Source organism: Pelobacter seleniigenes DSM 18267 (assembly GCF_000711225.1).
In the GTDB taxonomy this organism is placed as follows: domain Bacteria; phylum Desulfobacterota; class Desulfuromonadia; order Desulfuromonadales; family Geopsychrobacteraceae; genus Seleniibacterium; species Seleniibacterium seleniigenes.
In genome coordinates this window covers 1,335,609-1,566,294 of record NZ_JOMG01000002.1, presented here as the reverse complement: position 1 = coordinate 1,566,294, position 230,686 = coordinate 1,335,609, and the positions used below count along the sequence as shown (strand labels likewise).

Annotated in this window: 209 protein-coding genes and 1 pseudogene (2 of these 210 only partly in view); 82 read left to right on the top strand and 128 right to left on the bottom strand. The window is 54.2% G+C overall.

Annotated elements, in window-relative coordinates:
* The 6 genes from N909_RS0109890 to N909_RS0109865 form a co-directional block, all read right to left on the bottom strand.
* Nucleotides 1–347: the beginning of a CoA transferase subunit A gene (locus N909_RS0109890; RefSeq protein ID WP_051689661.1), read on the bottom strand. 352 nt of this gene lie to the left of the window's left edge; the window shows 347 of its 699 coding nt (coding positions 1–347); its start codon is at nucleotides 345–347; its stop codon lies beyond the left edge, outside the window.
* A 92-nt stretch (nucleotides 348–439) separates the two neighbouring features.
* Complete coding sequence (locus tag N909_RS0109885; protein ID WP_029914533.1) at nucleotides 440–1,618, bottom strand: acetyl-CoA C-acetyltransferase; 1,179 nt, start codon at nucleotides 1,616–1,618, stop codon at nucleotides 440–442.
* 30 nt (nucleotides 1,619–1,648) lie between these two features.
* The gene (locus N909_RS0109880) at nucleotides 1,649–1,966 is read right to left on the bottom strand and encodes an AtuA-related protein (protein ID WP_029914532.1); all 318 of its coding nucleotides are present in this window, start codon (nucleotides 1,964–1,966) and stop codon (nucleotides 1,649–1,651) included.
* 1 nt (nucleotide 1,967) lies between these two features.
* Entirely contained in the window at nucleotides 1,968–3,326 is a 1,359-nt protein-coding gene (locus N909_RS0109875) for an acyclic terpene utilization AtuA family protein (protein WP_029914531.1), read from the bottom strand.
* A 27-nt stretch (nucleotides 3,327–3,353) separates the two neighbouring features.
* The gene (locus tag N909_RS0109870; RefSeq protein WP_029914530.1) at nucleotides 3,354–4,652 is read right to left on the bottom strand and encodes a CitMHS family transporter; all 1,299 of its coding nucleotides are present in this window, start codon (nucleotides 4,650–4,652) and stop codon (nucleotides 3,354–3,356) included.
* A gap of 242 nt (nucleotides 4,653–4,894) precedes the next feature.
* Nucleotides 4,895–6,295, bottom strand: coding sequence for a sigma-54 interaction domain-containing protein (locus tag N909_RS0109865; protein WP_051689660.1), 1,401 nt, complete (start codon nucleotides 6,293–6,295; stop codon nucleotides 4,895–4,897).
* Between the two features lie 352 nt (nucleotides 6,296–6,647).
* Here N909_RS0109865 and N909_RS0109860 point away from each other — a divergent pair, with 352 nt between their 5' ends.
* Together N909_RS0109860 and N909_RS0109855 are read left to right on the top strand one after the other, a co-directional pair.
* Nucleotides 6,648–7,799 carry an ABC transporter substrate-binding protein gene (locus tag N909_RS0109860; protein WP_029914528.1) on the top strand — a complete coding sequence of 384 codons (1,152 nt, stop codon included), beginning with the start codon at nucleotides 6,648–6,650 and terminating at the stop codon, nucleotides 7,797–7,799.
* 266 nt (nucleotides 7,800–8,065) lie between these two features.
* A complete protein-coding gene (locus N909_RS0109855; RefSeq protein WP_029914527.1) occupies nucleotides 8,066–8,431 on the top strand; it encodes a hypothetical protein in 366 nt (121 codons plus the stop codon).
* On the opposite strand, the gene N909_RS0109850 is transcribed toward N909_RS0109855, so the two are convergent.
* From N909_RS0109850 to pckA, 22 genes are all read right to left on the bottom strand, one after another.
* Entirely contained in the window at nucleotides 8,432–8,899 is a 468-nt protein-coding gene (locus tag N909_RS0109850) for an LEA/WHy family protein (protein ID WP_036683602.1), read from the bottom strand.
* 70 nt (nucleotides 8,900–8,969) lie between these two features.
* Nucleotides 8,970–9,854, bottom strand: a complete 885-nt coding sequence (locus N909_RS0109845; protein ID WP_029914523.1) for an amino acid ABC transporter permease — start codon at nucleotides 9,852–9,854, stop codon at nucleotides 8,970–8,972.
* A gap of 104 nt (nucleotides 9,855–9,958) precedes the next feature.
* Nucleotides 9,959–10,783 (bottom strand): transporter substrate-binding domain-containing protein, encoded by an 825-nt coding sequence (locus tag N909_RS0109840; RefSeq protein WP_029914522.1) that lies wholly within the window; start codon nucleotides 10,781–10,783, stop codon nucleotides 9,959–9,961.
* A gap of 24 nt (nucleotides 10,784–10,807) precedes the next feature.
* Nucleotides 10,808–11,581, bottom strand: a complete 774-nt coding sequence (locus tag N909_RS0109835) for an amino acid ABC transporter permease (protein WP_211253941.1) — start codon at nucleotides 11,579–11,581, stop codon at nucleotides 10,808–10,810.
* A 173-nt stretch (nucleotides 11,582–11,754) separates the two neighbouring features.
* Nucleotides 11,755–12,225, bottom strand: a complete 471-nt coding sequence (gene msrA, locus N909_RS0109830) for a peptide-methionine (S)-S-oxide reductase MsrA (protein WP_029914519.1) — start codon at nucleotides 12,223–12,225, stop codon at nucleotides 11,755–11,757.
* The gene (locus tag N909_RS0109825; RefSeq protein ID WP_029914516.1) at nucleotides 12,225–13,112 is read right to left on the bottom strand and encodes an ATP-binding protein; all 888 of its coding nucleotides are present in this window, start codon (nucleotides 13,110–13,112) and stop codon (nucleotides 12,225–12,227) included. The genes msrA and N909_RS0109825 overlap by 1 nt, the downstream gene beginning before the upstream one ends.
* A gap of 107 nt (nucleotides 13,113–13,219) precedes the next feature.
* The gene (locus tag N909_RS0109820) at nucleotides 13,220–14,818 is read right to left on the bottom strand and encodes a DUF445 domain-containing protein (protein ID WP_029914513.1); all 1,599 of its coding nucleotides are present in this window, start codon (nucleotides 14,816–14,818) and stop codon (nucleotides 13,220–13,222) included.
* A gap of 153 nt (nucleotides 14,819–14,971) precedes the next feature.
* On the bottom strand, nucleotides 14,972–15,967 hold the full coding sequence (locus N909_RS0109815; RefSeq protein WP_029914511.1) for a sugar phosphate nucleotidyltransferase: 996 nt from the start codon (nucleotides 15,965–15,967) through the stop codon (nucleotides 14,972–14,974).
* Between the two features lie 13 nt (nucleotides 15,968–15,980).
* On the bottom strand, nucleotides 15,981–16,589 hold the full coding sequence (locus N909_RS0109810) for a Gx transporter family protein (RefSeq protein WP_051689659.1): 609 nt from the start codon (nucleotides 16,587–16,589) through the stop codon (nucleotides 15,981–15,983).
* Nucleotides 16,570–16,965 (bottom strand): NusG domain II-containing protein, encoded by a 396-nt coding sequence (locus tag N909_RS0109805; RefSeq protein WP_029914507.1) that lies wholly within the window; start codon nucleotides 16,963–16,965, stop codon nucleotides 16,570–16,572. Before N909_RS0109805 ends, N909_RS0109810 begins: the two co-directional genes overlap by 20 nt.
* Nucleotides 16,966–16,973: 8 nt before the next feature.
* On the bottom strand, nucleotides 16,974–17,951 hold the full coding sequence (locus N909_RS0109800) for an FAD:protein FMN transferase (RefSeq protein WP_155005913.1): 978 nt from the start codon (nucleotides 17,949–17,951) through the stop codon (nucleotides 16,974–16,976).
* Nucleotides 17,952–17,956: 5 nt separating this feature from the next.
* Entirely contained in the window at nucleotides 17,957–19,297 is a 1,341-nt protein-coding gene (rimO, locus tag N909_RS0109795) for a 30S ribosomal protein S12 methylthiotransferase RimO (RefSeq protein WP_029914504.1), read from the bottom strand.
* A gap of 59 nt (nucleotides 19,298–19,356) precedes the next feature.
* Nucleotides 19,357–19,842 (bottom strand): YajQ family cyclic di-GMP-binding protein, encoded by a 486-nt coding sequence (locus N909_RS0109790; RefSeq protein WP_029914502.1) that lies wholly within the window; start codon nucleotides 19,840–19,842, stop codon nucleotides 19,357–19,359.
* Between the two features lie 144 nt (nucleotides 19,843–19,986).
* Complete coding sequence (locus tag N909_RS0109785) at nucleotides 19,987–20,739, bottom strand: LolA family protein (protein ID WP_029914499.1); 753 nt, start codon at nucleotides 20,737–20,739, stop codon at nucleotides 19,987–19,989.
* Between the two features lie 245 nt (nucleotides 20,740–20,984).
* Nucleotides 20,985–21,563 carry a chemotaxis protein CheC gene (locus N909_RS0109780; protein ID WP_029914497.1) on the bottom strand — a complete coding sequence of 193 codons (579 nt, stop codon included), beginning with the start codon at nucleotides 21,561–21,563 and terminating at the stop codon, nucleotides 20,985–20,987.
* Nucleotides 21,564–23,405 carry a chemotaxis protein CheA gene (locus tag N909_RS0109775; protein WP_029914495.1) on the bottom strand — a complete coding sequence of 614 codons (1,842 nt, stop codon included), beginning with the start codon at nucleotides 23,403–23,405 and terminating at the stop codon, nucleotides 21,564–21,566. It lies immediately after the preceding gene.
* 6 nt (nucleotides 23,406–23,411) lie between these two features.
* Nucleotides 23,412–23,777 carry a response regulator gene (locus tag N909_RS0109770; protein WP_029914493.1) on the bottom strand — a complete coding sequence of 122 codons (366 nt, stop codon included), beginning with the start codon at nucleotides 23,775–23,777 and terminating at the stop codon, nucleotides 23,412–23,414.
* 1 nt (nucleotide 23,778) lies between these two features.
* Nucleotides 23,779–24,213: a chemotaxis protein CheW gene (locus N909_RS0109765; protein ID WP_029914491.1), complete on the bottom strand. Its 435-nt coding sequence runs from the start codon at nucleotides 24,211–24,213 to the stop codon at nucleotides 23,779–23,781.
* A complete protein-coding gene (locus N909_RS0109760; RefSeq protein ID WP_036683056.1) occupies nucleotides 24,210–25,493 on the bottom strand; it encodes a methyl-accepting chemotaxis protein in 1,284 nt (427 codons plus the stop codon). Before N909_RS0109760 ends, N909_RS0109765 begins: the two co-directional genes overlap by 4 nt.
* A 93-nt stretch (nucleotides 25,494–25,586) precedes the next feature.
* Nucleotides 25,587–26,495 (bottom strand): CheR family methyltransferase, encoded by a 909-nt coding sequence (locus tag N909_RS0109755; RefSeq protein WP_051689658.1) that lies wholly within the window; start codon nucleotides 26,493–26,495, stop codon nucleotides 25,587–25,589.
* Nucleotides 26,479–27,459 carry a thiamine-phosphate kinase gene (gene thiL / locus N909_RS0109750; protein ID WP_245613592.1) on the bottom strand — a complete coding sequence of 327 codons (981 nt, stop codon included), beginning with the start codon at nucleotides 27,457–27,459 and terminating at the stop codon, nucleotides 26,479–26,481. Before thiL ends, N909_RS0109755 begins: the two co-directional genes overlap by 17 nt.
* A gap of 150 nt (nucleotides 27,460–27,609) precedes the next feature.
* Nucleotides 27,610–29,193 carry a phosphoenolpyruvate carboxykinase (ATP) gene (gene pckA / locus N909_RS0109745; protein WP_029914485.1) on the bottom strand — a complete coding sequence of 528 codons (1,584 nt, stop codon included), beginning with the start codon at nucleotides 29,191–29,193 and terminating at the stop codon, nucleotides 27,610–27,612.
* 283 nt (nucleotides 29,194–29,476) lie between these two features.
* On the opposite strand from pckA, the gene N909_RS0109740 reads away from it, so the two are divergent.
* On the top strand, nucleotides 29,477–30,367 hold the full coding sequence (locus N909_RS0109740) for a complex I NDUFA9 subunit family protein (protein ID WP_029914483.1): 891 nt from the start codon (nucleotides 29,477–29,479) through the stop codon (nucleotides 30,365–30,367).
* Between the two features lie 87 nt (nucleotides 30,368–30,454).
* Here the strand turns inward: N909_RS0109740 and N909_RS0109735 are convergent, their stop codons facing one another.
* On the bottom strand, nucleotides 30,455–31,168 hold the full coding sequence (locus N909_RS0109735) for a GntR family transcriptional regulator (protein WP_029914482.1): 714 nt from the start codon (nucleotides 31,166–31,168) through the stop codon (nucleotides 30,455–30,457).
* Nucleotides 31,169–31,426: 258 nt separating this feature from the next.
* Here N909_RS0109735 and N909_RS0109730 point away from each other — a divergent pair, with 258 nt between their 5' ends.
* On the top strand, nucleotides 31,427–32,206 hold the full coding sequence (locus tag N909_RS0109730) for a sugar phosphate isomerase/epimerase family protein (RefSeq protein ID WP_029914481.1): 780 nt from the start codon (nucleotides 31,427–31,429) through the stop codon (nucleotides 32,204–32,206).
* A gap of 19 nt (nucleotides 32,207–32,225) precedes the next feature.
* On the opposite strand, the gene N909_RS0109725 is transcribed toward N909_RS0109730, so the two are convergent.
* The 26 genes from N909_RS0109725 to rpmH form a co-directional block, all read right to left on the bottom strand.
* Entirely contained in the window at nucleotides 32,226–32,633 is a 408-nt protein-coding gene (locus N909_RS0109725; protein ID WP_155005912.1) for a hypothetical protein, read from the bottom strand.
* 183 nt (nucleotides 32,634–32,816) lie between these two features.
* Nucleotides 32,817–33,494, bottom strand: a complete 678-nt coding sequence (locus tag N909_RS0109720; protein ID WP_051689656.1) for a cytochrome b/b6 domain-containing protein — start codon at nucleotides 33,492–33,494, stop codon at nucleotides 32,817–32,819.
* A gap of 2 nt (nucleotides 33,495–33,496) precedes the next feature.
* Nucleotides 33,497–34,555, bottom strand: coding sequence for a cytochrome c3 family protein (locus N909_RS0109715; protein ID WP_051689655.1), 1,059 nt, complete (start codon nucleotides 34,553–34,555; stop codon nucleotides 33,497–33,499).
* Between the two features lie 62 nt (nucleotides 34,556–34,617).
* On the bottom strand, nucleotides 34,618–34,866 hold the full coding sequence (locus N909_RS0109710) for a hypothetical protein (RefSeq protein ID WP_029914475.1): 249 nt from the start codon (nucleotides 34,864–34,866) through the stop codon (nucleotides 34,618–34,620).
* A gap of 65 nt (nucleotides 34,867–34,931) precedes the next feature.
* Nucleotides 34,932–35,321, bottom strand: a complete 390-nt coding sequence (locus tag N909_RS0109705) for a response regulator (RefSeq protein WP_029914472.1) — start codon at nucleotides 35,319–35,321, stop codon at nucleotides 34,932–34,934.
* An 18-nt stretch (nucleotides 35,322–35,339) separates the two neighbouring features.
* The gene (locus N909_RS0109700; protein ID WP_029914469.1) at nucleotides 35,340–35,576 is read right to left on the bottom strand and encodes a hypothetical protein; all 237 of its coding nucleotides are present in this window, start codon (nucleotides 35,574–35,576) and stop codon (nucleotides 35,340–35,342) included.
* Between the two features lie 339 nt (nucleotides 35,577–35,915).
* The gene (locus N909_RS0109695) at nucleotides 35,916–36,854 is read right to left on the bottom strand and encodes a sigma-54-dependent transcriptional regulator (RefSeq protein WP_084167661.1); all 939 of its coding nucleotides are present in this window, start codon (nucleotides 36,852–36,854) and stop codon (nucleotides 35,916–35,918) included.
* Nucleotides 36,855–37,115: 261 nt separating this feature from the next.
* Nucleotides 37,116–38,525, bottom strand: a complete 1,410-nt coding sequence (locus tag N909_RS0109690; protein WP_029914465.1) for a sigma-54-dependent transcriptional regulator — start codon at nucleotides 38,523–38,525, stop codon at nucleotides 37,116–37,118.
* 4 nt (nucleotides 38,526–38,529) lie between these two features.
* Entirely contained in the window at nucleotides 38,530–38,766 is a 237-nt protein-coding gene (locus N909_RS0109685) for a hypothetical protein (protein WP_029914463.1), read from the bottom strand.
* Between the two features lie 168 nt (nucleotides 38,767–38,934).
* Nucleotides 38,935–39,345 (bottom strand): F0F1 ATP synthase subunit epsilon, encoded by a 411-nt coding sequence (locus N909_RS0109680; protein ID WP_029914461.1) that lies wholly within the window; start codon nucleotides 39,343–39,345, stop codon nucleotides 38,935–38,937.
* A 38-nt stretch (nucleotides 39,346–39,383) separates the two neighbouring features.
* The gene (gene atpD, locus N909_RS0109675; RefSeq protein ID WP_029914458.1) at nucleotides 39,384–40,793 is read right to left on the bottom strand and encodes a F0F1 ATP synthase subunit beta; all 1,410 of its coding nucleotides are present in this window, start codon (nucleotides 40,791–40,793) and stop codon (nucleotides 39,384–39,386) included.
* A gap of 62 nt (nucleotides 40,794–40,855) precedes the next feature.
* Entirely contained in the window at nucleotides 40,856–41,725 is an 870-nt protein-coding gene (gene atpG, locus N909_RS0109670; RefSeq protein ID WP_029914456.1) for an ATP synthase F1 subunit gamma, read from the bottom strand.
* A 20-nt stretch (nucleotides 41,726–41,745) separates the two neighbouring features.
* Nucleotides 41,746–43,254 carry a F0F1 ATP synthase subunit alpha gene (gene atpA, locus N909_RS0109665; RefSeq protein ID WP_029914455.1) on the bottom strand — a complete coding sequence of 503 codons (1,509 nt, stop codon included), beginning with the start codon at nucleotides 43,252–43,254 and terminating at the stop codon, nucleotides 41,746–41,748.
* 9 nt (nucleotides 43,255–43,263) lie between these two features.
* Nucleotides 43,264–43,806, bottom strand: coding sequence for an ATP synthase F1 subunit delta (gene atpH, locus N909_RS0109660; protein ID WP_029914453.1), 543 nt, complete (start codon nucleotides 43,804–43,806; stop codon nucleotides 43,264–43,266).
* Nucleotides 43,803–44,390, bottom strand: coding sequence for a F0F1 ATP synthase subunit B (gene atpF, locus N909_RS0109655; protein ID WP_029914452.1), 588 nt, complete (start codon nucleotides 44,388–44,390; stop codon nucleotides 43,803–43,805). Before atpF ends, atpH begins: the two co-directional genes overlap by 4 nt.
* Before the next feature lie 20 nt (nucleotides 44,391–44,410).
* Nucleotides 44,411–44,839: a F0F1 ATP synthase subunit B gene (locus tag N909_RS0109650; protein ID WP_029914450.1), complete on the bottom strand. Its 429-nt coding sequence runs from the start codon at nucleotides 44,837–44,839 to the stop codon at nucleotides 44,411–44,413.
* A 165-nt stretch (nucleotides 44,840–45,004) separates the two neighbouring features.
* The gene (locus N909_RS0109645) at nucleotides 45,005–45,394 is read right to left on the bottom strand and encodes a bactofilin family protein (RefSeq protein ID WP_029914448.1); all 390 of its coding nucleotides are present in this window, start codon (nucleotides 45,392–45,394) and stop codon (nucleotides 45,005–45,007) included.
* 54 nt (nucleotides 45,395–45,448) lie between these two features.
* Nucleotides 45,449–46,318, bottom strand: coding sequence for a ParB/RepB/Spo0J family partition protein (locus tag N909_RS0109640; protein ID WP_029914446.1), 870 nt, complete (start codon nucleotides 46,316–46,318; stop codon nucleotides 45,449–45,451).
* On the bottom strand, nucleotides 46,315–47,082 hold the full coding sequence (locus N909_RS0109635; RefSeq protein WP_029914444.1) for a ParA family protein: 768 nt from the start codon (nucleotides 47,080–47,082) through the stop codon (nucleotides 46,315–46,317). The genes N909_RS0109640 and N909_RS0109635 overlap by 4 nt, the downstream gene beginning before the upstream one ends.
* Nucleotides 47,083–47,197: 115 nt before the next feature.
* Nucleotides 47,198–47,839 (bottom strand): 16S rRNA (guanine(527)-N(7))-methyltransferase RsmG, encoded by a 642-nt coding sequence (gene rsmG / locus N909_RS0109630; RefSeq protein WP_029914442.1) that lies wholly within the window; start codon nucleotides 47,837–47,839, stop codon nucleotides 47,198–47,200.
* A complete protein-coding gene (gene mnmG / locus N909_RS0109625) occupies nucleotides 47,829–49,700 on the bottom strand; it encodes a tRNA uridine-5-carboxymethylaminomethyl(34) synthesis enzyme MnmG (protein ID WP_029914440.1) in 1,872 nt (623 codons plus the stop codon). The genes rsmG and mnmG overlap by 11 nt, the downstream gene beginning before the upstream one ends.
* A 20-nt stretch (nucleotides 49,701–49,720) precedes the next feature.
* A complete protein-coding gene (gene mnmE, locus N909_RS0109620; RefSeq protein WP_029914438.1) occupies nucleotides 49,721–51,085 on the bottom strand; it encodes a tRNA uridine-5-carboxymethylaminomethyl(34) synthesis GTPase MnmE in 1,365 nt (454 codons plus the stop codon).
* Between the two features lie 17 nt (nucleotides 51,086–51,102).
* Nucleotides 51,103–52,695, bottom strand: a complete 1,593-nt coding sequence (yidC, locus tag N909_RS0109615; RefSeq protein WP_029914436.1) for a membrane protein insertase YidC — start codon at nucleotides 52,693–52,695, stop codon at nucleotides 51,103–51,105.
* A complete protein-coding gene (gene yidD, locus N909_RS25290) occupies nucleotides 52,685–52,930 on the bottom strand; it encodes a membrane protein insertion efficiency factor YidD (RefSeq protein ID WP_084167660.1) in 246 nt (81 codons plus the stop codon). Before yidD ends, yidC begins: the two co-directional genes overlap by 11 nt.
* Nucleotides 52,931–52,932: 2 nt before the next feature.
* On the bottom strand, nucleotides 52,933–53,199 hold the full coding sequence (gene rnpA / locus N909_RS26570; protein ID WP_425415852.1) for a ribonuclease P protein component: 267 nt from the start codon (nucleotides 53,197–53,199) through the stop codon (nucleotides 52,933–52,935).
* 69 nt (nucleotides 53,200–53,268) lie between these two features.
* On the bottom strand, nucleotides 53,269–53,421 hold the full coding sequence (rpmH, locus tag N909_RS25280) for a 50S ribosomal protein L34 (protein ID WP_084167658.1): 153 nt from the start codon (nucleotides 53,419–53,421) through the stop codon (nucleotides 53,269–53,271).
* Between the two features lie 220 nt (nucleotides 53,422–53,641).
* Between rpmH and dnaA the strand changes: the two genes are divergently transcribed.
* The 10 genes from dnaA (at nucleotide 53,642) to nth (ending at nucleotide 66,395) form a co-directional block, all read left to right on the top strand.
* A complete protein-coding gene (gene dnaA, locus N909_RS0109610) occupies nucleotides 53,642–54,991 on the top strand; it encodes a chromosomal replication initiator protein DnaA (RefSeq protein WP_029914434.1) in 1,350 nt (449 codons plus the stop codon).
* Between the two features lie 219 nt (nucleotides 54,992–55,210).
* The gene (gene dnaN / locus N909_RS0109605; protein WP_029914432.1) at nucleotides 55,211–56,326 is read left to right on the top strand and encodes a DNA polymerase III subunit beta; all 1,116 of its coding nucleotides are present in this window, start codon (nucleotides 55,211–55,213) and stop codon (nucleotides 56,324–56,326) included.
* An 8-nt stretch (nucleotides 56,327–56,334) separates the two neighbouring features.
* Nucleotides 56,335–57,399, top strand: a complete 1,065-nt coding sequence (gene recF, locus N909_RS0109600; RefSeq protein WP_029914430.1) for a DNA replication/repair protein RecF — start codon at nucleotides 56,335–56,337, stop codon at nucleotides 57,397–57,399.
* 14 nt (nucleotides 57,400–57,413) lie between these two features.
* Nucleotides 57,414–59,804 (top strand): DNA topoisomerase (ATP-hydrolyzing) subunit B, encoded by a 2,391-nt coding sequence (gene gyrB, locus N909_RS0109595; protein ID WP_029914428.1) that lies wholly within the window; start codon nucleotides 57,414–57,416, stop codon nucleotides 59,802–59,804.
* Between the two features lie 43 nt (nucleotides 59,805–59,847).
* A complete protein-coding gene (gyrA, locus tag N909_RS0109590) occupies nucleotides 59,848–62,361 on the top strand; it encodes a DNA gyrase subunit A (RefSeq protein WP_029914426.1) in 2,514 nt (837 codons plus the stop codon).
* The gene (locus N909_RS0109585; protein ID WP_029914425.1) at nucleotides 62,285–63,169 is read left to right on the top strand and encodes a tetratricopeptide repeat protein; all 885 of its coding nucleotides are present in this window, start codon (nucleotides 62,285–62,287) and stop codon (nucleotides 63,167–63,169) included. The genes gyrA and N909_RS0109585 overlap by 77 nt, the downstream gene beginning before the upstream one ends.
* Entirely contained in the window at nucleotides 63,169–64,182 is a 1,014-nt protein-coding gene (locus N909_RS0109580) for an NAD(P)H-dependent glycerol-3-phosphate dehydrogenase (RefSeq protein ID WP_029914423.1), read from the top strand. Before N909_RS0109585 ends, N909_RS0109580 begins: the two co-directional genes overlap by 1 nt.
* 168 nt (nucleotides 64,183–64,350) lie before the next feature.
* On the top strand, nucleotides 64,351–64,917 hold the full coding sequence (locus tag N909_RS0109575) for a peptidylprolyl isomerase (protein ID WP_211253940.1): 567 nt from the start codon (nucleotides 64,351–64,353) through the stop codon (nucleotides 64,915–64,917).
* A 62-nt stretch (nucleotides 64,918–64,979) separates the two neighbouring features.
* Nucleotides 64,980–65,723, top strand: a complete 744-nt coding sequence (locus tag N909_RS0109570) for an endonuclease/exonuclease/phosphatase family protein (RefSeq protein WP_029914419.1) — start codon at nucleotides 64,980–64,982, stop codon at nucleotides 65,721–65,723.
* Between the two features lie 30 nt (nucleotides 65,724–65,753).
* Complete coding sequence (gene nth, locus N909_RS0109565; protein ID WP_029914417.1) at nucleotides 65,754–66,395, top strand: endonuclease III; 642 nt, start codon at nucleotides 65,754–65,756, stop codon at nucleotides 66,393–66,395.
* Nucleotides 66,396–66,499: 104 nt separating this feature from the next.
* Here the strand turns inward: nth and N909_RS0109560 are convergent, their stop codons facing one another.
* Nucleotides 66,500–66,700, bottom strand: a complete 201-nt coding sequence (locus tag N909_RS0109560) for a cold-shock protein (RefSeq protein WP_029914415.1) — start codon at nucleotides 66,698–66,700, stop codon at nucleotides 66,500–66,502.
* Nucleotides 66,701–66,927: 227 nt separating this feature from the next.
* Here N909_RS0109560 and N909_RS0109555 point away from each other — a divergent pair, with 227 nt between their 5' ends.
* The 3 genes from N909_RS0109555 to acnA all read left to right on the top strand — a co-directional run bounded on the left by N909_RS0109555 (nucleotide 66,928) and on the right by acnA (nucleotide 72,251).
* Nucleotides 66,928–67,629 (top strand): response regulator, encoded by a 702-nt coding sequence (locus N909_RS0109555; RefSeq protein ID WP_029914413.1) that lies wholly within the window; start codon nucleotides 66,928–66,930, stop codon nucleotides 67,627–67,629.
* Nucleotides 67,626–69,413, top strand: coding sequence for an ATP-binding protein (locus N909_RS0109550; RefSeq protein ID WP_029914411.1), 1,788 nt, complete (start codon nucleotides 67,626–67,628; stop codon nucleotides 69,411–69,413). The genes N909_RS0109555 and N909_RS0109550 overlap by 4 nt, the downstream gene beginning before the upstream one ends.
* 183 nt (nucleotides 69,414–69,596) lie before the next feature.
* The gene (acnA, locus tag N909_RS0109545) at nucleotides 69,597–72,251 is read left to right on the top strand and encodes an aconitate hydratase AcnA (protein WP_029914409.1); all 2,655 of its coding nucleotides are present in this window, start codon (nucleotides 69,597–69,599) and stop codon (nucleotides 72,249–72,251) included.
* A gap of 90 nt (nucleotides 72,252–72,341) precedes the next feature.
* Here the strand turns inward: acnA and tsaA are convergent, their stop codons facing one another.
* From tsaA to N909_RS0109530, 3 genes are all read right to left on the bottom strand, one after another.
* On the bottom strand, nucleotides 72,342–73,052 hold the full coding sequence (gene tsaA, locus N909_RS0109540) for a tRNA (N6-threonylcarbamoyladenosine(37)-N6)-methyltransferase TrmO (protein ID WP_029914407.1): 711 nt from the start codon (nucleotides 73,050–73,052) through the stop codon (nucleotides 72,342–72,344).
* An 18-nt stretch (nucleotides 73,053–73,070) separates the two neighbouring features.
* Complete coding sequence (locus N909_RS0109535; RefSeq protein ID WP_245613591.1) at nucleotides 73,071–73,991, bottom strand: DMT family transporter; 921 nt, start codon at nucleotides 73,989–73,991, stop codon at nucleotides 73,071–73,073.
* Nucleotides 73,992–74,164: 173 nt separating this feature from the next.
* The gene (locus tag N909_RS0109530) at nucleotides 74,165–75,367 is read right to left on the bottom strand and encodes a hybrid sensor histidine kinase/response regulator (RefSeq protein ID WP_029914403.1); all 1,203 of its coding nucleotides are present in this window, start codon (nucleotides 75,365–75,367) and stop codon (nucleotides 74,165–74,167) included.
* A 262-nt stretch (nucleotides 75,368–75,629) separates the two neighbouring features.
* On the opposite strand from N909_RS0109530, the gene N909_RS0109525 reads away from it, so the two are divergent.
* Complete coding sequence (locus tag N909_RS0109525) at nucleotides 75,630–77,465, top strand: bifunctional lysophospholipid acyltransferase family protein/GNAT family N-acetyltransferase (RefSeq protein WP_051689651.1); 1,836 nt, start codon at nucleotides 75,630–75,632, stop codon at nucleotides 77,463–77,465.
* Between the two features lie 304 nt (nucleotides 77,466–77,769).
* Entirely contained in the window at nucleotides 77,770–79,914 is a 2,145-nt protein-coding gene (locus N909_RS0109520; protein WP_029914399.1) for an FAD-dependent oxidoreductase, read from the top strand.
* A gap of 3 nt (nucleotides 79,915–79,917) precedes the next feature.
* Here the strand turns inward: N909_RS0109520 and ppk1 are convergent, their stop codons facing one another.
* Both ppk1 and N909_RS26345 read right to left on the bottom strand, forming a co-directional pair.
* Entirely contained in the window at nucleotides 79,918–82,140 is a 2,223-nt protein-coding gene (gene ppk1, locus N909_RS0109515; RefSeq protein ID WP_084167652.1) for a polyphosphate kinase 1, read from the bottom strand.
* Between the two features lie 247 nt (nucleotides 82,141–82,387).
* On the bottom strand, nucleotides 82,388–82,519 hold the full coding sequence (locus tag N909_RS26345) for a hypothetical protein (RefSeq protein WP_281174834.1): 132 nt from the start codon (nucleotides 82,517–82,519) through the stop codon (nucleotides 82,388–82,390).
* 123 nt (nucleotides 82,520–82,642) lie between these two features.
* Here N909_RS26345 and N909_RS0109505 point away from each other — a divergent pair, with 123 nt between their 5' ends.
* Entirely contained in the window at nucleotides 82,643–84,226 is a 1,584-nt protein-coding gene (locus tag N909_RS0109505) for a Ppx/GppA phosphatase family protein (protein WP_051689650.1), read from the top strand.
* Complete coding sequence (locus N909_RS0109500; protein WP_029914393.1) at nucleotides 84,223–84,714, top strand: SixA phosphatase family protein; 492 nt, start codon at nucleotides 84,223–84,225, stop codon at nucleotides 84,712–84,714. The genes N909_RS0109505 and N909_RS0109500 overlap by 4 nt, the downstream gene beginning before the upstream one ends.
* 128 nt (nucleotides 84,715–84,842) lie before the next feature.
* Here N909_RS0109500 and N909_RS0109495 read toward each other — a convergent pair whose 3' ends face one another.
* On the bottom strand, nucleotides 84,843–85,550 hold the full coding sequence (locus tag N909_RS0109495) for a hypothetical protein (protein WP_029914391.1): 708 nt from the start codon (nucleotides 85,548–85,550) through the stop codon (nucleotides 84,843–84,845).
* Nucleotides 85,551–85,846: 296 nt separating this feature from the next.
* On the opposite strand from N909_RS0109495, the gene N909_RS0109490 reads away from it, so the two are divergent.
* From N909_RS0109490 to N909_RS24580, 11 genes are all read left to right on the top strand, one after another.
* On the top strand, nucleotides 85,847–87,376 hold the full coding sequence (locus tag N909_RS0109490) for a CHAD domain-containing protein (protein WP_029914389.1): 1,530 nt from the start codon (nucleotides 85,847–85,849) through the stop codon (nucleotides 87,374–87,376).
* On the top strand, nucleotides 87,373–88,125 hold the full coding sequence (locus N909_RS0109485; protein ID WP_029914387.1) for a ParA family protein: 753 nt from the start codon (nucleotides 87,373–87,375) through the stop codon (nucleotides 88,123–88,125). Before N909_RS0109490 ends, N909_RS0109485 begins: the two co-directional genes overlap by 4 nt.
* Before the next feature lie 2 nt (nucleotides 88,126–88,127).
* Nucleotides 88,128–88,619: a CYTH domain-containing protein gene (locus tag N909_RS0109480; protein ID WP_029914385.1), complete on the top strand. Its 492-nt coding sequence runs from the start codon at nucleotides 88,128–88,130 to the stop codon at nucleotides 88,617–88,619.
* Nucleotides 88,612–88,794, top strand: a complete 183-nt coding sequence (locus tag N909_RS0109475; protein ID WP_029914383.1) for a hypothetical protein — start codon at nucleotides 88,612–88,614, stop codon at nucleotides 88,792–88,794. The genes N909_RS0109480 and N909_RS0109475 overlap by 8 nt, the downstream gene beginning before the upstream one ends.
* A gap of 2 nt (nucleotides 88,795–88,796) precedes the next feature.
* Nucleotides 88,797–89,198, top strand: coding sequence for a helix-hairpin-helix domain-containing protein (locus N909_RS0109470; protein WP_029914381.1), 402 nt, complete (start codon nucleotides 88,797–88,799; stop codon nucleotides 89,196–89,198).
* A gap of 396 nt (nucleotides 89,199–89,594) precedes the next feature.
* Complete coding sequence (locus N909_RS0109460; protein ID WP_029914379.1) at nucleotides 89,595–90,530, top strand: NADP-dependent oxidoreductase; 936 nt, start codon at nucleotides 89,595–89,597, stop codon at nucleotides 90,528–90,530.
* A 181-nt stretch (nucleotides 90,531–90,711) separates the two neighbouring features.
* Nucleotides 90,712–91,257, top strand: a complete 546-nt coding sequence (locus tag N909_RS0109455) for a MarR family winged helix-turn-helix transcriptional regulator (protein ID WP_029914377.1) — start codon at nucleotides 90,712–90,714, stop codon at nucleotides 91,255–91,257.
* Nucleotides 91,238–92,206 carry a zinc-dependent alcohol dehydrogenase family protein gene (locus tag N909_RS0109450; protein ID WP_029914376.1) on the top strand — a complete coding sequence of 323 codons (969 nt, stop codon included), beginning with the start codon at nucleotides 91,238–91,240 and terminating at the stop codon, nucleotides 92,204–92,206. The genes N909_RS0109455 and N909_RS0109450 overlap by 20 nt, the downstream gene beginning before the upstream one ends.
* Nucleotides 92,207–92,379: 173 nt before the next feature.
* Nucleotides 92,380–92,553, top strand: a complete 174-nt coding sequence (locus N909_RS25685) for a hypothetical protein (RefSeq protein WP_155005911.1) — start codon at nucleotides 92,380–92,382, stop codon at nucleotides 92,551–92,553.
* A gap of 353 nt (nucleotides 92,554–92,906) precedes the next feature.
* Nucleotides 92,907–93,344, top strand: a complete 438-nt coding sequence (locus tag N909_RS0109440; protein WP_029914375.1) for a GFA family protein — start codon at nucleotides 92,907–92,909, stop codon at nucleotides 93,342–93,344.
* On the top strand, nucleotides 93,344–94,189 hold the full coding sequence (locus N909_RS24580; RefSeq protein ID WP_051689649.1) for a GNAT family N-acetyltransferase: 846 nt from the start codon (nucleotides 93,344–93,346) through the stop codon (nucleotides 94,187–94,189). The genes N909_RS0109440 and N909_RS24580 overlap by 1 nt, the downstream gene beginning before the upstream one ends.
* Before the next feature lie 923 nt (nucleotides 94,190–95,112).
* On the opposite strand, the gene N909_RS0109425 is transcribed toward N909_RS24580, so the two are convergent.
* From N909_RS0109425 to N909_RS0109390, 7 genes are all read right to left on the bottom strand, one after another.
* The gene (locus N909_RS0109425) at nucleotides 95,113–96,381 is read right to left on the bottom strand and encodes a hypothetical protein (RefSeq protein WP_155005909.1); all 1,269 of its coding nucleotides are present in this window, start codon (nucleotides 96,379–96,381) and stop codon (nucleotides 95,113–95,115) included.
* A 388-nt stretch (nucleotides 96,382–96,769) separates the two neighbouring features.
* Complete coding sequence (locus tag N909_RS0109420; RefSeq protein ID WP_029914371.1) at nucleotides 96,770–97,006, bottom strand: SHOCT domain-containing protein; 237 nt, start codon at nucleotides 97,004–97,006, stop codon at nucleotides 96,770–96,772.
* Nucleotides 97,007–97,103: 97 nt separating this feature from the next.
* Nucleotides 97,104–97,490, bottom strand: coding sequence for a DUF302 domain-containing protein (locus N909_RS0109415; RefSeq protein WP_029914370.1), 387 nt, complete (start codon nucleotides 97,488–97,490; stop codon nucleotides 97,104–97,106).
* Between the two features lie 185 nt (nucleotides 97,491–97,675).
* On the bottom strand, nucleotides 97,676–97,909 hold the full coding sequence (locus tag N909_RS23805; protein WP_036683047.1) for a YHS domain-containing protein: 234 nt from the start codon (nucleotides 97,907–97,909) through the stop codon (nucleotides 97,676–97,678).
* Nucleotides 97,910–98,082: 173 nt separating this feature from the next.
* Nucleotides 98,083–100,365, bottom strand: a complete 2,283-nt coding sequence (locus N909_RS0109400; protein ID WP_029914369.1) for a heavy metal translocating P-type ATPase — start codon at nucleotides 100,363–100,365, stop codon at nucleotides 98,083–98,085.
* Nucleotides 100,366–100,399: 34 nt separating this feature from the next.
* Nucleotides 100,400–101,002 carry a hypothetical protein gene (locus N909_RS0109395; RefSeq protein ID WP_029914366.1) on the bottom strand — a complete coding sequence of 201 codons (603 nt, stop codon included), beginning with the start codon at nucleotides 101,000–101,002 and terminating at the stop codon, nucleotides 100,400–100,402.
* A gap of 89 nt (nucleotides 101,003–101,091) precedes the next feature.
* Nucleotides 101,092–101,520, bottom strand: coding sequence for a heavy metal-responsive transcriptional regulator (locus tag N909_RS0109390; RefSeq protein ID WP_029914364.1), 429 nt, complete (start codon nucleotides 101,518–101,520; stop codon nucleotides 101,092–101,094).
* Nucleotides 101,521–102,108: 588 nt separating this feature from the next.
* Between N909_RS0109390 and N909_RS25680 the strand changes: the two genes are divergently transcribed.
* The 4 genes from N909_RS25680 (at nucleotide 102,109) to N909_RS0109375 (ending at nucleotide 104,667) form a co-directional block, all read left to right on the top strand.
* Entirely contained in the window at nucleotides 102,109–102,276 is a 168-nt protein-coding gene (locus N909_RS25680) for a hypothetical protein (protein WP_155005908.1), read from the top strand.
* Between the two features lie 11 nt (nucleotides 102,277–102,287).
* Nucleotides 102,288–102,608, top strand: a complete 321-nt coding sequence (locus N909_RS26565) for a zinc ribbon domain-containing protein (RefSeq protein ID WP_084167643.1) — start codon at nucleotides 102,288–102,290, stop codon at nucleotides 102,606–102,608.
* 24 nt (nucleotides 102,609–102,632) lie between these two features.
* Nucleotides 102,633–103,169 (top strand): OmpH family outer membrane protein, encoded by a 537-nt coding sequence (locus tag N909_RS0109380; RefSeq protein ID WP_029914363.1) that lies wholly within the window; start codon nucleotides 102,633–102,635, stop codon nucleotides 103,167–103,169.
* 151 nt (nucleotides 103,170–103,320) lie between these two features.
* Nucleotides 103,321–104,667 (top strand): hypothetical protein, encoded by a 1,347-nt coding sequence (locus N909_RS0109375; RefSeq protein WP_029914361.1) that lies wholly within the window; start codon nucleotides 103,321–103,323, stop codon nucleotides 104,665–104,667.
* Nucleotides 104,668–104,939: 272 nt separating this feature from the next.
* Here N909_RS0109375 and N909_RS0109370 read toward each other — a convergent pair whose 3' ends face one another.
* From N909_RS0109370 to N909_RS0109355, 4 genes are all read right to left on the bottom strand, one after another.
* Nucleotides 104,940–106,223: a radical SAM protein gene (locus N909_RS0109370; RefSeq protein ID WP_029914360.1), complete on the bottom strand. Its 1,284-nt coding sequence runs from the start codon at nucleotides 106,221–106,223 to the stop codon at nucleotides 104,940–104,942.
* A 3-nt stretch (nucleotides 106,224–106,226) separates the two neighbouring features.
* On the bottom strand, nucleotides 106,227–108,647 hold the full coding sequence (locus N909_RS0109365; RefSeq protein ID WP_051689648.1) for a glycosyltransferase: 2,421 nt from the start codon (nucleotides 108,645–108,647) through the stop codon (nucleotides 106,227–106,229).
* A gap of 103 nt (nucleotides 108,648–108,750) precedes the next feature.
* Nucleotides 108,751–109,581: an FRG domain-containing protein gene (locus N909_RS0109360; RefSeq protein WP_036683045.1), complete on the bottom strand. Its 831-nt coding sequence runs from the start codon at nucleotides 109,579–109,581 to the stop codon at nucleotides 108,751–108,753.
* 2 nt (nucleotides 109,582–109,583) lie between these two features.
* Complete coding sequence (locus N909_RS0109355) at nucleotides 109,584–110,906, bottom strand: PhoH family protein (RefSeq protein WP_029914354.1); 1,323 nt, start codon at nucleotides 110,904–110,906, stop codon at nucleotides 109,584–109,586.
* Between the two features lie 175 nt (nucleotides 110,907–111,081).
* Here N909_RS0109355 and N909_RS0109350 point away from each other — a divergent pair, with 175 nt between their 5' ends.
* The 4 genes from N909_RS0109350 to N909_RS24575 are packed head-to-tail and all read left to right on the top strand — an operon-like array spanning nucleotide 111,082 to nucleotide 116,043.
* Nucleotides 111,082–113,532, top strand: a complete 2,451-nt coding sequence (locus tag N909_RS0109350; protein ID WP_051689647.1) for a hypothetical protein — start codon at nucleotides 111,082–111,084, stop codon at nucleotides 113,530–113,532.
* Nucleotides 113,483–114,523, top strand: a complete 1,041-nt coding sequence (locus tag N909_RS0109345; RefSeq protein WP_051689646.1) for a phosphatidylserine decarboxylase — start codon at nucleotides 113,483–113,485, stop codon at nucleotides 114,521–114,523. The genes N909_RS0109350 and N909_RS0109345 overlap by 50 nt, the downstream gene beginning before the upstream one ends.
* A complete protein-coding gene (locus N909_RS0109340) occupies nucleotides 114,513–115,559 on the top strand; it encodes a prolipoprotein diacylglyceryl transferase family protein (protein WP_029914351.1) in 1,047 nt (348 codons plus the stop codon). Before N909_RS0109345 ends, N909_RS0109340 begins: the two co-directional genes overlap by 11 nt.
* Nucleotides 115,546–116,043, top strand: coding sequence for a DUF2062 domain-containing protein (locus N909_RS24575; RefSeq protein WP_051689645.1), 498 nt, complete (start codon nucleotides 115,546–115,548; stop codon nucleotides 116,041–116,043). The genes N909_RS0109340 and N909_RS24575 overlap by 14 nt, the downstream gene beginning before the upstream one ends.
* A 127-nt stretch (nucleotides 116,044–116,170) precedes the next feature.
* On the opposite strand, the gene N909_RS0109330 is transcribed toward N909_RS24575, so the two are convergent.
* Both N909_RS0109330 and N909_RS25675 read right to left on the bottom strand, forming a co-directional pair.
* Entirely contained in the window at nucleotides 116,171–117,133 is a 963-nt protein-coding gene (locus tag N909_RS0109330) for a HAMP domain-containing protein (RefSeq protein WP_245613590.1), read from the bottom strand.
* 216 nt (nucleotides 117,134–117,349) lie between these two features.
* Nucleotides 117,350–117,697: a hypothetical protein gene (locus tag N909_RS25675; RefSeq protein ID WP_155005906.1), complete on the bottom strand. Its 348-nt coding sequence runs from the start codon at nucleotides 117,695–117,697 to the stop codon at nucleotides 117,350–117,352.
* Nucleotides 117,698–117,744: 47 nt separating this feature from the next.
* Between N909_RS25675 and cysK the strand changes: the two genes are divergently transcribed.
* Both cysK and N909_RS0109320 read left to right on the top strand, forming a co-directional pair.
* Nucleotides 117,745–118,704 carry a cysteine synthase A gene (gene cysK / locus N909_RS0109325; protein WP_029914348.1) on the top strand — a complete coding sequence of 320 codons (960 nt, stop codon included), beginning with the start codon at nucleotides 117,745–117,747 and terminating at the stop codon, nucleotides 118,702–118,704.
* Nucleotides 118,705–118,779: 75 nt separating this feature from the next.
* Complete coding sequence (locus N909_RS0109320; protein WP_029914346.1) at nucleotides 118,780–119,934, top strand: trans-sulfuration enzyme family protein; 1,155 nt, start codon at nucleotides 118,780–118,782, stop codon at nucleotides 119,932–119,934.
* Nucleotides 119,935–119,980: 46 nt separating this feature from the next.
* On the opposite strand, the gene N909_RS0109315 is transcribed toward N909_RS0109320, so the two are convergent.
* Entirely contained in the window at nucleotides 119,981–120,349 is a 369-nt protein-coding gene (locus N909_RS0109315) for a hypothetical protein (RefSeq protein ID WP_029914344.1), read from the bottom strand.
* A gap of 419 nt (nucleotides 120,350–120,768) precedes the next feature.
* Here N909_RS0109315 and N909_RS0109310 point away from each other — a divergent pair, with 419 nt between their 5' ends.
* From N909_RS0109310 to N909_RS24570, 6 genes are all read left to right on the top strand, one after another.
* Nucleotides 120,769–121,758 carry a PstS family phosphate ABC transporter substrate-binding protein gene (locus tag N909_RS0109310; protein WP_029914343.1) on the top strand — a complete coding sequence of 330 codons (990 nt, stop codon included), beginning with the start codon at nucleotides 120,769–120,771 and terminating at the stop codon, nucleotides 121,756–121,758.
* 97 nt (nucleotides 121,759–121,855) lie between these two features.
* Nucleotides 121,856–124,081 (top strand): ABC transporter permease subunit, encoded by a 2,226-nt coding sequence (locus N909_RS0109305; protein WP_029914341.1) that lies wholly within the window; start codon nucleotides 121,856–121,858, stop codon nucleotides 124,079–124,081.
* 8 nt (nucleotides 124,082–124,089) lie between these two features.
* Nucleotides 124,090–125,700 carry a phosphate ABC transporter permease PstA gene (gene pstA / locus N909_RS26180; protein ID WP_245613589.1) on the top strand — a complete coding sequence of 537 codons (1,611 nt, stop codon included), beginning with the start codon at nucleotides 124,090–124,092 and terminating at the stop codon, nucleotides 125,698–125,700.
* Nucleotides 125,701–125,715: 15 nt separating this feature from the next.
* On the top strand, nucleotides 125,716–126,492 hold the full coding sequence (gene pstB, locus N909_RS26175; RefSeq protein WP_029914337.1) for a phosphate ABC transporter ATP-binding protein PstB: 777 nt from the start codon (nucleotides 125,716–125,718) through the stop codon (nucleotides 126,490–126,492).
* A 26-nt stretch (nucleotides 126,493–126,518) separates the two neighbouring features.
* Nucleotides 126,519–127,178: a phosphate signaling complex protein PhoU gene (gene phoU, locus N909_RS0109290; protein WP_029914336.1), complete on the top strand. Its 660-nt coding sequence runs from the start codon at nucleotides 126,519–126,521 to the stop codon at nucleotides 127,176–127,178.
* A gap of 377 nt (nucleotides 127,179–127,555) precedes the next feature.
* Complete coding sequence (locus tag N909_RS24570; protein WP_051689644.1) at nucleotides 127,556–129,730, top strand: methyl-accepting chemotaxis protein; 2,175 nt, start codon at nucleotides 127,556–127,558, stop codon at nucleotides 129,728–129,730.
* Here the strand turns inward: N909_RS24570 and N909_RS0109280 are convergent.
* The 5 genes from N909_RS0109280 to N909_RS0109260 all read right to left on the bottom strand — a co-directional run bounded on the left by N909_RS0109280 (nucleotide 129,642) and on the right by N909_RS0109260 (nucleotide 139,027).
* The gene (locus tag N909_RS0109280; RefSeq protein ID WP_051689643.1) at nucleotides 129,642–130,760 is read right to left on the bottom strand and encodes a GGDEF domain-containing protein; all 1,119 of its coding nucleotides are present in this window, start codon (nucleotides 130,758–130,760) and stop codon (nucleotides 129,642–129,644) included. The two genes, N909_RS24570 and N909_RS0109280, sit on opposite strands and share 89 nt — an antisense overlap.
* 29 nt (nucleotides 130,761–130,789) lie before the next feature.
* Nucleotides 130,790–131,788: an HD domain-containing phosphohydrolase gene (locus tag N909_RS0109275; RefSeq protein ID WP_211253939.1), complete on the bottom strand. Its 999-nt coding sequence runs from the start codon at nucleotides 131,786–131,788 to the stop codon at nucleotides 130,790–130,792.
* The gene (locus N909_RS24565) at nucleotides 131,785–135,309 is read right to left on the bottom strand and encodes a hybrid sensor histidine kinase/response regulator (protein ID WP_051689642.1); all 3,525 of its coding nucleotides are present in this window, start codon (nucleotides 135,307–135,309) and stop codon (nucleotides 131,785–131,787) included. The genes N909_RS0109275 and N909_RS24565 overlap by 4 nt, the downstream gene beginning before the upstream one ends.
* Nucleotides 135,310–135,441: 132 nt before the next feature.
* On the bottom strand, nucleotides 135,442–136,491 hold the full coding sequence (locus tag N909_RS0109265; RefSeq protein ID WP_029914324.1) for a substrate-binding domain-containing protein: 1,050 nt from the start codon (nucleotides 136,489–136,491) through the stop codon (nucleotides 135,442–135,444).
* A gap of 133 nt (nucleotides 136,492–136,624) precedes the next feature.
* Nucleotides 136,625–139,027 (bottom strand): penicillin-binding protein 1A, encoded by a 2,403-nt coding sequence (locus N909_RS0109260; RefSeq protein ID WP_029914322.1) that lies wholly within the window; start codon nucleotides 139,025–139,027, stop codon nucleotides 136,625–136,627.
* A 601-nt stretch (nucleotides 139,028–139,628) separates the two neighbouring features.
* On the opposite strand from N909_RS0109260, the gene queC reads away from it, so the two are divergent.
* The 9 genes from queC to ybgF all read left to right on the top strand — a co-directional run bounded on the left by queC (nucleotide 139,629) and on the right by ybgF (nucleotide 146,840).
* The gene (gene queC / locus N909_RS0109250) at nucleotides 139,629–140,306 is read left to right on the top strand and encodes a 7-cyano-7-deazaguanine synthase QueC (RefSeq protein ID WP_029914320.1); all 678 of its coding nucleotides are present in this window, start codon (nucleotides 139,629–139,631) and stop codon (nucleotides 140,304–140,306) included.
* A 13-nt stretch (nucleotides 140,307–140,319) separates the two neighbouring features.
* Entirely contained in the window at nucleotides 140,320–141,099 is a 780-nt protein-coding gene (folE2, locus tag N909_RS0109245) for a GTP cyclohydrolase FolE2 (protein WP_029914319.1), read from the top strand.
* A 15-nt stretch (nucleotides 141,100–141,114) separates the two neighbouring features.
* Nucleotides 141,115–141,801, top strand: a complete 687-nt coding sequence (locus N909_RS0109240) for a TIGR04282 family arsenosugar biosynthesis glycosyltransferase (protein ID WP_036683042.1) — start codon at nucleotides 141,115–141,117, stop codon at nucleotides 141,799–141,801.
* A 97-nt stretch (nucleotides 141,802–141,898) separates the two neighbouring features.
* On the top strand, nucleotides 141,899–142,576 hold the full coding sequence (gene tolQ / locus N909_RS0109235; RefSeq protein WP_029914315.1) for a protein TolQ: 678 nt from the start codon (nucleotides 141,899–141,901) through the stop codon (nucleotides 142,574–142,576).
* A complete protein-coding gene (gene tolR, locus N909_RS0109230; RefSeq protein ID WP_029914313.1) occupies nucleotides 142,577–142,999 on the top strand; it encodes a protein TolR in 423 nt (140 codons plus the stop codon).
* Between the two features lie 10 nt (nucleotides 143,000–143,009).
* A complete protein-coding gene (locus N909_RS25670) occupies nucleotides 143,010–143,900 on the top strand; it encodes an energy transducer TonB (protein ID WP_051689641.1) in 891 nt (296 codons plus the stop codon).
* Nucleotides 143,897–145,198 carry a Tol-Pal system beta propeller repeat protein TolB gene (tolB, locus tag N909_RS0109220; RefSeq protein WP_029914308.1) on the top strand — a complete coding sequence of 434 codons (1,302 nt, stop codon included), beginning with the start codon at nucleotides 143,897–143,899 and terminating at the stop codon, nucleotides 145,196–145,198. Before N909_RS25670 ends, tolB begins: the two co-directional genes overlap by 4 nt.
* Nucleotides 145,199–145,358: 160 nt before the next feature.
* Nucleotides 145,359–145,934, top strand: a complete 576-nt coding sequence (gene pal, locus N909_RS0109215; protein ID WP_029914306.1) for a peptidoglycan-associated lipoprotein Pal — start codon at nucleotides 145,359–145,361, stop codon at nucleotides 145,932–145,934.
* Between the two features lie 99 nt (nucleotides 145,935–146,033).
* Nucleotides 146,034–146,840 (top strand): tol-pal system protein YbgF, encoded by an 807-nt coding sequence (gene ybgF / locus N909_RS23795; protein WP_051689640.1) that lies wholly within the window; start codon nucleotides 146,034–146,036, stop codon nucleotides 146,838–146,840.
* Nucleotides 146,841–146,903: 63 nt separating this feature from the next.
* Here ybgF and N909_RS0109205 read toward each other — a convergent pair whose 3' ends face one another.
* Nucleotides 146,904–148,640 carry a cation:proton antiporter domain-containing protein gene (locus tag N909_RS0109205; RefSeq protein ID WP_029914302.1) on the bottom strand — a complete coding sequence of 579 codons (1,737 nt, stop codon included), beginning with the start codon at nucleotides 148,638–148,640 and terminating at the stop codon, nucleotides 146,904–146,906.
* Nucleotides 148,641–148,877: 237 nt separating this feature from the next.
* On the opposite strand from N909_RS0109205, the gene N909_RS0109200 reads away from it, so the two are divergent.
* Nucleotides 148,878–149,633, top strand: coding sequence for an MBL fold metallo-hydrolase (locus N909_RS0109200; protein ID WP_029914300.1), 756 nt, complete (start codon nucleotides 148,878–148,880; stop codon nucleotides 149,631–149,633).
* A gap of 111 nt (nucleotides 149,634–149,744) precedes the next feature.
* Nucleotides 149,745–151,031 carry a diadenylate cyclase gene (locus N909_RS0109195; protein ID WP_029914298.1) on the top strand — a complete coding sequence of 429 codons (1,287 nt, stop codon included), beginning with the start codon at nucleotides 149,745–149,747 and terminating at the stop codon, nucleotides 151,029–151,031.
* A 17-nt stretch (nucleotides 151,032–151,048) separates the two neighbouring features.
* Here the strand turns inward: N909_RS0109195 and N909_RS0109190 are convergent, their stop codons facing one another.
* A complete protein-coding gene (locus tag N909_RS0109190; RefSeq protein WP_029914296.1) occupies nucleotides 151,049–151,930 on the bottom strand; it encodes a LysR substrate-binding domain-containing protein in 882 nt (293 codons plus the stop codon).
* Nucleotides 151,931–152,114: 184 nt separating this feature from the next.
* Between N909_RS0109190 and N909_RS0109185 the strand changes: the two genes are divergently transcribed.
* Nucleotides 152,115–152,384 carry a DUF1127 domain-containing protein gene (locus N909_RS0109185; protein WP_029914295.1) on the top strand — a complete coding sequence of 90 codons (270 nt, stop codon included), beginning with the start codon at nucleotides 152,115–152,117 and terminating at the stop codon, nucleotides 152,382–152,384.
* A gap of 216 nt (nucleotides 152,385–152,600) precedes the next feature.
* Here the strand turns inward: N909_RS0109185 and N909_RS0109180 are convergent, their stop codons facing one another.
* From N909_RS0109180 to N909_RS0109155, 5 genes are all read right to left on the bottom strand, one after another.
* Nucleotides 152,601–153,698: an HD domain-containing phosphohydrolase gene (locus tag N909_RS0109180; RefSeq protein WP_051689639.1), complete on the bottom strand. Its 1,098-nt coding sequence runs from the start codon at nucleotides 153,696–153,698 to the stop codon at nucleotides 152,601–152,603.
* Entirely contained in the window at nucleotides 153,688–156,111 is a 2,424-nt protein-coding gene (locus tag N909_RS24555; RefSeq protein WP_051689638.1) for a cache domain-containing protein, read from the bottom strand. The genes N909_RS0109180 and N909_RS24555 overlap by 11 nt, the downstream gene beginning before the upstream one ends.
* A 96-nt stretch (nucleotides 156,112–156,207) precedes the next feature.
* On the bottom strand, nucleotides 156,208–158,694 hold the full coding sequence (locus N909_RS24550) for a PAS domain-containing hybrid sensor histidine kinase/response regulator (protein ID WP_051689637.1): 2,487 nt from the start codon (nucleotides 158,692–158,694) through the stop codon (nucleotides 156,208–156,210).
* A 428-nt stretch (nucleotides 158,695–159,122) separates the two neighbouring features.
* Entirely contained in the window at nucleotides 159,123–159,353 is a 231-nt protein-coding gene (locus N909_RS0109160) for a hypothetical protein (RefSeq protein WP_029914286.1), read from the bottom strand.
* A gap of 105 nt (nucleotides 159,354–159,458) precedes the next feature.
* Nucleotides 159,459–159,683 (bottom strand): hypothetical protein, encoded by a 225-nt coding sequence (locus N909_RS0109155; protein WP_029914285.1) that lies wholly within the window; start codon nucleotides 159,681–159,683, stop codon nucleotides 159,459–159,461.
* 422 nt (nucleotides 159,684–160,105) lie between these two features.
* On the opposite strand from N909_RS0109155, the gene N909_RS0109150 reads away from it, so the two are divergent.
* Together N909_RS0109150 and N909_RS0109145 are read left to right on the top strand one after the other, a co-directional pair.
* Nucleotides 160,106–160,609 carry an MgtC/SapB family protein gene (locus N909_RS0109150; protein WP_029914284.1) on the top strand — a complete coding sequence of 168 codons (504 nt, stop codon included), beginning with the start codon at nucleotides 160,106–160,108 and terminating at the stop codon, nucleotides 160,607–160,609.
* A 252-nt stretch (nucleotides 160,610–160,861) separates the two neighbouring features.
* Complete coding sequence (locus tag N909_RS0109145) at nucleotides 160,862–161,389, top strand: TrmH family RNA methyltransferase (protein ID WP_036683039.1); 528 nt, start codon at nucleotides 160,862–160,864, stop codon at nucleotides 161,387–161,389.
* A gap of 3 nt (nucleotides 161,390–161,392) precedes the next feature.
* Here the strand turns inward: N909_RS0109145 and N909_RS0109140 are convergent, their stop codons facing one another.
* From N909_RS0109140 to N909_RS0109105, 8 genes are all read right to left on the bottom strand, one after another.
* A complete protein-coding gene (locus tag N909_RS0109140; protein ID WP_029914282.1) occupies nucleotides 161,393–163,009 on the bottom strand; it encodes a B12-binding domain-containing radical SAM protein in 1,617 nt (538 codons plus the stop codon).
* A 209-nt stretch (nucleotides 163,010–163,218) separates the two neighbouring features.
* The gene (locus N909_RS0109135) at nucleotides 163,219–164,274 is read right to left on the bottom strand and encodes a histone deacetylase family protein (RefSeq protein ID WP_051689636.1); all 1,056 of its coding nucleotides are present in this window, start codon (nucleotides 164,272–164,274) and stop codon (nucleotides 163,219–163,221) included.
* On the bottom strand, nucleotides 164,271–164,825 hold the full coding sequence (locus N909_RS0109130; protein ID WP_029914278.1) for a GNAT family N-acetyltransferase: 555 nt from the start codon (nucleotides 164,823–164,825) through the stop codon (nucleotides 164,271–164,273). The genes N909_RS0109135 and N909_RS0109130 overlap by 4 nt, the downstream gene beginning before the upstream one ends.
* Nucleotides 164,822–165,259: a YkgJ family cysteine cluster protein gene (locus N909_RS0109125; RefSeq protein ID WP_029914276.1), complete on the bottom strand. Its 438-nt coding sequence runs from the start codon at nucleotides 165,257–165,259 to the stop codon at nucleotides 164,822–164,824. Before N909_RS0109125 ends, N909_RS0109130 begins: the two co-directional genes overlap by 4 nt.
* Nucleotides 165,259–168,348: a methyl-accepting chemotaxis protein gene (locus N909_RS0109120; protein ID WP_051689635.1), complete on the bottom strand. Its 3,090-nt coding sequence runs from the start codon at nucleotides 168,346–168,348 to the stop codon at nucleotides 165,259–165,261. Before N909_RS0109120 ends, N909_RS0109125 begins: the two co-directional genes overlap by 1 nt.
* A gap of 54 nt (nucleotides 168,349–168,402) precedes the next feature.
* On the bottom strand, nucleotides 168,403–169,929 hold the full coding sequence (locus tag N909_RS0109115; RefSeq protein ID WP_029914272.1) for a chemotaxis protein CheW: 1,527 nt from the start codon (nucleotides 169,927–169,929) through the stop codon (nucleotides 168,403–168,405).
* A 619-nt stretch (nucleotides 169,930–170,548) separates the two neighbouring features.
* Nucleotides 170,549–170,821 (bottom strand): helix-turn-helix transcriptional regulator, encoded by a 273-nt coding sequence (locus N909_RS26560; protein WP_425415851.1) that lies wholly within the window; start codon nucleotides 170,819–170,821, stop codon nucleotides 170,549–170,551.
* Nucleotides 170,822–171,166: 345 nt separating this feature from the next.
* The gene (locus tag N909_RS0109105) at nucleotides 171,167–171,493 is read right to left on the bottom strand and encodes a winged helix-turn-helix transcriptional regulator (RefSeq protein WP_029914268.1); all 327 of its coding nucleotides are present in this window, start codon (nucleotides 171,491–171,493) and stop codon (nucleotides 171,167–171,169) included.
* A gap of 126 nt (nucleotides 171,494–171,619) precedes the next feature.
* Between N909_RS0109105 and N909_RS0109100 the strand changes: the two genes are divergently transcribed.
* Both N909_RS0109100 and N909_RS0109095 read left to right on the top strand, forming a co-directional pair.
* Nucleotides 171,620–171,946 (top strand): nuclear transport factor 2 family protein, encoded by a 327-nt coding sequence (locus tag N909_RS0109100; protein ID WP_029914267.1) that lies wholly within the window; start codon nucleotides 171,620–171,622, stop codon nucleotides 171,944–171,946.
* The gene (locus N909_RS0109095) at nucleotides 171,943–172,725 is read left to right on the top strand and encodes an SDR family oxidoreductase (protein ID WP_029914265.1); all 783 of its coding nucleotides are present in this window, start codon (nucleotides 171,943–171,945) and stop codon (nucleotides 172,723–172,725) included. The genes N909_RS0109100 and N909_RS0109095 overlap by 4 nt, the downstream gene beginning before the upstream one ends.
* Nucleotides 172,726–172,963: 238 nt before the next feature.
* On the opposite strand, the gene N909_RS25665 is transcribed toward N909_RS0109095, so the two are convergent.
* From N909_RS25665 to N909_RS25255, 7 genes are all read right to left on the bottom strand, one after another.
* Complete coding sequence (locus N909_RS25665) at nucleotides 172,964–173,131, bottom strand: hypothetical protein (RefSeq protein WP_155005905.1); 168 nt, start codon at nucleotides 173,129–173,131, stop codon at nucleotides 172,964–172,966.
* A 319-nt stretch (nucleotides 173,132–173,450) separates the two neighbouring features.
* The gene (locus tag N909_RS23785) at nucleotides 173,451–174,164 is read right to left on the bottom strand and encodes a YkgJ family cysteine cluster protein (RefSeq protein ID WP_051689634.1); all 714 of its coding nucleotides are present in this window, start codon (nucleotides 174,162–174,164) and stop codon (nucleotides 173,451–173,453) included.
* Nucleotides 174,164–175,120 (bottom strand): D-2-hydroxyacid dehydrogenase, encoded by a 957-nt coding sequence (locus N909_RS0109080; protein WP_029914261.1) that lies wholly within the window; start codon nucleotides 175,118–175,120, stop codon nucleotides 174,164–174,166. Before N909_RS0109080 ends, N909_RS23785 begins: the two co-directional genes overlap by 1 nt.
* Nucleotides 175,117–175,827, bottom strand: a complete 711-nt coding sequence (locus tag N909_RS0109075; RefSeq protein ID WP_029914259.1) for a GGDEF domain-containing protein — start codon at nucleotides 175,825–175,827, stop codon at nucleotides 175,117–175,119. The genes N909_RS0109080 and N909_RS0109075 overlap by 4 nt, the downstream gene beginning before the upstream one ends.
* A gap of 65 nt (nucleotides 175,828–175,892) precedes the next feature.
* Nucleotides 175,893–176,339 carry a DUF4019 domain-containing protein gene (locus N909_RS0109070; protein WP_162179117.1) on the bottom strand — a complete coding sequence of 149 codons (447 nt, stop codon included), beginning with the start codon at nucleotides 176,337–176,339 and terminating at the stop codon, nucleotides 175,893–175,895.
* Nucleotides 176,340–176,549: 210 nt separating this feature from the next.
* Nucleotides 176,550–178,910, bottom strand: coding sequence for a peptidase U32 family protein (locus tag N909_RS0109065; RefSeq protein ID WP_036683036.1), 2,361 nt, complete (start codon nucleotides 178,908–178,910; stop codon nucleotides 176,550–176,552).
* 52 nt (nucleotides 178,911–178,962) lie between these two features.
* Entirely contained in the window at nucleotides 178,963–179,676 is a 714-nt protein-coding gene (locus tag N909_RS25255) for a DsbC family protein (RefSeq protein WP_029914252.1), read from the bottom strand.
* Between the two features lie 736 nt (nucleotides 179,677–180,412).
* On the opposite strand from N909_RS25255, the gene N909_RS0109055 reads away from it, so the two are divergent.
* Entirely contained in the window at nucleotides 180,413–181,096 is a 684-nt protein-coding gene (locus N909_RS0109055) for a CTP synthase C-terminal region-related (seleno)protein (RefSeq protein WP_029914250.1), read from the top strand.
* Nucleotides 181,097–181,244: 148 nt separating this feature from the next.
* On the opposite strand, the gene N909_RS0109050 is transcribed toward N909_RS0109055, so the two are convergent.
* The gene (locus tag N909_RS0109050) at nucleotides 181,245–181,436 is read right to left on the bottom strand and encodes a YgaP family membrane protein (protein WP_029914248.1); all 192 of its coding nucleotides are present in this window, start codon (nucleotides 181,434–181,436) and stop codon (nucleotides 181,245–181,247) included.
* Between the two features lie 149 nt (nucleotides 181,437–181,585).
* Between N909_RS0109050 and N909_RS0109045 the strand changes: the two genes are divergently transcribed.
* From N909_RS0109045 to N909_RS0109015, 7 genes are all read left to right on the top strand, one after another.
* Nucleotides 181,586–182,617, top strand: coding sequence for a TRAP transporter substrate-binding protein (locus N909_RS0109045; protein WP_029914246.1), 1,032 nt, complete (start codon nucleotides 181,586–181,588; stop codon nucleotides 182,615–182,617).
* Between the two features lie 215 nt (nucleotides 182,618–182,832).
* A complete protein-coding gene (locus N909_RS0109040) occupies nucleotides 182,833–183,870 on the top strand; it encodes a TRAP transporter substrate-binding protein (protein WP_029914244.1) in 1,038 nt (345 codons plus the stop codon).
* A 139-nt stretch (nucleotides 183,871–184,009) separates the two neighbouring features.
* Nucleotides 184,010–184,519, top strand: a complete 510-nt coding sequence (locus N909_RS0109035; protein ID WP_029914242.1) for a TRAP transporter small permease — start codon at nucleotides 184,010–184,012, stop codon at nucleotides 184,517–184,519.
* 4 nt (nucleotides 184,520–184,523) lie between these two features.
* Nucleotides 184,524–185,813: a TRAP transporter large permease gene (locus N909_RS0109030; protein ID WP_029914240.1), complete on the top strand. Its 1,290-nt coding sequence runs from the start codon at nucleotides 184,524–184,526 to the stop codon at nucleotides 185,811–185,813.
* Nucleotides 185,814–185,935: 122 nt separating this feature from the next.
* Complete coding sequence (locus tag N909_RS0109025; protein WP_029914238.1) at nucleotides 185,936–187,945, top strand: sigma-54-dependent Fis family transcriptional regulator; 2,010 nt, start codon at nucleotides 185,936–185,938, stop codon at nucleotides 187,943–187,945.
* Nucleotides 187,946–188,267: 322 nt separating this feature from the next.
* Complete coding sequence (locus N909_RS0109020) at nucleotides 188,268–189,743, top strand: aldehyde dehydrogenase family protein (RefSeq protein WP_029914236.1); 1,476 nt, start codon at nucleotides 188,268–188,270, stop codon at nucleotides 189,741–189,743.
* 107 nt (nucleotides 189,744–189,850) lie between these two features.
* A complete protein-coding gene (locus tag N909_RS0109015) occupies nucleotides 189,851–190,063 on the top strand; it encodes a hypothetical protein (RefSeq protein WP_051689632.1) in 213 nt (70 codons plus the stop codon).
* On the opposite strand, the gene N909_RS0109010 is transcribed toward N909_RS0109015, so the two are convergent.
* Genes N909_RS0109010 through N909_RS0108995 form a run of 4 tightly spaced genes read right to left on the bottom strand, consistent with a single transcriptional unit; the run spans nucleotide 190,038 to nucleotide 193,640 of the window.
* Nucleotides 190,038–190,769, bottom strand: a complete 732-nt coding sequence (locus N909_RS0109010; RefSeq protein ID WP_063336390.1) for an ABC transporter ATP-binding protein — start codon at nucleotides 190,767–190,769, stop codon at nucleotides 190,038–190,040. The two genes, N909_RS0109015 and N909_RS0109010, sit on opposite strands and share 26 nt — an antisense overlap.
* Entirely contained in the window at nucleotides 190,766–191,950 is a 1,185-nt protein-coding gene (locus N909_RS0109005) for an ABC transporter permease (protein WP_029914233.1), read from the bottom strand. Before N909_RS0109005 ends, N909_RS0109010 begins: the two co-directional genes overlap by 4 nt.
* Nucleotides 191,947–192,972, bottom strand: coding sequence for a polyprenyl synthetase family protein (locus tag N909_RS0109000; protein ID WP_029914232.1), 1,026 nt, complete (start codon nucleotides 192,970–192,972; stop codon nucleotides 191,947–191,949). Before N909_RS0109000 ends, N909_RS0109005 begins: the two co-directional genes overlap by 4 nt.
* Nucleotides 192,969–193,640, bottom strand: coding sequence for a class I SAM-dependent methyltransferase (locus tag N909_RS0108995; RefSeq protein ID WP_051689631.1), 672 nt, complete (start codon nucleotides 193,638–193,640; stop codon nucleotides 192,969–192,971). The genes N909_RS0109000 and N909_RS0108995 overlap by 4 nt, the downstream gene beginning before the upstream one ends.
* A 129-nt stretch (nucleotides 193,641–193,769) precedes the next feature.
* Between N909_RS0108995 and N909_RS0108990 the strand changes: the two genes are divergently transcribed.
* Both N909_RS0108990 and N909_RS0108985 read left to right on the top strand, forming a co-directional pair.
* Nucleotides 193,770–194,195: a universal stress protein gene (locus tag N909_RS0108990; RefSeq protein ID WP_029914230.1), complete on the top strand. Its 426-nt coding sequence runs from the start codon at nucleotides 193,770–193,772 to the stop codon at nucleotides 194,193–194,195.
* A 238-nt stretch (nucleotides 194,196–194,433) separates the two neighbouring features.
* Nucleotides 194,434–195,009: a hypothetical protein gene (locus N909_RS0108985; protein WP_029914229.1), complete on the top strand. Its 576-nt coding sequence runs from the start codon at nucleotides 194,434–194,436 to the stop codon at nucleotides 195,007–195,009.
* Nucleotides 195,010–195,273: 264 nt separating this feature from the next.
* Here N909_RS0108985 and N909_RS26340 read toward each other — a convergent pair whose 3' ends face one another.
* Entirely contained in the window at nucleotides 195,274–195,534 is a 261-nt protein-coding gene (locus tag N909_RS26340; protein ID WP_281174830.1) for a GSU3128 family (seleno)protein, read from the bottom strand.
* Nucleotides 195,535–195,644: 110 nt separating this feature from the next.
* Nucleotides 195,645–196,424 (bottom strand): DeoR/GlpR family DNA-binding transcription regulator, encoded by a 780-nt coding sequence (locus tag N909_RS0108970; RefSeq protein WP_029914227.1) that lies wholly within the window; start codon nucleotides 196,422–196,424, stop codon nucleotides 195,645–195,647.
* A gap of 579 nt (nucleotides 196,425–197,003) precedes the next feature.
* On the opposite strand from N909_RS0108970, the gene N909_RS0108965 reads away from it, so the two are divergent.
* Together N909_RS0108965 and glpK are read left to right on the top strand one after the other, a co-directional pair.
* Nucleotides 197,004–197,723, top strand: coding sequence for an MIP/aquaporin family protein (locus tag N909_RS0108965; RefSeq protein ID WP_029914225.1), 720 nt, complete (start codon nucleotides 197,004–197,006; stop codon nucleotides 197,721–197,723).
* Between the two features lie 51 nt (nucleotides 197,724–197,774).
* Nucleotides 197,775–199,286, top strand: coding sequence for a glycerol kinase GlpK (glpK, locus tag N909_RS0108960; protein ID WP_029914222.1), 1,512 nt, complete (start codon nucleotides 197,775–197,777; stop codon nucleotides 199,284–199,286).
* A gap of 362 nt (nucleotides 199,287–199,648) precedes the next feature.
* Here the strand turns inward: glpK and N909_RS0108950 are convergent, their stop codons facing one another.
* The 9 genes and pseudogenes from N909_RS0108950 to N909_RS24545 all read right to left on the bottom strand — a co-directional run bounded on the left by N909_RS0108950 (nucleotide 199,649) and on the right by N909_RS24545 (nucleotide 210,719).
* Nucleotides 199,649–201,604, bottom strand: coding sequence for a pyruvate carboxylase subunit B (locus N909_RS0108950; RefSeq protein ID WP_029914219.1), 1,956 nt, complete (start codon nucleotides 201,602–201,604; stop codon nucleotides 199,649–199,651).
* 23 nt (nucleotides 201,605–201,627) lie between these two features.
* Nucleotides 201,628–201,819 carry a hypothetical protein gene (locus N909_RS0108945; RefSeq protein ID WP_029914217.1) on the bottom strand — a complete coding sequence of 64 codons (192 nt, stop codon included), beginning with the start codon at nucleotides 201,817–201,819 and terminating at the stop codon, nucleotides 201,628–201,630.
* 219 nt (nucleotides 201,820–202,038) lie between these two features.
* Entirely contained in the window at nucleotides 202,039–203,592 is a 1,554-nt protein-coding gene (locus N909_RS0108940; protein ID WP_029914215.1) for an acyl-CoA carboxylase subunit beta, read from the bottom strand.
* A 484-nt stretch (nucleotides 203,593–204,076) separates the two neighbouring features.
* A pseudogene (locus tag N909_RS25250) lies at nucleotides 204,077–204,407 on the bottom strand (hypothetical protein); the annotation flags it as partial.
* 8 nt (nucleotides 204,408–204,415) lie between these two features.
* A complete protein-coding gene (tpiA, locus tag N909_RS0108930) occupies nucleotides 204,416–205,174 on the bottom strand; it encodes a triose-phosphate isomerase (RefSeq protein WP_029914211.1) in 759 nt (252 codons plus the stop codon).
* Nucleotides 205,175–205,383: 209 nt separating this feature from the next.
* A complete protein-coding gene (gene gap / locus N909_RS0108920; protein ID WP_029914209.1) occupies nucleotides 205,384–206,385 on the bottom strand; it encodes a type I glyceraldehyde-3-phosphate dehydrogenase in 1,002 nt (333 codons plus the stop codon).
* A 55-nt stretch (nucleotides 206,386–206,440) separates the two neighbouring features.
* Nucleotides 206,441–207,874, bottom strand: a complete 1,434-nt coding sequence (pyk, locus tag N909_RS0108915) for a pyruvate kinase (RefSeq protein ID WP_029914207.1) — start codon at nucleotides 207,872–207,874, stop codon at nucleotides 206,441–206,443.
* A 180-nt stretch (nucleotides 207,875–208,054) separates the two neighbouring features.
* Nucleotides 208,055–209,668 carry a glycerol-3-phosphate dehydrogenase/oxidase gene (locus N909_RS0108910; protein ID WP_029914205.1) on the bottom strand — a complete coding sequence of 538 codons (1,614 nt, stop codon included), beginning with the start codon at nucleotides 209,666–209,668 and terminating at the stop codon, nucleotides 208,055–208,057.
* Between the two features lie 475 nt (nucleotides 209,669–210,143).
* Nucleotides 210,144–210,719 (bottom strand): Spy/CpxP family protein refolding chaperone, encoded by a 576-nt coding sequence (locus tag N909_RS24545; protein WP_051689630.1) that lies wholly within the window; start codon nucleotides 210,717–210,719, stop codon nucleotides 210,144–210,146.
* Nucleotides 210,720–210,923: 204 nt separating this feature from the next.
* Between N909_RS24545 and N909_RS0108895 the strand changes: the two genes are divergently transcribed.
* Together N909_RS0108895 and N909_RS0108890 are read left to right on the top strand one after the other, a co-directional pair.
* Nucleotides 210,924–211,628, top strand: coding sequence for a response regulator transcription factor (locus N909_RS0108895; protein ID WP_029914200.1), 705 nt, complete (start codon nucleotides 210,924–210,926; stop codon nucleotides 211,626–211,628).
* Entirely contained in the window at nucleotides 211,628–212,995 is a 1,368-nt protein-coding gene (locus N909_RS0108890; RefSeq protein WP_051689629.1) for an ATP-binding protein, read from the top strand. The genes N909_RS0108895 and N909_RS0108890 overlap by 1 nt, the downstream gene beginning before the upstream one ends.
* A gap of 374 nt (nucleotides 212,996–213,369) precedes the next feature.
* Here the strand turns inward: N909_RS0108890 and cls are convergent, their stop codons facing one another.
* The 9 genes from cls to nadA form a co-directional block, all read right to left on the bottom strand.
* Nucleotides 213,370–214,785 carry a cardiolipin synthase gene (gene cls / locus N909_RS0108880; RefSeq protein WP_029914196.1) on the bottom strand — a complete coding sequence of 472 codons (1,416 nt, stop codon included), beginning with the start codon at nucleotides 214,783–214,785 and terminating at the stop codon, nucleotides 213,370–213,372.
* Nucleotides 214,786–215,125: 340 nt separating this feature from the next.
* Nucleotides 215,126–215,458: a hypothetical protein gene (locus N909_RS25245; RefSeq protein WP_084167613.1), complete on the bottom strand. Its 333-nt coding sequence runs from the start codon at nucleotides 215,456–215,458 to the stop codon at nucleotides 215,126–215,128.
* Nucleotides 215,459–215,719: 261 nt separating this feature from the next.
* A complete protein-coding gene (locus N909_RS0108870) occupies nucleotides 215,720–216,121 on the bottom strand; it encodes a PEGA domain-containing protein (RefSeq protein WP_029914193.1) in 402 nt (133 codons plus the stop codon).
* 238 nt (nucleotides 216,122–216,359) lie between these two features.
* Nucleotides 216,360–219,212, bottom strand: coding sequence for an excinuclease ABC subunit UvrA (gene uvrA, locus N909_RS0108865; protein WP_051689628.1), 2,853 nt, complete (start codon nucleotides 219,210–219,212; stop codon nucleotides 216,360–216,362).
* A gap of 40 nt (nucleotides 219,213–219,252) precedes the next feature.
* Nucleotides 219,253–220,248, bottom strand: a complete 996-nt coding sequence (gene pdxA / locus N909_RS0108860) for a 4-hydroxythreonine-4-phosphate dehydrogenase PdxA (RefSeq protein WP_029914189.1) — start codon at nucleotides 220,246–220,248, stop codon at nucleotides 219,253–219,255.
* 137 nt (nucleotides 220,249–220,385) lie between these two features.
* Nucleotides 220,386–221,333: a SurA N-terminal domain-containing protein gene (locus N909_RS0108855; protein WP_029914187.1), complete on the bottom strand. Its 948-nt coding sequence runs from the start codon at nucleotides 221,331–221,333 to the stop codon at nucleotides 220,386–220,388.
* An 18-nt stretch (nucleotides 221,334–221,351) separates the two neighbouring features.
* Nucleotides 221,352–222,305, bottom strand: coding sequence for a peptidyl-prolyl cis-trans isomerase (locus N909_RS0108850; protein ID WP_029914185.1), 954 nt, complete (start codon nucleotides 222,303–222,305; stop codon nucleotides 221,352–221,354).
* Between the two features lie 47 nt (nucleotides 222,306–222,352).
* Nucleotides 222,353–225,841, bottom strand: coding sequence for a transcription-repair coupling factor (mfd, locus tag N909_RS0108845; RefSeq protein WP_051689627.1), 3,489 nt, complete (start codon nucleotides 225,839–225,841; stop codon nucleotides 222,353–222,355).
* A gap of 78 nt (nucleotides 225,842–225,919) precedes the next feature.
* Nucleotides 225,920–226,837 (bottom strand): quinolinate synthase NadA, encoded by a 918-nt coding sequence (gene nadA / locus N909_RS0108840; RefSeq protein ID WP_029914181.1) that lies wholly within the window; start codon nucleotides 226,835–226,837, stop codon nucleotides 225,920–225,922.
* A gap of 234 nt (nucleotides 226,838–227,071) precedes the next feature.
* Here nadA and tatB point away from each other — a divergent pair, with 234 nt between their 5' ends.
* From tatB to N909_RS0108815, 4 genes are all read left to right on the top strand, one after another.
* Nucleotides 227,072–227,437 (top strand): Sec-independent protein translocase protein TatB, encoded by a 366-nt coding sequence (gene tatB / locus N909_RS24540; protein WP_051689626.1) that lies wholly within the window; start codon nucleotides 227,072–227,074, stop codon nucleotides 227,435–227,437.
* Complete coding sequence (gene tatC / locus N909_RS0108830) at nucleotides 227,430–228,203, top strand: twin-arginine translocase subunit TatC (protein ID WP_029914177.1); 774 nt, start codon at nucleotides 227,430–227,432, stop codon at nucleotides 228,201–228,203. Before tatB ends, tatC begins: the two co-directional genes overlap by 8 nt.
* A 225-nt stretch (nucleotides 228,204–228,428) precedes the next feature.
* A complete protein-coding gene (locus N909_RS0108820; protein ID WP_029914175.1) occupies nucleotides 228,429–229,907 on the top strand; it encodes a sensor histidine kinase in 1,479 nt (492 codons plus the stop codon).
* On the top strand, nucleotides 229,904–230,686 hold the 5' portion of the coding sequence (locus N909_RS0108815; protein WP_029914173.1) for a sigma-54-dependent transcriptional regulator. The gene runs 585 nt beyond the window's last position; 783 of the gene's 1,368 nt are visible here — the first part of the coding sequence; it begins with the start codon at nucleotides 229,904–229,906; its stop codon lies beyond the right edge, outside the window. The genes N909_RS0108820 and N909_RS0108815 overlap by 4 nt, the downstream gene beginning before the upstream one ends.

The window sequence follows — 230,686 nt, the reverse complement described above, 5'->3', positions numbered from 1 at the left end:
ACCCCGCCCAGCCCGGCCCCGCCGCAGCGAATCCGTTCGGCCAGAGTCCCCTGGGGGACCAGTTCCACCTCCAACTCACCATTATTCATCTGCGCCCCGGTCTCTGGATTCAAACCGATATGGGATGCATAGAGCTTTTTCACCCGGCGGTTGCAGATCAGCTTGCCCGAAGCCTTATTGGGGACGGCGGTATCCGTGGAAATCAAGGTCAGGTTGTCGATCCCTTTCTCAACCATGGCATCGATTATGGTCTCCGGACTCTTCACCCCCATAAAGCCATTGCTCATGATGGTCATACCGCTGTTGATCCGGGCCAAGACCGCTTCCAGGTTTGTCTCTTTATTCATAGGTCAACCTTTTCTGTTTGTCTCTTTATTCATAGGTCAACCTTTTCTTCTTAAAATTAAATGGCCTTAGCAGGCGGTTGAAAAACAGCCTGTCAGCGTTCCACACACATGGCGATTCCCATGCCGCCACCGATACAGAGGGTCGCAAGCCCTTTCCTGACATCGCGTCTGATCATCTCGTAAAGCAGGGTGGTTAAAATCCGTGCCCCGGAGGCACCGATAGGATGCCCCAACGCAATAGCTCCGCCGTTGACATTGACAATGGCCGGGTCCAGCTCCAGTTCCCGCATCACCGCCAGGGCCTGGGCGGCAAAGGCTTCATTGGCTTCGATCAGATCCAGATCACTGCTCTTCCAGCCGGCTTTTTTCAAGGCCTTGCGCGTCGCCTCGACCGGGCCGATCCCCATGATGGCCGGGTCGCAACCATGCCAGGCCGAGGAAACAATCCGGGCCAGGGGCCGCAGCCCTTTGTCGTTGACAACCTCCTCGCCGGCCACGATCAGAGCGGCCGCGCCATCATTGACACCGGAAGCATTCCCGGCGGTCACCGTGCCATCCGGTTTGAAGGCAGGTCTGAGCTTGCCGAGCGACTCGGCAGTGGTGCCGAAACGAGGAAATTCGTCACTCGCGACGATTTTTGGCTCACCCCGGCGTTGCGGAATGCTGACCGCGACGATTTCGTCCTCAAAACGCCCCGCCGTGATTGCGGCTTCGGCGCGCTGCTGGCTCTGGGCGGCAAAATCGTCCTGGTCGGCTCGGCTGAAAGCGTATTTTTCGGCCAAGTTTTCAGCCGTAATCCCCATGTGATAGCGGTTAAAAATATCAAACAGCCCATCATGGACCATGGTGTCGACCAGTTCGCCATGCCCCATGCGATAGCCGGTCCGCGCCTGCGGCAGGACATAGGGGGCCTGGCTCATGTTCTCAGCCCCGCCGGCCACCACGATATCGGCATCACCGCATTGGATGGCCTGGGCCGCGGCGGCAACCGTGCGCAACCCGGAACCACAGACCATGTTGACGGTCTGGGCGCACCGCTCCTGCGGGATACCGGCGGCCAACTGTACCTGGCGGGCGGGATTCTGGCCGAGCCCGGCCTGCAGCACGGTCCCGAAGATCACTTCGTCAATCTCTGCCGCGTTCACCCCACCCCGCTGCATGGCTTCAAGCACTGCAATTCTGCCCAATTCGACCGGGCTGAGCTGGGCCAGGCTGCCACCAAAACTGCCGATCGGGGTGCGAGCCGCCCCGCTGATATAAACATCTTTCATGACTTTTCCTTTCAGATCAGGGTCCCGCGCTCAGGGCATGTCGATTTCAAGATTCAGCAAAGCCGAACTCAACGACTTGCCATGGGTATCGAGGGCCAGCGATGACGTCACCCCGCCGCACAGTGCTTTGCGCAGCACAAAATTGAAACTGGCAATCGCGGGCATTTCGTAGCGGACCACCTCACCATGAGCGACTTTCGCGAAATGGTTTTTGACCACTTCAGCAGTCACCTTCTCCTTGAGCAGGTCATAATGCCGTTCATCATAGGGAATCAGCGAAATATTTGAGGTATCCCCCTTGTCGCCGGTTCTGGCATGGGCAATTTCCCAAAGTTTGACAATGGCCATGTTATTCGACCTCCTTGATTGCCAGCTGCGGGGTCACTGCCTCGCGGGGAATGAACGCCGACATGACGGCGATAATTTCACGGGTTCCCTTGGTCGCGCCACCGCCGCCGGCAGGCCCGTTGGTGTAAAGGGTTTCCACTTCCCGGCCGATCAGAGCCGCGTCCTTCAAGGTTGCGGTCTTCGCCGCCACCCGCAGCAGCACCTCGTAAGGTTCAAAGTTATCCAGGTCCGAACTCTCCCGGTGCAGGGCATTCACTCCCACCAGATCACAGCGCAATTCAGAGTATTGTGCACCGATAATGGCCAGCCTTTCCTTGACGGTCTCGGCGGCCAACTGCGCCCGGGCAACCGCACCGGGTCCGGCATAGCCGATACTCCCTTCACCGATGTAACCGCCGTGATAGCCGATACTGACCTTCAATTGTTCAGGCCGCGGAGCCCCATCCCCACCGCCAATCTTGACCCGATCGGGGCCAACCTGTTCGAAATGAACCTTGGAAAAATCCGCCGTCACATCCGGGGTCAGGTATTTACTCGGATCATGGATCTCATAAACGATCTGTTCCTTACAGGTCGAGGGATCCACCCGACCACCGGCTGAAGCCAATTTGGTCACCACGGCATCACCGTTGCTCTTAACTTCCATGTACGGGAACCCCAACCGGGCAAAATCCGGCACATCTTTTTTCCCTGGCTCCGCATAGTAACCGCCGGTGATCTGCCCGGCGCACTCCAGGAGATGGCCGATCACCGTCCCCTTCCCGAGCATGGTCCAGTCCTGCAGATCCCAACCGAACTCATGGACCAGCGGGGCCAGGAACAGGGCGGGATCCGATACCCGGCCGGTGATAATGACGTCCGCCCCCTGCTGCAGCGCCGGCAGAATGCTCTCCACCCCGAGGTAGGTATTCGCTGACACCACTTCACTGATCGATTGACTCAGCGGCTGTTCCGTCTCCAGCAATACCGGGTCAAGCTGTTTGACCAGAGTTGCCACATCATCCCCATAGACCGCGGCGATCTTAAGCCCCTTGAGGTTGTGCTTACGGGCGATCTCCAGGGTCTTGTTAAGGGCAGCCAGAGGATTGGCAGCCCCCATATTGGTAATCAGCTTCACCTTGTTCTGATAACAGAGTGGCAGAATCCGCTCCATCCGCTCGACCAGCAGCGGATCGTAACCGGCCAATGGATCTTTACTCTTTTTCAGTTGCGCCAGGGCAATGGTTCGCTCTGCCAGGCACTCAAAACTGATGTAGTCCAACTTGCCGCTGCGCACCAGTTCCTCGGCTGGCTCAATCCGGTCTCCCGAATAACCCGCCCCGGAACCGATGACCACGGTTTTCCCTTGTTTCAAAGCCATGTACCTACTCCTGTACTGATAAATATGCTAAAGCCGGATCGCTCCGCTGATGACCGCAACCACGACCATGACCAGAGTGACCAGGAAGGCCAACGGAATGGTCTTTTTCTGATGGTCGCCAAGGTCGACACCGGCCAGACCGATCAACAGAAAGGTCGACGCCGTCAACGGGCTAACCGGGAAACCGGTGGTCATCTGGCCCAGAATTGCAGCCCGGGCCACCTCAACACCGGGAACATGAAAAGCTTCGGCCGCCGATGCCAGCACCGGCAAAACGCCAAAGTAATAAGAATCGGGATCGAACAGCAGACTCGCCGGCATGGAAGTAATCCCGGTCAAAACCGGCAGATGCCCACCAATGCCATGGGGGATAAAAGACACCAACGCTTCGGCCAGGTCTTTGATCATGCCTGAGCCTTTCATGATCCCGGTAAAAATCCCCGCGGCAAAAATGATCGAGATCATGAGAATTGCGGCCTGCCCATGGGCAGTGATGCGGTCCTGCTGGATTTTCACATTCGGATAATTGACAATCAGGGCGATGGCCAGGCCAACCACGAACACGGCGGGCAGTGGCAGAATTCCCTTGATCAGGCAAACGATGGCGGCAATGGTCAGAATGATATTGAACCAGACCAGTTTGGGGCGCTTCAACCCTGAATCACCGTCAATCAGGTGCGCGTCAATCTGCACTTTGACGTCGGCAGGTAAATTCCCAAGGCGTTTCTTTTCCCCTTTGCCGAGCCAGTAGCTGATCCCCAGGACACAGATAAGACCGGCGAAAAAAGCCGGGATGACGGGGTTGAACAGATCCTTCATCTCCAAATGGAGGGACGTTGCTGCGCGCAGTGTCGGCCCACCCCAGGGAACCACATTCATGGTTCCGGCACCGAGGGCCGCGATGCAGGCCAGCACCTTGCGATCGATCTGCAGGCGATCGTAAATCGGCAGCATGGCCGGGATGCAGACCAGAAAGGTGGAAGCGCCGGAGCCATCCAGATGCGCAACCATGGCAATCAGGGCGGTCCCAATGGTGATTTTGACCGGATCCTGCCCGCCGAAACGGACAATCCCCTTGATGATCGGGTCAAACATGCCCGCATCATTCATGACACTGAAATAAAGAATGGCAAAGGTCAGCATGATCCCGGTCGGCGCAACCCCCTTCAAGCCGGCCAGCATGTGTTTGCCGAGATCCGGGCCCAACCCGGCGAGCAGGCCGAAGATAATCGGCACCCCGACTAAAGCGACCAGCACAGATGTGCGCTTGGTCATCACCAGAAAAAGCAGTACTGCAATAATGCAGAAACCCCAGAACGCCAACATACTAAACCTCCTTGTTTAAATGATGAAAGAACGTCTTTCCAGATCAGCTATCCACCAACTAGGCAAGCATGATGCCATAATTAAAAAACCGTTAAAAATCGGTAGCCTATAGAATATAAATCAAATATAACGATGATATACTTCTCAAACATGAGAAGCGGTTGGGAAGGGAATATGTCCGAAAGCGCGGAAAAACGTTACTTAGCAAAATTTCTCAAAACTGAGAAGGGAATGATGGCTTCTCAGTTTTGAGAAGGCGTTCCTTCCAATTTCCGGTAAAGGGTGGCCAGGGAGATCCCCAGCGCGTCACAGATTTTTTTCTTGCTGGCCAGGGAATGACCTTCGCTGAGCAGCAATTTGCGGAGTAAATCCTGTTCAAACACTCTGACCTGCTCGCTCAAGGGGCGTAGGGAGGCGCTCCCTTTGAGCTGCAGATAAGGAATCGACTGCAAGCGTTCGGGAAGATGCTCAGGTAAGATCAGGGTTCCCGGATCAACCACATTGCAGATGAATTCAATGACATTTTTCAATTCCCGGATATTTCCAGGCCAACCATAGCTCAACAGGATCTGCCGAACATCTTCCGAAATGGTAAATTTTCCGCCATCCAGATATTCGCTGGCAAAATAGAGACTGAGGTCAATAATATCCTCCTTGCGTTCCCGCAGCGGCGGAATCACCAATTGAAAAACGTTCAGGCGATAGAACAAATCTTCCCTGAAGCGTCCTCTTTTCACCATTAAATCGAGATCCTGATTGGTTGCGGCGATGATCCGTACATCAAAGTGCTGTTCTTCCAATTCACCGACCCGGCGCACCTTGTGCTCCTGCAGGATGCGCAGCAATTTGACCTGCATATCGATATGCATGTCGCCGATTTCATCGAGGAACAGGGTCCCTTTGTCCGCCATCTGGAAGAGGCCGAGCTTGCCCCCGCGCTTTGCACCGGTAAAGGCCCCTTCCACATAGCCAAACAGTTCGCTTTCCAGCAGAACATGAGGAATCGCTGCGCAGTTGACCGGAATAAAAGGTCCGTTTTTGCGCCTGCTGGCTCCGTGAATACCCTGGGCGATCAACTCTTTTCCGGTTCCGCTCTCCCCTAAAATAAGAATATTCGCTTCCCCCAGGGCCGCTCGCTCGGCTAAGGAAACCATCTGGTTGAACTTGTCGGAGACCCCTTTTAACTGATGGAGTTGAAATTTGGAGCGAAAAAAACGCGCCACCGTCCCCTGCAGATTTTGCAGGGAACTTTCAGCTGTTTTCAAAGCCTCGGAGAGCTTTTTCACTTCGGTTATGTTTTTGACGATGGAAACCCCGCCGACAATCACACCGTCAATAAGAATCGGTGCCATATCAACAACATAACGGGCATCCCCGACCTCCCGGTAAACCCCGGACATGGCTTTGCCGGTTCTGATGACCGATGGCAGAATGGCACCGGGACGAACTTCAGCAAGCTTTTGATAGAGAAGTTTTTCCTGTGGAACGCCGATAATTCTGGAATATTCAGGATTGGTGTACTGAATGACCTCTTCCCGATCGGCAACCAGAATGCCATCATTGATGGCGTTCAGGATGGAAACCGACAACTCTTCAAGAATAGCGGGAAAAGAGAACGTGTCACCCTTGCTATCTTTTGGCATCGAAACCTTCTTTTTCCAGCACGGGGGCTCAACAGAAAAAAGCCAGGAACAGGTAAAGAACAAAAGCTTAAAGTCGCTGGCCGGTCTCAGGTATTATGCTCAAGGAGTGGCCCTAAAAATCAATAGAAATATTAATGTGCCCTTCAGGCAGGCGGAGATGAATACCCGCAGAACCTGCATCCGGGCCGCATCACTTCGTTTGACAAAACTTTTTTTGAGCAGATTTTATCTTACCAGTAGCACGAAAACATTTGATTTTCCAGCATTCTCCCGTAATACTCAGAAAACTTGCGGTGCTGTTCACAGCCACCTTGGAAGTGCTGTTTTTTCTTTTTGTGAAAGGAGAATTTTTATGAAGCGTTTGCTCGCATTCCTTGCGGTGATGTTGCTGGTGACTCCAGCGGCCATGGCCGCTGACACCATCAAGCTGGGGGCCTTTTTTGATCTGTCCGGCCGGGCCTCGTTTATCGGGACTCCCACGAAACTGGTCGCCGAGATGGTCGTCGCCAAGATCAACGCAGAAGGCGGTATCAACGGCAAACAACTGGAACTGGAAATCGGCGATACCGAAGGAAATCCCGCCAAAGCGGCCTCCATCGCCAAGAAATTCATCTACAAGGACAAAGTGGTCGCAATTATCGGTCCAACCCTGACCGACACCGGCATGAACGTTAAAAATATCGTCGACAAAGCCGAGCTTCCCATTGTCATGACGGTCGGCGGCGATCCGGTCATTATGGGCGGAAAATTCGGTTCCTATAAATGGGTTTTCAAATCCCCGCAGCGCTCCAAGACCGCTGTTGAGAGGATGTTCATCTATCTCAAGGAGAAGGGGCTGACCAAGGTTGCCCTGCTGACGGGAACCGATGGCTTCGGCAAGGACGGTGCCCGCTGGATGGAAACCCTGGCTCCTCAGTACGGGATTGAAATTATTGCCCAGGAGTCTTTCGGGACCAGGGACACAGACATGACTTCGCAGCTGACCAAGGTCAAAAACAGCCAGCCGCAGGCCATCCTGGCTTGGACGACCGGTCCAGCCGGAGCGATTATTGCCAAAAACAAAGTCCAGCTCGGTATCGACACCCCGCTCTTTCAGTGCCACGGGCTGCCGGATCCCAAGTATATTGAACTGGCAGGAGCCGCCAGCGAAGGCGACCGGATGCCGGCCACCAAACTGATGGTGGTTGAAGAACTGCCCGCCAGCGATCCGCAGCAGCAGGTTATCCGCGAATTCGTCAAGCTCTATAAGGAAAAAGGCTACGATCAGCAGTTCCCGATCAACACCCATTCCGGCTATGCCTGGGATGCTATCATGATCATTGCCAACGCGATCAAACAAGTTGGCACCGAGCCGGCCGCGTTACGCAGCGCCATCGAAAACACCAAAAACTATGTCGGGATTTCCGGCATTTACAACATGACTCCCGAAGATCATAACGGCCTGGGTGTCGATTCCATGGTGATGGTGCAAGTGAAAAACGGCCAGTTTGTCCTGGCCGACTGAACACTACGCTGCTTAGCAGCGCTCCACGGGCCTTGCGCAGTCCGCAAGGCCCGGCTTTACCCTACTTAGTTGGCCTCCGGAGTTCCCGGATGCCAACGCATAAGTTTTCAGATTGGAAACGAGCAATTTTTCGTTGTGGCTAGGAAATCATGGACTTATGCGGAGGCGTCGTTCTTTACGCCGCACAAATAAGCCTGCAGATTGACACCGCCACGGCGGAAAAGGGCCGTTTTCGGATGACAACTACTTAGGCGGTGGAGGTAAGCATGAAGTACGCTTTTGATTTTTCCCGGCTGCCCGACTATGTGGTCATCAAAACCGGACATTTTTCGGTCATGGAAGATTTCTACAAACTGCTCAGGGATCTGCTGGCTTCTCCGAGCTGGCACAGCGGGGCCGGCCTGATCATCGATCACCGCGAGTTGCAGCTGACTCAGCTGGAGCCCGAGGAAATTGCCATGCTCGACTCCATCATCGCTTTTCATCGGGAAGGGCTGGGAGACGGCAGATGCGCTCTGGTGCTCAGCCCCTCCCCCGAGTCCGCGGCAGCCCTCCAGCCTCATCATGCGGCACAGTTTTCCCTGTTCCATGACTTCGCTCAGGCCAGACAATGGCTTCCATCCGCCACCTGACTATTTGGCCGCTTCCGCCAGGTCGATGAAACCCTCCTTGCTCACCTTGATTTTCGGCACCAGTCCGCCGACATCAAGCAGCGCTTCCAGGTTGAATTTAAAAGATTCCCGCGGCTGCTTGAGAAAATCGTGAAACAGGCTGATGGTATTGAACAGGTCCGGTTTGGCCTCGAGCACGATATCCCCTTCGCCATAGCCGGCAATGACCGGCAAGCGGCTGGTGGCCCCGGCGAGGATGCGGTGCCCTTCCAATTCAGCCTGATAGGACAAACCGGCCAGCTTGAGGGCCGCACGGTTCGGGTTAACGACATGCAGGCCGATTTCAAAAGTCGGCACCACCGAGTCCCCCGGCAACACCCGAAAACTGGTGACACTGACCGTCGGCGTTTCGAATGCCGGGGTCAAAAGAGCACAACCGCAGACCACGGTGAGCATAAACAGAAGAGACCAACGGTATAACTGTTTCATGAACATGATTTTTCCCTAAAAAGTGGGCAGATTTTGCCTCTGCTGAAAACCGCTAACCCTTTCGGGTCTTTCAATTATAGGCTTTGCGCAACCGGACTTCCAGCCGGCCGGCAAGCCATGAACAGCTGTAAGTGAGGAGAAAATAAAGCAGGGTGACGGTCATCCAGACTTCAAAGGTCAGATAGGTTGCCGCCATCAGCTCCATCCCCTGAAAGGTCAATTCCTGAATTGAAATCACCGACACAATAGCCGAATCCTTGATGGTAGAGATGGCCTGCCCCGCCAGGGGCGGGATCATCCGCTGAAAGGCCTGGGGCAACACAACATGCCGCAACAGCTGCCAGCGGCGCATGCCGAGAGCCCGCGCCGCCTCCCACTGCCCGCTTTCGATCCCGTTGATACCGGCACGGACAATTTCACCGATATAAGCTCCTTCGAACAGGGCCAGGGTCATGACCGCAGCCAGAAAGGGTTCGATCTGATCCGGACCGGCAATGGTTCTCCCGAGCAGGGTCTGCAGCCAGCCGGGGGCGGCGTTGAGCCGTTCGCCCAGGTGCAGCAGCGGCAACAGTTGGTCACTGATGAAGAAGTAAAAAATAAAGACCAGGACCAGGGGGGGCAAATTCCGCAACAAGGTGACGTAGGTCCCGCCGAGCAGCCGGTTGAACAGGTGCAGACTGGTCCGCAACAGTCCGCACACCAGGCCGATGGGCAAAGCCAGCAGTAAACTCCAGAAACTCAGCCGAATGGTCGTCAGCAGACCACGCAGTAACAGATTGGGAACCCAGCCCGCCTCGGGGTCGTAACGCAGCAGGTATTGGGGAATCACCTGCCAGTTCCACTGATAATCAAGGCCACTGTGGACCCGGTGGGCCAAGTAGGCGAAACAGCCGAGCACGACCAGCAGCAGAATGGTATCCAGCCCGCTCCAGCGGGTCGGTCGGGTAGAGATCAAAAAATCAACTCCTCAGAGGTAGGGTCTTGATTGCTGGACCACACCCGGACTGCGGTCCGGCTCTGCCCGGGAAAGCAACAGCTCCGGGCAGAACCGGAGCCCGCCTATTCGATCCGGGCTTTCCAATCCTGGGTGGTAAACCAGTACTCGTAATGTTCCTGCAGCCAGCCGTCGGCATTGCGGAACTTGACCCAGTTGTTCAGGAAATTCAGAAAATCGACATCCCCTTTACGGATCGCGAAGCCGATCGGTTCTTTGGTAAAAGTTTTACCGGCCAGGGGCAGATACAGCTTGTCGGCGTATTTCAGGGTCTGAAACTCCGGAAACGGCTGTGAGGACACCATGGCCGCAGCGCGATTATTGAGTACTTCCTGCAGGGCCTGCCCTTCATCATCAAACAGGCGCAGCTGGGCTTTGGGGAGGTGCTTCTTGGCTGCGGTCGCGGCGGTCGTGCCAATCCGGGCGACGATGGTCAGGGCGGGATCGTTGAAGGCCTCCAGACTGCTGCGGCCGGCCGCGAGCTTGCTGTTAGCCACAATCGACATCCCGGAGAACTCGTAGGGGTCGCTGAAATTGACCTTGAGATTGCGGGCCGGGGTAATCCCCATCCCACCAATGATGACATCGAACTTACCGGTCAGCAAAGCCGGAATAATGCCGGACCATTTAGTTGGCACAAATTCCGCTTCGACCCCCATATCCTCCGCCAGCTGCTTGGCCACTTCAATTTCAAAGCCGGTATAGCCGCCGGTTTTGTCCTTCATGGCCCAGGGGACAAAGGTTGAGAAACCGATCCGCAGTTTGTTTTTGGCAACAACCTGCGCCAGGGTGCTCTCTTCCGTCAGGCTTTGTCGCACTTCGCTGGCCAGCAGGGGGGTCGCCAGCAGGGACAAAACCAGGGTCAGGGCCAGCAGACATCGAATCTTCATCTTTACATCTCCTCTTTGCGGATCTCAGTGTTGGTACTTAGTCAGGTGATTTTCCAAATATTTTACCAGAATTGACAGCAGCATGGTGACGGCCAGGTAAATTGCTGCCACGGTAAACCAGATTTCAAAAGTCAGAAAGGTTTCAGCGATAATCTGCTGCCCCTGCATGGTCAGGTCATAAATGGCGATGGTCGATACCAGGGCGGAATCCTTGACCAGGGAAATGCCCTGGCTGGTCAGTGGAGGGGTCATCTGGCGCAGGGCCTGGGGGAGAATAATATGGCGATAGGTCTGCTTGCGGGGCAAGCCCAGCGAAGCGGCCGCTTCCCACTGGCCGACTGGGATCGCCAGGATCCCGGCCCGGATAATCTCCGAGGCATAGGAGCCCTCAAACAGGCTTAAGGCGATAACTGCAGACGAAAACCGGCCCAGGTCAAGAATTGGCGCAAAGACAAAATAGAGGACAAAAATCTGAATAAGCAGCGGAGTGTTGCGGATCAGCTCCAGATAGACCCGGGCGATCCCCCGCGCCATTGGGCTGGCGGAAAGGCGCATCAACGCGGTACAAAGACCGATCAGCAAAGACAGGCCAAGGCTGGCCAGCGTAATCTCCAGAGTCAGCCCAAGGCCCTTCAGCAGCGGCCCGAACTGCCAACCGGCGGCATCACGGATCAGCAGATAGCGGGTCACCCGATTCCACTGCCAATTATAGCCAAGACCGCTGGCGCCATGAAGCAGGACCGCCCCCAAGCCGATCAGGACCAGCACAAAGGCTGCGGCCTGGAGGAGATCGGCCAACCGCTGGCGAGATAAGTGGCTGCTGGATAAAATTGTCTGTTCTCCCGATTATTGTGTTCCGTGTGGTTACCGACATGCATCCCTTCTGCTCCGCTGACCGCGGCGGTGCCTTCTTGGCCTGCCTCACGGCCAACCGCTGGCAGCAGACCCTGGAGCGTCCGGGGAAAAGCCCGCTACCTGCAGGTAAAGCCAGGACTCTGCTTGCGGATATACTGCTGGTGATATTCTTCGGCACGCCAGAAGGTCCCGGCCGGGACAATCTCGGTGACGACCGGCTCGGTGTAGACACCACTGGCCTCCAGCGCCCTCTTTGCTTCCTCGGCCTGGCGACGCTGTTCGGCACTGTGATAAAAAATAGCCGAACGGTACTGGGTTCCGATATCCCACCCCTGACGATTCAGGCTGGTCGGATTATGCTTGCCCCAGAACCGCTCCAGGAGTTGCCCATAACTGATCTGCGCCGGATCAAAAATGACCTCAACCACCTCTGCATGCCCGGTGGCCCCGCTGCAAACCTGTTGATAGGTCGGCTGCTCCGTGGTTCCGCCCATGTAGCCGACTGCTGTCTCCACCACGCCGGGAAGGGTCCGGAACGCTTCTTCAACGCCCCAGAAACAACCGGCTGCAAAGGTTGCTCGTTCCATCAGCGACTCCGTTGTAACAGTTGTTGACCAACCCAAAAACGGGAAAACTGCAAAGCAGTCCTGCCGCAACGCTTACTTTTTTCATGAGACCACTTTAGCGCCGCTTTTTGCAAGTCCTCGTTCAGAACAGGTTCAAGACCGTTTTCCAAAGAAAACCTGGCAACCTGGTGGCGCACCAGGTCGAGATACTGGTTCTGACTGAAAATATGAAACGGAATCCACAACCCGAAGCGGTCGGCCAGAGAACTCTTCTCCTCGACCCCTTCACCGGGATGCAGTTCGTTGTTGACCATTTTAAAACCGAGATTGTCGGTCTCATATTCAGGCAGCAGATAACGCCGATTGGAGGTCACATAAAAACGAACGTTTTCCGGAGCCGCATAGACCGATCCGTCGAGGGCGCTCTTGAGCATTTTATAGCTCGACTCCCCGGCTTCGAAAGACAGATCGTCACAGAGGAAGATAAACCGGTACTGATGTCCTTTGATGGCACTGAAGATATCGGGCAGGTACACCAGGTCATCCTTGTCGACCTGCACCACCCGTAAGCCCTGTGGAGCATATTTGTTGAGCAGGGCGCGGACCAGCGACGATTTACCGGTTCCGCGTGTCCCCCAGAGCAGCACGTTATTGCAGGGAAAACCGGCGATAAACTGGCGGGTATTATCCTCCAGCAACTGCTTCTGCCGCTCAATACCGAGGAGCTCCTCCAGCTGAACCGGATCGACATCACTGACCGGCTCCAGATAGCCGGCAAAGGAGTGTCGCCGCCAGCTGGCCGCCCGGGTGATAGCCCAGTCGACCTCACCGACCGGCCGGGGCAACAGCTGCTCCAGGGAAGCAAGAACCCTGTGCAGGCGCGTCTTCAGCTCTTCATCGTCAAACACTGCTGACCTCCACGGTTGGGGTCCGGTGCCCTTGGCGAAGGGATGATAAACAGCCTGCAAAGCCCACATCCGGGCAAGCGAAAGCACTGGCCCCGGGCAAACGCCGTTTAAGGTAACTGCAGTACCAGCAGATTAATCAGGCCGATCAACATCCCCAGTAACGCACCGAACAGGTTGATGTACTTAAACTGTTCTTTCATAATCCCCATCAGCAGCCCCTCCACCTGCAACAGATCGAGACTGTTCACTTTCGCTTCGACCATCCGCCGGACATTGAGGGTTTCGACCAGCTTGGGGGCTTCTTTTTTGAGCATTTCCTCAACCAGCTGGCAGATGCCGCTCTCCAATTCCTGCCGCAAGTCGCCGGGCAGGCGGGCGGACAGAATCCCGAGTGGCTTGCGATAGACCCATTCCTCGCTCTGCTCGATAACGATCGCCCGCAGCGCCTCCCGGGCCTTGTCCGAGCGAAGCACCTCAAGCAGTTTATCCGCCAGATAGTCCTGCCCGGACTGAATGCCATTGGCCGGCAAAACTCGTTTCAGCAGGCTTTCGAAGGAATGGTCCTTTAACCGATCGATGGCGCTTTCCGCCAGAATCATGGTGGTATCCACCGTCCGCCGCGACTGGACCGCACTCACCACCTGGGCGCGGACAAACTGCCTGACCCCGCGGATTTTTTCATAGGGCATCTTCTCGATATAACTGCTCAAGGAGCGATCCAGCAAAAGGTCGGCGCGCTCCCGCAACAGTTTGGCGAGTTGCTGCTGAGTCCGCTCCTCTTTCAGCCAGGCGGCCAGTTCATCGCCGGCGCGATCGAGAAAAGTCGGGATCTTGCCATAGATCTTATCCAGATCCATAAAGCCGCTGAGCAACCCGGCCAGCCCGCCAAGGGAATCGAGGAACGAGTCGATAGCCTTTTTCCCCTTGCTGACCAGCTGCTCACGAAATTCCGGGTCGTAAAGCATGCCGCCAAATTTTTCCGCCAGGGGGGGCAGCTCTTTTTCCAGTTGGGCCAGAATCAATTCAACCAGGTCTTCAGGGAGCAGCTTGCGCAACGGCTGATCGCTGGTCAGCAGCCGTTCCGTTTTGCGATCGACATAATCGCCGACCATGGCTGCAGTCCGTGGGGATTGGAAAAAATTTGCCAGTTTCTTATCCAGGTGCTGCTGAGCCGCCTGGTAACGTTCCGGGGTCAGAAAGCTGGCCAGGTCCCGGGCCAGGAGGCGGTCGGCCTGATGACCGAGATGCCGGCGGAATTTCTCTTCGAAGGACTGGCTCTGCAGATAGGTGAAGATCAGTTTGACCAGTTTCTCCTGCAGTAAGGCGACCAGCTCGCGAAAGCGCAGCCGAAAGCGGTCGGGCACCAGCGTTTCCAGCGGGCCCAGCCGGGTGTCGAGAAACCGCCCGAGCTTGTCGGTCACGGCCAGCCGCAACTCGCGTTGAATCGATTCCCGGGCGAAAGCCTGCCCGACATCATCAGCGGTCAACAGGTGGGCGCCGACCATTTCGCCCATCTTACGCGCCAGTTCACCCCGTTTGGACGGAATAATCCCCGGGGTCAGGGGGATGCGCAGGCCCAGGAACCGCCAGGCCCGCAATGGCCGGAATAGCATCCGGATGGCTACATAATTGGTGACATAGCCGATCACCGCACCCAGCAACGGCGGGAGCAGATAAGGCAGGTAGTGCTGAAATTCCACGATCATGGTTCAACCCGAAACAAAACGATTTTGCCAGGAAAACCCTGGCGCCCTGCTCGACCGGGCGCCAGGCAGGGTGTCTGCGGCCAGGCGACCGCAGACAGAGTTCATTTTTCCGACCTTTTGCGTGCTGAACAAGAACAGCAGCTGGTCGAAGGCCTACTGCTCCATGTAAATATGCGAATGGTCGCCGATATTCATGCGCCGGGGGGAACCGATCAGACTGACCGCATCGCCGAGGAGCGAATGATTCAGGATCAGATGGCTGACCTTGTTATCGGCATTGATGATCGAATCGCTGATGACGCTGCTTTCAATCTCGCTGCCGGCGGCAACCGAGACGTTGGGACCGATAATCGAATTAGTGATCACCGCGCCGGCTTCGACATGGACCGGTTCGATCAGTACGCAATTTTTGACGTCGCCATGGATATGGTGGCGCCCTTTCAGCAGATAACGATTGGTTTCCAGCAGGGTTTCCGGTTTGCCGCAATCGAGCCAGGCATCGATCTCCGGGGCTTTGAATTTATGCCCGGCCGCGATCATGCGCATAAAGACCGAAGGCAGGTAATATTCCCCTTTGACCGTTTCGCCAGCGGCGATGGTTTCTTCAATGGCGTTGATAAAACCGGCCCCGTCCTTGAGATAGTAGAGGCCGACCTGGGCCAGTCTGGAGATCGGCTGATCCGGCTTTTCCACCATGTCGACAATATAATCCCCGCTTAACACATTGACCCCGAAGCGTTGATAATCCTCAACTTCTTTGGAATAGATCAAGCCGTCGGCAGAGCTGCACAACCCCTTGATGGCCGCGAGATCGGTGACAAAGATGGTGTCGTTGAAAACCACCAGCAGGTCGTCTCCGGGGTTGACCGAAGGTCCGGCCAGGGCCACCGCATGAGCCGGACCGAGGCGCTCATGCTGAATGTAGTAGCTGCACCTAAGTCCGGGGAACTTCTTCTCCATGAACTCTTCGATTTGCTGGCCGTTCTCATCGGTAATGAAGATATATTCCTCAACGTCGATGGCTTGCAGCCGTTCAACAATATGTTCAAGGACCGTTTTTCCGGCCACCCGGACCAGGGACTTGGCTTTAGTATGGGTATGCGGACGCAGCCGGGTGCCTTTTCCGGCAACAGGCAGAATTGCTTTCATAATCCCTCCTTCATCAATTTCCGGATTGTTGTTGGTGTAAATCAGGTTGGCCGGTCAAAATGTCCAGCCGCTCCCTCAGGCCGCGAAAGGCGGCATGTCCGGCCAACGAATTGAGCAGAAAGTGTGCTGCCAACCCGTTAACAATACCACTTATCATGGCAAATAGCAGAAAGAAAGGCAGTAGCAGCCAGATCCCCGGATGCCGCACCACCACCAGCCAAGCCACCAGGAGTTGTCCGCTGACATGGCCAAGAGCGCCCAGCACCGAGACCCCGATCGGTCCGATTCGCTTGCGCCCCAGAGAAAAGCCGCAGCTCATCATGGTCGCGGACAGAATTCCGCCCCCCAGGGAGAGCAGAAAGCCGGGGCCAAACAGGCGGCCGACCAGCAGACTCCCCAGAATAATGCGGCACAGGTTCACCAGCCAGAGCTCCCGCACTCCGTAACAAAACAGCGCGGTGATGCCAAGAATGTTGGCCAGCCCGATGCGAAACCAGGGGACCGGATTGGGCAGCAGAAACTCCAGGGTGTTAAGAACAACGGCCAGAGCCACAAACAGGGCCAGAAAAACCCGCTGGCGGGTCTGCTCAAGGGTGATGTTTTCAGCGGCTGACAAAATCATGCCCCGTTTTCCCGGCCAGCGTCTTTCTCTCGACATGAATAACCAGCTTATTCGGCAGGCAGGCCAGCAGATCACCATCCTGATGCACTTCGCCCATGCGTACACAGGTCTTATTCCGGCACGGCGAGGACAGAATGCTGACCTTGCCTGCGGCAATCTGCAGCACCGTGGTGCCAAGAGGGCCCTGTAGATCAACGGTCCGATCGATATTCAACGGTACCTTAAACACCACCCGATCCTGGACAGTGGCAATAACCTGCGCCCCGGCCTCGCGCCGGAGCGACAAGGCAAACGAGACTGCAACCAGGATGGCAACGGCGAGCAGCAGTTTACGATCAAGAGGTGTGGCGTAGCGGAGCCAGGAGAAGAGCTTCATCCGTTCTCTCATTTCAGTCCGGCGGTTTTCAAAATCCGCCCGTCAGCAGCGACCAGCAGCCCCTCGACATCCTTTTCCCCTTGCAGCAAAGCCAGTCCTTTGACCGGACCGAGGACAAAGGCCGCCGTGGCCAGAGCGTCGGCGGTCATGGCATCAGCGGCAATCACGGTCACACTTTGGCAACCGCGGGCCGGGCGACCGGTAGCAGGGTCGAAAATATGATGATAGCGAACGCCAGCGCGTTCAAAAAACCGCTCATAGTCGCCAGAGGTGACCACCGCCCGATTGACCAGCGGCAGGGTTAGAAGGACATCATCCTCCCGCCGCGGATGCTGAATCCCGATGCGCCAGGGTTCACCCTGCCGATTGCCGAGTAAACGAATGTCACCGCCGGCATTGACCGCAGCCGAACGGATACTTTTGCCCTGCAACAGTTCGATCGCCCGATCAACCGCATAGCCTTTGGCGATCCCGCCCAGTTCCAGGACCAGGTCGGGTCGGGCCTTGCTGACCTGCTGACCGACCACCTGCAGGGAATCCGGACCGACCCCGACCAGGGCGGCGCTCAGCTCGACGGAGCTGGGAATGCGCGGATGATCGGTCTCAATCCCCCACAGGGCTTTTACCTTGCCAAGAGTCATATCAAAGGCCCCGGCGCTGCGGTGTGCAATGCGCAGGCCGGTCTTGAGTACGCGAGCGGTTTCCGCATCAACTTCAAGCGGACCCGTAGCAGCAGATAACCGCACCACTTCACTGCCTGGAACCGCGCTGGAAAACAGCTGTTCGACCCGCCTCATTTCGGCAAAGGCCGCGTTAACGGCCGCTTCCGCCTCTCCGCCGGACTGATCATAAACCCTGATTTCGACCAAGGTTCCCATGATCAATGCCGTGCGCACCAACGGGGGCTGCGGCTGAGCAGTACGATACCGGACAAACCACAGCAACGCCGCCACAATAAGCAGGACCAATGCCGATCTTCGAAACAACAGGGTCACTCTTCGATCATCTCGCCGATCAGGTCGTACTCGGAAGAATCGGTAATCTTCAGGCTGACGTATTCACCGACATCCGCATGCCCCGCGGTAATCAGGTACTGGCCGTCGATATCCGGTGCCTGTCTGGCGCTACGCCCTTTCAGCAGCAGATCGGTTTCGTCGCTGTAGCCTTCGATCAACACCTGCTCAACCCGTCCGACCAGGGCCCGGTTTTTGGCAAAAGACACCCGCGCCTGGGCCTTCATCAGCTTGTTGAGGCGGCTCTTCTTGGTTGAAGCCGGAACCTGGTTTGGATAACTCGCGGCCGGGGTCCCCTCTTCGCGACTGTAACGGAACACCCCGACCCGCTCGAAATGACCTTCTTCAACAAAAGCCAGCAGCTTGTCGAACTGTTCCCGGCTTTCCCCCGGGAAACCGACGATGAAGGAGGTCCGCAAAGTAAGATCGGGAATCCGGGTCCGCATCCGTTCCAATAAGCCGCGAACCTCCTGTTCGCCAAGTCGACGGTTCATCTGCTTGAGGATCACATCATCGATATGCTGTAACGGCAAATCCAGGTAGTTACAGATTTTTTCCTGGGTTGCGATCAGTTCGATCAGTTCGTCCGAAACGCCGTCCGGATAAGCGTAGAGCAAACGGACCCAGACGATCTCCTCGACCTTGACCAGTTCCTTGAGCAGCCCTTCGATGGTCGCCCCGTCCTGCCGGTCCCGCCCATAAGCGGTGATATCCTGAGCGATCAGGTTAATCTCGGTCACCCCCTGGGCGGCCAGAGCGCGCACCTCCGCCACCACCGAAGCGATACTGCGTGAGCGCAGGTCGCCGCGTAATTGCGGGATGATGCAGTAAGAGCAGCGATTGGAGCAGCCTTCGGCAATCTTGACGTAGCTGGTGTAAGCCGGCGAAGAGTTGACCCGCGGCGTGGTGTGATCATAGAGATAGTCCGGTGCGCCGATTTCCAGGGTCGACGAATCGCTGCCCAGCTGCCGATCGATCAGTTCAACGATCCGAGCGCCTTCGGAAATACCAAGAAACAGGTCAACCTCGGGCAACTGCTGCTGGAGATCCTCCTGATAGCGTTGCGGCAGGCAACCGGACACGATCAGCATCCGGCAGGCGCCGTTTTCCTTGTAGTCGGCGACCTCCAGAATGGTATCGATGGACTCTTCCTTGGCGTCATTGATAAAGGAACAGGTGTTGACGATGATAATATCCGCCTGACTTTCATCAACAATAATTTCAAAGCGCTGGGGCGGCAGATGGCCCAGCATCACCTCGGCATCGACCAGGTTTTTCGGGCAGCCGAGGCTGACCAGACTGACTTTTAACTTTTCCACGTCTTTGTACCGTTGCTTTCTGTATGTGTGGCGATCCGGAATCTCCGGATGGCAATAGTTCAGGAACGCATGTTTTCAAATTGCAATTCGATGCCAAGATCCTTCCCTTTCAGGGTCTGAATCACTTCCTGCAGATCGTCGATCTTCTTGCCGGTGACCCGGACCTGATCTTCCATGATCTGTGCCTGCACCTTCAGCTTGGTCTCTTTGATCAACTTGACGATCTCTTTTCCTTTTTCCTTGCTGATCCCCTGGACGATGGCAGCCCGTACCCGCACCGCGCCGCCCGAAGCGGGCTCTTCCTTGCCGTAATCGAAACATTTGGGAGAAACGTTGCGGCGGACCAGCTTGCCGATCAGAATATCCTTGATCGCCTGCAGCTTATATTCGTCGGCGGCAAGGATTTTCAGACCGTCTTTTTCCAGTTCCACCTCGTTGGTGGTTCCTTTGAAATCAAAGCGCTGGGCGATCTCCTTCACGGCCTGGTTGACCGCATTGTCAACTTCCTGAAAATCGACCTTGGAGACAATGTCAAAACTCGGCATGGATCAACTCCTTTTTCCTTTATCGAGCCTATTCTTGAACGATTCCTCCGCGGCAAAACCCCGAGGAATCGAAGGGTTATAGCATAAAATGGTCGCCAGGCAAATGTTTCATCACCCCGCCAGCGGACCATCGCTGCCGCTGGGTCAGAAAGTCTGCTGCTCGGTCGGCTTGACCACCTCAACTCCCGGCGGAATGGTGAACTTAAAATCGCTGGCCGGCAAGCCCGGGTTAACCTTGACATTAACAAACTCGATGGTGGTTCGGTTCCCCTGCTGATCGGTCACATCGGTCTGCAATAAGGGAAAAATCGGGTTTTCACTGGTCTGTTGGCCCTTCTCGACGGCATCTTTGGCGACCACCACCTCCATGACCTTGACCAGGTTGGAAGCCACCCGCGGGGTCAGTCGCAGCCGATAGTTGCCTCGCTCATCAAGTCGCGGCTCCCCCCAGGTCACGCTAAATTCCCGGCCCAGGTCGCCCAGGCTGCTGAGGAAGGTGACCGGATTGGGCCCGCCATCCTTATTCACTTCACTCATATCGCTTTGGATCACCTGACTGTTATCGGGCAGGTAAAACCACAGGGTCTGGCCGTCGGAGATAATCTCCTGAATTTCCGGCTGGCTGTATTCCCAGCGAAACATCACCGTCGGTGTTAGTTGCTGTTGAAACAGGAACTTGAACCGGACCCGTCCTTCACCATGCTGGACCCGGCTGATCGATGCGATATGGGATTGCTGGAAGAACTCGCCCTGAAAATCGCTGATCCGCTGGCTGACCGGAGTCTGTCGGGAAAAAGGGGTCTCCAGGCTGTTGATCACGGCAGCCAGGTCGGCTGGTTCGGCCCAGCAGGTCAGGGGAAGCAACAACAATAAAGCCAGCAGCAGGTTACGTATCATATCCGGTCCTTTATCTCGGCCCCGTTCCCCGGTTCGCGGGAACCCGGTGCCGGGTATTTAAAAAACGTAAAGGCAAAAGGGAGATTTTAGCAGATTTCAACGGTGCCGGGTATCCCTGTTGACAGACAACACTCAATTGTCGATAACACCGGCTTAACGGGAGGAGGGGAAAACAGCCAGGTCGCGCGGGGCAGAAATGACGTCGATCGCTGATTGGATTTCCCGCAACGAGCCATCGGGATCGGCTAGGTCAGGATTAAGGCCTGGGGCAGGTCGAGCAACAAAAAGACTCTGAACCGGGCTTGCTGATCAGCGCTGCAAAATCCGCCCTTGATCACAACGGCTTCGGAAAGGGGAGCGGGAAAGAAAAAATGGAAGAGGTCCTGTGACGCCCCTTGATTAAAGCGCGGCGGATGAAGCCGGCTGGTTACACCAAAGCGATTTTCCAGCTCAGTCAGAAAAGAGGAGACCAGAATATTTCCCACCTCCTGCAAGGCGGAACGGGCCAGAGCCGTTAATTCATCGCTTTGCCCGGGGCCGATCAGTCTGGCAGTGATCCAGTGACAGGACGGGTGGGAAATCAACAGCACCAGTTGCCCGGCCAGATCACCGCTGAGCTCGATGCCGACTCCGGCCTCTTTGCTGCAGGGCACCTCGAACCCGGCCTCCCGTCCGCTCACGACAGTGCAGGCAAGTTCCGGGTTCAGTTGCAGCGGTGCGTCCAAAAACCGCGACATCGTTTCCCCGGTGGCCAGAAAAGCTTCCTCCAACCTGGCGCAAAGACCGCTCAATTGAGACGCGGACATGGTTCGCTTCCCGTTCATTCAGGTTCGACGCCTTTCCAGCAGCGATTGCAGATCCAGCAGGAAGACGATCTGGCCATCCCCGAGAATCGTTGCCCCGCTACAGCCGCGGATCTGATCAAAGGGAGCCGGCAGCCGCTGCACAAAGACTTCGCGTTGCCCGGCCAGGCGATCGACCACCAGCCCGACCCGCCGGCCGAACAGCTCGGTAACGACCACCGCTATCGGATCGGTCTGCGCTGCCTTCGGATATTGCAGGATTTTCCTCAGGGACAGCAGCGGCAGTAGTTTGCCTTGGTGCTCAATGACCAGTTGTTTGCCGCTGCTCTGTACCTCCTGCCGACTGATTTCAAGGGTCTGGACAATGCGATTGATCGGCAAGGCCATCGGCACCTCATGGCAGGACACGATCAACACGCGGATAATGGCCAAAGACAGGGGCAGTTTCAGGGTGATGCGGGTGCCATTGCCGGGTTCTGAATCGATCTCCAACAAACCACCAACCTTTTCCACGGCGGTTTTAACGACATCCATCCCGACTCCCCGGCCGGAGGTTGCCGAGATATTGTCCACAGTGGAAAATCCGGGCAGGCAAACCAGCTGCAACACGTCGTAGGGTTTCAAAGTTCTGGCCAGAGCCGCTTTCACCAGACCGCGGGCAACGGCCCGCTCGCGAATAATTTCGGGATCCATCCCGGCCCCGTCGTCAGCCACTTGCAACAGCACCTGGTCCCGCTCCCGCCAGGCTTTGATGTGAATGGTCCCCTGCTCGCGAATGCCGTGGTCAATGGCATTACGGACCATATGGCCAAGGGCATCGGTCAACCCTTCGACAATGGCCCGATCCAATTCGATCTCAGCCCCCTCCAGCACCAGCCTGACCTGTTTTTGCTTGACCCGGGCAAGCTCATGGACGGTTCGTGATAAGCGGCTGAACAGATTCTCCAGGGAAACCATTCGCACCTGCAAAACCTGCCGATGCAGATTTTTCACCAGCCGGGTCAACTGCCCGACCCCGTCATCCACGTTATGCCAGTGCCGCTCCTTGACCGCATTCTGTAAATGATAGCGAGTGGTGATCAGTTCTCCGGTGAGGTTGATGAAGTGATCGAGCAGCTCGGTACTGACCCGAACCGTTTTGGTCTGAATCGGCTTTTGCCGGGGCTGGAGCGGTTCTGTTTTCTGCTTGGCCGGAAAAGAGATCTCCTGCAGCTCACTGAATCTTTCCAGCTGCTGGTGAACCTCATCTTTGGACAGCTCCGTGTCCAGCTGCACCAGCAACTGCTCCGGCGCAGCATCCTCGGTAAGCAGCGCTTCCTGGCTCGGAGTCGATTCCAGCACGGTCCCCAGGTCGGCGCATTTTTTCAGCAGGACCAGCAACCGCGCGCCTGGCGCCGCCACCATATCTTTCAAGACCAGCCGGACCAGCAAAGGGTCCCGGCTCTCTGCAGCCTTCATAACCGGGACAGAACCTATTTCATTATCGGAGCCCGTCTCGGCAGACTGCCCGCCCTGGGTGAGAAAGCCATCGACACTGCGCTCAGCCTTACCCTGGCGGATATCCTCAAGCAACCCCTCAAGATGCCCGACTCCGTCCAGAACCCAGTCAATATCCTGCTGGGTCATTTGTCCCCGTTCCCGACAGAGATCCAGGCGGTCTTCCAGATGATGGGCCAAGCGTGCGGACACGGTAAACTCCATCGTCCCGGCCATCCCTTTGATGGAATGGGCGTTACGAAACAACGAGTCGATGGCTTGCCGATCCGTGGGGTCGGTCGCAAGCTGCATCAGGACCGCTGCCATGTCCTGCAGATGCTCTCCGGCTTCAGCCAGAAACATCGCCCTGAATTTGACCATATCCATGCAGAATTACCCGGCAACAACCCGGTTAACGACTTCGAGAACCTGGTTGTCTTTAAAAGGCTTGACGATAAAATCTTTGGCGCCGGCCGTTATGGCTTCCATGATCAGCTGTTTCTGGCCCAAAGCACTGCATACCACCACCTTGGCTTCGGGATCATGATGAAGGATATTTTTCATGGCTTCGATACCACCGCTGCCGGGCATCACAATATCCATGGTCACCAGGTCCGGGCGAAGGGCTTTATATTCAAGGACCGCCTGTTCCCCGGTTTCTGCCGTGGCAACCACCTGCCAGCCGGAACCTTCGAAGATCTCCTGCAGCATATTGCGCATGAACAGCGCATCATCGACAATCAATACCTTTTTGAGCAATTTATCGGCCTCCCTGTGGATCGCAGACCCGCTCCAGAGCTCCCTGCAGCTGTTCGAGATCAAACAGGCTGATGGTTTCTCCCTGCCAGTTGATGATGTCCTTGATATACGGTCGTTCGCTGGCTTGCCCCATCCGGATGGCATGGGTCATTTCAACATTGAGGATCGGTCTGACCTGGTCGGTCGCCAACGCCATGGGACCGTAGCCATTGGTCAATACGATCAGCCGCTGGCCGTGATTTCCTTCCGGGAAATCCAACAGCCGCGGCAGGTTGACCACCGGTACGATGCGCCCGTGAAAACCGATGGCACCGAGAATCTCGGCCGGAGCCCCGGGAAAAGCATGAACCGTGCGATTTTCGACGACCTCTTGAATATCCGGTAATTCAAGCGCATAAGTCTCGAAGCCGATTTTAAACGGCAACAGCTGAATCATGCCTGGTCCTTGTCCTGACTGATCCCAAGATTAAACCGGCTGACCGAGGTCAACAATTCATCGGCCAGGCGAGACAACCGTTGCGAAGCAAAGGTCATCTCCTCCATAGAAGCGGTCTGTTGTTCGGTGGCTGCGGAGACCTCTTCGGTGGATGCGGCATTGTCTTCCGCAACCCTGGCGATTTCCTCGATGGCATTGACAATGGCCTGGGCACCAAGACTCTGTTTCTCGGTCAGATCGCGAATACTGACCGATTTGACCTGGGCCGCTTCCGCTTTGTCGATGATGGTCTTGAATGCGCTACCGGTGATATCCACCGCCTGCCTACCGGCATCAATGGCTTTGACACTTTCTGCCATTGACTGTTGGACCTTCAGGCTCTGCTCCCGGGTCCCTTCGATCAGGCGGGTGATTTCTCCGGCGGAAAGGCTGGTGCTATCAGCCAACTTGCTGACCTCCTCGGCCACCACGGCAAAGCCGTGCCCATATTCGCCGGCTCGGGCCGCTTCAATGGTCGCATTAAGAGCCAGCAGATTGGTTTTCTGGGCAATACTGGTGATCACATCGATGATGGTGCCAATTTTCTGCACCTGTTCATTGAACGACATGATCAGAATGCCATTCTCTTCGATCTGACTGAGCACCTGCTTGAGGTTTTCCAAGGCCTTCACCGTCATCCCCTCCCCTTGCCGCGCCGAGAGCGTGGTTTCCTCCGCAGAAAGGGACAGATTGCCGGCCGAAGCCGCCACCAGGTCAATCTGTTCGGCCATTTCGCGAATGACCTTGGAAGCCCGCTCGACCATCTCGGCCTGGGTTTCCGCCCCCTGACTGATCTGCTCAATGGAGCCGGCAACTTCATGGGCGGTCGCAGTCATCTCCTCGGTGGTGGTGGCCAGGGCCAAGGATGATTCGTTGACATTGACCGAACTGGTGCGGATCTGTCCGACCAGATTGCGCAGACTGTCCACCACCAGATTCAACGAATTGGCCAGGTCTTCGGTTTCATCGGAAAACAGCCCTTTACGCAAACGAACCTTGCGGCTGAGGTCACCGTCGCTGACCCGGGCGGTCCCTTCGGTCAGAATCTTGATGTTGGCGGTGAACGCTTTGGAAAACAACCAGCCGAAAATAAGTCCGACCAGCAACGCCCCGACAATCGTGATCCATTGATAGGTCCATTCCGGAATATCCAGTCGTGGCACCAGCAAATTCAGCAAGACGACCGAAGCCACCACAAAAATAAATCCGACAACAAACTTATAGCTGATTTCAACACGCATTTTCATTTCTCCTTGTGACGAGAGGTCCCGGTCGACACTGGTCTCATCCTTACCTCAAAAGGGCTTTAAAACCTCATTGAACTCAATCATCATTCATCCTGCCCGCCGGTAAATTCTCTCCGCCGGATCAAGACAATGAAACAGATTGCGGCAGTCCGGAGCCAGGGTTTCGGCCCGTCCCAGCATCAGAACACCACCGGGCTGCAGAGCACCGGCCAGGGTTTCCAGAATGAACCGTTGCTGATCCCGGGAAAAATAGATCAACAGATTTCGGCACAATATCAGATCAGCCCGGTAAAACGGCTGGTCGACAAGAATATCATGCCGAAAAAACTGCACACTGTTGCGCAGTTCCTCATTCAGCCGGTACTCATCGTTGCCCTGCCGCTCGAAACAGCATGCCAGCAGCTCAGGATTGACCCCGGTCAGGCGCTTTTCCGGGAAGAACCCCTGCCGCGCTTTTTTCAAGGCGGCCGCGCTGATATCTGTGCCGATAATCGCGACCTGATCCTCAGCACGTATCAACTTGCGACACAACAAAGCCAGGGAATACGGCTCCTCGCCATTGGCACAGCCAACGCTCCATAGCCTCAATTTGGTCCGTGTCTTACGCGCAACGCCCAACAATTCCGGGATGACGACCTTTTCCAGGACCGCAAACGAGCTCGGATTACGAAAGAACTGGGAGACGTGGATACTTAGCGCCAGCAACAGTTGCTGCCGCTCGGCAGCATCGTCCTGCAACAGGGCAATATATGCCTCAGGGTCTCTAAACCCGGCCGCCCTGATCCGTGATGCCAGCCGGCGCTTGATGGAAATCTCCTTGTAGGCATCAAGGTAGAAATGCTGCTGTTCCTGCAAAATTCCGGCTATTTTCCGATAAGCTTCATGGCTGACATCTTCGCCCAGCAGAGGCTTGGAATCAAGAACGATGCGGATGGATTTTTCTTCCGCTGCGGTGGTTACCCCTGCGCACCGATCCGGGTCAGCCAAAATGGTCATATCCTTTGCGTCGACACTCATAAAAGCTGCCATCAACAGCCCGCAGGGACAGCCCAGGTTCCTGCCGGATAACCCCGATGCGGGTCACAAAGGGTGAAAACCCCGGTCGGGTGTCCAGATCATTCAATGGCGAGGTAAACACCAGTTCGTAATCTTCACCACCGGCCAGGGCCAGCTCGATCAACTCGGTATCCTGCAGTAACGCTTGACTGAAGGGTCCGGAGAGCGGCAGCCGGGCCAGTTCGATCTCCGCGCCAACTCCGGAGGCCTCCAGAATATGGCCGAGATCGGCAATTAAACCATCCGAAATATCGAGCATCGCCGTGGCCCAGCCGCTGCGGGCCAGGTTGACTCCCAGGTCCACCCGTGGGCTGGGGGTATGAAACCGCCCGGCCAGATAGGGATCCGGTTGCTCGCCCCGTAGCAGCGCTTGCAGGGCCAGGGCACTGTCGCCCAAACAGCCGGAGACATAAACGGCATCCCCGTAACTGGCCCCGTGGCGATAGACGGCTTCACCAGCTGCAATGGTTCCCTGAACCGTCACTGCAATGACCAGCGGCCCCGTGGACCTGCAGCTATCACCTCCAGCCAGAACCGCTCCGTAGAATTCGGCTTCAGCAATAAAACCCGAGACGAATTCCTGAATTTCCGCATCGGGGATCTGATCGGGTCGACCCAGACTCAGAAACAGGGACTGTGGGATCCCGCCCATGGCAGCAATGTCGCTGATATTGACCGCAGCCGCTTTCCGGCCCAGGTCATGCATGGAGCTCCATGCTCGCTTAAAGTGAACATCTTCAATCAATAAATCTGTACTGGTCAACAGTTCCTGACCGTCCTGTTGAGGTTGAACCGAACAATCATCGCCGATTCCCTGGGTAAGATGATCTCCTTTTTTGGCCTGTTGTTGAATCCAGCGGATCAGGGCAAACTCGCCCATTTTGTTATGACCTTGAGACATCATTCTTCTTTCCATGATTAAATGTTAATATTCAATTATTATTTTTCTTTTACCTCTTGTCAAGAAAAGCCACCCTTCAACATAAAAAAAGCGGCCGGACTCTGGAGTCGACCGCTTTTTCAGCATCTTTCTTAAAGCTTTTCCGCTTCTTGCTTACCCAAGCTGCGGTCCGGCCTTGGTAAAATCGAAATCATCGTTGCTGACGATGTACTTGCGGAAATTCTCCACAAACATTGCGGCCAGCTCTCCAGCGCTACGGTCAAAAGCAGCGGAATCTTTCCAGGAGTTGCGGGGATTCAGCAGTTTGGCATCCACCCCCGGTAACGCTTTGGGGATGCTCAGGCCAAAAAACTCAGTCTGTTCGAATTCCGCCTGATTGATGCTGCCATCAAGAATCGCATTGATACAACCCCGGGTGGCCTTGATACTCATGCGTTTCCCGGTGCCGTAACCGCCCCCGGTCCAACCGGTATTAACCAGGAAGGCATTGACTTGATATTTTTCCATCTTTTCACCCAGCAGTTTGGCGTACTCGGTGGGATGAAGGGGCAAAAAGGCTTCACCGAAGCAAGCGGAAAAAGTCGCCTGCGGCTCAGTGATGCCGCGTTCGGTACCGGCGACTTTGGCCGTATAACCGGACAGAAAGTAGTACATGGCCTGCTCCCGAGTCAGTTTGGACACCGGCGGCAAAACGCCGAAAGCATCGCAAGTCAGGAAAATGATGTTGCGCGGATGCCCGCCCTTCAAAGCAGGTTCATGGTTGAGGATATGCTCAATGGGGTAAGAGACCCGGGTATTCTCGGTTTTGCTGCTGTCACTGAAGTCAATGACTCCGGCTTCGTCATAGGAGACATTTTCGAGCAAGGCGTTGCGCTTGATGGCATTGAAAATTTCCGGCTCGTTTTCAGGGGACAGGTCGATACACTTGGCATAGCAGCCGCCTTCGAAATTAAAAATCCCGTCTTCATCCCAACCATGCTCATCGTCACCGATCAGCTTGCGTCTGGCGTCAGTGGACAGGGTTGTTTTCCCGGTCCCGGAAAGGCCGAAAAACAGGCAGACATCACCAGCGGCGCCGACATTGGCACTACAATGCATGGAGAGGATATTCTCCAGCGGCAGCCAGTAATTCATCATGGTGAAAATCCCTTTTTTCATCTCTCCGCCATACCAGGTCCCACCGATAATCGCGACGTTCTTTTCAATGTTGAAAATCACGAAAACCTCGGAGTTCAGCCCCATCTCCCGCCAGCGGTCGTTGGTCAGGCCGGCGGCATTGTAAACGGTGAATTGGGGAGTAAATTCGGCCTGTTCACTGCTCCCTGGCCGGATAAACATATTTTTTACAAAATGGGACTGCCAGGCTATTTCAGTGACAAAGCGGACATTTTTACGTGTCTGCGGATTGGCCCCGCAAAATCCGTCGGTGACATAAACATCCTTGCCGGAAAGATAATCAATGACCTCGGAATAAAGCTGGTCGAAAATGCTGCTGGAAACCGGTTGGTTGATTTTCCCCCAGGCCAGTCTCTCAGCAGACGGAGCCTGTTTGACAAAATATTTGTCTTTGGGTGAACGACCGGTAAATTTGCCGGTATCGACCATCATGGTTCCGTTCGCAGAAAGCGCACCCTCTTTATTTCGGCTTTCATGCTCGAAAAGTTCGTCGTAACTCAGATTGTGATAAACCTTACCAACTGTTTTCAGACCTAACTTTTCGGCACTTAAATCATTCATCTTGATCTCTCCATCCTGTGTTTATATAAAATTATTTTTAATTCGCCGGCGGCGGCGACCTGCAAAGCGGAAGCTTTTCTGTTAAAATTTCTCCGTAAATGGAGATTTGCAGTTTTATAGCTTAATCTCTGAACCAAAAACAACCCTAGAAGAATGAAATATCGAGACAAATTTTTTTGGTGATTTAAAAAAAGATATGATGACTCCCTTTTGTATAGCTTGGCAAATCAAGCTATATTGACGCCGTCGGAAATTTATTCTATCTCCGCAAAGGCTTATTTTTATGAAAGTTTTTATTACCGGCGGAAGCGGGTTTGTCGGACGTGAAATCATCAGACAATTGAGCGAAAGAAAGCATCAGGTCAGAGCCCTGGTCCGCAACCCGGACAATATTAAAGAGTACAACCAAATTGAAAAAGTTCAAGGCGACACAACCTTGCCGGAAACCCTGAGCGGTATTTTGGAGGGGTGCGATGCAATCATACACCTGGTCGGTATCATCCGGGAATTTCCGGCCCGGGGAATCACTTTTCAGCGCGTCCACACCGAATCGACTGCGAATATTGCCAAAGCTGCCGCGGCCCAGGGAGTCCGGCGCATTCTGCACATGAGCGCCAACGGCACCCGTGCCGAGGCATCAACAGGCTATCATCAAAGCAAATGGGCTGCGGAAGAGATAATCCGCAATACAGACCTTGACTGGACAATTTTCCGGCCTTCGTTGATTTTCGGCCCCGGTGATGAGTTTATCAACCTGCTGGCACGGATGATCAAAAAACTGCCGCTGGTTCCGGTCCTGGGTGACGGCCGCTACCGGATGCAGCCGGTCAGTGTTAAAAACGTTGCACAGGGGTTTGTCAAAGCACTGGAGGTCCCTGCGACCATCGGCAAAGTTTATCACTGCTGCGGGCCGGAGACCTACAACTACAACGAGCTGTTGGATATTATCGCCCACACCCTGGGGAAAAAAACCACTGTCTGTAAACTCCACCAGCCGCTGTTTCTGGTCAAACCCGCTGTCGCGGTGTTGCAAAGCCTACCGTTTTTTCCGCTGACCGCTGATCAATTGCAGATGCTGCTGGAAGGAAATACCTGTGACAACGACAGCTGGGCCAAGGAGCTGCAACTCACACTGTTACCTCTTGCGGATGAGCTTAAAACCTACCTGCACTGATCCCCGGCGGTCAGGGTGCCTACCGGTATAAAAATACCCGTGGCTGAGCAACCCAGGGTTCACATCAGAATAAAAGGTGTCAACAAGTCAAAATAAATTAATTTTTTCGTCAAGGAGGGTCGATCTGGCCTCACCGCCCTGGGTATGGACCAAACTTTCCAAAAGCACTTTCCCGCCAATGGCAGCCGTCTTTTTAACGAGTTCTTCCGCAGTCTTGCCATCATGACGCCGGAAGGCATCCAGCAGCTTCTCATGCTCATCTACGGAAATCTCCATCCGCCCAGCCACGGAAAGTGACGCCATCCGCAAGCGGTTGAATTTCATTCCCAATTGTTGGATAAGTTCAAAAAGTTTACTATTGTCGGCGGCCTTGATAAAAGTATCGTGAAACTCGTTATGGATCCGGAAGAAGGCTTTGACATCCCCCTCTGCAGCCAGATTGCGAAGCTTTTCGTTGATGGCTTCCAGCTTTTCGAGTTCTTTATCAGTCAGGTTGACCGCTGCCAATTCCGCAGCATAGCCTTCCAATATACTTTTGATCGCGTAAAATTCCTGCACATCTCGCTCGGAAAGAGCGGCGACAACCGCTCCCTTGCGGGGAATAACCGTCAGGTAGCCTTCCGATTCCAGTTGCCGGAACGCTTCCCGGATCGGGGTCCGGCTGATTCCGAACCGTTCTGCCAGCTCCGGTTCCGCAACCTTCTCACCGGGTTTAAGACTCCCTTTGAGAATCGCTTCGCGAATTGTTTCGAGAATTTTCTCACGTAACGTCTGGTGCCGTTCAATCTGTTTCGTTTTCAAAAGCTGTCTCCCGTACACAATTTAGTGAATTGTATACAGTATACATATGATGTCAATCTTTTTTTGCTTGTCTCCAGCTACAGTTTTACTTCTGCAGCGCAGTAGATTTTTCCTCCTCTGCTGACTATTATAAAGAACGGCTCCCGGATCGCCCTTGCGGCTCTTTTGCCGTGCCCGGAGCCACTGCAGAATACCGCTTAGAGCTGGTCACCGGAACCTGCATTTCAATAACAATCGACCTGGAAAGAATCCGTAGCAATGCCCAAAAATCTCTATGTTCATATTCCCGCCCAACGCTTGGCAGCAAGCCTGCCGTTTTTGACGGAGTATGCTCTGCATGCGGAAGTCGCCTGCCACGAAGTCACTTTGGAAAAACTGGATTTTGAGTTACTGGCGGATTGTGCCGCAGAATTGCGGGAATCTGGCCTGGGAACGACTCTCCATGCCCCCTTTACCGGCATTGATCCCGGGAGCGACCAAAGAAAAACCCTCCGAGCCTCGCTAGCAAATGCCGAACTTACTTTCCTGCTGGCCAATAAGCTGAAGGCACAAAAAATTATTTTTCACCCGGAAATCCCCTGCTCCAGCGACCCGAGAATTCTGTCGAAATGGTTGGCTCATTCCCTGTCGTTCTGGCAAAACCTCATTCCGACGGCTGAAGAGATTGGCGCAATCATCTGCCTGGAAAACATATACGATCAGCAACCGCAACAGTTGTTACAGCTACTTAGCACCCTCGATACCCCCTGGGTCGGTCATGTCTTTGATATTGGCCACTGGAATATTTTTGCCCACACCGGGCTAGCGGAATGGTTGGAGCTGCTTGGTCCGTTCCTCAAACATATGCATCTGCACGACAATTGGGGTCTTAATGATGATCACCTTCCCCTTGGTCAGGGTAACGCTCCCCTGGGCACGCTCTTTTCATGGTTACAGAGCGTGCCGAACCCGCCATCACTGACTCTTGAAAACAGACACCTTTCGGACGCCAAAGACTCCCTGGCCTTTTATCGCGCCCATTTTGCCAAAGACGACTGAGAAGCCGGCCTACCACCGGCTAAGGCTGCCCACCCACATCATCGATATGAGCAGCCTGCCAACAGTAAAACCAAATCTGGGCTTGCTCAAGAAGATAAAGAAACAGCCCGACCACAACTACGGCCGTGAAATGTGTGGCAATACTGCCGGAAAAGCAGTAAAACCCGAAAAAAGCACTGCGGTAGCCCAGATGTTTCCAGCCTGGGTCTGGGCGGTTGCCACTGGCCAGCCCGGTTAAAATCAGCACAGTCGCAGAAAAACAATAAACGGCCAGGGCAATATCCACCAAAGCTGGCGAAGGCGGATACCCGAGAATGTGGCGGAATGATTCCGGGGCGAGGAGGAAAAGGTTGATCTCCCGGCCGCAGAAAGCTCCGATGCTGAGCAGCAGAAACAAGATGGCCTCAAGCAATTTCCGACCCGACATCAGCTGATATTCCCGGTTTCGTGTCCCGAATCCGGGACCGGTTCTAAGTATCATGCTGTTTCTATCACATCTGGCCATGAGGTCCTCCGTTGGTTTCTTCAGTTGCAGCTTGGAAATTGCTCTGCAGGTATTGTTCCGGTCATCAGCCCCGGCGGGCTGCTGTTGACAGATCCTCTCTTATCCTCAACCGGTATGACTCGGTAGCGGCTGCTTACTGTCTTCTTCCCGCTCGTCGTCCTCTTCGTCCCAGCCGGTCCACATCGCCTTGATATGTTCCATGGGAGTATGTCCCAGGGTTGCCAGGTAAATATGGGTCGGCAGAAAAGCTATCAGCATGCAGGCGAGCAGGAAATGCAGCCCAACCAGAATTTTCAGCCCTCCCAGCATGACGATCAATCCCCGCAATGGCTCGACATTGGTCAGCAGGATCCCGGACAGGCTGACCAAGGGAACCAGGACAAACATGATTGCCAGGTAGGCGGATTTCTGCAACGGATTGAACTTGTTTTCCGGGGTCGGGTGATGTGGATTCTCCCAGCCCAGAAAGTAAGTAAGAAAGTAAAATTTCGCCTGTTTGACCAGACCGGTTTTCAGATCCTCCACTTTGGGGACATAGAGGTTTGCCATGGTCCTGGCGATGAACAGGTAGTAGAAAAACCAAAGCGAGAAGGAAACGGCAACCACATACCCCGCCGCGTTATGCAAGTAGATTGCAGATTTGTAACTTCCCAACCAGGAGATGTATTCGGGGAAACGGATCTGCGCTCCTGAGACCATTAAAGTCACGATGCCCAGTGCATTGAGCCAATGCCAGATTCTGACCGGGGTCGGTTGCAGGTAAACTCTTTTTTTCTTTTTCATGACTATTCCCCTTTATGTTGCCGGTTTTTTCTGGTTAAAAACCGTAGCGTTCCATGCCCGATCGGCATGACCAGTCCGGCGCAAATAATCAGCAGTCCCATAATATTGAGAGAAGCATTGCGGGTGCTGCCGCTCATATAAAAGTCCGGAGTGCCATACAGGGCTTCCAGGACTGGGCCCTTCTCCACCGCAATCTGTTCGTAATTGCCGCCGGGCAGTGGCAGTGCGACAAAACTCGTCTGCAGACTCTTCGGCCCGGACGCATGACAGAATGTGCAGTCATAGCGGCTTTCGAGGGTACTCAGGTCGTGGGACAGCATGCTTGGCACCAGGGTCCCTTCCAGCCTGAGGTCCTGGTATTTCGGATTCCGGTTAAAAGTCCTCAGCTCTGCTAAAGAGATCAGATTGTCATTATTGATATCGATCAAAGAGCGAATGCTCTTTCCACCAGCCACAGTCGAAAGGTCAGCATAGCTGGGAAACACATAGTCCCCGAAGACCCGTTGTTGTTGTTTCTGGGTGATATTCAGGACAATTTTGTACCCTTTTGACGAGGTATGACAGGTAATGCAGGGCAATGCACTGATATGCAGATCAGCCTGGGGCAACCACTCCTGATGGGCCTGCACCACACTCTCCGCGCTATGGCAGGTGCCGCACTGCTGATTCATCTGCGGCGCTGAAACCGCTGCCAGCCCCTGCGCCTCATGGGGATTGTGACAATCCTTGCAGGCAGCATATTCAGCGTGTTTTGTGGCCAGGTATTGCGCTCCGACCTCTTCGTGACAATCGAGACATGCCGCTTTGGTGACTGCCACGCCATCATCCGGGTGCGCATCGGTGACCGATTCGTGACAAGTCAGGCAACCCATCTGGGCATGGGCTGTATGATCGTATTTCTCCAAATTGATCAGCAAGTCTGCACCGACCATTTCCACATCACCGTGGCACCCCAGACAGTCATCCACCTCCATGGCGGGCACTGGTGCGGGAATGAAAAACAGGAGCAACAGCAGGGGCCATGTTTTTATTTTTATCCTGCTCAATGGTTTCATGATCATTCCTCTTTCCTTGGCTCTTCCAAGCGGCCGATACGTAAATTTCCCTGCCCTTCCGGCGAACCTTACCTGTTTTTGACCGGGAGCGGTTTTTGCTGCTCCTGACGCTTGCCGAAGATTCCCTTGATCAGCCCATAGACCAGGGTGAACACCGGCAGTAGTTGCAGCACAATGATTAACCCACAGGTCGCCAGGAACAGATAGACCAGGGTCATACTGTCATCCTGACGTGCGGCAGTTTCCGCAGCGATAGCCGGCATTGCGGCAACCAGAACAAGAATCGTGGTGAGGCATTGTTGATATTTTCTTTTCATTGCGGTACCCCTTTCATGCAATCGATCACTGCTCGGCCAGCAGGCCGAATGGTTATTTTTCCCTGCTAAACAGGCTGAAAACCCTCCACCGCGCATTCGACGACGGAACGCAGCTCTTCATTATCTTCAGAATCATGTGGCTTCAAAGCGTGGTAAAAGATGCCATCTTTACGAATGCGACGGAGCGTTTCTAGCGAGCTGTCATCCGAAATCAGAATGATCTTCAGGTTTTTATTGCACTTCCGCATCAGGGCGATGACATCCACGGAGGCAATTTTTTCTTCAAATGCATCCCCAAGGATAACGATCGGCTCCTGCTTCTGAACAATCTTGGCAATCGCATAGGCTGCGGAGCCGGTTGTTTCCACGTCATAATTCGAATTCTCAAAGAATTCGGCCAATTTCGTTCTCGCCTTTTCATCACGATCCGCTATCAACACTTTTCGCGCTCTCATATGTGACTCCGTTCTTTTCTAGCGCCCGCTATGGTCGATCACCTTGGTTCTGGTCTGCGGCGCAATACCTTTCAGCATGCCGATAAACATCAAAACCGCGGGGATACATTGAAGACCGATGATCAAGCCGAAAAAGACCACAAAGAATTTCATGATCGGCGAGAATCCGAGCCCCAGATCACAGAACATGAACAAACCCGCAACAATGATTGCGACACCGACAGCGGCCAACCTGTAGAATTTTTTTCGTTTCATAAGTTTCTCCTGTTAAGGAACTGTTGCCGACGCCTTTACTAAACAGCAACCTGCATACCAAAACAGAACCTTCTTCTGTTTATTTTTTTACTTCAGTATTTCTGGTAGGTTATAAGGGATGGACAAATAAACGCTGGTGTTTTCCTACGAGCAAGGTCCTAAAATTCCTATCGCGCAGGAATTTTCCTGTTGCGCAGGAATCGATCAGGACTTTTTCTCATCTTCAAGGAAATGAACGGCCTGAGGACAACCTTGCTCTCCAGGCCGAACGGGTTGACTGCAATCTGTTCGGGCAGATGGTACTGATGGGAAACGGCCTGGCAACCGTTAAGCGGGCGGCTACAAACCTTTTTTTCTTTGAGCCGCGCCCTTGGCCGTCTGAATACGGACATGGGTCGGTAGATCTCTTCCGAAAAGGGTCTTCTTGTCCCCCGCGGTGTAAAGTGATTGTTCCAGAACATTAATCAGTTCCCTGACATTGCCGGGCCATGGATATAGTTCACATAGCTGCAGATATTCCGGTGACATCTGTTTTGCGGGAAGTTTGTTTTTCTGGCAAAGCAATGGCAAATGATGGCGCGCCAATGGAATGATATCCTCCTTCCGGTCACGGAGCGCAGGTAATTCAACGAAACACCCCCGTAACAGATCCAACAGAGCGTCTGAAAACTGCCCTTTTGAGGCCAGGGCGTCCAGCTCACAGCTGGTGGTGGAAATGATTCGGAACTCTCTTCGGCCTGAGCTCGCGGTCAATATTTTTAACAATTCCCCTTGCCCCGAACTCTCGAGATCATTCACATCGTCCAGCAACAACGTGCCATGACCCACCTGTTGAAAGGTATCCTCCAACTGCCGTATTCCAAAGCCGGTGCCGCAGGGACACCAGACAAACGGTTCCACAGATCTGCTTCCGACCAGATGGATATAGCGCGCAAACAGGTCTTTCCCGGTTCCGGTTTCCCCTTGGATGATGACATTTTCATCCCCCTGAGCCATTTTTTCAGCGATTCCAAGAGCCAACCGGGTTTTGCCATTTTCCGCGATGATTCGTGGCGCGCCGGCCGGCCGCTGCTGTTGCGCTGTGTTCGTTCTTCTGAGGATCAGGACCGAGCCGTCCAGGGTATATTCAATATCTTCAGCGCTGATTCCCGGAATCTCGCTTTTCAGGCTCAGATTCTCCAGCAAGGCCATGGCCTTTTCAAGACAATCCCGCCCTTCCCCCAATTGTTGCAGCAGCGCAGTTACTCCTGCGTTATGCCCTTTGTTGCTCTTCCTCATTGTCCTTGCCTTTCTTGAGAAGTCTCATTCGAGTCGAAGGTCAAACAGACATAGAGACTTGCAAAGCATCTGTCATGCCAATTTTTTGTCTACTTCAGAATGTTTGTAGGGTTATTTACCTAAGGGGGCAATGTCTTGGCAGTCTGAACCGATAGAAATTTTCCTGTATCACGCACCGTTCAGAATTTAATTTATGCGAGCAAATGACTTTATGCTGATTTCTTTTTTGCGATTTCGGCAATAACAGCTGGCGTGGTCCGCTCAATTCTTCCTGGCAATACCGTGTTTTTTCAGCAGCGCATACAGCCGTGATTGGGAGAGTCCGGAAATCCGGCAGGCCGCGGGGATATCGTCGGCGCTGGTTGCCATCAATTTCAACAGATATTCATTCTCGGCCTGTTGATAGATAGCTTCTCGGAAATCCTGCAATTTTGGTATGTCGCTAACATTCAGGTTCAGGTCATTTTTCTCGGTTGATGAATTTTCCATTTCCGCGCGGCGGACATGGACCCGAATGTGGCTGGGCAAATGTTTGGAATAAAGTGTCTGATCAAAATGGGCGGCGGCCAAGGCCCGTTCCAGGGTGTTGACCAGTTCGCGGACATTCCCCGGCCATGGGTAAAGACTCAGCATTTCGAGAAATTCCGGTGCAAACCCCTTGGAGGGCATGCCATAGCGGGCACAAAACTTATCCACATAATGCCTGGTAAGAATGTGGATATCTTCCATCCGCTCCCGCAACGGCGGCAACTCGATAACAAAAGAGCGCAACCGAAACAGCAGATCACTACGAAAACGACCGGCCTCAACCATGGCGTCAAGATCCCGGTTGGTTGCGGCAATGAGACGAAAATCGCTGGTTTTTTCCTTACTCTGCCCGAGGGGGCGGAAGCGCCGTTCCTGCAGCACGCGAAGAAAGGCTTTTTGTAATACTGGAGGCAGCTCGCCGACCTCATCGAGAAACAAGGTCCCTTTATGGGCCTGTAGAACCAAGCCGTCCTGTGCCCTGTCGGCACCGGTAAAGGCCCCCTTTTCATGTCCAAACAGCAGACTTTCGACCAGGGTTTCCGGTAGAGAGGTACAGTCGACCACAACAAAATTTTCCTGCCTGCGTTGACTGTTGTCATGAACCGCGCGGGCAATCAGCTCCTTGCCGGTCCCGGTCTCTCCGGTGATGAACACATTGGCGTCACTGGCGGCGGCTTGCGCCACCTGGTCGAGACAACTCAACAGGGCCGGACTGCTGCCAATGATTCCGTCCCGTTTCAACGATACCGGTTTGCGATGACGGACAACCTCTAGTTTTTCTTTGCGGTACTGCAGTGCCCTTTCCAGGGAAAGGGTAATCTCTTTGATGGAAAAACCTTTTTCAATGTAGTCCCATGCCCCGCTTTTTATGGCCAGTTCCGCGCCGTTGGGATCTCCGTAGCCAGTCATGATGATAACTTCAGGTTTGGAAGGGCTCATCTCAATGGCCGGCAAAGCATCCAAACCATTTCCGTCAGGCATCTGGACATCGAGAAAAACTACATCAAATTGCCCTTGCTCTGTCATTGCCAGGGCCTGTTTCAAGGTCATGGCCGAAAGCGCAGCGTGGCCTTTGCGCGTTACCAGCGCAGACAACGTTGAACACATCATCTCGTCATCATCGACAATCAGAATCTCGGCCATTTCATCACCATTTCAAATAAGAATAATCTTTCGCTGCTCTTTTTTCCTGATTACGAAGGGTCCACGCTGCTCGGTAAGCCGACCGCGGACCGTTGTCCTTCATTTGCTGGTAAAAAATGCGGTCAGGGAATTTAATCCGGGGGGAAAGAAAAGGAGAATAAGGACCGGAAGGCATTCCAGATAAAGCGTTCAGCGCGTTGGTCGGACGGTTGAACAAGAAGGTTTCTTCGGTTTGGGTCACAGGCTCACCTTCCCGATAGTACGATGTAAGTTGTGCCTATTTTCCTCAAGGTAAAAACTCCGAGAGCAAATGTCAACCTCTGTTTCCCGGGTTCTTCCTGCGGATCAATGACAAAGGACACTTCAAATGAAGTGTCCTTTGTCTGGTTTTCGCTTTTATTGCCGCTTTCTATTGGTTCCTGCTGGCAACCTGAATCCGAATCAGAGCCCGCTGCAAAGCCGCTTCCATGACGGCGTGCTGCTTATCATCCTCGGAGAGGGTTTTCAATGCGCTTTCTGCCCGCCCCAGGGCGGCTTTGGCCCGGTTCAGATCGATTTCATCAGCTTTTTCCGCGGTATCGACCAAAACCGTGACCTTGTCTTCTTCGACTTCCAGATAACCCCAGTTTACAGCAACATGGAACAGTTCCTGCCCCTTGCGATAGGAAAGTTCGCCAACCTTCAATGTTGTCAGCAGGGGCGTATGCCCGGGAAGAATGCCGAGTTCGCCCATGAAACCAGGGGCGGTCAATTCATCGACCTCTTCCGACAGGACCTTTTTGTAAGGGGTAACCATTTCCAGAGTTAATTTTTCTGCCATCAGAACGTTCCTTTATGCGAGTTAAGCCGATCGGACTTTTATGCGGCCGCCATTTTCTGCGCCCGTTCGATGGCTTCTTCAATCGTTCCGACCATATAGAATGCCTGTTCGGGAAGGTTGTCATGTTTACCTTCGACAATCTCCTTGAAGCCCCGGATGGTATCCTTCAATTCCACGTATTTGCCCGGCGAGCCGGTGAAGACTTCGGCAACGTGGAACGGCTGCGACAGGAATCGCTGAATTTTACGGGCCCGCGCCACCACCAGCTTATCCTCTTCGGAAAGTTCATCCATCCCGAGGATAGCGATAATATCCTGCAGATCCTTGTAACGCTGCAGAATATATTGTACGTCACGGGCGACCTTGTAGTGCTCTTCGCCGACCACCTGCGGATCAAGAATCCGGCTGGTTGAATCAAGGGGGTCGACCGCTGGATAGATCCCCAGCTCTGCAATCTGCCGGGAAAGAACCGTGGTCGCATCCAGGTGGGCGAAGGCCGTTGCCGGAGCCGGGTCGGTCAAGTCATCGGCCGGCACATAAATCGCCTGTACCGAAGTGATCGAACCTTTATCCGTCGTGGTGATCCGTTCCTGCAATTCACCCATTTCAGTGGACAGGGTCGGTTGATAACCGACCGCTGAAGGAATCCGCCCCAGCAGGGCCGAAACTTCGGAACCGGCCTGGGTAAAACGGAAAATGTTATCAACGAACAACAACACGTCCTGGCCTTCTTCGTCACGGAAATATTCGGCCACGGTCAAAGCGGACAAGGCAACTCGAGCCCGGGCTCCCGGTGGTTCGTTCATCTGGCCATAAATCAGGGCGGCCTTGTCCAGAACGCCCGACTCTTTCATCTCTTCCCAAAGGTCGTTTCCTTCCCGGGTCCGTTCGCCGACTCCGGCAAAAACCGAAAAACCACCATGCTGCTGGGCAACATTGTTGATCAGTTCCATAATCAGAACCGTCTTGCCGACACCGGCACCACCGAACAGGCCAATTTTTCCACCCCGTGAATAGGGCGCCAGCAAGTCGACGACCTTGATCCCCGTTTCAAAAGATTCGACCTTGGTCGACTGGTTGATAAAGGCCGGAGCAGGACGGTGAATCCCCCAGGCTTGTTCCGCTTCAACCGGCCCGCGCTCGTCGACGGGCTCGCCGACGACATTGAGAATCCTGCCAAGGGTCTTGCCCCCCACCGGCATCAGAATCTGGTCGCCGGTATCGAGCACATCCTGACCGCGAACCAGACCATCAGTGGAGTCCATGGCAATGGTCCGGACCGTGTTTTCCCCCAGATGCTGGGCAACCTCGCAGACCAGGTTCCACTCGCCGTTACCAAGAGATGGATTGGTGATCTTCAAGGCGTGAAAAACCTCCGGCAATTTGCCGGGCTCGAACTCGACGTCGACAACAGGACCGATAACCTGTGTGATCTTCCCTTTGTTCATAACGAAACCTTTCCTCCTTATTCACAACGGAATAAGCCTATGTAAAAAGTAAAATCTCTTTGTTATTTAATCGATTCGGCGCCGGAAATAATCTCCATCAATTCTGTGGTAATCGCGGCCTGCCGGGCACGGTTATACTGCAGAGTCAGCTTACCAATCATTTCAGCGGCATTCCTGCTGGCACTGTCCATGGCCGACATCCGGGCTCCCTGCTCGGACGCATTCGATTCCAAAAGTCCGCGGAATAATTGCACCTCAACCATTTTCGGGAGGATTTCACCAAGCACGACCGCCCGGTTTGGCTCATAGAGATAATCGACCGCTGATTCATTAATATCCATAGAATCATCCGGCTTAATCGGCAAAACCTGCTCAAAGGTAACATTTTGTACAATGGCGCTCTGAAAAGCATTGTAGAGCAGGAAGACAGCGTCATAGGTTTCATCGGTATATTTGCTGATGACCTCTTCGCCAATAAGCTGAGCCGTTTTATAGGTTGCATCCGTGGTGATATTCTCATAGACCTTGACGATTTTATCGCCGAGCCGGCTTTTGAGAAAATCGCGCCCTTTCCGACCGATAATCATCAGGTCGATAGCGTCGTAGCCCTCTTCGTTGCGACGAATGTAGCGCTCCGCTTCTTTGGAAACGTTGGCGTTAAAACCTCCACACAAGCCGCGATCAGCAGTCATCAAGACCACCAGGGCGCGCCTTGTACCACGCTGGTTTAAAAGCGGATGAGCTTCGGCCTCTTCGCGCATGGCCAGATGGGAAAGCACCGTGTGCATTTTCTCCGCATAGGGGCGAGCCGCAACGGCAGCCTCCTGGGCACGCCGCAATTTAGCCGCTGCCACCATTTTCATCGCTTTGGTGATCTGCTGGGTATTTTTAACCGAGCTGATCCTTTTTTTGATGTCTTTCAGACTGGGCATCTGTTCAACCTTTTAGGCAATCAGGCTACAAATTGAGTTTTGAACTCATCCAGGGCGGTTCTGATTCGACCTTCCAGTTCGCTGTCGAGTGCCTTTTTCTCAGCGATATCTTTGATGATATCAGCATGGTTCGCCTTCATGAAAGCCAGCATTTCGCTCTCATAGCGTTGCACAGCAGTGGTTGGATAAGTATCCACGTAACCGTTGCTGGCGGCAAAAATCGAGAGTACCTGAATGGCAACCGGCATCGGCTGATACTGCCCCTGCTTGAGGATTTCAACCAGCCGCGCACCTCGATTAAGCTGGGCCTGGGTGGTTGCGTCCAGATCTGAACCGAACTGGGCAAAGGCGGCCATCTCCCGGTATTGCGCAAGCGCCAGACGCAAAGTTCCGGCAACCTGCTTCATCGCTTTGACCTGCGCCGAACCACCGACCCGGGAGACGGAAAGGCCGACGTTGATCGCCGGGCGAACCCCGGAATAAAACAGGTCCGTCTCCAGGAAGATCTGCCCGTCCGTGATCGAGATGACGTTGGTCGGGATATAAGCGGAAACATCACCAGCCTGGGTTTCGATAATCGGGAGAGCGGTCAACGACCCTGCCCCCTCGGCATCGTTCAATTTGGCGGCACGTTCCAAAAGCCGGCTGTGCAGGTAGAAAACGTCCCCTGGGAACGCTTCCCGTCCCGGTGGCCGTCTCAGCAGCAAGGACAGCTGACGGTAAGCGACGGCCTGTTTTGACAAGTCATCATAAATAATCAGTGCATGCCGGCCGTTATCCCGGAAAAACTCACCCATTGTGACTCCGGTATAGGGCGAAATATACTGCAGAGGAGCCGGGTCCGAGGCCGTTGCCGCAACCACGATGGTATAATCCATAGCGTCATGCTGACGCAGTTTGTCAACCACCTGGGCAACCGTCGACCGTTTCTGGCCGATGGCAACGTATATACAAATGACACCGTTCCCCTTCTGGTTGATGATGGTGTCAATAGCCACTGCGGTTTTCCCGGTCTGCCGGTCACCGATAATCAACTCCCGTTGCCCGCGGCCGATCGGCACCATTGAATCGATAGCTTTGAGCCCGGTCTGCATCGGCTCATGGACCGATTTCCTGGAAACGATCCCCGGGGCCTTAATTTCAACCTGGCTATAGGTTTCCGTCTGAATATCACCCTTGCCGTCAATCGGAATACCAATTCCGTCGACAACCCGGCCAATCAGGGCTTCGCCAACCGGAACCTGGACGATTTGCTCGGTGCGTTTGACCAGGTCGCCTTCCTTGATATGCTCGGCATCACCAAGGATTGCGGCACCGACATTGTCTTCCTCCAGATTGAGAACCATGCCCATGATCCCACCCGGAAATTCCAACAGTTCTCCGGACATCGCTTTATCAAGGCCATGAATGCGGGCAATGCCGTCACCGACTGAAATAATGGTGCCGGTCTCGCTGACTTCGACTTCACGACCGAAATTTTCTATCTGCTTCTTAATAATCGCACTGATTTCTTCCGCTCTGATTTCCATGATATTTCATCACCCCTTTGCTAAGGTATCTGCAATCCGTTTCAGCTGGGTTTTCACGCTGCCATCAAATATTTTTCCGCCCATTTCAGCTAGAATGCCGCCAATAAGGGCTTCGTCTCTTTCAATACTGAGAATAATTTTCTTCCCGATCTGCTGTTCAAGTCCGGTTTTGATAGCCTCAGCTTTCGGCTCTGGTAATTCGTGGGCGGTTTTTATTGTTGCCCTTAACACTCCGGAGCGATCATCTGCCAAACGGCGATAATTTCTCGCGATGTCACCAAGATAAATTATTCGTCCTTTTTGCAGAAGAAGATCGAGAAAATTCTGCAACCCCGCCGACAATTGCAACTTGTCGCCGATATCACGCATGATAGCCAGCTTTTTCTCCAATGGAAAAGTCGGGCTATCCAATAACAGTCTCAGCAGGTCTTCCTTTTTCAAAAGCTCCGCAAGCTGGCCGACCTCATCTGAAAACCGCTCAATCAGCTTTTGTTCCTCAGCAATGTTGAGCAACGCTTTGGCGTATCTTATGGCTATCGCACTGTCACTCAATGTAACTCTCCCACTTTTTGAATGTATTCATCAATCATGCGAGTATCGTCTTCTTTGGTGAAGTTCTTTTTCAGCAAGTCTTCGGCCAGGGCAACTGCCAGTTGAACAGCTTCCCGCTGTAACTCCTCGCGCGCTTTGGCAACCTCAATATCCGCGGTCCGTTCGGCATCGGCTTCGATTTTTGCGGCCATCGCCTTGGCATTTTCAATGATCCGTTGCTTTTCCAATTCACCTTCGCGGCGGATCGAAGCACTGATTTCTGCAATTTCGACAGTTGCCTGATTCAGCTTCAGATCATATTCGGCAAACTTGGCCTCAGCTTCTTCCTTTGCCTTTTTTGCCTCAGAGAGCGCTTTCTCAATTTCCTCGCTCCGCCCGGCCAATCCTTTTTTAAGCGGTTTCCGCAAAAAATAAACCAGCAAGGCAACCACAATCGAAAAATTCAGGACACGGTATAAAAAATCCTTGAGCAGGACGCCGCTGTCGGCATGATGTTCGGCTCCTCCTGAAGCGAAGGCAACCACGCTGACGAGCAGGACGATTCCCAAGGTTAATATTGCTGTCTTAACTTGTTTCTGCAACATACTCAGATCCATCCTTTTCGTTAGGCAACATCTCTGCCGAGGATTTTCGAAGCGATTTGCCCGGCCAAACTGTCCACTTCATCTTTAAGCTTCTGACTTGCGTCGCCTGCTTCGCGATGAACCTTCTCTTTAATCTGCAGCAACCGATCTGCGGCTTTGTGATGTGCCTCGGCGAGCAAAGCTGCTTCCTGTTCTACTCCTGATTTTTTGAGCTTATTGCGTTCGTCATTGGCTACGCTCTTCGCATCCTGCAACTGCTGCTGATAGTGCTGCATCTTATTATCAATTTCAACCTGCAGGTCTTTAGCGCGTAATTGAGATGACTGAATGGTTTCTCGGCGTTGAGTAATAATTTTTTGGAGAGGTTTGTACAAAATTTTGTTCAGGATGAAAAGAAGGACTGCAAAATTAAGGAATTGCAGACCAAGGGTCCAGTCGACACTGATCACCTAGTTCACCTCATTTCGGTTTGAAAGTCGATTTACTGTATACAGTATACAACAGATCGATTATATAAACGGGGTTTCAAGTTAAGGAAGGGCATAGCTATCATACTTTTCTGATTCTTGTCAAGCCTATGATTCCTCTTTGCAAATGCTGTTTTGACAAGCCGATTATTTCTTTTTTGGCTCCCCTCCAACCGCGGGTTTCAGCTCTTTTGGGCTGGTCATTTTTACCTCGCCGTTAAAGACCACTTTTTCTTCAATTTTAAGTGTTGGCGTTTCAATGCTCCCGTCAATAACCGCAGGAGCCCTTAACTCAACGAGGGATGAAGCCTTGATATCCCCTTTGAAGCGGCCACTTAAAATTAAAGCGCCAACGGTTATCTGCCCCTCAATCTCTCCCGTTTCACCAACGACAAGGGTATCGGTTGAAGAGATTTCACCTTTAAAATGTCCATCAAGCCTTACCATCTCGTCAAAACTAAGCTTTCCTTCAAATCGGCTGCCCGACCCGAGAAAAGCTTTGATATCAGCCTTATCTATTGCAACCGGTTTTTTCATCGCTTTCTGCTCCTGCTTTTTAGTTCCAAACATAGATTTCTACTTTTCAATTAATTATTGTTGCAGACCAAGCAGGTCCAGAATCCGGGCCAATTCCCCCTGATCGAAATAACTGATTTCGATCTTGCCCCCCTTCCCCTTCGCAGCCAGTTTGACCTGAGTGGCAAAAAACTGCTGCAGGTCATTTTCCAGAGCAATCAAATCTGGATCGACCTGCTTATTCTCCGGTTTTTTCTCCACTGTTCGATTGCCACTAAAATTCTTGATTTTTTTAATCAACTTTTCAGTGTCACGGACTGACAGTTTTTTCCTGATGACTTCCAGCCCTGCTTCGATGATATCTTCATCACTGTCCAGAGCCAGTAAAGCCCGCGCGTGTCCCATTGTGACTTTATTATCCCGTAGATGTTGCTTGATTTCTTCTGGTAACCTTAATAATCTTAGTGAGTTAGCTACTGTTGAGCGATCTTTCCCAACGCGTTTGGCTACTTCTTCCTGAAGCAAATCAAAACTGTCCATCAAATACCGGTAGGCACTTGCCTCTTCAAGAGGATTCAGGTCTTCACGCTGAATATTCTCTATCAAAGCCATTTCCAGAGCCCAGTCTTCGGAAACATCCTGGATGACCACCGGAACGCGCTCCAGACCAGCCTTTTGGGCTGCCCGCCAACGGCGCTCCCCGGCAATTATCTGGTAATGATCACCCTGTTGCCGGACCACGAGAGGTTGAATAACCCCCTTCTCCTTGATCGATGCCACCAATTCCGCCATTTTGGCATCATTAAAGGTCTTACGCGGCTGCTGGCTGTGCGGCTCCAGTTCCTCAATGGGACATAGAAAATATTTTTTTCCGCCCTCCTGTGCGGCCGAGCTTAATAATGCGCCGATCCCCTTGCCAAGAGCAGGTCTTTTAGGCTTGTTCATATGGCGCCTCCGGTCACGATTTCTTTGGCCAACTCAATGTACGCCTGTGCGCCGCGCGAAGCGATATCGTACATCAATGCAGGTTGGCCATAGCTCGGTGCCTCTGACAGACGAACATTCCTTGGGACAATGGAATTAAATACTTTTTTGCCAAAATGGGTGCGTATCTCATCACTGACTTGATGGCAAAGATTATTTCTTCCGTCAAACATGGTGAGAAGAATACCCCCGAGCTGGAGCTTTGGGTTCAGGTCTTGCTGAACAATTCTGATGGTCTGCATCAATTGCCCCAATCCTTCCATGGCATAAAATTCACATTGCAAGGGAACCAGGACAGAATCGGCAGCACTCAATGAGTTTACTGTTAATAAGCCGAGGGACGGTGGACAATCAACAATGATATAATCAAATTCGTCACGGATTGTTTCAAGTGCATACTTTAATTGTTTTTCTCGTTCGGGTCTTCCTATTAGCTCTATTTCTGCACCGATCAGATTGGTATTGGAGGGGATGACAGATAGATATTTCAATTCGGTTGGCAACATTACCTCAGCGATATTGCTTTCACCCAACAAAACATCATAAACCGTTAAAATAACTTCTGTTTTATCGATTCCAAGACCACTACACGCATTGGCCTGAGGATCCATATCCAGCAGAATCGTTTTTTTTTCAGCGGCCGCTAAAGAAGCAGCCAGATTGACAGCGGTGGTTGTTTTTCCGACTCCACCCTTTTGGTTGGCCACGGCTATGATTTTTGCCATCCTTTTTACTCCTTATACCACACCTGATAACAAACAGTTGTCATACGTCAGGGGAAGATAGCATATGCGTTGATTGAATTCACCTAATTTAAGTCAGAGAAATGTAATGATTGTGTTATTTTTGCAAAACAATTAAGCGACGATTCGATCCGGATAGCGGCAGTTTATAACTTTCTATTGATATGTCTCTGTAATTTTTAAGTTTTTCTGTTCCCAAAGCCGCTAGTTCAGCGTCCCCTTCCGGCCCCTTCATCGCGATTATTTTTCCATGGGTAGACAAAAAAGGTTCACTCATTTCGACAATAACCTCTAAAGAAGCAAATGCTCGCGCGGTAATAATGTCGAATTCTGACTTAAAATCCCCTCGCATTAATAGATTTTCTATCCTGTTGCCGATGGGCTCAAAATTATCTATACCAAGCAACCTTTTAACATGCTTTTGAAAGTTAACCTTCTTTCCAACACTCTCCACTGAGACAACTCTTATTTCCGGATTTGCAATGGCTAAAGCCAATCCTGGAAATCCCCCGCCGGAGCCGAGATCCAAAAGCCTGAAACCTTCTTTTATAAATTTATTCAGCACCAAAGAATCCAACAGATGCTTTTCCAACACCTCGTTACGATCTGTTATTGCGGTAAGATTGATTTTTTTATTCCACCTCAATAATTCGTCGATAAAAGCTATTTCCTTTGCAACGAATTGAGGAGAAATATTTATTCCCAAGGCCTGCAATTGATAATGCAAACTAACTGGCATTCTTATTTTTCCGTAAATAGATATTGATAACAGCAATTGCGGCTGGAGTGACCCCCTGAATCCTACTTGCCTGTCCCAGGGTTGCTGGTCTGATTTTAGCTAGTTTTTCCCTTACCTCAGAAGAAATACTGGGAATAACCGAATAGTCCAAATTGTCGGGAAGCAAAACATCTTCTTGCTCTTGTGCCTTGGCAATCTGCTCCAACTGCCGAGTTATATAACCTTCGTATTTGAGACTTATTTCAGCTTGTTCAAGAGCTGAATCAGCAACCGCTGTTAATTCAGGAAAAACTTCTTTCAGCTGAGTAATACTGACTTCAGGCCTTTTCAGCAAAACAGCTAAAGAAACGCCACTCTTTAATTCATCAATATTTAGAGCCTCAGTGACTTTTTTATGTGAGCTGGTTACCACTGTAGTATTTAAAAATTTCTTCGTTTTCTCAACTTGAACCTGCTTTTGTTGATACAACTTCCAGCGATCATCTTTCACCAATCCTATTTCGCGTCCAATTTCTGTGAGTCGCTGATCCGCATTATCTTCTCGTAATAACAGCCTATATTCAGATCTGGAAGTAAACATGCGATAAGGGTCCGTTGTTGGTTGGGTCACCAGATCATCTATCATCACCCCAATATAACCCTGATCCCGACCAAGAATAACCGGTTCCCGATCCTGACAAAACCTTGCCGCATTGATTCCTGCCATTAACCCCTGAGCCGCAGCTTCCTCATAACCGGACGTTCCGTTAATTTGGCCAGCATGAAATAACCCCGTTATCTCTTTTGTCTCCAGACTCTTTTTCAGCTGCAAGGGTTCAACGAAATCGTATTCGATCGCATATCCTGGCCGCATTATTTCAACTTTTTCAAAACCTACCATCGTCCTGAAATAGGCCAACTGAACATCTGCAGGAAGAGAGGTTGAAAGACCGCTTGGATAGAATTCATCACTCTGCCGTCCTTCCGGTTCAATAAAAGATTGATGTGAAGCTTTTTCCGGAAAGCGCACCACCTTATCTTCGATCGATGGGCAATAGCGAGGCCCGACCCCCTCAATAATCCCTGCATAAAGGGGAGACTTATCCAGATTATCTCGTATAATCTGATGGGTCCTTTCATTGGTGTTTGCGATATAACAAGAGACCTGTTCTCTCTCAATTGCCTCATGCAAAAACGAAAAAGGTTTTATCTGGTCATCCCCTGATTGGCGCTCCAGCCTGGTGAAATCTATAGTTCGACCGCAAAGCCTTGCTGGTGTCCCTGTCTTAAGCCGGCCAACCTTAAAACCCAATGCCCGCAGGGAATCGGAAAGAGTTTCGGACGATGGTTCCCCTGCCCGCCCACCTGCATAATGATTCAAACCAACATGAATAAGTCCGCGCATAAAAGTTCCAGTCGTAATAACAACTGTACGCCCCTTAAACACCAACCCCTCTCTAGTCCTAACCCCAACAACCCGCTGTCCTTCTGTTAATAGCTCAGCGACAAGTCCTTGCTTAAGATCCAACGTCGGTTCTTTTTCAATAATTCTCTTCATTCTGGCGCTATACGCCATTCTATCAGCCTGAGCCCTTGACGCTCTTACTGCAGGGCCCTTCCTCATATTCAGTCGTCGAAATTGAATACCGGTAGCATCAATATTCAACCCCATCTCTCCACCCAAAGCATCAACCTCATGGACAAGATGGCCTTTTGCCAACCCTCCAATAGAAGGATTACAAGACATTTGTGCTATAGTATCTAACCCAATAGTCAGTAATAGAGTGGAGCAACCCATTCGTGCAGACGCCAAAGCCGCTTCGCAGCCGGCATGCCCTGCCCCCACCACAATCACTTGATATTCTTTCCCGTACGTCATCATTCAATGTTCCACGTGAAACACTATTTACCAATACAGAATCCGGAAAAAATTTCACCCAACAAATCTTCAGTGGTCGTTTCTCCGGTTATCTGTCCTAAATAAAATAATGCCTCTCTCAATTCAAAAGCAATAAACTCTAAAAATTCATCCTGCCCGATCAACTGCAGAGCTTTCTTCAGATTTGCCAAGCTGCTAATAAGAGATTCATAATGCCTTCTTTCAGCAAGCAAAACAGAGTCGGAAACAGAAGAAGGATCATTTATAAAATATTCATATATATAATTAATTAATTCTTTAATCCCCGCACCAGTCTTAGCTGAAACAGAAAAGCAGGTAAATTGGGAAAAATCATAATTATGATGGCAAGTATCAAGATCGCCTTTGGTTTTAACGACAACACAGGGATATTGGCGACAAACATCCAAAGCATCAAGATCTGCTTGATCAAGCGGTCGACTCGAATCAACCAGGAGAAGAACTAAATCGACTTCAGATATTTTTTTCTGAGCTCGACGGATTCCTTCCATCTCAACAGGATCATCTGAGTTGCGAAGTCCGGCAGTATCAAAAATACGTACCGGAATATCATGAATAACAATGCCCTCTTCAATGATATCACGCGTAGTTCCGGGAATATCCGTAACGATGGCACGTTCCTCACCGAGAATAAAATTTAAAAGAGAACTTTTGCCAACATTCGGCTTCCCAACCAGAAGAACACTCAGCCCTTCGCTAAGAATGCGCCCATAGCTATAGGTTGAAGTTATTCTACCTACTTCCTCCACAAGAGCGGCAACACCGGATCTAATCTGCTGAATATCAGTCCCAGGAATATCCTCTTCAGGAAAATCTATCCAGGCCTCGACAAGAACAAGTAATTTTTTAACCGCCCTTTGAAAATAATAAATTTTTTGACTCAATCCACCATCGACTTGAGACAGTGCCAACTTCCGGGAAGACTCTGAGGAGGAATGAATAAGTCGTGCGACGGCTTCAGCCTGAGTGAGATCAATACGACCGTTAAGGAATGCTCGATAGGTAAACTCGCCAGGTTGGGCCAGACGAACACCAGCCCTTTGAAACAAATCAAGAATTATCCGGACAATATGCCGACTGCCATGACAATGAATTTCAACCACATCATCGCAGGTATAAGTACGAGGTGCGGCCATATAAACAGCCAGCACCTCGTCAATAATAGCTCCGTTGTCGTCTTTTAGTTTTCCATGATAAAGACGGTGAGAACTGAATTTTTCAACCGACCCAGTAGGAGAAAAATAATGTTCTAATAAATAGTAACTACTCGGACCTGATAGACGGACAATTGAAACACCACCCTCCCCTGGCGGGGTAACAGGCGCAATAATAGTATCCTTCGTATTCATTGATTCATGCGAAAGCGTCAATCAGGTTGGCGCTTAATCAGATATTGCTGCAAAATAGTCAAAAGGTTATTCACAAGCCAATATACCACAAGACCGGAAGGAAAATTAAGAAACATAAAGGTAAAAACGACCGGCATCAACAGCATAATTTTAGCCTGAGTCGGATCCATATTGGTTGGAGTCATTTTTTGCTGCAGGAACATTGTAACTCCCATAATCAAAGGCGTTACATAATAAGGGTCTTTTGCAGACAAATCTGTAATCCAAAGGATAAAAGGAGCATGGCGCAGTTCAATGGAGCCGAGCAGCACGCGGTAAAGCGCAAAAAACACCGGAATCTGAATCACCATAGGCAAACAGCCGCCCAAAGGATTAACCTTATGGTCTTTATAAAATTTCATCATCTCCTGATTGAGACGCTGCTTATCTGAGCCAAACTTGTCCCGCAACCTCTTCATCTCCGGCTGCAGTTTCTGCATGCCTTTCATGGATTTATAACTCTTTTGAGTCAAAGGCCAAAAAAGCAGCTTAATACAGATAGTCAATAAAATAATAGAAAAACCATAATTACCCAGGAAACCATAAAAGAATTTGAGGATAACCATCAATGGCTTAGCCAAAGGATGGAAAAAACCAAAATGAATAACTTCTTCAAATTTATTACCACTGACAGCCAGATCTTCATACATCTTAGGTCCGGCATAAAAGGTAAAATCAATTTGACTTGATCCCCCTGCACCTAATTTAAGATTATTACTACTAAAATTATTAATAATCCCATCATATTGGGGTGATATATTGACATCTTCAATATTCTTACTAGGCGCAGCAGCAATCATAAAGTATTTAGTTGTAAATCCAGACCAACTAAAATCACCATTATAAGAAATTGATTTTTCTTCTATATTCTTAATTTTATCTTCTTGTAACTTACCTTGATATAAAGTGACCGGACCTGTAAAAGAATACATTTCCTTTTTTGCATCAGTATCAATGGGATGATATAAATAAGTAAAAATATTGCCAGAAATATCATTATTACTTAAATTAGTGATTATAACCTTTAAATCAAAAGAGTATCTGTCTTTATAAAAAGTATATATTTTATCTATTTTTAAATTCTTGTATTCAGCTGTAAAAACAACGTCAAATTTATTATCGATAGTAATATTGTCAGGTCCATTAACAGAATAATTTAAATTGCTAGGAAAATAAAACTCATCAGACCCATAATTTATAAAAGAATTACCGTGAAAGTTTTTACTTGAAAACAAACTATATAAATCAGAATTTTTAGAATTAGTTTCTTTATATTTTTTTAAAATTATGGAATCAACAGACCCTCCTTCTGTTGAAATAGAAATATCAAAAAGATCATTTGATACTCGAATATTTTTTGACACAACTTTTTCATCAGTTGTTGGAATATTAAAATTTTTATCTACCTTCTCAGAACTAATATCCTTCTTAATATCTTGATTTGCAGTGGTCGCCTCCTGCACCGAATCATTATTTTTAACAGGCTGGCGAGACGGGGCAAAAAATAAACTGTACCCAGACCAAAGTAATACAATAAGTACTATAGCCAAAATAGTTCTATTATTTTCCATTATAAATATCCTGTTTCTGAATTGACGGTACAGGGTCGTAACCACCTGGATGGAAAGGATGACACTTTAATAATCTTCTTATAGATAAAAACAAACCCTTTACAGCCCCAAATCTTAATATAGAATCTTTTGCATAGGAAGAACAGGAAGGATAAAAGCGACAACTTCTGGGGGTAAGTGGGGATATAAGATATCTATAAATATCTATAAGAAAAACAAAGAATTGCTTAACCATTATTATTTCTTTGTAAATATATGATGAAGCTCGTCAAATATTATTTTCGACGATACTTGTGAGACGCCTCTTCTGACAATGACAGAATAATCCAACTTATCAAGAGAAAAAATATTTTTTCGAAAGTATTCTCTGATAAGCCTCTTAATTCGGTTTCTTTGTACTGCGTTTCCAACTTTCGAACTCGCAGTAATCCCTAAACGCGCACTGTTTGCACTAGAAGGAAGCTTGAAGAGAATAAAATGGGGTGCATAAATTTTACACCCCATTTTATTAATCAATCTGAATTCCCACGATTTTCTAATTCTTAAACAACCGGGGAAAGATGCATCCATCTATTATTTATGTGGAACGGAAACGGTAAGAGATTTCCGACCACGAGCCCGACGCCTACTAAGGGTCTGGCGACCATTTTTAGTCTGCATCTTCTTTCTGAAACCGTGAGTCCGCTTTCTTTTAATCCGGCTCGGTTGGAACGTACGCTTAGACATGCTTTTCCTCCATTACTGATTTCTTGACAAAGCAGTATCATTAATCACAACAACCTAAGAGAGTCAAGAAAAAAGAAAGACAAATTTATTCTGGAAGATAAAACCAATAAGCATTATAGTAGGGGTCCAAAATCATTCAAATACGCAATATTTAATTATTTTTTTAATAAAATCAGCATTTTAGAGATATACACAGCTGTTTATAACTTGTGGAATCATTATGAAGAATATTTGGGAAAAAGCCGTTGATAAATTAAAAAGTAAAATAAGTGATCAGAATATTAACACCTGGATAAAGCCAATCCAAACCAAGGAAATATCAGATGATCATATAATATTGGAGGTTCCAAATAAATTCATAAAGGACTGGGTTAAAGAAAATTACAATCAAATAATATGCGAGACACTCTATGAAATATCTAAAATAAATTTTAATATTGAAATACAAATAAATAGAAATCTTAAAAATAAAGAAGTAAAAACTCCAAAAGAGCCGCTAGAAGAAACAGTTAAAAATGTTGATAATAAATCAAAAAATGAATTTTTTGAAATATCCAACATTAATCCTAATTACACTTTTAAAACATTTGTTTCCGGTCCATCAAATCAATTTGCCCACGCAGCAGCTCTAGCAGTATCAAATAATCCAGCTACAACATATAATCCTTTATTCATATATGGAGGAGTCGGACTTGGAAAAACACATATTATTCATGCAATAGGAAATGAAGTTCTTAAAAAGAATAATAATATAAAGGTTTGTTATTATTCTTCAGAAAAATTTACTAATGAATTAATAAATTCATTAAGGCATGCAAAAATGGATGAATTTAGAAATAAATTCAGGTCCATAGATATATTATTAATAGATGATATTCAGTTTATAGCAGGTAAAAAAAGTACCCAAGAGGAATTTTTTCATACATTTAATGCTTTATATGAATCTCATAAGCAAATAGTTGTAACCTCGGACAAATTTCCTAAAGAAATACCGGATTTAGAAGAGAGGTTAAGATCAAGGTTTGAGTGGGGTCTTATCGCCGATATACAATCACCCGATACGGAAACAAAACAGGCCATTCTCAAAATGAAAGCAGATCAAAACAAAATTGACCTCCCTGAAGATGTCGCCTACTTTCTGGCCAATTCAATCACCAGCAACGTCCGGGAGTTGGAAGGCTATTTAATCCGCGTTGGAGCATATGCAAGCTTAACTTCAACACCAATAAATTTAAACATGGCAAAAACCATATTAAAAGATATTATCATCGAAAACAGCAAAGAAATAACCATAGAAAAAATTCAAAAAACCGTCGCTGAACATTTTCAAATTAAGTCAATTGAACTTAAATCATCGAAAAGATTAAAGAATCTTGTTTTACCAAGACAGATTGCCATGTATATATGCAGAAAACTAACTGATCTTTCCTACCCGGAAATAGGCACAAAATTCGGCGGTAAGGATCACTCCACCATTATCCATGCCATAAAAAAAATAGACAAAAAAATGGAAGAGGATCTGCATACAAGAATGACCGTTGAAAAACTCATGGAAAAGATGGGGTCTTAAATGTGGATAAATAGTAAAAATCCTGCCTAAGTGGGATATAAAAAAAAATGTTCACAATTGAGCAACAAAATAGGTAAATTTTCCACACCGATTTTGAAATAATTTTTCTTTATTTTTTAATAGGTTAGATACTTATCAACATTTAAACAGCCACTACTGTTACTACTATTAAATTATTACTAATATAGTACTTAGTATGCACTGTTGACGGAGGACGAAATGCAATTTGAAATCTCAAAAGACGACTTTCTTAAAGCACTCACAAAAGTTCAGGGAATTATCGAAAAACGCCATACCATACCAATACTGGCGAATGTCCTCATTGAAGCTAAAAATGAAGAAATCCTGATAACAGCAACAGATTTGGAAGTCGGTCTGAAGACCAAACATAATTGCGCCATCAAAGAAGAGGGTAAAATTACCGTCTCCGCAAAAAAACTTTTTGAAATAATTAAGGAATTACCCAATAAAAATGTATATTTCACCTCAAAAAGCAATTTTTGGGTGGAGATTAAATGTGAAAAATCTATCTTTAATCTCGTTGGACTTTCTCCCGAGGATTTTCCAAAATTCCCCGAAATTAATAATGATATATTTAAAGTTAATGGAAATATAATTAACGAAATGATTGATAAAACTGTCTTCTCAATTTCAAGTGATGAAACAAAATTTAATCTCACTGGAATTTATGTCAAAGAAGAGAGAATCGAGGATAATAATTTATTAACATTTGTATCAACAGATGGCCATAGGCTTTCAATGGTTCAAAGAAAAGTAAATGGTGATTTAGGTGATAAATTTAAAGAAGGATTTATTTTACCTAAAAAAGGCATTTTTGAAATTAGAAAATTAATTGAAAACTCCGATCAAGATATTGAAATTGGAATTACAGACAATAATTTTATAATTAAATATGAAAATACAATTTTAATAATGAGAATGGTTGACGGAGAATTTCCTGATTATAAGAGAGTTATTCCTGAAAAAGGAAAAAATTTTGCTGTAATAAATAAAGATCTATTTTTACATTCTTTAAAAAGAATATCTATCTTATCAAGTGAAAAATCAAAAGGTATAAAACTAAATTTTAATAAAGATTTTCTTGTCCTGAGTTCTTCAAATCCAGATTTGGGTGATGCGAGAGAAGAATTGGATATTGCATATAATGCAGACGAAATTTCGATTGGCTTTAATGCTAAATATATAATGGATATTTTACAGGTTATTAAAGCTGAAAATATAATTTTTAATTTAAAAGACAATATTTCTCCAGGACGCATAAGCCCTGAGAGCGATGATAATTATCTTTCAGTTATTATGCCCATGAGACTTTAGTAAAATTAATGCTTATAAATAGTATTAAAATTAAAAATTTTAGAAATATTGAATTTTTAAATATTATTCCAGATGAAAAAATAAATTTTTTAACTGGAAATAATGCACAAGGTAAAACTAATTTTATTGAATCTATCTACTATTGTTCCTATTTCAAAAGTTATAGAACTAAAAATATTTTAGATTTGATAAAAAATGGAAAAGAAAACTCATTTATAAATATAGAGACATATAACGCTGGAACTAATAATAATATAAAAGTTTATATAGATAAAAATAAAACAAAAAAAATATCTTTAAACTCTAAAGTTCCAAAAAATAGGGAATTTTATAAAGTAATAAATACAATATTATATTATCCTGATGAAATTAATTATTTATCAATTTATCCTCAATTTAGAAGAAATTTTATTGATAGAGCCATTTTTATAACTGATTTTGATTATATTGACTTGTTTAATAAATATAGAAAATGTTTAAAACAAAGAAATATTTTACTTAAAAACAGCCCTTCAGATAAGGAACAAATTGATGCATGGAAGAATAAATTAATTGAATTTGGATCTATTATTATAAAAAAAAGAATGGACCTTATAAAAAGAATAAATGAAAAATTAAAATATTTTTCTATACAGCAAGGAGAAAATTATTGCTTAAAGTATAATGATTATACTTATGAAAAAATAGAAGAAGATTTGCTTGAAAGATTTAATAGAAATTTTAGTAAAGAATTGAAATATGGTTATACAATTATTGGACCACATTCAGACGATATTGTTTTTAAAATAAATGATAATGATATTAGAAAATATGCATCAGAAGGACAAAAAAAAACATTTTTATTAAATTTAAAATTATCTCAAATAGTAGATTATAAATCAGTTCATGATGATTTTCCGATCGTTATTTTAGATGATATTTCTAACGAACTTGATAACAATAGAAAAGATAAAATTATAGATAAATTTTTTGATAATTCTGGACAAATTTTTATTACAACGACATTACCAGTAAAAAATTTATATTCTAATAATGGAATATTCTTATTTGAAAACGGTTCAGTAATCAATTAGGCAGAAGAGGTAATATGACTGAAGAAAAAAAATATGGTGCCGATAGTATTCAAGTTTTAGAAGGACTTGAAGCTGTGCGAAAAAGACCTTCAATGTATATAGGGTCGACATCCGTACAAGGTCTTCATCATTTGGTTTATGAAGTTGTTGATAATTCTATTGATGAAGCACTGGCCGGCTATTGTGATGATGTTAATATTACAATTCACGGAGATAATTCAGTTACTGTCGAAGATAATGGTCGTGGAATTCCGGTAGAACACCATGCAAAACAGAATAAGTCAGCAGCTGAGGTTGTTATGACAGTTCTGCACGCTGGTGGAAAATTTGACGATAAAGGTGAGGGTGCCTACAAAGTATCAGGCGGTCTTCACGGCGTCGGCGTTTCGGTCGTCAATGCTCTGTCGGAAAAACTTGATCTCGAAATTAGACGAGACGGAAAGATACATCGACAAAGTTATGTCAGAGGTGTACCCACCGGACCGCTTAAAATTGAAGGAGATACTATAAAAAGAGGGACCAAAATAACCTTCTGGCCGGACCCTGAAATATTTGAAACGTTGGTGTTTTCTTTTGAAACCTTGTCGACTAGATTGCGTGAGTTAGCATTCCTCAACGCTGGAGTAAAAATTGTCATTACCGATAGCAGGACCGAAAAAAACAATGAATTTCTCTATGAAGGTGGTATTCGCTCATTTGTTGAATATTTAAACAGAGCCAAAAACTCCCTTCACTCTACGCCTATTTTCTTCAGTGGGGCCAAAGACGGTGCCGAACTTGAAATAGCGATTCAATACAATGATGGCTATGATGAGAAGATTTTTTCTTTTGCCAACAATATAAACACCCACGAAGGTGGTACCCACTTGAGCGGATTCAAGGCTGCGTTGACGCGGACCATGAATAACTACGCGACCAATAATAATCTGTTGAAAAATATCAAAGTGGCCATATCCGGAGATGATTTGCGCGAAGGTATTGCTGCCGTCATCTCGGTTAAACTCTCCGATCCTCAGTTTGAAGGTCAAACCAAAACTAAATTGGGAAATTCTGAGATAAAAGGTTTTGTCGAAACTCTGATGAATGAAAAGTTGGCGACTTTCCTGGAAGAAAATCCGCAGGTTGCTAGAAAAATCCTAGAAAAGGGAATTGACGCAGCTCGTGCCCGGGAAGCAGCCCGCAAAGCACGGGATCTGACCCGCCGAAAAGGTGCTCTGGACGGTTTGTCACTGCCAGGTAAACTTGCCGATTGCCAGGAAAAAGACCCGTCTTTGTGCGAAATCTATCTGGTCGAAGGTGATTCTGCCGGCGGAAGTGCCAAACAGGGAAGAGACAGAAGATTTCAGGCAATTCTGCCGCTGAAAGGTAAAATACTCAACGTTGAAAAAGCTCGCTTTGACAAGCTGCTCACCTCTAATGAAATAAGAACCCTGATTACGGCCATGGGAACAAGTATTGGCAAGGATGATTTCGATGTGTCTAAACTACGTTACCATCGGATTATTATCATGACTGATGCCGATGTTGATGGTTCTCATATCAGGACGCTGCTGCTGACCTTCTTTTTCAGACAAATGCCGGAAATTGTTGAAAGAGGTCATCTTTATATCGCCCAGCCGCCCCTTTATAAGGTCAAAAGGGGCAAACGGGAAATTTACCTGAAAGATGATGATGCCCTGCTGGAATACCTTTTGGATAATGGTACCGAAGGTATTGCCGTAGAAATGGAGCAAGGGAATAAAGTTTTGCGGGGTAAGCAGATTATTCCGACTTTGCGGAATATTATTAATTATAACAAGCACTTTGATAAGATAGTCAACAAGGGAATACCAAGTGAAATTCTGAAAATATTCGTCAGAGGAAAAATTAAGAACGGTTATGCCGATCAAGATAGTCTCGAGCCCCTTGCCCAGCAGCTTCGAGAAGTCGATCCGAAGACCAAATATGAGGTCTTGCAGGACCCTGACCGGATATTGGTAACCTTTGGCAATCTGCATGCGCGGATTGATCGCCATACCGTAGAGATCCTCTCATCCCATGAGTACAAACTGCTTCTCCAGTCCTATAAACAGGTCGAGGATATCTGTCTGAATGAAAGTATCAGCATTGTTGCTGAGGAAAAAGAGGATATTGAAGTGACCGATCGTCAGGAACTGCTTGACATCATTTTGGCACGTGCAAAAAAAGGTCAGTATATTCAGCGTTATAAAGGTTTAGGAGAGATGAATCCCGAACAGCTCTGGGAAACAACCATGGATCCGGAAAAACGGATTTTGTTGCAGGTGACTATTGAGGATGCCGTACGGGCTGACGAGATATTTACCGTGTTGATGGGTGATCAGGTTGAACCGCGCCGTGAATTCATTGAACTCAATGCACTCAATGTGGCTAACCTGGATGTATAAGTGGTTGGTATTAAGTATTTCCCTGCCGGGAGTGGAGGCATAAATGTTGTCTGAAGAGAATAAAGTCACCGTAAATATAGAAGATGAAATGCGTAAATCCTATATGGATTACGCAATGAGCGTCATTGTCGGGCGAGCTCTACCGGATGTCAGGGATGGTTTGAAACCGGTTCACCGGCGAATTCTGTTTGCTATGCATGACCTCAGTAATGACTACAACAAGCCCTATAAAAAATCCGCCCGGGTGGTCGGTGATGTCATCGGTAAATATCACCCGCACGGGGATAGTGCGGTCTATGACACCATCGTTCGGATGGCCCAGGATTTTTCCATGCGTCATCCCCTGGTCGATGGCCAGGGGAATTTCGGTTCCATTGACGGGGACTCTGCTGCAGCCATGCGTTACACCGAAATTCGTATGGACCGCTTGTCCCATGAACTGCTTGCCGATATCGAAAAAGAAACCGTTGATTTTGGGCCCAACTATGACGAATCTCTTGAAGAACCGTTGGTTTTACCATGCAAATTTCCGAATTTGCTGGTCAACGGCTCAGAGGGAATTGCGGTTGGTATGGCGACCAAGATTCCCCCGCACAATCTTGGCGAAGTTATTGATGGACTGGTAGCTATCATTGAAGACCCCAGAATCAGTGCTGAGGATTTGCTGGAGAGGATTCCCGGCCCCGACTTTCCAACCGCTGGCTTTATTAACGGCAAGGAAGGAATTCGTGAAGCTTATCATACCGGCCGGGGAATCATTCAGTTGCGGGCCAGAGCCCTGGTCGAGGTTGACCGTCGCTCCGGTAAGGAAGCGATTGTCGTTACCGAAATTCCTTATCAGGTCAACAAAGCTCGTTTGATCGAAAAAATTGCCGAACTGGTTAAAAATAAGAAAATTGAAGGAATTTCCGATCTGCGGGACGAATCGGATCGCGATGGCATGCGCATCGTCATTGAGCTGAAAAAGGACATGGTGCCAGGAGTCATTTTGAATCAACTTTATAAAATGACGACCATGCAAACATCCTTCGGTATTATCATGCTCGCTATTGTCGGCGGCCAGCCGAAGATCATGACTTTGCGCGAAGTGCTGGATAGTTTTATCGACCATCGCCGTGAAATTGTCACTCGCCGCTGTATTTTCGAGTTGAAGAAAGCAGAAGCACGCGCCCATATTCTGCATGGTTTGAAACTTGCCCTGGAAAACCTTGACGAGGTGATTCAGATTATCAAAAGCAGCGCTACGCCTGCCGACGCCAAAGAAAACCTGATGAACAGGTTCTCTTTTTCCGACATTCAGGCCCAGGCTATCCTGGATATGCGTTTGCACCGGTTGACTGGTCTTGAGCAGAGCAAAATTCTCGAAGAACTGGAACAGATCCTGGCACAGATTGCCCGGCTCAAAGAAATTCTCGCGAGCGAAGTTGAAATCCTTAAAATCATTAAGGATGAATTGATTGAGCTGAAGGAAAAATTCGCTAATCCGCGGCGTACCGAAATCATCGACAAAACGGCCGATCTGACCTTGGAAGACATGATCGTCGAAGAGAACATGGTGGTGACCGTTACCCACGGCGGTTATATCAAACGCAATGCCGTGTCCCTGTACCGGGCACAGCGGCGTGGCGGAAAAGGCAGGAGCGGAGTAAGGCCCAAGGAAGAAGACTTTGTTGAAAGTTTGTTTGTGGCCTCAACCCACTCCTACGTGCTGATCTTTACCAATCTTGGCAAAGTCTATTGGCTGAAGGTTCATGAAATTCCCCAGGGAGGGAGGGCCTCCCGTGGTAAGGCGATTGTCAACCTGCTGAAACTGGCTCCGGAGGAGAAAGTCACCACCATCCTTCCGGTCAAGGAATTTGAAGAGGACAAATATATCGTTACCGCTACGGCCAAAGGGACGATCAAAAAGACTGAACTGATGGCTTATTCCAACCCCCGTTCCGGTGGAATTATCGCCCTGACCATCGACGAGGGTGACAGCCTGATAGAAGCCCGTCTGACCGATGGCAAGCGAGATCTGCTATTGGCCAGTCGCAATGGAAAATCGATTCGTTTTCCGGAAGCCAATGTTCGTCCGATGGGGCGCTCAGCGCGCGGAGTGCGCGGCATGACTCTGGAAGGGGACGATGAGGTCATCGGCTTACAATCTGTCACCGATAACACAGCCCTGGCTCTGGTGACAATCACTGAGAATGGTTATGGTAAAAGGACGGATATTACCGAATATCGGGTTCAGAGTCGTGGTGGGAAAGGCATTATCACCATCAAAACCAGTGAACGGAACGGCCGAGTCGTCGATATCAAAATGGTCAATGAAGATTCCGACCTGATGTTTATCACCAATCGCGGCAAACTGCTGCGGACCAGAGTAAAAGATATCCGTTCCATTGGTCGGAACACCCAGGGGGTTCGGATGATGGTTCTTGAAGAAGACGAATTTATCGTTTCGGTCGCCCGCTTGGCCGAGAAGGAATCAACGGATGAATCTGCACCAGTTGAAGAAGAAGTTGAAGCAGGAATTGAAGAATCAGGGGGAGCTGAAGAGGAAAGCGAATAACCGAAAAGCCTGGCTGCTCTTTTTCCTGCTGATAATTCTGTTGGGAATCATCGGACTGCCCTATGTTCAAGATTACCGTTTGACTTTGCCGATGCGCTTATTGGCAAAAGGGGTTGAATATGAGAGCCTGGGGCAGCTCGACTTGGCAGAGCAGACTTATGTTAAGCTTAAACAGCGTTACCCGCATACCCCTGCTGCAGAAGAGGCATTGTTTCGCATGGGGCGTATCTGGCAGGACGACAGAAAAGATATGCCCCAGGCCCTGTTGACATATCTGCAACTGGAACATGATTATCCGGAAAGCACCTATGTCTTACCGGCCCGGCAGGAAGCCGCGTGGATTGTCAAATATGCGCAGCGGGATTATTCCGCTGCCATCGGCTACTATCAGCATCTGCTGGAACTGGATAAAGACAACGCTGACCGTTATCTTTATGAAATAGCAGACTGTTATTTCCGGCTGGAAAATTATCCGCAGGCGCGGATTGAGCTCGAAACATTACTGGAAGACTATCCGCACAGTGAGCTGACCGCCGATGCATTGTATCGGCGCGGGGGAATTCTGGTTTTGGAAAATCGTCCAGAAGCCGCGAAGCAAAGCTGGAAACAGCTGATAGACAGATTTCCTGACAGCAGTTACCGCAGTCAGGCGGAATTTAACCTCGCACGGATGTTTGAAGAAGAAGGATTATTACAGGAAGCTTTGGATCTATATCGCAAATTGACCGATTTTCCTAGACCGTCTTTGCTTCAGGAAAAAATCAAACATCTGGAACAACGCATCGAGAAAAAGAGCAAGGCGATATGATGAAGAACAAATATGCCGTTATCGGTGCAGGAAGTTGGGGAACGACCCTGGCGAACCTGCTTGCTCAGAAAAAATATGGTGTTACTCTCTGGTGTTACGAAACAGACCTGACGGAAAGGATGCAGCGGAAGAGGATCAATGATATCTACCTTCCCGATATCGTTCTCGCCGATAACCTCCATTTTACCAGTTCGCTGAAAGAGGCGGTGAGCGATAAAAAAATGCTGGTTTTTGTTGCTCCGTCTCAAGTAACCCGCCAGGTTCTTGAACAGGCGTTACCCCATATCAGCCCTGAAACTATCATTGTTTCGGCATCAAAAGGGATAGAAAACAATACCCTTAAACTGCTGTCGGAGATTTTTGAAGAACTTCTTCCCGCAACAATGCACCAACAGCTGGTTTTTTTATCCGGACCCTCGTTCGCCCGGGAAGTCAGCCAGGGGATGCCGACAGCGGTCGTTGCCGCAGGGCGCGATCTTGCCTATGCAGAACAAGTTCAGACGATTTTCAGCACGGAAAAATTCCGGGTTTACACTCATACCGATGTCATCGGGGTTGAACTTGGCGGAGCGATGAAAAATGTTATTGCTCTTGCTGCCGGAGTTGCCGATGGTCTTGGCTTTGGTTATAACAGCCGAGCCGCACTGATTACGCGGGGATTGGCGGAAATGACCCGTTTAGGCCTGAAACTAGGTGGTAAAGCTGACACTTTTGCCGGTTTGGCGGGAATGGGCGATCTTGTGCTGACCTGTACAGGAGACCTATCCCGTAATCGTAGTGTCGGCATTGAACTGGGAAAAGGGCGCAAGCTTGATGATATCCTGGCCGGTATGACCATGATTGCCGAAGGGGTTAAAACGACCCTGTCAGCTTTTCAACTCGCTCATAAATTGAATGTGGACGTTCCGATTATTGAGCAGATGTATCAAATCCTTTATCAGAATAAAGATCCCAGACAGGCAGTCAGCGATCTGATGCTGCGAGATCTGAAGCCAGAAAGCTTGATGAGCTGAAAAGAGGGTCATTTAACAGTGTGTGGAAACTGTTGGCGGGCCTTCAAATTCCAAAAAAATATGATAACTTGTTGATTTTATGAGAAGAGAATAGTGCTTTTCAGCGATTAAGAGCGGCAAAGACAGAGGTTTGATTATTTTCATCATCCAGATAAAGAGGCAGTCCCTATGAACAAAGTTCTTTTTTATTTATTTACGGTTCTGACTTTGACAACGACCGCTGCCTATGCCGGGCCGATCGTTGAAATGAAAACCAATCTGGGAATGATAAAAATTGAACTGAATTCGGATAAAGCTCCGCAGACAGTCGATAATTTTATCAAATACGTTCAAAATGGCTTTTATGATGGAACAATTTTTCATCGGGTGATCGGTGGATTCATGATCCAGGGGGGCGGTTTTGATCAGACCGGAACACGGAAAGAGACTCTCCCGCCGATCAAGAATGAAGCAGACAATGGGCTGAAAAATGACAAAGGAACCATTGCCATGGCCCGAACCAGTGATATCAACAGCGCGACCAGTCAGTTTTTTATCAACCTGGTTGATAATAAATTTTTGAATCATAACGGACCGACAGCAAGAGCATTCGGCTATGCCGTGTTTGGAAAAGTTATTGAAGGCATGGATGTCGTTGAAAAAATAGGTCGGGTTAAGACCATTACCAAAAGCGCTTTGTTCAGAGATTATCCTGACTCTCAGGTTATTATTGAGACGGTCAGGTTGCTCAATTGAGGATATGAACCAACGTCGGCACCGGATATGTTCAAGGGTGTTGTCCGGATAAAGGGAGAGGGATGACGACATTCCGGATCATGAGTTATCACATCAACGGATTGCTGAACGCTTCCGGGAAACTCACACCGGAATTGAGTGCGAAGGTGATCCGTGCCCAGCATGTCGATCTGGTTCTGTTGCAGGGGATCGGTTCAGCACTCGGTGCAACCAGCCTCAAACTGTTGTCCGAGCGGGTCGGATTAAATCACTACGGGCCTGAAACCGAAGGCGGCTGTGCGTTTCTGTCACGCTTTCCCCTCCATAATATTCAGGCGTCCCCTCTCGGCTACGGAGGTCGTTGTCTGCGTGCCGATCTCGATTGGGCGGAGGAGCGGGTCCATTTGTTCAACGTCAGTCTTTCCTGGGACCTTTGGCAGCGGTTGGAACAGGTTCGGTTGTTATTAAGCGAGCAAATTCTTAACAACCCTTCTTTTCCCTGTGCAACCATCGTCGCTGGCGACTTCGGGCTGCCGCTGTGGGATCTGGGGCAACTCCATTCCGCCCGCGATTTAAAACGGGCTTCCCTTCCCCTCTGGCGGGCTAACTATCCAGGTCGGTTTCCCCTCTGGGGGCGCGACCGGATTTATCTGCGCGGTCCGATTCGCACCTTGGCCGGAGAAGTTATCAGGACCTCGCTTGCCAAAATGGCTTCCCCCCATCTGCCACTGGTTCTGGATGTTGAAACAAAAGAAACACGCAAGATTCTTAAGATCAAAAACTCGGCAAGAATTGCATCCAAGCATCCTGATCCCGTTTGTGGATAAGTTGTTTATTTTGTGGATAAGTCGCTAAGCATGAAAAAATCTGAACAGGCAATCAAGCTGTTGAGGGCATTGGAAGAACTCTACCCCGCGGCAGAATGTGCCCTCAATTATGAAACTCCCTGGCAACTGCTGGTGGCGACAATTCTATCTGCTCAGTGTACCGACGTCAGGGTAAATATGGTGACCAGGGAACTGTTTAAACAGCTGCCAGGTCCGCAGCAGATGGCAGCGGCAAGCCAGGAGCAGGTCGAGGAGCTGATTCGGACCACCGGGTTTTTCCGCAATAAAGCCAAGAACCTGATCCAGTCTTCCCAACAGCTTTTGGAGTTTCACCAGGGGCAGGTTCCTGCGGATCTGAATGCTCTGGTTGCCTTAAGCGGGGTTGGCCGCAAAACTGCCAATGTTGTGCTGGGAAATGCCTACGGCATCCCGGGTATGGTTGTGGATACCCATGTCAAACGGTTGTCACGCCGGTTCGGCTGGACCAAAGAGGACGATCCGGAAAAGATTGAGAAGGACCTCTGTCGACTGCTGCCGCAGACTGAGTGGACCCAATGCAGCCATACCCTGATCGCCCATGGCAGAGCTTGCTGCAAAGCCCCCACTCCGCAATGCAGTCGATGTGGTGTCGTTGCTTTATGTCCGCGCAAAGGCGTTGCGCGATCGAGCTGATTAGAAAAGGAAAAACTCCACGGCAGAGCCGTGGAGTTTTTTGGTTAACCCTCAAAGAAATTGATCCGTTTAGTGTCGGAAGAAACCGCCGACGACGGTAAGTGTTAGACTTTTACAACATTTGCTGATTGTGGACCTTTTTCTCCCTGGATAACATCAAAAGTCACCCGATCGCCCTCAGCCAGGGATTTGAATCCATCAGACTGAATTGCCGAGAAATGGACAAAGACATCGGGGCCATTGTCCTGCTCGATAAAACCAAAACCTTTTGAATCGTTAAACCATTTTACAGTACCTTCTGCCATGCTTTGACTCCTTATGCGTTTTGCGAGGGTAACCGAGACACGATAAAATCGCTTCTAGCATAAGAGTCATTTAAAAACAATGTTATTTTTTCATAAATTGCTGTTGTTTGTAAAAATTCCGTCAAAAAATGGAAAGAAAGATAAAATCTATGGAATTTCTCATAAAAAACTAACAAAGAACTACGATCTTTCTAAATCTATGCAAATTTTACTCCACGAGGATAGGTATGAGTGAATCAAAGAAAACTGTTTTGATCGTAGAAGATGAAGAAGATATTTTAGCCTTGCTTCATTTCAATCTGATGAAGGCTGATTTTAATGTGATTTGTGCATCCTGCGGCGAAGAGGGGTTGAAGAGTGTGATCAGCTCCCAGCCCGATTTGGTCCTGCTGGATTTGATGCTGCCGGGAATCGACGGACTGGAGATCTGTCGGCGCTTGCGGGCTGATGAGGCGACCAGGAATATACCGATTATTATGCTCACGGCCAAGGGGGAAGAGAGCGATGTGGTCAAGGGTCTCGAACTCGGCGCAGACGATTATGTCACCAAGCCCTTCAGCATCAAGGTTCTTCTTGCCAGAATTCAGGCCGTCTTGCGACGGCGTAAAGAAGAAAGCAGCCAGCAGGAGCAGGATGAGCTGGTGTTTGATCAGCTGGCGATTCATCGTGGCCGGAACCTGGTTCAGGTGGAAGGGAAAAGTGTTGATCTGACCTTCACGGAATTCAGAGTTCTGGTTGCCCTGGCCAGTCGTCCCGGCTGGGTTTTTACCCGCTACCAGATTGTCAATGCAGTGCGCGGTGAGGATTATGCGGTCACTGATCGGGCGGTCGATGTTCAGATTGCCGGCTTACGGAAAAAGCTCGGCTCGTGTGGCAATTATATCGAAACGGTCCGTGGAGTCGGTTACCGGTTTCGGGAGGACTCATGAAATCAAGGCGGTTGGTCTGGCAACTCTACCCGACCTATATCCTACTTATTTTAATCGTACTCTGCGGCCTGGGCTGGTATGTCTCAGTCACCCTGCGCAATTTTCATTATCAGCAGACCGCTGCAGATTTGAGTGCCAGAGCCCATCTGGTCGAGGAACAGTTACAGAGCTCTTTCGACATGACTCGCCAGGAGAACCTGAATCAGCTGGTGAAGCGGCTCGGAGAAAGCTCGCAAACCAGGATTACGATAATCAGGCTCGATGGAAAGGTGCTGGCCGATTCCGAAGAGAACCCGGAACGGATGGAAAACCATAGCCATCGGCCTGAAATCCAGACCGCAATCTCCGGTAAACAGGGGATGTCGATCCGCTTCAGCAGAACACTTGGTCAAACTCTGATGTATGTCGCCCTGCCCTTTGTCCGGGACGGTGAAGTTCTGGGAACGGTCAGAACCGCTATCTCGGTTTCGGACATCGACCGGACCCTGACGGCAATCTACCAACGCTTGTTTTTCGCCGGGTTCCTGATCGCCCTGCTGATCGCCCCGGTTTCCTGGTGGTTATCGCGGCGCATTAGTCGCCCCCTTGAATTGATGACCGGAGCAGCGCAACGTTTTTCCCAGGGGGACCTCGAAGTTCCCCTGACCGAGACGGGTTCCGCAGAAACCCGTCGCCTGGCCAAAGCGTTAAACCACATGGCCGGAGACCTGGCGGAGCGGATTCACCGCGAGGTAGAGCAACGGGGGGAAATGGAAGCGATTTTGGGCTGTATGGTCGAAGGAATCATTGCGGTTGACAACGAAGAGCGGGTCATTCGCATGAATTCCGCCACCACCAGGCTGTTTGGGATCAAGGCCGTTCTGGAGCCGGGCCGGCCGATTCAGGAAGTTATCCGTCATTCAGAACTGCAGCGGTTTGTACGGCGCGCTTTGAACCTGCAGGAACCGCTCGAAGATGAGCTGACCCTGCTGGATACGGAAAAGCGCTACCTGCATGTCCAGGCTGCGCCGCTGACCGGCAAACGCAACGAAAGGATCGGTGTCCTGATCGTCCTCCACGATCTGACCAGGCTCCGCCAGCTGGAATCGGTCCGGCGTGATTTTGTCGCCAATGTATCCCATGAGTTGAAAACGCCGATAACCGCCATCAGAGGAGCGGTTGAAACCTTGCTCGACGAGGACGGGATCGATGATTCCTGGCAGCGCTTTTTACAGATCATTTTCAAGCAAAGTGAACGGCTGAATGCCTTGGTTGAAGATCTCCTTGATCTTTCCCGGATTGAACAGGGCGTGACCGAGGGGGGCTGGGAATTGAAAACCGAGCTGCTAAGGCCGCTGTTGGAAAGCGCCCGCAATGCCTGCGAGACGTTGATTTCCCAGCAGCAGGTGGCCATCGAGATCCAGTGCCCTGAGCGGTTGCGGGCGCGGATTAACGAGCCGCTGCTGGAACAGGCAGTGATCAATCTGCTCAGCAACGCCATCAAATACAGCAGTTCCGGGGGGCGGGTGATCATTGAGGCCTCGGAACAGGAGCAGCAGGTGCTGATCCAGGTGCGTGACTTCGGCACCGGCATTGCGGAAGAGCATCTGCCGCGGCTGTTCGAGCGTTTTTATCGGATCGATCTGGCGCGGAGTCGCGCTCTGGGTGGGACCGGTCTCGGCCTGGCAATCGTCAAACACATTGCCATCGCCCATGAAGGAAACGTTTTTGTGGACAGCGTCCTGGGCCAGGGCAGCACCTTTACCATTGCCCTGCCGAACCGGCGAATCAACTCGGTGAGTTGACCGAGCCATCCGCATTGATGGCTCTCTGGAAAGCTCCCTTTTGCGCAAAGCAAAAGGGGGCTTTTTTTGTTGCCCGCAAAGAAATCTCCCGGCCGAACTATCACTTTTGGAAAAAACTGGTTAAACTTTTATGGATGTAGAAGAGCTTAAAAACCGATTTATTACAGCTGAGGAGAGAAACCAATGGCGGGTAATTCATTTCAAACAACCAAAACCCTCAATGTTGCCGGGCAGGTGTATCACTACCACAGCTTACAGGCTGCGGCGCAAGCCGGCCTCGGTGATTTGAACAGACTCCCCTTTACCATCAAGGTGTTGCTGGAAAATCTGCTGCGCAAGGAAGACGGTCAAGCCGTCAAGGCAGACGATATCAAAGCCGTTGCCGAGTGGCAGCCGCATCAGAAAAAAAGCAGCGAGATCGCCTTCAGCCCGGCCCGGGTGCTGATGCAGGATTTCACCGGGGTGCCGGCGATCGTTGACCTGGCGGCCATGCGTGACGCGGTCGCCAAACAGGGTGGCGACCCGGCCAAGATCAATCCACAGATCCCGGTCGACCTGGTTATCGACCACTCGGTCATGGTCGATCAGTATGGCAATCCTGGTGCTTTTGCCGCCAATGTGGAAAAGGAAATGGAGCGGAATCGCGAGCGCTATGCTTTTTTACGCTGGGGGCAGAAAGCTTTTAATAATTTTCGGGTGGTTCCTCCCGGAACCGGGATCTGCCACCAGGTCAACCTGGAATACCTGGCCAAGGCGATCTGGAGCGAGGAGATCGACGGCAAACGCTGGGCCTATCCGGACACCCTGGTCGGGACCGATAGTCACACCACCATGATCAACGGCCTTGGCGTGCTCGGCTGGGGCGTCGGCGGCATCGAAGCCGAAGCAGCCATGCTCGGTCAGCCGATTTCCATGCTGATTCCCGAGGTGGTCGGCTTCCGGCTGACCGGGGCGTTGAGCGAAGGGGTCACCGCAACCGACCTGGTGCTGACTGTGACCCAGATGCTGCGGCAACACGGCGTAGTCGGAAAATTCGTTGAGTTCTTCGGGGCCGGGCTGTCGCAGCTGCCGCTGGCGGACCGGGCGACCATTGCCAATATGTCGCCGGAATACGGCGCCACTTGCGGCTTCTTCCCTATTGACCAGATCACCCTCGATTACCTGGCCCTGTCGGGGCGCAGCGAGGAAAATATCGCTCTGGTCGAGGCCTATTGCAAAGAACAGGGGCTGTGGCGGACCGATGATCTGGCCGACCCGGCCTACAGCGCCGTGCTCGAACTCGACCTGGCCTCGGTCAAGCCCAGCCTGGCCGGGCCGAAGCGGCCCCAGGACCGGGTTTTGCTGGAAGACATGGGCAAGGCAACGGATCAGGTCATTCCCGCCGACGAATTTGAAAAAGGGATCGCCATCAGTGGCAGCGACGAGCAGTTGCACCATGGTGATGTGGTTATCGCCGCTATCACCTCCTGCACCAACACCTCGAACCCGGCGGTCATGATGGCGGCCGGACTGGTAGCCAAAAAGGCCGTGGACCGTGGCCTGAAGCAGAAACCCTGGGTCAAGACCTCGCTGGCGCCGGGCTCCAAGGTGGTGACCGACTATCTGGCCAAGGCCGGCCTGCAGAGTTACCTGGACAGCCTCGGTTTCAATATTGTCGGTTATGGCTGTACCACCTGTATTGGCAACTCCGGACCGCTCACCGGACCCATTGCCGAGGCCATCGAGCAAGGGGATCTGACGGTCTGTTCGGTCCTCTCCGGCAATCGTAACTTTGAAGGGCGGATTCACGCCCAGACCAAAGCCAACTGGCTGGCGTCACCGCCGTTGGTGGTGGCCTTCGCCCTGGCCGGAACGACCCGCATCGACCTGACCAGCGACCCGCTCGGCAACGACCGGACCGGGCAGCCGGTGTATCTCAAGGATATCTGGCCGAGCAATGCCGAAGTCGCGGAGATGGTTGCTCTGGTCAATGCCAAGATGTTCCAGAAGGAGTACGCCGAAGTCTTCAGTGGCGACGAGAGCTGGCGCAATCTGCCGGTCCCGGAAGGGTTGACTTATGCCTGGGACGCTGACTCAACCTATATCCGCCTCCCCTCCTTTTTCGATGAGTTGAGCTTCAGTGAAAGCTATCCCGGGTTCACCGATGCCCGCCAACTGGCCCTGCTCGGAGATTCCATCACCACCGATCATATCAGCCCGGCCGGCTCCATCAAGGCGTCGAGTCCGGCCGGCCGCTACCTGCGGGAACACGGGGTGGAAGAGCGTGATTTCAACAGCTACGGTTCGCGTCGCGGTAACCACGAAGTGATGATGCGTGGCACTTTTGCCAATATTCGCTTGCGCAACAAGATGGTGCCGGAAACCGAAGGCGGCGTGACCAAATACCTGGCCACCGGGGAAGAGATGAGCATTTTCGACGCGGCCAGCAGGTATTCGCAGGATGGTACCCCGCTGGTGATTATTGCCGGCAAGGAATACGGAACCGGCTCCAGCCGGGATTGGGCCGCCAAGGGCACGCTGCTGCTTGGTGTCAAAGCGGTTCTGGCGGAAAGTTACGAGCGTATCCACCGCTCCAACCTGGTTGGCATGGGGGTCTTGCCGTTACAGTTCAGCGCCGGGGAATCCGCTGCAAGTCTGGGCCTGGATGGAACCGAGACTCTCAGCCTTGCGCCGGTGGAAAAACTCCGGGCCAAGCAGAAGATGACCCTGACCCTGACCAGGGGGGATGGCCGTACCGAACAGCTTGAGGTGCTCTGTCGCCTTGATACCGATCAGGAGGTCGGCTATTTCCGCAGCGGCGGGATTCTTAACCACGTGCTGCTCAACCAGATGGAATAGCCAGGAAGCCGGTCAAACCGACATGGGTAAGTCCGCTACGGGCTTGTCCAAGAGAAAATAAAAACGGCAGGCCCTAAGGCCTGCCGTTTTTCATTGTTCCACCGGATCGATGGCCAGAACCATGACCCGCCCGCCGCTGACCTGCCAGCGGATGTTGTAGTCCAGCAAACGGACTCCATATTCGCGCTCATCCTCCGGGGCGCTGCGATAGGCCGGTCGCGGATCGAGCCCCAGGGTCTCGTGCAACAGAGCTTCAAGTTCCGGGTGGGCTGGGCGAAACCGGGCCAGCTGTTCCTGGGCAAGAGAAGAGAATTCGACCGCCAGGCGGTGGCTCGGCGCTTGTGGTGCAAAGCCTCCAGCAGCCCCGCTGATGGCATCGCCGTAAGGAAGGTAGGGCTTGATATCAATGATCGGGGTTTGATCGATCAGATCGGCCCCCTGGACCTTCAGCACCACCTGGCCGTCCCGGACAATCACCGATAACAGCCGGACCGCGGACAGGCCGATGGGGTTGGGACGAAACGGCGAGCGGGACGCATAGACCCCGACCCGCTTGTTGCCGCCCAGGCGCGGCGGCCTGACCGTCGGTTGCCAGCCTTTCTGCCAGTTGTGGTGAAACAGGAACAGCAACCAGATGTGGCTGAACTCGCTCAGCCCGCGCACCGCCTCCGGCGTGGCATAGTCAGGAAAAAAGACCACTTCCGCGGTGACCGTCGGTGCCAGTCCCGCCTGGCGCGGAGTGGCGAACTTTTCCTTGAACGGCGAATGAATAATGGCGATGGGATTCAGCGAATAGTCCATGACTGATAACCGTCCGCTTCAGTGGCTCGGCTGCAGGGACAGGATTCGTTCCTTGCGACTGCTCAGCCAGACGCCGCCGAACACCAGCCCGCAGGCCAACCATTGGGAAAGGTTGAGCTGATCACCGAGAACGAGCATGCCGAGGACAACACCGAATACCGGAATCAGATTGACGAATCCGGCAGCCTGACTGGCGGGCACCCGGCTGACTCCGAAATTGAAACAGCCATAACCGCCCAGGGTAACAACTGTCCCCAGGTAGATAATGGCCAGCCCCGGCAGCGGTTCCCAGCCGTGCGGAAAACCGATCTGCGGCATGAGCAGAAACGGGAAAAAGAAAATACTGCCGATAACCGACTGAAAAGCAGTCAAGAGCAAAGGCGGATAATGGCTGGTCAGGTGTTTCAGGGAAACGGTGTACCCTGCGGCACAGATCATGGCAAGGAATTCACAGAAATTGCCCAGCAGTGGATTGGGCGCGTTGAGGTCGGTATCGCTGGCCAGACTTAACCAGCAAGCCCCAACAATAGCCAGGAAAAATCCGCTCATGGTCTGCCGGCGGATCTTTTCTTTGAGCCACGCCCAAGCCATGATCGCGACCAGCAACGGCAACATGGCGGTGATCATGCCGGCCTGGGACGCGCTGGTGTGCTGCAGGGCCTTGGCCTCAAAAATGAAATACAGGCAGGGTTCGCTGATCGCCATAAGCAACAGGTATTTGATATCCTTGCGGCGCCAGTTGATTTTGCGCAGGGCGGGCAAAAAGACCAACAGGCACAGGCTGGCGATGAACATCCGCCCGAAAATGACCTGCATTGGATGATAGCTGCGAAATGCGATCTTCAGGGCGACAAATGAACTTGCCCAGAACAGTGACGCCAGAATCAGGCTGAGGGTCGGGATGAGGGTCGGGATGAGGCGAAGCGTCTTTTCGGTCACAGTTTTCTCCAGAATCCGATCAGGTTGACAAAGGCTAAACATAAGCCCACGTCAGCGTGGAGACCAGAAAAAAATGCAGCTTACAGGACAGATTGACCGGTGGCTGAGCCCAGGGCGGGCGTGGCAAAAGCAAGGTCGCCCGGGCCGCTCGTTTGCGCCGCTCTTGACTCTGTTCAGGAGCCTTTGTCAGCCGCGGGAAAGCTCAGCGAAAAGCAACAACCATCCCCCTCTGCTTGTTCCAAAGTCAAGGAACCGTCCATGGCGCGGGCCAGGGTTCTGGCCATGTACAGGCCCAGGCCGGAGCCGGCGGTCCGGTCCGCCTGTTTGGACCCACGATAGAATTTTTCAAAGATCCGCTCGCGATCTGCGGGAGGAATCCCCGGCCCGTCGTCACTGATGCGCAGGCAGAGTCGCTCATCGACCGTTGCTGCACTGAGCAGGACATGACCGTCAAGCAATGAATACTTAAGGGCGTTTTCCAGTAAACTGGCGAGAACAATCTTCAGTCCGACCGGATGCAGATTGATCGTTTCGGTGACCGTGCATTGAAAAGACAGTTCACAGGATTTCTGTTCCGCCAGCGGTTTGAACAGAGCCTCCAGTTCTTTGAGCAGGTTGCTGAGCAGAAAAGTCTCGGGTTGCAGCTGGCCGACGCTGTCCTCAACCTGCCTGATCAGCAGGTAGTTTTCCGCCAGGCTGCCCAGGTAATGGGAACTGGTGGAAATCTGCTCGATAAACTGGCCGGTATGGTCGGCCGGAAGGCTGCCGCTGTCGTTTAAATGATCGGCCATGCCGGAAATAACGGTCAGCTGGTTGCGCAGTTCGTGAAACAGGGCCTGCTGCCAGTTGTCCTGCAGTTCGGTCCATTTTCTGATTGCGGCAAGCTGGGCGTTGAGCTGTTTTTGTTCGCGCTTTCTTTCGATCAGCCGGCGGGTTTGCAGGATCACTTCTTTGACCGTGTAGGGTTTGGGCAGGTAAAGATCGGCGCCCAGATCGTAGCCTTTCAATTTATCGTTTTCCGAGCTGAGGGCGCTGAGCATGATGATCGGGGTCGTGCCGATCAGCCGATCATGGTGGGAGCGAATCATTCGGCAGATTTCCCAGCCGTTGAGCAGCGGTAGCATGATATCGAGCAGGATCAGATCCGGTTTTTCCCGGCCGATGAGGCGACACGCCTCAAGCCCGTCTTTAGCAATCAGCACCTGAAAGCCATTGCGCTGCAGATTGAATTCAAGAATCTCCGCGAGGGAGTCCTCGTCCTCAACTACCAGCACCCTGCCGCTGTTAAGCAGCCCTTTACTTACTCCGCTCAGGCCGCCGCAGGCAAAGCTGTGTTCCAGCGTTTTTCCGGGTAAGTGTTCTTCCATCAGTATCATAAACCGTTCCTCGTTGAAGGTTCACAGCAAAAGTCGCAAGGTCTGGGGATGTCCAGTGGCATGTTTGAAGGGACAGGTTGAAAATAATTCTCTTCTACGCGGAATGAATTACTGGCGCATTAGTCCTGTGTTGGGTTTGTGTTAATTCCTCATGAATTCACCAGCTCCGTTTCCTGCTCAAAAAAAACTAACCACCTGCCAATCTTCCAGTAACAGTATTCAGGCTATATCCGCGCAATCTTTATCTGTAAGGAGCATGACTATGGCTGACCGCGACCAGGTTGTAAGACCTTTTCTGTTTGAAAAAGTCGGCGGGGATTCGGGCCGGAGCTGGCGCAATACAGCCCTGCGGGTGCTGGAAAAAATCTCCGGCCTGGAGCGTTGCCAACAGCTTTATGATGAGATTGAGAACGATTGCGGGCTGGAGGATTTTTTACGCCAGGCCCTGGCGAAGGCGTCCATTGACTATCGACTGAGCGACAGCAGCATGGCCCGGATGCCCCAATCAGGTGCTTGCGTCCTGGTGGCAAACCATCCTTACGGCGCTGCTGAAGGGCTGGTTCTGTTCCATCTGCTCAGCCGGGTCAGGCCAGATTTCAAAGTCTTGGGAAATTTCCTCCTCGGGCGGGTGCCGCAACTGCGGGAAAAATTGATTGAGGTCGACCCTTTCGGCGGCAAGGGTGCCGCACGGGCCAATATCAACCCGTTGCGCCAGGCTCTGCAACATCTGCAAGCCGGTGGTTTACTGGTGGTTTTCCCGGCCGGCGAGGTCTCTTCCTGGCAGGGGCCGGGGCGCGGGGTGGTCGATCCGCCCTGGAGTGACAGTGTTGCCCGGCTGGTTCGCAAAAGCAAAGCTGCGGTCTTACCGATCTTTTTTCCCGGCCATAATGGCCCGCTGTTTCAGTTGGCTGGGACCCTTCACCCTCGCCTGCGCACCCTGCTGTTGCCGAAGATGCTGCTCAAAGGCAGGAAAACCCCGCTGACCCCGCTCATCGGCAACCTGATCCCGAGCAAGAAATGGGCGACCTTTGCGAGTGACCGGCAGCTGGTCGACTATCTGCGGCTGCGGACCTATGCCCTGGGCCTTGATCCTCTGGCAACGGCTGTTCCGCCGGCCGGGAAGCAGGCTGTTTCACAACCGGTAGCGCTCAGCGCCGCAGTGGCCGTTAGCGAGCTGAGGGTGGAATTGGCCGCTCTGCCCGCTCCCCAGCGGTTGTTGCAAAGTGGTGAGTTCGATGTGTTTTTTGCTGCCGCCGGGCAGATCCCGCGGCTTCTTCACGAAATCGGCCGCCTGCGCGAGCTGACCTTCCGGGCCGCCGGTGAGGGGACCGGCCAGGCCCTTGATCTGGATAATTTCGATCAGGACTACCTGCATCTGTTCGTCTGGAACCGGGAGCAGGAAGAACTGGTTGGCGCCTATCGGGTGGGGCGGGTCGACCAGCTGCTTGCCAGCCGGGGCAAAGAGGGCCTGTACACCACGACTCTATTCGAATTCAAACCGCAACTTCTCGAGTATCTGGAGCAGGGGCTGGAACTTGGCCGCTCCTTTGTTCGTCCCGAGTATCAGCGTTCCTTTGCTCCTTTGCTGCTGCTCTGGAAAGGGATCGGTCATTACCTGACTCTTCATCCCCAATATCGTTTTCTGTTCGGCCCGGTCAGCATCTCCCAGGATTACAGCGACCGTTCGCGGGAACTGATGACCTGTGCCCTGAGCCGCCACTATCTGGTCAAGGAATTGGCAAATCTGGTCGCCCCGCGCCTGCCAGTGCCCATCAAGCCGCTCAAAGTGGCCGGTTTGAGTCGTGCCCACTGCGATGATCTGCTGCGCAATATAGATGATGTTGCCGCGCTGGTCGCGGATCTGGAAGAAGACAGTAAGGGCATCCCGGTGCTGCTCCGCCATTACCTCGGTCTGGGCGGGAAACTGCTGGCCTTTAATCTGGATCCGGCCTTCAGTGATGTGATTGACGGGTTGCTGCTGGTGGACCTGCCTCAGGCCGACAGCAAGCAGCTGCAACGCTACATGGGGCGCGACGGCTATCAGTACTATCTGGAACAACAGGGCCGTTTGCGGCACCCGGCAGCGGTTGCCGCCTGAGTGAATCTGACAACCGGCAATTTGCAAAAAAACTTGACCGCGGAAGCCTGCCAGTCCGTGAACAACTGAAACCAGCCAGCTCTCTTTAGCGGAGCAAATCAGCAGACAGCTCATGCCAGCGCGGTATGGGCTGTTTCCTTTTTTGCCTGACCGTAATTCACCCTGCATCATCATCTCAGCCCCTGCCCGTCGCCAGCGAGCAGGGAAAAGCCGGACAAATAAATAATAGTGAATTGGTAGGAAAATATGCTATATCTTTAGTATATATTTACAGTTTAATTACCGTATAAAGAGGAATTCCCCAATGAATCGTCGCTTTCTGAAGATAGTGATTCTGGCTCTACTGGTTGTGCTGATTGCGGCTTTTTTCGCTTTTGATCTCGGTCAGTACCTGACCCTGACCTACTTGAAGAGCCAGCAGCAAGCGTTCAGCGAATATTATCAACAGCATCAGCTATCGACCCTGCTCGGCTATCTGCTGATTTACATTCTGGTGACCGCTCTCTCCCTGCCCGGGGCCACGGTCATGACTCTGGCCGGCGGAGCCCTGTTCGGGTTCAAGGCGGCCCTGCTGGTAGTCAGTTTTGCCAGCAGTATCGGCGCCACCCTGGCGTTTCTGGTGTCGCGGTTTTTGCTGCGCGATTGGGTGCAGCAGAAGTTCGGGGCAAAACTCCAGGCCATTAACCAGGGGGTGGAACGGGAAGGGGCTTTCTACCTGTTCTCGTTGCGGCTGGTTCCGCTCTTCCCGTTTTTTGTCATCAACCTGGTCATGGGGTTGACACCGTTAAAGGTCGGCACCTATTACCTGGTCAGCCAGATCGGAATGCTGCCCGGGACCATCGTTTATGTCAATGCCGGCACCCAGCTCGGCCAGCTCGAAAGCGCTGGGGGGATTCTTTCTCCGGGGCTGCTGCTGTCCTTTGCTCTGCTCGGGATTTTTCCGTTGTTGGCCAAACGGGTTCTGGCATTGTTCCAGGCCCGGAAGGTTTATGCCGGCCAGGTGCGGCCGAAACGGTTCGATTACAACCTGCTGGTCATCGGGGCCGGCAGCGCCGGGCTGGTCAGTGCCTATATCGGCGCCGCGGTCAAGGCCAAAGTCGCCCTGGTGGAACGCGATCAGATGGGCGGGGATTGCCTCAATACCGGCTGTGTCCCGAGCAAGACCCTGCTGCGTAGCGCCAAGGCGGTGGCGCAGATTCGACGAGCGCAGGAGTTCGGTCTCAAATCCGCCACGGTGGAGGTCGATTTTGCTGCGGTGATGGAACGGGTCCAGGAGAAAATTGCCCGGGTCGCCCCCCATGATTCAGTGGCACGCTACACGGAACTTGGCGTCGAGGTCATCAAGGGAGAAGCCCGGCTGACCTCGCCCTGGACGGTTGCGGTGAACGGCCGGGAACTGAGCGCCCGCAACATCATTATTGCCAGCGGAGCCGGGCCCTTTATTCCACCGCTCAAAGGGCTCGATCAGGTTGATTATCTGACCTCGGAAAATCTTTGGCAGCTCCGCGTTCTGCCTGAGCAGTTGCTGGTACTGGGCGGCGGGCCTATCGGCTGTGAGTTGGCCCAGGCGTTTGCTCGTTTGGGCAGCCGGGTGACCCAGGTGGAGATGGCGCCGCGGATCATGGGGCGTGAAGATCCCGAAGTCAGTGAATTCATTACGGCGAAGTTCAGTGCCGAGGGGATCCGGGTGCTCACCGGCTATCAGGCGATCGAAGTTAAAACCGAAGGGGGGCGACATTGGCTGAGTTGTCGTCATGCCGGTGGGGAGAGCGATCTTGAATTTGATCGCCTGCTGATTGCGGTCGGGCGCAAGCCCAAAGTGAGCGGGTTTGGTCTGGAGGATTTGGGCATCGACATCGACCGCAACGGGACCGTTGCCACCGATCCGTTTTTGCGCACCAAGTACCCGAATATCTTTTGCGCCGGCGATGTGGCCGGACCCTATCAGTTCACCCACAGCGCCGCGCATCAGGCCTGGTATGCGGCGGTCAACGCGCTGTTTGGGCAGTTCCGCAAATTTAAGGTTGATTATCGGGTGATTCCCTGGTGTACCTTTACCGATGCCGAAGTCGCCCGGGTCGGCCTGAGCGAAGAAGAGGCTCAACAGCAGGGGATCGCCTATGAGGTGACCCGCTACGAGGTCGCTGATCTTGACCGGGCGATTGCCGACGGCGAGGACCACGGCTGGGTGAAAATCCTCACGGTGCCCGGCAAAGACCGGATTCTCGGCGTGACCATCGTCGCAGCACATGCTGGAGATTTGCTGGCCGAGTATGTGCTGGCCATGAAGCATGGTCTCGGCCTGAACAAGATCCTTGGCACCATCCACAGTTATCCAACGCTGGCAGAAATGAATAAAATGGCCGCCGGGCAATGGAAAAAAGCCCATGCTCCGGAACGCTTACTGCGCTGGGTTGAACGCTACCATCGCTGGCGCCGTGGCGTCTAAGCCTCAGATGTTTCTGTTGAGATGCTCCTCCCCGGCCTGCCGTGATTTGCGTTTACGCAGACGCTGGACTTCGTGGAGGCGCTTTTCGGCGAGTTTAATCTGTTTTTCCTGGCAGTCTTCAGTCCCCCGCCGCGCCTTGGGATTGACCAGGACATAGTTACCGTCCGCCTGCAGTTCCCAGGCATTGACCCGGTCGTTCAACTGCAGGTCCAGCAGTTCATTCAATTGCTCCCGCAGGGCCGGGCTTTCCACCGGAATCAGCGCTTCCACCCGGTATTCCAGGTTCCGTTTCATGGCATCTGCCGAACCGATCAGATATTCTTCCTGGCCGCCGTTGCGGAAGTAGTAGATACGGGCATGTTCGAGGAACCGGCCGAGGATGGAGACCACGCGGATATTTTCGGAAAGTCCGGGCACGCCCGGGCGGATGCGGCAGCTGTCGCGAACTAGCAGCTCAACTTTAACCCCGGCCTGCGAGGCCCGGTACAGAGCTTTGGTGATATCGACATCTTCCAGGGCATTCATTTTAAAGCGGATCAACCCCGGAGTTTTGGCCGAGTGGCCGGAAATTTCCCGTTCAATCTTGTCCAGCAGGGCTTTTTTCAGAATTTTCGGCGCGGGGAGCAGCTTGGTGTAGTGGCGCTTGGGGGTAAAGCCCGTGGTCAGATAGTTGAACAGCTCGGTCGCGTCGCGGCCGACCTCTTTGTCATAGATCAACAACCCCAGGTCACTGTATAGCCGCGCCGTCACCGGGTGGTAGTTGCCGGTGCCGATATGGACATAGCGGCGCAACCCTTTGTAATCCTGCCGCACCACCAGAATGATTTTCGAATGGGTTTTCAGCCCGACCACCCCGTAGGTCACGTGAATCCCCGCTTCTTCCATCCGCGTCGCCAGCTTGATGTTGGCCTGCTCGTCGAAACTGGCTTTGAGTTCGACCACCACCGCGACTTGCTTGCCGTTGCGGGCCGCCCGAATCAGGTATTTGATGATTTCGCTGTCCGGGTCGGTGCGGTACAGGGTCATCTTGATCCCACGCACTTTGGGATCGGTCGCTGATTCGTGGAGGAAGCGTTCGATGGATCCGGAAAAGGATTCATAGGGGTGCTGCAGCAGAATTTCCTTCTGGTCGCGGATGGTATGAAAAATACTGCGCTCTTTCGGCAGCAGCGGGTGGTCGATGGGGTAGTGCGGCGGATCTTTGTGTTCAGGCAGATCGAGACGGTGCAGTTCCCACAGATCGCGCAGACCGAGCAGGTCCTCTGAGACAAAGACATCGGTTTCTTCATTCAGGCCCAGCTCCGAAGCCAGGCGGCCGCGCAGCAGCGGCTTGATATCGGGCATGACCTGCAGGCGCACGATCGGCGCAACCCGACGGTACTGCAGAGTGGTTTCGATCAGCTCGAGCAGATCATCGGCATGTTCTTCGTCTTTACTGGTGTTGGCGTTACGGGTCACCCGGAACAGCTCGCAGCCGATAATTTCCATCCCCGGGAACAACAGATCAAGGTTGTTCTCCATAATGTCTTCCAGGCGAATGAAACGATAGCTTTTGTTGTCGATGCGTTGAAACCGGTTCACTCCGGCACCGACCGGAACCTTGACCCGAGCCAGGGAAATCTCCTTTTCACCGGGATAGCGCAGGGTTACAAACAGGTTCAGGGAGAGGTTGGAGATAAAGGGAAACGGATGGGCGGGGTCGACCGATTGCGGGGTCACCAGGGGGAATATATTGTCGTAAAAATGGTTGCGAATTCGCTCCCGCTCTTCCGTACTTAACTGGGAATAATCGAGAAATTCGATCCCCTTCTTCTTCAGCTCGGCAAAAACCTCCCGGGTGACCTCCTCCCGATGAGGCTGGATAGCATTGAGCACCTGGAAGCACTCATCAAGCTGTTGTTGCGGCGTCCGTCCGTCAACGGTTGCATCCTGAATGCCGGCCGCAACCTGCTGCTTGAGGCCGCCGATCCGTTTCATGGCAAATTCGTCCATGTTGGAACCGTAAATGGCGAGAAACTTAACCCTCTCCAGGAGCGGATTTCTGGACGTAGCTGCCTGCTGGAGGACCCGTTCGTTGAATTTCAACCAGCTCAACTCACGATTGAAATAAAGGCCGGGATCATCCAGGTTCTGCTTGTTGGGCGTTGCGACCACGGTGGTATCCTTACAGGCTTCGACTGGTTTCGGCACAGTTTCCAGCGGCTGCTGCAGTGCATGTTGTTCCATTCCTCAACTTCTCCCGGCTCTTTACTGGAAAATTGGTTATTTGAAATAGCCTAGGCTAGATGAGAAATGTAAGAGTTCTGTTAGGAACTTCAAAAAATTATCGGTTGGGCCGCGGAAAAGCCTAGTTTGGCGACCGTTCAATGTTGCTACAAGTTTAGCAGATTTTTGCTGCCTGCCCACTGAGCAGGCGAAGCGAGCCGGCGGCAGGGATTTTGCGACCTTCACCCAGGCGGGCGGATGACGGGATTCAATGAGACTTTTTCCGGTGATTTTTAGGCTTTTTGCCTTTCAGTTTGAGCGGTTTACAAACCTGGTCTTTTTTTTTCACCAAAGAGCCGCATTTTTCACAAACGACCTTGGCCTCTTTTTCCTTGACCAATGATTTTCCTTTGAGACAACTCATTTTTGTCCTCGCAAAAATTCAGCGGCGATAATATGGTAGGGTGAAGAATAAGAGAAAGATAACCCGTTTTGTCTTATTTCACAAGGGAACATTATCACCATGAAAAATAACCCTCTCGTTGAAGCGGAAGTACCTGGGGAAGCCCCGGAGCAGACTCGGCTGGCAGCGATCGATATCGGTACCAATTCCATCCGCTGCATAGTGGTCGAAGCCGATGCCAAGGGTGGTTTCAGGGTTCTGGATGATGAAAAAGCAACGGTCCGCCTGGGTGAAGGTCTGACAGAAACCGGCTTTATTTCCGATGCTGCCAAGGCCCGTGCCCTGGATGCCCTGCAGCGGATGGAAAAAATCAGTACCGGCCTGAAGGCCGAGGTCGCCGCAGTTGTTGCCACCAGCGCAGTGCGCAAAGCCTTGAATCGGAATGACTTTATCCGCGAAGTTGCGAACGTCACCGGGTTGGCCATCGATGTCATCTCCGGTGACCAGGAAGCTGACCTGGCCGTTCTCAGCGTCCAGCATAATTTCGATATGGACCATCAACGCTACGGCATGGCCGATATCGGTGGCGGCAGCGTCGAGGTGGTGACCGCAACCGGGCGGCACACCGAGAGCGTCGGCTCCCTGGAACTGGGCGTGGTGTTCCTGACCGAAAAATTCCTGCACAGCGATCCCCCCAGCCCGGAGGAACTGAAGAAGCTGCGCAAATATGTGCGCAAAGCGTTAAAAAGGGACGGAGTCGGTGACGGCCTGCCGGTGACCTGCCTGATCGGTTCGGGCGGGACCATGACCAATATCGGCAGCATGGTCATGGCCATGCGCGGCGAGCAGTACGAATCGGTCCACCGGTACGAAGTGCTGCATTCCGAGGTGATCCATCTGCTGGCGATGCTGACCCGGAAAAGCCACAAGGAAAGGCTGGCCATCTCCGGGCTTAATCCCGAACGGGCCGATATCATCCTGGCCGGGATGATCCTGACCGATGAGCTGATGCGGCGCATGCGCACCAATCAACTCTGGATTAATGCCCAGGGGATTCGCGAGGGGCTGATTCTGCGCAGCCTGCAGCAACGGAATCTGATTCCGGAAACCGTCAATGGCCGAGACTGGCGCGATTCGATCCTTGATTTCGCCCGCTCCTGCCGGTTTGACGAGCAGCATTCAACCCAGGTCTGTCGGCTGGCCAAAAAGATCTTCGCCGCAGTTGCTGGCCCCTTCGCTTTGACTCTGCGCGACGAACAGCTGTTGGAAGCTGCCGCCCTGCTCCACGATATCGGTTATTTCATCAGCTATGACCGGCATCACAAACATTCCTACCACCTGATTCGTCATGCCAACCTGTTCGGTTTTACCCCGCGCGAGCGGGAACTGATCGCCAACCTGGCGCGTTACCACCGCAAAGCCAAACCCAAGAAAACTCATGAAAACCTGATCCCGCTGAGTGTTGAGGACCAGCAGCTGGTGCGCCGGCTGGGAGGAATTCTGCGCCTGGCCGATGGTCTCGACCGGCGGCGGAATCGCCAAGTGGTCGATATCTCATGTCAACTTGACAAAAATATTTTTGTCCTTAAATTATTCGGAACAGCTGATATGTCTGTTGAATTGTATGGGGCCCAAAGTAAAGGGTCGCTGTTTGAGGCGGCATTCGATTGCCGCCTGGATGTGAGAGCCGAGGAATGTCGATGAGATTATTGACCTTGATCCGCCACGCCAAGTCGGACTGGAGCGATGCCGCGCTCTCCGATTTTGATCGTCCTTTGAATTCGCGGGGCAAGAAAAATGCCCCGCTGATGGGACAACGAATGGCCCAAAATGGTACGATTCCCGAACTGCTGATCAGCAGTTCGGCGAAACGCGCCCGTAAAACAGCTAGCCTGATCGCCAGGGAAATCGGCATAGCCAAAGCTGAAATCCGGCTCGAAGAGCAGCTCTTTGATGCCAAGGAAAGAACCCTGCAAGCGTTCATCAAAGGCCTGCCCGAAAAACAGCACATTGGCCTGATCGGCCATAATCCGGGCCTTTCCGAGCTGGCCGGCTGGCTGTGCAAGGATGCTCCGGAGTGGCTGCCGACCTGTGCGGTGCTGACCCTGGAGCTGAATATCGACAGCTGGGATGAGCTGAAAAAAGGCTGCGGGCAGGTGAAAAACTACGATTATCCGAAAAAAGCGGACTGAGTCTGCCAGCTGCCGGCTGCTGAGGCCATAGCTGGCGCTGCAGCTATCTCTGCGTTGCTGAGGTCTGGAGAAGCGCATTTTCGGACCTTGCCCGGCAACGGGACAGAACAGTTTCTTTCAACCGGCGGCTATTGCCCATCTCCTGCCGGGTCGCTCATGGCATGGGTCGGGGGAGCAACCAGTTCCACGATGGTTTCCGGCCAGCCGGGCGGCCCGCTCGGTCCCTGGTAACGAATGAACAGCCCGTCCTCTTTGCGCAGCCAATAATGGCAGCTCCAGAACATCGACTTCAAGCCCGTTAACTGGATTTTCAGTTTAATCGCCTTGGTCATGGTCCCGTTCATGTCCACCAGTTCCTCGCCACTGCGGGTTACTTGCAGTTTGTGGACATCAAGGGTATCCGGCCGAATACTCCAAAACTCCAGATGGTCCCGGTTCGGGTTGGTGAACTGACGCAACGAAAGGGACAGCGCCTGATACCAGGGGGCGTCATCGATAGAGACCTCCCTGGAAATGGTGCTGCCTTTGAACAACCCCGTCATGAGCAGACTGTTGTCCCGACGCGTCACCTGCAGATCAATCTTCTGTGCCGGGTCTTTGACGCTCCATTCCCTGGTTTCCAGATCTGCATTCATGCGGGTGATATCCCGTTCCTGCTGCAGGTCGGTGATCAGCCGCAGCAGAGTCCCCGGTTCCAGCCGCCAGTTGAAATAGCTGCTCTCGGCCCCGGTCTTGCGGAGATACAGATGTTCCTCCGCGGTGCTGCCCGCAACCTGGCCGGGTAGCATAAACAGGCCGCAGAGCAGTAAAATACAGCTGTTGACAAGCGCTGTCATGGTCAACTCCCGTAACCGCAAACCGCCACATATTTGCCGGTTTGGGCAAGTACAATGCCCCGGCCTGCTTGCGCAAGCCAAAGAAACCGGCTGCCGCCGGGGGCAAAAGGTGCGAAATCAAAAGAAAGTCCCTAACGGCATAAAGCACTAGCAAGTCAATGTCAGGATTGAATGAGCAGCGGAAAAATAACGGCATAACTGCGCTATAATGAATTGACTTGCTTGATAGAATCTGTTTAGTTATGCATTGTATATACAATTGATGTGCAATTTCCTCCCAACCAATTCATAAACTGATGAAAATTCGTAGCGACTGGCAACTGAAAGAGGGCGTTTCCGTCGAGGATCTGCAACAGGGCTTGACCGATGATCTAAGACTCTGTCGACAGGAAAGCACAGCGCGGGAGATCCGGGTCCTGGATGACGCGGATTGGCAGCTCTGGCAGGCCGATCGGCTGCTGCTGCGCGAAGACGGGACCCGGTTGAAGCTTTATGACGCGAACGACAACTGCCTGGCGGCCGCAACGGCGCCGGAAAAAAGCCGCTTCTGGTGGGAGCTGCCGGCCGGGGAGTTGGCTGAGAAAATTCGGGCAAGTGTACCGCTGAGGGCCTTTGTAGCCAAATTTCAGTGCCGGATCAGCCAGCAGCCGCTGGCTGTTTTGAACCCTGATGAAAAAACCGTCGTCAGGTTGCGGCTGTTCGGTCTGACGCGGACGGACGGCAGTGGGCTGCAGCTGCTGTCCATCTTACCGTTACGCGGCTATCGCCAGGAATATGATCGGGTGGTCGCCCTGCTGTTACCGCAGCTGCTGGTGAAAACCGCCCCCTTGACCCTGCGCCAGCTGCTGTTGCAGGCCGGTATGGAGATCTCAGCGTTGCCCGGCAAGCCGAGCTTCGACTTGGATGGCCGGGAACCGAGTGAAGAGGCGGTGACCCGAATGGCCGCCAAGCTGATTCAGTTGGCCCGCCACCAGGAGCAGGGCATCATCGAGGACATCGACAGTGAATTCGTCCACCAGTACCGGGTGAATATCCGCAAAGCCCGCTCGCTGATCGCGCTGTTTAAAAAGACTCTTTCCCAGCCGCGATACCAGGCGCTGAAGAGCGAACTGAAAGCGCTCGGCCAGATCACCAATCGGCTGCGCGACCTGGATGTCTTTCTCCTTGATCAGGATCATTATCGCGGCCTGCTGCCGGACGGTTTTCAGACCGGCCTCGACCATCTTTACCGACGCCTGCGGCGCAGGCGCGCCGCGGCATTTAAGGCCGTCAGGGAGCAGTTATCCACAGAGGCCTATCTGGAGCAGATCAGCAATGTGCTGCTGACTCTGAACCGGCCAGCGGAATTTTGTTCGGCGCAGGCGCAAACCGGCATCCGTGAACTGGTGGCAAAAAAGATCTCAACCCAGTATGCCGCGATTGTCCGGGATGGCTCCGCCATTGATGAGCAGACGCCGGATTCCGCTATCCACGAACTGCGCATCGAATGTAAAAAACTCCGTTATCTGCTTGAACTGTTTGCCGAACTGTTTGAAAAATCGTTACTTAAATCTTTGGTCAGGCAGCTCAAGGAACTGCAGGACAACCTGGGTCGGTTCAATGACTTTTCAGTGCAGCGGGAGTTTCTCGACCGGTTGGCCGGCGGACGCGGCAGCAGTGACGAGGAACGGGCGAGTATCAACGGCCTGGCCGCGGTTCTCTACAATCAGCAGGTGGCAGAACGCGGCCAGGTGGTCGCCAATGTCAACCGCTTTATCGCGGTCCCGGTCCAAGAGAGCTTTCAACAACTTTTCCACAGCGAGGGGCAGGAGCCGACCGAGCCATGAAAATTCTTGCCATGTATTCCATCAAGGGCGGAGTCGGAAAAACCGCCTCCGCTGTCAATATCGCTTACTGGGCTGCCCGGGCGGGCTATCGGACCCTGCTTCTCGACCTTGATTCACAGGGCGCTTCATCCTTTTACTTCCGGGTCAAACCGGCGGCCAGCAAGAACTGGGGAAAGCGTTTTTTCAAAGCCTACGAACAGGTTCTCAAGCAGATCAAGGCCAGTGATTTCGAAAACCTGGATGTGATTCCCGCACATCTGAGTTTTCGTAACTTCGATGTCATGCTGGAGCAGCTCGGGGCCCATAAAAATCGGCTGCGGCAGGCCCTGAAAGGATTGAAAAGGGAGTATGACCTGGTGATTTTGGACTGCCCACCCACCATCAGCCGGCTGGCGGAAAGTATTTTCAAGGCCGCTGACCTGGTGTTGGTCCCGGTGATTCCAACCACTCTGTCAGAGCGCACCTTCGACCAGCTCGCGGACTTCTTTAAAGACGAAGACTATGGCCGGAAAAAGCTGATCCCCTTTTTCACCATGGTTGACTCCCGCAAGCAGTTGCACAGGGAAACCGCTGTCGCCATGCGGAAACGCTATAAACGGTTTCTGCGTAATGCCATCCCCCATTCCGCAGATGTCGAAAAGATGGGTATTCATCGGGCTCCCATCGATGTTTACGCCCATGGCAGACAGGCCAACCGGGCCTACCAAGCGCTGTGGCAGGAGATCGCCGCCCTGCTGCGGGAAGGTTAGTCATGCCCCAGTATGAAATCGAAAGGAAGTTTATCCTCACCCGCAAGCCGGTCGAATTGCTGACCGGGGTGCCGGGTGAAGAGATCCGCCAGGGCTACCTGTTGCTGGAAGCGGACCGGGAACTGCGGATTCGCCAGCGGGCCGGACAGTGCAGCATGACCCTCAAGAGTGGTCAGGGACTCAAACGCCAGGAGCAGGAGTGCGCAATTTCCCAGGCCCAGTTCGAAATGCTTTGGCCCTTGACCGCAGGTCGGCGGGTCGAAAAGGTTCGCTATGCGCTCCGCTGGCAGGGTTACGATCTGGAGATCGATCTGTTCACCGGTGCGCTGGCACCGCTGATGGTCCTTGAGGTCGAATTTGCCACCGTCGCTGCAGCCATGGATTTTGTGCCGCCGGAGTTTGCCGGGCGTGATCTGACCGCAGACAAGGCCTATAAAAATGCCGCACTGGCCAGTCATGGCCTGCCGCTAGAAATGGAAAGCGCTGATGAGTGAAGAAAAAAAGTCCAAGAAGAAGGGGAAAAAGGACAGCCAGCTGGTGATTCGCATCAATGGTGAGGACCGCGATCGCTTTGTGTCCCTCTGCGATGAGCTGGATACCAGCGCGGCCCGGGAAATTCGCCGCTTTATCAAGGAATTTATCGCAGCAAACAACGAGGGAGGACACTAATCATGTCGAAAGCGATTGAAGATGTGGCGGGAATCGGGCCCGCAACCGCCAAAATTTTACAGGAAAGCGGCATCCTGAGCGCCGATGACCTGGCGGCCCGGCAGGTTGAAGAGGTGGCTGCCATCAAGGGGTTCAGCCAGGTTCGAGCCGCCCAGGTGATCGCGGCCGCCCGCGAGCTGTTTGTGCTCACCAGGGAGGACCCGGTGAACACCGCCGGACCGGCGGAGCAGACCGCTGAGGCCGAAAAGCAGCCGACAAAAGGTCAAAAGAAGAAGGATAAGGATAAGAAAAAGAAAAAAGCCAAAGAGGCGGATAAAAAGAACAAGGCTGCCAAAAAAGAGAAAAAGAAAGAAAAAGAGGAAAAATCCGGGAAGAAGAGCAAAAAGAAAAAAGCCAAAAAATAGTGCACTTTACCCCGGCCCGCTCGTAGCGCAACGCGCGAAACTTATTGCCCCTGCCGAGATCAGCGCCTGGGGCTCCGGCCAGGCCATCAGTGGTGATGACCTGGCCATGGCGCAGGGAAAATTTGCCGTGAAATCCTACCTGCATCTGGGCGCCCTGGAAAATCCCTGCCCGTTTCTGAATATTTTGCTGAAGACCGAGGGCTGGACCATTCATATCCCTTGAAAGCCTGACCGATCACAATTAAATCGCCGGTTCTATTGAACGTGAAACCCGGCCGGGATGATAATGATGTTGAATCAAAAATCAATTTCACAAGACCCCGATCGGGCGGCCGCAAATCTGCAAATGGAGGTTCGGGGGAATTCCCGTTACGATCGGTTCTGAAGGAGAAAACGATGAAAGCAGTACGAATTCATGGTTACGGCAGCGGTGAAAAACTCATGTACGAAGATGCGCCGCTGCCGAAAATCGGGTCGACCGAGGTGTTGGTCAGAGTGGTGGCCGCAGCGGTCAACCCGGTTGACTGGAAAATCCGCGAGGGGTATCTGCAGCAGATGATCCCCTATTCCATGCCGTTGACCCTGGGCTGGGATGTTTCCGGGGTGGTCGATGCGGTTGGCGCCGAGGTCTCTCGTTTCAAGGTTGGCGATGCAGTTTATTCACGCCCGGATATCAAGCGCAACGGCACCTACGCCGAATACGTTGCGATCCGCGAGCAGGAGCTGGCCCATAAACCCCGGCTGATTTCCCATGTCGAAGCGGCCTCTCTGCCCCTGGCCGGGATTACCGCCTGGGAAGCCCTGATCAACGCCGGCGGGCTGAGCGCCGGGCAACGGGTGCTGATCCATGCCGGAGCGGGCGGGGTGGGGTCCCTGGCCATTCAGCTGGCCAAAGCGCGTGGTGCCTACGTTATCACCACCACTTCGGCACGGAACGGTGCGCTGGTTAAATCTCTCGGTGCCGACCAGGTCATCGATTATCGCTCCCAAGCCTTTCACGAACAGGTCAAGGATGTCGATCTGGTCTTCGATACCATCGGCGGAGCGGTTCAGGATTCCTCTTGGGCGGTCTTGAGGCCCGGCGGTATTCTGGTGTCCATTACCAGCCCCCCTGCCCCGGAGCGGGCCGAGAGTCTCGGGGTGCGCTGTGCCTATGTCTTCATTGAACCGAATGCGGAGATTCTGGCCCACTATGCCGAACTGGTCGATAGCGGGCAGGTCCGGCCTCTGGTCGGTGCCGAGTTTGCCCTGGAAGATATTGCCAAAGCCCATGCCTTAAGCGAAACCGGACATACCGTGGGCAAAATCGTCCTTTATGTGGGGCAGCCCTGATCCTGCTTTCCGCAGGCGGATTTTTCCGCCTGCGGGACCTGACGTCCTGGGTTTCCTTAGTCAATTGGCGAAGCGGGGACGGGCACTTTTTCATATAGCGCAATAATCCCGGTTGATTTTTTTTAAACATTTACTTAGGATGCTTAATATATGGGTACTAAATAAAACTGAAGGAGTTTTCGTGTTCGATATTGTTGATCTCCCCGATGCCGCTGCTCTGGCCCGGCTGGCGCAGCGTTACCCGCAGCTGGAAACCCCTGCATTACAAACCTGGCTCGGATTGATGCGGGTTTCCGACGATTGCCAGAATGATCTCGATCGATTTCTCGCCACCCACGGCTTGACGCAACGGAAGTTCTTTGTGCTGATTCTTCTGTTTCGTAATCCTGACGGACTACTGGTTTCCCAGCTGGCCAAAGGGACGGGGGTTTCTTGTGCGACCATGACCGGGGTTGTTGATGGGTTGCACAAAGCGCAGTTGGTGACCCGTGAACCGCACGAGCAGGACCGCCGTGCTTGCACGGTGTCCATGACCCCCTCCGGGCAGCAACTGCTCGACCAGGTTCTGCCGCAACACTACCGGCGGGTGAGCCGCATCATGGCCTGCCTGGGTCCCTCTGAACGGCAGCAGTTGCAAGCGTTGCTGGGGAAAATCAGCGCCAGTGTGCAGGACTTATCATCGTTTCATGCTGAAGAAGGAGAGCCCAATGAAAGCTGTCATCTTTAAACAAACCGGCGAGGCCGAAGAGGTCCTGGCACTCGCCGAGGTTGCCACCCCGGTGCCGGGGGCGGGTGAACTGCTGATTCAAGTCAGCGCCCGACCGATCCATCCGGCCGATTTCATGTTTATCGCCGGCCGTTATCGAGTCAAACCGGTATTCCCCCAGGTCGCCGGATTTGACGGAGTGGGCACCATCGTCGCCTGTGGCCAGGGAGTGCAGGGTTTCAGCAGCGGCGAACGGGTGGCCTTTCGCAGTCCTGGTACCTGGGCTGAGTTGGTGGCGGCACCGATCGGTAAGGTTTACCGGGTTCCGACGGCCATTGCGGATGAGCTCGCCTGCCAGTTCCCATTGAATCCGTTGACCGCCTGGGGATTACTCGCCAGTTGCAATCTGCAGTTGGGTAGCCGAGTGCTGATCACCGCCGGGCATTCAGTGGTGGCAAGATTGTTGACGGCAATTTGCCTTCGCAAGGGGTTTGAGCCCTTTCTGTTGGTGCGTGACGTAGCTGGTTACAGGGTCATTGACGGCGCCAGCGAACAGAACCTGGTGACAGCTGCAACAGTGAGCGAAGTCCTGCTGGGGTTGCCTGGACAACTAAGATTTCAGGCTATCCTCGATGCCGTCGGAGGGGCGGCCACCCCGGCGCTGATTGATGTCATCGAGCCCGGAGGCTGTCTGATCACTTACGGTGTCCTTGACGATACCCCGCTCAGCTTAAAAAGTTCCATCCTGCTGTTTAAAAATTTGCGCTGGTTGGGCTTCGGTGTGGATGCCTGGCTCAAGCAGACCAGTCCTGAACAGCTGGCCGCCGCCAGTGAAGAACTCTGGACCTTGCTCGAAGAACAGCCCGGACTGCTGCCGGTGATCGGGACATTCCCTCTTGAACAGGTTGCTGAGGCTGTTGCCGCCGTGCGTAGCCAGCGAAAACCGGGCAAAGTCCTGCTGCAAAGTTGATCGGGCCGGTCGCCGCAGCTTGCGGCCGGCTGTTCTGAGATCTTTTAAGAGTTAAAATAAAAAAACTGAAAATCAGCAGGTTAAATGACAATAGCCAGTTGCGTTCCCTGCCCTGCGGGATAGAATTAGTGATATATGTGATGCTGCTTTTATGGGCGCAAAGGAGAGTTGTCATGGAAGAAAAACGTAATGACCTGGCACGCCACCCCGTGAATGTGGAGAAGATCCTGTTACAGCACAATATTTCCAAACCGGCCTGGCAGAGGGAAAAAACCTGTGAGCAATGCCGTTTCTGCGACCAGGATGTGGATACTTTCCCCTGTGATCGCTGCCACACCAGGCATTAGCAGGCCTGGGAAAACAGCTTGCTGAGTCCAGGGACGGGCTTTTCAACCTGTGGCAACCACCCCGATGTTCCGGTCGCCGGGGCGCAGCAGTGAGCAGCCGGCCAGCGAACGGGGACTCTTCCGGGAGCACATGAGATCAGTTGGCAACTGATTCAGGGCAGAACTTCAGTCGCCCGGCGCACCGTGGCAGGACCGGTTTAACTTGCTTGAATGATAACGTTTTTGAGGGGGCCAGGAAGCGATAAAAAGTGAAGCCGTAGTTTGCGATTGCTGCAAGCTGCGGCTTTTTAATGATTTTTTCACCACCGGGTCGCGCCACACTGCGGTGTGACCCGGACAGAAAGGAAACCAATGTGAAAGGCAAGTGTTTATGCGGTGCGGTCGCATTTGAAATTGTGGGTAAATTGCCGAAAATTTACCAGTGCCACTGTTCGTTGTGCCGCCGGGTCTCCGGTTCGGCATCCAACTCGGCCATGCTGGTCGCAGTTGCTGATTTCCACTGGCTAAGCGGTGAGGACAAGATTGTCAAATATCAGACCGCTTCCGGGTTCAGGTCAGAATTTTGCGGGTGTTGCGGCAGCCCGCTCCCCAATGAAACCAAAGATGGCACTCTGGTTTGGGTCCCGGCAGGGCTGCTCGACGACCCGGCCGCCACCGAGATTGCAGTGCATGTTTATGTCGGCTCCAAGAGCAGTTGGGATACGGCATTCTTACCTGACAGCGCTCCTCAATATCCGGAAATGCCCCCTGCCGGCGAGTTGATGGCCTTATTGCATGGGACAAACGACTGATGTTCAGTTTTCGAGCTCTCAACGATGTTCCGGGTGCGCTCATTGTCGATGCGCTGAACGATGCCTTTGCCAACTACCCGGTGGCGTTGCAGATGACCGGAGCCAAACTCGATTTCATGCTGCGTGAGCGCAGCGTTCGTCTTGAGCATTCCTTTGGTCTTTTCGATCAGGATTTTCTGTGCGGGCTGGTCCTGAATGGTGGCAGGAGTATTGACGGGGTGCAAACCGCCTATGATGCCGGCACCGGAACCAGGGTGGCATATCAAGGGAAAGGACATGGCGCCAAGCTGCTGCAACAGACGATAAAACAGCTGAGCAGTTTTGGTTACCAACGATACCTCCTGGAAGTGCTGACGGATAACACCCCCGCGGTGGGACTTTATCGACGCCATGGCTTTGCCATTCAACAAGAGCTGGCCTGCTATAAGGCCTCGTGCGAAGCCCTGGCTGTGCATACGGGCATTGCCATCTCGATCGACCTGCCCTCAGCCTGGCCGAACCGATTCAGCTCCCTGCGGCAGTACCGGCCTTCGTGGCAGAACAGCGATGCTGCGGTGACCGCTGTTGGCGAGAGGTGCCAGCTTATTGCCGTAATGCAGGAGCAATGCCCGTGCGCTTATGCGGTATTGGTGGCGGAAACCGGCAATATCATGCAGATCGGTTGGGATGACGAGCAGGCGGTCGCAGCGCTGCTCGGCCGCTGTGCCGCCTTGGCTGCAACAGCTGAGTTGCGAATCGTCAATATCCCGGCCGCGGCCACCGCGACGGAGCGGGTGCTGCTTGAGCATGGCTTCCGCCGCTTTGTGACTCAATACGAGATGGCTTTGGAGCTTGATCACGCCTGAGCAGCCTGCCCGGTCCAAGGTTCTTCCGTCTGCTACGGACACAAAATTGAAATTAGAAAAAATGTATCTGTAAAAATGCTCTCGAACAGGTTGTTGAAAAAGTCCATCCCTGGTCTTTTTCAAGCTCGATGGGGAAAAGAGCGATGTCCCGAATGGCGCTCGTTTAAGCAACTTTGCAGTAAACTCGGGACTGTCCCCAGAGTTTGCGAGCCATGAAATTGTCGCGGTTAACACCGCAAAGACCTGGGACAGCCCCCGTGCGGGGACAGTCCCGGTTTTGCTGCCAGCGACTCTTAAACTAGCGTCATTCAGCGATATCCCCTACCTTACAAAATCAATGATTTAGCAGGGCGTCATTGGTTTTGATCGCCCATCCATGGGCTCGCCAAGGAACTCCTTTTCAATAACGGATTTGCTGTCAACCTTTTCCGACCTGCCGCGTTTTTATCATTAACAGCCAAACTATTCATTGGCCGGGTGACTTTCTGGCAGGCCATGCTGGAAGGATATTTGCGCAGAAGGGAGGACACTATGTGGTCGGGAGTGATGGTTGTCGTTTTAGCTGTGTTGTTGGCAGGAGCTCCGGCAATCGCCGGAAAATCAGGGAGTGGGTCAGGGTCGAACGGACGAGGAACACAGGCAACAGAGCAGATGATGCTGCGTCATCAGCAGCAGCTGCAGGCTCCCGCTCAGAATAGTGGTTTGAGCGGAAGTCAGGATCGAGATCAGGATAGAGACCGGGATCAAGATCGAGACCATGATCAGGACCGGGATCGAGATCAGGATCGCGATCGCGATCGCGACGGGTCAGGCAAGTCATCGTGAGGGTTGGTTGTTAGTCTGAACAGGTGTGCGGCCAATGTTGCAGGTCGCGCTGGGTCAGAAGGTGTGGGCTCACCTCCCGACCCAGCGTAAGTTGCAGGCTATTGGAAATCCCAGCCGAGATCTTCAGGAATGGCGTAGTTGTGGATAAATTCAATGGTCCGCAGGCTGTCATTGGCCGCATCGACAAATCCGGAAACATTCTCAACGGTTCCCGGGTCTGTTCCGTTGACGAATGCCAACCAGTCAAGCAATCCAACCGAGGTTTCCACCCAATAAGGGGCGCCGGCAGGGATAATCACGTTCAGGTCCTGATTCCGCCATTCATAACGGCTGTATTCGGCAGTGGCGAAATTGACAAAACGTTCGTTGGCCGGGGCCGGAAGACCAGCTGTCGCAGCACTGATATGACATTCCGTCTGATCTTCAGGATCGTTGCCGCAATCACGGATCAATGCCGGCAGGGTCTCCAGGTTGGCGGCACTGAGCTCGGTCTCCTGGGTGATTTTGAGAATTCGGTTGAGATATTGCAAAAGATCGACCGTAATCTTACCGGTCTTTCCCGAGGCTCCGCCGAGAAACGCGGCCGCAGTGATCAGATCCTGGTTGCCGAGGGCTTCGGGATGGCTGCACATGCTGTTGAAGCCATTGGCGAAATCGCTTCCGAAACAGGCGGTTGGGTCGGCCTGGGGCGATAAGGGGAGCAGTCGTTTTAATACGCCCCGGAATTTGCCCCAATCCTGGGCACCCAAGGCCGGGTGATAGCGGGTACCGGCGGCAGGGTCGCCATGCTCAAACGTATCAATTTCATGGGGATCGGTCTGGACATGGCCATAGGTCATGAGCCGGGTATAGAGCGCGAGGTTCTCCATGGGGGAATCGATGGTTGCCCAGTCACATTGTCCTGGCGTTGTACAGTTAAAGCCCAATTCCAGCCGTCCGGCAACATCCAAGCGGAGTGACTCAGCCGCTTTGATATTGCTGATCACCTCATCAAAATGCATCCGCAGATTACGCTCTTTGGTTCTGCTGGCACTCAGGCGTCCGAAATAGTCCACTTCGACCACCGCTGTGGGATCGAGGGGGTCGCAGCTGAGAGCCATAAAGCCGATTTCATTGCCGTTCTCATCGACTGCGATCGGGCAATAGCCCCAGCCCAGAATATCCTGCGGGTATTCAATCCAGCGTTTTTGCAGGATCGGCTGGCCGCTGACCGCGTCGCGCTTAATGTGGATCAGGTCGCCCAAGACAGCTCCACTGCCATTCTCCTTTCCGGTTGCTCCTGAGTTCGGACCGTTTCCGGCAGCGAGTCCCAGGCCAGGCAACAGCAACAGCATCATCATTACCCCAAACCTCTGCAGCGTTCTCATTTTCGGCCTCCTTCAAAAAACAACAGCATTGAGTGGAGCCTTCCCGGGCTTGATCTCCCTCCGAAACAGGAAGGTCCGAATCGTGGCAAGCACCGTAACGCAATTCAGATGTGGCAGATGGCATGACCTGGCTCAGGCAGGTCTGATCATGACAGCGGCGGGCGTGGTGGGTTGTTGAGCAAAACCATCAATTAGAATAATAGCAGAAGTTTATGCCTGCTCGTGGCGGCAGGAAAAATTATTGAGCGAAAAGACAGTATTTATGGTCCGTTCCTGAATTAGAGCCGGGCTCCATAAACCGAAAGGATTGGCGGCAAATGGATCATCAATGGATCTTTGTTGCTGTTGTCAACCGTTGAACGTCGTCTGCCTTCACCTTTTCGGCCTTTCAAGAACGCAAATCCTGCTTCATCCGGTCGAACTCCTCTTTATTGATTTCCCCTTTTGCGTAGCGCTCCTTCAGGATATCTTCGGCGCTTTTATCTGCATGTCCGGGCCCCTTCTGAGACCAATGACCGGTTCCCCGGATAACCAGATAAATAATAATCCCCCAAAACAGGATCATCAGGATCCAGCCGAAGCCGTGTCCCATTCCGTAAATGCCATCTCCAAACCCGTACATCATTGAGCCCTTCTCCTTTATCGCCAATCACTATCGATTCTGTTTGTGCTGATCTGAGCGAAGCATCAGGATGCTTCCGGCTGCACCCGCCTGTACGCGCCTATAAATCGGCAATAACCTGCCTGAGTTTGCCCTGAATTTCTTGCGCAATCTTACCCAGGCCTGGGTTTTGAACCGCCATCATCGAAGCCAGCGGGTCAATGGCCGAGACCTCAACACTGCCATCGTCCCATTCCTGAATCACGACATTGCAGGGGAGCATAGTCCCGATATAAGGTTCGGCCTGTAATGCTTCATAGGCATAGGGCGGATTGCAGGCTCCCAGAATCAGGTAATTACGAAAGGACACGCCCAGCTTCTCTTGTAACTTACTGGTGACGTTGATTTCAGACAGAATGCCAAAGCCATGTTCCGCCAGTTTATTCTTCACGATTGTTACGGTCTCTGCGAAAGCGGAGGCAACCTTTTTACTGATGTGATAGGTCATCGCTTCACTCCTTGTGTGCCGCGCTTGAATTAATAGGTCGTTGAAAAAGTCCATCTCTGGTCTTTTTCAAGCTCGGTGGAGAAAAGTGCGATTTCCTCCACCTTACAAAATCAATGAGTTAAAAAGGCGTCATTGATTTTGATCGCCCATCCATGGGCTCGACAGGCTGTTTTTTCAACAGCCTGTTAATGACAGCTCGGCTTCTTGTTGCCGAAGGCTTGATGATTCTCTTTGGCCAGACGTTCCAGAAATCTGGTGAAGACACCTTTCTTCCTGGGGTGCAGATATTTCTCCGGGTTGTTGGCAAAGTTCTCTTTGCACTGCTCCGAACAGAAATAATAGGTCTCACCATGCTGTTCGATACGCTGGCTCGTCTCTGTCTCGGAAACGTCCATGCCACAGACAAGATCTTTCCTCATAAGGATCTCCTTAACTTTTTTGGCATTAATTTGCCCTTTGCCGTATACAGCCACAAGCTCAGGGATAAACTGAAAACTGTGGCCACCAGAGTGGGAAGATTCGGAATCATAAAGTCGTCTCCTTGTCCTTATCAGGTTGTCGAAAAGGTGCGTCCATGGGCTTACGCAGCCTGCTATATCTTCAGCCTGCGTAACCGCAGGGCGTTGCTGATCACCGAAACGGAGCTGAAACTCATGGCCGCTGCCGCCAGCATCGGGCTCAACAGGACTCCGAAGAGGGGATAAAGAATGCCGGCGGCAATCGGGACCCCAAGGGCGTTGTAGCCGAATGCGAAGACCAGGTTCTGGCGGATATTAGCCATGGTCGCCTCGCTCAATTTGCGTGCCCGGAGGATGCCGCGCAGGTCTCCTTTAACCAGGGTTATTCCGGCACTAGCCATGGCGACATCGGTTCCGGTCCCCATCGCGATACCGACCTGGGCTTGCGCCAAAGCCGGTGCGTCATTGATTCCGTCTCCGGCCATGGCGACAACGCGGCCCTGCTCTTGCAGCTTTTTGATCTCCGCGGCTTTCTGTTCGGGAAGAACTTCGGCCACCAGTCCGTCAATGCCCAGCTTGGCAGCGACGGCCTGCGCGGTGGTATGATTATCCCCGGTCAACATGATGATCTGCAGCCCTGCTTCTTGCAATTGAGCGATCGCTTCGGCAGAGCTTTCCTTGACCGGATCGGCCACGCCGATCAAGCCGGCGGCCTTGCCATCAATGGCGACGAACATGACCGTCTGTCCTGCAGCACGCAGCTCCTCCGCCTGTTGCTGCAAGGGGTGATCCGTTATCTCCAGCTCAGCGAGCAGGGCCTGATTACCCAGGGCGACCTGCTGGCCGGCGACCTGGCCGGTCACTCCTTTGCCGGTGACCGAGGAAAAATCTGCAGCCTCGCTGAGCTCAATATGCCGGTTTCCGGCTTCGGCCACGATGGCTTCGGCCAGGGGATGTTCACTCCCCCGCTCAAGGCTGGCCGCTAGGTGTAAAAAGGTTTTCTCATCCTGGCCCGCAACGACTTTAAGAGAGACCAGTTTGGGTTTTCCTTCCGTCAGAGTCCCGGTTTTATCAACCACCAGGGTATCTATCTTGCGCATGATCTCGATGGCTTCGGCATTTTTAAACAGAACCCCCTGAGTCGCTCCCTTACCGGTGGCCACCATAATGGACATGGGGGTTGCCAGGCCCAAAGCACAGGGGCAGGCAATAATCAGCACGGCCACGGCATTGATCAAACCATGAGCCAGGCGTGGATCGGGACCAATCAGGGACCAGATGATAAAAGTCACCAGGGCCGCCAGAATAACGATCGGCACAAACCATCCGGCGACCCGGTCGGCGAGCTTCTGAATCGGCGCGCGACTCCGCTGCGCCTCGGCTACCATCTGGACGATCTGGGCCAGAAGTGTATCCTTGCCGACCTTCTTCGCCTCAATCACCAAAGCCCCTGTGCCATTGACCGTGGCTCCGATCACCGGGTCGCCGACGGTTTTTTCCACCGGAATCGACTCGCCGGTGACCATCGCTTCATCGATCGCACTGCGCCCTTCAAGCACGACCCCATCGGTGGGAACTTTTTCACCGGGTCGGACCCGCAGTCTGTCCCCGGCCTGAACCTGGTCCAGCGGAACATCCGCTTCCTGACCGTCCGTCTCAATCCGCCGGGCGGTTTTGGGCGCCAGGCCCAGCAAAGCCCGAATCGCTGCGCCGGTCTGGTTGCGGGCGCGCAGTTCCAGCACCTGACCGAGTAGCACCAGCGTGGTGATGACCGCTGCCGCCTCGAAATAGACCGCTACCTCACCATTCTCCCCGCGGAAAGCCGCCGGGAACAGGCCGGGGAAGAGGGTTGCCACCAGGCTGTAAATATAGGAAACGCTGACCCCCAGGCCGATGAGCGTGAACATATTGAAATGACGGCTGATCAGCGATTGCCAGCCGCGGACAAAAAACGGCCAGCCACCCCACAGGACTACCGGAGTTGCCAGAATCAGTTCCGCCCACCTGAGCAGGCGCGGTGCAGCCAGTTGTGCCAGGGGCAAACCGAGCATCGGCCCCATGGCCAGCAGCAGCACCGGAACCGTCAAGATCAGGCTGAGCCGAAAGCGTCGGGACATGTCCTGTAATTCTCTGTCGTCACCGGCGTCAGCGGTTATCTCTTTTGGTTCGAGGGCCATGCCGCAGAGTGGGCAGGACCCCGGACCGCGTTGCTCGATTTCAGGATGCATGGGGCAGGTATAGACAGCATCCTGGTCTGCTTCGACCGACCCCGATTCGGGGTGCAGATAGTGTTCCGGGTCGGCGTTGAATTTCTCCCGGCATTTCACCGAACAGAAAGCATAGGTCTCTCCCTGCCAATCAGCGGTTCCGCCTTTTGATTCCAGTGTGACTTGCATGCCGCATACAGGATCTTGCATGACCTCATCCTTTCTGTTCCGGTGGTTGTCAAATTTAATTGCAGTAGATTTCACCGTGGTCAGATTTTTCCAGACTGCTGTACAGTTTCAATTGGTCAGCAGTCAGGATTTGCCGGGCTTCGTGCAACGCTTGCAGATGACGCAGCTGCATGTTCCCTTCGATTTTGTTGAGTTTCTGAACCAGCGGTTCGGCATCCTTCATCGTCCAGTTTGTTGAGGAGAGAAGGTTGGACAGTTCCAGGCGAACCACATCCGCTTCTGCCGAGGAGCGGATCAGGTCTTTTTGCTCTGCGACGTGCAGGGTATTGAGTTTGTTCTCCTGCTCGGTTGATAGTCCAAGTTTATCGGCCTGGCTCAGCAGGCTGCCATGGCCCATGTCATCGTCATCCATCATGTGACCGGCGTGGCCGCCATGCATCATATCGCCCATATCCTGGTGCCCCATCATGCCACCCATCATTCCGTAGCCGTAACCATGGTGCATGGCACCTGAGAAGGACTCACCCTGACAGGGAGCGACATCGTCCACATCAGACATCATCCCGCCACTGCCATGCGCCATGGCAACTGTGCTGACCAGTGCCGTTGTCCCCATAACAAAACCGATCACCAACATGACCATCCAGATTCTTTTCATCTCTTATTCTCCTTTTTTGTGGGTAGCGTCACTGTTTTGTTTCTGCTCCCGATTGCCGGCAAAGGCCGGTCTGTTTTTCAACTCATTGCTTATGACTGCTGACCGCAGAGCGTCTCGTCTTCTTCCAGCGACTTCAGAATCGGACATTCCTCTATCGGACCACGCCCGTCACAGCAATCATCCAACTGTTCCAGAGCCTTCAGCATGCGCTTTAAATCCTCGATCCGCGAGCGGATGTCGGCTATTTTTTCTTCGGTTATCTGCTTGATATCCGCTTTGGACGCCGAAGAGTCGTGACTGACCCTGAGCAGCTGATGGATCTCCTCCAATGAGAAGCCGAGCCGTTGGGCTTTCTTGATAAAGCGCAACCGCTTGGCCGCAGCCAAAGGGTAGACCCGGTAATTTGCTGCCGTTCGCAACGGGTCTTCAAGCAACCCTTTGCGCTCATAAAAACGAATACTGTCAATACTGACATCGGCCTGCTTGGCGAGTTTTCCGATTGTTAAAAAGTCAGACATACAATGTGCCTCCACCCGTTGTGAATGTCGTTGTTGCGACCTTCATGCCTTAACTCTAAACCCTGGTCCATGGTCCAGGGTCAAGGGTCTTTGAATAAAAAAATTTACTCCTGTCGAATTGATTTTTCTAAAATGATTTCAGAGAGTTATTGTCGTTGTTGAAAATGATTAAATTTTTTTATGAGTATGAAAGCCATTGAGCTTTGGCAAATTCGAGGCTTTGGGTGGGATGTCCGCAGCACGGGGTGTGATGGATATTAAACATGTGCGGAGAATATTCTACAGAAGCGGGGCGTGCTCAAAAAACAGCGTCAGGCTGTTGTGCTCCAAACGGATAAAAAGAAGGATTCATGTCTTAACCGCAACTCTCCATCGTGCTGCAAGCCACTCTCACCGACTTGTCGAAAGGGCCATGCTAAACCTGTCAAATTTTTTGACAATCAGGTGGTGCAAGCCTCCCGGAACAGTCAAAAATTTTTCCGATTTCAATCGTGCTTAAATCATTTTTTCCAATATTTTCATAAAGTTAAAAAGTTGGCACCCTGGTTGCTCTTAGTTGAGAGCAACAATCACGACAAGGAGTTCGTTATGTTGAAAACCATTTTGATACTTATTCTTCTCGCCGGCAGCCTGTTGCTGCTTTCAGCCTGTGCTCCGTGGGGTCCCTGGTGCGGTTATGGGCCTGGACCCTATTCTTACTGGGGGCATGGCGGACACCATGCGGAGAGCTACGGCTACGGCCATCACCGCTACTAGGAGAAGGCACCATGTTCTGTAACTACGGATTTTCGTGGGGGGGATGGCACTTTGGAGGCTGGTTTATGCCCGGATTATTCATACTCATTATTATTGCGATCATTCTCTGGCAAATGCAGAAAAGGCCCACAGTGGTCGCACCTCACCTGAGTTGCCCGAAATGCTCGGGCTCAGTTCAGGCAAGTTATTTCCGCTGCCCGCACTGCGGTGAAGCACTGAAGCACAATTGTCCGAATTGCAGTCGCATTATCGAATACGACTGGCAGTTTTGTCCCTACTGCAACGAGCACCAGACGCAGCAAACCAGCGCGTCCGGCGCTCCAGCAAAATAACGCTTTTCAAAAAGGAGAACGACCATGAAAACAACCAAAGCCAAACGTCACTTCATCGTTTTTACGACAATTTTTGCCCTCCTCGCAATTTCAACAGCAAGTCTTGCCTGCGGCTATTATGACCGGGATGGCCGGGGAACTGGCCGGGCAGCTGGTTATGGCGCAACCAATAGCCAAACCCAACTGACCGCCGAACAGCAACAGAAAGTTGCCGCGGTCAAGGCCAAATATGCCGATCAGTTACAGCAACTGCAAACCGCCATCGACCAAAAAAGCACCGAATACCAGACCGCCAGGGCCAACGACAGCACTACGGTTGGCGATTTGAAACAGCTTGAGGCCGCTATCGGCAATCTTGAGCAGCAGTATCGGGACTTGCTGGATAAGGCGAATAGCGAATCCGGCGGGTTGCTGGCCCAGGGCAACACAGGTTGGTACAATTGCGCCTTTAATGGTGATGACGATCATCACATGGGGTGGATGGAGCATGGCCATGACCGGGGGCACATGGGACGCGGCTATATGATGAACGATGACGACAGCTACTGCTGGCGGGATTAATCCGCCAGCCGGGCCTGCCGTCCGGGCAGGCAACCAGGCAGCAGGATTTTGAACCGATCCTCAGAATAAAAATCATCGTATCAGGGCTCATGAACGAGGTTCCGGTGAATCACCAACCGGAACCTCATAGTCAAACAACAGGAGAGATAACGTGTCTTACCAAAGAAGAGTAGTCATCCTGGGTTTATTCATCGTTGCCAACATGGTCCTGTTAACCGGCTGTGGCGGCGGCTCCGACAGCCACCCCCTGCAATCTGCGAGCGTCTCCGGAACCTTGCAGGATCAGCCAAGCGTAGCGCAAGCACTGAGCAATTTTTTCTCCCCTGCAGCCGTTCAGGCGGATGTCCCGACCATGCTCTATCTGGATAATTCAACAATCCCGATTATGGTTGGGCCAGATGGCGACTTCACCATTGCGGATATTCCTGACGGAGACCATTCCCTTTATTGGCAGGCGAACGGAAGCACCACAAACTTTGAATTTCCTTTTCGCATCCGCGAAAGCCGCGGCCTGGATTTCGGCACGATAACTATCGCTAATGGGATGATCAGCGACTTTACCGGTTTTAACGGCTATCATTTCGGATTCATCGACGAAGACGGCGACGGGATCAATGACAACTTCAGCGATGCGAACGGCGATGGGATCTGCGATCAGAACGGCCGCTATGCCGGGTATTCCTATATGCAGGAACTCGGTTATGTCGATAACAACCACGACGGCGTCAATGATCGCTTTACCGATGCCAACGGTGATGGGATCAATGATGTGACGGGCCTGCCCTATGGACATGGTTTCGGTTACATCGACGCCAACGGCGACGGGATCAATGACCGGTTCGTCGACGCCAATGGCGATGGGATCGGGGACTTATCGGGGATGCCCTACAGCTACGGAGTCGGCTATGTCGATGCGAACGGTGACGGAATCAATGACCGCTTTGTCGACAGCAATGGCGATGGGATTAACGATGTCACTGGCAAACCCTACATGGCCATGCCGGGCTGGGTTGATTTAAACCAGGATGGGATCAACGATTACTTTACCGATAAAAACGGCGACGGGATTAACGACCAGTTCGTCGATGAGAATGGTGATGGAGTCAATGACATCGTTCAGACCAGCTATGCTCACGGATTCGGTTTTGTCGATGCCAACGGCGACGGAATTAACGACCGCTTTGTCGATGCCAACGGCGACGGGATCAACGACCTGGGCAACCGGATGCCTTACCGCTACGGCTATATGGGGCACCACATCGATACTGACGGCAACGGGATCGATGATGCAAGCGGCAATGCTTTCCGCCAATGCTTTGGCTGGGTTGATTTGAATGGTGATGGAGTCAACGATGTTTTCAGAGACGCCAATGGCGATGCAATCAACGATATCACCTCTGTCTCCTATAACTCCGGAATCATGACCGGCATGGGCGGCATGAATCAGCTCAATAACAATTACCAGTGGCCGCACCGCGGCCGAATGGGGCACATGTAGGATCTTGCATGAAAGTTCGGGCTCCGCTTCCACCGTCTAAGCGGAGCCCGAACTTATTCAATATTCAATCGCCCAGTTTGGTCCTGAAAATTTTTAAAAAAATGCCGTCCCCCTCTGCAGCTCATTGCAAAATTTCCTAATTGACTGTTGAACGATTGCCGCGACAAGCCCCGACTCACTTGGTTTGCCAAGATCCGTGGTTAATTCGCTCCGAGGCTGGCGGCTAATTTTTATACTTTGCAAGTCAGGAATGCCAGCAAAGCCATCAGCGGTCAGAATGTGCTGCCGGAGATGGTCGGCTGAAGCTGCTGCCAGCTTTCCAGACGTTGTGAGTTGGGGGCAATGCGACCGTTGAAATAGTGGCAGGCGCGGTAGTAGAGCAGGTCTTCCAGCCAGAGTTTGAAGAAACTGGGATCGGCACACAGCCGGCGCAGCAGCTGGAGCGGAGACTGGCGTATTTGCAGCAGGGGGGCGAACAGTTCCGAAGGGTCGCGGAAACATTCCCAGTCGCAGCGGCGGCAAGGGGTCGACGTTGCACAGCTGGTCGTGTCCAGTTCCCACATGAAACCAAGCTTCTCCTCCCCGCGATAACCGCAGGGGAAGGTCTGGCCACTGGCACTGTCGACAAAGAAAAAGTCCTTGCCGCCCCGGCAGGGCGAGCTTAACTCTGCATGCCCCTGGTACTGTTTGAGCAGGGCGTGAATGCTGCAGCGGGGGGTGAAAATACGCAGTTTGTCGCGGTGGTTCGGGATGCAGTCGGACAGGGCCTGAAACAGCTCCAGCTTTTCAGCCGTGCTGAAGTAGACGACCCGGTCGGCGGCGGTGGCGGCATAAACCGCTTCCGCAGGGGCCTGGTCCGGCGCGCTGTACATGGGGTAGCAGACATTGGCGATGGTAAAGCCGAGGTCGTGGACAAAACTGTAGAAGCGGTCGAAGCCGCGCAAAAAATCAGCGTATTCGAGGCGCTCGCGGTCGTGCTTTACCCCGGCAAAATTGCGGTTGATGCCGAGGTTGGCGGAGAGGTAGAGGCCGCGCTCGGCAAAGATCGGCAGGGCTTTTTCAATGCCGCGCACCACCCCGGGCAGGCCGCGCATCTGTTCATGTGTGGCGACGTCCGAGGAGTCAAGGCTGACCCAGATGTTGCGGATCGGGGTTGCGGCCAGTTGGTCGGCGATGCGTCTGATCCGGTCGGTGAAACCGGCCTGGGCGGAATTACGGAACAGATAGCCATTGGTGCCGGTGCGAATGTAGCGGATGCCGCAGTTTCCCGCATAGGTCGCCAGCTGGCAGATTTGATCGAGGAACAGAAAAGGCTCGCCGCCGGTGAAGGAGAGCGCTGAAATCCCCTTGGCTGCAGCGTGGCGAATGATTTTTTTGGCGCGGGCTTTTTCCAGCGTGGCGCGCGGGAATTTATTGCTGGTTCGCATGCCGCACTGTGGGCAACTGGCGTTGCAATGATCGGTATATTGAATGACCAGCTGACCGGGAACGCGTTTTTTGAACAGCAGCCGACCGCTGACCCTGGCGGCGGCTGCGCTGTTGGAGAGGAACGCCATGGGTCAGTGAACCATCATGTTGGACGCCAGTTTGAGAATCCGCTTGATAGACGACTGGTGCTGGCGATGATGGCGGGAGGTTGCGGGCTGGACCATATCCTGGAGGATGCTGTCCCAGGAAAAGCGTGTTTCGACCCGGCTGCGGGCCGCCGCGCTGAATCGACGACAGAGCTCACCGCCGCTGGCCAGGTCGGTGAGCAGATCGCTGATACATTGCGCCCAGGGGGTGGCGCTGGCCACGCTGAGGGCGTAGCCGGAGGTGCCGTCCTCGATAATCTCCTTGGGGCCGCCGATGTCCGAAACCAGGGCGGGCAGGCCGCAGGCCTGGGCCTCGAGGACCACCATGCCGAAGGTTTCCGTGGTACTCGGGAACACAAACAGGTCGTGGCTGTTGTACAGCTCGGGTAACTGGTCGTAGGCAACCCGGCCGCGAAAAACGACTTCCGGCATGTCGCTGCAGTCTTCCCGCAGTTCTTCCAGATAGGGGCCGGTTCCGGCGATGGTCAAACTGACGTCTGGATGCATGATTCTGACCTGGCGGTAGGCATGCATCAGGAAATCCAGGTTCTTGTCTTTGGAGATCCGACCGACATAAAGCAGTTTGGGGTTCCAGGGACCGTTGTCGTCCGCTTTGGGCAGCGGCCGGAAATGCTCGGTGCGCAGTCCGCGCCGGAACAGCTCCATGTGGCGGTAGCGGTAGCCGCGCTGTTTGAGCAGCTGGATGTATTCGGTGGTCGGGACCAGCAGGGAGTCGAACTGATTGAAAAACCATTTGCTGTACTGCTCAATCATGTTGCTGATCGCCGGTTCATTGACAATAGCCTCCGCTTCCATGGTGAAGTCGGTGTGGTAGATCCCCTTGATCTCGGTGCCGAGCATCCGCCCCATGAGCATGCCGAGCAGTCCGACCGGGCCGGGCGTCGAAATGTAGATCTCGTCGGGATTGTAGTCGTAAACCATTTTCAGCATCCGCAGCACCGACGGCATATTGATCTTCAGCTCCTGGTAATGGGGCAGCTGAAAGCTGTACAGCGGCGGAATGGCCAGGGTTGAATGGGGGAGTTCGCTCTGCTGCTGTTCTTCGGTCAGACTCGACATGATGCGGATGTCGTAACCCTTTTCATCGGCCAGCCGACCGATGGTCTGCAGGGTCATGGAGACGCCGTTGAGATCGGTCAGGGTGTCGGTCAGCCAGAGAATCCGCTTGTTACTTGGGGTGGCCTGCTTGCTCAGGCTGGCGTCGAGATCGTTGATCAGCTGGCGGTCGCCGAACATGTGGCGGAAGGCGGAAAAGAACGGCACCGACAGAAAGACCCCGGGAATACTCGAAGAGAGGCCCTGAATGATGCGGATGATGTCCATTTCTGCAATGTTGGTATTGAGGGATTCGAGGAGCGAGCGGAAGTACTGATCGGAAATGTCGCCAATGCACTCGTAGAGCAGGTCGAGGCGCGAATCGATATCGTCATGGTCGAGGGTTCGGCTGGTTTCCACCAGTTTGACGATGTTCTGGTAGATGGCGTTGTTCTTCTGTGATTTCATCTTGCTCAGGCGCAGCCGGTCCTTGAAGCTGAGGCGCTGGTCGCTGAACAGGTAGCGGGTCATATCGCTCAAGGTCGACTGGGCAAAGGCGGTGCTTTTGTGCTGGGAGAAATCAAAGGCGATCTTGTAGATGGCAAAGGTCAGCCCCTGGAAATTGTTCTGCCGGCCGCGCGGCCGCAGCCGCCCCTGCTTGATCTGTTCGATGAATTCCTGCGGGGTTGCCGCCTCTGCTTCAGTGCAGGTTTTGGCAATGAAAAAGCCGGCGTGATCGTCGGAGCCGCCGCTCAGGGCTTTGCGCCAGGGGCTTGGTCCCCAGGGCTCAATGCCGTGTTTTTGCTGCAGCCGGGCGATGTCCTCCGCAGTCAGCTCGAGCAAGACCCGCGACAGGACATCGTTGTTGAGAATGCTGCGGCTGCCGTTGCGCCCTTCGAAATTGTTGAACAGCAGGATCAGCTTTTCCAGATGATCGAGGGTCAGCTTGCCGTTGACCGAATAGGTGGCATGGGCGACCACGCAGGCAAGATCCTCTTGCTGGAGATAATCGCGCAGCTTGTAGATATTCAGGCGTTTTTTCTGGATTTTTCCGAACTGCTCACGATCCAGGCCGTAAATCAGGATGTGGACCTTGCAGTTGTCCTCGGGAAAATAAGCGGTCGACTCCACCCCGGTGAAGCAGTGTTTGGGATGTTTCTTGACCAGCTCCAGGGAGGCTTTGATGCGGTTGTGGTCGGTGATGGTCACAAAATCCATGCCGCGTTTGCGGGCCATCTTGTAGACCGTTTCCGGTTCGGTATAGGACTCGGAGGCACCGAGGCGCTGCAGGAACCACTCAGAAGGATGATTGGAATACTTGGAATGTACGTGTAGATCGACTTGAGCCATCTTATTCTCCATCTTTGGCGTTTTTATTAATTATGGAGAGTTAAATTAGGCGCAGATGAGAGCTATGTAAGAATATGATGTGCCCAGGCTGGTGGCCCGCTGATTAAGCGACCCGCGCCGGCGTCAGCCGTCCCAGTTCCTGCTTGGGGCTGTACTGGCGCTTGAGCCAGGAACTCAGCCCGTCCAGGCCCGGGAACAGCACCCGTTCGGAAATGTTGGCCTGGTCGAGCTTGTCGCGGATTTCCCACTTCAGCGGCGCCGGAATGATAATCCGCCGCCACAACCCCGGGTGGCCGGCCAGCCAGCTGTCCAGGGCCTGAACGGGGTCGGGCATGACGCTGAACAGGGCGTACTGGTTGGTGATCCGGTCATCGATGGAAGGAGGTTCGAAAAACAGGGCGAAATTCTGTTGGCCCGGCGCGCTGAACTCCTGCAGGCTGGTCAGGGTGGCCGAGAGCATCTCCACGGTGAAGACGTTGGCCCCCTCCTCTTCCAGTTTCTCCATCAGGTGACGCGGCAGCAGCTGGTGGGTGTGCAGGTAGTTGACCGCCCAGATCACCCCGTCGGTGGCAAAGCGTTCGATATTGGCGGTGGCAAAGTGCAGCGCCACGTAGGGGGAATAGGTCCAGTCAAGGAGCCGGGTCGGCAAGCCGTAGTGTTGGGCCACGGCCAGCCAGTGCCAGACCGAGTCCTGCTCGACCACATTGCTGCGGGCGTATTTTTTAAAATTGCGCAGCAGGTGGCGTTCCAGGCTCTGATAGGGGCCGCCCAGCCGCATCAGGGTGGTTTCGAGCCGGTAAGCGCTGTCCGACAGGCCACGAAAGGCGTAACGCGAACGAAACCGGCCCAGGTCGCCGTTCCAGGCATCTTCAAACAGCTCATCCTGCAGCTGAGCCCAGCTGTTGACACGAATATCGTTCGCCAGTTCGGGCATGGTCAGAGCAGCTCGCAGGCGGCATTGGCCAGGGGCGACCGTTCCCCGCGGGTGAGGACGATGTGGCCGGCCAACGGATTGGCGCGGAAACGTTCGACCACATAGGTCAGACCGTTGCTGGAGGCATCGATATAGGGATTGTCGATCTGCTCCGGGTCGCCGGTCAGGACAATCTTGGTCCCCTCTCCGGCGCGGGTGATGATGGTCTTGACCTCGTGCGGGGTCAGGTTCTGGGCTTCATCCACGATCATATACTGGCGCGGGATGGAGCGGCCGCGGATATAGGTGAGGGGCTCGACCGAGATGATCCCCAGGTCTTTGAGTTCCTGGTGGCGGCGCTGCTTGTTCTTGCCGGACCCATCATTGAGCAGCAGGTCGAGATTGTCGTTGATCGGCTGCATCCAGGGCGCGAGCTTCTCTTCCACATCGCCGGGCAGAAAACCGAGATCGCGTCCCATGGGAAAGACCGGCCGTGATACCAGCAGGCGTGAATAAGCGTTGGCTTCGGTGACCATCTGCAGACCGGCGGCCAGGGCCAGCAGGGTTTTACCGGTCCCGGCCCGGCCGAGCAGGGTCACCAGGTGGATACCCGGGTGGGCCAGCAGTTCCAGGGCGAATTTCTGTTCCAGGTTACGCGGGGTGATGCCCCAGAAACCTTCCTGCGGGGCGCTCTGCAAAGGCAGGACCGCGTTACTTTTGGGATCATACCGGCCGATGGCCCGCTGGCGGTCATTGTCCAGCGCATTGAGGACCAGGCAGGTGTGCGGCGGGGGCGGATCTTCAAAATGGCTCAGTTTCTGTTCCTGGAAGAAGCGATCGATCTGTTCGCTGACCAGGTTATAGCGCAGCATGCCGGTGAAGAGGTTGTCCAAGGAGACCTTGCCGGTTTCATAGTCTTCCACCGGCACGCCGACGGCATGGGCCTTGATGCGCAGATTGATGTCCTTGGTGACCAGGGTGGCCAGCCCCTGGCAGCGCTGCTTTTCCTGCAGGGCCAGGGCCAGGATCTGGTGATCGACGCAGGGGGTGCGCAGTTCCTGCGGCAGCTGGTCGAGACAGCTGTTGCGGGTAACCACCACCCGCAGTCGGCCGCCGTTGGCGAGCGGCACCCCGCCGTTGGTCAGGACCCCCTGCTGACGCAGCCGATCCAGCTCCCGCGATACCTGGCGGGCATTGCGGCCGTTTTCACTGCCGTCTTTCTTGAACCGGTCGAGCTCCTCAATGACCGGGAGGGGCAGAATGACTTCGTTATCTTCGAAGGAAAAGAGGGCATTGGCATCGTGAAGCAGGACATTGGTGTCGAGCAGGTAAGATTTTCTGGTCAAAGGGATCCTCCTGAGAATTTTTACTGAGCATGCCGGAACATTGTTAAGAAATGATGTGATGAGTTGAAAAAAACAAATTGGCAGGTATTAACAGGATACTGACACAGGGTTAATCAAGGCCACATAATCCCGCCTTATGGTTCCGTTGCATATTGCAAAGGAGAACCATTTGACCATGTCAAGAGCCCTGAAAGCCCTCTCCTCCGCCAGCCGCCAACTGCCGGCTGACCTGGAGAGTTGTTTTGCCGCCCTCGGCCTGATTGCGGGGGAACATTCCACCAAGGACCTGCCGTTCACCAGCGGCGACATCACCGCCGGATCGGAAACCGAACTGCAGGCGGTCGTCGTCGGTCGCCGCGAGCAGGTCGACCTGCCCCAGGAAATCGAGCATTCGAGATTTTTCGCCAATCTACAGCGCCGCACCCGCAGCGGGGAGACGCCGGAAAGGCGCCTGGCCGAGCTGCAGGAATATCTGGCTGCCGCCGGCCAGCAGGTCTGGGAGAACAGCTGGGTGCGGTTTCCGCGGCGGTGCTTGTCGAATTTTGCGGAGAAGGTTTTCAACCATGACCTGCTCGCCGACAAGAATTGTCCGGCGGCGGGGAAACGAAGTGATGCGGCACGTTTCCAGGCCCATGGGGACAACGGGGAGCCTTATTTGCGGGTGCCGGTCAGCTATCTGCTCAAGTTGGCCCTGGCTGACCTGCTCGGCAACCAGAAGCTGCCCGCGGAACTGCAGCAGGTCGGTGAGGGTCTGCTGGAACACTACCTGAGTGACAACACGTCGCCGGAAACCTTCTCTTTCCACGTTGAGCAGCTGGTTCCGGAGCGCGGCATGGGCGCGGCCCTGGCCCGCGAGACCGCCAAACGCTATCTGCTCACCCAGCTGTTGCTCCACTATGCTAATCATCACTTCGGGCTGCTGGAACGCGGCCAGCGGGCGCTGATCTATTTTGCGCCGCATCCGCCGCTGCGCCAGAAGGCGCTCAACGACATGGTCCCGGATACTTTCTACCGGCAGCTGTTCATGAGCCCCTGCTTGTCGGGCTGGAATCGCGGCGAGGGCAAACACAGCTACATGGAGCTCTGCCATCAGGTGCTCAGCCGCAGCCAGCTCAACGCTGTGGCCAAACTGCGGGAAGCGGGGATCATCACCAACAATCTGGTGGTGCTGCCCAATCTGTCCAATACCAGCCTGTGCAACAACGGGGTGCATGTCAGCCTCGGCAGCCGTCAGCTGAGCGAAGCCTGTGCCGCAGGAGGGGCCTACGGCCCGGCCCAGGAAAAATACCTCGGTGATTTGGGCTGCAAGATCATGGAGCATTTCCTGCCCCTGTTCGTGACCACCTACAGCGCCGCACCCTACCGGCTGGCCTTTGCGGATTTCCATCCAGAAAAGGCCCTCGGCTTTCTCCCCCATCAGCTCGATTTCACCCACCTGCGCATGCTCTGGCGACGCTGGAAGAAAAAAGCCAGCCTCTCCTTCTTCGGTCATGCGCTGACCCCGTTCGGTCCGCCCCGCTTTGACCGGTTGCTCAGTCGCTGTTTCGCCATGCGCGGCGACCTGGTCCCGGACCTGCGGGTCCTCGACTATCCGCTCTGTCTGCTCAGCAGCGAACAGAGTCCGGCTTATAACGGCCGGCTCGGCAATCAGGAGCAGCTCAAGGAAGACCTGGCGGATATGGGGGTGTTCGATCGGCAGATGTCGCTCTACCAGTTTTTCAAACTGCGCGAGTATGCCGGCATGGGGTTCAGCGGTTTCGAGGGGCGCCATTACAGCCTGTTCCCCCATTTTGAAGATGATCTCGGGGCGGCCACCAATCTGCAGTTACTGATCACGGCCCTGGCCTTCAAGTATATGTTCACCGGCCAGGTGCGGCATCGCTACATTCCGGATACCCCGTTCGTCGAAAGCGAACGACGGCAGATTTTTTTCGGCATGGCCATCGGCATTCCGACCTTCTATGTGCTGAAAAACACCCGCAACCGGTTTTTGCTGAAGATCCTCAAACGCACTGAGAGGATCCGTTCCAGCCGGCGCTATCCGGGCTATCTGCGGGTTTACCATCAGGATTATTGCAAGGCCCTGCTTGCCCTGCTGCGGGAAGATGCCGCAGAACTGATCGAAATGTTCGGCTTTACCGGACTCCTCAACGATCTGCAGTTGCGGCTGGAACAGCCACAGCAGCATGGGGCGGCCGGGCGTCTGGTTCAGGGGATGACCGGCACGGCCTCGAAGAATGCCTTGCGGCTGGAGGCCGCAGACTTTAACCGGAGCATGGAAAAATATTATCGGGAAACCTTGCGCCGCGATCATATGGCGCAGGCTTTCGGAATCTTTCGGCGGGACCTGCAGCAGCTGGAAAACGAAGGACTGGCCGCAGGTTGCGGCCGCCAGCTGCTTGCTGAACTGATGCAAGGCAAAAGTGTTGAGCGCTTTGCGAAGGCCACTGAAGAGGACCTGCTTAACGACCAACTGGGCTGCCAGCCGCTGACGCGGCTGCTCAACCTGCTGCTGTTGAGCGAATACTGCGATCGGCAACAGCTTTGTCCGCAGCCCCGCAGCAAACAGGAGCAATATGAATCTGACTCATCAATACATCGAACGATCCAGCGGGCGCGTCTGTGATGAACCCCTGTTCGGCGATCGCATTGTGCGCTGGTTGTACCACCCCGTGCGTGAGAATGCCCCGCGGCTGTTCAAGCTGCTGACGGGTTCCAGAGCCTCCCAGGTCCTCGGATTTCTCAACTACGACATGATGCTCGGCACCCGGATCTGGGGGCAACAGCGCTTTCTGCGCGAGGTCGGCGGCAACCCGGCGGAATGTTTTGACCCGCTCCATAGCCTCGACACCGCGCGCAAGGTCTTTGAGCGCAAAATCCGCTACTGGGATTGCCGGCCGCTGCCGGAATGTGCCGAGGCGATCGTTTCGCCGGCCGATGCGCGGGTGCTGGTCGGTTCCCTGAGCGAGCAGCCGACTCTGGAGATCAAGAACAAGTTTTTCACGCTGGCCGACCTGCTCGGTAACCGCAACCGCGAACGGCTGGCCCGGTTTAAAGATGGGGATTTCGCCATTTTCCGCCTTACCCCGGACAAATACCATTACAACCATGTGCCGGTCAGCGGCAAGGTGGCCGATATCTATGAGCTGGATGGCAGCTACCATTCCTGCAACCCCCAGGCGGTGGTGACCGAGGTGACCCCTTTTTCCAAGAACCGTCGGGTGGTCACGATCATTGATACGGATGTCCCCGGCGGTAGCCGGGTTGGCAAAGTGGCCATGATCGAGGTGGTGGCGTTGATGATCGGCGGGATCGTCCAGTGTTACAGCGCGACCCGCTACGATGATCCGCAACCGCTGGTCAAGGGCATGTTCCTGCATCGCGGCAGCCCGAAAAGCCTGTACCGGCCCGGCAGCAGCACCGATGTGCTGTTGTTCGAGCCGGGGCGGGTCCGCTTTGCCGACGACCTGCTGGCCAATCAGCGTCGGCAGGATGTCCAGAGTCGTTTTTGTGCGGGATTTCAACAGCCTTTGGTGGAAACGGACATTCCGGTACGTTCATTGCTGGCCCTGCCGATCACGCGGGACCATGAAAAAGGAGGAAGCGATGATCAATGAACTGTTTGTGCTGATTCTGCTGGTGCTGTTCGGCGCCATGCTGGTCTGGGGTTTTCGGGTGCTGCCGCGCAACGGCTGGCAGATGCTGGCAACCCTGCCGATCCGTCCGCTGGGTAACGGCCAGTGGCAGGGGATCAATCTGACCTGGTACGGTCTGCTCACGGCCAATGCCTATCTGGTGGCGCTGACCCTGTTGATCATTCTGCTCGGTGCCGCCCGGGTGTCGCTGGCCGGGGTGCTGCTGGTCGCGGTGCTGCTGCTGTCCTTGTGTGTCCCGGCCTCGCGGCTGGTCGCCCGGTTGGTGGAAGGCAAGGCCCACACCTTTACCGTCGGCGGCGCGGTGTTCGTCGGAATTCTGGCCGCTCCTTGGCTGGTACTGCTAGCCGGGCGGCTGAGCGGGGCGCAGCTGCCGGTGCTGCCGGTGTTGGCCGCCATCGGCATCGCCTACGCTTTCGGGGAAGGCCTGGGTCGGCTGGCCTGTATCAGCTTCGGTTGCTGCTACGGTAAACCAGTCGCCCAGTGCAGCAGCCGGGTGCGGAAGTATTTCCGCCGCTGGCATTTCGCTTTTCATGGCGAGACCCGCAAGATCTGTTATGCCAGCGGGTTGGAAGGAGAACCCGTGGTTCCGGTGCAGGCTTTGACCGCCCTGCTCTATGTGCTGACCGGATTGCTTGGGATCGAGCTGTTTTTACGGGGCTTTATGGCCACAGCCTTTATTCTGACCCTGCTGGTGACGCAATTGTGGCGAGTGTTTTCCGAATTCCTGCGCGCCGATTATCGGGGCACGGCGCGCTTTTCCGCTTACCAATGGATGGGCCTAGCGGCGCTCCCTTATGCCCTGGCCTGCGGTCTCTATTTTCATACCGCTCCGGCAGCTCCGGCTCTGCCGCAGCTGCTGCTCGGTCTTGCCGATCTGTGGCAGCCGGGGACCCTGCTGTTTCTCCAGGGGATCTGGCTGGTGCTGTTTATTTATACCGGGCGCAGCAGCGTGACCGGCGCCAGCCTGAGTTTTCATATCCACCGTGACCGAATCTGAACCCACGGCTGGCGGTACTTCCTGGCGGCGCCTGCGGCAGGTGCTGGCCGGGCAGCTTCGCCAGGGGCTGAGTCCGCAGCAGTTAGCGTTGGCGCTGGCTTTGGGTGGCACCCTGGGGTGTATGCCGCTACTCTGGGGGACCAGCTTGCTTGGTGCCCTGCTTGCCCTGCGTCTGCGCCTCAACCTGGCCCTGGTGCAGCTGATCAATTATCTCTGTTATCCACTGCAGATCCTGTTGTTTATTCCCTACCTGAAAGGGGGGCGCAGCCTGTTTGGCGCCGCCCGGCTGCCAGTCGACCTGGAGCAGGTTGCTAGCTTGCTCAAGAACGATCCGCTGACCCTGCTTAGCCAGTTCTGGATTGCCAATTTGCAGGGGCTGGTTCTCTGGCTGGCGACGGTGCCGTTCTGGTTTGGCGGCATCTATCTGCTGGTGAGCCGGATTTGCCAATCAGGCGGCCGGAACGATGGGCAGCGTTGCTGTTGAGTGATTGTTGCAGTTAAGGTTGGAGAAAAGCCAGCGGCCGCTCCCGGTTGTCCCGGAAGCGGCCGCTGGTGTTCTTGTGGAGAAGCTGACTTCCCCCCTCAATTTGGCGCAAGGTTTTTAATCAGGATCAGGCCCCGCTGGATTTACGCAGTTTATCCATGGCGATCTTGATACTGATCCGCAACCGCTCCAGCACATCGGCGAGGTGGCCGATTTCGTCCTTGCTGTCGACCTTGATCGGCTCATCAACATCCCCGTCGGCCAGTTCGGAGGCCCGTTCGGTCAGTTCGTTCAACGGGCTCAGCGATTTGTTGACGATCAGTCGCACGGCAATGAAGGAAACGATCAGAATCACCAGCATGGTACTGATGATATGAAGCTGAAGGATGTTTTTCTGCTCGTTGGTTTTGACCATTGACATGGCGACCCGGAAATTGCCCCAGTGTTTTCCTTTGACCAAGATCGGAGAGGCAACATCCCAGGCATCCTGTCCCGCCTCACGTTGATACAGCTTTTGCAGTTCCTCGGGCAAGCCGCCAAGGTTATTTGCTTCGCGCAACAAAATAAACTTTTGGGTAAAGCCTTCTTTGGTGTTCTGAGCGGCTTTTTTACCGGCTTCGTTGGTTAGAATCTGTTTGGTTCGATTCCCCAGCTGGTCTGTTTTCTCATCCCAGGTCAGTGGGTTTTGAAACCTGGTATTGTGGGTTGGCAGGTAGGCACTGCGATCGATGGCTGTCGCTGCAATAACACTACTATCCTTAAGGAATTCATCCTCAATTTCAAGGAGTGCCTTGTCCAGGTAGAAGTCATATTTGGAATGGTACTTGGGCGGGTTGAAACCCGGGATTTCTTCATAATTGGTATCGAAAACGGCGGTGGAGGAGAGAATGCCGTTATCAATGGCTTCTTCCAGAATCATGCCGGTCATCTTGGCGCCCAGAATAGATTCCACGCGGGCACGCTCCAGCACCTGGTTCTCAAGGACCTGGCTTTGGTTCCGGCAGATAAAGAATGTGCCCAGAATCATAATGACCAGGAGGATCAGATTGACATAGATCGTAACCTTGCTACTGATTTTTTTAAACATCATTATCTCCACATTTTGCTATAGGGAAGTTGGAAAAGGGCCTTGGCAAAACAGCTGGAATGGATCACGGATTTGCAGAGGGGTCCTGCTCCAGGGAGTCATTGAACACCTTAAGTTCAATCAATATATGGATAAAATTGAATAGACAATTCCTTGAGATTATAATTATTTTTCACGATAGTTTGAAATTTATAATTTGTTTGTGTCAATATTGTCAAGTCATTTATCCATTCTTTTGCTCTTTTTACGCTGGTTTAGGCCGGTTCCTTCCTGGAAAAACCTTTTTGTGGTTAGACTTAAGCCTGACGAGCCGTTTTTCAAGTGAATCCGCTGCTGGCGGGCGAGTTTCGGCAGGTCGTTGACAAGTCGCGCTTCAGTTCGCGACAGGCCATGACCGAGGCATGGATTAATGGCCTGCAGAACTGCCAACACCAACCTGTTGCAGACGGGCCAACGGTGGCAGAATAGCTGGCGGCAATAAATACCATAAAAGAGATGTGGTAAAAAAAATAGAACTTGACTAAAAAGATAAAGATAGATATTTTCCTTAATACGTAAGTTATCCATTATTTAACCGAAGCTAAGTGAATCCCTAACCTGTCAGGAGGTTAATGATGAATCAGGTGTTTCAGGATAATTCCCTTGCCATCGGGCGGACGCCGTTGGTGCGACTGAATCGGATCGTCGGGTCAGAAGGCGCGACGGTATTGGCTAAAATTGAAGGGCGGAATCCGGCTTACAGCGTCAAATGCCGGATCGGCGCCAACATGATCTGGGACGCAGAGAAGCGCGGGCTGCTGGGAGCGGGAAAAGAATTGATCGAGCCGACCAGCGGCAATACCGGCATCGCCCTGGCTTTTGCAGCGGCGGCCCGGGGGATTCCGATTACCCTGACCATGCCGGAAACCATGAGCATTGAGCGGCGCAAAGTCCTCAAAGCGTTCGGAGCCAAGCTGGAACTGACGCCTGGGAATAAAGGGATGGGCGGAGCCATTGCCCGGGCCGAAGAGATTGCCGCGGCCGATCCCGAGCGTTACCTGTTGCTGCACCAGTTCAACAACCCGGCTAACCCAGAGATCCATCAAAAAACCACCGGCCCGGAAATCTGGGAAGCGACCGGCGGGAAAGTCGACGTACTGATTGCCGGGGTCGGGACTGGCGGCACCATTACCGGGATTTCGCGCTATTTTAAACAGGACCGCAAATATCCACTCCACTCGGTCGCGGTTGAACCGGAGGAGAGTCCGGTTATCTCTCAGCATCTGCGCGGCGAATCGCTGATTCCCGGCCCCCACAAGATCCAGGGGATTGGCGCCGGTTTTATTCCGGCCACCCTCGATCTGGAGGTTGTCGATCAGGTCGAACAGGTGAACAGCGACGACGCGCTGGCCATGGCTCGTCGGCTAGCCCTCGAGGAGGGGATCCTCTCCGGGATCAGTTGTGGCGCAGCCGCAGCCGTTGCGGTGAGACTGGCAAAACGCAGTGAATTCAAAGGGAAGACCATTGTCGTGATCCTGCCCGATTCCGGGGAGCGGTACCTGTCTTCGCCATTGTTCGCAGATATTACCGCATAATCTGGCGGGACAATTCAGCGCTGATGCCCCAGCTTGGGAACGGGGTGATGCTCCATCGAGCTCAGGGAGAATGTTTTGGAAAACGGGCTTTGTTACCATCTTCATACCCGGCTGGCCCAGTTGGGTAATCACAGTGATCCGGCGACCGGGGCGATCAGCTGCGCCATCACTCCGAGTGCCACTTTCCGTCACCCCGCCGTTGGCCAATCGACCGGCTTTGATTACGGGCGGAGCGGCAATCCCACCCGGCAGGTTCTGGAAGAGGGGCTTGCTGATCTGGAAAATGGCGCTCGTGGCTTGGCATTTTCTTCCGGAATGGCCGCGCTGACCACCTTGTTATTGCATTTTCAAAGTGGTGATGAACTGCTGCTGTCGCAGGACCTCTACGGTGGAACCTACCGGGTGGTGGACGGCATCTTCACGCAGTTCGGGCTCAAGGCCAACTATGTTGATACCACCGACACGGCTGCGGTCAGCGCCGCCGTAACCACGCAAACCAGGGCGCTGCTGGTGGAATCACCGGGGAACCCACTGCTGGGGGTAGCGGATCTGGCGGCACTGGCCGAGCTGTGTCAACATCGCAAGCTGCTCTTCATCGTCGATAATACCTTCATGACGCCGCTGCTGCAGCGGCCCCTTGAGCTGGGGGCGGATGTCGTGGTCCATTCCGCGACCAAGTTCATGGGCGGGCACAACGATCTGTCCGCCGGAGCGCTTGTCGCCCGCACTGCGGAGTTGGGTGAGCGGTTGTATTTTTTGCAGAACAGCACCGGTGCGGTGTTGTCGCCGCAGGACAGCTGGTTGCTGATTCGCAGTTTGAAGACCTTGCCGCTACGGCTGGAACGGCAGTGCGCTACGGCAGCTGAACTGGCTCGCTGGCTGGAACAGCAGCCGCAGGTGATGCAGGTCTATTACCCGGGCTTGCCCCAGCATCCCGGTCACCAGCTGATCCGCAGGCAGGCTACGGGGTTCGGGGCCATGGTCAGTTTTCGGGTGGATTCGCCGGTGCGGGCACGGGAGCTGCTGGAGCGGATCCGGCTGATCTCCTTTGCCGAAAGTCTGGGTGGTGTGGAATCGTTGTTGACCCTGCCGGCGGTGCAGACCCATGCCGATATTCCCCGGGAAGAACGGCTGCGGTTGGGGATCGATGACTGTCTGCTGCGGCTTTCCGTGGGAATCGAGGAGGCGGAAGATCTGCGCCACGATCTGGCTCAGGGGCTGGCCGGCTAACGGTAGCTGTCTGGTCCCGCCTGCCGTGACCGGGTACATGGATCGTTCAGGCGACCCGGGCCTGCTGGCACTGCTCACGGGCCAGCAGGTTGATAATTTTCAGTTTGATGAAACAGTCCTCCGCCTGCAGAAAGATTTTTGCGCAGGCCCAGGCCAGGGAGCGCTCCGGTTCGTCCCCGGTCATCCTGGCGAAGGCGCGTTTGCCGTTAAGGGCGACTTCGGCCTGCGGGTCGAGGATCTGCCCGAGCAGGAATTCGTTGTCAAAAGCATCGAGAACCTGATGCAGGGTCAGGCCCGGCCGGCTGCTGCTGGCGATTTCAATGGGCGCACGTTCCACCAGTTCGAGCAATTCGCGAATCGCCTCCCGCGGCATTTCGTTGATAATGTCCGTATCCAGATGTTCAATTTCCTTCATAAATAAAATTCCTGTCTTTGGCTGTAGAGCTGTTCTTGGTCAAATCAATTAAGTCATTTTCCCGGGGGACTGTTCAATCCCGATAAGCAAAGGGTTAGGAACCGATAAGTTCTGCCTGGAGCAGCGATCCTGTTCGCCGCCTTTGCTGGGGTTGCCAAGGGGCGGATCCTGAACTGAACTCTAATCCAACCCTGATAATCGCCTAACAGTTTGTTGAGACAAGAGGGCCTTCTGAACAGGGAAGTACAAGAGGGGCAGTCCGGATTCTGGGAGGTGAAAAAGAAAAACGAAAAATTGACCGGGTTAGTAGAGTTCTCACACGTTGCTAACATAAACCTAACAAAGGGAGTGCATTTTTGCCCGCAATTGTTAGCAACGAAGATTATTTTCATGTCGATATTAAAAGGAGATCAATCATTATGAACAAGCGTCTGAGCATTTTTTCCAAGGGCCTGGCCCTGACACTGGTCCTGCTGACCACTTCGGCAGGGGCTCTGTTTGCCGCCCCCATCAAGGTTGATGTCAACCTGTCCGATTACGTCAAGGTTGAAGGGGTTGCCGGTAACCTGAGCAGCGTCGGTTCCGATACCCTGAACAACATGATGACGTTCTGGGCGGAAGGATTCCGTAAAAAGTATCCCAACGTCAATATCCAGATCGAAGGCAAAGGCTCCAGTACCGCTCCGCCGGCGCTGATCGAAGGCACCAGCCAGCTCGGTCCCATGTCCCGGAAAATGAAGAATAAAGAAATCCAGGCTTTTGAATCCAAATACGGCTTCAAACCCACCACCATCGGCGTCGCTCTGGATGCCCTGGCCGTGTTCGTCAACAAGGACAATACCCTGAAACAATTGTCGATGACTCAGGTTGATGCAATCTTCTCCAAAACCCGCAAGCGTGGCGCCGCTGAAGACATCACCACCTGGGGTCAGCTCGGCCTGGGCGGCGACTGGGCCAATATGCCGATCAGCCTCTACGGTCGTAACTCAGCTTCCGGCACGTACGGTTTCTTCAAAGAGCACACTCTGGAAAAAGGCGACTACAAGGACACCGTCAAAGAGCAACCGGGTAACGCCTCGGTGGTTCTGGGTGTCACCGAAGATAAAGGCGGCATCGGCTACTCCGGTATGGGTTATGTCACTTCCGGTGTCCATGCCCTGCCCATTTCGGACAAAGACGGTGAAACCGCTTACCAACCGAACTACGACAATGTGCTGAGCGGCAAGTACCCCCTCGGGCGGATGCTTTACATCAACGTCGTCAAAGAGCCGAACAAGCCCCTGCCGACTCTGGTTAAAGAATTCATCACGTATGTCCTGTCCAAAGAAGGTCAAGAAGTTGTGGTCAAGGACGGCTTCCTGCCATTGCCCGCAGCTGTTGCCAAAAAACAGCTGGCTCTGATTGACTGAGCGGCCGGGAAAGGTTATTTGATAACCTGTTCAACCGACAAGCCCTGTCCCTGTTTTGGGGCAGGGCTTGTTGTTGCGTCAAGGTGATGTGAGAGATATGAATCCAGCCTTTCTTAAAAAAATCAAGCGGAATGACCGGATCGCCAAGTGGGTTATTACCGTCGGTGGGATGGCGATCATTTTCAGCGTCATTTTCATTCTGATTCTGATCGCCAAAGTTGCCCTGCCGCTGTTCGGCTCGTCTGAAATCCGCCTGGTTGCGGATTTTCAAGTCTCTGGAGACACCGATCCCGCCAAGGTGATGGCGGTCGGCATCGATGAATACCGGGAAACCGGCTACGCCATCGACAAAACCGGAACGGCCCGCTTTTTTAATCTCAAGAACGGTGCCACGCTGGACAGTTTTCAGCTGAACCGGGATTCCGCCGCAACCCAACCGGTCGCGGTGGACACTTATGGGCGCCTCAATCATGTTCTGCTCTGGAATGACGGCAGTCTGACCGTGGAAGAGGTCAAGTTCTTCCCGTTTTTTGATGAACAGAACGGCAATAAGCGCAGCATTCACCACAAAATTGTCCATCTTGCCGACTTTCCGGCGCCGGCCGACGGTCTGCCGCAGACATCGCTGGCGCGGGTGAATGAAGATGGTCGCCGGGTGCGGGTTGACCTGCGGAGGGACGGCACCCTGCAGTTGGTGATGGTTGAAGAGCAGGAATCCTTGTTGGGGGCGACCGAGGAGGTCGAGAAAACCTACCAGCTCGACAACGATGCGGCCGGCAAGATCACCGCACTGACCATGAACACGGCCGGCACCAAGCTGTTTGCCGGAACCGACCAGGGTGAAATTTTGCGCTGGAATCTGGAAGACATCGATGAGCCGGTTCTGGAGGAAACCACCCGGGCCTTTGCGGATAACCGGAAAATTACCGCCCTGGCCATGGTCTACGGTGGGGTTTCCCTGGCCGTGGGTGACAGCGCAGGACATTTGACCACCTGGTTTACCGTGCGCGACCCGGACAACGGATGGAAGCTGACCAGAATCCATAATCTTAAAGGGCATAGCGGACCGATCCGCAGGATCATTCCGACCCTCCATGACAAGTCGGTGATCAGCTATGCCGATGACGGTATCCAGATCAGTCACATGACCAGTGAACGCTTTCTGGGGGCGATCAAGCATCCCCAGACTATCAGCGATTTTGCTTTAAGTGTCCGTGGCGATGGTCTGATCGGCCTGACCCGGCAGGGACATATGGCGGTCTGGTCGCTGCATATCCCGCATCCCGAAATCAGTCTCAAGACCTTGTTCGGCAAAGTCTGGTACGAAGGCTATCCGGCGCCGGATTATGTCTGGCAGTCCTCTTCCGGAACCGATGATTACGAGGCCAAACTGAGCCTGACCCCGCTGATTTTCGGCACCCTCAAGGGGACCTTTTACGCCATGCTTTTCGCGTTGCCGCTGGCGATCTTCGGAGCCATTTACACCAGTCAGTTCGCACGCCCTAAATTCAAGGGGATTATCAAGCCGGCAGTGGAGGTGATGGCCGCGGTGCCGACGGTTATCATCGGTTTCCTGGCCGCCCTGTGGCTGGCGCCGCTCATCGAGCGCTCCCTGGGCTCCATGTTCCTGAGCCTGATTCTGATCCCTGCGGCGCTCATGGTCAGCATTGCCATTTGGCAGGCGGCCCGTAAAATCGAGCCGCTGAAACGGGTCGAGCGCGGTTATGAATTCCTGGCTGTAGCGCCGGTGCTGATTATGACCGTGGCCTTTGCCGCGGTGCTGGGTTCGGGTCTTGAACACTGGCTGTTTAACGGCAACCTCAAGCAGTGGCTGTTCAGCGAAGCCGGAATCCGCTACGACCCGCGTAACTGTATCATTATCGCCTTTGCCATGGGCTTTGCGGTGATTCCGATTATTTTCACCATTGCCGAAGATTCCCTCTCCAATGTTCCGCCGAGTCTCAAGGCGGCCTCTCTGGCCCTCGGCGCCAGCCGTTGGCAAACGGTTTGGCGGGTGATTCTACCCTCGGCCAGCCCGGGTATTTTTGCCGGCACCATGATCGGCTTCGGCCGGGCGGTCGGGGAGACCATGATCGTGTTGATGGCCACCGGCAACACCGCTATCATGGACTGGAGTATTTTTAACGGGATGCGGCCGCTGTCGGCGAATATCGCAGTGGAAATACCGGAAGCGCCGGTGGACGGCTCCCTGTACCGGACCCTGTTTCTTTCGGCCGTGATTCTGTTTTTGATGACCTTTGTGGTCAATACCGTTGCCGAGATTGTCCGCCAACGTCTGCGGGCCAAGTACGGTCGTTTTTAGAGGATATTATGGGCAAAACCAAGGAAATGAACAAATACTGGCGGGTCGGCGAGCCGATGGTCTGGCTTTCGGCAGCCGCTTTATCCGTGACTCTGCTCAGCGCCATCGTGCTATTGATCGTGATTATGGTCAACGGACTGGGAGTCTTCTGGCCCTCCGATCTGCAGGAACTGCAGCTTAAAAACGGCAGCCGCCTGGTTGGTCAGCTGATCCAGACCATCCCGACCGCGGATGAGAGCGGACTGCGCCGCCAGTACAAGATCGCCAACCGGGATCTCTACGGCCTTGATTTTCGCTGGATTGATGAGGCGCAGATCGTCAGCGAGGATACCCCGGCCAATGTCCTTGCCCTGGAGCGGGTCGAACATGGCGATTTTTACGGGTTTCTGAAATCACTCCAGCCCCCTGCCGGTCATCCGGCGTCTGCCACCCTGGCCGGTCTGCAACAGTCCCTGGAGACGGTGGCCAAGGAAAAAGGAGATCTGTCCGAGCTGGATGGCAAGCTCAAAGATATCAGCTACCGGATGGAGCAAATACGCCTTGAACTGCTCAAGTACGATTACAACAAAGTCCCCGAGAATGATCCTGACCGCATCGAGGCCATTCAGGAACAGCAGGGCCTGAAAAGCGAATTCTCCAACCTGATCGAGGTGCAGACCAGCAGAACCGCCAAAATCCGCCAGGCCAAGGCCCTGTTTGTCGATGCCAACGGCCAGGAAAAAGAAGTGGTCCTGGCCGATATCGTCCAGGCCTATGCGCCCAACCAGATGAGTAAACTCGATAAATCTTTGTTTTATCTCAAGAAACTGGTGGAACTGTTTGTCGGACAACCCCGCGAATCGAACACCGAGGGTGGCCTGTTTCCGGCCATCTTCGGCACGATCATGCTGATTTTTGTCATGAGCCTGTTCAGTTTTCCCCTTGGGGTTATCGCCGCCATCTACCTGCGCGAATACGCCAAGGAAGGTCTCCTGGTGCGCATTGTCCGCATCGCGGTTAACAACCTGGCCGGTATTCCGTCCATCGTCTACGGAATCTTCGGACTCGGCTTTTTCATCTACGGCATCGGTCACACCATAGACACCCTGTTTTTTCCGGAACGGCTGCCGACCCCAACCTTCGGCACCGGCGGACTGCTCTGGGCCAGTCTGACCCTGGCCCTGTTGACCGTGCCGGTGGTGATCGTCTCCACCGAAGAGGCCCTTGGCGCGATCCCTCGGGAAATGCGTGAGGGCTCTTATGCCCTGGGAGCGACCAAATTCCAGACCCTGGTGCGGATCCTGCTGCCCATGGCCTCACCGGGGATCATGACCGGGCTGATCCTGGCCATGGCCCGGGCGGCCGGCGAGGTGGCGCCGTTAATGATCACCGGGGTGGTCAAACTGGCCCCGGCGCTGCCCATCGACGGGCACTTCCCCTTCCTGCACCTGGAGCGCAAGTTCATGCACCTCGGCTTTCATATTTACGACATCGGTTTTCAATCGCCCAATGTCGAGGCAGCCAAGCCGATGGTTTTTGTCACCACCTTACTGTTGGTGATGATCGTGCTGCTGATGAGCAGTGTCGCTATCCGCCTGCGCAATAAGATGAAAAAGCGTTATACTTTTGGAACTTTCTAGGAGAGCCATAGAACCATGAAAGAAGTGAAGATAGAAAACCCCATTGTCCAGGTCAATAACCTGCGCTTTTTCTACCCCGGAAACGCGCGGGCACTGCATGGCATTGATCTCAGCTTTCCGGAAAAGCAGGTGACTGCCCTGATCGGGCCGTCCGGCTGCGGAAAGAGTACCTTGCTGCGCTGCTTCAATCGTATGAACGATCTCATCGACGGCTGCCGGGTCGAAGGCGAGGTTCTGCTGGACGGGGAAAATATTTATGACCGCAGTACCGATATCATCGAACTGCGCCGTCGGGTGGGGATGGTTTTTCAGAAGTCGAACCCTTTCCCCAAATCGATTTACGAAAATGTCATCTACGGCTTGCGGATCGCCGGGGAATCGGACAAGACCCTGCTTGACGAGCGGGTCGAGACGTCCCTGAAAGGGGCCGCGCTTTGGGATGAAGTCAAGGACCGCCTGAATGAGAGTGCCCTCGGCCTGTCCGGCGGCCAGATGCAGCGCCTCTGTATAGCCCGGGCGATTGCCGTCAACCCGCGGGTTATTCTCATGGATGAACCCTGTAGTGCTCTTGACCCCAAATCGACCGCCCGAGTCGAAGAACTGATCGGCGAACTGCGCGAGGACTTCACCATCATCATCGTTACCCACAACATGCAGCAGGCCGCCCGGGTTTCCGATTACACCGCCTTCCTCTTTGAAGGCAATCTCATCGAATTCGGTTTGACCGATCAACTGTTCGTCAAACCACGCAGTAAGCAGACAGAGGATTACATTACCGGACGTTTCGGTTAAGCGAACCATTTGAAAGGACAAAGACAATGGCTGTATTGATTCAGTCGGATCTGGAAAATTTAAAACGGCGGTTATTGATTCTCAGCGCTGAAGTTGAAGAACGGGTTCAGCAGGCCGTTATGGCGTTACTCAACGGCGACGCTGAGCTCGCGGACAAGGTCAAAAGCGGCGATGGCAAGATTGACAATCTGGAAATCGAACTGGAGGAAGAGTGCTTGAAAGTGCTCGCCCTGCATCAACCGGTTGCCAACGATCTGCGCTTTATCGTTTCGGTGCTCAAGATCAATAACGATCTGGAGCGGGTGGCTGACTTCGCTGTCAATGTGGCAGAGCGGGCCAAGGACTTAAGCGGAGCCAACCGCATCGAGAGTCCCTATGAGGTCAAGAAAATGGCCGATATGGTCAAGGATATGATTCGCTCATCCCTTGACTCCCTGATGAGCCAGGATGCCGAGCTGGCCAGGAAGACCATCATGATGGATGATGAGGTCGATACCCTGCACCGGGACAACTTTGCCCGGGTCAAGCAGGCGATCCTCAAGGATACCACGCATCTGAATGCGCTGGTCTACTACCTGTCGATTTCCCGTTATCTGGAACGGATGGCGGATTTGGCAACCAATATTGCCGAGGATGTCGTCTACCAGATCGAAGGCGAGATCATCCGTCACGGCGGCCTTCAGTAGGTTCTCGCAGCAACCTGATTGGCTCAAGATCCTTGTGAACAGACCAGGGGTTTTTTAAAGCCACCCGACGGGGTGGCTTGTCGATTCCCGGCAAAGTCCGTTAAGGGCTTTGCCGGTTTCCTTTCCAAGCTGTCGAGTTTGTCTCTCACCCTAAGCCCATTTGCCGCAGGCTTGCGCGCAGTTCCCGGGGCGGCACTCGCTGCCGTCTTGTTTCCTTTCGCGGTACTGTACTTTATCGTTTTGCACGGAGGTGGATTCTTGAGAAAAAGACAAATATTTAATAGTTCTAACATTCTCCAAACATATCTTGTCTATGAATAGCGAAAGGTTTTGCGAACGACTTTTCCTATTAAAAATTTTGTTTTGGAGTTCCTGCGATGAGAATTGCCACCCGGCTGGCCCTTGGTTTTGCTGTTGTTATCCTGTTGTCCCTGATGCTCTATGCGGTCTTCAGTTGGGGGACGAATGATATTCGGACGGCTCACCGGCAAACCGAAGCGGCCCTGACCGCGGCCCGGGCCGCGGCCAAGCGCTCAGCCCTGGTCGACAGCCAGCTTAAACGGATTGAAAGCCTGCGCACCGCGTTGAAACTGTCCTCGGTGCAGGTGCAGGGGGAGATGCTGATGAATGCCGCGGCCCTCGACCTCGGTATCCTCGGCAAAAGCAGCCGAACCTTGGCGGAATTTATCAGCGGTGAAACCGGAGCCGAAATTACCCAGTTGCTGGGTCAAAGCAACGGCTGGCTGCAGCGGGTTGACCAGGATTACCAACACCTGCAAACTCTGGGAGAGGAGTTGGAAAACTCCTGGCGGCCGCGCCATGAAGGGCTTGCCGAAGCCTTGGGTGATTTGAAAAAGACCCTGCTCAACTGGAACCTGCAGGTGACCAATATGCTTTTTGTGCAGAGTTCCCTGGGCGAGCTGATCTATGAAGATGAGGCGGATACCCCGGTCGCCGAATTCATGGCTGGTCCGATCTACCAAAAGTTTGCCGACCAGGTTCCGGAGCTGAAAGCGGCCTTTGCAAACACCCAAAAACCCAATCAGGCCCTGTTCGCAGGAGTTGATCAGCTAGACACCCTGGCCATGATGGGACAGTGGGAAAAAGCTCGCTTGCTGTATCGGGATATTTTCCCGGTGAATATCAAATCCATGGTCGTTGAGCTGGACAAGGTGATGACCCTGGAAAATTCCATCATGCATCAGCAATCAAAAGCCGGCGCCCTGCTCAATAACGATCTGCAGCCGTTGGTGACGGATATGGATTCCGTGCTGCGTGGTGTTGCCGAGCAGTTACAGCAATTACAGGATGATGCCGGGATCGCGGTGACCAAAACCGCGGAGGAGGTCCTGGCCGGCAGCGAGCAGATCAAAGTACGCCTGGCCAGCATCGACCTGACCGGCAAGGTTTTGCTGACGCTGCTTATTGCGGTCGGTCTGCTCAGCCTGATTCTGACCACGCGCTCGGTGGTCCGGCCGATCTCGGCCATTGTCGCCATGCTCGACGGGATGAGCCAAGGGCAACTCGACCGGCGCTTGAAGTTACGCCGGAAGGATGAATTGGGGCGGATGGGTGCGGTGCTTGACCAGTTTGCCGATCACCTGGAACATGAAATCCTCTCCGCCTTCGATCATCTGGGGCAGGGGGATTTTACCTTCAAAGCGACAGGTTTGATCCGCGAGCCTCTGGAGGTGGTGAATGACTCCCTCAACGACTTCATGGGCCAGATCAGGGAAGCCGGGGCGGAGGTGTTGGATGGGGCGGAAAAGATCTCCGCATCGAGCCGCACCCTGTCGGCCGGCACCGGTCGCCAGTCGCAAGCTCTTGACCAATTGGCCGGAGCGATTGCCAATATCACCAGTCAGTCGGAAGAGAACAGCCGTAGCGCGGCAACCGCGGATCAATTGCTGAGCGAATTACAGCTGGCGGCCCGGAGCAGCCGGGCAGAGATGCAGAACGTGGTCGATTCCATGCAGAATATCAACGCGGTCAGTCTCGATATCGGCAAAATCATGAAAGTGATCGATGAAATCGCTTTTCAGACCAACCTGTTGGCCTTGAATGCAGCGGTCGAAGCGGCCCGGGCCGGTCAGCACGGCAAAGGGTTTGCCGTGGTCGCCGAAGAGGTCCGCGGGCTGGCCAACCGGAGCAGCAAGGCTGCCGGGGAGATTGCCGAATTGATCGGCGGGTCTCAGGATAAGATCAGCTCCGGGGTGGTGCTGGCCAAGGATACGGCACTTTCTTTGGAACAGATGACTGAAAAGGTCGGCAAGATATCCGTCCTGGCAGCGGAGATTGCGGAGGCATCCCAACACCAGGTGGAAGAGATCAGCGCGGTTAATACCGCCTTGGAGCAGATTGACCGGGTCACGGAAATGAATGAAATCTCAGCCACCGAAAGTTCTATCGCAGCCGATAACCTGAATCAGCAGGCCGGCCAGTTACAGCTGATGCTGGAACGGTTCAAACTGTCTGCCCGGTGCGGCCGGATTGATGATCAGGCCGGTGTACAGCAACCGGAGCCGCAGCTGCTGCTGAGCCGGGTGGCGTGATATAAACCCGGTTGCGCCCCCCCTGCTTGGCTTCATAAAGAGCCTGGTCCGCCGATTGGATGAGGCGGTCGAGAATATTGTCCCCGCTTGAATCGATACAGGACAGGCCGCAGCTGATGCTGAGGAAGCCGGCGGTGGCCGCACCGCGGTTTTCGATGTGGAGATCGGCCACGGCCCGGCGCATTTTCTCCGCCAGGGAATAGGCGCCATCCAGGGGCGTATCCGGCAGGACGATCAGGAATTCCTCCCCACCGTAGCGGGCGACCATGTCCGCGGGGCGGTGAATCTGCTCCTTGAGACAGCCGGCAACCCTGATCAGGGCCTCATCGCCGGCCTGGTGTCCATAAGTATCGTTGAAGTTTTTGAAGTGGTCGATATCGATCAGAATGATGGACAAGACGGTTTTATCACGCACCGCCCGCTGCCACTCGCTGGCCAGGTACTCATCCATCCGCCGACGATTGGGAATGCCGGTCAGCCCGTCCCGCCGCGCCAACTCTTCCGCTGCCTTGTTGGCAACCTCCAGCTGTTCCCGCAACAGGTTCGAATGGCTGATCTCCTCGCGCAGTTTTTTGACCGTGGCAGAAAAAATCTGCGCATGGGCAATCAGCAATTGGTGGACGTCCAAAACGTAGTAGATTTCGTCTTTGATAACCACCAGCGGCTCAGCAAGCTGCTCTACGGATCGGTTCAGACAGATTTCAACAGCTTTCCCGATGTAGGTGTCGGCACTGAAAACCAACGTAGCAGCCGAGAATTGCCGGGCCAGCTTCTTGATTTTTCGATGGCTGAACAGCTCTTTGCTGTAGGGCTGGTTCATGGTTTCAATAAAGCGTTGTCTGGAAATCATGGAATGAAACCGGCTTTGCTCGAAAAGGAGAACGCCGGGGACCTCAGGGTAGCGGTTGAGGGTTGCGGAGATCTCAATGCATTGCTGTTCCAGTTGAAAGCTAAAACTTTGCATGGGCAGGCAAGAGAGCCGGCTGTCATGAACCAGTTGGTCACATTCAGGATGATAGATTGTTTGCATGATGGACTCCCGAAATATCTTTGTCCTGTTCAAGCGAACATGCTCTTAACCAGGGCGAATTGGTCGGCGCAGCTGACAAAGGCGCGGACAATCAATGGATCAAAATGTTTTCCGGATTCGGCAACAATGGCCTCAACCGCCTGATCATGGGGCCAGGCGGCCTTGTAGGCGCGTTGACTGGTCAGGGCATCATAGACATCGGCCAACGCCACGATCCTGGCGGCCAGGGGAATCTCCGCACCGGCCAAGCGCTCCGGATAACCCGTGCCGTCGTATTTTTCGTGATGATAAAGGGCGATTTCCGCTCCCATCTGCAGGTAATCGGTCTGCGGGTACTTGATCAGCGCTTCCCGCAGGGTTGAATAGCCGATCCGCGCGTGTTTTTTCATCTCTTCCCGTTCCTGTTCCGTTAACCGGCCCGGCTTCAGCAGTACGGCATCGGGAATGCCGACTTTGCCGATATCATGCAGCGGACTGGTCAGGAAAATGTTCTCCACGAAAAATTTGCTGATGCCAAGATCTGCGGTCGGGTCCGCTGCCAGTTGCCTGGCGAGCAGCTGCGAATAGTGGCGAATCCGCTCCAGGTGGTTGCCGGTCTCGGCGTCGCGGGATTCGGCCAGTTTGGCCAGGGAAAAAATGACAATGTCTTTGGTATGAAAGCTGCGAATCCGTTGGCCGGCCCTGACGCGCACGGCCAACTCTTCGACAATGAACGGTTTGGTCAGAAAATCATCGGCCCCGGCGTCCATGGCTTCGACAATGTCGGCAGTCTGCTGTTTGGCGGTCACCATGATGAAATAGGTGTAATGGCTGCCTTCGGCAGCGCGAATCCGGCGACAGAGTTCGACACCGCTTAAACCAGGCATGAGCCAGTCTGAGATCACCAGGTCGGGGCGTTCGTTTTCCCACAGCTGCATAGCTTCCAGGCCGTCGGTGGCAATAAGCAGTTCATAGCCGAAGGAAGAAATGATTTTCTCCAGTTTTCTCCGGCTGACGAATTCATCTTCACAGATCAGTATTTTCATCATGGCAATGCGCAATCAATCTCGATAAACAGTTCAGAATATTTTAGAAATTGGCGAAATTGTGCGGTCAGTTCGGCCTGGGTCGAGCGGCACTCGGCGGCATTGTTTTCCCGCGCCGCTTGTTCCAGCATGGCCGCGGCCTGCGCAAGGCGGGTGGCGTTCAGGTTGTAAGCGCCCCCTTTAATGGTATGGGCCTCGCTGGCGATGGCGGCAAAGTTCTGCTCCTGCAGCAGTCGTTCGAGCTTGCGGAGTTGGCCGCTCAGCTGATCCTGAAAACCGGCAATAACTTCGGCCAGAAAAGCGCGATCCCCCAGAAAGGCCTGCAGGGCTGCCTGGTAATCGAACTGGGCAAGATCCCCCTCGGCGGAGGATAGGGCGGTGCCAAGCTGTCCGGAGCCGCCATGTTCACAGCCCAGGGCCCAGAAATCGACCTGTTGTAAAAAGCTCTCTTTACGGATTGGCTTGGAAATATAATCGTTCATGTCCGCAGCCAGGCATTTTTCCTTATAGCCGGTGGTGGCATGGGCGGTCATGGCCACAATCGGTAATCGGTCTGTGCCGCCGTGACTCAGCCGGCGAATTTCCCGGGTCGCCGTATAACCGTCCATCTCCGGCATTTGAATATCCATCAGCACCAGGTCATATATCTTATTGGCACAGGCCTGGACCGCTTCCAGACCGTTCTCCGCAATGTCCACCTGATAACCGGCCCTGGCCAGAAAACGTAAGGCGATCTGCTGATTGGTCGGATAATCTTCCGCCAGCAGGATCTGTTTCTGCCGGCGCAGCTCAATGGCTGGCGGGGGTGGCAGCGCAGGCAATGGGGGCTGCGTGGCTGAGTCTGCCGGTGCGGAGGTCCCCAAGGCAATACGCAGAACTTCAGCGAGGTCTGCCTTTTTAACCGGTTTGCGTAACAGTGCCTGAATCTCTAATCCCTGTGCTTGGAGCAGGCCGTTCAGAGAGTGATAGGAGGACAGAATGACCAGTGGCAGGTCACGGATTTCGGCAATCGCTGAATTTCTTAGCCGCTGCCCGAGTTCGAGCCCATTCATAGAGGGCATGTTGAAGTCGGTGAGCACCAGATCGAAAGGTTCTTCAGCGACCCTGAGCAGCGCGTTGGCGCCGTTTGACGCCAAGCTGACACAACAACCCAGGGAGGAAAGGTAGCGCTCCAGAACGATCCGCCCGGTGGGGTTGTCATCCACCACTAAGACCCTGGTCCCGGTAAAATCGCTGGCGGCAGCGCTGGCGGAAAGGCCCTTTTCGACCCTGGCAAAAGGAAGGCTGAACCAGAAGGTGGTCCCTTCATGCTCCTGGCTGTGTACGCCGATTTCCCCGCCCATCAGTTCAACCAGCTGTTTGGCGATGGTCGTCCCCAGTCCGGTCCCGCCATATTTCCTGGTGGTGGAACCGTCGGCCTGGGTAAAACTGTCAAAAATGCTCTCCAGTTTGTCCGTAGCGATGCCGATTCCGGTATCCTCGACTTCGAACCTGATCAGCAGGTGCTGTTCAGAATCGTTTTCGAGCCTTACCGAAACGATGATGTGCCCTTCTCTGGTGAACTTGAAGGCATTGTTCACCAGGTTGGTCAGAACCTGTTGCAAGCGGCCGGGATCACCGACGACCCAGGTCGGGACCTCGGCCGGAATGAAAGAGAAGGCCTCCAGGCATTTTTGCGGAATCCGCATGGCCAGGTTTTCCGTGACCTGTTCGACCAGCGCATGCAGGTTGAAAGGGATTCGTTCCAGGTCCATTTTTCCCGCCTCGATTTTTGAAAAATCGAGAATTTCATTGATGATTCGTAACAGGGAATCGGCTTCGGCCTGGATGGTCTGAGAGATTCTCTGCTGGTCTTCGTTGAGACGGGTTTCGCTGAACAGTTGAGTCATGCCGAGGACCCCGTTCAGCGGGGTTCTGATTTCATGACTCATGTTGGCAAGAAAGTCGCTCTTGATCCGGTTGGCCTGTTCTGCTGCCTGTTTGGCCTGTTCCAACTGCTGTTTCGATTTTTTAATGTCCTCGATACTGATGAAATTGCTGATTAGAATGTCCCGCCCGTCAAGGAGGATTTTACAGTCGGTTTTCAGAACGCTGAAGGGTTCCCCATGCAGCGGCTGTAATTGGAACTGGTTCCGGTTTGCTTCCCCGATACGACTGGTCGAGGTCTTAGGGAGGCTGGCCTCGGGAAGAAAAAATTGCTTATGTTGCTGATGAACAATCTCTTCCTTGCGGGCTTGCAGCATGGCCAGCGCAGCCGGGTTAAGGTCAACAATTTTATCGCTGGCATAATCGATGATCAGCACCCCTGACTGCACGGAGTTAAAGATAATATTCAGGCGCTGCTGACTTTCCCGTAATACCGCAGCCATCTTTTTGCGCTCTTCGATCTCTTTGCTGAGCAGGTTTTTGGACACCGTAGTTTCTTCAAGGGTGGCAAGCAGATAGTTGATATTCCTGGAGAGCTCCCCCAGCTCATTGCGGGAAAAATCCTTGCACGGGTTTTTGAGCGCCGTTGTGAATAGATGCCCGGAAGACAGCTCGGCGGAGTCAGCGGCTGTTTCCTTATAGCGGTGTATCGCTTGGCTGGTTTCCTTCAACCAGAGATTGAGAGCGCCGACTTTGCGGGTGCCGAGAACCCAGAACAGCAAAACCGCGGTCAGGATCAGCGCGACCAGATTGAGGGCGGTCAGCAGCAACAGTTTGGTCTGGGTCGCAGAGAGCACCTGGTGGCGCTGTTTGAGCTTTTCCTGGATCAGCATCCCCTGTAATTGGCGTTGGTTCTGAAACTGCTGCTGCTGAATCCTGTTGTCGACAAACTGTTTTTCCTGTTGCTTGGCGGCAGTGATGCTGAGCCCGCTACGCTGAGCCCGATCAAAAAAGCTGTAAGCCGCCGAGACATCGAACAGAAAGATATAGACCCCCGCAGAGGCGGGAACCAGGCCGACGATGACATCCTTGCCGGCCAGCTCATCTTCGAACCAATCCGCTGCTCTGTCTTTAAGTGCCTGTTCGACAAAGGACTGGAATGCGGCCGGTGGCTGATGGTCGCCAAGCAGCTCGCTCAGGCGGCTTTGCCCGTCCCAGAAATAAGCGCCGAGGGTATCCACTCCGAACAGGTGTTTGCTCGCAGCCAGAATCCGGGCCGGGCTTTCCCCGGCGGCGGAGAAGGTTGCCACGGCTGCCGGGGCGAGCGTCGCGGCCTGATAGACCGCTGCCCCGCGCAGCTCCGCGCCTTGCCGAATGAATTCTTCCCGGGCTGAGACAGCTTCCTTATCACTCTCGAAGGCAATGATCTGGGCAGTCAGGCGATGGTTCAGATCGCTCAACGTGAGCAGCTTCTGTTCAAGCTGCCTGGTATCGTTTTGAAAAAGCTCCCTGACTTCAGCACCGAGGTGATCAATGAGCGTGAAATTACTGCTGAAGGTATGCACGGTCAGCCCCAGACCGGCGACCAAAAATGGGATGGTGGCCAGGAAGACCTGGAGGATGATATGTTTTTGAAATGTTCGGTACAGCCGCTTCATGGTTTTTGGACACTGTCTATCCCCTCACAGTTCATAACATCGCCCCGCCTGCGCCTTGACTGGCGTGGCCGGGCAGCCTGCCCTTCCCTCCTCTTTCCGGAGAGATTCTTTTTCATTTTCTGCCGCGTGCGGTCAGTCAGCGGCCAGGGCGGTGCCGGTTTGCGCGATACGCCGATAACGCACTCTTTCTTCTGCAGGCATGACAATCAGGTTCAGTTCGGCGAGGTAGCCGTCGGGCCCCCAGGCGGGATCGGAGGTGAATTCAGCCACATAATCCTTAAGTCCGGGCACCTGGGCTAAGTGAGCTTTTTTGATATAAAAATAGAGAGACCGTGCCAACGGATAGGCGCCGGAGACAATATTCGCCGGGCTGGGCAGGACCTGCTCGATGGCAGCACCCTGCAGGTGTTTCCGGTCTCGGGCCAGAAAGTTATAACCGAAAATTCCGAACGCCATGGGCCTGGAATGAAGGGCTTTGACAATCAGTTCGTCACGCTCCCCTGCTTCGATGAACGTCCCATCGTCGCGTATGGTCTCGCAGATTTCGCGGTACTGTTGCTTGTGATGTTTCTTTAACGCCCTGATCCAGGGGATGCTCTGACAGCCTCTCTCCATGGCCAGCTCGGTAAATAGATCGCGGGTCCCCGAGGTCAGCGGCGGACCGAGAACAATAATCTGTTGATCAGGTAAAGACCGATCAAGCTGTTGCCAGCGGGTATAGGGATTGGCGATCAGCCTCCCCTCTTCCCCCTGGACAGGGACCCGGGCGGCCAGAGCCAGAAAAATATCTCGGTTGGAAAGGCTGAATTCCGGAGCGGTATTCAGATTGGCCAGCACAATGCCGCCATAGCCGATTTTGATTTCAACGATATCGGTTACCCCGTGGGTGCGGCAGAGGTCAATTTCCGCGGGTTTGATGCGGCGTGAAGAATTGCTGATATCGGGGAATTCAGGGCCGTTGCCCTGGCAGAAAAGCTGAAAGCCGCCACCGGATCCGGTAGAGGACAGTTGAGGGGAGGGATGACCGGTGTTCTTGGCGAAATTTTCGGATACGGCCCGGGCAAAAGGGAAAACCGTTGAAGAACCAACGATTTGAATCCTGTCCCGCGGCCACCCCGCAGCTGCAGCGCAGAGCGGGGAAAGCGCTATTACCAGCAGCCATAGCAGGATGAATCTGATCATTTGGGCCGGGCTCCCATCCGAAGTCTGTTTGTTGCTTGAGACTGCTATAAACACCTTATTTGTTAGGTGCTTATTAGGACGGGATCATTTTTATCGGCCAATGAATGCAAAGAACTATTTCCGGTCGGCCCGGTCAGAGTGTTCCTTCCATATCGAGGCGGAAGAAGTCCTTTGCTTTAAGCTTCTCGTCGCTGCTCAGCCGGGTCGGAGCGGTCCCGGGAGCAAAGGCTTCGTAATAGGCATGCGGATCGTCTTCCGGAAGCAGCAGCCCGTTCTTCTTGTCAATGGGGTGAAATTCAATGGAATCCGGGACCTCGAAGTTTGCGGCCGGATACTGCTTGTCGGCTTCCTGCATGAACTCGACCCAGGCCGGGGCTGCGGCCCGGGACCCGGTTTCACTCTTGCCGAGCGGTTTTTCCTGGTCGTAGCCAACCCAGGAAACGCAGGCCAACTGAGGGATGAAGCCGATGTACCAGGCATCCTTCAGGTCATTGGTGGTGCCGGTTTTTCCGGCTGACGGCCGACCCAGGGCTTTGGCCCGCCAGCCGGTTCCTTCCTGGACCACGCTCTCCATGATATTGGTAATGAGATAGGCGGTCTCCGGGGAGATCACCCGGTGCGGCGGTTTGCGGATCAGTCGCTGGTCCGCGGCCATGCCGGTGGCAAAGTCCGCCGGATCGATGGATTCAAGGATCCGGCCGTCGCGGTCGCGAATGCGGGTTATGTAGGTCGGCGGGACCAAAACCCCGCCGTTGGCAAAGACCGTGTAGGCGGTCAGCATCTCCAGGGGGGTCACTGCGGTTGAACCGAGGGCCATGGACAGGTCTCGCTGCAAAGGAGTATCGATGCCCAGCTTGGCGATATAATTGGCCGCATAGTTGATCCCGATATCCTCGAGGATCTTGATGGTGACAACGTTGCGTGAATGAGCCAGGGCCTGGCGGAAAGTGGTCGGGCCGTAGAATTTTTCTTCGTAGTTCTTCGGTTTCCACTCCTCCAACTCGCCGGTGTCGATCTTTCTGTTTTCATAGATCAGCGGAGTGTCAAGGATGATGCTGGCCGGGGTGTAGCCGCGGTCCAGGGCGGCGGCGTAAATCAACGGCTTGATGGAGGAGCCGGGCAGACGCTTGGCCTGGATGGCCCGGTTGAACTGGCTTTTTTCAAAGTCGTAGCCGCCGACCATGGCTTTGATCTGACCGCTGAACGGATCGATGGCCACCAGCGCGCCCTGGGCCTGGGGTTCCTGTTCGAGCTTGAGCTTGAGTGGTTTGCTGGTGCTGTCTTCGACCAGAACCTCGATCACCGAACCAATCGGAAACAGGGTCCGCCTTTGCTCGCCGGCATTGCCGAGAGGCTCGACCTGTTCATCAGTCACGCTGATCGGTGCGGCCCATTTACTCTCTTTGACCGAAATCTCTCCCTGCCGGTCGGCAATGCGGCACAGCAACCGGTCACCGTCCAGGCCGCTGACGATAGCTTGGACATAGCTGCCGTCACTCAGCGGTTCTTCCGCGAACTGCTCCACCTGGTCGGCCAGAAAATCCTGCTGTCCGGCGCTATCGAGAACCTCTGTGGCGCCCTGGTAGCCCTGACGTTTATCGTGGTTGCGGAGGTTGTCTTTGACCGCCTTGCGGGCGGCCTCCTGCATGGCCAGGTTGATGCTGGTTTCGACCTGCAGGCCGCCGGTGTAAAGCATCTCTTCACCGAAGCGCTCTTCCAGATAGCGACGGACCTGTTCATTGAAATAAGCCGTGACATCAAGCAGGCTGTTCAGGCGCGGTTTGATGACCACCTTTTCCTGCGCCGCCTGGCGGCTTTCCTCCGGAGTGATATACCCTTCCGCGACCATTCGGCCGAGGACATATTTCTGCCGTTCCATGGCCCGCTCGTAGTGGCGGTAAGGTGAATAGCGGCTGGGGGCCTGCGGTAATCCGGCCAGAATGGCCGATTCGGCCAGGGTCAATTCCTCGACATTTTTATCAAAGTAATTCTCCGCGGCCGCTTCAACGCCGTAAGCACGATGGCCGAGATAGATCTGGTTGAGGTAGAGATAGAGGATTTCTTGCTTGCTCAGGGCCTTTTCCATCCGCCAGGCCAGAATCGCTTCCTTAAACTTGCGGGTGAAGGTCCGTTCCGAAGAGAGCAACAGTTTTTTGGCCACCTGCTGGGTAATGGTGCTGCCGCCCTGGGCGATCCCGCCGGCCTTGAGGTTCTTTAGCGCGGCACGGATAATGGAGACAAAATCGATGCCCGAGTGTTTGAAAAAGCTCGAATCCTCAGCCGCAACAAAGGCCTGGATCAGGGTCTTGGGGATTTTATCAAAAGGCACCAGAATGCGTCGTTCATGGGAGTATTCGGCGATGATGGTGCCATCGTCGGCATGGATGCTGGTGATCAGCGGCGGGTGGTAGTCGGCCAGGGTTTCGACCTTGGGCAGGGTCGACGACACGAAAAAATAGGCGCCGATTAAAAATGCCGCTGCCAATAAGGGGGAGCCGAGGAGGAAGAATAAAACGTATTTAAGGGAGCGCTTCATGGTGGACTATGACCTGCAGAATATGGAAAATTTATGCTTCTCATTTTATGCTGCGAATATCAAGTACTGATAATTGAGCCAGAAATTTATAACATGGCGCTGTCGGCGGAGCAACAGCTAGTGGTGCTTCGCAGCGGAAATTAAGCCCGCTTGCTCGGGGTTCTGGGCAAGATTCCGCAAAAGCTTGACCGCCCTGGCGGGTTCAGCCTATGCTCCGCATTTATTGATTCGCCTCGCCCGGCGGGCGATTAATGGTCTGCCGCGGCCACGAAAGAGGCGGATAAAAGCAATGACTGTCCCGAATGTCTCTCGTTTAAGCAACTTTGCAGTAAACTCGGGACTGTCCCCAGGGTCATCGGGGGCTGTTCCAAGAGTTTGCGAGCCATGAAACTGTCGCGGTTAACACCGCAAAGACCTGGGACAGCCCCCGTGCGGGGACAGTCCCGGTTTTGCTGCCAGCGACTCTTAAACTAGCGCCATTCATGACTGTCCCCAACGTCGTTGATTTTGTAAGGTCAGGGGATGCGCATTGCTCCCGACCACGTTTGAAAAAGTCCGCCCATGGATTTTTTCAACAACCTGTTAGCAGAGGATTGAAGCTATGAAAAAAGCCGTTGTGCTCTACAGTGGTGGACTTGATTCGACAACCTGCATGGCCATTGCCCGTGACGAAGGGTTCGAGGCCTATGCCCTGAGTTTTGCCTATGGTCAGCGCCATACCGTCGAATTGGCAAAGGCCCGTGAATATGCTCCCCGGATCGGCGCCAAAGAGCATCTGGTCGTTGATATCGACCTGCGGAAAATGGGCGGCAGCGCTCTGACCGCGGATATCGAGGTTCCTAAAAGCGGGGTGGTGGAAAACGAGATTCCCATTACCTATGTGCCGGCCCGCAATACCATCTTTCTCTCCTTCGCCCTCGGCTGGGCCGAAGTGCTGGGGGCTTCAGATATCTATATCGGGGTCAACGCTCTTGACTATTCCGGCTACCCCGATTGTCGGCCGGAATTCATCAAGGCCTATGAAGTCATGGCCAATCTGGCGACCAAGGCCGGAGTGGAAGGAAACCCCTATCGCATTCATACCCCGCTGATCGATTTGACCAAGGCGCAGACCATTGAGCGCGGCCTGGCTCTGGGCGTTGATTATGGGTTGACCCATTCCTGCTATGATCCGACTCCGGAGGGCCTCTGCTGTGGACTTTGCGACTCCTGCCGGTTGCGCCTGAAAGGGTTTGCCGAACTCGGTAAAGAGGATCCTGTTGCCTATGTCCGGCGTTGAAAAGGCCCCGACCATGACGCCGATGCCAGATATGCAGCAAAGTCCGGATACCCGCAAGATCGCCATCGACAAGGTCGGCGTCAAGGATATCGGTTATCCGGTGGTGGTGCAGGACAAACACCGGGAACGCCAGCACACCGTGGCGCGGGTCAACATGTATGTCGACCTGCCGGAACAGTTCAAGGGCACCCATATGAGCCGTTTCATCGAGGTGCTGAACCTGTATCACGGTGAAATCAGCGTCGAGAATATCGAGACGATTCTGGGCGAGATGAAACAGCGCCTCGAAGCGGGTCGCGCCCATCTCGAGCTGAGTTTTCCCTACTTTATTGAAAAGCGGGCACCGGTCTCCCAGGCGCGCAGCCTTCTCGAATATCAGTGTCGGATGATCGGAACTTTGGGTGAGAATTATGACTTCATCCTCGAAGCCAGCATTCCGGTCACCTCGCTCTGCCCCTGTTCCAAGGAGATCAGCGAGCGGGGCGCTCACAACCAGCGCAGCATCGTGACCGTGCAGATCCGCTACGACGATCATGTCTGGCTGGAAGATCTGATCGCATGGGTGGAAGACTGTGCCAGCTGCCAGGTCTATGCCCTGCTCAAGCGGGAAGATGAAAAAGCGGTGACCGAGCGTGCTTACGACAACCCGATGTTTGTCGAAGATATGGTGCGGGCGGTGACGGAAAAACTGCGGACCATCGAGCGCATCCGTTGGTTCAAGATCCAGTGCGAGAATTTTGAGTCGATCCATAATCATTCGGCTTACGCCATGATCGAAGGGCAAAATTGCTAGCCTGTGGATAACTTTGTGGACGATGTGGATATCTTGTGGCAAAACCAGGGCAAAAAGGCGCTGTTGGCGGTTTTTGCCAAACAGCCGCTGCCCGGCCAGGTCAAAACCCGCCTCTGTCCACCGCTGAGCATGGCTGAAGCCGCGGCAGTTTATGAACAGAGCCTGACGGAAATTGTCAGTCGGATCGAAAGCCTGCGCCACCGCTTCGACCTGGCGATCTGCTACTCCGGCGCACGGGATTGGTTTGCCGAAACCTTTCCGGGGGTGCAACTGGTCGCGCAACAGGGCGCCGACCTCGGTCAGCGCATGGAGCACGCGCTGGGGGGATTCTTTGCCGCCGGCTATGAGCGGGCCGTGCTGATCGGCAGTGATACCCCTGACCTGCCGCTATCTTTGCTTGAGCAGACCCTGGAACTGCTCGATGAGGTCGAGGTGGTCTACGGCCCGGCCCGGGACGGCGGCTATTACCTGATCGGGGAATCCCACCACTATCCACAACTATTCTCAGAGATTCCCTGGAGTACCGCTGTCGTTTTGCAGGAAAGCCTGAAACGGGCCAAGGCGGTCGGTATTTTTACTGCGCGCTTGCCGGTCCTGGAAGATCTCGATGATCTGGCGGCGCTGAGAAGCCTCCTCAGACGCAGCCCGGCGAGCCGGACCGCCCTTTATTTGCAGCGCGAATTGTCCCGCCATTTCGGGTGATTGCTTGACAGACTCGGACAGGTGCCTGATAATTCGATGGATGTTCTTTTTAACGGGCTGATGATTTTCAGGCCCAGCTCAAAGGAGAAAGCAGTTGCTGGAACTCGTCTTTAACGCAGGCCCGGTGGTTAAACTGGTCCTGCTCATTCTGGTTTATTTTTCCCTCGTTTCCTGGGCAATCATCTTTTACAAGGTCTCCATCATTCAGCGGGCGATCAAGGATTCAGACCGGTTCCTGGATTTCTTCTGGACCAAGAAGCGGTTTGACCTGGTCGGCCAGGGGATCAAGGAATTCAGCAATTCACCTATCGCCAACCTGTTCCGGGAAGGCTACCATGAGATGCTGCAGATGAAGAAGAAGGGGAGCGAGCAAGGTGAATCCCAGGCGGATTTTTCCCTGCGGATGGATATGACTGAAATGGTCGGCCGCGCCCTGCGCCGGGCCACCACCCAGGAGACCCACCGGCTGGAAAAGTATCTGACCTTTCTGGCGACCACCGGTTCGACTGCACCCTTCATCGGGCTGTTCGGAACGGTCTGGGGGATCATGGACGCCTTTCATGGCATCGGCCAGACCGGCAGCGCTTCTTTGGCCGTGGTCGCGCCGGGGATTTCCGAGGCGCTCATTGCCACGGCCATCGGCCTGGCGGCAGCCATTCCGGCCGTTATGGGGTACAATCATTTCCTTAACAAAGTTAATGTCCTGATCGGCGAGATGGATAATTTCAGCCAGGAGTTCCTGAATATCGTCGAGCGGATGGAACGGGTGAAATAAATGGAGGTCGGACGCCCAGCAGCGGGACGCCGCAGCAACCTTTCCCAGATCAACGTGACGCCGTTGGTCGATGTCATGCTGGTTCTGCTGATTATTTTTATGGTCACCGCTCCCATGCTTGACCAGGGAGTCGAAGTCAATTTGCCGGAGGTTGCCGAAGCGCCGGGACTGCCGGCCCAGCAAGAGCCGCTGGTGGTCACCCTGCAACGCGACGGCCAGGTGCTGATCGGCAAGGCTCGGATTGACGACCTGAACAAGCTCGGCCCGGTCATCCAGCAGGCCCTGAAAGGCAAGCCTGACCGGGAAGTCTTCCTTGAAGCTGATCAAAAGGTCGCTTACGGCCGGGTGGTGCAGGTGATGGCCGCAGTGAAAAAAGCCGGTGTCGAAACGCTGGGTATGGTGACCCAGCTGCCGGAGGAATAACCGCAGGCCCATGGAAGCTTCCCGTAAACAGCGCTGGCGGCAGATGCAGGCGGTGTTTGAGCCCGGTTTCAAACAGATGTTGCTGGTTTCATTTTTGCTTCACCTGTTGGTTCCGGTGCTTTATTTCACCCCTCTGTTTCATCATGATATGATCAAACCCCCGGTTTACCGGGTCAACCTGGTGAACAAGCCGGTCAAAAACCCCCAGGCCGGTCGCCCGGAGGCGGCCAAGAGCGAGGCCAAACCGGCGCCCAAGCCAGCCCCGCCCAAACCGAAGCCCGAGGCCAAGCCGATTCCGCCGCAGCCCAAACCGGTCCCGAAGCCTGAGCCAAAACCGGAACCGAAACCGGAACCGAAACCACAGCCCAAGCCCAAGCCCAAACCGGAGCCCAAACCGGCCCCCAAGCCGGAACCGAAACCGGCAGTCTCCACGGCCCAGGAAAAAGCGCTGCAACAACGATTGGACCAGCTACGGGCCGCCCAGGAAAAGAAGGCCCGGGAACAGGCTTTGAATGATCGCCTGGCCGCGTTGCGTGCGGCGGTGGCTGCGGAAAGCAGTAAAGTTGAGTCGCCGGTGCCTGATGCGCCGGTTGGCATGGCCGACGGCAAAGGGAATGAAGAAGGGGTCAGCGCCCTCGCCTTTGTCCAGGAATATATTCAGCAGCAATGGAGTTTTTCCAAATACCAGGCCGTGGGCAATCCGCAGGCGGAGGTGGAACTGGTCTATGATGCCGGGGGAACGCTGCTGCACTACAAGTTTATCAGTAAATCGGGGCATGCGGCTTTTGATGAATCCCTGATCCGGGCCATTGCCAAGTCGCGCCAATTGCCGCAACCGTTGCCTGAATCGATGACCCTGCAGATTGTTTTTAACCTCAAAGAGATGTTGGACAAACCATGAATTATTTCAAGGGAACCCTCATTGTCTTATTATTGTGTGCCTTGTTCTTTGCTACCCCTGGCTTTGCCGCACGGATTGAAATCAGTTCACCGGGAGAACAGACCATCCCCCTGGCCCTGACCCAACTGCTGCCCATTGGTGCGCCCCAGCCGGGGATTGCTGCCGAGTTCAATGAGGTGCTGCAGAATGACCTTGAACTGTCCGGGTTGTTCGATATGGTGGCCCCGGAAGCCTTCCTGAGCGATGCAACCAGGCCCGGGTTGACCCGGAATAACATCGATTTTGGCCAGTGGCGGATGCTCGGGACCGAAGCCCTGATCAAAGGGGCCTATCAGCTCAGCGGTGGCAAAGTGACCATCGAATTGCGGCTCTTTGACGTGGTGACCCAACGGCTGTTGAGCGGTCGCCGCTACATCGGGCAACCAAGCGATGTGCGCAAGATCGCCCATACCTTTGCCGATCAGGTGTTGCTGAGCCTGACCAACGAGAGCGGTCCGTTCGATACCAAGATCGCTTATATCTCCAATCGGACCGGACACAAGGAACTCTACCTGATGGATGTCGACGGCTTCGGCCCGGTGCGCCTGACCGATCATCGCTCCATCGTTCTGAACCCCGATTTTTCCCCGATCCGCAAGGAACTGATTTTTACCTCCTATCGCCAGGGCAACCCGGATCTTTATCGCAAGGAAATCTACACTGGCCGTGAATCACGGCTGTCCCTGCAGCCGGGGCTGAACATCGGCGGCCGCTACAGTCCGGACGGACGGGAGATCGCCCTGACCCTCTCCAAGGACAAGAACTCGGAACTCTACCTGATCGGCACCGACGGAACCATTCATAAACGGCTGACCAATCATTACGGTATCGATGTGGACCCGACCTGGAGCCCGGACGGCAACCGCATAGCTTTCGTGTCGGATCGGCGTGGCAACCCGAATATTTTTATTGTCGACATCGACAGTCTCGACGTGACCCGCTTGACCTTTGCCGGAAAATACAACGCCACTCCGGCCTGGAGCCCCAAAGGGGATCGGATCGCCTTTGCGCGGATGGATGACGGGGTGTTCAATATTTTCACCATCGGTCAGGACGGGACTGACGAGCGCCAGCTGACCTTTGGCGCCGGCAACAAGGAGCACCCCCGCTGGAGTCCGGATGGGCGCTTTATCGTCTATTCGCGGGGGAGCGGGGGGGATAAATCGATCTGGCTGATGCGCGCCGACGGCACCGGAGCCAGAAGGATTTCCGCTGCCGGAGAAAGCGCCAGCCACCCGGCCTGGTCCGGACACTGGTGAGTCTGAAAAATCAGCTTAACTGCGGATGTCAACGAAATAATATACATTTCTTGACATATTGGGGTGTTGTTTTTGTGGCCGGCTTCTGTATAATGTCCTGAATGTGAAAAGTGTAACGAATTATTAAATTAAATCGCAAATGCGAAAGGAGTGGTAGATCATGCAGAAATTAACCATAACCCGTCTGGTGGTGATGCTCTTCGCCTTGACCTTGCTGGCTGCGGGCTGTGCCAAAACGCCTGTTGCTGATGAAACCATGACCGAGCAGCCGGCCCAGGTTGAAGTTCAGCAGCAACAACCTGCCGGGGTTGTTGAGCAAAATATTACCGATTCCTCCACCACCATGACCGACAATTCCGCCAATGCTGCCGCCGCAGCCATGGCTGCAGAACAGGCTGCTGCCAGCGGTCTGCAGAGAATTCATTTCGATTTCGACCAATATGTGCTGACTGAAGAAGCAAAATCGATTTTGGTCAACAATGCCGGACTGCTGCGTGCCGCACCGGGTGTCAAAATTGTCGTCGAAGGGCACTGTGATGAGCGCGGCTCTGACGAGTACAACTTGGCCCTGGGCGAGAAACGTGCCCTGGCCACCAAGGACTTTTTGGTCTCTCTGGGTGTTGCTGCCGACCGCATCAGCACCATTTCCTACGGGGAAGAGATGCCGCTGGATCCGGCCCATACCAAGGAAGCCTGGGCTGAGAACCGCCGGGCGGAGTTCAAGGTCAAACGCTAGATCTTGCTGACAATCAACCAGGGCCGCTCATTTTAACGAATGTGCGGCCCTTTTTGTTTAAAGCCCGGTTGCATCGGGCTTGAACACAGGAGGATAACGATGCGCGTCATTTTGGTTTTGGCGAGCTTGCTGCTGTTGGCGGGCTGTCTCCCTCCCACCCAGGAGCAGTTGCGAACCGAGAAGGACCTGGCGGAGATGAAGCGTCGCCTGGCGCAGCTGGAAGTCCGCAATGCAGAAGCCGCTCAATCAGAAACCGCCGGCGGCGACGCCCTGCAGCGCCAATTGGCGGAAGTGACCGCCGGGCTGGATAACCTGCGGGTTGAGTTTCAGTCCGTTTACGGTCGCATGGACGACCTGGCGAAGAACAACCAGGCCTTGGCCGACGAACTGCAAGTGGTCAAAGAGGATATTGGGCTGCAGCTGACTTCCCTGGAGAATCGGGTTGGTGAACTGGATACCCGACTGGGGGAACAGGCGGCTGCGGTCAAGGCTCCCCAGGAGCAACCCCAGCAACAGGTTAAAGCGGAGCCGACGGCCGAGGAGCTTTATGAACAGGCTTTGGATCTGATCAGAAATCAGAACCGTTTTGCTGACGGCCGTAAATTATTGGAACAATTCATTGCCAAATATCCAAAACACGATCTTTATGTCAATGCTTATTACTGGATCGGCGAGTCGTACTACGGGGAAAAAGACTATGAGCTGGCCATTCTGCAGTTCCAGGATGTGATCAGCAAATACCCCCACCATCCCAAGGCTCCGGCCGCGATGCTGAAGCAGGCCCTGGCATTCAACGCCCTGGGGGATGCACAGAACGCTAAAACAACCATGCAGAAACTGGTTGAGGATTATCCCGACTCTGCCCAGGCGGATTCAGCCAAAAAATTCCTGGCCAAAGGACAGTAGCAAGCGGCACACTGGTGTGCAGCGGGTATGATAAAGAAAAGGGCGGTCAATAGCCGCCCTTTTTTATTGATCCGGGCCGAGCCGGCGGAAGGCGGCAAGGACATCGTTCTGGCTGAGAATTCCGAGCAGCTTCTGCGGCTGAGCCGGGTCGACCACCGGGAAATAACTGATGTCGCGTTTTTTCTGCAGGAGCTTCAGCGCTTCGCGGAGCGGCGTTTCCGGAGGAATGGCACTGATCTGGGAGGTCACCAGATCGCGTGCAACCAGCAGCCCGGCCAGGGACTGGTCAAACAGCAGGTTGCGGATTTCCGTATAATTGATCATGCCGATAAAGTTATCGTCTGCGTCAACCACCGGAAAACGATCATAGCGACTGTGGGCTATGATTCGCAGCAGCTCTTGAAAGCCGGTCCCGTGATGGATGGTTTCGACGTTGTGGCGCATCACATGTTTGACCAGGATGTCGCCCGGGTCCTGCAGCTTGCGGCCGACCGGCAGACCCAGGTTGGTCCGAAAGTGATTGGCGATATCATGGAGACCTTCCATGCCGCTTTGCGGTGCACGCTTCCGCAACAGCGCGAGCAACGGCACTTCTCCGGCATGCACCAGGCCATGCCGTACGGCCAACGGGCCGATCAGCTCGAAAATAACCACTGAACCAAGAACAATCGTTTCCACCAACCGGCCCCCGTCCGGCCAGAGTTTAGCCAGAGTTCCAGCCAGTCCGATGGCCATACCGGCCTGGGCCAGCAGGGTCATGCCGACCCAGCTCTGTTCGCGCTGGCCGAAGCCGCCGAAGCGGGCTCCAAGCCTGCCTCCCACCAGCTTGCCGGCGGTTCTGGCCAGCACATAGGCGACGCCGAGCAGTCCGATATGGGTCAGGGTTTCGATATGCAGGTTGGCGCCGGCGAGGACGAAAAATACCACGTAAAGGGGATAATCAACTTCGTTAAGGGCCTTTACCAGGCGATGCCAGCGTGGCGAGCTGTCGGCCAGGATAATTCCCAGTACCAGACAGGACAGCAAGGGTTCGAGACCGAGCATCCTGCTGATCACCGCGACGCTGGTGACCCCGCCCAGCAACAGGATCTTATGTTCGCTGGGCAATTCCATGCGGTGGGCCAGTACCGAAAGCAGCAGCCCGGCCAACCCGCCCAGCAGGACCGGAACCAGCAACTGATAGAGAACCGACAGCAACCCGCCCCCGGGGGCGACCAGCAGCTGGACGGCAATGGAAAAAACAAAGACTGAAAACAGATTGTTCAGGCCGACCAGGGTCAGCACCGCGCTGGTGATGGGACCTTCCGCTTCGTATTCCCGGACCACCATCAGAGTCGCGGCCGGCGCAGTAGCGATGCTGATGGTGCCGGTGAAGATGGCAAACAGCAGAGAGGACTGGGTCAGGCTCAAGCCGACAACGCTATGGCGGACGAGCCATTCGCTGACGAAAAAGACCGCAGTCCCGACCAGCAGTCCGGTCATGACCGATTCCGTGAAGGAAAAAATGAAGATGCGCTGTTTCCAGCGGCGCAGGTTTTCCGAGCGCAACTGGCTACCGATATTCATCAGGATCAGCGCCAGGGCAATGTCGGAAACCAGTTTCATTTCCTTGAGTGCAGCCTGGGTGACCAGAGGGGGGATATGGATCAATTCGGCAAAGGATGGGCCAACCAGCAGCCCGGCGAGCAGATAGCCGGTGACCCGCGGGATACGGCAGAGCATGGCCAAGCGCCCCCCGGCCAGGGCGCTGATCAGAATGACGGCAATAGCGGTGAAGATGGGCATGGTCCCGGTCTGCATATTCCTCCTGGCAGAGTGGTAAAAAGTCCATCCTGGCACTTTTTCAGGCTAACAAGGGCCACGGTTATTGATCGTTCAGTCCCCGGTTCTGCAAAGAGTTTGGTTGATTCCCCCGTGGCCGGGGTACCTGAACAGGATAGCGGCAACAATGCTAAAATACCACGAAAAGGGGTGATTCTGTTGCTCAAGAACAGATAAAGTTATGATTTAATTGCTTGTCAGAAAAGGAGGATCGGGATGCCGTCGAGCGCAAGACAGGTCAGGGTTAGCTGCCTGGGGACAGGCGATGCCTTCAGCAGCGGCGGACGTTTGCAAAGCGGTTTTCATGTGACCGATGGACAGCACTGTGTGTTGATCGATTGCGGGTGCAGCGTTCTTGGCGGGCTGCATCGGGCCGGATTAAGTGCAGCGGATATTGACCTGGTGGTCATCAGTCATCTGCATGGTGATCATTTCGGGGGGATTCCGTTTTTATTGCTGGACGGGAAATATGCCGCCAAAAGGACCAAGCCATTGACGCTGGTCGGCCCGCCGGGGCTTGGCGAGGCCGTCGATACCCTGGCCGGAGTGCTTTATCCGGGAACTCTGCAGGATGACCTTGGTTTTACGGTCGAGGTGCAGGAACTTGAGGCCGACCGCCCCCTGCACCAACCCGGTCTGCTGCTGACCTGCAGCAAGGTGTGCCATGGCCGCAGTGACAACTGTTTCGGATTGCGCCTGGAACTCGGCGCCAGGATCATCGCTTATACGGGGGATACCGAATGGACCGAAACGCTCATTCCCTTAAGCCAGGGCGCAGACCTGCTGATCGCCGAATGCTGCGCCTTTGATAACCCTCTCCCTGGGCATCTGGATTATCAAACCTTGGTCAGGCAACATAAACGCTTGGGGTGTCGGCGGTTGGTGCTGACTCATTTAGGCCCGCAGATGCTGACCCGCCTGGATGAGCTTGAGCTGGAGGCCTTGGCCGACGGCACGGAGATTATGCTATAGCTGCGCCGGTGTTATGAAGGGTTTGCTGGTTTTTTAAGAAAAAATCCTAACCTGTAATAAAAACAAAGCTTTCCACTTGAACCTTAGCACTCTTTAAGGCAAGCTAGGATTATGCCGAAATCAGCCTTCAGCGCCATTGAAAACAATCTCTCCGCCTTCCTCGGCGGAGCCAAAGTCACTCTCACCGAGAGCGAGCGGAACGAAACTGCGTCAGCTGCGGACGAGGCGGATGACATTGTCGTCGACCTTGAAATAGAGACGATCGCCTATCAGTTTCGAGCGCGGCGGAAGGAGTTGAGTTTTACCGAGACGGAAAGAAACTTCATGGCAGAATTGCTGAGGGCCTTTGAAGGGCTGTTTGCCGGGTTTTCTGCCAAAGGGCTCGCAGCCCATTTTCGCACCGCGCTGCTAACTTCGCTGACCGACATCGCTGTGGCTCGCTATATCCGTGGCGACCGCAAAGGGGTGTTCTGGCCGGTGCAGAGCCTGCTTCAGCTGCTCAAAGGATTGTCCTACCAGCGTTACGAGGGGGTTCCGGCCACGACCGGGTTTCTGATCTATCGGACCCAGCTCGACGATTTTCTGGCCGCTTTGGAAAAGACCCGTTATGACTGGATCGATCTGGGCGAAGACCGCCGCCGGATCACGGCGGATTTTTTTCGCAATCCCCTCTCCTATCGCTTTGTCGACGGTCGCCAGGCCCTGTTCGTCGGCGATATCCGCATGAATATCAAAGGGACCATGCGCACCAGCGCGCCGGGGCCGAGCGACGATATCGAACAGCTTGCCAATCGGGAAACCGTTTCCCTGCTTGGCAAGGCCGGAGACGGCGCCTTTGTGATTTATGTCAACAAATCCTCCGAGGTCGAGGTCGTCCTCGACAGTGACAAGCTGCTGCTGTGGCGGAAAGGCTACTGGGGGATTTACGATCCGGATATCATGCGCCAGTTTCTGCATGGAAAACTGGAGAAACGTTCCATCGATCATCTGGTCTGGTCTATTTATGCGCTGTCCAAGGCACGCCACGGTACCGTGGTTCTGGTGGCTGACGATGACACCGATCTGGACGCCTTGCGCAAAGGCTCGGTGGGCGGGCGCGATCCGTTGAGCAGGGCTTTGATACGGCATGTCCGTGGCCGCAAAATCGGCGCACTCAAACGCTCCGGCGAGTTGAGCCGCATCCTCTCTTCCGATGGCCTGACCGTGATCAATCGCAAAGGTGAGCTGGTCGATACCGGGGTGATCATCGATACCTCCCAGGTCAGTGACCTGATCACCGGGGGCGGCCGGACCACCGCCGCCTCGGCCGCCTCCCACTTTGGCCGGGTGGTCAAAGTGTCTGAAGACGGCCCGGTCGAATTCTATCGTCAGGGGCAGAGCATCTACAAATTCGGTTAAGCGCTGTCTAAAGCCCTTCAGACCAAGGACAATTCGTCCTGGCAACAGTCGAATGTATCCACAAAATGAGCACTCAACGCTTCAATCAGTTCCTGGTTGCCCTGGGAACTTTTTTGCAGGACCAACGAGGTCTGGGGCAGGTCCGGAAAGCCGGCCGTGGCCGGTAGCTGCCGCAATCCCTGGGGCAAGGCGCTCTGGCTGAGAATGGTGATGGCGAGGCCGGCTTTGACCGCCGCCTGCAGGCCGACCAGACTGGAGCTGGTATAGGCGATCCGATAATCGATGCGGGCATGATCCAGCGCGGCGGTTGCCCAGCGTCGCCAACTGCAGGTGCCGGGGAACAGGGCCAGGGGCAAGGGACGCAGCTCATGGGTCAGGTGGCGGGGGGAATGAGCCCAAAAAGTCGGTTCCTGACGCAACAGCAAGGCACCGGTCTGATCAAGATCGGTAATGGCGGTCAAGGCCAGGTCGATCTCACCCTGTTTCAGTTTCTTGAGCAGATCAACACTCGATTCACAAGTGACCTTGACCTGCACCCGCGGATGGGAGCGGGAAAAACGCGCCAGCACTTGCGGGAGAAAGCGCGGAGCGTAGTCGTCCGGCAGGCCGATGTGGATCCAGCCGCTGAGCTCCGGGCGGCGCAGAATCGAAACCACCTCTTCATTCAGCTGCAGGATCCGTCTGGCGTAGTTGGCCAGAACCTGGCCGTCGGCGGTCAGGGTGGTGGTTTTATGCTGCCGGTTAAGCAGTTTTTTCTCCAACAACTCCTCAAGCTTTTTGATCTGCATGCTGATCGCGGACTGGGTGCGATTAACCTGTTCGGCCGCCTGACTGAAACTGCCGTTTTCAGCAATGGCCAGAAATGTTCGTAGCAGCTCGGTCGGAATATTGGTCAGCATAAGCGCTCTACCTCTGATCAAAAATTTTGATAGTTTCTATCAAATCAATTCGTTTGATAAATAGTATTGCCTGACTCATAGTTATTGTCAACCGTTGGTTTCCACTGTTCAGCTAAGTTCGTCGGGATGACCCGGCAACCGCTGGCGTCGGGTTCAAAACGGGATAACTGGAAGGGAGGCAATTATGCGGGACTCGAACAACAGCAACAGTAGTGGTTTTTTCAACTGGTTCAGGCAACTTTTAGAGCGGTCCAGGGAGCGCCGGGAGCGTGCTTTGCACCGTCGTTACCTGCTGGAAATGGATGATCGGCTGCTCAAGGATATCGGGCTCAGTCGGGCGGATGTTCTGCAGCTGACGCGGCGGAACTGGTCCCGGGAGACACCGCGCTTAACAGCAACGCCGCAGCGGTCCGGCAGCTGCCCCAAAAAAGCGCGCTGTTCAGAATGGCACTAGTTTCAGAGGAGATGGCAGCAAAACCGGGACTGTCCCGGGTCTTTGCGGTGCTAACCGCTACAGCTTTCATGGCACGCAAACTCTTGGGACAGCCCCCGATGACCCTGGGGACAGTCCCGAGTTTACTGCAAAGTTGCTTAAACTAGCGCCATTCCGCGCAGTCCCTCACAACCGCTGGGCTGAGTGAGGGCTGGCAGGTTGTTTGAAAACGGCCGGCTAAACCACAGCCTCCGGCTGAAGGTACGTCCTGAGGATATCTTCAACCTCATTGATGTGGGCGGCCAGGATGGTCACCAACCCGGGTTCGAAAAAGCTGGCCGAGTTGGCCAGAATGTAGTCCAGAGTCTCTTCACGGCTCCAGGCATCCTTATAGTGACGTTTCTGACGGAGAGCATCGTAGTTATCTGCCAGGCAGGTAATGCGGCCGAAAATATGGATTTCCTCTCCCTTCAAGCCCAGCGGATAGCCGCTTCCATCCCAGCGCTCGTGATGCTGCCGGGCAATGATCGCGCCAGCCTTGATAATCGGTTGAGTGGAGTTGTCAAGCATCCGGAAGCCGATGGTGGTGTGGGTCTTGATCAGCTCAAACTCCTCGGCAGAGAGTTTGCCCGGCTTGTTGAGAACGGCATCCGGAATGCCAATTTTGCCGACGTCATGAAGAGGAGAGGCCATCCGTAGCAGCTCGGCCTGTTCTACGTCTAGGCCGTAGGCCAAGGCAAGCAGCCGGGAAATGTCCGCAACCCGGCGCACATGGTTACCGGTTTCTTTGGAACGGGTTTCAATGACGTCGCTGAGTTTGGAGACCAGTTCCTTCTGGGTGTCCATCAGTTGCAGGTTAAGGATCTTGACAGCACCGGTTTTCTGCTCCACCAGTTGCTCCAGATGCTCCTGATACAACCGGTTCTGACGGAGCAAAGAGGCTTTCTCCTGGAGCAGTTTGATCTTGTGCAGCAGGACATCCAGATCATTCAACGGTTTGGAAATAAAGTCCCAGGCTCCTTCGGAGATGGTCTGCATCGCTTCGCTGATCAGACCCACTCCGGAAATGATCAGTTTGGGGATTTCCGGATGACTGGCAGCGATGCTGGTCAGCATGGTATGCCCCGACATCACCGGCATATGCAGGTCAAGGATGACCAAGTCGGGCGGGGCCGCGTGAAAGGCTTCAAGGCCATCACGGCCGTTATGGGCAAGGGTGACCTGATAACCGTAGTCTTCGAAAAAGGCCCGCAGATTCTCACAAATAGCGACTTCATCGTCGACCAGGAGGATTTTCTGAACCTGATAATCCTCTAACCAATGATCATTGGGCATCTTCATTCTCCCTGGGCAGGAAAATGCTGAAGGTGGTGCCTTGGCCGACTTCCGAATGAATCAGGAACTGGCCTTTGTGGCGTTTGACAACGATGAAATAAGCTACGGACAGACCCAACCCGGAGCCGATTCCGACCTCCTTGGTGGTGAAAAACGGCTCCAGAATCCTGGATTTGATGTGATCGGGAATGCCCGGCCCGTTATCACTGACCTCCAGGCTGATATATTTGCGGTCGGTGGTGGCGACGATCTTTATTTCCGGTTGGAAGTCGGGACGCTTCACTTCGCTCATGGCCTGGCCGGCGTTTTTGAACAGGTTGAAAAAGACCTGCTCGATTTCCATCCGGTTGATAATGACCTGTGGCAGCTCTGCAGGGAACGAGGTGCTAATGCGAATGTTCCTGAAATTGTATTTTTTCTTGAGGTCATAGTCGTTTTTTGCCAATTCAAGGGCGCTTAGCACGGTTTGCTCCAGGGAGCAAATCTCTCTCTCGGAGGCCGACGAAGAGGTGAAATTGAGCATGTTCTGCACAATTTCGGCGCTCCGTTCAACGGCCTGACCGATATTTTGGAGAAAAGAGTAGATTCCCCGCTGCTCCAGATAGTCCTGGAGTCTGGTCAGGTCGATCTCCAGTTGAGCGGCAATCTCCCGGTTGGCCGGTAACGAGGGCGACAGCCTGCGCTGGGCGTTCTGGGCCGCCTGACTGATAATGCTGAGGGGGTTGTTGATCTCATGGGCCATCCCGGCGGCGAGGCCGCCAACGGAGAGCATTTTCTCGGTCTGTACCATCATCTCTTCAATGCGGACCTGTTCGGTGATGTCATCGATCCGGATGACGAAGCGCAGCGGAGCCTGGTTGCTGAGCGGATAAGCGGAAATATTGACGCTTCTGAAGTCACCGTTTGAGCGGACCTGAACGCTCTGCTGAAAGTTTTTATGCTGACGACAGGTTTCAAGGATCTCCTCGATATGCTGACCGAGATACGGGAGCAGCCGGTCAATTTTCTCTCCACTGGCCCGGTCCTGATCGATCCCGGTATGTTCGGCCGCGTAAGTATTCCACTGGATAACGCCGCCGGACTCATCGACGGCAGCCAGGATCGAAGGCATGGCATCGATGATATTGCGCAGTTGATCACGATATGCAGCAGCCTCCTGCTCGAAATGCCGGCGATCTTCGAGCATCAGATTGGCGGCCCCGGCCAGAGCCCTGAATTCGGCAAAGTTTGCCTCGGTCGGATCAAGGGGGGCGGGATCGTGCGAGGCGCGGTTGAAAAAGTTCTGAAATTTGTTGAAGCAGGCTGTCACATCCTTGCCGAGTCGGCGGGAAACATACCCGCCGATCACCAGGAACAGACAGAGCAGAACAACAATAACCGCCATTTTTAAATTCATGTCAGTCTGTTGAGCCTTCAACATCTGGGCTGTTTCGGCATCGAGGTCGGCAACGAAGTTTCCCGTGCCGATATACCATTGCCAGTCAGGAATTCCGGCAACATAGCTGATTTTCGGTTCTGCGCGCTCACCCTTGAGGGGGGGCATGACATAATTGAGGTAGCCGCCCCCGGCTTTGGCCAGCTTGATGAATTCCTGGACAATTTTCAGACCGTTTTGGTCCGTTGCATCGTACATATTCCGGTCTTTTGCGGGATAGGTCAGGCTGACTCCGGCAAAGTTGGTGATGAAAATGTAGCTACCGTCAGCGAAGCGGATTTTTTCGATGCGTTCAACCAGGTTGTTCTGCAGTGCGGTTTCTGCATCAGTCAATAAATCACCCGAGCCGATAATCCAGTCGAGGGGGGCAAAATATTTGACATAGGAGATCTTGTGAGCCTGGCGATGGGGCGGCTGCGGCGCGGTCCAGGTGTATTCATAGAGTCCCTCGCCCTGTTCACGGACCTTTTGCAGCAGCTCCGCTAACGGCTGGTCGGTCAGCATCTGCAATGCGGTTGCATTCTGTCCTTCCCGGTTCGGGTCCGGTGGGTAAAGTTCCACCGTGCCATCCCGGCGGAGGGCAAAAAAGTACCCTCGTCCCTGGTTATAACGAGCGTCCCTTAACGCTGCTTTGACCAGTTCTTCAATTTGCACCCTGGGGAGGCTATCTTTGGCCTGGTGATAAATACCTGCTACGACGCTATAGGCGCCGTTGGTTCGCGCCCGCAAATGGGCGATGTTCTGCTGTTGAAACTGGGCGCGCTCCTGTTCGATCAGGTTCAGGACGCTCTGCACCCGTTCCTTCTGGATCTCCATCTGCCGCGCTCTGGCCTGTTCGCGGAAAAAATGTTTTTCGGTCCTCAGTTGATGATAGCCGGAGGCAAACCAAAGCAGACCGATGGTCAGAATGGAAACAATGATGCTAAGGAGCAGGCGGACATAGATACTTCTGGTCAAACTGGTGTTGGCTCGTGGCATGATCGCACCTTGCTGTTGTTATCAATTTTTTCACTCTTCCTAAGAGGCATCGGCTCCCCAGGGTCAACCAGCTCTGAGACAGGCAATCGTCGGCGGCTACGCGTTCATGGATTTTTTCTGAGCCTGATCCAGAACGGTCCTGACTGTTTGTAAAAAGTCCATCATCTCCAAGGGCTTCATGCAATAAGCGCTAACCCCAATGAGTTTTGCGTCCTGCTCGGAAATCTTGCTGCTATAGCCGGTGCAGAGGATCGTCGGCAGGTTTGGGCGGATCTTCAAAGCTTCTTGAATCAATTCGAAACCGGTCAAGCCGGGCATGGTCTGATCGGTAATCAGGAGATCAAACGTGGTCGGGGCACTGCAAAATAACTGTAGCGCCCGGCGACTGTCGGTTGAGGTTGACACCCGATAGCCCATATCGGACAGCATGACTTCACTGAGCTCTGTCAGCATGGCATCGTCATCGACAAATAGAATATGCTCGATTCCCCCCGGCATGTGTTCTTCCGGCGGAGCTGTCAGTTGATCCTGCTGCTTGGTGAGGAGCGGGAAATAAAGCTCAAAAGTGGTCCCGGTGGAAAGGTTGCTGTTGACCTTGGTAAAGCCGCTATGCTGGTCAATAATACCCTGAACCGTGGCAAGACCCATCCCCGTACCCTGATCGATGCTTTTGGTGGTGAAAAACGGGTCGAAAATTTTATCCAGAATATCGCTGCTCATGCCACAGCCGGTGTCGGTGACACTGAGCCGGGCGTACTGTCCCGGAGGGCTTGCGGCCTGGAGTGGGATCTGTTGCTGACTCATGTCCAGACAATCGAGGCTGATGGTCAGGTCACCTTTTTCATTCATGGCATGGACCGCATTATTACACAGGTTGACGATCGCTTCCTGAATCCGCGCCGAATCGGCCATGATCACTACCGGCTGCGCTGGTGGCCGGTAAATCAGGTTGACGCTCGAAGGGATGGTCGACTTCATCAGCATGATCGTCTGTTCGACAATCATGGCCAATTGTGAGGGCACCTGTTCGTGAGTCTCTTGCCGGCTGTAAGTGAGGATCTGTCTGACCAGGCTGCGGGTATGCAGGAGCGCCGTTTTGGCATTGTCGAGGAACTTTCCGGCTTCTTCAGGCACGGTCAGTTTCTTGGCGGCCAACTCGACGTTGCCAAGGACGATACCCAGGCTGTTGTTGAAATTGTGGGCCATGCCCCCGGCCAGCAGGCCGACCGCTTCCATTTTGTATTTCTGTCGCAACTGTTCTTCCAGCTGCCGCCGGGTCTGTTCCGCAGCTTTACGCTCCCTGATGTCTCGGGCGGTGGACAGGTAGTATTTTTCACCCTGATATTTGACAATTGTCGCGCTGACTTCAACGGGGATTCTTTCGCCACTTTTGGCAATATGGACCGACTCAAACATGCCATGGCCGTCTTTGAGAATTTTGTTAAGAGTATTGGAAGTTTTATGTTCTTCAATGATCTCCTGAATGGCTAAGTCTTCCATTGTCATGTTCAGAAACTCCTCACGGGAGTAGCCGTAGCGGTCGAGGGCGGCATTGTTGATCTCAGAAAATCTGGCATAGCCGGAGGGCAGGATTTTATGCAGGATGATGGCATCCTTCTGGTTGTTGAGCAGTGCTTTGAATTTTTTTTCGCTCTCCTGCAGCCGGGTTAAGGCCTCGTGCTGGTCGGTCACATCGACAATCAGGCTGATCATGCCGACATAATTGTCCGCAGGGTCGTACAGGCCGGTTGCCGAAACATCGCCCCAGAACAGGCTGCCGTCCTTGCGGAGATAGCGGCGGGTGGAGCGGAAAGTTCTGACCGAACCTGCTTTTAGCTGCTGCTCATGGGTTTGTCGTTCCAACAGGTCGTCCGGGTGAATGATATCCTGCGGCTTGAGGCGCAGCAGTTCGGAGCGGGGATAGCCGAGCATCTCAATCCAGCGTTGATTGACGTCCAGATAGTTATTGTCGATGTCCCGGCGCACCATGCCGACCAGTTCATTGTCAAAGAAGGCCTGCAGGGACTGGCGTTGCTTTTCCAATTCTGCAGAGCGTTTGCTGATCAGGTCTTCCTGGGCTTCAAAATGCAGGGAGCTGCGCAGTGCCAGACCGACCACCTGGGAGATGGACTTGAAAATATTACCGAGATTCTCCGCCTGTTGCCGATCCGGCAGATCGAACAAAAGCAGTCCGCCGATCCGAACCCCGGCCGCAGCCAGGGGGATTGCCATACTTAACCCGGCTCCCAGCTGTTGGAGCGGTGCCGTTGCCGGGGTGTCCTGTTCGGGGGAAAGGACTTGAATCTCTTCATTGTGGTGAAGACAACTGATCAATTGAAACAGTGCCTGATTTTCGACCACTCCGCCGTTATGTTGCGGGGTGATGGCGAGAACCCGGTGCTCATGCCCATGAGCCGGGTCCAGGCAAGCAATGATGGCAACCCCTTGCGCCCCGCTTAAACGCTGAAATTCCCGTGCGGCAAAATCTGGAAACTGTTCCGGCTGATCAACCTTTTCCAGGAGCTTTTCCAGAAAGGAAAACGCCTTGGAATGAAACGCTGTCTGGTCGAGAGGTTGTGACATGCCAGCCTTTCAAGTCGGTAGTGGGTTAATAAGATCCGGGATCTTAACCGCAAGATCCCCGGTGGATTTCACGCATGGGGAGGGGCGAACCGAATGGCTTAGGCTCGTCCTGAGGCAATCTTCGCAAACATGAAAGGATTTTATCATAACTCAGGGGGGGATTTCTTCAGAAAATCCGCACTACCAGACCACCTTTTTAAGGCCGGCCGGACGTGGACAATGTTTGCCACGCTCTCCGGACAGGCCTTCCGGTCATCAGGAGGAAGGAATCTGTTTTATGAGGAGCTGTTTCGGAAGCTGCTGATTATTCAGGTCGAACGGAAATCTGAAGGGTTGGTCAGACACAATTCCGGTAACAATGCACCCGTGAAAACACCGGGTTTTCATCGCCAGATGTTTTCACGGGGGTGAAACCGTTGCCGAAAAGTTTATTTCCTGCTGCTGACAGGGACCGCTTTATAGTTTCTGCCCTGGCTGACAGCCTTGGTCATGCCGAATAAAGCGAGTAAGGCAGGAATCAATTGGGCGACGATGATCAATGCACAGAAGCCGACGAAGAGCAGAACCAGCAGGCCGCTGGTATAGGTTTTGGTGGTATCGACGGCAAAGGCGGGCACGGCGGCAAGAGACAGGCACAGGGTGGCAACAAAAGCTTTCATGGTGTTCTCCTTATACAAAACTGGTCGTGATGCGCGTTAGCGGCAGTTGGCAAAATTCTCATCAGCCTGCGGACCAGGCGGGCCGCAGGCCGGGTAAAATTCAGTTTAATAGCTGGAGATCTCTTTCCGATCCCGACCAAAGATCCCTCTGAGCATCCCGAACAGCATCAGAACAGCCGGAACCAGTTGAAAGACAACGATCAGAGTAAAGAAGCCGATAAACAATGAGAGCAGCAGGCTCCCTTCCCCGGCACCGGTCGAGCCGGCAGCAAGAGCGGAAGAAGAGAATGCGATCAGGGCGATCAGCGTATTGCGTAATGTTCTTTTCATGGTGTCCTCCTATATGCAACTGTGTGTGGTGGGTCTGTTATTCTGTTTGACCATAGATAGAGCAGAGAATGTGCCAAGTTTTGGAATGATTTTTGTCAATACATATAACTGACTGAAATTAATTGAGAAAATAGATTTCACGCGAAGATAAAAAGCGCTGATGCAGATTTTCAGACGTATGAAAGGAACATACAGGCCAGTGGCTGCAAATCCGCAGAAATCCAGAAGATGTTTCTTAATTACCTGAATATATTGTGAATAATTTTTTAAGGCCAAGTGTATGTATGAATCGATGAGGTGAATACTTTCTCTATGCGTTGGCGGCGTTGGGCAAGGCTAGCGGTAATGGTTTCAGTTGCTTCTCGCCGCGGCTCAGGCATAATAAACCCTTTTCCCGGACAAAACCTTGGATTCGGAGGGCTATGGTGGAGCAGAATTTGTGGTTAAGCATCGCGCCGTTGGAATGGACGGGGTTGCTGAGCGGGCTGCTCTGCGGCGCCATCGTCGGCATTGAGCGTCAGCTTTGCGGCAAACCGGTGGGGATGAGGACCAGCGCCCTGATCTGTATCGGCGCTTATATCTTTGTCGCCCTGGCGAATAGCGTTGCCGATACTGGAACAGATAATTCCCGAATCATCGGCCAGCTGGTCACCGGGATCGGTTTTCTTGGCGCCGGGGTCATGATGGCGCGTGACGGGATGGTGGTTGGAGTGACGTCCGCCGCGGCTATCTGGGTGCTGGCGGCCATTGGCGCGGTCCTCGGCTGTGGTTACTATCTCAGTGGCGTCAAGCTGGCTTTGCTGACGGTCAGCGTGCTGGTAGGAGTCAACCTGCTGGAGGGGACCTTTAAATTTTTCCAGCGGGGCGTTCATCAGAAATACACGGAAGTGACCAAACAGCGTCAGCGCCGTGCCGACGATAGCTAGTTGGCATCCGGAGTTTCCGGATGCCAACGCATAAGTTTTCAGATTGGAAACGAGCAATTTTTCGTTGTGGCTAGGAAATCAAGGACTTATGTGGAGGAGTAGTTCTTTACGCCGCACAAATAAGCCCGCAGATTGACACCGCCATGGCGGAAAAGGGCCTTTTCCGAATGATAACTAGCTAAGCGCCTGAAACAGAGTGCCTTTTTTGTGCTCTTTGTCGACTTCCGCAACCCTTGCCAGGAGCACTGAACCATGAACCGTCATGAACGCAACGCCTTACTGCGCTATGAGAAAGAACGGCGCAAAAATATCCTGGCCCGACCGGGTCACCACGAGTTTGTGCTGATTCTGGATCAGCTTAAGCCCGGCTTTAATGTCCCGAAGATTTTTCGCAGTGCCGAAGCCTTCGGGGCTGCAGCTGTGCATCTGATCAATATCGGCCCCTTTGATCCGGCTCCGGCCAAGGGGTCTTTCCGTAAGGTTCCGGCCCTGTTTCATGAGGATTTCGCCAAATGTCACCAGCTGTTGAGCCAGCAGGGATACAGTTTTTTTCAGCTCAACCCCGCTGCGGGAGAAAACCTGTGCAACATCCCTTTGCCGGCGAAAAGCGCCTTTATTCTTGGGCATGAAGAGTTCGGTTGCAGTTTCGACCCCGCCAGTTATCCGGATATCCGCAGTATCGCCATTCCACAGTTCGGCACTGTCCAGAGTCTCAATGTCAGTATCGCTTCGTCCATTGTCATGTATGAATATGTCAGCCAACGGCTCAGGGAAGTCTAAATTTTAATCTCGCTCTGGTGAGACGCAGCCAAAAAAGACCGCATGGTTTGAGGTGAACAAGGGCGGAGTCCGGTTGACGATGGTGCGGATTGCGGCTGAGCCGAGCAAGCGGTGCTCCAGGAAACGGCGGGCGCTGCCGCGATCCCAGTTATTGGCAGAGCTGAAATGCTGATAAAGGCCGAGAGGGCTGGCTGCGGGCAACGGTTCGGTCGCAACAATGCCATACTGTTCCGGGTTATCGAGCAGGCCTGAGGCGCGCGGCAGGTTCATGATCGACAGGTTGAGAAAACTGATCTTTGCGGCATGCTCTTCCAGGAACTGCAGCGTCAGTTCGGCGTCCGCCTCAGTCTCCCCTGGGGTGCCGAGCATGATATAGACAAAGCTGCTGATACCGGCCGCCGCCAGGTTGTGCAGGATCTTCGCCGCCCCTTCCAGGCGGACCCCCTTGCCCAGCCGATCAAGAACCTGCTGCGAACCGGATTCCAGGCCCAGCTGCAACATCCGGCAGCCGCTTCTGGCCAGCCGGCGCACAAATTCTTCGTCCTCGAGGATTTTTTCGAAACGAACGAACCCGAACCAGTTCAGTCCCGCCAATTCTGCGTTACGCTCGGCCAGCTCTTTAAGGATGTTCACCGGCACCGCATTGTCGGTCAGCTGGATATGACTGACTCCATATTCCGTAGCCAGTTGGCGCATTAAACCAGGCAGCCGGGCCGGCTGAGAGGTCTTGTAGGGATGGACCGGCGCCGCCGCTTCCGGGCAGAACAAACAGCCCTGCCAATAGCAACCGCGCGAGGCGGTCAGCGGGAGAATCGGTTGCGGAGAGAGATATTCGCCGAGTCTGGCGAAGCTGAAGTCGGGGATAAAGCCGATGCTGTCCGCATCCGCCAGGGTATAGTCGGCAGGGGCTTCCCCTTTCCCCAGCGCAGTCAGCACCGCTTCCCCCGGGCCGAAGATCAGCCGATCAAAAGGGGGCAGGTGCAGCTTGAGCTGACGGAGCGGTGCCTGCCAGGAGGTGACCAGGCCGCCGCCGGCCACCAGCTGTACGTCGGGCAGCGCCCGGCGCAGCAATCCGGCCAGTTCAAACGCGGGCAGCGCCTGGTGCACATAGTTGATGGACAGGGCAATCATGCGTGGTTGCGCGGCGCTGATTTGCGGCACCAGTTGCTCCTGGAAATAAGCCGCAAACAGGGTGCGGACTTCTCCACTGGCAACCCGCGCCAGGTCCTCCGGGGCGAAAACGGACAATTCGGCATGCTGATAGTCGCCCAAAGTCAGTCGTTCAGCACCGTCGCCACTGTTCCAGACCGCCAATAACCGGTTGAGATAGCGAACCGCGGTGTTATAGCGGGCAAAATTGTGACCGGCTGCAGCCGAGCGCAGCAGTTGCAAAGATGCGGTCCGATGCTTCAGGGCTCGCTGCAGGCTGGTCTCATAGGTGGCTCCGGCCCGTTCAGCCAGGCGTTCACCGTCCAGCAGATAAAGATATGCCGCCAGATTGGCGTCGATGGCCGCGGTTGTCAGCCCCTCTTGTTTCAGGTGCGCCAGCAAGACAGCCAACGCCAGGGGAGGCTCAGCGGGTTTGAGGGCCGGCGGCTGCACGAGCAGGATATCGGTCATGAGTCTGTTTCCTTGCCAAGCCAGCTGTAGCGGCGGCGACTGACTGGTTCGATCTGGTGCGGGGCGCGGGGCTGAGATCTGGAGCCCGGGCTATCCATACCACAAAATGAGCCCTGGCCCAAGGTGGACTCTTGCGTCGGTCGATTCAGCGGGGTGACGGCCTTTTCCGAGCAGATTTGGCGTTGGCTCAGGCAGGTGGTGACAAAGGGCTAAAAAATAGCCGTATTCAGGCCCCATTTCTGAATGAGTTCATGCGGCCATTCCCGCTTGATGAGTTGGATCACCCGCGGGGCATGCAGAAAACCCTGTGCCGCAGGCGGTTCTCCCAGCGCGCGCAAGGTGGCGCAGGCGGCCGCGGAGAGGGAATTAATTTCATAGCCGCCTTCCAGGACGAACAGCAGCCGCGAGTCGCTGTTGCTGGCGAAGTATTGCAGGGCACGAGTCATGGCGTAATAACCCTCGGTAGAGAGGCAGGTCTGGCTGATGGGGTCCTCGGCATGAGCATCGTAGCCGGCTGAAACCAGGATAGCTTGCGGCAGGTAGTTTTCAATGACGTTTTGGACAATCGTGCCGAACAGACAGCTGTACTCGGCATCGCCGAATTGTGCCGGAACCGGAATATTGATGTTGTAACCGCGCCCTTCGCCCTGCCCGATCTCTGTTGCTTGGCCTGAAAAAGGGAAGATGTTGTTCTGGTGAATGGACAGGGTCAACACTTTGTCGGTCTGAAAAAAGATGTCCTGGGTGCCATTTCCGTGATGGACATCGAAGTCGATGATCAGAATCCGACTTAAGCCGTGACGATCAATGAGATGTTGCGCGGTAAGCGCGATATTATTGAAGATGCAGAACCCCATCCCCCGGCCAATTTCCGCATGGTGGCCCGGTGGGCGCACCAGGGCGAAGCCGGTATCAACCTCCCTGCTCAGCACCGCATCGGCCAGCGCCAGACAGCCGCCGGCGGCAAGCCGGGCGATATAGGGGGATTCCGGAGTCAGGTAGGTGTCGACATCATAACTGTAGGGGTCGGGTTTGACCGCGTGAGCCAAAACCTGCTTCAGATAATGTTCGGAATGAACCCGGAAGATCTGTTCGTCGGATACGGCCTGCACGGGAAAACGGATCAAGCCGGCCAGGCGGGGATCCTGCTCGATGTCGTGATACAGTTTGCGCAGCCGTTCCGGACACTCTTTGGAGGATTTCTCAATCTTGTGCTCGAAAAAGCAGGAATCCTGAATAACCCCGACTTGTACTGCCTTGTTCATAGATATTCCGAAAAATATCGCCTGTACTCGGTTCGGGTCAGACGATAGCGGCGCCCCTGGCGCTGGACTTTATGGTCTTCATAGCTTTGCAGGTCAACCAGGGTAAAGCGCAGCTTGGTCAGGCAGCGTTGCTCGGGGATATTGTCAATGTCGGTAAACATTTCTACAGCCAGATAGGGTTGCTGGGTAAACAGATAATGGATCAGTCCGAGCTGGGCTTCGGTTCCATAGCCTTTGCCGCGGCAATCGGGTTCAGCGATCTTCAGGGCAACCATGGCGGTCTGATGATCATTCTGCTTCTGCCAATAACGGATCGTTCCCAGCGGTTTTTGGGTTTCTCGCTCCGCAATGAGCAAAGTTTTGGACTGCTCGTTCCAGTAGGAATTCTTCTCCCAGCTGTCAAAGCAGTCCTGAAGGGAAAGGTTCTCCGGGGTTAGATACTTTCCATAGGCTGCTGGTGAACAGCTCCAGGCAGAGATCAGGCGCAGGTCTTTTTCCTCGATCTTTCGGAGACACAGCCGCTTGGTGAAGAGATGCTTGCCAAGCATCATTCCGCCTTCATCGGCCTGCCAAAGCGGTCTTGACCGAGCAGATATATCGCATCATTGAACATCAGCTGCTCCATGGAGTGGTCCGCGAGGGAACAGCGAAATCCCCGGCATGAGCGGGGCCGGTGGTGATAGATTTTGCAACGGTAGGTGCCGTTGAATTTCTGCAAAAAAATGCAGCCATTACTATCCGGGTGGATCATGTAAACAGCTTTTTTCCCGCGGGCCTCTTCGACCAATTGGGCCATGGTTTTTTCCCGCAGCTCGTTGAGGCTGACCATGGCCCCGACCTCAGCGCCCAGAGCCTTGAGCCGGTCTATTTCATCCGGCTCAAGGAGGACTTTCTGGTAGGTTTTGCAACAGGTTCCGCATTGCCGACACTCATTGAACAGGGTGTTGAGATTTTCCGGCGCAAGAGTGAAGTCATCTGGGCTCATCAGGATTCCGCCAATTTTTTAACCGCGACCAGCAATTTCTCCGAAGCTGCTGACAAGGATTCCATGGAATCGCCGGTCTCTTTGGCTTTGTTGCCCACCGCTTCGGTCTGGGCACGATTTTCGTTGGAATTGATCACCACCACATCCAGTTTCTGGACGACTTCTTCCCCTTCGTTGACCAGACCTTCCGCCTTTTCGTAAAGGTTGGCGACCGAGGTGGAGATCGTGGTAATTCCGCTGGTGATCTCATCAAGGGATTCGAGAGCCCGATTAATGACGCCCGTCCCTTCATCAAGCATGTTTTTGCCCACTTGCATGGAGCTGACCGTGTCCTTGGAGTCTTTTTCGATCTTTTTGACGATGTTGGAAATATCGACGGCCGAACGGGAGCTGTTTTCGGCCAGCTTGCGAACTTCGTCGGCGACGACGGCAAAACCGCGGCCGGCGTCGCCGGCCCGGGCGGCTTCAATCGCGGCATTGAACGCGAGCAGGTTGGTCTGAGAGGCGATTTCCTTGATGATATCGACGAAACTGCTGATTTTTTCGAGTTCGTTAATCAGCCCGTCGACCATCTCATTGTTTTTCAGCATCGACTTGCTGATTTCGACCAATTTTCCGCCGGCTTCACTGCCCGCATGCTTGCCCGCTTTCGCATTTTCACCGACCTGTTCCGTCAGCGTGGCGGCCTGTTTGGAAAAGTCCAGCATCTGCTTGGAACTCTGCTGCATCCCGCCGACCTTCTCCGTGGTCGCGGCGAGCAGACTGACCCCTTCATTTAGGCTTTCATTGATATGAATAACTGATGCGATGACGCTGTCCATATTGGCCTTGGCCTGTTCCACCACGGTTGCTGTCTCCGTACAGGTGGTGGCGATAATCCCTTCAACTTCCACCTCCGAGCTGATGTCCTGAGCGTATTCGAGGGCGCCCTTGATATTCCCTTTGGCATCCTTGATCGGCACACTCGACACATAGAGGCTACCGCGTTTGGCATTGGGGGCCGCTTTGGCCTTGGTGGCGTGCATCTGATCCGAACGCATGGCAATCGCGCAGCCACAGCGGTCGGTGTTGCAGTTTTCGGTTTTGAACAGGTTGTAACATTTGCTGCCGATGCACTCATCCACCGGTTTGCCCACCAGTTTGGCCCCGGCCGGGTTGATGAAGGTAATGTTGAAGTCGGTATCGACCGACATGATCGAGGCCGGAATGGCATTCAGGTTGGCGATTTTTTCCGCTGCTTCCTGTTTCTGTTTGCGCTCTTCCGTGACGTCGAGAATGTACTCGAGGACCCCTTTGATGTTCCCCTTGGCATCCTTGATGGGGGAGCCGGTGTATTTGATCGGTACGATCACCCCGTCGGCCGGGCGGGCAATGGTCTCTTCCGTCACCACGGAATCGGTCTTCATGGCCTGGGCGCAGGCACATTTTTCCGTTTTACAATGGGGGGTGTTGAACAAATCGAAACATTTCAGCCCGATACACTCATCCGGGGTCTTGCCGGCAACGGCGGCCCCGGCAGGATTCATGAAAGTAATGGTAAAATCGGTATCGATGGCCATGATCGGGGTCGGGATGGTGTTAAGATTGTTGATCTTCTCATCCGCAGCCTGCTTCTGTTTCTGCTCTTCGGTGACGTCGAGAATGTATTCCAATGCGCCCTTGATGTTGCCTTTGGCATCCTTGATCGGCGAGCCGGTGTACTTGATCGGCACGATCACCCCGTCGGCCGGGCGGGCGATGGTTTGGGCGGTGACCACGGCGTCGGTCTTCATAGCCTGACCACAGGCGCACTTTTCCGTTTTACAGTGGGGGGTGTTGAATAGATCGAAACATTTCAGGCCGACGCATTCGTCCGGGGTCTTGCCGGCCACGGCGGCTCCGGCCGGATTCATGAACGTAATGGTAAAATCGGTATCGATAGCCATGATTGGGGTCGGGATGGTGTTAAGATTGTTGATCTTCTCATCCGCAGCCTGTTTCTGTTTCTGCTCTTCCGTCACATCGAGAATGTATTCGAGGGCGCCTTTAATGTTCCCTTTGGCGTCCTTGATGGGGGAGCCGGTGTACTTGATCGGCACGATCACCCCGGCAGCCGGGCGGGCGATGGTCTGGGCGGTGACCACGGCGTCGGTCTTCATCGCTTGACCACAGGCGCATTTTTCCGTTTTGCAGTGGGGGGTGTTGAACAGGTCGAAACATTTCAGGCCGACGCATTCATCCGGGGTCTTGCCGGCAACGGCGGCCCCGGCAGGATTCATGAAAGTAATGGTAAAAGCGGTATCGATGGCCATGATCGGGGTCGGGATGGTATTGAGATTGTTGATCTTCTCATCCGCGGCCTGCTTCTGCTGGCGCTCTTCGGTAACATCAAGGATATATTCAAGCGCCCCTTTGATGTTCCCCTTACCGTCTTTCAGTGCCGAACCGGTGTACTTGATCGGCATGACCACTCCGGAGGCCGGGCGGGCAATTGTTTCTGCGCTGACCACGGAATCAGTCTTCATGGCCCGGGCACAGGCGCACTTTTCGGTTTTGCAGTGCGGCGTATTGAATAGGTCGTAACATTTGCTGCCGAGGCATTCATCAGGCATCTTCCCGGTGATCTTGGCTCCGGCCGGGTTGATATAGGTAATATTGAACAGGGTGTCGATTTCCATAATCGGTGTCGGAATGTTATCCAGATTACCTTTGGCCTGCTGATAATTGTTACGCGTGGCCACCTGTTCGGAAATATCCAGCAGGGTGATGACCGTGCTCTCAATGGTTTTGCCGGTCAGGTGCGGGGTCGCGCTGTAACGGAGGTGGATGATCTCGTCACCACGGCGGTGAAAGACCTGCTCGGTCACGGTTTTCTTCAACCGCGCCGATTTTGCCACCGGACAATCCTTGGTCCCGCTCAAGTTGGTCGCACAGGCTTCTTCGTACATCATTTTGCCGACCACCTGTTGCTTTGTCAGCTTGAACATATCCAGGAACAGCTCGTTGGCCAACTCGATAATTCCATCCGCATTGAGTACGGCGGCGGGTACATCATAGTTGTCGAGGTAGGAAAATCTTGTTAAGTCTAAGCCGTCTACTGCTGTATTCATGATGTGTTCCTTATGTGCTAAAGGTGATCGGGAGCAAAGGATTCCCTATAATAGCTAAGCCTCGGTGGCGATTTTTAAAGGTTCTTCTTCGGTAAAGATGCCGAGATCTCTGATCAGTTGTTCGACATCATAGATGAGCAAGGATTTCTCCTCTCCACGGGCGGTTTTGAAGCGATACCCTTCCCGGATATGGTTCCCGGTTTGCCCCTGGTGGTGAACTGACAGGTTCGGGATGCGCTCAATCTGCATCCGATCCGGTTTAACGATTTCCATGATGTCATCAACCATGATGCCGATATTTTTTCCCGGCAGGTTGAGGATGATAATTTTGGCGTCTTCAAGTCTGGCGTGGTTTTCCATCCGGTAATATTTGCGCAGGTTGATAATGGGAATGGCGCTATGACGCAGATTGAGAATGCCTTCATGATAAGCGGGAAGACCCGGCAGTGCCGTGATTTCGGCCGAATAGTTGATGATCTCGCGGAACAGGTCGATATCGAAGGCATAATCTTCCCCGAGGCGGAATGAGATAAGGACCCGGTTTACGATTTCAAGGCTGCCTTTATCCTGCCGCCGGTTTTCATCAACTGATTTTTTCCCTGCCAACTCCGCATGGAGGTCGGCGTTGCCTCTGAGGTGTTTGAGCAGGGTTTCGTCGAACAGCCGGGCAGGGTCAAGCTTGACGATGCTGCGGCCGGGTTCCAGCGCGACGATTCCAGCGAAACACTCCTGGCCTTGACCGAGAATCGGGACCGGTAAGAGTTGGTCTTCCTCATAGTGGATAACTTCCCTGATGGCGTCGACCAGAATGCCGCAAGGCACATCTCCCTGCAGAATGATAATCCGTGACTCGGGGGTAATCTCCTCGGAAGGGTATTTGAAGTGAAGTCTCAGGTCGACAATGTTGACCAGTTCATCACGCAGGACGATGACCCCTTTAATCGCCGGGTCAACCAACACTTTGCGTTTTATCTTCGGGGGCTTGATGATTTCTTTAATCGCCTCGATGGCAATGGCAAATTCCTGCCCGTTGAGCATGAGCGTGATGTCCTGCTTAAGGGGGCGGAAGCTGCGACCAGCCCCGGCGCCGTCGTGACTGATCAGGGGCAGGTTGTATTTCCTGAACAGTCGCTCCAGATCCAGCAGCTGAACGATTCGGTCGCCGCCGTCAAGGGACAACAGCCCCTGGCTGCAGAGTTCAAGATCCTCTTCCCGGGTATCAATCCGGCTGATTTCGCTCTGCCTGACGCGGACGACTTCACTGATTTCATCGAAGCGCAAGCCGAACAGGCCGCCATTAAACTGGACAATTGCCAGCGGATTTTCTGCCGTTGGAGGAGCGGGTTGCAGGTGAAAGCGGGTCCGCAGGTTGATGATCGGAATGATCGATCCGCGCAGATTGATGAGTCCGTCAAGCGCATCCAGAGAGCAGGGCAGCTGGGTCAGAGGACCCCTGTGGAGAATGGTTTCATGCACATAGTCGACCCTGATCCCGAATTCACGGCCATCAAGCAGGAAAAAAGCGTAAGACTCCTCTTGGTGGTGCAATGCTCTATCTATCTTTGCTGCTTCTTTTGACATTTCTAACCTGACCCCTTGAGGAAGGATCAATTCAGGTTGAGCCGGTCGTTCCCCAAGGGTTGGGCGATCAATCAGCTCGTCTTGAGGTTGTTATGGTGGCTCTGAACTCTAGTTAATTAATTAATTAATATTAAAAAAAATATATTCATTCTTATATTATTTATTTACGGCTGTCAATGTTTAATAGAATGAAATTAAATTTTGCTTAATTGAGAGTTGATTTGTTAATAGATTAATTAATTCGGCTGGTTAATAGCCTTCATAAGTTTTTCCGGTAGGCTGTGGACGAGGCGGTGTTTCGCTGAGGTCATTTGTGTTTCAACCGAACAGACTCAACGAGGGTTATCTCAGTAGGGAGTCAGGTTAGGCCGGTAATCCTTCGCGTCTGAACGAGGGGCGGAACATGAGGTCGGCTATTTCCGCATCCCTTCGCGAATGTACTGAGCCATCCGCTCCACTGCGGCAAATTTGGCTTTTGGGGGAGCGATTCAAAATAATCTTGGTGACAGGGAGTTCCGGGAAGCCATCTTTGGCGCTCAGAACCCTGAACTGCTCGGGGATGACTCTATCCATTGACAGTGTGTCAGGCGTCGGGTCCTCAGAATGAAGGAATTTCTGCTCACCTGGGCGATCTTAGACTTTGGGGGCTGATCGCGAGCAGTTTCTGAAAAGCGCGACTGCATGATGTCCGTGATTTCCAGCCGTGGTTTTCAGCAATGATTGAGAATGACTGGTCGCTTTCAAGAAGAGCGCGGCGAATGCCAAACAGTCGCCACTGTGCCACATACTGCATCGGAGTGAGGCCGGTCCTCTTGCGGAAGCTGTCAGCAAAGGAAGATTGAGACATGCCGGCTTCGGGTGCCAGCCCGGCGACGGTCCAATCCTCGGCAATGGTCCCGTGAAAAGCCCGGAGCGCCCTGCCCAGCCGCGGTTCGACCAGTTGAAGGACAATCTTGGGGCTCTGTATCTGGTCCTTGGGGAAGAGGATTTAATGACCCTTGATCAAGTCAGTTCCAAACCGCCCCGCTATCCGAACTGGATGCTGACCTACAACGCGGCGAGTCGGGTTCCGAAAGGACACCCTTTTGAAGGGCCGAGCTGGGTGAGTGGGGGGCGAAACGCCTCTTCGCGTCGAGTAGACTGACTTGTCCCCTGGGCTCAATTGTTCAGCTTACAGAAACTCATGCGCAGGAGAAAGGCGTCAGCTCAGAGATAAAAGGGGCATCATGACAAGCGGCTATGCTTCATGTCGATCAGTCCATTTCAGCAGTGCGTCCAGGGCGGGGCAGAGAGACTGCCCCCAAGCAGTCAAGCCGTACTCAACCTTCGGTGGCATTTGCGGGTGGACGATGCGCCGGACAACGCCGTCCGTTTCCAGCTGGCGAAGCTGCTGGATCAGCATCTTTTGGGTAATGGCCGGGATCGCTTTTTCGAGTTCGGAAAAGCGCAACAGCTTGCCGCCGAACAAATGAAAGAGAATGACCAGCTTCCATTTTCCATTAAGGATTTTGATCGCTTGCTCGACACCTTCGGCGGCCGAGGCGGGGGTCCATTGTTTTTCCATACTTTTTAGTGCGTACCCTACTTAATTGTGCGTTATTGCCCTTTTCGAAGCCTATCACTATTCTGTCCCTATATCAATTTTGATTCCCCACTGTGGAATCCGACAAATGAAGCAAGGAGCAAACCGATGTCATTTGATCTTCCAGAGCCTATCGACAGCTATTTCAGTGCCAGCCGAGCCGCCGGCGCAGCCATTGCCCGGTGCTTCACCGAGCATGCCATGGTGAAGGACGAAGGACATACCTATAACGGCAGGGTTGCCATTGAACAATGGGAAATGGCTGTGGCAGAAAAATTCACCTATACGAGCACGCCATTCGCTTGCGCAGAGCAGGACGGCAAGATAATCGTCACCAGCCGGGTGATCGGAAACTTTCCCGGCAGTCCCGTTGATCTACGTTACTTTTTTTGTCTCGAAGGGGATAAAATAGCGTCCCTGGAGATTATCCTATGAGCTTTGATCTTGGTCTTGCCGGACGCCGCGCGCTTGTCACCGGCGCGACCAAAGGTGTGGGTGCGGCCGTGGTCGAGTCCTTGCACAAGGTCGGTGTGACCGTTCTCGGCACGGCCCGTGCGGTTCCTGACACTGCTCCCGACGGTCTTCTTTATATCGCTGCCGATCTGTCCACCGCAGCGGGTTGCCGGGTCGTGGCGGAAAACGTTTTGGAGCGTCTTGGCGGCATCGATATCATCATCAATGTGGTCGGTGGCTCGAGTGCGCCGGTGGGTGGCTTCGCAGTCCTGGACGATGGTGAATGGGAGCTGGCAATGAATCAGAATCTGCTGCCTGCCGTGCGCCTTGACCGGGCCTTGCTTCCGGCAATGATCGCGCAGGGAGCTGGAGTCATCATCCATGTCACCTCCATTCAGCACGAACTACCCCTGCCGGAATCGACGACCGCTTATGCGGCGGCCAAGGCTGCACTATCGACCTACAGCAAAAGCTTGTCGAAGGAAGTTGCGCCGAAAGGGATCCGGGTGGTGCGTGTCTCCCCGGGCTGGGTCGAGACCGAGGCAGCCGTGCGGTTGACCGAGCGGCTTGCCGAAAGTGCCGGCACCGATTATGAGGGAGGGAAAAAGATTATCATGGCATCTCTCGGCGGCATCCCCCTCGGTCGTCCGGCTCGGCCTCGGGAAGTTGCCGACCTGATCACCTTCCTGGTTTCCTCCCGCGCCGCAGCGATTACTGGCACCGAGTATGTCATCGACGGTGGGACGGTGCCGACAGCCTGAGCTGGGGCGGCAGGCCATTAAAGGATTGCTGACGAGTCGGCAAAAGGGCTGCGGTCAGCCCTGACGAAAACAGCCACCCTGGTGATTGCAAGGTGGCTGTTACAGCTGAATTGTGCTGCTTGTCGAGGCTGTTCCCAAACTTTGCAAAGCCCGGCCGCGCCCAAGGGCTGGGAATAACCTGTTTCTGCAGTGTTGCAACGGGGTTGCTCTCGCGAACTGGCGAACCCGCTGAATGACCTCAGTGAGATCTTGCCAGGGTCGTTTTCAGTTTGCGTTGGACCGGTTTGGGCTGATAGTTGCTGGTGTCTTTGGGGTGTTGCAGTTTAAGCCAGGAAAAGATTGAAAAATAGACGACCCCGGCAATCAGGATAAATGCGACGAACATATGAAAAATGATTTCCAGCATGGTGTTCCTCCTCTTGGTAGGCCTTGCGCATCGGGATCAGCTGAATGAGAGGAGATGAGGAGGAATTTTTTCAGCCTGTAAGGCGACGCTGCCTGGCCTGTTGATGTTGTTCTTTTCTGTCTGTTGCAGATCGGGTGGCAGTCTTGCAAAAAAGCTTAGCCCGGACGGAAAAACCGGGAAAGTATCGAATGGGTCAACGGCCGGATTGGGTAGGTCACCGGCGGCCAGGGAGAAGTAAGCGGAATTCCGTCGCAAAGAAGGGTAGTTGACTGGACTGGACTGGGCTGGGGCCGCCGGAATGGCCAGCCCAGCCTGCGGGTCACTGCCTGAACTGCAGTAAATAAGACTGTTCCAGCTCCCGGCTGTGCAGAAAGCGAGCGAGTTGGTCGGGAGCGTTGGCCAGTTGTTCAGCCAGGTCGAATTCAAGCTGAAGCCAGATCAGGTAGATCAGGTTACCGCTGAGGGTGCAATTGAATTGCTCGAGCATGACGGCCTGCAGCTCATCTTCCAATTCGGTGGCCAGTTCCTGCGGAGTGGCCAGGTAATGGGTCGGGTAGGCCACCAGCTGGGGGTCGAGACTGCTTAAAAAGGCCTGTTTCTCAAGTGGGTGCAGGGTGCTGAAGTCGACCCCGCACCAGGCGGCCGGACGGGTCGAGAGCAGGGCCCGGCAGGCCAGTGGCCGCTGAGCGTAAATCTGGCAACTCTGGGTCGCCGGGTCAAGGAACGGACAGCCGCCCGATTCGCTGCGGTGGCGGCGCAGGAAATCCTTGAGATCAGCGGCATCTTTATTCAGTTGCACCAGCCAGGCGGCCCGCTCGCCGATCAGTTGCCGCTGTGGCTCGTTCAGGCCGGCGGCGATGGCCCTGGCTTCGGCAAAGGCGCAGTTGACCGCCAGCGTACAGCAGTTGGCGCACCCTTTAGCGCAGTAGATGGTCGACCAGGTCGCCCCCACCTGCTCAACCGCCGCGGCACAGGCAAGGTCCAGCCGGCGGCGGTTTTGTTCGAGCACGCTATGCAGCTTTTGCCAGCTCATCAGACGACCCGGTTGTCCGCGCTGCCGTTTTGAAAGGAACGGATGTTGGATACGACCAGGTCGAGCAGTCGCTTGCGTGCTTCCAGGGTGGCCCAGGCCATGTGCGGGGTGATGATACAGTTGGGAGCGCTCAGCAATGGGCTGTCTTCAGGTGGCGGCTCTTCGGAAAGGACATCGGCCGCATAGCCGCCGAGATAGCCTTCTTCGAGGGCTTCAATGACCGCGGCTTCGTCGATCAGCTGGCCGCGACCGGTGTTGATGAGCAGGGCTCCCTGTTTGATCCTGGCCAGTCTGGCCGTGTTGACCAGCTGCCGGGTCTGGTCGGTGAGCGGACAGTGCAGGCTGATGGCATGGCACTTGGAGAACAGCTGATCGACATCGACAAATTCGACATTGGTGTCCTGTGCGTATTTTTCCGGGTGCCGGGTGCTGGCCAGAACCCGCATGTCGAAAGCGGTGGCTATCTTGGCGACCTGTCGACCGATCTGTCCGAAGCCGACAATCCCCATGGTCTTGCCGGCGACCTCGTAGAGCGGCCGGTCATGAAAACTGAAGTCCGGGCATTCGCTCCAGGCGCCCTGGCGGACCAACTGGGCATGATGGCCAACATGCTGGGTCATCTCCAGCAGCAGTGCGAAGACCATCTGCGCCACCGAAGCACTGCCGTAGCCGGGAGCATTGGTGACGACGATGGAGCGGGCCCGCGCCGCGTCCAGATCGACAATATTGACGCCGGTGGCGAGGACGCCGATGTATTTCAGCTGTGGCAACGCAGCGATAGTTTCGGCAGAGACCATGGTTTTATTGGTCAGGAGAATGTCGGCATCAGCCGCTCTTTCCACAATTTGTTCGCCGGCCGTTCGTGGATAGATGGCGCAGCTGCCCAGCTCTTTGAGCGGGGCCCAGTCAAGATCGCCGGGGTTGAGGGTATAGCCGTCAAGAACAACAATTTTCATGGAGGATCCTTCTCGGTTTTGGTGCGGCCGAACAGTTCTGCCAGCACCTGTTTTTCTTCAGGGCTGACCAGATCGATTTGTTCCGGCTCGGGATGACAGACGCGATTGCGCCCTTCCTGTTTGGCTTTATAAAGATAATGATCGGCGTGAGCAATCAATTCTGTGGCTTGAAGCGGTTGATCGACCCGGTAAATAGCGATCCCCAGGCTGACGGTCAATGGTAAATCTTTACCGTTGTTCAGCAGGGGCGTTTGGGCGATGGCCCGGCGAATGCGCTCTCCGACCTGGCTGGCGGACGTCAGACCGGTATCCGGGAGGATGATGGCGAATTCCTCTCCGCCGTAACGACAGGGGATATCGAGCCGCCGCACGTTTTGCCGCAGGATTGTGGCGATGTGGGCCAGCGCACTGTTGCCGACCTGATGCCCCCAAGTATCGTTGACCTGTTTAAAATGATCGATGTCGAGCATGATCAAGGCAGTGGCCTGGCCGCTGCGTTGGGTGCGTTCGATTTCGTGTTCCAAAGCCTGGATAAAAAACCGGTAATTGGCCAACCCGGTCAGGGTATCGGTACGGACAAGATCGGCAAGGCGGGCGATTTCCCGTTGCAGCGTCGCGACTTCTGCGGCGATCGGGCAGTCGCTGATGCCTGCGGGACAGCGGGGCGGAGGTTGCTCCAGGGGGTCTTTTTTCCGTTTTGAGTTCATAGATTCAGTGCCGCTGCCGACGGCACGGCCGCGGCAGGACAATCAGCCCAAAAAGGGAGTGCATATTATTTTATGAAATATCCGGCAACACGCCAAATCCCGTCCTGGCCAAGCATCAGCGTGACGGTTTCTTGAGCATCCTTTTTGTTAGCAAAGCTCGAACTGTAGGTATAAACCATGTAGTCGCCTGCGGGAATCCCTTTTTTGTCAGCCTCTTTGCTATAGGTATGGTCAACCTGCCGCCGTTCCAGAAGTTTGCCAGCCGTGTCACGCACTGCGCTGAGTTCATCAAGCCACTTTGTCAGCGGAACCTTGGTTTGCAGATACGGGGAGCAGGATTGCCAGCTTTCCTGGTATTTGCCGCTATCAATCAGCCGCAGGAATGCATTTGCGGCGGCGTTCGACGCATCCAATACCTGTTGGTCGGGTTGTTTCACATAACTGGGATAAAAAATGATCACCAATGCCAGGATGGCCAGAAAAGCGTGGATGCGATATTTTCTTGGCAGCACAGCGTCCTCCGTCAACAAAGCCGGCTCGATTTCGTTAACATCCAATCGGCAGCGCCCCGTTCAGGACGGTTGCACCGACTGACCAGCTGCTCCTCTTCGTGCGGTTTTTCACTCTGCGCATGGTTTTCTTAAATATAATCGGGATTTCTCGGCAGGGCAACCTTTCAAACTTTGCTGTCGCAAGGCCGATGGCTCAGGCCCGACGGCCTGCTATTCCAGTTCCCGTTCAAAGTTGAACTTGCTGACATCCGGCGGATCATAGCCGCGGCGAACCGCTTCGAGAACCTGCTTGCCCCGGGAACTGAACGGGCCGACATGAGACAGATCGATGATGAACCGGCTGCAGCCGGACTGCTCCAACTCCGGCAGGTTGCCAATAAAGGAAAAATCCGTTCCGCTTTGTAGCCAGGTCAATCCCTGCCGCTGCTGGACGAGAAAGGCATCGCCGCGGTCGGACAGGACCGGATTGTCAGAGCGGAGGTTTTTGATCCTGACCCGGGAGGCCAGCAGCGGAACACTGCCGTACACGGTCAGGGCGGTTGCCAGCGGCAGCTTGCGGGCCAAAACCGCGGCCAGGTTGGAGCGATCATCCTCGATATACAGTTCGGCTTCAGTGATCCCGAGGTCGGCCAAGGCCACCAGCGCCTGGCTGTTGAGGGCGAACAGGCGAAAGCTGCTGAACAGGTTCAGGTCGGCGAGCTTGTCAAAGAGCGGAAAGTGCCCCAGGTTGTTGAGCCGGAAGTTGCGGAAGCCGTTGCGAACCAGTTGGCGGACGGCGTTCTGCTGTTCCTGCCAGTCGTTATCGAAGAGGATAAAAGGGAGATCCCAGATGATCCGCTCCGCTTTGTTGATGAGCTTCCCGGCGGCCTGTAGATTGCGCCCGGTCAGCGGCAGTAACACCGCATCGACCGCCGGGTCCGAGAGAATGTGCTGGTCCCGCGAATCGCTGAGCTGGATACGAAGCTGGCGAGTGCCCTGGTCGGTTTTGCCCATGGGGAGCAGCTCAACCCGGGGGCGCTTGCTGTGATCATTGTAGCTGCGGGTTTTCGGGGGATGCTGCAGTCGCAGGGCGGCATAGAGCTCGCGCCTGATCTGCTTGAGCTGTTTGGGCGGGATGACAATCTCTGGCAGCGGGCCACAGTCCAGTTGGCCGAGGACGAACGGTTCCGCGGCAGTGACGGCGAAGTTCTGATAGAGAATTTCCCTGCTCAAACCTTGTTTTTCGGCCGGGTAGCTGTCGATGTCGAATTGAAATTGCTCCGTTGTTCCGGCCACGGTCGCGGCGATCAGCAGCTGCGGCGGTTCGACCCGGATGGCCAGCGCGACCTGCGTCGGAGGCGGACCGACCGTGGCGAGTTGGCGGCGACAGGCATTTTCGCTCATGGCAAAGGAACCGCTGGCCGACACTAGGAAGATGCCGTCACCGACCTTGAACTGGTTGGTAAAGGTCGATGGGACGCTGACAAAGCTGTTGGCGGAAGCCTTATTGACTTGCCGTTTGCCAAGGAGCAGCTGGCGGATGGTAAAGGCGGTACCGCTTTTATCGGTGGCCGGCTGAATTCTGATCCGATCCCCCAGGTGAAGGGCCTCTTTGCTTTTGAAGGTTATTTCCCCGCCACGGACTTTGGCGATTTCACCGAGATATCTGCCGGTAGCCCCTTTGCGCGACGGGATCGCCATATCACTCGGCTGGCTGCCGCTTAAGAATCCCTGCGTAGGTTGCCGGCCAAAACTGTCCTTGAGCAGCAGTTTGGCATCTTTGACCGCCTGCTGGCGCTGTTGCCCCTGCGCATCAAGGACCCGCCGGTAGGCGGAGACGACCTTGTGGACATATTCCGCACTCTTCATCCGCCCCTCGATCTTCAGACTGCAGATTCCGGCCTGCTCCAGTTCGGGGAGCAGATCGATGGCTGACAGGTCGTTGGGGGAAAAATAATAGCCTTCGTTGTTGCGATAGCGGTGATTGCGTCGGCAGGGCTGGGCACAGCGGCCGCGATTACCGCTTTTGCCGCTTAAAAAAGAGGAAAAGTAGCATTGCCCGCTGAAGGAAAAACAGAGCGCTCCGTGAATGAAATGTTCCAGCTCCAGGCGAGTGTTGGCCCGGATGGTCGAAATCTCCGCCAGGGTCAGCTCTCTGGCCAGAACGGCCCGGGCAAAGCCCATTCGTTCGAGCATCTTGACCCCGGCCGTATTATGCACGGTCAGCTGGGTTGAGGCATGCAGTTCCAGCCCGGGGAAATGCTCCCGGGCCAGTTTCCAAACCGCCAGATCCTGGAGGATAACGGCATCGATCCCAATCGCCTCCAGGGCTCCCAGGGTGTCGATCAGGTGTGGCAGCTCGGCTTCTTTAACGAGGGTGTTGAGGGTGACGTAAAGCCTTTTCCCCTGCCCCTGCAGAAACCAGCTCATCCGTTCGACATCGGCCAGGGAAAAGTTCTTGGCTTTGGCACGGGCGGAAAATTCTTTCAGCCCGATATAAACAGCATCGGCACCGCCTTCAACCGCGGCGAAAAAGGCCTCCAGGCTGCCGGCGGGGGCCAGCAGCTCCGGGCGTGTGGTGATTTTCTTCAAAAGGGACTGTCCTGTTGACTTCGTTTTCATCCGCAAATTGCGGATGAAAACCTTATTTATCCAATAATTGTTCGACCTGCTGCTGGTTAAAACCACTCAGGTGATGACCGTTGATCCAATATTGCGGGGTTCCGGTGATGCCGACCTCTCTGCCGATGCGGCGATGCAGCTCAAGCATGCCGTTGTCGGTGAACGCCGGCAGCGGCTGGTTGTCATAGGCTCCGGAAAAAACCTTTTCATACGCTTCTGCCGGATTGGCCGCCGAAAGGATATAACGGGCTTTGGCTTCGGCTTGGGGGTGGAGCTTATCCAAAGGGTACAAAAACACGTAACGCGTGACATCTGTTCGGTTCTCGAAAAAGGCCGAACCATGGCGGCAGAACGGACAATCCGGGTCAGTGACTTCAATGACCTGGTTGGGGCCGTCGCCGATTTTGATCGCTTTGTCCAGCGGGAACAGCTTGATCTTTTCCGAGAGCAGGCGGTCTTTGCTTTCGCGGGTCAGATTGCGCGAATCAGGGGTCCACAGGTCACCGACGAAGATCAGTCCGGTGGCCGGGGAGAAGTAGACGATCTCATTGTTATCGACAATAACTTCGTAAATGCCGCTGATGGGGGTGGGATTGATCTGGGCGGATTGAAGTTTGGGATAATATTTGCTGAGTGCGGCAGCGACCGCATCCTGTTCGCTCTGGTCCTGGGCAAAGACGACCTGCGCTGACAGGACAATCAGAAGAAGGATCGGGAAAAAACGAAAACGTGACATGCCATTTGCTCCTGGTCTGCTAGTAAAAGTTTTTCCGAGCATACACCAGTCGCGGCTTTGCTAAAAGGGGTGATCCGTCAGCCGGGTGAAAATGTCCGCCGGAATGGCGTACAGAGAGTCTGTTCCAACCATTTTTTAAACGATTAGTCATATTCCTTGCTTATAGTAATATCTCTATAAATTTCAATCAGTTAAGTTGTTTTTAATTCGTTTATAAAAAAGGGGTCAAGTCTACGGTTGACGTGTTGAGGTTATTTGGTAGTCTAAATTCACGTCGAGACCACTACGCATAGAGTATCCGGGGGCCTGGTATCATTGTTATGAACTGTCGCCGAAGGCATTGTGATGTTTTTGAAGGTGAGGAGGATTTCCATCTTTTTATCGACATTTTAAAAAGCCACTGTCAGACAGCTATTTCAAGATTTGAGTCTATGATGGAGGGGAATGTTACTGCCCGGGAAATGTATGCGCGGGTATGTCGGGAAATGAAAATCAGTCAACCGTAGACTTGACCCCTCCTCACCTCGGAACCGCGATAACATAGAGAAAACCAGAGAATTGTCAGAAAACAGGTGTATAAACCTTTAGAGAATGAATTTTTAGCGATTCAGCCGAGACCGGCTGATGAGTTGGTCGATCAGCCAACTATCGCAAAAACCATCATCTGAGCTGTAGCAAGAATGTTAAACCAATTTTTCTACAAGCTCGTTATGCATTAGAAACGAGGCATTGATACATGAAAATTGCCCTAGTTGGTGACTACAACCCGGATGTTACGGCTCATAGAGCTATACCAGCAGCGATAGAAATAGCTTCAAACAATGTAGGTTGCCAAGCTTCTATAAAGTGGATGAATTCGCAAGATATTCCTAATTTTGATTTGAAGGAGTTTTCTGGATTTTGGTGTGTCCCTGCAAGCCCCTATCAGCAAATGGATAATGTTTTAGGCGTTATCGCCTTTGCAAGACGGAACAATATTCCTTTCTTAGGCACATGTGGCGGTTATCAGCATGCAGCTTTGGAGTTCGCTAGAAATGAATTAGGATACGTTTATGCAGATAACGGCGAGGTTAATCCAGAAGCAAGTATGCCATTAATTTCAACCTTATCTTGTCGGCTTTCAAATGAGGACGGGAAAGTTTGTCTTAATCAAAACTCCAAATTATTTCAAATTTACGGAAGTGAGGTAGTTAGAGAAACATACAATTGCGGCTTTGGAGTAAATAGGAATTACCTGGATATTTTTGATGGAAGTGATATGCGGTTTACAGGCTTTGATGAAGACGGAGACCCAAGGGCATTAGAGTTGGGGTGCAATAATTTTTTTATAGGAACAGCTTTTCAGCCTGAGCGATCAGCCTTTTTGGGAAAGCCGCACCCAATCATTAAATCGTTTTTGCAGGCAGCATCACAAGCATAACAAACTCGCTGCACGGGAGCGCAAAAAGCGCGCCCCGTGAGCATTGCGTTGAGGCTGTAGAAAAACCTCAGAGATTTAAAATTATATGCGTTTTTAGGGTAACAAAACCATTCAAAGAAGAAATAAAGTCGATCAGAGGCGAAAGCTGTCAGCCTTCCTTGACGCCCAGTTTTCGCAGGATGGTGATCATCGGACACCAGTCTGTGAAAGCGCTCTGAAACAGATTCAGACCGACAAACGCTGTGAAATAAAGCCAGTTGACGGAATGGAACTGGGACAGGATCACACTGACAACGATAAAAAATCCGGCAATCATTCGCAGGTAGCGATTAACAGTCATGACGACCTCCCTTTTTCGAATATAATAATATGAATATTTGCATTGTTGCAAGTGGTTTGATTGGCGCAACTTTCTGTTTCAAGAAAACATCCTCTTCAGTATGATGATAGCTGCCTTTTGTCTCTTTTCAATCCTGCAAGGAGGAGTTTATGCGCCACGTCGTCTGGAGCTTTACCCTGTTCCTGCTCTTGTTGTTGCCTGTTGGCAGCTATGCTGCCGATCCCCTGGCGGACTGGCAGCCGAAGTTTGATCCTTCCGGAGCCGAATTTACCTATCTGCTCTCCTGCGTTGGTCACCCGGCGATTGAAGGGGTTGCCGTGGGCTATCGAATTCGCGATCGGGTCTGGGCCGAATCGAAGGGCCGCCTCTATGTCGATTTTCGCCCCCTGTCCCAGCTCGGCGGTGAGAAGGATGTGATCGGCAAGCTGAAGATGGGCGCCATTCACGGCATGCTCAGTTCGTCAGTGGCCGCGCCGAACATCTCGCCCCGGCTCGGTCTGGTCAACCTGCCCTTCCTCTTTGACAGCGCAGCGAAATTGGACAAGTTTCGCGGCAATCAGGACCTGTTTTCCGCCTATGGCGAGGATGCCCTGCGCAAAGGGATTCGGGTTGTTGATTTCACCGGCTATGGCAGTTATGGCTGGGCCACCGTCAGTCCGGTCCGCAGCCTGGCTGATGCCCGCCAGCAGGTCTTCCGGATTGCTCAGGCCCCGGTCAATGTCGATCTTTATAAAGCCTGGGGAATCCAGTTTACCGTGATGCCCTGGCCCGATGTGCCCCAGGCTCTGCAAACCGGAGTCATCACCGGCCTCGACCACACCCCGACGGTTTGCAGTATTTCCAAGAAATTTACCGTGGCCAAAAATTTCACCCGCATCGATTATGCTCAGGGTCTCTATATCCACCTGGTCAATGAACGCTGGCTGAAGCGCTTGCCGGAGGACCTGCGAACCCTGTTGCTCAAGGCTATCGCTGAAGAGAGTGCACAGGCCAGGGCTTTGACCGAGTTGCAGCAGGAGCGCGAGATTGCTGCGGCGCAAGCGGCCGGGGTCAGCTTTTACCAACTTCCTGCAGAAGAGAAAAACCGGCTGGTGGAGCTCGCCGAACCGGTGGTGCAGAAGTGGGGAGAAAAAATCGGTGCGGATTATCTGACCCGGGTGCGCAGTTTCCTGGCCGATTAAAGGACTCCCGACCCGTTCGGGCCGAGGACGATTTTTAACCGGGGTGGCCTGTCCACCCCGGTTTTTTGTTTTCCCAGGGGCATAATAATCCTTGACCTCAAGCAAATAAGCAGGCTATCGTTTCATTCTAACTTATTGATTTTATTGTAATTTAACTTTTATTTGCGATAACCAAACAGCGTTTGTAAAATTGCTTGCCAAAAGGGAGGATTGCAATGAAGAAAGTCCTGGGATTATTACTGCTTCTGGTGTTTGTGGTGTCCTCGGCCGGCCTGGCCGCAGAGAAAACAGACCCTCTGGCAGCGTGGCAACCGAGCTTCGACCCCAGCGGTGCCGAATTCACCTACATTCTGTCGAATGTCTCCCACCCAGTCATTGAAGGCGTTGCCGCCGGGTATCGGATTCGCGACAAGGTCTGGGAAAAAACCAATGGCCGGATCTATGTCGATTACCGGCCTCTGTCCCAGCTCGGCGGCGAAAAGGATGTGATCAGCAAGCTCAAGCTCGGCGCGGTGCAGGGGATGCTGAGTTCCTCGGTAGCGGCCGCCAATGTCGCTGACCGCCTCGGTATTGTCAATCTCCCCTATGTTGTCGATACTTTCGATAAGCTTGACACCTTCCGTAACGATCCCGAACTCTGGCAGCCCTTTGCGGACAGCGCTTTGCGCAGCGGCATCTATGTTGCCGATGTGACCGGCTACGGACCTTACGGCTGGGCCACGACTGTTCCGGTCAACACCATCGCCGAGGCCAAGCAGGTCAACTTCCGGATTGCCCAGGCCCCGGTCAATACCGATTCCTACAAAGCCTGGGGCCTCAAATTCACGGTGCTGCCCTGGCCCGATGTCCCGCAGGCCCTGCAGACCGGCGTGATCACCGGTCTTGACCATACGGTGATTGTCTGTAACATCACCAAAAAATTCACCATTGCCAAGCATTTTACCGAGCTGAACTATGCCCAGGGGCTGTTTGTCCACCTGATCAACAAGCGCTGGCTCGATAAGTTGCCGGAAGACTTGCGCAGCACCTTCCTGGCGGTGGTCAAGGAGGAGAGCGCCGCGTCCCGCGAGGCTACCCGGCGCCAGTATGAGGAGCAGATGGTCAAGGCCAAGAAGGCCGGGGTCGAGTTTCATCACCTGTCGGATACCGAGTTGGGCGAGTTGAAGAAACTTGCTGAGCCGGTACTGAACAAATGGGGGGAAAAGATCGGTCCGGACTACCTGGCCAATGTCCGGCAAAAGCTTGGCAGTTGAGACCAATCCCTGTATAATCGGCGTGCTTTCACGGGGCCGGGGCTTGCTCCCCGGCCTTTTTGTTGCGGGCATGACCTCCTGAGGCCACTGGTGCTGTATCGTCCCCCTTTTTCCCGGACATCATGAAGGGCTGCACGGCATGCTGAAGAAGATCTTCAAAACGTTGGACCGCGTTTTTCTGCTGGTTGAGGACTGGTCGTTGTTTATCGCGGTCATGATCGCCCTGCTGACCGCCATGGCCAATGTCCTGCTGCGCAAGCTGACCAGCAATGTCAGCCTGTACTGGTCGGACGAAGTGGTCCGCAAAGTCATTTTCTTTTCTACCTACATCGGTTGTGTCGCAGCGGTACGCAGCCGCTCGCTGATTCGCATCGATGCTCTGCCGCAATTATTTCCGGTCCTGAAAAAACCGCTCACCCTGTTTTCTCACCTGGCCGTGCTGTTTTTTTCCATAGTGATGGTTCGGCTGGGCTGGGAGATGACCCTGATGATGTATCAGGATGAATACGCCCGCACCACCACCCTGCAGATCCCGGAATGGTATTTTTATGCCGTGTTGCCGCTGATGGGGGTGATGATGTTCCTGCGCACCCTGATCGTGATGGTGGAAGACTGGCGCGGCAGGCACGATCTGACCGGGGAGCAATAAGACCATGCAAAGCAGCTACCTGTTGATTCTGGCCCTGTTGCTCGGTAGTCTGGCCGGCACCGTGCCGGTCTTCATGGCCCTGTTCTTTACCGGGACCTTCGGGCTGGTTTACCTGCTCGGCATCGATCCGCAGATCGTTATTGAAGTCCTCTACCGCAGCATGGATAAATTCGCCCTGGTGGTGGTAATGTTTTTCGTGCTCTGCGGCAATATCATGACTACCGGCAGTATTGTCGAAAAACTGATCAAAACCGCCAATGTCCTAGTCGGTTTTTTGCCGGGCGGACTGGCCATGGCCGGGGTTCTGGCCTGCGGCTTTTTCGGGGCCATCTCCGGGTCGACCGTGGCGACCGTGGTGGCCATCGGCGGGTTCATGATTCCGGCTCTGATCGAAAACGACTACGACGAGCGCTTTTCGGTCGGCATCATGACCACGGCCCCGATCCTCGGTGTCATCATTCCGCCGTCGATTTCCATGATTCTTTATGCCATGGTCAGCAACGATCCGCTGGAGGCCCTGTTTTTGACCGGTTTCATCCCTGGGGTGATGATCATGCTGGCAATGAGTGTCTATGCCTATTTCGTCTGTAAAAAGCAGGGGCTGAAGACCACCAAACGGCCAACCTTGAGTGAGGCGCTGGCGGTGGTCCGCGAGAGCATCTGGGCCCTGCTGCTGCCGGTACTGATTTTCGGCGGGATTTACTCCGGCCTGTTCACCGCCAATGAGGCGGCTGTGGTGGCCTGTTTTTATGCTTTTTTTGTCGAAATCGCCATCCACCGGGATATGCACTTGCGGGACGTCAAGCGGGTGGTGGTCTCTTCCGCCGTCACCTCTGCCACTCTGCTGATCATTGTTGCCGGAGCCTCGGTGTTTGGCGAATACCTGACCTTCGAACAGATCCCCAACAAGATTGCCAACGCAGTGGTTGCCAGTATTTCCTCCCCCTGGGTGTTCCTGCTGGCAGTCAATATCCTGCTGCTGATCATCGGCATGTTCATGGATATTATTTCGGCAACGCTTATCCTGACGCCGATTTTTCTGCCGTTGCTCAGTAAATTCGGCATCAACAGCCTGCACTTCGGGTTGCTTATGACCATCAATCTGGGGATCGGCTACTGTACCCCGCCGCTGGGCGTCAGCCTCTATATCTCCGGGGCCACGGTCAACCGGGACCTGGTCTATGTCTCCAAGGCGGTGCTGCCGTTTCTGGCCATCCAGATCGCGATTCTGCTGTTGCTGACTTACTGGCCGGGGCTGGTTTTATTGCTGCCGAACTGGGTTTACGGTCCCTGAGCACAGTGCCGCGCAAGGGGCAGCGTCCGCAACGTCCTTTACAACCCGGAACTGTTATGATTACCTGTTGACAGAAAGGCCACCAAAGTGAGGCCGGCCCCGCTTGCCACTGTGAGGAAGCCATGCTGCCAACGCTCTATGCTGATCAATCCGCAATTGCCGAAGTTTGGCAGGAATTCGTCCGTTCCGGGCAGATCCTGACCGGCGCGGTACGCCCGGAGATTCTGAATTCCTGGCATCGCTGCCAGGCCTTTGGGGTCGATCCGGAGGATGGGGTCAGCCACCAGTTGCTCGGCGACGGCGAGATTTGCCTGCTGCTGGACAGGCACAAGGCGTATCTGGATATTGTCCGCCACTTCATGAAGCGCCTCTATGAGTTTGTCAAAGGTTCCGGGTTTATCGTCCTGCTGGCCGATGAAAGAGGCTATGTCATGGAGAATCTGGGTGATTCAGCCACGCTGGAACTGGCGGCCCGGGTTAACCTGATCAAGGGGGCCGGCTGGGCCGAAGAAGAAGGTGGCACCAACGGAATCGGGACCGTCCTGGCTCTGAAGAAACCGTTTCAGGTGTCCGGTCGCGAGCATTTCTGCCGGAAGCTGCACACCTGGACCTGCTCTGCCGCACCTTTTTTTGCCGAAAGCGGCGAATTGATCGGCGTCCTGCAGATGTCTGGTCCGGCCAGTGAAACCCATCAGCATACCTTGGGGATGGTGGTTGCCGCAGTCGAAGCGATCAGCTACCAGATCCGGGTGAGAAGTCGCAACAGCGATCTTTCTGTGCTGAATGACCGGCTCAACAATATTTTTCAGACCATGTCGGACGGGGCCATCATTATCGATCAGACCGGGGTGGTTACCCAGATCAATCCGGTGGCGAAAAAATTCCTTGGGGCCGGGATTCTCGACCACTCCATTGATGAATTGATCGGAACCGACACCGCATTGTTGAAGTTCCTCCAGGCAGGGCGGACCTATAAAGATCAGGAAATTATCCTGGAAACGGCATACGGAGATATTCATGCCCTGGTGACGGTGAAGCCGGTTAGTAATGAATCCGGCGAGTTGACCGGCGGGGTGATTTTCTTCAATCCGATCAACAAGATGAAAAAACTAGTCAATCGCTTCGGCGGCGCTCAGGCGACCTTCAGCTTCAGCGATCTGATCGGTCGTCATGACAGCTTTAAAAAAGCCTTGCGGGTGGCGGAGCGGGCGGCCGGCAATACCAGTCATGTGCTGCTGCAGGGGGAGAGCGGGACCGGGAAGGAGCTGCTGGCCCAGGCGATTCACAACCGCAGCCTGCGGCGTAAGGGGCCTTTCCTGGCCCTTAATTGTGCCTCTTTGCCACGCGATCTGATTGCCAGCGAGCTGTTCGGCTATGCCTCCGGGGCCTTTACCGGGGCAAACCCCAAGGGGCGGCCCGGGAAGTTCGAGATGGCGGCCGGAGGAACCCTGTTTCTCGATGAAATCGGCGATATGCCGCTGGACCAGCAGGCTTCGCTGCTGCGGGTGCTGCAGGACAAGCAGGTCACCCGCCTGGGTAGCGATCGGGTTATCTCCGTGGATGTCAGGGTGATCTGCGCGACCAACCGCGATTTGCGCGAGGAGGTCGGCAAAGGAAATTTCCGCAAGGATCTCTACTACCGCTTAAACGTGATTCTGGTCCAGGTGCCGGCCTTGCGTGAACGGGGCGACGATGTGCTGTTCCTGTTCGATTATTTCCTGCAGAAAATTGCCGGCAAGCTCAATCTTGCCGTCCCTCAGGTCGATCCGGCGGTGCGGGGTTGCCTGCGCGCTTATAGCTGGCCCGGCAATGTCCGCGAACTGGAAAACGTGGTGGAAAAAATGCTCAATCTGGCCGAAGCCGGTCGGATCAGCATCACCCATCTACCGGTGGAAATCCTCGCCCACATCGGTTCTGCTGCGGTCGCTCCCCCGGTTGCCGGGGAGAATGACAACCCTGACAAAAATTTCAAGCAGCTGCTCGGCGAAAGCGAGCGGCGGCTTTTGCTCGACCTGCTCCAGGAACATCAGGGCAACGTCAGTCGTATCGCCAGGGCCATGGGCGTGTCCCGCAATACGATCTATCGAAAGATGCGGCTTTATGAGATCTCCAAGGACTATCTGTTTGATTGAGTCCGGGCCGCTCAGGTCTTTGTAAAGATATGCTATTCCTTGGCAACTGTTCCAGAAATGGAACAGTTGCTCCGCAGACATGACAGTTGTTCCGCCGTGGAACAAGCCCGCCGGCTCCGGGTGGTCCCGCCCCTTTCTCCAAGCGAGAAAAAAAGAAATTATAAATACAGATAGTTATATAAATGTACCGCGTTGTTGCCGGACCGCCGGTGGGACTGGCACATGAGTTGCTCTCTTCATCTCATACCGATGCAATTGGTTGTTCGCAAGCTCTATCTAACCTGGGCTTTTTCGAAGCCCAAAACCGAATGGAGGATTTGCCGTGAGAGAAGAGATCGACAAAAAGTACCAACTATATATTGACGGGCGCTGGGTCGATGCTGCTGATGGAAAAACCTTTGAAGCACACTGTCCGGCCGATGGAAAACTGCTGGCCACCTGCGCCAATGCAACCAGGGAGGATGTGGATGCCGCGGTTACCGCAGCCCGTAAAGCCTTCCCCGCCTGGCGTGATATCAATGCTCAACAGCGTGCCGCCTACCTGTTGAAGATCGCCGATCTGATCGATGCCAACGCAGAAAAACTGGCGATGATCGAGACCCTGGATAACGGCAAACCGATTCGGGAGACCCGGGCCATCGACGTCCCTCTGGCCAGTGATCATTTCCGCTACTTTGCCAGTGCCATCCGCACTCAGGAAGGCCAGGCAGTGATGATCGATAAAGATACCATGAGTATCATCCTGCGGGAACCGATCGGCGTGGTCGGCCAGATCATCCCCTGGAACTTTCCGTTTCTGATGGCGGCCTGGAAGATCGCCCCAGCCCTGGCCGCGGGCAACACCCTGGTTATGAAGCCGTCGTCAACGACCTCCCTGAGCATGCTCGAATTTGCCAAACTGCTTGATCAGGTTCTGCCTCCCGGGGTGGTCAATGTGGTCACCGGCAAGGGGTCAACCACCGGGAACTACGTGCTGGAACATCCGGGTTTCAATAAACTGGCCTTCACCGGTTCCACCGAGGTCGGTTACGAAATCGCCGATGCCGCGGCAAAGAAACTGATCCCCGCGACCTTGGAACTGGGCGGGAAATCGGCCAATATCTATTTTGAAGACTGTCCCTGGGAAAAAGCCATCGAAGGAACGCAGATCGGTATCCTGTTCAATCAGGGCCAGGTTTGCTGCGCCGGTTCGCGGGTCTTTGTCCAGGACAGCATCTACGACAAATTTGTGGCGGAAATGGCCACGGCCTTTGAAAAAGTCAAAGTTGGCCTGCCCTGGCAGGATGATACCATGATGGGTGCCCAGATCGATGAAGTGCAGTTGCACAAAATCCTTGCCTATGTCGATGTCGGGCAGAGCGAAGGCGCCCGACTGGTCACCGGCGGCAAGCGGCTGACGGATGGAGCCCTCGGCAAAGGCTGCTTCATGGCGCCGACTCTGTTTGCCGATGTTAAAAATTCCATGCGCATTGCCCAGGAAGAAATCTTCGGGCCGGTGGTCAGCGTGATCAGGTTCAAGGACGAGCAGGAAGTGATTGCCCTGGCCAATGACAGCGAATACGGTCTGGGTGGTGCAGTCTGGACCAAGGATATCAATCGGGCTCTGCGGGTGGCCAGGGCCGTGGAAACCGGCCGGATGTGGGTCAATACCTACAACCAACTGCCGGCCCATACCCCCTTCGGCGGCTACAAGAAATCCGGTATCGGCCGCGAAACCCACAAAATGATGCTGGAGCATTACTCGCAGGCCAAGAACATCTATATCAGCATGACCGAAAGCAAAATGGGTCTGTACTAAACTGAACGGCAGCCGGCGGATCTTGCCGTCGGCTGCCCCTTTCCTCTGTGGCCGGCTGCTGTTCTGGTGGTCGGCCACAGCCGGTTTTTCGGAAGGCACTGCATACGATGATCGTGACCAGAGCGACCCAGATCGAAGACCTGCTGGATGCTTATCCGCACGCTGTGAGCTATTTCATCCGTCATCAGGTCAGCCCCTTTTCCTGTGCCGGAGCCTTTCCCAAGCCGCTGGGCGAAATGCTTGAGGCGCGTCAGGTCGAAGACATTGATGGTTTTATCAGCGGCTTGAACGAATTCATTGCCCGCGCAAACCAGGCATAACCACATCTTTTCCGCTGCCGCTCTGCTCAGGAGCTGCGAGGCGGCCATCGCTCAACACAATCCGCTCTTCAAAACGTTTAAAAACCCGCTCATCATGGGTCGACACCAGGACAGTCAGTCCGTCCTGTTCGGCCAACTGCTGCATGATCTGCAATACGGCCGCAGCCGAGTCTGCGTCAAGATTGGCGGTCGGTTCATCGGCCAGTAGCAGTTGCGGGCGATGGATCACCGCGCGGGCCACGGCCGCCCGTTGTTTTTCCCCACCTGATAAATCCGCGGAATAACTGTCCCGGCGTTTTTCCAGCCCCAGCGCCGCCAGCAGGGCGGTGACCCGCTGGCGCCGTTCGGCGGGGCGGTAGCCGAGGATGACCAGGGGCAGTTCGATGTTCTCAGCCAGCCTGAGTTCCGGAAACAGGGAGTCGTCCTGAAAAATGAAACCGATCCGTTGACGGCGGAATGCGGCGGCCTGTCCTTCGCTGAAGTGGGAAATCCGTACGGCGTCGAGGTAGATCTCCCCCTGAGTCGGGTGGTCGAGGGCGCCGATCAGGTTGAGAAGGGTTGTCTTGCCCGAGCCGCTCGGGCCGATCAGGGCGGTCTGGCTGCCAGCGGCCAGGGTCAGGGAAATATCGGTCAGCGCCTTGACCTGGGCTTGCCCGGCCCCGAACCAGCGGGACACCCCTTCCAGACGTATCAATGGCTGACTCATAGATCCCTCATGGTGCTACTGATCGTGCGCCGGGCTGCCACCAGGGCGGGCCAGATTGATGCCGCTACTCCGCCGAGCAGGGCCAGGCTCTGGGGAAGCAGGACCATAACCGGTTCCAGGCGTGGGTGGATCACCGAATTGATGCTGAACAGGGGATTGTAAGACGTGTAATGACTGATATCCAGGCCGATTCCGCTCCAGATCAGGCTGATCAGGACACCGAGGAGCGTGCCGAGCAGTCCGGCGCTGAAGCAGATGATGACCGCTTCGCCGAGGACGGTGATCGCAACCTCAACGGGGCGGGCTCCCAGAGCTTTCAGGATTCCGTAGTAACGATAGCGGTCCATCACCGAGATGAGCAGGGAGTTGGTGACGCCGAAGGCGAGAATCGCAATGACCAGGAGGATCATGATCTGCATGGAAAATCTATTCAGTTCAAGCAATTGCTCAACTTCGGGTAGCTGTTGCTGCCAGGGGGTGATGTGGATTCCGCTTGTAGCTCCGTGCTGTAACCTGTCGGCCAGACGGGTCAGGTCGGTGCCCGGCCGGGTGAATAGCGCGGTTTTCAGTTGCAGAGAGATAGCCGGGTCTAGATCGGCCGCAGCGCCGAGGGGCAGGTATCCGACGCCCTGGTCAAGGGCTTGGACGCCGGTCTGGAAAATGCCGCTGATGGTAAGCTGCTGCTCCCCCTGGGCCGTGATCAGCAGGAGGCTTTCTCCAACCTGAATATGCAAAGCCTGGGCAAGCTTAATGCCCATAATAAAACCGCCAGGTCCCTTGAGCCACTCCCCGGTGGTGAGTTTGGCCGCGACCGGGGAGCGCTCTGCTTCGCGCCGGGGATCGACCAGGAACAGCTGGACGGGGCTGCTGTGTTGGCCATGTTGCAGGACCGCTCCAAAGGTCAGCCTGGGGAGCAGGTTCTCCACTGCAGGTAGTTTTTTCTGTTCCCAGCGGGCAAGTTCGGCAACCGCCTGCCGGTTCGGCAGCGGCGGCGATTCGACCAGCAGGTTGCCGTTATGCAGGGCGACGGCATTCTGGACCATGGTGTCGTTGACCCCAACCATAATGGCACCCAGCACGATCAGCATGGCGACGCCGAGAGCGACTGAAATGAAGGTGATCAGGGTGCGCCGGCGGCGGCGCAAAACCGAGCGCAAGGCAAAGCGCAGCCAAAAAATCATGGCTGGTTTTCCTCCCGCAGATCGTTCCGTTCCTGCATGATCGATTTCTGGACCAGCAGTCCGAGGGCGGCGGTCTCTTTGATGCTGAATTCCGGAAGATAACGGCAGAAAGCCTGCTCCGCCCCTTGAAAGTAGTTGATTGCGGTTCTGATGCTTCTGGCTCTGGCGCTTTCGAGTTGTTCGGCGACAGCCTCGGCTGCGGCAGGATGGGGTGTCTGCAGGTATTTTTCGAGCAGTCGCCGTTCATGGGGATCCTCACCGTGAAAGGCCTGGGAAATGACGATGTTATGGTGTTGCCGGGTCAGATCGTCCGCGACATCTTTGAGATCGTCGAGGATCTGGCAGCCGATGCCGAAATCGGCCAGAGCTTTGGCAATATGCTTCGATCGCTCCGGGTCTGTGGCATCCAGGCGCTGGGCCAGGCGCACCGGGGTGCTGAACAAGGAGCCGGTCTTGCGCGGGTGGATTTGCTGGAGGACCGCTTCGACCGTCGGAATTTGCTGGGTCAGATGCGATTCTTCCTCATGCTCTTCGATACCGCTCGGAATCAACAGCGCCAGGACCTCATTCAACACTTTTTTGGCCAGCTGTTTATCCATATGCTCTGCCCCGAGTTCATTCAGGACATGTTTTGCCAGCACCATATCGCTGGTCATGATGGTCAGGACCGAACGGAATCTGATCCCGCCACCGGGCAGATCAAAGGGGATCACGCTCTTATATTCATTATCCAGCAGGTTGTCACAACCGGTGACCTGGGCACGCAGGCATTGGTAGATCATGGCAAAAAACGGCAGGCGTTCCGGAGCCACTCCGGCCGCTTCAGCAGCCATAATGAACAGGGTGGAAAAGAGATTACGCTCCAGACTGAGCTGTTCCGCTTGGAGAGGGAGCAGGCTAACCTGGCCACCAAGCGTTTGGGTGCAGGCCTGGTGGAAATTCTGTACCGTTTGCTGCTGAATATGGAAAGCCCGTGCCCAGGGCGGGCAAGCCATGAGAATCGTTACCGGACTCTGGTTCATGAGCCTCTCCGGGCGTGGAGTACGCTGATGTAACCTGCGAAACGACCGCGTTCAGTAAGGTCCAGGCATCCGCAGGCGGTGATTTCCCGGCGCAGTAAACCGTCCATGTTCTCTTTTATTTCCGGTTGTCGGAACAGTTTCCAGGCGGTCCAGGACATGAGCCAGCCCAAGGCGGTGTAGGGTCGGTCCATGTCGGCGATGAGCAGTTCTCCTGCGGGTTTGAGGACCCTGCGGATTTCCCTGAGGGTCTGCTGTTTCAGGGTGCGATCGATATGATGGAAAAACAAGGCCGAAGTGACCAGATCAAAGGAGGCCTCGGCATAGGGGAGAGCTTCGCCGAGAGCCTGACGAAAATGGCAATTGGAGCTGCTGCGCTTGCGGGTGGCCACCTCTATCATCGGCCGGGAGGCATCAATACCGATGACCTCCAGTTGGGGATGGCGCCGGGCGATCCTGGCGGTCAACAGTCCGGTCCCACAACCGATATCAAGAATGCGGGCGCCGTCCGCCAAGTTGATTTGTTCGGCCAGCCAGTGATTGAGGCGCGCTTCCTGACCAAGGGTGACCAGCGGCTGAACCGCATCGTAAATCCTGGCCGCTTTGACAAGGACCCGGCCACGGGTTGGTAATGCTGCCGGTGGGGCTTGCTGGTTGTTGGAATCGTTCACAAAAACCCTTTCCAGGCATTTCTGAAAAACGGTGGATCGTTAAATTGCTATATTCCAAGTATAATTGTAAACTTTATCACGAGCACTCATTCAGGGGGTAAAAAAAATCCGCCAAAGGAGGCTGCCTCGATGGAACCCAGAATTCTCATTCCGGTCAATGATTCACCCACCACCCGCAAAACCATTGACGATATCTTGTCCTACCGAGAACGCTTTCCGGCTAAGCTGGTTCTGCTTCATGTGGTGGATGACCAGCTCGCCTATCGAATGATCCCTGATTTTCAGATCGAAATGGTCAGGGAGAATGCTGAAAAATCAGCTCGGCAGCGCTTAACCGGGTTGGCGGAACAGCTCCGGGCCGCAGGCTTTGAAATAGAGCTGCGGCTTGAATTCGGTGCGCCCAGGCGAGTGATCCCCGCGATTGCCAACGCAGAAGATTTTCAACTGCTGGTGATCGGGCGCAAGGCCGGCAGCGGAGAAATCCGCGATGTCTTATTCGGGTCAGTGGCCAATTATGTCCTGCATAACGTCAGGTGTCCGGTGCTGCTTTTCTAGCAGGAAAAATCCGCTTCAGCCGATCCCGGGCGAAACAGCCACAGACCTAACCCTCCACGGAGAGTTTTGGCGGGGTCTGCTATCTTTTCGCTGTCGAAAGGCTCAGGGCAGAGATCTCAGGTGTTTTTCCGCATGGCAAATATTATGCTAATAATTTACCCATATGCTGCATCCATAGCGGTGGAAAACAGGCACTGAATGCTCCGGATTTCAGCGAATCCGGCCTGAGGAGAAAGAAATGAAGACCAAGGAAATAGCCCGATGGGCCGGAGTCATCGAACAGGAAGCCCGGCAGCGGGTCGGAGTGGCGGTTGCCAGGGATAATCAGAAAAAAAGCGCGGTTCAGGCTGCGGCCTGCGCGCTCTGGGCAAAGCATTTTCCGAAAAAGGGGGCGGTGAACGCGGAAGGTATTTTTATTTCGCGACACATCCTGGTCGGAGGAATGGCCGCTGCTGAAAAGGCGGAATGGCCTTTGGAAAAAGCGCTCAGGCCGCTTTGCATAGGTCTGCTTAATGCGACTTTGAGCAAGCAGAAAAATTTTATCGAGGCTGCTGAAGAGATAACCAGGGCCGCGATTCAGGCCGCTCTGTTGGCTGATTTTGATGCCTGTAAAATGACCGAAGAAGTGGTTGGTGCTATTCTTAAAGCCGGGCGGGACAAAAAGTACAAAAGCGGCGACCTGTTGAAAACAATCTCTCGCTCGGCGGTGCTTGCGGCCCGCTCGGCACCGCAGAAAAAATCGGATCTGCTTGAGCCTATGCTGATGGATCTGCTGGAAGGAAAAATCGATCTCAGCGTCGATGAGGAAGAGTAGCTAGTGTCCCGTACGGTTCGTTCTCTATCCCAATTCCAATCATTTTTGCCGCTGTCTACGTTCTGCCTTCTCGGCTTAGCCCAAACTAAGCCTGCGGCGGCACGCCTTGACAGCAACAAAAATGACTCAAAATTAATTCAAATAACTAACCAAACGGGACACTATGCAGGACATGGGGTCCGCCGTTGATGAAAGCGCAGTCTTCCGGAGGAGCGCTGCCACTTAGAACCGAAGACGTCAGCCGACCAATCAAGAGGGCTGGCTTTACTCGTCTTCTCCGCTCAGCTGTTCAAGCATGGCTTTGGCAAAGTTTTTCGCCCTGCCACCCGGAGCCATCATGCCATAGGCCATCGCTTCCCGCAGTTCCTCTTCCGTAGCACCGTTCTGCTTCGCGACCGCGAAGTGTTTTTTCATTCAATCGGGACAATGGACCGCCACGGCACAGGCAACCCGAATTAATTCACGGGTCTTCAGATCGAGGACTTCGCTGTATTCGAAATCGAAAAATTTTTTCCGGATTTTCATCGCCACCTCCTTGCTCCGACTGGCCGGGTGTTTTTGGCTTTTGATAATGACCCTTCTCCTGCCCGGGTTCGTTGTCCGGGGCAAATTATTTTTCTGGAACCTGGCTGGTCTCAGGCGATATGCAGGGCAACATGATGTTCCTTCAAGCAAGCGATAATTTCTTTGGGCGGTTCCTTATCGCAGAACAGCGCACTGATCTGGGACAGATGAGCGAGTTTAACCACGGCATTGCGACCGAACTTGGTATGGTCGGTGGCTAGAAAGACTTTGCGGGAGTTTTCAATGATGGCCTGGGCCACACGAACCTCATGGTAGTCATAGTCGAGCAGGGTGCCGTCCGAATCGATGGCTGAAACGCCGATGATGCCGAAATCGACTTTGAACTGATGGATAAAGTCGATTGTGGCTTCGCCGGTAATGCCCCGGTCACGACTGCGGACCACTCCGCCGGCAATGATCACCTCACAGGTCTTGTTGCCACTCAAAATGGTCGCAACATTCAGGTCGTTGGTGATGACCCGCAGCCCCTCATGATCGCGCAGGGCTCTGGCAACCTCTTCGGTCGTGGTGCCGATATCGATAAAGACCGACGCCCGGTCCGGGATATGTGCGGCAACCTTCTGCGCGATCTTCTTTTTTTCTTCCAGCATCAGGACCTTACGGGTTTCATAGGCGACATTTTCAACACTCGAATTCAGTCCTACTCCACCATGAAAACGTCTGACCAGGCCATGTTTGCAAAGTTCATTGATATCGCGGCGAATGGTCTGCGGGGTGACATCAAAATTCTGGGCCATTTCATCGACGGCGGCAAACCCCTGTTGCCGGACCAGATCGACGATCTGCTTCTGCCTCAGATTAAGATTCACGTCCATTTTTGGTGCGGTCATTTTTTCCTCACTGCAGATATGTATTCTTAAAACCGATTCTATTAAAGCATGGAATCGGAATAGTCACTTAGTAAAAAACTTATCGCGCAAGCGAATCTATCATATTTGGACGAATCTTGACATGTTGTATATGGAATAATGTTTCGTTACGAAAGGCAACATGCATTATTTTAGAGCGGCCTTCGACGAGGATAACCTTTTGAATTTTAGTAATAAAAATATCTTTTTTGCCTGAAATTTAACATCTTTATAAAGCGTTTTCGAGAGCGATTTTAGCAGGGCAGCGCGACTGGCGACGCTTAATTGCGCCTTTAAAAGAGCTATTTTAGTTCGAAATCGAATTATATTCGTAATTTTTTTTCGATATAGAACATAATTCTGTTGCAACCTTAACTATTCTCATGCTAGTTTTCGCTCTAGAATACTGTTTGGTTGGTGTCGAACATTTCAGACAGCCCGGCAAGATGAGGACTGTGCCTAGTAAGTACATCGCAAGGGAGGTGGCGGCAGGAGGGTAGGAAACATAGGCGTTTTCTTTTCAATGTGGTCACAAAAAAAATCAGCAAAAGGAGCAAGCGGATGAATATTTTTCTTGGAGAATTATTCGGTACGGCCATTCTGATTGTGCTTGGCTGTGGGGTTGTCGCAAACGTTGTCCTGGAGGATTCCAAGGGGCAGAACTCTGGGTGGATCGTCATTACTGCCGGGTGGGGATTCGCCGTTGCCATCGCCGTTTATGTTGTCGGCTGGATCAGCGGAGCTCACATTAATCCAGCGGTGACCATCGGATTCCTTGCCCTCGGTCAAATCTCATTCTCGCAAGCTCTGTTGTATTTTGCCGGCGAGTTCAGCGGTGCTTTTGTCGGCGCTGTAATCGTCTGGCTCGCCTATTTGCCGCACTGGTCAAAAACCGAGAATGCGGATCTCAAGCTGGCTGTTTTCTGCACTGGTCCCGCCATTCGCAATACCTTTGGAAACTTTATCTGTGAAGTCATCGGTACCGCCGTACTCATGATTGGCGTACTGGGGATTTTCAATGCCAATAACGGAATCGGCAGCGGAATGGGACCCTATGCGGTAGGTATTCTCGTTTTCAGCATAGGTCTTTCCCTTGGTGGTCCCACCGGTTATGCTATTAATCCAGCTCGTGACCTGGCACCGCGGATTGCCCATGCCTTATTGCCGATTCCAGGTAAGCGTGATTCAGACTGGGCTTATGCCTGGATTCCGGTCGTCGGCCCGGCCCTCGGTGCTGTTATCGGAGCCTTCCTGTATCAGGGCATCGTCGGTCTCCTTTAATTCGAACTCGTTTCTGCTAGCTCTGCTAGCAGCCATGACAGGAGAGTTTTTATGGCCAAGTATGTTGCAGCAATTGACCAGGGTACCACCAGCTCACGTTGTATGATTTTTAACCACGCCGGAGAACCGGTATCTTCCTCACAGCTTGAACATGAACAGATCTATCCCCAGCCGGGTTGGGTTGAGCATGATGCCATTGAAATCTGGTCCCGGACCAAGGAGGTCATCCATGACGCCCTGGAAAAAGCCGGTCTGGTGGCCGCTGATATCGCCGCTGTCGGGATTACCAACCAGCGGGAAACGACTGTTGTCTGGGATAAAAAAACCGGCCAACCCTATTACAATGCCATTGTCTGGCAGGACACCCGAACCGATGAAATCTGCAACAAACTAGCCGAAGATGGCGGTCAGGATCGTTTCCGCGCCAAGACCGGGTTGCCGCTGGCCACCTATTTTTCCGGACCCAAGATCAAGTGGTTGCTTGACAACGTCAAAGGACTGCGTGCCGCCGCCGAAAAAGGCGATGCCCTGTTCGGCAACATGGATACCTGGATCCTCTGGAAACTCACGGGCGGCGTCAACGGTGGCGCTCATATGACTGACGTGACTAATGCCTCGCGGACGATGTTGATGAATCTTGATGGGACCCAGTGGGATGATGAAATCCTTGCTATCATGGATATCCCGAAAGCGATGCTGCCGGAAATCCGCCCCTCCAGCGATCCTGATCTTTATGGCTACACCACGGTCCAGGGTCCGTTCGGCGGGAAAATACCGGTGTGCGGGATCCTCGGTGATCAGCAGGCAGCAACCGTCGGGCAGACCTGCTTCGAGCCCGGGGAAGCCAAAAACACCTACGGAACTGGTTGCTTCATGTTGCTGAATACCGGAACCGAAATCGTTCATTCCAAAAACGGCTTGCTGACCACCCCTTGCTACAAATTTGGCAAAGAGCCGACGGTTTACGCCCTGGAAGGCTCCATTGCCATCGCCGGAGCGGTTGTCCAGTGGCTGCGTGACCAGATGCGTCTGATCAATACTGCTGCGGATGTGGAAAACCTGGCGCGGATGGTCAAAGATAACGGCGATATGTATTTTGTGCCGGCTTTCTCCGGCCTGTTTGCACCCTATTGGAAGAGTAATGCCCGTGGCGCCATCGTTGGTATGACCCGCTATCTGACCCGCGGTCATTTCGCCCGTGCCGCATTGGAGGCTGTTGCTTACCAGACCCGTGAAGTGCTGGATGCCATGGAAGCCGATTCCGGGGTCAAGCTCCAGGCCCTCAAAGTTGACGGCGGGATGGTTGCCAATGAGTTGCTGATGCAGTATCAGGCCGATGTCCTTGGTGTTCCGGTCACTCGGCCGATGGTTGCCGAAAGTACTGCTTTGGGTGCCGCCTATGCTGCCGGCCTGGCCGTGAATTTCTGGAAAAATATCGATGAAATGAAACGGAACTGGGGTGTGGATAAAACCTGGCAACCGTCGGAAGACGATACCGCACGCGTCAAAAACTATGGGAAATGGAAGAAAGCAGTCACCAGAACCTTCGACTGGATCGATTAATCGTACCGTTCCGGTTGGAAGATAACAAGCAAGCAGCCCTGCTTCGGCATTGACCGAAGCAGGGCTTTTTTTGCAGATAATCCCCTCGGAAAAGGCGGCGAAAAATGGCTTTCTCCCGCCTTGGCAAAGCAATCATTTACCAGCTCGGCGTTGGTTTTATGGACTTGGCAGGTGCCTTGAAACCGCCCGAGAGGGTGTCAGCGGCAACCGGAAATGGTTTGCTGTGCGGACTGTGGCGCGACGCTGTGCCGGAACGGCGCGGGCAAAGCCGAGGTCGGTATTGACTTGGCTCAGCAACAACAAAGCCCTGCTCCGTTATTTATCGGACCAGGGCTTTGTTGTTAGACAAGGGACTGAAAAACTCAGTCGATCACGACCAGCAGGTCGCCTTTTTTGACGTTGTCGCCGATATCGCAGTTAATCGACTTGATCTTGCCGGTAGTGGTTGCCTTGAGGGCATTTTCCATCTTCATGGCTTCCAGCACCAGGATGGTCTCGCCGGCGGTGATGTCATCGCCGACCGCTTTTTCCAGGCGCAGGATCAGCCCCGGCATGGGAGCGGCAATACCGCCATCAATGGGTGCTTCGGCATCAGCAGCTTTTGCCGCGTCGGCACCAGGTTTGCGCGGAGCCTTGGCGATGCGCCGCGGAGCATTGCCGACCGGACGGACCACCGGGGTCGGTCCTTCTTCGTCGACTTCGATCTGGAAATATTCGTTGTCGACATACACGTTGAAGGTTCTGGCATTGGCGCTTTTGGCCGGGACATCCGGTTTTTCAATGAGCAGGCCGGCCTTGGCTTTTTCGATATCAGCCATGACTTTCCGGCCCTCTTCAAGAGAGCGCGGTTGCAGTTCTTTTGGCATCTCCTCCTGGCCGTATTTGTACTTGAGGAATTTTTTGCCGGTGACCGGGTAGATGGCATAAAGAACGGCATCGTCGATATCCTTTGCCAGATCGCCGATTTCTGCCTTGGCGTGTTCCAACTCAGGCTCAAGAATTTCCGCCGGACGGCAGGTGATCGGCTCGTTGCCGCGCGAATAGTCGCTGAGCGCTTTCTGTTGGACCTCGGCGTCGATGGGGATGGCCGTTTTGCCGTACAGACCGTAACAGAGATCCTTGACCTGTGCCGTAATCATCTTGTAACGCTCTTCAGGAGTGTCGAAGAGCACATTGTTGACCGTTTGAGTCCCGACGATCTGACTGGTCGGGGTGACCAGCGGGATCTGGCCGAGTTCGCGGCGAACCCGGGGCAGTTCTTCAAAGACCTGCGGCAGTTTGTCCAGGGCATCCATCTCCCGCAACTGGTTGACCAGGTTGGAGAGCATACCGCCCGGGGTCTGGTGAAGCAGGACATTGATATCGATGGTCGACAGCTTGGTGTCGTCGAGCAAATGACGGTACTTGGGAACAATATCCCGTTCCAGGATGACATTGATGGCTGCCAGGGCATGGATGTCAAAGCCCGTGTCGCGGTCGGTGCCGAGCAGGGTCATCACCAGCGGTTCAATGGCCGGGTGTGAGGTCCGATTGGCGTAAGGAGACATGCAGGTATCAAGGATATCCACCCCGGCTTCAATAGCCTTGAGGTGGGTCATGGCTGCCATTCCTGATGTGCAGTGACTGTGTAGGTGCAACAGCACATTCGGGACCGCCTCTTTGATGGCCCGGATCAGTTGGTAAGCATCGTAGGGCGCAATCAGCCCGGCCATGTCCTTGATGCAGATGGAGTCGGCGCCGAGTTCCTCCAAAGCCTTGGCTTTTTGGACAAAGTATTCGAGGCTGTAGACCTCACCACCTAGCCGGGGCTGGGTCATGGTGTAGCAGATACAGCCCTGGAAATGTTTGCCAGCCGCTTTGATGGCAGGAACAACGGTCTCGAAATTGCGATAATCGTTGAGAGCGTCAAAGGTCCGGAATATATCCATACCGTTTTCAGCGGCCCGCTCAACAAAGGCCTTGGCCACATCATCGGCGTAGTTCCGGTACCCGACCAGGTTCTGCCCACGCAGCAGCATGGAGAACGGGGTCTTGGTAATATACTTTTTCAAGGTCCGCAGGCGTTCCCAGGGATCTTCGCCGAGGAACCGGTGCATGGTGTCGAAAGTGGCGCCACCCCAGGTTTCCAGTGCCCAAAAACCGATGTTGTCCAACATCTCGGCAACCGGAATCATATCTTCGGTGCGGCCACGGGTGGCAAACAGGGATTGATGCCCGTCGCGCAGGGTCACGTCCATGATTTTAATGGGGTTCGCGGCGGCGGGGCGGTCTTTTGAATAGTTCAACGGGGTCATATTGACCTGGCCGTGATTGTTCATGTGCTGTCCTCCTGGTTTTTGGCTTACCGGAAATTAATGGCTTTGAGCAGGCTGCGCTGTTGCATCATGTTGCTCTGTTGGGCCTGCACGAAACGTCCGGATCTGCTCCAGGCTTGATTGCGATGAGACAGGTCGAGGGCGGCTTGTTCTTCTTCGGCTTTGAGGTACGCTGAGACTGCGGCCAGCGCTGCTGCTAATTTTTGTTTGCTGTTCATGGTGACTCCTGTCAGTCGTTAGAAATAGGTCTATTGCCTGAGGGTGTTGAAAAAGTCCCGCCCGAGTCTTTTTCAACGGCACAGATCAATTCTGCGCCAGCAAGTTTCCTGTTCTATATAAAAGCTTCTGTTTTGTTCCATGGGCCCACAAGGGGCTGTCTCTCTGCAAAACATTCAAGTCCCGCCTCACCTCACCGGAGAGGCGGGATGGTACTGCGATCAGAGGGGAATATTGCCATGCTTTTTAGCCGGACGTTGTTCCCGCTTGGTACACAGGATCTCCAGGGCATCGATCAGTCGGGCTCTGGTTTGGGCCGGTTCAATGACTGCGTCGATATGGCCCCGGGCGGCCGAGCAATAAGGATTGGCAAACATCTGCTCGTATTCTTCTTTGCATTTTTGCCGTTCAGCCGCTTTATCCTCTGCTGCGTCAATCCGTTTCTTATAGATGACGTTGGCTGCTCCGTCGGCGCCCATGACCGCGATTTCGGCTGTCGGCCAGGCAAAAGCCATATCGTTGCCCAGGTCTTTGGCGTTCATGGCCAGATATGATCCGCCGTAATCTTTACGCACCGACAACAGCAGTTTGGGAACCGTGGCTTCCGAGTAACTCCACAACAGTTTGGAGCCATGATTGATGATGCCCGACCACTCCTGGTTGGTCCCAGGCAAGTAGCCGGGCACATCTGCGATGGTCAACATGGGTATGTTAAAGGCATCACAAAAGCGAATGAAACGGGAAGCTTTGTTAGAGGCATTAATATCAAGACAACCGGCCATAACCTGGGGCTGATTGGCGATGATGCCGATCGACCGGCCGTTGAGGCGGGCAAGGGCAACGATGATATTCGGTGCGTAATGCTCATGGGGTTCAAAGAATTCACCATCGTCAACGATATGGGCGATGACTTCTTTCATGTCGTAGGCGGCACTGGGGCTGTCTGGGATGATGCTATTCAGTTCCGGGATCAGCCGAGCCGGATCGTCTCCGCTTGGAAATACCGGGGGCTCTTCCATATTATTGGAGGGTAGGTAGGAGAGCATGATTTTGATCTGCTCGATGCAGTCGGCATCATCCTCACAGGCAAAGTGGGCGACCCCGCTTTTGCTGTTGTGGGTCATGGCTCCGCCCAGTTCTTCCATGCTCACCTCTTCGCCCAGTACGGCTTTGATAACCGCCGGGCCGGTGATGAACATATGGCTGGTTTTTTTCACCATGAAGATAAAATCGGTCATGGCCGGAGAATAAACTGCGCCGCCGGCGGCCGAACCCATGATTGCGGAAATCTGCGGAATGACACCGGAACACAAGGCGTTGCGGCGGAAAACCTGACCGTAGCCGGAAAGGGAATCGACCCCTTCCTGGATCCGCGCGCCGGCTGAATCGTTCAGGCCGACCATCGGACAACCGGCTTTTTCAGCCAGGTCCATGACTTTACAGATTTTAGCCGCATGCATTTCGCCAAGGCTGCCGGCCCGGGCAGTGAAGTCCTGGGCAAAGGCGAAGACCGGGCGGCCATTGACGTAGCCGTGACCGGTGATCACGCCATCGGCCGGGACCTCGACTTTATCCATGTCGAAATTGGTGCAACGGTGTTGGACAAACATGTCCAGTTCACGAAAGGTTCCTTCATCAAACAACAGATCCAGGCGTTCACGTGCGGTGAGTTTGCCTTTGGCTTTGTGTTTTGCGACTGCGGCTTCGCCACCCATCTGCAGAACTTTAGCCTGTTTCTCTTGCAGCAGTTTGATGGCGTCTTCTGTCCTGCCCATCGAAATGACTCCTTTATTACGTTAAAGTTGCTTGGTTTTCTTGCCTGACAATGTTCCTGGCTGTGGTTCCTGCCAGAGCATTGTGCAGCAACAAAATAATCCGATTTTTACCTGAAACGAATGAAGTGACGCTTATGTCGAAAATAAAGCTCAGTCAGACGCTTTCGACGACAGCATTAACTTCAATTGTCGGCATCAAGTAACGGGGTAATGCCCGATGCCATGACTTCTCTCAGGGTAAGTTGGCGTTTGATGCGTTGGCCCTCATCCCTAAGGTAACGCATCGCTTGATTCCCGCCCGGAAAACAAAGCAGACTCTCCGCTCTAAAAGAGCAATACAAATAAGATATGAATGGATGTCACTGTCCGTACTCTGGGGGACATCCTGGTGGCTGTCAACGGAACGTTGATAACCGGTATGAATTTGGCTCCAACAAGCCTATATCCCAGATTGAAAGAACAAACGCGAAACTATATATCAGCTTTATTGTGAAACTACAATATGCCTTGCAGGAAAAAAATTCCCTTGCAAGCGCATAGCTTGTCGATTGCAGAAGACGTTTTTGCCGTTGAAAACATTATCGTCGAGTTCGTCTTCAATACGCAACAGCTGGTTGTCTTTGCAGACGCGATCGCTCCGATCCCGCGAAGCGGTCTTGATCTGCCCGGCGTTGGTGGTGCTGTTTGCCGCTGCGGTGGGAAACCACCGTGGTGTCACCGGCACGCTTGGCCATTTCAATGGCTTCGAGGGTTTCCCTCGGAGTGCCGACCTGATCGACTTTGATCAGAATGCAGTCGGCAATCCCTTTCTCAATCTAACCAGTTAGGGTCTGGTGAAGCTGACGATTTTGATGAAATCATCCGCCTGCAGACTGGCCCCTCCGACCAGAGCCCCATCGATATTGGGCTGAGTCATCAGCTCGTCAATATTCGCCGGTTTGACACTGCCACCATAAAGGATCCGGCTCTTCTGCGCGCAGTCGTGTCCGAACAGTTTGCCGAGGGTATCACGAACAAAGGCATGAACCTCTTCAGCTTGCGCGCTGGAGGCGGTTTTTCCGGTTCCGATGGCCCAAACCGGTTCATAAGCGACCACGACTTCGCCAGCCTGTTGGGGGAGGACCTGGCGCAGCCCGGAGACCAGTTGTTCTTTAAGGATAGTCAACATTTGGCCACTTTCCCGTTCTTCCAGGGTTTCGCCGATACAGAGAATAGGCCGCAGGCCGCTGCTCAATAGGGCGACAACTTTCTGGTTGATAAAGGCATTGCTTTCTCCGCACAGTTGGCGCCGTTCCGAATGGCCGATAATGCCATAAGCGCAGCCGCAATCTTTTAATTGTTCTGCGGAGATTTCACCGGTAAAGGCGCCGCTGGGGCGCGGGTAACAGTTCTGCCCGGCGACCGCGATGGCCGAATCCCGGACAGTCGTGACAACAGTGTTCAGCAGTGTGAAAGACGGAGCGACGACGATATCAATATCAGTCATCGTGCCCAGGGAGTCTTTCAACTCTTTGGCCAGGGCTGCTGCCTCGGCCAGGGTTTTATGCATCTTCCAGTTGCCGGCAATCAGGGGTTTGCGCATCTTATTGGTCTCCCGTGGGATTGATGATGTCAGGTTGTTCAAGGCCGCTGTCAGACAGGGTCTTTGCATGTGGAACCCTGAGGAATTCCCCACTTCCGGACGGGATGTGGGCCGTTTTATCCAGCATGGAAAGGGACCCTTTCGCAACAGTTTCAGGGGTGCAGAGGTGACAAAAAGCCACCTCTGCACTGATCAGGCCGAGGGGCCTGTTACTTTTCGGAGATGTACTTGACCAGATCGAGGACCCGGTTGGAATAACCCCATTCGTTGTCGTACCAGGACAGGACCTTGACCAGAGTACCGCCCATGACCGCGGTCGAGGGGGCATCAACAATTGATGAAGCCGGGTTACCATTGAAGTCTTTGGATACCAGCTCCAACTCGCAGAATTCGAGAATCCCTTTTAGCGGACCTTCAGCGGCAGCTTTCAAGGCGGCATTGACCTCTGCAACGGTCACGCTTTTTTCGGTTTCCACCACCACATCGACCAGAGAGACATTCGGCGTTGGGACGCGGACCGCCAGGCCGTCCAGCTTGCCCTTGAGTTCGGGCAGAACCAGAGACACCGCCTTCGCCGCCCCTGTGGTGGTCGGGATCATCGACAGCGCTGCCGCCCGGGCGCGGCGCAGGTCTTTGTGGGGCAGGTCGAGGATGCGCTGGTCGTTGGTGTAGGAGTGAATAGTGGTCATCATCCCTTTGACAATGCCGAAAGATTCGAGCAGCACCTTGGCCACAGGGGCCAGGCAATTGGTGGTGCAGGACGCATTGGAAAGAATATGATGCTCGGCGGCATTGTAAGCTGCTTCATTGACCCCCATGCAGATGGTCAGATCGACATCTTTCCCCGGCGCGCTGATGACCACCTTCTTGGCTCCGGCAGCGATATGTTTTTGCGCCCCGGCGCGGTTGGTAAACAGGCCGGTCGATTCAATAACGATATCAACCCCGAGTTCACCCCAGGGGAGAGCTGCCGGATCACGTTCACTGAGAATTTTGACAGCTTTACCATTGACGATCAGGTTGCTGCCTTCGGTGGCGACAGTGCCACCGAAAATGCCGTGAACGGAGTCGTATTTGAGCAGGTGTGCCAGGGTCTCGGCATCGGTGAGATCGTTAATCGCGACGATATCGATATCGGCACAATCCCGGGCAGCACGAAACAGGTTGCGACCGATACGGCCAAAGCCATTAATTGCGATTTTTTTTGCCATGCTGAGTCTCCTTTTAATGCGATGGTTAGATGGCTGTCTGGTGTCGTTTGGACGTTCAGGTGCTTGCCTCAAGGCGATGAACTTTCATCAGGTTGGTCGGGCAGGACCCCGCGGACGGGCTGCCCATGGTGACCACCGTGAGATCGCCGGGTTGCAAAACTCCGGCCTTGATGGCAACGTCGCTGACCGCACGAATCTGGGCTTCGGTGTTACCTTCGTGATGGACCAGCAAGGAATGTACGGCGGCGTACAATGATAAGCGGCGTTGGACCCGGGAAGATGGGGTGACGGCGTAGATCGGCAAGGCCGGACGGTATTTGGAAACCAGCGCAGCGGTACTGCCGGATTGCGTAAAGGCCAGGATCGCTTTGGCGTTGATGTTTTCAGCCAGGCGGCAGGCGGCCTGACCGATGCCTTCACTGAGAAGTTTATCGTTCCGGGGCTGATCCGGTGGATTAAAGCTGTTGTTTTTGAGGACGGAATCGGTTTCCACATCGCGCGCGATCCGGTCCATTAAAGCGACTGCCGCTACGGGGTATTGGCCGGCAGCAGTTTCCGCCGAGAGCATGATGGCATCGCTACCGTCCAGGATTGCGTTGGCGACATCGGAGACCTCAGCCCGGGTGGGGCGCGGGTTGCTGATCATGCTTTCCAACATCTGGGTTGCGGTGATCACCGGTTTTCCGACCAGGTTGCACTTGCGGATAATCTGCTTCTGGATGAGCGGAACCTGTTCAGGGTTCATTTCGACCCCGAGATCGCCGCGGGCCACCATGACCCCGTCGGTCACGGCCAGGATGGCGTCAAAGTTTTCCACCGCTTGAGGCTTTTCGATTTTGGCGATCACCGGGATATCGGCTTTGGCTTGGTTGAGAATGTCTTTAATTTCAGTGACGTCGCTGGCCCGGCGAACAAAAGACAGGGCGATATAATCCACCTCGTGGCTGATGCAGAAGCTGAGATCGTGGAGATCTTTTTCGGTCAGGCAGGGGGCGGCCACGGCTGCTCCCGGCAGGTTAATTCCTTTGCGATCCTTGAGCGTGCCGCCGAATTTGACCCGGCAGCGGATATCGGTGGCGCTGCAGTGCAGAACCTCCAGCTCCATGAGGCCATCATCAAGGAGGATTCTTTCCCCGGGAGCAACGCACTTCGGCAGCTCAGGGTAGCTGGTCGGGATCAGCTGGCCCTCCCCTTCAATGGATCGGGTGGTCAGGGTGACCTCCTGGCCGGCCACCAGTTCGAGTGCGCCGTCTTTCATGCAACCGGTGCGGATTTTCGGTCCCTGCAAGTCGGCGAGAATGGCAACGGGTTGCTGCAGCTGCGCCGCCACCTCGCGGATTCGTCCGATCAGGACCTGCTTGTCAGCATGATCACCGTGAGAAAAGTTCAGCCGGAAAACGTTGACTCCGGTTTGAACAAGTTTTAGCAGTTGCGCGGACGAAGAGCTGGCCGGGCCGACGGTAGCAACAATTTTGGTACGTCGAAACATGAATGTCCTCTGCCATGAAGCTATTTAGTTTTCATCCGGAAACGGCTCTTTTCCGTTGTAGCGGCGTCAATCTACGGACTTCCTTGTGCGGCGTATCGGGACACGCCTCCGCGCAAGTTCTTGATTTTCTTGCCACAACGGAAAACTTAATTATTGCCAGAGTTCCCGGATGACAATTTTTTAAATAGCGATATTCAGCCGTTCATTGACCAGGCGTTGTTCGGCCTCCTGGCGGGCGCTGTCCCAGCCCAGGGTTTCGGCCATCAGTTCGATGACCCGGGGGGCAACCTGTTCCGAGGCCGCTTTATCAATCAATGCCAACGGCAGGCGGCGAACCAGGACATCGATTGCATGCAGGGCAAATTCATGCTGCGCAGCATAGACGACCTCCGCCTCGATATAGGGATGGTCGGCATGCAGCCTGGCGGCGTAGCCGCTGGTTGCCAGTGCGGCAACCTGGTCGGCCTGGTCGCCGTAAAAGTGGTGCATGTTTTTAGCCACCGCCGGATCCAGGCCGTATTGGGCTGCCAGCTGTTGATCGCCGTTGGCCTTGAAGCCGGCGCCGCCGACCACAGGATATTGCGTGGTCCGACAGGGTCCGGCGTTGTTAAGGGCAAAGGCCTTGATCGCCTGATTGATGGTATCTTCCGCCATGCGGCGATAGCTGGTCCATTTGCCGCCGACAATGGTCAGCAGCCCGGTATCGCTTAAGGAAATAACATGGTCGCGGACCAGGTTCGAGGTATCGGCGGCCTTGGGGTCGGAGACCAGCGGGCGCAGGCCGGACCAGGCTGCTTTGACGTCTGACCTGGAAACCTTAAGCGCGAAATACTTGCTGACGTGGCGCAACAGGTAATCGATCTCTTTCTCTGTGGTCGGAGGGTGCTCGACGATTGGGGCCGGGTCGTCGGTGGTGCCGATCAGGGCATGCCCCTGCCAGGGCAGAACAAAGAGGACCCGACCGTCCTCCGTCTTGGGGATCATCAGTCCGGTTTCCGGTGGCGCAAATTTTTTGTCCAGAACCAGGTGGATGCCTGAACTGGCCGACATGATCGGTTCTGCCTGGGGATCGTCCATTGTGCGGAGCAGGTCGCCGAACGGGCCGGTTGCGTTGATGACACCTTTGGCCGAAATGGTCCATTCATCTTCAGTCAGCTTGTCTTTGACGCTGACGCCGGTGACCTTTCCCGCCACTTTTTGCAAGGCCGTGACTTCCAGGTGATTGGTGACAACGGCACCTGCGGCAACAGCTGTCTTGACCAGGGCTATGGCCATCCGGGCATCGTTGAATTGCCCGTCATAATAAAGGATGCCCGCCTTGAGTCCTTCTGCCTTAATGCCCGGGAAGCGCTTCAGGGTTTCCCGGCGACTCAGGTAGGAGCTTTTACCGAGGCTTAATTTGCCGGCAAGGAAATCGTACAGCTTCAGTCCGGCAAGAACCTGCGGAACATCGATCCATCTGTAGAGAGGGGTGACAAAGGGGAGCGGATGGGCCAGGTGCGGGGCATTTTTCAGCAGAATGCCGCGCTCGTGCAGGCCTTCCTTGACCAGGTCATACTGCTCTTTGTCCAAGTGCTTGACTGCTTTTTCGAGATAGCGGACCCCGCCATGAACGAGTTTGGTGCTGCGGCAACTGGTTCCTTCGGCGAAGTCGTTTCTTTCCAGCAGGGCGACTTTTAGTCCCCTGCTGGCTGCGTCAACGGCAATACCGCAGCCGGTTGCGCCGCCACCGACGATCAGCAGGTCAAAGGTTGTTCCGTCCCGAAGTTGCTCAAGGGCTTCTTGTCTCGACATAAGCACCTCACTTTTTTAGGCTTTAGAGGAGCGCAAAGCGGACGCGCTGGGAATAAATTAATGTTCGAAAACGATCATAATACGCTGTTAAAATGTTTGCAAGTGAAAAAGTTCTGGAATGTCAATCCAACCCGGCAACAGCGTTTCCTAGAGTTGTTTGCGAATACTGTTTTAGGTCGGCAACCCAAGAAGATTATGACCACAGCGGAAGGTTTGTATATTTTTCCTGAGAGACTGGAAATTGTGTTTTCGATTCTGTTGGGAGAGTAGCGAGATGTGCGTTTTTTTTCAAAATTGAACATCAGCCCCGGTGCTGTTCTTGGCAACCTCTTGGTCGCCGGTGCCACCGGAAGGGCTGGTTTTCGATGAGGGACAAACAACACGGAGGCCACAGTGGCCTCCGTGCTCAGCTTTGCTGCCCAGGTCCGATTTGAATTTGGACGGGTTGGTTGTTTTAGAACTGGGAGCCGCTCATTCAGCTTCTGCAGCCGGGACCACAGGGACGCATCATAGCTCCGCCGGACCGGCCCGGGCCGTCACAAGACCGGCCGCCCTGCCTGCCGAAGAATCCCCAGCCCATTTCCTTGAGCTGGTCAGCCTTTACCCGCTGCTCCGGAGTCAGAATTGAAGAGACGGCCTGCTGCATTTTGGCCCGTTGAACCATCATTTCGGTTCTTAAATCAGCTTGCTTCTGCGCGATAGCCCGGAATTCGGCCTCATTGAATGTGTCTGCGGACCGATAGCTGTTCATTTCAGCGCGGCCGGCCAGCATCTTGTCACGGAGCGCCTGGTGGGCTTTCCACTGCTGGTCGAAAAGATCGGCAAGCTGTTGTTTCTGGTCGGCAGTCAGGTCCAGCACGACTGCCATGCGCTCAAGGCGTTGGCTGGCCCGCTGCTGGTGTTGCTCGTAGGTCATCGGAGCACCCATGCCAGCCCCTCTTGCCCCCGGGCCGGAGCAATTGCGGCCGTACCCGCCGCCCCAGGCAAAAGCTGACCCGGCGGTGAAAAGCAAAGCCATCAACAGGGTTGGTATCATCAACTGTTTCTTCATTGTGTGGTCTCCTTATGTTGGATGTTGGAGTGATTTCCGAATTGCTGATGGTGCAACTTTAACTCAACCTATCTGAAGTGTGGGTTAAGAGCTGTAAAGATATGTTAAGTTAGAAAAATCATGAAAACAGAGGCACTTAACAAATTTTTACATCAGCGCTGTCGCGTTTTCAGTATATTGATCGGAAGACCAAAAGGAGATCCTATGAAAGATATACTGGTGATTGATGATGACCTGGAATTGTGCGAACTGCTGACCGATTATTTGCAGGGCGAAGGGTTTTCCGTGTCTACTGTCAATCATGGGGTGACAGGTGCCGCGGAAGCTCTTGATGAAAGTCATGAGCTGGTTGTCCTCGATGTGATGTTACCGGGCCTGAATGGCTTCGACGTACTCCGAAAGATTCGTGAGCAGAGCAGGATTCCGGTGATTATGTTAACCGCCCGCGGCGATGATATCGATCGTATCGTCGGCCTTGAACTCGGGGCCGACGACTATTTACCGAAACCTTTTAATCCACGCGAACTGGTTGCACGCATCCGTGCCATTCAACGCCGCACTGAGCAATTGGAGCCGGCCGGAGCCAGGAAAACAACCGAGCTGAAGGTCGGGGATGTGGTGTTCAATGCGACCAGTAGAACGGTGAAACGAGGCGGGGAAAACATCGAATTGACCTCGGTCGAGTTCAATCTGCTGGAGGAACTGCTGGCCAATGCCGGGGACGTGATCAGCAGGGAGGATCTGGTGCAGAAGGTCCTGGGACGCCGCCTCTCCGCTTATGATCGCAGCATTGATGTGCATGTCAGCGCCTTGCGCAAAAAGCTGGGTCATTCCAGCGGCGGTAGTGAGCGCATCCGCACGGTGCGGGGAATCGGTTATATCTATTGTCGGCCGGAGAATGACGCCTGATGCGCAGCCTGTTCTGGAAGATTTTCCTTTATTTTCTGCTGATCATCGTGCTGGTCTCCGGGGTGGTTGTGGTCTTGACCTTTTTGCGCGACCAGGAGTTTCCGCCCTTGGCTCATCAGGGGTTTGCCCGGCGCGCGATTACCGATTACGGCCTGGACGCCATCAAGGTTTACGAACAGTCCGGGGTTGACCAGCTCGATCAATATGTCGATCGGCTGGCGGACAGTTCAGGGATCAGGCTGGTCCTGTTTGATCAGACTGGCCGCGCCCTGACCAAACGGATGGTGCCGCGGCGGATGCTGCGGATGGCGCAGCGGGCCATGCGCAGCGGGGAAATCGTTTTGCCGATGATGGGCGCGCACAACGGTTTGGCCGGAACCGTGGTTGCGCCCTCGGGAGCGACTTATGTGGTGTCTGTCAGCCTGCCGGAGCGGCCGCGGCCGAGGGACCTGGTGCGCGGGGTAACGCATGGCTTTCTGGGCTGGCAATTACTTTTATTATTGGCGGTAACAGCACTGGTTTGTTATGTGCTTGCCCGCTCCCTGACTTCCCCCATTGGACAACTGCGCTCGGCAACCCGGCGCTTCGCAGCCGGGGACCTGTCGACCCGGATCGGCAGTAAAATCGCCGGCGGCAATGAATTGGCCGGACTGGCGCGTGATTTTGACGAGATGGCGGAGAAAATAGAGGTGTTGGTCGGCTCCCAGCAGCGCCTGCTTCGCGATATTTCCCATGAACTGCGCTCGCCGCTGGCCCGGCTCGGTATCGCGCTGGAACTGGCCAGGCAGCATGAACATGGAGAGCCGCGCCGGAAAGCCCTGGATCGCATTGAGCTGGAGTCGGAGCGGATGAACGATATGATCGGTCAGTTGCTCAGTCTGACGCGTCTGGAAAGCCACCGCAGTGTCGTGCCCATGGAGCCGTTCGATCTTGCCGATCTTCTCGCGCGGTTGGTCAAGGATGCTGACTTCGAAGCGGCCAGCCGCAATTGTCATGTGCTGTTCAATGGTCCCGAGCAGTGCCAGCTGACCGGTTCAGAAGAGCTGCTCGCCCAGGCGTTTGAAAATATGATTCGCAATGCCGTGAAATATACCGCCGACGGCAGCGAAGTTCAGGTGACGTTGCGAGTTCACCAGCATGAGCTGATTGTGCAGGTCGCCGACCGTGGCCCGGGAGTTCCGGAAGAAAGCCTGACCAAAATATTTGCTCCCTTCTACCGGGTTGCTGACGATCGCGACCGTAAAAGCGGGGGCACCGGCATCGGCCTGGCCATTGCCCAACGCGCGGTGCATCTGCATCGTGGTTCGATTGCTGCCAGCAACCGGCCCGGTGGTGGGTTGCTGATTGAAGTTCGCCTTAATATTTAAATATATATATCTTGATTGAATGCCGGTGGCTGCGCTAAGATGGCGCAAACATATCAATGGAGCTCGTTATGGACTGGCTATATCTCATCGGAATCATCGTCGCCTGGTATGTATTGAACCGCTGGATTCTCCCGCGGCTGGGGATACAGACATGAATGGCGGACAGTTGTCAGCTTCCGCGTGACGGGAGCAAAAAAACAGGCTCAACGGAACAATCCGAGAAAAAATAATCACCCCAAAAAAGCTTCAGGGATCTCTGGATTCCTGAAGCTTTTTTGCTCCTTTTCTTGCGCCTTTCGACCGTGGCGGACTTCCTTTAAAACCACCACCTGAACAAATCCGGCAGATGACCAGGCCGGGCCAACTGCTGGTAATTACAGATAAGGTGAAAAGAGTTTGCAGAACGAATCGCGCAACCGCAACGGCAGGGAGCGCTGGTCCACTTCTTCCAGGGAAATTTCGCGGGAATTGCTGCGAGCCCGGTCAAAATGGCCGATTAGCTCAGCAACCGTCGGATGATCGAATATTTCAACATTGAATTCAAAGTTAAGCCGCAAACTGCGCGGATCCAGGTTGGCGGAGCCGACCAGGGCATATTCATCGTCGACCAGCAGCAGTTTGCTGTGCACGAAAGGCGGCGGCTGAAAGAAGATGTGGGTATTCAATTCCAGCAGTTCGAACAGATAGGCACTGGAAGCCCAGGCCACATAAGGCAGGTTATTTTTTTCCGGCAACAGGATGTCGACCCGCACGCCGCGCAGGGAGGCTGCATTGATGGCGGCCAACTGGGCACGATTGGGGATGAAGTAGGGGGTCATGATGCGGATATGACTTTTGGCGCAGGACATAGCGCCGATCAACAGCCAGTTCAGTTTTTCGTGCTGTTCATTGGGGCCGGCGCTGATGCCGCGGCAGCAGGCCGATCCGACCACTGGCGATGACGGCCAATCGCGCGGTTTCCGTTTGGAGCCGGTGGCAAAGTGCCAGTCTTCCATGAACGCATCGCGCAATTGGGCGCAGACCGGTCCTTCCAGCTGGAAATGAATGTCGATGACCCGCCGCGGATCCGAGTTATTGGCCAGGTGCTTTTGGCGGATGTTCATCCCCCCGGTAAAGCTTACGGTATGATCGACAACCAGCAGCTTCCGATGGTTTCTTAAATTGAAGTACAGACTTTGCGGCAGGGTCAGCGGCAGAAAAACCGCGGTCTGTACTTTAGTGTTTTTAAAATGGCGGCGAATTTTGCCGAAGGAATAGAGTTCTCCGTAGGCATCGATGAGCACGCGGACATCAAGGCCGCGTTCAGCAGCTGCGGTCAGGGCGGTTGCGAATTGCAGGCCGACAGCGTCGGGTTTGATGATGTAGCTGGAGAGGAAGACCGAATCTTTGGCGGCGTTGATGGCTGCCAGCATGGCCGGATAGGCCTGTTCGCCATTGTGCAGAACGGTAACTTTATTGCCGTACAGCAACGGCCGGCGGGTGACGGAATCGGACAGGGTGATCAGGGCCTGGCTGGTGCTGCTGGTTGGGAACTGTTTGAGATCGGCCGGGTGGGGCGGTTGATTGACATGCAGCCAATGCATCCCCTGCCCTTGTTCCTGCAATTCGCGAGCTCGGGTGCGGATGCGATTGACGCCTAGCAACAAATAAAGCAGAGCGCCGACACCAGGTAACGCCAGGCAGGTAATGATCCAGCCGAGAGCTGCACGCGGATCGCGTTTGCTCAGTAACGCGTGTCCGGCCGCGAGCAGAGAGATCATCCAGAGGATGGTCAGCAGTAACGGCAGCATGGGCCTCCCGGTGCATTGGCGGACTGTTGTGAACAGTCTCAAGGGCTCATCATTGAGCCACTCATTGCAATGGAAAAATCATTCCCGAAACCGATCCGGTTGTGAAAATACAGCCGCTTGAGTCCATGGGCAAAGGAGCAGGCTCAATAAACCTGCTCCGGCGGGATCGGATTCCCGTTGCGGCCGGTCTGAATAAACGGATTCAGTGACCGGCGAAGCAACATGAAAGGTCCAGAAAGATTATCAGGTTTGTCTCTTTCTGTCTATCAAGCTGTTGAAAAAGTAGGTGTTTTTACTGATCTCCGGCTGGGCGGTCAGAGGCGCAGCCGGAGATGAAGGATCAGCGTAAGGAGGTTCCGCAACGGGGGCAGGTTAGGACGGTATTGGTGGAGACTTTTTCACCGCAGGTCGGACAATTGAACCAGTGGCGGCAAAAGCGGCACTGTTGTTCGGAGAGACCCTGCTTTTTCTTACATTTCGGACAGCGACGGTACATCTTTCTGCTTTTCAGATAATCTTCGAAAAAAAGGCCGCAGCGCGGACATTCAGTGGCACCAGGCTTGACCGTCGCTTCGCAACCGGGCAACGGGCATTTAAGGACTGTTTTGCAGCTGTTGCACCAGTACTCACCTTTGAGGGGTTCTCCACACTGTGGACATTTTTTGATAGCCATCGTTGACTCCATGAATCGATTCTGGTCGATGTCGGTTCGATACAGGTTTCTATCATAGTCGACAAAAATCGGATTGCCAAGAGCCAACCGGGAACGAGGACATTATCAGCCTGTCAACTTTGCCGGCAGGCTGATAATGCAAAGGTTGTGCGGGGGTGAAAAGATGAAGAGGCCTGAGCGGGAGCAGTCGGTATTTCACCAAACAAAAAAGCTGCCCGGGCGGGACAGCTTTTTTGTTTGGTAACTCCAGATGTTTGCTGCTTACTGCTCCAGTTTAGCGGTCAACTGCGGCGTTTCACGCTTCATGACGAACAGGTAGCTTTCTTTGAGCTTTTTGGTGAACAGGGTTCCCAGCCACAGCGGGCTCCAGACCACGCCGGCCATGAGCCAGCGCTTCAGCGCCCCGGTATCGGTCTTATCCGCCGTAATGGTCAGATCGATTTCCTCATAGCCCTGGTGAGAAATCGAGACCTGGTGTTGCTTCCCACTGCTTAATTTATAGTCATAGTAGAGCGGGGTCTGGCCGACGGCCTGGCCGTTGATCATGACAATCGCTCCGGGTGGTTCGGACTGAATCAGGGCCTGTTGCGAAGCGCATGCGCTCAGAAAGACCAACAACAGGATCATGGCGACACATTTACTTATCATTTTATAACTTTTCATTTGCTGCTCCAGCTACGCAACTTCTAAAAAACTGTACTGGAAACTGTTGAGTTTAACTTCTTGGTCATTGTTAATCTGCAATGCCTGTGCCCTTAATCGCCGGTCTCCGCGATTATCTGGCCGGAGCAGGAAAAAAAATTATAAATGATTTGATTCAGCGCAGATAACTTTCCTTCATGAACTGCCCGCATCTTATCGACGCGTTGGCGGCAAGGGTTAAATTTCTAATTCAGCGACATTATTTGTCAGCCTGTGCAGATTTTGCGTATTGTCCGACTTCGCTGCTCAGATAAGGGCTCAAGAACTGTCCGGTATGGGATTCGGCACAGGCGGCGACCTCCTCGGGGGTTCCGCTGGCCACAATCAGGCCACCGTTGCGGCCGCCCTCCGGACCCAGGTCGATGACATAGTCGGCGGTCTTGATGACGTCGAGATTGTGTTCGATGACCACCACGGTATTGCCGGTTTCAACCAGCCGGTTCAAAACCTCCAGCAGTTTGTGGATATCCGCGAAATGCAGTCCCGTAGTCGGCTCGTCAAGGATGTAGATGGTCTTGCCGGTTGCGCGTTTGCCCAGCTCCCGCGCCAGCTTAACCCGCTGGGCCTCGCCGCCGGAGAGGGTGGTGGCACTTTGGCCCAACTTGATGTAGCCGAGGCCGACGTCACGGATGGTCTCCAGCTTATTGCTGATTTTCGGGATGTTCTCCAGGAAGTGGCTGGCCTGATTGACCGTCATGTCGAGCACTTCGGCAATGCTTTTGCCTTTGTACTTGACCTCCAGGGTTTCCCGGTTGTAGCGGGCGCCTTTGCAGACTTCACATTGGACATAAACATCGGGCAGGAAGTGCATTTCGATCTTAATGATCCCGTCGCCGCTGCAGGCTTCGCAGCGGCCGCCTTTGACATTAAAGGAGAAGCGGCCCGGTTTGTAGCCGCGGATTTTTGCCTCGGGCAGCTGCGCGAACAGTTCACGGATGTCGGTGAATACCCCGGTATAGGTGGCCGGATTGGAGCGGGGAGTTCGGCCGATGGGGGACTGGTCGATATCAATGACCTTGTCGAGCTGCTCGAGCCCGCGGATATCCTTGACCGGACCGGACTTGTCGCGGGCGCGGTGCAGGCGCTGGGCAAGGGCCTTGTACAGGGTTTCGATCACCAGGGACGATTTGCCCGAGCCGGAAACCCCGGTAAAGCAGGTCAGCACGCCGAGGGGAATTTTAACATCGATATCGCGCAGGTTATTGGCTCGGGCGCCGATAACCTCCAGCCAGCGGTCGGTGCCGCGGCGTAACTCGGGCACCGGGATCTGTCGCTGCCCGGAAAGGTATTCCCCGGTCAGCGAACCGGGCACGGCCATCACTTCTTCCGGGGTGCCCTGGGCGACCACTTCGCCGCCGTGGACCCCAGCGGCGGGGCCCATGTCGATAACATGGTCGGCCGCACCGATGGTCTCCTCGTCATGTTCAACCACCAGCACGGTATTACCTAGATCGCGCAGCCGTTTCAGGGTCATCAGCAGGCGCTGATTGTCACGCTGATGCAGGCCGATAGACGGTTCGTCCAGGATATAGAGCACCCCGGTCAATGAAGAGCCGATCTGGGTGGCCAACCTGATCCGCTGTCCTTCACCACCGCTCAAGGTGCCGGCACTGCGGTCCAGGGTCAGATAGTCCAGGCCGACATGGGACAGAAAGGAGAGCCGTTCGCGGATTTCCTTGAGAATCCGCCGGGCGATCTCCATGGCCTTCGGGGGCAGTTCCAGGCCTTTGAAAAAAGTTTCCGCTTCAGCAATGGACAGGGCGGTCACCTGCTGGATGTTTTGCTCGCCAATGGTGACATGGAGGGCTTCCGGCCGCAGCCGGGCGCCATTACAGGTCTGGCAGGGAATCACGCTCATAAAGCGTTCAAGATTCTCGCGGACGCTGTCCGAATCCGTTTCATGATAGCGCCGCTCCAGGTTGGGAATGACCCCTTCAAAGGGTTTTTCATAAAAATGGCGGCGGTCACCCTGGTCGTAGAAGAAGCGCACGTTCTCTTCCCCGGAGCCGTAGAGGATGATCTGCTGAATCGGTTCCGGAATTTTGCCGAAGGGGGTGCGGATATCGAACTGATAATGACTGGCCAATGCTTCGAGCAGGGCCTGATAATAATAACCGGTGCGGGTATCCCAGGGGATGACCGCGCCTTCGCGCAGAGAAAGCTCCGGATTGGGGACGACCTGTTCGCGATCGAAAAACATTCGCGTCCCCAGGCCGCTGCAGTCAGGGCAGGCACCATGGGGATTGTTGAAGGAAAACATCCGCGGGGTGATCTCCGGGTAAGACAGGCCACATTCGATACAGGCGTGCTTGGCGGAAAACAAGCGGCTCTCCCCGTCCGGAATCTCGATCCGAACCAGACCGTCGGCCAGCCGCAAGGCGGTTTCAATGGAATCGGCCAGGCGGGTTTGGATATCCGCTTTCATCACCAACCGGTCGACAACGACTTCAAGGCTGTGTTTCTTCTGCTTGTCCAGCTCGATTTTATCGCCGAGCTCGTGCATGACGCCGTCGATGCGGATGCGGACAAAGCCGTCCGCCTGCAGCTGGGCGAGCTCCTTGCGGTATTCCCCCTTGCGTTCACGGACGATGGGCGCCATGACCATGAGTCGGGTCTTGTCCGGCAGCTGCAGAATCTGGTCAACCATCTGTTCAACGGTCTGGGGCTTGATTTTTTGACCGCAGCGATGGCACAGAATCTCACCGACGCGGGCGTAGAGCAGGCGCAAGTAATCGTAGATTTCGGTGACCGTGCCGACCGTGGAGCGGGGGTTCTTGGAGGTGGTTTTCTGCTCAATGGAAATGGCCGGGGACAGTCCGTCGATCTGATCGACATCCGGCTTCTCCATTTGCTCAAGAAATTGGCGCGCGTAGGCGGACAGGCTTTCGACATAGCGGCGCTGTCCCTCGGCATAAATGGTATCAAACGCCAGGGTACTTTTCCCCGAGCCGGAAACGCCGGTAATGACGACCAGCTGATCGCGGGGAATGTCAATATCGATATTCTTCAGATTGTGCTCGCGGGCACCGCGGATTTGGATTTTGTCGATCATAGCAAACCAGGGTTCAGAGGAAGAGAAAGAGTCATAGTGTTCAGCGATTAAGGGCCATATGGTCCGCCATCTTTAATGCGGCAACCAGGCTGGCGATACTGGCCTTGCCCTGCCCGGCCAGGTTGTAGGCCGTGCCGTGGTCCACGCTGGTCCTGACAATGGGCAGGCCCAGCGTGACGTTGACGGCGTCATCGAAGTGAAGCAGTTTCAGGGGGATGAGCCCCTGATCGTGATACATGCAGATGACCGCATCATGGCTGCCGCGGGCGGCAAAGTGGAACAGGGTATCGGCACTGTGCGGGCCGTCGGCAATAATTCCTTCGGCTTGTGCCGCGGCAATGGCTGGAGCGATCAGTCGGGTTTCTTCGCCGCCGAACAGCCCACCCTCTCCGGCATGGGGATTGAGGGCCAAAACGGCCAGGCGCGGTTTGGCGACGGCGAATTGTTTCTCCAGACTGGTCGCGGTAATGCGGATGGTCTGCAGGATTTCGGCCTGGCTCAGGGCCGCCGGAACATCGGCGTAAGCGAGGTGCGTGGTGACCAGGCAGACCTTCAGTTGCGGTCCGGCCAGCATCATGACCACCTTGTCGACACCGCAACGTTCGGCCAACAGTTCGGTATGGCCGGGAAAATGACAGCCGCTGGCATTGATGGCGGCTTTATTGATCGGGCAGGTCACGATCCCGGCAGCCTCGTTGTTCAGGCAGCCAGCGATGGCCCGTTCGACATAATCCGCCATGGCTTTGCCACAGGCCAGGTTCGGGTGGCCGTAAATCAGTTCCCGCGGGCTGAGCTGTGAAACGCTCCGCACCTGCAGTCTCTGGCTACCCAGGTCGAGCTGGAACAGGTCCTCGGCAAGCTGCCGGATGACGGGCTGCAGGCCGAAAACAGCGGCGGCCTTGTTAAGAACAGCGATATCGCCGACCGCGCAGACCGGGTGCTGCAGATCGGCAAAATGTCCGGCGAGGAGTGTTTTTATGATCAGTTCGGGGCCGACCCCGGTCGGGTCACCCATGGTCAGGAGCAATGGTTGCATGTTTTCTTCCGCTTCAGGATAAAAATCGGCAATAGACCACTATAACGGAAGCGGCAATCCGGAGACAAGCTCCAGCGGGAAAAGGACCCCCGTCCGCCAGCCTGGGCAGACGGGGGCGAAAACCGGGTGGTGTCCGTTCAAATGCGGATGTCGATGTGAGCTTTATCGTAAATTTCCTGTTCCCATTCCTGGTAGCGCGCTTCGGCTTTCTGTTGCCTGAGCGTGTCCTCGATTTTATCTTTGACCCGGTCAAACAGATGGCTATCCCCGGGATTGCGGTCAGCGATCACAAACAAGTGCAGTTTGCCGTTAAGCTGGACCGGTTCGCTGATTTGTCCCGCAGTCAGACCGGCAAGAATCTTCTGCAGTGGTTCGGCCAAATCTTTTTCCACCACTTCGCCCATGTCCATACCGCTGGCGATATCGGCCTGGCCGGCCACGACCTTGTCAAAATCTTCCCCGTCCAGCAGCAGCTGGCGGGTCAACTCTGCCTGCTTCTGCAATTTCTCAAGGTCCTGTTGACTGGCGCCAGCCGGAATCGGGTAGGCGATATCCTTGACATGAACTTTGGGCTGGACCCGGTAGTCATCGATATGTTCCCGAAAATAATCACGCACTTCGCCACTGGTGACGAGAACCTTGTGGTTGACTTCACGCCCCATCAATTTATAGCGTAACAGCTCCTTGGTGATTTTTTGTCGGTAGCTGGCCATGGTCATCCCCTGGGCGGCCAGCGCCTGCTGTAGAGCCTCCTCGGTGAGGTTGTTTTTGCGGCGGACATCATCAATGGCAGCGCTCAGCTCTGCTTCGGAGACCTGCAGGTCGAGTTCTTTGATGCGCTGGTCGACAAGTTTATCCCCGATCAGTTTATGCAGGGTTTTTGCTTTGAGCTGATCAAATTGGGCGGAGGTCAGCCGGTTCTGGTCAGGGATATTCGCCAGTGCTTCTTTCAGGGCCTGATCCAGTTGGTAACTGGTGATGATTTCATCATTGACCACGGCGGCAACTTTGGTGAGGGTCTTGGCGGAGACCGGCAAAGCGCAGAGCCCGAAGATCAGCAAAATGAAAAGCACGCGTTTATTCATCTCATAAGTCCTTTAAGGTTAAAGATTCTTGTCTGTCTGGGGCGGGTCGAGCAGGTTCCAGTTGACTTTGACCCGGACGGTCGAGCGCAGCTTTTCGAGCCACTGGCGGAACACGTCTTCTTCTTTTTGCCGGACCAGCATGGCCGTGATCTCGTCCTTGACCGCGGCAAACGGGCGCAGCCCGGCGGCCCGCCGGCTTTCGACCAGAAACAGGTGAATGCCGTAAGGGCTTTCGACTGGCTTGCTGACCTGGCCGACCGGTAAGCGGAACAGGACCTGATCGAATTCCCTGGGCAGGGTTCCTTGGGAGAAATAGCCGAGTTCCCCCCCGGATTCATGGTCCGGAGACAGCGAATACTGTTCGGCCAGTTTGGCAAAATCGCCGCCATCATCGAGCATGCTCAAAACGTCGAGTGCATCCTCGCGGGTTTTAAACAGCATCTGCCGGGCGCGGATCTCGACCGGACGTCGATAATCCTCCTTATGGGCCAGATAATACGCCTCGGCCTCCTGGTCCGCAACCTTCACCTGGTCAGCCAGAATCGCCGTACTGACTTTGGCGGTGATCAGCCGCAATTTCAGTGCGGCCAGCCAGCTGTCGAGGGTTTTTCCTTCCTGACGGATGAGCTCATTGAACTCATCCTGACTGTAGCTGCCGCGGACTTCGTTCAGGGCGGCGTCCATTTCGTCAGGGGATATTTTGACATCAAGGCGGGCGGCTTCACCCAAAATCAGTTCTCGATCGATCAACTGATGGACCAGCTGTTTTTTGAGAAGAAACTGTTCCTTGAGTGGCAGTCCCGAGATATCGGGATAAGCCAGGGCCATTTCACGCTCAAACTGCTCCAGACTCAATTGTCGTGCTCCAACCTCGATCAGGGGGGGCGATGGCGGTTGTGGTTTTTCACAGGCCGGCAGCCCGCCGAGCAGGATCAGGGTCAGGATGCCGAACAGACACTTGAGCAGAGTCATCAAACTGATAAGCCTTTAGAAAAAAACAGAAAACGACGCTATCACAGTCAGAAAAATTCTTGCAATTCTTTTTTTACGGCCAGCAGCAGTTCCGGGCTTTTCAACCGACCAAGCTCAATGCTGAGTTTAAAATCGGCGCCCAAGCGGTATTTAGCCGGTTGTTCCAGGATCAGCTTACGAATCAGCTCCGGGGACACGGTTGTGGCTGAATGGAACTGCAGGTTGAGTCTTTTCCCATCGTATTCGAGCAGCTCAATATACAGCTTTTTCAGGCGGATTCGCAATTGCATGACCGCGACCAGGGTTTCCCCTGCCGCCGGCAGCTCCCCATAGCGATCCCGCATCTCTTCAATGAGGTCGAACAGCTGTTCGTCATCTTCGGCCGCGGCCATGCGCTGGTAAAACTGCAGCCGCTGGTTGGGATCGGGCAGGTATTTTTCCGGCAGGAAGGCCGACAGGCCGAGTCTGATCTCCGGATCGATGCGATCCTGGTGGGCAATCCCGCGCAGTCGGGCGATGGTCTCTTCCAGCAGCTCGGTGTAGAGTTCGAAGCCGATAGCCGCGATGGGGCCGGACTGCTTGCCACCGAGCAGGTCGCCGGCACCGCGTAGTTCCAGGTCGTGACTGGCGATCCGAAAGCCGGCACCGAGTTCGGTCAGCTCCTGCAGAACCCGCAGCCGCTCCCGCGCATCCCGGGTCAGGGCCGCTTCTCCCGGGATCAGCAGATAGGCATAGGCCCGGCGGTCGCTGCGGCCGACCCGGCCACGCAGTTGATAGAGCTGGGAAAGCCCGAAGCAGTCGGCCCGGTTGACAATAATGGTATTGGCCCGGGGGATATCCAGGCCGTTCTCGATAATGGTCGAAGCGACCAGCAGGTTGCTGCGTCCTTCGATGAAGTCGAGCATGACCTGTTCCAGCTCTTTTTCTGCCATCTGGCCGTGGCCGACGGCGACCTTGGCCTCCGGCACCAGCTGGCGTAACTGATCGGCCATGGCGGCAATGGTTTGGACCCGATTGTGGACGAAATAGACCTGCCCGCCGCGTTTCAGCTCACGGAGGATCGCCTGGCGGATCAACTCGTCATCGAAGCGGGTGACATAGGTGCGGATGGCGAGCCGGTCGACGGGTGCGGTCTCAATGACCGACAGGTCGCGCAGCCCGGTCATGCTCATATGCAGGGTGCGGGGGATCGGTGTTGCGGTCAGGGTCAGAATATCGACTTCAGCGCGCAGCTGTTTGAGTTTTTCTTTGTGGCTGACGCCGAAGCGCTGTTCTTCATCGACAATCAGCAGGCCCAGGTCCTTGAAGCGGACATCCCGCTGCAGCAGGCGATGGGTGCCGATCAAAATATCGACCTGGCCGGCTGCTGCCGCCTCCAGAGTCTTGCGATTTTCCGCGCTGGAGCGAAACCGGGAAACCATCTCGACCCGGATCGGGAAGTCAGCCAGCCGCTGGCGGAAACTTTCCCAATGCTGGCGGGCCAGAATCGTGGTCGGGACCAGGACTGCAACCTGCTTGTTATCCAGCACCGCCTTAACCGCTGCGCGCAGGGCGACTTCGGTTTTCCCGTAGCCGACATCGCCGCAGATCAGCCGATCCATCGGTTTGGCGGATTGCATGTCGCTGAGGGTATCATTGATGGCCTGCAACTGGTCGACGGTCTCCTCATGGGGAAAGGTCGCCTCGAATTCCTGAAATAGCTGATCCGGCGGCGAAAATGCAAACCCCTGGCGCAGTTCCCGTTTGGCATAGAGTTCGAGCAGCTGGCGGGCCAGTTCTTCCACCGCGGCGCGGGCCTTGATGCGGGCTTTTTCCCAGCCCTGCCCGCCCATTTTGTCAAGTTTGGGGGTGTAGCCTTCGCCGCCGATATATTTTTGGATTTTTTCGATGCGGTCAATCGGCAGGTAAAGCTTGTCATTGCCGGCATACTGCAGGTGCAGGAAATCGCCTTCGATGGTGCCGGTCACCAAGTGCGACAGGCCCAGGTAGCGGCCGATGCCGTGATCGGTATGGACGATAAAATCGCCTTCCTTCAACTCGGCCAGGCTGGCCATCAGCTGTCGGGCGCGCTGTTGACCGGATTTCTGGCGGCGATGGCTGCGGCGGCCGAAGATCTCTTCTTCGCAGATGATGTTGAGCTTGTCATTGACCAGCAAAAAGCCGCTGCTGACCTGGCCCACGGTCAACCCGATCTCCCCGGCGGCAATATCCGCCAGGCGCTGGTTGAGGTTGATGGTCAGCTCAATGTCGTGGCCGAGAAGCAACTGCCGCAGTCGCTCGGCCTGGCTGCGCTGATAGCAGACCAGCAGTGTTTTTAAGCCCTGCTGTGTATTTCGGTGGAGTAGCTCCAGGAGCGGTTCCAGACCGTCCTTGTCGCCCTGCGGCTTGGCCCGCAGGGTGCCGTTGCCATGACAGTTGAACTGATAGCGCTGCCTTTCATCTTCGAGCTGCAGCACCTGCAACTGGGAAAATTCAAGGCGGCCGTAGCTATGCAGGAACGGTTTGACCTCATCCGGTTCAAGGTAAAGGTCCTGACGGCGGACATGGATCAGCCCCTGCTCGCGCATCCGGGACTCGCCATCACGGATCTCTCGATGGAACCGGTCGATAGCCTGTTCAACCGCCGGTGGATCGATGAGCACAACGCGTTGTTGGGGCAGGTAATCGGCCAGGGAATCGAGCGCGGCAAAATTGAGCGGCAGGAGAAACGAACGCCCCGGTGCCAGGATGCCTTCGCGCAGCTCGGTCATGATCGCTTCCCGCTCGCTGCGCGGGATCGCCAGTTCGTCGCAGCGCAATTTGAGATTCTGGGCGAAAGTCTCCAGGAACGCACCGTGGAGGATCATTTCCCGGGCCGGGATCAACTCCAGCCTGGTGATGGGTGCGGCTTCGGTCCGCTGAGTGAGCGGGTCAAACGGACGCATCCGTTCGATGAAGTCGCCATAGAAATCAAGGCGCACCGGTTGCGCCGCATCCGGCGGAAACAGATCGATAATGTCGCCGCGGACAGCAAAGCTACCGCGTTCCTCAACCAGCGGGACCGGTTGATAGCCGAGTTGCAGGAAGGTCTCCAGCAGCGATTCCCGCTCATACTCCTCTTCGCAGAGCAACTGCAGGGAAATGCTGTCCAGAATCTGTCTGGGGATGACTTTCTGCAGCAAGGAGCGGACCGGGACAACCAGGGCTTTGAGCCGGTTTGTGGAGATGGCGGCCAAAGCCGCAATGCGGTTGGCCTCCAGTTCGGGGTGGGGCGACAGCGGGTCGTAGGGATTTACCTCCCAGTGTGGCAGCAGGGCAATCTGGGTCGGCCGGGAGGAAAAAAAGCGCAGTTCGTCAACCAGTTGCCGCGCCTGTTCCTGCTCACTGCAGAGGATGATCAGCGGTCGGTCGGCCTCCGGGAGCAGACGGGCCAGCAAATAGGCTGTGGCCGAACCGTGTAAACCAAGAACTTCCAGGGTTTGCGGGTTCTGGCGGATACCGTCAAGCAGGCTGTTGGCGGTGGCTTGACGAATATCCGACTGATTTTCGGGGTCCATGAATCGATCCATGTTTAAAAACTAAAGGGCGTGCCCCTGGCACGCCCTTGGAATTGGTTGCTTCAGCGTCAAGCAAAGTTAATCACGCGGAGCGGCCAGCATTCGGTCCAGACTGCCCTGCGCTTTGGCCCTGATCGGCTCAGATACGGTAATCCGCGGTTCCATTTTCTGCAGACACTCCAGAACATCTTCAAGAGAGGTCAGCTTCATGTTGGGGCAGATCAGTGACCGGCTCGGTAGAATGAATTCCTTGTCCGGATTTTCCTTCTTCAAGCGCCAGAGAATCCCGTTTTCGGTACCGACGATAAACTTTTTGGCCGGATTGTTCCGGGCGAATTCGTACATGCCGCTGGTGGAGCAGATGTGATCGGCCAACTCCAGAATGTCCGGCCGACATTCCGGGTGAGCCATGAACAGGGCATCCGGGTGTTCGCCTTTGATCCGCACGATCTCCTCGGTCTTCAGCCGGTCATGGGTCGGGCAATAGCCTTCCCAGATAATGCACTCCTTATCCGGCACATGGGCAGCGATGTAGCGCCCCAGGTTACGATCAGGAACCAGCAGCAGCTTGGCGGCCGACTGAGCCCTGGCAACGCTGATGGCGTTGGAGCTGGTACAGCAGACATCACTTTCCGCTTTGACCGCGGCCGACGAATTCACATAGGTGACGACGGTCGCATCGGGGTGCTGTTGTTTCAGTTCGTGTAGCCCCTCAGCCGTGACCATGTCGGCCATCGGACAACCGGCGTCCGGGCGCGGCAAAAGAATGGTTTTTCCCGGGGCCAGGATGGCAGCGCTTTCGGCCATGAAATGGACCCCGCAAAAAACAATAACCGTTTTGTCGGTTTTAGCTGCTGCCATTGAGAGGGCCAGGGAGTCACCGGTAATGTCGGCGATTTCCTGTATTTCATCACGTTGATAGTTATGCGCAATCAGCAGGGCGTCACGTTCTTCGGCCAGCTGTCTGATCTGCTGCTTCAATTCATTTTGGGTCATAGCGAGGGTCTCACCTTGTCTCCAAATAAAGGGAAGAAATGAAGCCCGGATGGTAGACCAAACCCCCTGATATGTCAATCTTTTGCCCCCTGTTCTGGGCGCTTGACAGGGCTTTGGTTAGGGGCTATTCTCGGCCCAACGAAGTGGGGTTGCGCTTGTTCGATGAGCTTTTGCATGCACTTGGGCTGCAATCACAGCAATTCCCAGTTGCAATAAAACGAGAGGAAAAACCAGATGTTCGGAATCGGGATGACGGAAATGATGCTCATTGCCGCGCTGGCGTTGATTGTCATCGGTCCGAAAAAATTACCGGATTTGGCGCGCTCACTCGGGCGTGGCTTTGCTGAATTTAAAAGAGCGACCAATGAGTTGAAAACAACCTTTGAAACGGAAATGAACGCCGAAGAGAAACGCCACCAGAAAACCACCCTCTCTCCGGAAGAGCAGACGGAGTATGTTGCCGCTGCGGAATCAACTCGGCTGGGTGTGATCGATCAGGAGCCCGCTGCCCCGACCGGCGATGTGGTCGACACGGACCGGGAACAAGCTGCTCCGGCAGCGACTGTTGAGGCAGACGAGGAGCACAAGCCGCATGTCTGAGGGAATGGCCCTGACCGACCATTTGGTTGAATTACGAAAACGCCTGGTGATCTCCGCCGTGGCCTGGCTGGTCGCTTTTCTGGCTTGCTACAGTTATGGGGAAAGGCTTTTTGAACTGATTGCTGCACCGGTTCGGCGAGCTTTGCCGGAGGGCAGTTCCCTGGTTTTTATCAATGCCACCGAGCCTTTCTTTACGATTTTGAAGGTCTCCGCCTTGGCCGGCCTGGTGGTTGCGTTTCCCGTTATCATCTGGCAAGTCTGGAGTTTTGTCGCTCCGGGGCTGTATGCCCATGAAAAGCGTTTTGTGATTCCCTTTGTGCTGTTCAGCTCGCTTTGTTTCGGCTGTGGGACCTATTTCGGGTTCACTTTGGTTTTCCCGATGATTTTCACTTTCCTGGTCACTTATGGAACCAGTGTCGGCGGGATTCAGGCGATGTTGTCCATGGGCGCTTACCTGACCCTGGCGACGCGCCTGCTCATTGCTTTCGGATTGGTCTTTGAACTGCCGATTGTGATTTTTTTCCTGGCCCGGATGGGGATCGTCGATCATAAGTGGTTGGCCAAGAATCGTAAGTATGCCTTGTTAGTGGCATTTATTGTCGGCGCGGTACTGACCCCGCCAGACGTTTTTTCTCAAGCCTCTATTGCCCTTCCGTTCATCGTCCTTTACGAAATCGGCATTATTGTCGCCCGCCTGTTCGGGAAAAAGAAGGTCGTCGCCGAAGATGATGAAGATGAGGATGTTGCAGAGAACGACCCTGCCTGAGCGGTTGCAGGCCCGACCCGAACTGACTGCCCGGTACCGGTGAACAGTGGTGGGGCGGTCCTGCAACGTTTTCTCTTTTCCCGCCCGGGAACATCGCTACGGAGAATCACTGCTGGTGCGACGGCCGCGGCTATTGCCAATCGGGCGCTATGCGCTGCTTGACAAGCCGGCGCTCGCCAGCCAAGATGGGACGTTGATTGATTCTTCAGCGATGACGAAAAATTAATGCGCCTGACCATCAAAATTACATTCGCGGTTCTGCTCGGCGTGGCCCTGATTTTTTCCACCTACAGTTACTTCTCGATCCAGCGCGAGCGTGAACAGCTGAAAAAAAATCTCAGCCGCGAAGCGCGCCATATCGGCGAAGGGCTGCGGGTCTATGTGACCGAACTCTGGCAACAGAAGGGGGAAGAGGCTGCGATCGATTTTTTGCAGCGGGCCAACCAGGCTTATTCCCAGGTGTTGGTGCGCTGGGTCTGGATTCAAGGGAATCCGCCGCCGCAATATCAGCCGCGCGTGCCGACGGATCAGCTGGATGATCTACTGGACGAAAAGACCGTTGCGCTGCTCGCGGGCTCCCCGGACGGGCGGGACTTTCTGCTGACTTACCTGCCGGTGGTGACCAAGGAAGGCCGCATCGGCGCTATCGAGCTGTCCGAATCCATGGACGAAATGCATGACTATGTGCAGGAGAGCTTGCGTCGATCGGCGTTGGTCATTGGGGCTTCGATTGCTTCCGGACTGTTGTTCATGGGGGTGCTGGGGAGTATCTGGATCGATCGGCCGATGCGTAAGCTGCGGGCCCAGGCGGAACGGATCGGCACCGGCGATTTTACCACCAGTGTCAATCTCTCCGGGAGGGATGAACTCTCTGAGCTGTCCAGCACCATCGAAAAGATGCGCGGACAACTGGCTGAGGCCCGCGAAGCAGAACAGTTGGCCAATGCGGAAAAGATCGAGGCCCTGGAAAAGTTGCGTCATACGGAGCGACTGGCGACCCTCGGTCAATTGTCGGCGGGAATGGCTCATGAACTGGGGACACCCCTCAATGTTATCGCCGGTCGTGCCCAGCTGATCCGCAGTTCGGGTATGGAGGCCGAGGATATTGACCGCTCGGCCCGGATCATTGGCGAACAGGCGGAGCGCATGACCGTGATCATGCGCCAATTACTCAGTTTTGCCCGGCGCGGAGAATCGCGCAAACAGACCGTCGAACTTAACAATCTGCTGGGGACAATCAAACCCTTGCTTGAGCCAACTGCGCATAAGAAGAAAGTTGCCCTGCGGGTGGTGGAAGCCGACCAGCCGGTCCAGGTCCATGCCGATCCAGGTCAATTGCAGCAGGTGCTGCTCAATCTGGCGCTGAATGGTATCCAGGCCATGCCCGATGGCGGCGATATCCTGTTGAGCTGTTTCGTCGCCCTCGGCGTTGAGCCCCCGGAAAACCAGCGTGCCAAGGGGCAGGACTGGGCATGTCTGGAGGTCAGAGACGACGGGGTCGGTATCGACGAGGAGACCTTGCGGAAGATTTTCGATCCATTTTTTACCACCAAGGATATCGGTCAGGGGACCGGTTTGGGCCTCTCCATTGCCTACGGGATCGTCGAAGAACACGGCGGCTGGATCGATGTTGACAGCACGCCAGGAAGCGGCAGCTGCTTCAAGGTTTATCTGCCCCGATTATCAGCAGCGGATGCGGTATGACAGATCATAGCCCGGCTGGAAAAATCCTTGTCATAGACGATGACCGCGCACTCTGCGAGCTGCTTGAAGAAGATCTCAGCCGGCGTGGTCATCAGGTCTGGACCGCGTTGGAGGTCGGCGTGGCGCGTGCTCTTGTCCACGAACAGGAGATCGATGTGGTGCTGACCGACCTGAATATGCCAGGGGTCAACGGGATCGACTTCTGTGCCGAACTGCACAGTAATCGTCCCGATCTGCCGGTAGTCATCATGACCGCTTTTGGCAGTCTGGAGACAGCCACCGCTGCGTTACGCGCCGGAGCCTACGATTTTGTCACCAAGCCGGTCGATCTTGATCTGCTCAGCATTTCGTTGGGGCGCGCCCTGCAACATCGCTATCTGCAGGAACGGGTCCGGCTGCTCAAGGATCAGGTGCGCCGGCAGCAGGCGGATGACGAACTGCTGGGGGAAAGTCCGGCCCTGAATACCATCAAGCAACAGATTATCCGTATTGCCGATCTTGATACCTCGGTCTTGATCAGCGGGGAAAGCGGCACCGGCAAGGAACTGGTTGCGAGAGCGTTACATCGGCAGAGCCGCCGCAGTGACGGACCCTTTGTCGCGATCAACTGTGCCGCGTTGCCGGAAAACCTTCTCGAAAGCGAATTGTTCGGTCATGTCCGCGGCGCTTTCACCGATGCCCGGGAAGGTCGTAAGGGGCTGTTCGTGGAAGCCTCCGGCGGCACCCTGCTGTTGGATGAAATCGGTGAGATGCCGCTGGCGCTCCAACCCAAATTATTG

Excerpts from the sequence above, each read along its gene's own strand:
- N909_RS0109885 (WP_029914533.1), bottom strand. The coding sequence starts at position 1,618 with ATGAAAGATGTTTATATCAGCGGGGCGGCTCGCACCCCGATCGGCAGT.
- N909_RS0109880 (WP_029914532.1), bottom strand. The coding sequence starts at position 1,966 with ATGGCCATTGTCAAACTTTGGGAAATTGCCCATGCCAGAACCGGCGAC.
- N909_RS0109875 (WP_029914531.1), bottom strand. The coding sequence starts at position 3,326 with ATGGCTTTGAAACAAGGGAAAACCGTGGTCATCGGTTCCGGGGCGGGT.
- N909_RS0109870 (WP_029914530.1), bottom strand. The coding sequence starts at position 4,652 with ATGTTGGCGTTCTGGGGTTTCTGCATTATTGCAGTACTGCTTTTTCTG.
- N909_RS0109865 (WP_051689660.1), bottom strand. The coding sequence starts at position 6,295 with ATGCCAAAAGATAGCAAGGGTGACACGTTCTCTTTTCCCGCTATTCTT.
- N909_RS0109860 (WP_029914528.1), top strand. The coding sequence starts at position 6,648 with ATGAAGCGTTTGCTCGCATTCCTTGCGGTGATGTTGCTGGTGACTCCA.
- N909_RS0109855 (WP_029914527.1), top strand. The coding sequence starts at position 8,066 with ATGAAGTACGCTTTTGATTTTTCCCGGCTGCCCGACTATGTGGTCATC.
- N909_RS0109850 (WP_036683602.1), bottom strand. The coding sequence starts at position 8,899 with ATGAAACAGTTATACCGTTGGTCTCTTCTGTTTATGCTCACCGTGGTC.
- N909_RS0109840 (WP_029914522.1), bottom strand. The coding sequence starts at position 10,783 with ATGAAGATTCGATGTCTGCTGGCCCTGACCCTGGTTTTGTCCCTGCTG.
- msrA (WP_029914519.1), bottom strand. The coding sequence starts at position 12,225 with ATGGAACGAGCAACCTTTGCAGCCGGTTGTTTCTGGGGCGTTGAAGAA.
- N909_RS0109820 (WP_029914513.1), bottom strand. The coding sequence starts at position 14,818 with ATGATCGTGGAATTTCAGCACTACCTGCCTTATCTGCTCCCGCCGTTG.
- N909_RS0109815 (WP_029914511.1), bottom strand. The coding sequence starts at position 15,967 with ATGAAAGCAATTCTGCCTGTTGCCGGAAAAGGCACCCGGCTGCGTCCG.
- N909_RS0109810 (WP_051689659.1), bottom strand. The coding sequence starts at position 16,589 with ATGATTTTGTCAGCCGCTGAAAACATCACCCTTGAGCAGACCCGCCAG.
- N909_RS0109805 (WP_029914507.1), bottom strand. The coding sequence starts at position 16,965 with ATGAAGCTCTTCTCCTGGCTCCGCTACGCCACACCTCTTGATCGTAAA.
- N909_RS0109790 (WP_029914502.1), bottom strand. The coding sequence starts at position 19,842 with ATGCCGAGTTTTGACATTGTCTCCAAGGTCGATTTTCAGGAAGTTGAC.
- N909_RS0109785 (WP_029914499.1), bottom strand. The coding sequence starts at position 20,739 with ATGATACGTAACCTGCTGCTGGCTTTATTGTTGTTGCTTCCCCTGACC.
- N909_RS0109780 (WP_029914497.1), bottom strand. The coding sequence starts at position 21,563 with ATGAACGGGAAGCGAACCATGTCCGCGTCTCAATTGAGCGGTCTTTGC.
- N909_RS0109775 (WP_029914495.1), bottom strand. The coding sequence starts at position 23,405 with ATGGATATGGTCAAATTCAGGGCGATGTTTCTGGCTGAAGCCGGAGAG.
- N909_RS0109765 (WP_029914491.1), bottom strand. The coding sequence starts at position 24,213 with ATGATTCAGCTGTTGCCGTTTAAAATCGGCTTCGAGACTTATGCGCTT.
- N909_RS0109760 (WP_036683056.1), bottom strand. The coding sequence starts at position 25,493 with ATGCGTGTTGAAATCAGCTATAAGTTTGTTGTCGGATTTATTTTTGTG.
- N909_RS0109755 (WP_051689658.1), bottom strand. The coding sequence starts at position 26,495 with ATGACCATTTTGGCTGACCCGGATCGGTGCGCAGGGGTAACCACCGCA.
- thiL (WP_245613592.1), bottom strand. The coding sequence starts at position 27,459 with ATGATGTCTCAAGGTCATAACAAAATGGGCGAGTTTGCCCTGATCCGC.
- pckA (WP_029914485.1), bottom strand. The coding sequence starts at position 29,193 with ATGAATGATTTAAGTGCCGAAAAGTTAGGTCTGAAAACAGTTGGTAAG.
- N909_RS0109740 (WP_029914483.1), top strand. The coding sequence starts at position 29,477 with ATGAAAGTTTTTATTACCGGCGGAAGCGGGTTTGTCGGACGTGAAATC.
- N909_RS0109730 (WP_029914481.1), top strand. The coding sequence starts at position 31,427 with ATGCCCAAAAATCTCTATGTTCATATTCCCGCCCAACGCTTGGCAGCA.
- N909_RS0109725 (WP_155005912.1), bottom strand. The coding sequence starts at position 32,633 with ATGTCGGGTCGGAAATTGCTTGAGGCCATCTTGTTTCTGCTGCTCAGC.
- N909_RS0109720 (WP_051689656.1), bottom strand. The coding sequence starts at position 33,494 with ATGAAAAAGAAAAAAAGAGTTTACCTGCAACCGACCCCGGTCAGAATC.
- N909_RS0109715 (WP_051689655.1), bottom strand. The coding sequence starts at position 34,555 with ATGATCATGAAACCATTGAGCAGGATAAAAATAAAAACATGGCCCCTG.
- N909_RS0109710 (WP_029914475.1), bottom strand. The coding sequence starts at position 34,866 with ATGAAAAGAAAATATCAACAATGCCTCACCACGATTCTTGTTCTGGTT.
- N909_RS0109705 (WP_029914472.1), bottom strand. The coding sequence starts at position 35,321 with ATGAGAGCGCGAAAAGTGTTGATAGCGGATCGTGATGAAAAGGCGAGA.
- N909_RS0109700 (WP_029914469.1), bottom strand. The coding sequence starts at position 35,576 with ATGAAACGAAAAAAATTCTACAGGTTGGCCGCTGTCGGTGTCGCAATC.
- N909_RS0109695 (WP_084167661.1), bottom strand. The coding sequence starts at position 36,854 with ATGAGGAAGAGCAACAAAGGGCATAACGCAGGAGTAACTGCGCTGCTG.
- N909_RS0109690 (WP_029914465.1), bottom strand. The coding sequence starts at position 38,525 with ATGGCCGAGATTCTGATTGTCGATGATGACGAGATGATGTGTTCAACG.
- N909_RS0109680 (WP_029914461.1), bottom strand. The coding sequence starts at position 39,345 with ATGGCAGAAAAATTAACTCTGGAAATGGTTACCCCTTACAAAAAGGTC.
- atpD (WP_029914458.1), bottom strand. The coding sequence starts at position 40,793 with ATGAACAAAGGGAAGATCACACAGGTTATCGGTCCTGTTGTCGACGTC.
- atpG (WP_029914456.1), bottom strand. The coding sequence starts at position 41,725 with ATGCCCAGTCTGAAAGACATCAAAAAAAGGATCAGCTCGGTTAAAAAT.
- atpA (WP_029914455.1), bottom strand. The coding sequence starts at position 43,254 with ATGGAAATCAGAGCGGAAGAAATCAGTGCGATTATTAAGAAGCAGATA.
- atpF (WP_029914452.1), bottom strand. The coding sequence starts at position 44,390 with ATGTTGCAGAAACAAGTTAAGACAGCAATATTAACCTTGGGAATCGTC.
- N909_RS0109645 (WP_029914448.1), bottom strand. The coding sequence starts at position 45,394 with ATGAAAAAACCGGTTGCAATAGATAAGGCTGATATCAAAGCTTTTCTC.
- N909_RS0109640 (WP_029914446.1), bottom strand. The coding sequence starts at position 46,318 with ATGAACAAGCCTAAAAGACCTGCTCTTGGCAAGGGGATCGGCGCATTA.
- N909_RS0109635 (WP_029914444.1), bottom strand. The coding sequence starts at position 47,082 with ATGGCAAAAATCATAGCCGTGGCCAACCAAAAGGGTGGAGTCGGAAAA.
- rsmG (WP_029914442.1), bottom strand. The coding sequence starts at position 47,839 with ATGCCAGTTAGTTTGCATTATCAATTGCAGGCCTTGGGAATAAATATT.
- mnmG (WP_029914440.1), bottom strand. The coding sequence starts at position 49,700 with ATGATGACGTACGGGAAAGAATATCAAGTGATTGTGGTGGGGGCAGGG.
- mnmE (WP_029914438.1), bottom strand. The coding sequence starts at position 51,085 with ATGAATACGAAGGATACTATTATTGCGCCTGTTACCCCGCCAGGGGAG.
- yidC (WP_029914436.1), bottom strand. The coding sequence starts at position 52,695 with ATGGAAAATAATAGAACTATTTTGGCTATAGTACTTATTGTATTACTT.
- yidD (WP_084167660.1), bottom strand. The coding sequence starts at position 52,930 with ATGGTTAAGCAATTCTTTGTTTTTCTTATAGATATTTATAGATATCTT.
- rnpA (WP_425415852.1), bottom strand. The coding sequence starts at position 53,199 with ATGGGGTGTAAAATTTATGCACCCCATTTTATTCTCTTCAAGCTTCCT.
- rpmH (WP_084167658.1), bottom strand. The coding sequence starts at position 53,421 with ATGTCTAAGCGTACGTTCCAACCGAGCCGGATTAAAAGAAAGCGGACT.
- dnaA (WP_029914434.1), top strand. The coding sequence starts at position 53,642 with ATGAAGAATATTTGGGAAAAAGCCGTTGATAAATTAAAAAGTAAAATA.
- dnaN (WP_029914432.1), top strand. The coding sequence starts at position 55,211 with ATGCAATTTGAAATCTCAAAAGACGACTTTCTTAAAGCACTCACAAAA.
- recF (WP_029914430.1), top strand. The coding sequence starts at position 56,335 with ATGCTTATAAATAGTATTAAAATTAAAAATTTTAGAAATATTGAATTT.
- gyrB (WP_029914428.1), top strand. The coding sequence starts at position 57,414 with ATGACTGAAGAAAAAAAATATGGTGCCGATAGTATTCAAGTTTTAGAA.
- gyrA (WP_029914426.1), top strand. The coding sequence starts at position 59,848 with ATGTTGTCTGAAGAGAATAAAGTCACCGTAAATATAGAAGATGAAATG.
- N909_RS0109585 (WP_029914425.1), top strand. The coding sequence starts at position 62,285 with ATGAATCTGCACCAGTTGAAGAAGAAGTTGAAGCAGGAATTGAAGAAT.
- N909_RS0109580 (WP_029914423.1), top strand. The coding sequence starts at position 63,169 with ATGAAGAACAAATATGCCGTTATCGGTGCAGGAAGTTGGGGAACGACC.
- N909_RS0109575 (WP_211253940.1), top strand. The coding sequence starts at position 64,351 with ATGAACAAAGTTCTTTTTTATTTATTTACGGTTCTGACTTTGACAACG.
- N909_RS0109570 (WP_029914419.1), top strand. The coding sequence starts at position 64,980 with ATGACGACATTCCGGATCATGAGTTATCACATCAACGGATTGCTGAAC.
- nth (WP_029914417.1), top strand. The coding sequence starts at position 65,754 with ATGAAAAAATCTGAACAGGCAATCAAGCTGTTGAGGGCATTGGAAGAA.
- N909_RS0109560 (WP_029914415.1), bottom strand. The coding sequence starts at position 66,700 with ATGGCAGAAGGTACTGTAAAATGGTTTAACGATTCAAAAGGTTTTGGT.
- N909_RS0109555 (WP_029914413.1), top strand. The coding sequence starts at position 66,928 with ATGAGTGAATCAAAGAAAACTGTTTTGATCGTAGAAGATGAAGAAGAT.
- N909_RS0109550 (WP_029914411.1), top strand. The coding sequence starts at position 67,626 with ATGAAATCAAGGCGGTTGGTCTGGCAACTCTACCCGACCTATATCCTA.
- acnA (WP_029914409.1), top strand. The coding sequence starts at position 69,597 with ATGGCGGGTAATTCATTTCAAACAACCAAAACCCTCAATGTTGCCGGG.
- tsaA (WP_029914407.1), bottom strand. The coding sequence starts at position 73,052 with ATGGACTATTCGCTGAATCCCATCGCCATTATTCATTCGCCGTTCAAG.
- N909_RS0109530 (WP_029914403.1), bottom strand. The coding sequence starts at position 75,367 with ATGATACTGATGGAAGAACACTTACCCGGAAAAACGCTGGAACACAGC.
- N909_RS0109525 (WP_051689651.1), top strand. The coding sequence starts at position 75,630 with ATGGCTGACCGCGACCAGGTTGTAAGACCTTTTCTGTTTGAAAAAGTC.
- N909_RS0109520 (WP_029914399.1), top strand. The coding sequence starts at position 77,770 with ATGAATCGTCGCTTTCTGAAGATAGTGATTCTGGCTCTACTGGTTGTG.
- ppk1 (WP_084167652.1), bottom strand. The coding sequence starts at position 82,140 with ATGGAACAACATGCACTGCAGCAGCCGCTGGAAACTGTGCCGAAACCA.
- N909_RS0109505 (WP_051689650.1), top strand. The coding sequence starts at position 82,643 with ATGAAAAATAACCCTCTCGTTGAAGCGGAAGTACCTGGGGAAGCCCCG.
- N909_RS0109500 (WP_029914393.1), top strand. The coding sequence starts at position 84,223 with ATGAGATTATTGACCTTGATCCGCCACGCCAAGTCGGACTGGAGCGAT.
- N909_RS0109495 (WP_029914391.1), bottom strand. The coding sequence starts at position 85,550 with ATGACAGCGCTTGTCAACAGCTGTATTTTACTGCTCTGCGGCCTGTTT.
- N909_RS0109490 (WP_029914389.1), top strand. The coding sequence starts at position 85,847 with ATGAAAATTCGTAGCGACTGGCAACTGAAAGAGGGCGTTTCCGTCGAG.
- N909_RS0109485 (WP_029914387.1), top strand. The coding sequence starts at position 87,373 with ATGAAAATTCTTGCCATGTATTCCATCAAGGGCGGAGTCGGAAAAACC.
- N909_RS0109480 (WP_029914385.1), top strand. The coding sequence starts at position 88,128 with ATGCCCCAGTATGAAATCGAAAGGAAGTTTATCCTCACCCGCAAGCCG.
- N909_RS0109475 (WP_029914383.1), top strand. The coding sequence starts at position 88,612 with ATGAGTGAAGAAAAAAAGTCCAAGAAGAAGGGGAAAAAGGACAGCCAG.
- N909_RS0109470 (WP_029914381.1), top strand. The coding sequence starts at position 88,797 with ATGTCGAAAGCGATTGAAGATGTGGCGGGAATCGGGCCCGCAACCGCC.
- N909_RS0109460 (WP_029914379.1), top strand. The coding sequence starts at position 89,595 with ATGAAAGCAGTACGAATTCATGGTTACGGCAGCGGTGAAAAACTCATG.
- N909_RS0109450 (WP_029914376.1), top strand. The coding sequence starts at position 91,238 with ATGAAAGCTGTCATCTTTAAACAAACCGGCGAGGCCGAAGAGGTCCTG.
- N909_RS25685 (WP_155005911.1), top strand. The coding sequence starts at position 92,380 with ATGGAAGAAAAACGTAATGACCTGGCACGCCACCCCGTGAATGTGGAG.
- N909_RS24580 (WP_051689649.1), top strand. The coding sequence starts at position 93,344 with ATGTTCAGTTTTCGAGCTCTCAACGATGTTCCGGGTGCGCTCATTGTC.
- N909_RS0109425 (WP_155005909.1), bottom strand. The coding sequence starts at position 96,381 with ATGAGAACGCTGCAGAGGTTTGGGGTAATGATGATGCTGTTGCTGTTG.
- N909_RS0109420 (WP_029914371.1), bottom strand. The coding sequence starts at position 97,006 with ATGATGTACGGGTTTGGAGATGGCATTTACGGAATGGGACACGGCTTC.
- N909_RS0109415 (WP_029914370.1), bottom strand. The coding sequence starts at position 97,490 with ATGACCTATCACATCAGTAAAAAGGTTGCCTCCGCTTTCGCAGAGACC.
- N909_RS23805 (WP_036683047.1), bottom strand. The coding sequence starts at position 97,909 with ATGAGGAAAGATCTTGTCTGTGGCATGGACGTTTCCGAGACAGAGACG.
- N909_RS0109400 (WP_029914369.1), bottom strand. The coding sequence starts at position 100,365 with ATGCAAGATCCTGTATGCGGCATGCAAGTCACACTGGAATCAAAAGGC.
- N909_RS0109395 (WP_029914366.1), bottom strand. The coding sequence starts at position 101,002 with ATGAAAAGAATCTGGATGGTCATGTTGGTGATCGGTTTTGTTATGGGG.
- N909_RS0109390 (WP_029914364.1), bottom strand. The coding sequence starts at position 101,520 with ATGTCTGACTTTTTAACAATCGGAAAACTCGCCAAGCAGGCCGATGTC.
- N909_RS25680 (WP_155005908.1), top strand. The coding sequence starts at position 102,109 with ATGTTGAAAACCATTTTGATACTTATTCTTCTCGCCGGCAGCCTGTTG.
- N909_RS26565 (WP_084167643.1), top strand. The coding sequence starts at position 102,288 with ATGTTCTGTAACTACGGATTTTCGTGGGGGGGATGGCACTTTGGAGGC.
- N909_RS0109380 (WP_029914363.1), top strand. The coding sequence starts at position 102,633 with ATGAAAACAACCAAAGCCAAACGTCACTTCATCGTTTTTACGACAATT.
- N909_RS0109370 (WP_029914360.1), bottom strand. The coding sequence starts at position 106,223 with ATGGCGTTCCTCTCCAACAGCGCAGCCGCCGCCAGGGTCAGCGGTCGG.
- N909_RS0109365 (WP_051689648.1), bottom strand. The coding sequence starts at position 108,647 with ATGGCTCAAGTCGATCTACACGTACATTCCAAGTATTCCAATCATCCT.
- N909_RS0109360 (WP_036683045.1), bottom strand. The coding sequence starts at position 109,581 with ATGCCCGAACTGGCGAACGATATTCGTGTCAACAGCTGGGCTCAGCTG.
- N909_RS0109350 (WP_051689647.1), top strand. The coding sequence starts at position 111,082 with ATGTCAAGAGCCCTGAAAGCCCTCTCCTCCGCCAGCCGCCAACTGCCG.
- N909_RS0109345 (WP_051689646.1), top strand. The coding sequence starts at position 113,483 with ATGAATCTGACTCATCAATACATCGAACGATCCAGCGGGCGCGTCTGT.
- N909_RS0109340 (WP_029914351.1), top strand. The coding sequence starts at position 114,513 with ATGATCAATGAACTGTTTGTGCTGATTCTGCTGGTGCTGTTCGGCGCC.
- N909_RS0109330 (WP_245613590.1), bottom strand. The coding sequence starts at position 117,133 with ATGATGTTTAAAAAAATCAGTAGCAAGGTTACGATCTATGTCAATCTG.
- N909_RS25675 (WP_155005906.1), bottom strand. The coding sequence starts at position 117,697 with ATGGATAACTTACGTATTAAGGAAAATATCTATCTTTATCTTTTTAGT.
- cysK (WP_029914348.1), top strand. The coding sequence starts at position 117,745 with ATGAATCAGGTGTTTCAGGATAATTCCCTTGCCATCGGGCGGACGCCG.
- N909_RS0109315 (WP_029914344.1), bottom strand. The coding sequence starts at position 120,349 with ATGAAGGAAATTGAACATCTGGATACGGACATTATCAACGAAATGCCG.
- N909_RS0109310 (WP_029914343.1), top strand. The coding sequence starts at position 120,769 with ATGAACAAGCGTCTGAGCATTTTTTCCAAGGGCCTGGCCCTGACACTG.
- N909_RS0109305 (WP_029914341.1), top strand. The coding sequence starts at position 121,856 with ATGAATCCAGCCTTTCTTAAAAAAATCAAGCGGAATGACCGGATCGCC.
- pstA (WP_245613589.1), top strand. The coding sequence starts at position 124,090 with ATGGGCAAAACCAAGGAAATGAACAAATACTGGCGGGTCGGCGAGCCG.
- pstB (WP_029914337.1), top strand. The coding sequence starts at position 125,716 with ATGAAAGAAGTGAAGATAGAAAACCCCATTGTCCAGGTCAATAACCTG.
- phoU (WP_029914336.1), top strand. The coding sequence starts at position 126,519 with ATGGCTGTATTGATTCAGTCGGATCTGGAAAATTTAAAACGGCGGTTA.
- N909_RS24570 (WP_051689644.1), top strand. The coding sequence starts at position 127,556 with ATGAGAATTGCCACCCGGCTGGCCCTTGGTTTTGCTGTTGTTATCCTG.
- N909_RS0109280 (WP_051689643.1), bottom strand. The coding sequence starts at position 130,760 with ATGCAAACAATCTATCATCCTGAATGTGACCAACTGGTTCATGACAGC.
- N909_RS0109275 (WP_211253939.1), bottom strand. The coding sequence starts at position 131,788 with ATGATGAAAATACTGATCTGTGAAGATGAATTCGTCAGCCGGAGAAAA.
- N909_RS24565 (WP_051689642.1), bottom strand. The coding sequence starts at position 135,309 with ATGAAGCGGCTGTACCGAACATTTCAAAAACATATCATCCTCCAGGTC.
- N909_RS0109265 (WP_029914324.1), bottom strand. The coding sequence starts at position 136,491 with ATGATCAGATTCATCCTGCTATGGCTGCTGGTAATAGCGCTTTCCCCG.
- N909_RS0109260 (WP_029914322.1), bottom strand. The coding sequence starts at position 139,027 with ATGAAGCGCTCCCTTAAATACGTTTTATTCTTCCTCCTCGGCTCCCCC.
- queC (WP_029914320.1), top strand. The coding sequence starts at position 139,629 with ATGAAAAAAGCCGTTGTGCTCTACAGTGGTGGACTTGATTCGACAACC.
- folE2 (WP_029914319.1), top strand. The coding sequence starts at position 140,320 with ATGACGCCGATGCCAGATATGCAGCAAAGTCCGGATACCCGCAAGATC.
- tolR (WP_029914313.1), top strand. The coding sequence starts at position 142,577 with ATGGAGGTCGGACGCCCAGCAGCGGGACGCCGCAGCAACCTTTCCCAG.
- N909_RS25670 (WP_051689641.1), top strand. The coding sequence starts at position 143,010 with ATGGAAGCTTCCCGTAAACAGCGCTGGCGGCAGATGCAGGCGGTGTTT.
- tolB (WP_029914308.1), top strand. The coding sequence starts at position 143,897 with ATGAATTATTTCAAGGGAACCCTCATTGTCTTATTATTGTGTGCCTTG.
- pal (WP_029914306.1), top strand. The coding sequence starts at position 145,359 with ATGCAGAAATTAACCATAACCCGTCTGGTGGTGATGCTCTTCGCCTTG.
- ybgF (WP_051689640.1), top strand. The coding sequence starts at position 146,034 with ATGCGCGTCATTTTGGTTTTGGCGAGCTTGCTGCTGTTGGCGGGCTGT.
- N909_RS0109205 (WP_029914302.1), bottom strand. The coding sequence starts at position 148,640 with ATGCAGACCGGGACCATGCCCATCTTCACCGCTATTGCCGTCATTCTG.
- N909_RS0109200 (WP_029914300.1), top strand. The coding sequence starts at position 148,878 with ATGCCGTCGAGCGCAAGACAGGTCAGGGTTAGCTGCCTGGGGACAGGC.
- N909_RS0109195 (WP_029914298.1), top strand. The coding sequence starts at position 149,745 with ATGCCGAAATCAGCCTTCAGCGCCATTGAAAACAATCTCTCCGCCTTC.
- N909_RS0109190 (WP_029914296.1), bottom strand. The coding sequence starts at position 151,930 with ATGCTGACCAATATTCCGACCGAGCTGCTACGAACATTTCTGGCCATT.
- N909_RS0109185 (WP_029914295.1), top strand. The coding sequence starts at position 152,115 with ATGCGGGACTCGAACAACAGCAACAGTAGTGGTTTTTTCAACTGGTTC.
- N909_RS0109180 (WP_051689639.1), bottom strand. The coding sequence starts at position 153,698 with ATGCCCAATGATCATTGGTTAGAGGATTATCAGGTTCAGAAAATCCTC.
- N909_RS24555 (WP_051689638.1), bottom strand. The coding sequence starts at position 156,111 with ATGCCACGAGCCAACACCAGTTTGACCAGAAGTATCTATGTCCGCCTG.
- N909_RS24550 (WP_051689637.1), bottom strand. The coding sequence starts at position 158,694 with ATGTCACAACCTCTCGACCAGACAGCGTTTCATTCCAAGGCGTTTTCC.
- N909_RS0109160 (WP_029914286.1), bottom strand. The coding sequence starts at position 159,353 with ATGAAAGCTTTTGTTGCCACCCTGTGCCTGTCTCTTGCCGCCGTGCCC.
- N909_RS0109155 (WP_029914285.1), bottom strand. The coding sequence starts at position 159,683 with ATGAAAAGAACATTACGCAATACGCTGATCGCCCTGATCGCATTCTCT.
- N909_RS0109150 (WP_029914284.1), top strand. The coding sequence starts at position 160,106 with ATGGTGGAGCAGAATTTGTGGTTAAGCATCGCGCCGTTGGAATGGACG.
- N909_RS0109145 (WP_036683039.1), top strand. The coding sequence starts at position 160,862 with ATGAACCGTCATGAACGCAACGCCTTACTGCGCTATGAGAAAGAACGG.
- N909_RS0109140 (WP_029914282.1), bottom strand. The coding sequence starts at position 163,009 with ATGACCGATATCCTGCTCGTGCAGCCGCCGGCCCTCAAACCCGCTGAG.
- N909_RS0109135 (WP_051689636.1), bottom strand. The coding sequence starts at position 164,274 with ATGAACAAGGCAGTACAAGTCGGGGTTATTCAGGATTCCTGCTTTTTC.
- N909_RS0109130 (WP_029914278.1), bottom strand. The coding sequence starts at position 164,825 with ATGATGCTTGGCAAGCATCTCTTCACCAAGCGGCTGTGTCTCCGAAAG.
- N909_RS0109125 (WP_029914276.1), bottom strand. The coding sequence starts at position 165,259 with ATGAGCCCAGATGACTTCACTCTTGCGCCGGAAAATCTCAACACCCTG.
- N909_RS0109120 (WP_051689635.1), bottom strand. The coding sequence starts at position 168,348 with ATGAATACAGCAGTAGACGGCTTAGACTTAACAAGATTTTCCTACCTC.
- N909_RS0109115 (WP_029914272.1), bottom strand. The coding sequence starts at position 169,929 with ATGTCAAAAGAAGCAGCAAAGATAGATAGAGCATTGCACCACCAAGAG.
- N909_RS0109105 (WP_029914268.1), bottom strand. The coding sequence starts at position 171,493 with ATGGAAAAACAATGGACCCCCGCCTCGGCCGCCGAAGGTGTCGAGCAA.
- N909_RS0109100 (WP_029914267.1), top strand. The coding sequence starts at position 171,620 with ATGTCATTTGATCTTCCAGAGCCTATCGACAGCTATTTCAGTGCCAGC.
- N909_RS0109095 (WP_029914265.1), top strand. The coding sequence starts at position 171,943 with ATGAGCTTTGATCTTGGTCTTGCCGGACGCCGCGCGCTTGTCACCGGC.
- N909_RS25665 (WP_155005905.1), bottom strand. The coding sequence starts at position 173,131 with ATGCTGGAAATCATTTTTCATATGTTCGTCGCATTTATCCTGATTGCC.
- N909_RS23785 (WP_051689634.1), bottom strand. The coding sequence starts at position 174,164 with ATGAGCTGGCAAAAGCTGCATAGCGTGCTCGAACAAAACCGCCGCCGG.
- N909_RS0109080 (WP_029914261.1), bottom strand. The coding sequence starts at position 175,120 with ATGAAAATTGTTGTTCTTGACGGCTATACCCTCAACCCCGGCGATCTT.
- N909_RS0109075 (WP_029914259.1), bottom strand. The coding sequence starts at position 175,827 with ATGAACTCAAAACGGAAAAAAGACCCCCTGGAGCAACCTCCGCCCCGC.
- N909_RS25255 (WP_029914252.1), bottom strand. The coding sequence starts at position 179,676 with ATGTCACGTTTTCGTTTTTTCCCGATCCTTCTTCTGATTGTCCTGTCA.
- N909_RS0109055 (WP_029914250.1), top strand. The coding sequence starts at position 180,413 with ATGAAAATTGCCCTAGTTGGTGACTACAACCCGGATGTTACGGCTCAT.
- N909_RS0109050 (WP_029914248.1), bottom strand. The coding sequence starts at position 181,436 with ATGACTGTTAATCGCTACCTGCGAATGATTGCCGGATTTTTTATCGTT.
- N909_RS0109045 (WP_029914246.1), top strand. The coding sequence starts at position 181,586 with ATGCGCCACGTCGTCTGGAGCTTTACCCTGTTCCTGCTCTTGTTGTTG.
- N909_RS0109040 (WP_029914244.1), top strand. The coding sequence starts at position 182,833 with ATGAAGAAAGTCCTGGGATTATTACTGCTTCTGGTGTTTGTGGTGTCC.
- N909_RS0109035 (WP_029914242.1), top strand. The coding sequence starts at position 184,010 with ATGCTGAAGAAGATCTTCAAAACGTTGGACCGCGTTTTTCTGCTGGTT.
- N909_RS0109030 (WP_029914240.1), top strand. The coding sequence starts at position 184,524 with ATGCAAAGCAGCTACCTGTTGATTCTGGCCCTGTTGCTCGGTAGTCTG.
- N909_RS0109025 (WP_029914238.1), top strand. The coding sequence starts at position 185,936 with ATGCTGCCAACGCTCTATGCTGATCAATCCGCAATTGCCGAAGTTTGG.
- N909_RS0109015 (WP_051689632.1), top strand. The coding sequence starts at position 189,851 with ATGATCGTGACCAGAGCGACCCAGATCGAAGACCTGCTGGATGCTTAT.
- N909_RS0109010 (WP_063336390.1), bottom strand. The coding sequence starts at position 190,769 with ATGAGTCAGCCATTGATACGTCTGGAAGGGGTGTCCCGCTGGTTCGGG.
- N909_RS0109005 (WP_029914233.1), bottom strand. The coding sequence starts at position 191,950 with ATGATTTTTTGGCTGCGCTTTGCCTTGCGCTCGGTTTTGCGCCGCCGC.
- N909_RS0109000 (WP_029914232.1), bottom strand. The coding sequence starts at position 192,972 with ATGAACCAGAGTCCGGTAACGATTCTCATGGCTTGCCCGCCCTGGGCA.
- N909_RS0108990 (WP_029914230.1), top strand. The coding sequence starts at position 193,770 with ATGGAACCCAGAATTCTCATTCCGGTCAATGATTCACCCACCACCCGC.
- N909_RS0108985 (WP_029914229.1), top strand. The coding sequence starts at position 194,434 with ATGAAGACCAAGGAAATAGCCCGATGGGCCGGAGTCATCGAACAGGAA.
- N909_RS0108970 (WP_029914227.1), bottom strand. The coding sequence starts at position 196,424 with ATGACCGCACCAAAAATGGACGTGAATCTTAATCTGAGGCAGAAGCAG.
- N909_RS0108965 (WP_029914225.1), top strand. The coding sequence starts at position 197,004 with ATGAATATTTTTCTTGGAGAATTATTCGGTACGGCCATTCTGATTGTG.
- glpK (WP_029914222.1), top strand. The coding sequence starts at position 197,775 with ATGGCCAAGTATGTTGCAGCAATTGACCAGGGTACCACCAGCTCACGT.
- N909_RS0108950 (WP_029914219.1), bottom strand. The coding sequence starts at position 201,604 with ATGAACAATCACGGCCAGGTCAATATGACCCCGTTGAACTATTCAAAA.
- N909_RS0108945 (WP_029914217.1), bottom strand. The coding sequence starts at position 201,819 with ATGAACAGCAAACAAAAATTAGCAGCAGCGCTGGCCGCAGTCTCAGCG.
- N909_RS0108940 (WP_029914215.1), bottom strand. The coding sequence starts at position 203,592 with ATGGGCAGGACAGAAGACGCCATCAAACTGCTGCAAGAGAAACAGGCT.
- tpiA (WP_029914211.1), bottom strand. The coding sequence starts at position 205,174 with ATGCGCAAACCCCTGATTGCCGGCAACTGGAAGATGCATAAAACCCTG.
- gap (WP_029914209.1), bottom strand. The coding sequence starts at position 206,385 with ATGGCAAAAAAAATCGCAATTAATGGCTTTGGCCGTATCGGTCGCAAC.
- pyk (WP_029914207.1), bottom strand. The coding sequence starts at position 207,874 with ATGTTTCGACGTACCAAAATTGTTGCTACCGTCGGCCCGGCCAGCTCT.
- N909_RS0108910 (WP_029914205.1), bottom strand. The coding sequence starts at position 209,668 with ATGTCGAGACAAGAAGCCCTTGAGCAACTTCGGGACGGAACAACCTTT.
- N909_RS24545 (WP_051689630.1), bottom strand. The coding sequence starts at position 210,719 with ATGAAGAAACAGTTGATGATACCAACCCTGTTGATGGCTTTGCTTTTC.
- N909_RS0108895 (WP_029914200.1), top strand. The coding sequence starts at position 210,924 with ATGAAAGATATACTGGTGATTGATGATGACCTGGAATTGTGCGAACTG.
- N909_RS0108890 (WP_051689629.1), top strand. The coding sequence starts at position 211,628 with ATGCGCAGCCTGTTCTGGAAGATTTTCCTTTATTTTCTGCTGATCATC.
- cls (WP_029914196.1), bottom strand. The coding sequence starts at position 214,785 with ATGCTGCCGTTACTGCTGACCATCCTCTGGATGATCTCTCTGCTCGCG.
- N909_RS25245 (WP_084167613.1), bottom strand. The coding sequence starts at position 215,458 with ATGGCTATCAAAAAATGTCCACAGTGTGGAGAACCCCTCAAAGGTGAG.
- N909_RS0108870 (WP_029914193.1), bottom strand. The coding sequence starts at position 216,121 with ATGAAAAGTTATAAAATGATAAGTAAATGTGTCGCCATGATCCTGTTG.
- uvrA (WP_051689628.1), bottom strand. The coding sequence starts at position 219,212 with ATGATCGACAAAATCCAAATCCGCGGTGCCCGCGAGCACAATCTGAAG.
- pdxA (WP_029914189.1), bottom strand. The coding sequence starts at position 220,248 with ATGCAACCATTGCTCCTGACCATGGGTGACCCGACCGGGGTCGGCCCC.
- N909_RS0108855 (WP_029914187.1), bottom strand. The coding sequence starts at position 221,333 with ATGAATAAACGCGTGCTTTTCATTTTGCTGATCTTCGGGCTCTGCGCT.
- N909_RS0108850 (WP_029914185.1), bottom strand. The coding sequence starts at position 222,305 with ATGACTCTGCTCAAGTGTCTGTTCGGCATCCTGACCCTGATCCTGCTC.
- mfd (WP_051689627.1), bottom strand. The coding sequence starts at position 225,841 with ATGGACCCCGAAAATCAGTCGGATATTCGTCAAGCCACCGCCAACAGC.
- nadA (WP_029914181.1), bottom strand. The coding sequence starts at position 226,837 with ATGACCCAAAATGAATTGAAGCAGCAGATCAGACAGCTGGCCGAAGAA.
- tatB (WP_051689626.1), top strand. The coding sequence starts at position 227,072 with ATGTTCGGAATCGGGATGACGGAAATGATGCTCATTGCCGCGCTGGCG.
- tatC (WP_029914177.1), top strand. The coding sequence starts at position 227,430 with ATGTCTGAGGGAATGGCCCTGACCGACCATTTGGTTGAATTACGAAAA.
- N909_RS0108820 (WP_029914175.1), top strand. The coding sequence starts at position 228,429 with ATGCGCCTGACCATCAAAATTACATTCGCGGTTCTGCTCGGCGTGGCC.